General features: G+C 55.6%; 204 protein-coding genes and 2 pseudogenes (2 of these 206 cut by a window edge). 91 read left to right on the plus strand and 115 right to left on the minus strand.

Annotated elements, in window-relative coordinates; genetic code table 11:
- Nucleotides 1–277 carry the 5' portion of a bifunctional NADP-dependent 3-hydroxy acid dehydrogenase/3-hydroxypropionate dehydrogenase YdfG gene (gene ydfG / locus O3S68_RS04910; protein ID WP_016496184.1) on the minus strand. Its footprint begins 473 nt before the window's first position, so 277 of the gene's 750 nt are visible here — the first part of the coding sequence; it begins with the start codon at nt 275–277; the stop codon falls past the left edge of the window.
- A 186-nt stretch (nt 278–463) separates the two neighbouring features.
- Between ydfG and dcp the strand changes: the two genes are divergently transcribed.
- The 3 genes from dcp to O3S68_RS04925 all read left to right on the plus strand — a co-directional run bounded on the left by dcp (nt 464) and on the right by O3S68_RS04925 (nt 3,649).
- Complete coding sequence (dcp, locus tag O3S68_RS04915) at nt 464–2,509, plus strand: peptidyl-dipeptidase Dcp (protein WP_269230919.1); 2,046 nt, start codon at nt 464–466, stop codon at nt 2,507–2,509.
- Nucleotides 2,510–2,952: 443 nt separating this feature from the next.
- Nucleotides 2,953–3,171 (plus strand): hypothetical protein, encoded by a 219-nt coding sequence (locus tag O3S68_RS04920; RefSeq protein WP_007374905.1) that lies wholly within the window; start codon nt 2,953–2,955, stop codon nt 3,169–3,171.
- Nucleotides 3,172–3,220: 49 nt separating this feature from the next.
- Nucleotides 3,221–3,649, plus strand: a complete 429-nt coding sequence (locus tag O3S68_RS04925; protein ID WP_016496182.1) for a hypothetical protein — start codon at nt 3,221–3,223, stop codon at nt 3,647–3,649.
- A gap of 597 nt (nt 3,650–4,246) precedes the next feature.
- Here O3S68_RS04925 and mgtS read toward each other — a convergent pair.
- The gene (gene mgtS / locus O3S68_RS04930; protein WP_016496180.1) at nt 4,247–4,339 is read right to left on the minus strand and encodes a protein MgtS; all 93 of its coding nucleotides are present in this window, start codon (nt 4,337–4,339) and stop codon (nt 4,247–4,249) included.
- A gap of 109 nt (nt 4,340–4,448) precedes the next feature.
- Complete coding sequence (gene ftrA, locus O3S68_RS04935) at nt 4,449–5,453, minus strand: transcriptional regulator FtrA (RefSeq protein ID WP_442913098.1); 1,005 nt, start codon at nt 5,451–5,453, stop codon at nt 4,449–4,451.
- A 67-nt stretch (nt 5,454–5,520) separates the two neighbouring features.
- Between ftrA and O3S68_RS04940 the strand changes: the two genes are divergently transcribed.
- A complete protein-coding gene (locus O3S68_RS04940) occupies nt 5,521–5,928 on the plus strand; it encodes a rhodanese-like domain-containing protein (protein WP_016496178.1) in 408 nt (135 codons plus the stop codon).
- Nucleotides 5,929–6,108: 180 nt separating this feature from the next.
- Nucleotides 6,109–7,212, plus strand: a complete 1,104-nt coding sequence (locus tag O3S68_RS04945) for a cobalamin-independent methionine synthase II family protein (RefSeq protein ID WP_269230921.1) — start codon at nt 6,109–6,111, stop codon at nt 7,210–7,212.
- Between the two features lie 31 nt (nt 7,213–7,243).
- Here the strand turns inward: O3S68_RS04945 and ydeE are convergent, their stop codons facing one another.
- Nucleotides 7,244–8,431: an efflux MFS transporter YdeE gene (ydeE, locus tag O3S68_RS04950; protein ID WP_269230922.1), complete on the minus strand. Its 1,188-nt coding sequence runs from the start codon at nt 8,429–8,431 to the stop codon at nt 7,244–7,246.
- Nucleotides 8,432–8,625: 194 nt separating this feature from the next.
- Here ydeE and eamA point away from each other — a divergent pair, with 194 nt between their 5' ends.
- Nucleotides 8,626–9,519 carry an O-acetylserine/cysteine exporter gene (gene eamA, locus O3S68_RS04955; RefSeq protein ID WP_016496175.1) on the plus strand — a complete coding sequence of 298 codons (894 nt, stop codon included), beginning with the start codon at nt 8,626–8,628 and terminating at the stop codon, nt 9,517–9,519.
- Between the two features lie 37 nt (nt 9,520–9,556).
- On the opposite strand, the gene marB is transcribed toward eamA, so the two are convergent.
- From marB to marR, 3 genes are read right to left on the minus strand one after another with little or no spacing between them, the layout of a single operon-like run.
- A complete protein-coding gene (gene marB / locus O3S68_RS04960; protein WP_016496174.1) occupies nt 9,557–9,772 on the minus strand; it encodes a multiple antibiotic resistance protein MarB in 216 nt (71 codons plus the stop codon).
- Nucleotides 9,773–9,810: 38 nt separating this feature from the next.
- Nucleotides 9,811–10,191 (minus strand): MDR efflux pump AcrAB transcriptional activator MarA, encoded by a 381-nt coding sequence (marA, locus tag O3S68_RS04965; RefSeq protein WP_016496173.1) that lies wholly within the window; start codon nt 10,189–10,191, stop codon nt 9,811–9,813.
- Nucleotides 10,192–10,211: 20 nt separating this feature from the next.
- Nucleotides 10,212–10,646: a multiple antibiotic resistance transcriptional regulator MarR gene (gene marR, locus O3S68_RS04970; RefSeq protein ID WP_269230923.1), complete on the minus strand. Its 435-nt coding sequence runs from the start codon at nt 10,644–10,646 to the stop codon at nt 10,212–10,214.
- A gap of 241 nt (nt 10,647–10,887) precedes the next feature.
- On the opposite strand from marR, the gene O3S68_RS04975 reads away from it, so the two are divergent.
- Complete coding sequence (locus O3S68_RS04975) at nt 10,888–11,562, plus strand: MarC family NAAT transporter (protein ID WP_045508578.1); 675 nt, start codon at nt 10,888–10,890, stop codon at nt 11,560–11,562.
- Entirely contained in the window at nt 11,562–12,716 is a 1,155-nt protein-coding gene (locus O3S68_RS04980; protein WP_016496170.1) for an alpha/beta hydrolase, read from the plus strand. Before O3S68_RS04975 ends, O3S68_RS04980 begins: the two co-directional genes overlap by 1 nt.
- 10 nt (nt 12,717–12,726) lie before the next feature.
- Here O3S68_RS04980 and O3S68_RS04985 read toward each other — a convergent pair whose 3' ends face one another.
- Nucleotides 12,727–13,929 (minus strand): sugar transporter, encoded by a 1,203-nt coding sequence (locus O3S68_RS04985; protein WP_269230924.1) that lies wholly within the window; start codon nt 13,927–13,929, stop codon nt 12,727–12,729.
- 173 nt (nt 13,930–14,102) lie between these two features.
- Here O3S68_RS04985 and O3S68_RS04990 point away from each other — a divergent pair, with 173 nt between their 5' ends.
- Both O3S68_RS04990 and O3S68_RS04995 read left to right on the plus strand, forming a co-directional pair.
- The gene (locus tag O3S68_RS04990; RefSeq protein WP_045508569.1) at nt 14,103–14,894 is read left to right on the plus strand and encodes a PhzF family phenazine biosynthesis protein; all 792 of its coding nucleotides are present in this window, start codon (nt 14,103–14,105) and stop codon (nt 14,892–14,894) included.
- A gap of 41 nt (nt 14,895–14,935) precedes the next feature.
- A pseudogene (locus tag O3S68_RS04995) lies at nt 14,936–15,337 on the plus strand (DeoR/GlpR transcriptional regulator); the annotation flags it as partial.
- Here the strand turns inward: O3S68_RS04995 and O3S68_RS05000 are convergent.
- Nucleotides 15,309–16,253 carry an L-lactate dehydrogenase gene (locus O3S68_RS05000; RefSeq protein WP_016496166.1) on the minus strand — a complete coding sequence of 315 codons (945 nt, stop codon included), beginning with the start codon at nt 16,251–16,253 and terminating at the stop codon, nt 15,309–15,311. The pseudogene O3S68_RS04995 and the gene O3S68_RS05000 sit on opposite strands and share 29 nt — an antisense overlap.
- A 150-nt stretch (nt 16,254–16,403) precedes the next feature.
- On the opposite strand from O3S68_RS05000, the gene O3S68_RS05005 reads away from it, so the two are divergent.
- Nucleotides 16,404–16,883, plus strand: coding sequence for a GNAT family N-acetyltransferase (locus O3S68_RS05005; protein ID WP_269230925.1), 480 nt, complete (start codon nt 16,404–16,406; stop codon nt 16,881–16,883).
- Here the strand turns inward: O3S68_RS05005 and ptrR are convergent.
- Nucleotides 16,837–17,715: a putrescine utilization regulator PtrR gene (gene ptrR, locus O3S68_RS05010; RefSeq protein WP_016496164.1), complete on the minus strand. Its 879-nt coding sequence runs from the start codon at nt 17,713–17,715 to the stop codon at nt 16,837–16,839. The two genes, O3S68_RS05005 and ptrR, sit on opposite strands and share 47 nt — an antisense overlap.
- Nucleotides 17,716–17,819: 104 nt before the next feature.
- On the opposite strand from ptrR, the gene sad reads away from it, so the two are divergent.
- From sad to O3S68_RS05060, 10 genes are all read left to right on the plus strand, one after another.
- Nucleotides 17,820–19,208 carry a succinate-semialdehyde dehydrogenase gene (gene sad, locus O3S68_RS05015; protein WP_269230926.1) on the plus strand — a complete coding sequence of 463 codons (1,389 nt, stop codon included), beginning with the start codon at nt 17,820–17,822 and terminating at the stop codon, nt 19,206–19,208.
- Nucleotides 19,209–19,308: 100 nt separating this feature from the next.
- Entirely contained in the window at nt 19,309–20,898 is a 1,590-nt protein-coding gene (locus O3S68_RS05020) for a methyl-accepting chemotaxis protein (RefSeq protein WP_269230927.1), read from the plus strand.
- Nucleotides 20,899–20,963: 65 nt separating this feature from the next.
- On the plus strand, nt 20,964–21,890 hold the full coding sequence (glsB, locus tag O3S68_RS05025) for a glutaminase B (protein ID WP_045508560.1): 927 nt from the start codon (nt 20,964–20,966) through the stop codon (nt 21,888–21,890).
- Nucleotides 21,890–22,252, plus strand: coding sequence for a DUF4186 domain-containing protein (locus O3S68_RS05030; RefSeq protein ID WP_016496160.1), 363 nt, complete (start codon nt 21,890–21,892; stop codon nt 22,250–22,252). The genes glsB and O3S68_RS05030 overlap by 1 nt, the downstream gene beginning before the upstream one ends.
- Nucleotides 22,253–22,323: 71 nt before the next feature.
- Entirely contained in the window at nt 22,324–23,766 is a 1,443-nt protein-coding gene (locus O3S68_RS05035; RefSeq protein ID WP_269230928.1) for a GGDEF domain-containing protein, read from the plus strand.
- A 190-nt stretch (nt 23,767–23,956) separates the two neighbouring features.
- Nucleotides 23,957–24,949 carry a sensor domain-containing diguanylate cyclase gene (locus O3S68_RS05040; RefSeq protein WP_016496158.1) on the plus strand — a complete coding sequence of 331 codons (993 nt, stop codon included), beginning with the start codon at nt 23,957–23,959 and terminating at the stop codon, nt 24,947–24,949.
- A 102-nt stretch (nt 24,950–25,051) separates the two neighbouring features.
- The gene (locus O3S68_RS05045) at nt 25,052–26,020 is read left to right on the plus strand and encodes a sensor domain-containing diguanylate cyclase (protein ID WP_045508548.1); all 969 of its coding nucleotides are present in this window, start codon (nt 25,052–25,054) and stop codon (nt 26,018–26,020) included.
- A gap of 79 nt (nt 26,021–26,099) precedes the next feature.
- Nucleotides 26,100–26,624, plus strand: a complete 525-nt coding sequence (locus tag O3S68_RS05050; RefSeq protein WP_097406798.1) for a GNAT family N-acetyltransferase — start codon at nt 26,100–26,102, stop codon at nt 26,622–26,624.
- A 116-nt stretch (nt 26,625–26,740) separates the two neighbouring features.
- Nucleotides 26,741–28,192: a tagaturonate reductase gene (locus tag O3S68_RS05055; protein WP_269230929.1), complete on the plus strand. Its 1,452-nt coding sequence runs from the start codon at nt 26,741–26,743 to the stop codon at nt 28,190–28,192.
- Nucleotides 28,193–28,482: 290 nt separating this feature from the next.
- Entirely contained in the window at nt 28,483–29,397 is a 915-nt protein-coding gene (locus tag O3S68_RS05060) for a bestrophin family protein (RefSeq protein WP_269230930.1), read from the plus strand.
- A gap of 165 nt (nt 29,398–29,562) precedes the next feature.
- On the opposite strand, the gene pdxR is transcribed toward O3S68_RS05060, so the two are convergent.
- A complete protein-coding gene (pdxR, locus tag O3S68_RS05065) occupies nt 29,563–30,981 on the minus strand; it encodes a MocR-like pyridoxine biosynthesis transcription factor PdxR (RefSeq protein ID WP_269230931.1) in 1,419 nt (472 codons plus the stop codon).
- A gap of 92 nt (nt 30,982–31,073) precedes the next feature.
- On the opposite strand from pdxR, the gene O3S68_RS05070 reads away from it, so the two are divergent.
- On the plus strand, nt 31,074–31,553 hold the full coding sequence (locus O3S68_RS05070; RefSeq protein ID WP_269230932.1) for a carboxymuconolactone decarboxylase family protein: 480 nt from the start codon (nt 31,074–31,076) through the stop codon (nt 31,551–31,553).
- On the opposite strand, the gene O3S68_RS05075 is transcribed toward O3S68_RS05070, so the two are convergent.
- The gene (locus O3S68_RS05075) at nt 31,554–32,444 is read right to left on the minus strand and encodes a LysR family transcriptional regulator (RefSeq protein WP_097406793.1); all 891 of its coding nucleotides are present in this window, start codon (nt 32,442–32,444) and stop codon (nt 31,554–31,556) included.
- Nucleotides 32,445–32,543: 99 nt separating this feature from the next.
- On the opposite strand from O3S68_RS05075, the gene O3S68_RS05080 reads away from it, so the two are divergent.
- Nucleotides 32,544–33,959 (plus strand): aldehyde dehydrogenase family protein, encoded by a 1,416-nt coding sequence (locus O3S68_RS05080; protein WP_269230933.1) that lies wholly within the window; start codon nt 32,544–32,546, stop codon nt 33,957–33,959.
- A gap of 44 nt (nt 33,960–34,003) precedes the next feature.
- On the opposite strand, the gene O3S68_RS05085 is transcribed toward O3S68_RS05080, so the two are convergent.
- The 6 genes from O3S68_RS05085 to nifL form a co-directional block, all read right to left on the minus strand.
- A complete protein-coding gene (locus O3S68_RS05085; RefSeq protein ID WP_016496149.1) occupies nt 34,004–35,569 on the minus strand; it encodes a methyl-accepting chemotaxis protein in 1,566 nt (521 codons plus the stop codon).
- A 257-nt stretch (nt 35,570–35,826) separates the two neighbouring features.
- Nucleotides 35,827–37,065, minus strand: a complete 1,239-nt coding sequence (locus tag O3S68_RS05090) for an EAL and HDOD domain-containing protein (RefSeq protein WP_016496148.1) — start codon at nt 37,063–37,065, stop codon at nt 35,827–35,829.
- Nucleotides 37,066–37,272: 207 nt separating this feature from the next.
- Complete coding sequence (locus tag O3S68_RS05095; protein ID WP_269230934.1) at nt 37,273–37,785, minus strand: nitrogen fixation protein NifQ; 513 nt, start codon at nt 37,783–37,785, stop codon at nt 37,273–37,275.
- On the minus strand, nt 37,782–39,176 hold the full coding sequence (gene nifB / locus O3S68_RS05100) for a nitrogenase cofactor biosynthesis protein NifB (RefSeq protein ID WP_269230935.1): 1,395 nt from the start codon (nt 39,174–39,176) through the stop codon (nt 37,782–37,784). The genes O3S68_RS05095 and nifB overlap by 4 nt, the downstream gene beginning before the upstream one ends.
- Before the next feature lie 146 nt (nt 39,177–39,322).
- Nucleotides 39,323–40,897, minus strand: coding sequence for a nif-specific transcriptional activator NifA (gene nifA, locus O3S68_RS05105; RefSeq protein WP_097406789.1), 1,575 nt, complete (start codon nt 40,895–40,897; stop codon nt 39,323–39,325).
- Nucleotides 40,894–42,381, minus strand: coding sequence for a nitrogen fixation negative regulator NifL (gene nifL, locus O3S68_RS05110; RefSeq protein WP_269230936.1), 1,488 nt, complete (start codon nt 42,379–42,381; stop codon nt 40,894–40,896). The genes nifA and nifL overlap by 4 nt, the downstream gene beginning before the upstream one ends.
- Nucleotides 42,382–42,734: 353 nt before the next feature.
- On the opposite strand from nifL, the gene O3S68_RS05115 reads away from it, so the two are divergent.
- On the plus strand, nt 42,735–43,265 hold the full coding sequence (locus O3S68_RS05115) for a flavodoxin (protein ID WP_269230937.1): 531 nt from the start codon (nt 42,735–42,737) through the stop codon (nt 43,263–43,265).
- Nucleotides 43,266–43,302: 37 nt separating this feature from the next.
- Here O3S68_RS05115 and nifM read toward each other — a convergent pair whose 3' ends face one another.
- The 14 genes from nifM to nifH form a co-directional block, all read right to left on the minus strand.
- Nucleotides 43,303–44,088 carry a nitrogen fixation protein NifM gene (nifM, locus tag O3S68_RS05120; RefSeq protein WP_269230938.1) on the minus strand — a complete coding sequence of 262 codons (786 nt, stop codon included), beginning with the start codon at nt 44,086–44,088 and terminating at the stop codon, nt 43,303–43,305.
- Complete coding sequence (locus tag O3S68_RS05125) at nt 44,085–44,528, minus strand: nitrogen fixation protein NifZ (protein ID WP_097406785.1); 444 nt, start codon at nt 44,526–44,528, stop codon at nt 44,085–44,087. The genes nifM and O3S68_RS05125 overlap by 4 nt, the downstream gene beginning before the upstream one ends.
- Entirely contained in the window at nt 44,525–44,782 is a 258-nt protein-coding gene (locus tag O3S68_RS05130; protein WP_269230939.1) for a nitrogenase-stabilizing/protective protein NifW, read from the minus strand. The genes O3S68_RS05125 and O3S68_RS05130 overlap by 4 nt, the downstream gene beginning before the upstream one ends.
- 2 nt (nt 44,783–44,784) lie before the next feature.
- Nucleotides 44,785–45,930: a homocitrate synthase gene (gene nifV, locus O3S68_RS05135; RefSeq protein ID WP_269230940.1), complete on the minus strand. Its 1,146-nt coding sequence runs from the start codon at nt 45,928–45,930 to the stop codon at nt 44,785–44,787.
- 9 nt (nt 45,931–45,939) lie between these two features.
- Nucleotides 45,940–47,133: a cysteine desulfurase NifS gene (gene nifS, locus O3S68_RS05140; protein ID WP_269230941.1), complete on the minus strand. Its 1,194-nt coding sequence runs from the start codon at nt 47,131–47,133 to the stop codon at nt 45,940–45,942.
- 32 nt (nt 47,134–47,165) lie between these two features.
- Nucleotides 47,166–47,990, minus strand: a complete 825-nt coding sequence (nifU, locus tag O3S68_RS05145) for a Fe-S cluster assembly protein NifU (RefSeq protein WP_269230942.1) — start codon at nt 47,988–47,990, stop codon at nt 47,166–47,168.
- Nucleotides 47,991–48,196: 206 nt separating this feature from the next.
- Entirely contained in the window at nt 48,197–48,655 is a 459-nt protein-coding gene (locus O3S68_RS05150) for a NifB/NifX family molybdenum-iron cluster-binding protein (protein ID WP_016496136.1), read from the minus strand.
- Nucleotides 48,642–50,027: a nitrogenase iron-molybdenum cofactor biosynthesis protein NifN gene (nifN, locus tag O3S68_RS05155; RefSeq protein WP_269230943.1), complete on the minus strand. Its 1,386-nt coding sequence runs from the start codon at nt 50,025–50,027 to the stop codon at nt 48,642–48,644. The genes O3S68_RS05150 and nifN overlap by 14 nt, the downstream gene beginning before the upstream one ends.
- A 10-nt stretch (nt 50,028–50,037) precedes the next feature.
- The gene (gene nifE, locus O3S68_RS05160; RefSeq protein ID WP_016496134.1) at nt 50,038–51,411 is read right to left on the minus strand and encodes a nitrogenase iron-molybdenum cofactor biosynthesis protein NifE; all 1,374 of its coding nucleotides are present in this window, start codon (nt 51,409–51,411) and stop codon (nt 50,038–50,040) included.
- 156 nt (nt 51,412–51,567) lie between these two features.
- Nucleotides 51,568–52,230 (minus strand): NifB/NifX family molybdenum-iron cluster-binding protein, encoded by a 663-nt coding sequence (locus O3S68_RS05165; protein ID WP_269230944.1) that lies wholly within the window; start codon nt 52,228–52,230, stop codon nt 51,568–51,570.
- Nucleotides 52,231–52,241: 11 nt separating this feature from the next.
- Entirely contained in the window at nt 52,242–52,460 is a 219-nt protein-coding gene (nifT, locus tag O3S68_RS05170) for a putative nitrogen fixation protein NifT (protein ID WP_016496132.1), read from the minus strand.
- A 40-nt stretch (nt 52,461–52,500) separates the two neighbouring features.
- Nucleotides 52,501–54,063 carry a nitrogenase molybdenum-iron protein subunit beta gene (gene nifK / locus O3S68_RS05175; RefSeq protein ID WP_045508505.1) on the minus strand — a complete coding sequence of 521 codons (1,563 nt, stop codon included), beginning with the start codon at nt 54,061–54,063 and terminating at the stop codon, nt 52,501–52,503.
- A 55-nt stretch (nt 54,064–54,118) separates the two neighbouring features.
- Entirely contained in the window at nt 54,119–55,567 is a 1,449-nt protein-coding gene (nifD, locus tag O3S68_RS05180) for a nitrogenase molybdenum-iron protein alpha chain (protein ID WP_269230945.1), read from the minus strand.
- A gap of 16 nt (nt 55,568–55,583) precedes the next feature.
- A complete protein-coding gene (gene nifH, locus O3S68_RS05185) occupies nt 55,584–56,465 on the minus strand; it encodes a nitrogenase iron protein (RefSeq protein ID WP_016496129.1) in 882 nt (293 codons plus the stop codon).
- Between the two features lie 368 nt (nt 56,466–56,833).
- On the opposite strand from nifH, the gene nifJ reads away from it, so the two are divergent.
- Nucleotides 56,834–60,346: a pyruvate:ferredoxin (flavodoxin) oxidoreductase gene (gene nifJ, locus O3S68_RS05190; RefSeq protein ID WP_269230946.1), complete on the plus strand. Its 3,513-nt coding sequence runs from the start codon at nt 56,834–56,836 to the stop codon at nt 60,344–60,346.
- 309 nt (nt 60,347–60,655) lie between these two features.
- Nucleotides 60,656–61,153, plus strand: coding sequence for a cupin domain-containing protein (locus O3S68_RS05195; RefSeq protein ID WP_269230947.1), 498 nt, complete (start codon nt 60,656–60,658; stop codon nt 61,151–61,153).
- Nucleotides 61,154–61,202: 49 nt separating this feature from the next.
- Here the strand turns inward: O3S68_RS05195 and O3S68_RS05200 are convergent, their stop codons facing one another.
- Nucleotides 61,203–61,931, minus strand: coding sequence for a metallophosphoesterase (locus tag O3S68_RS05200; protein ID WP_269230948.1), 729 nt, complete (start codon nt 61,929–61,931; stop codon nt 61,203–61,205).
- Nucleotides 61,932–62,111: 180 nt separating this feature from the next.
- Nucleotides 62,112–63,014, minus strand: a complete 903-nt coding sequence (locus O3S68_RS05205; protein ID WP_269230949.1) for a LysR family transcriptional regulator — start codon at nt 63,012–63,014, stop codon at nt 62,112–62,114.
- A gap of 101 nt (nt 63,015–63,115) precedes the next feature.
- On the opposite strand from O3S68_RS05205, the gene O3S68_RS05210 reads away from it, so the two are divergent.
- Nucleotides 63,116–63,940 (plus strand): SDR family oxidoreductase, encoded by an 825-nt coding sequence (locus O3S68_RS05210; protein ID WP_269230950.1) that lies wholly within the window; start codon nt 63,116–63,118, stop codon nt 63,938–63,940.
- Here O3S68_RS05210 and O3S68_RS05215 read toward each other — a convergent pair.
- A complete protein-coding gene (locus O3S68_RS05215) occupies nt 63,937–64,878 on the minus strand; it encodes a zinc-dependent alcohol dehydrogenase family protein (protein ID WP_269230951.1) in 942 nt (313 codons plus the stop codon). The two genes, O3S68_RS05210 and O3S68_RS05215, sit on opposite strands and share 4 nt — an antisense overlap.
- A gap of 45 nt (nt 64,879–64,923) precedes the next feature.
- Here O3S68_RS05215 and bla point away from each other — a divergent pair, with 45 nt between their 5' ends.
- The 7 genes from bla (at nt 64,924) to glgX (ending at nt 77,091) form a co-directional block, all read left to right on the plus strand.
- Nucleotides 64,924–65,793, plus strand: coding sequence for a class A beta-lactamase (gene bla / locus O3S68_RS05220; RefSeq protein ID WP_269230952.1), 870 nt, complete (start codon nt 64,924–64,926; stop codon nt 65,791–65,793).
- Between the two features lie 162 nt (nt 65,794–65,955).
- Nucleotides 65,956–69,006 carry a formate dehydrogenase-N subunit alpha gene (gene fdnG, locus O3S68_RS05225; RefSeq protein ID WP_269230953.1) on the plus strand — a complete coding sequence of 1,017 codons (3,051 nt, stop codon included), beginning with the start codon at nt 65,956–65,958 and terminating at the stop codon, nt 69,004–69,006.
- 12 nt (nt 69,007–69,018) lie between these two features.
- Entirely contained in the window at nt 69,019–69,906 is an 888-nt protein-coding gene (gene fdxH / locus O3S68_RS05230; RefSeq protein ID WP_269230954.1) for a formate dehydrogenase subunit beta, read from the plus strand.
- On the plus strand, nt 69,899–70,540 hold the full coding sequence (gene fdnI, locus O3S68_RS05235) for a formate dehydrogenase-N subunit gamma (protein ID WP_269230955.1): 642 nt from the start codon (nt 69,899–69,901) through the stop codon (nt 70,538–70,540). Before fdxH (O3S68_RS05230) ends, fdnI (O3S68_RS05235) begins: the two co-directional genes overlap by 8 nt.
- Nucleotides 70,541–70,646: 106 nt before the next feature.
- Entirely contained in the window at nt 70,647–72,434 is a 1,788-nt protein-coding gene (gene treZ / locus O3S68_RS05240; RefSeq protein ID WP_269230956.1) for a malto-oligosyltrehalose trehalohydrolase, read from the plus strand.
- Nucleotides 72,431–74,941, plus strand: coding sequence for a malto-oligosyltrehalose synthase (gene treY / locus O3S68_RS05245; RefSeq protein ID WP_269230957.1), 2,511 nt, complete (start codon nt 72,431–72,433; stop codon nt 74,939–74,941). Before treZ ends, treY begins: the two co-directional genes overlap by 4 nt.
- A 71-nt stretch (nt 74,942–75,012) precedes the next feature.
- The gene (gene glgX, locus O3S68_RS05250; RefSeq protein ID WP_016496116.1) at nt 75,013–77,091 is read left to right on the plus strand and encodes a glycogen debranching protein GlgX; all 2,079 of its coding nucleotides are present in this window, start codon (nt 75,013–75,015) and stop codon (nt 77,089–77,091) included.
- Between the two features lie 44 nt (nt 77,092–77,135).
- Here glgX and O3S68_RS05255 read toward each other — a convergent pair whose 3' ends face one another.
- From O3S68_RS05255 to O3S68_RS05285, 7 genes are read right to left on the minus strand one after another with little or no spacing between them, the layout of a single operon-like run.
- Nucleotides 77,136–79,337, minus strand: coding sequence for a glycoside hydrolase family 2 protein (locus tag O3S68_RS05255; protein ID WP_269230958.1), 2,202 nt, complete (start codon nt 79,335–79,337; stop codon nt 77,136–77,138).
- Nucleotides 79,334–82,039: a response regulator gene (locus O3S68_RS05260; RefSeq protein ID WP_269230959.1), complete on the minus strand. Its 2,706-nt coding sequence runs from the start codon at nt 82,037–82,039 to the stop codon at nt 79,334–79,336. Before O3S68_RS05260 ends, O3S68_RS05255 begins: the two co-directional genes overlap by 4 nt.
- Nucleotides 82,036–82,473: a globin gene (locus O3S68_RS05265; protein ID WP_016496113.1), complete on the minus strand. Its 438-nt coding sequence runs from the start codon at nt 82,471–82,473 to the stop codon at nt 82,036–82,038. Before O3S68_RS05265 ends, O3S68_RS05260 begins: the two co-directional genes overlap by 4 nt.
- Nucleotides 82,470–83,876, minus strand: a complete 1,407-nt coding sequence (locus O3S68_RS05270; RefSeq protein ID WP_269230960.1) for a DUF3131 domain-containing protein — start codon at nt 83,874–83,876, stop codon at nt 82,470–82,472. Before O3S68_RS05270 ends, O3S68_RS05265 begins: the two co-directional genes overlap by 4 nt.
- Nucleotides 83,861–85,408 (minus strand): DUF3131 domain-containing protein, encoded by a 1,548-nt coding sequence (locus O3S68_RS05275; protein ID WP_045508460.1) that lies wholly within the window; start codon nt 85,406–85,408, stop codon nt 83,861–83,863. The genes O3S68_RS05270 and O3S68_RS05275 overlap by 16 nt, the downstream gene beginning before the upstream one ends.
- Complete coding sequence (locus O3S68_RS05280; RefSeq protein ID WP_269230961.1) at nt 85,405–86,736, minus strand: DUF3131 domain-containing protein; 1,332 nt, start codon at nt 86,734–86,736, stop codon at nt 85,405–85,407. Before O3S68_RS05280 ends, O3S68_RS05275 begins: the two co-directional genes overlap by 4 nt.
- Entirely contained in the window at nt 86,733–88,547 is a 1,815-nt protein-coding gene (locus tag O3S68_RS05285) for a glycosyltransferase family 2 protein (protein WP_045508456.1), read from the minus strand. The genes O3S68_RS05280 and O3S68_RS05285 overlap by 4 nt, the downstream gene beginning before the upstream one ends.
- 293 nt (nt 88,548–88,840) lie before the next feature.
- Here O3S68_RS05285 and opgC point away from each other — a divergent pair, with 293 nt between their 5' ends.
- From opgC to O3S68_RS05310, 5 genes are read left to right on the plus strand one after another with little or no spacing between them, the layout of a single operon-like run.
- On the plus strand, nt 88,841–90,061 hold the full coding sequence (gene opgC, locus O3S68_RS05290) for an OpgC domain-containing protein (RefSeq protein WP_269230962.1): 1,221 nt from the start codon (nt 88,841–88,843) through the stop codon (nt 90,059–90,061).
- Between the two features lie 11 nt (nt 90,062–90,072).
- Nucleotides 90,073–90,972 carry a hypothetical protein gene (locus O3S68_RS05295; RefSeq protein ID WP_097406762.1) on the plus strand — a complete coding sequence of 300 codons (900 nt, stop codon included), beginning with the start codon at nt 90,073–90,075 and terminating at the stop codon, nt 90,970–90,972.
- A gap of 11 nt (nt 90,973–90,983) precedes the next feature.
- Nucleotides 90,984–92,198, plus strand: coding sequence for a PP2C family protein-serine/threonine phosphatase (locus O3S68_RS05300; RefSeq protein ID WP_097406761.1), 1,215 nt, complete (start codon nt 90,984–90,986; stop codon nt 92,196–92,198).
- Complete coding sequence (locus O3S68_RS05305; protein ID WP_016496105.1) at nt 92,188–92,526, plus strand: STAS domain-containing protein; 339 nt, start codon at nt 92,188–92,190, stop codon at nt 92,524–92,526. Before O3S68_RS05300 ends, O3S68_RS05305 begins: the two co-directional genes overlap by 11 nt.
- Nucleotides 92,527–92,528: 2 nt before the next feature.
- Complete coding sequence (locus O3S68_RS05310) at nt 92,529–92,945, plus strand: ATP-binding protein (RefSeq protein ID WP_269230963.1); 417 nt, start codon at nt 92,529–92,531, stop codon at nt 92,943–92,945.
- A 4-nt stretch (nt 92,946–92,949) separates the two neighbouring features.
- On the opposite strand, the gene tehA is transcribed toward O3S68_RS05310, so the two are convergent.
- Entirely contained in the window at nt 92,950–93,912 is a 963-nt protein-coding gene (tehA, locus tag O3S68_RS05315; RefSeq protein ID WP_269230964.1) for a dicarboxylate transporter/tellurite-resistance protein TehA, read from the minus strand.
- A 224-nt stretch (nt 93,913–94,136) separates the two neighbouring features.
- On the opposite strand from tehA, the gene yahO reads away from it, so the two are divergent.
- From yahO to O3S68_RS05345, 6 genes are all read left to right on the plus strand, one after another.
- The gene (gene yahO, locus O3S68_RS05320) at nt 94,137–94,412 is read left to right on the plus strand and encodes a DUF1471 family periplasmic protein YahO (RefSeq protein ID WP_017456766.1); all 276 of its coding nucleotides are present in this window, start codon (nt 94,137–94,139) and stop codon (nt 94,410–94,412) included.
- Between the two features lie 182 nt (nt 94,413–94,594).
- Nucleotides 94,595–94,981 (plus strand): hypothetical protein, encoded by a 387-nt coding sequence (locus tag O3S68_RS05325; protein ID WP_269230965.1) that lies wholly within the window; start codon nt 94,595–94,597, stop codon nt 94,979–94,981.
- A gap of 198 nt (nt 94,982–95,179) precedes the next feature.
- Nucleotides 95,180–97,444, plus strand: coding sequence for an AAA family ATPase (locus O3S68_RS05330; protein WP_269230966.1), 2,265 nt, complete (start codon nt 95,180–95,182; stop codon nt 97,442–97,444).
- Complete coding sequence (locus O3S68_RS05335; RefSeq protein ID WP_269230967.1) at nt 97,441–98,499, plus strand: hypothetical protein; 1,059 nt, start codon at nt 97,441–97,443, stop codon at nt 98,497–98,499. The genes O3S68_RS05330 and O3S68_RS05335 overlap by 4 nt, the downstream gene beginning before the upstream one ends.
- Nucleotides 98,500–98,641: 142 nt before the next feature.
- On the plus strand, nt 98,642–99,082 hold the full coding sequence (locus O3S68_RS05340) for a hypothetical protein (RefSeq protein ID WP_045508441.1): 441 nt from the start codon (nt 98,642–98,644) through the stop codon (nt 99,080–99,082).
- Nucleotides 99,083–99,096: 14 nt separating this feature from the next.
- Entirely contained in the window at nt 99,097–99,648 is a 552-nt protein-coding gene (locus O3S68_RS05345; RefSeq protein WP_269231660.1) for an RNA polymerase sigma factor, read from the plus strand.
- A gap of 101 nt (nt 99,649–99,749) precedes the next feature.
- On the opposite strand, the gene O3S68_RS05350 is transcribed toward O3S68_RS05345, so the two are convergent.
- The 4 genes from O3S68_RS05350 to lysC form a co-directional block, all read right to left on the minus strand.
- Entirely contained in the window at nt 99,750–100,334 is a 585-nt protein-coding gene (locus tag O3S68_RS05350) for a hypothetical protein (RefSeq protein WP_269230968.1), read from the minus strand.
- Between the two features lie 76 nt (nt 100,335–100,410).
- Complete coding sequence (locus O3S68_RS05355; protein ID WP_269230969.1) at nt 100,411–101,709, minus strand: glycoside hydrolase family 10 protein; 1,299 nt, start codon at nt 101,707–101,709, stop codon at nt 100,411–100,413.
- 7 nt (nt 101,710–101,716) lie between these two features.
- Entirely contained in the window at nt 101,717–102,004 is a 288-nt protein-coding gene (locus tag O3S68_RS05360) for a VF530 family protein (RefSeq protein ID WP_269230970.1), read from the minus strand.
- Nucleotides 102,005–102,269: 265 nt separating this feature from the next.
- The gene (lysC, locus tag O3S68_RS05365; RefSeq protein ID WP_269230971.1) at nt 102,270–103,631 is read right to left on the minus strand and encodes a lysine-sensitive aspartokinase 3; all 1,362 of its coding nucleotides are present in this window, start codon (nt 103,629–103,631) and stop codon (nt 102,270–102,272) included.
- A gap of 639 nt (nt 103,632–104,270) precedes the next feature.
- Between lysC and O3S68_RS05370 the strand changes: the two genes are divergently transcribed.
- Nucleotides 104,271–105,656, plus strand: a complete 1,386-nt coding sequence (locus O3S68_RS05370) for a diaminobutyrate--2-oxoglutarate transaminase (protein ID WP_016496095.1) — start codon at nt 104,271–104,273, stop codon at nt 105,654–105,656.
- Between the two features lie 17 nt (nt 105,657–105,673).
- The gene (locus O3S68_RS05375) at nt 105,674–107,137 is read left to right on the plus strand and encodes a pyridoxal phosphate-dependent decarboxylase family protein (RefSeq protein ID WP_269230972.1); all 1,464 of its coding nucleotides are present in this window, start codon (nt 105,674–105,676) and stop codon (nt 107,135–107,137) included.
- Here the strand turns inward: O3S68_RS05375 and O3S68_RS05380 are convergent.
- Complete coding sequence (locus O3S68_RS05380; protein WP_269230973.1) at nt 107,123–107,410, minus strand: hypothetical protein; 288 nt, start codon at nt 107,408–107,410, stop codon at nt 107,123–107,125. The two genes, O3S68_RS05375 and O3S68_RS05380, sit on opposite strands and share 15 nt — an antisense overlap.
- Before the next feature lie 523 nt (nt 107,411–107,933).
- Between O3S68_RS05380 and O3S68_RS05385 the strand changes: the two genes are divergently transcribed.
- On the plus strand, nt 107,934–108,356 hold the full coding sequence (locus O3S68_RS05385; protein WP_269230974.1) for a hypothetical protein: 423 nt from the start codon (nt 107,934–107,936) through the stop codon (nt 108,354–108,356).
- Between the two features lie 56 nt (nt 108,357–108,412).
- On the plus strand, nt 108,413–108,745 hold the full coding sequence (locus O3S68_RS05390; RefSeq protein ID WP_269230975.1) for a hypothetical protein: 333 nt from the start codon (nt 108,413–108,415) through the stop codon (nt 108,743–108,745).
- Between the two features lie 163 nt (nt 108,746–108,908).
- Here the strand turns inward: O3S68_RS05390 and O3S68_RS05395 are convergent, their stop codons facing one another.
- On the minus strand, nt 108,909–109,292 hold the full coding sequence (locus O3S68_RS05395; RefSeq protein ID WP_160270290.1) for a nuclear transport factor 2 family protein: 384 nt from the start codon (nt 109,290–109,292) through the stop codon (nt 108,909–108,911).
- Between the two features lie 24 nt (nt 109,293–109,316).
- The gene (locus tag O3S68_RS05400) at nt 109,317–110,246 is read right to left on the minus strand and encodes a LysR family transcriptional regulator (protein WP_269230976.1); all 930 of its coding nucleotides are present in this window, start codon (nt 110,244–110,246) and stop codon (nt 109,317–109,319) included.
- Nucleotides 110,247–110,375: 129 nt separating this feature from the next.
- On the opposite strand from O3S68_RS05400, the gene O3S68_RS05405 reads away from it, so the two are divergent.
- Complete coding sequence (locus O3S68_RS05405; protein ID WP_269230977.1) at nt 110,376–111,785, plus strand: MFS transporter; 1,410 nt, start codon at nt 110,376–110,378, stop codon at nt 111,783–111,785.
- On the opposite strand, the gene O3S68_RS05410 is transcribed toward O3S68_RS05405, so the two are convergent.
- The 4 genes from O3S68_RS05410 to O3S68_RS05425 form a co-directional block, all read right to left on the minus strand.
- Nucleotides 111,782–112,387, minus strand: coding sequence for a class I SAM-dependent DNA methyltransferase (locus tag O3S68_RS05410; protein WP_016496090.1), 606 nt, complete (start codon nt 112,385–112,387; stop codon nt 111,782–111,784). The two genes, O3S68_RS05405 and O3S68_RS05410, sit on opposite strands and share 4 nt — an antisense overlap.
- A gap of 64 nt (nt 112,388–112,451) precedes the next feature.
- Nucleotides 112,452–112,994, minus strand: coding sequence for an NUDIX domain-containing protein (locus tag O3S68_RS05415; RefSeq protein ID WP_269230978.1), 543 nt, complete (start codon nt 112,992–112,994; stop codon nt 112,452–112,454).
- A gap of 152 nt (nt 112,995–113,146) precedes the next feature.
- Nucleotides 113,147–113,320: a hypothetical protein gene (locus tag O3S68_RS05420; RefSeq protein WP_016496088.1), complete on the minus strand. Its 174-nt coding sequence runs from the start codon at nt 113,318–113,320 to the stop codon at nt 113,147–113,149.
- 153 nt (nt 113,321–113,473) lie between these two features.
- Nucleotides 113,474–113,956 (minus strand): GNAT family N-acetyltransferase, encoded by a 483-nt coding sequence (locus tag O3S68_RS05425; RefSeq protein ID WP_269230979.1) that lies wholly within the window; start codon nt 113,954–113,956, stop codon nt 113,474–113,476.
- Nucleotides 113,957–114,304: 348 nt separating this feature from the next.
- Between O3S68_RS05425 and O3S68_RS05430 the strand changes: the two genes are divergently transcribed.
- The gene (locus O3S68_RS05430; RefSeq protein WP_269230980.1) at nt 114,305–114,925 is read left to right on the plus strand and encodes a response regulator transcription factor; all 621 of its coding nucleotides are present in this window, start codon (nt 114,305–114,307) and stop codon (nt 114,923–114,925) included.
- On the opposite strand, the gene O3S68_RS05435 is transcribed toward O3S68_RS05430, so the two are convergent.
- The 5 genes from O3S68_RS05435 to O3S68_RS05455 are packed head-to-tail and all read right to left on the minus strand — an operon-like array spanning nt 114,922 to nt 122,043.
- Entirely contained in the window at nt 114,922–120,465 is a 5,544-nt protein-coding gene (locus tag O3S68_RS05435) for a trifunctional serine/threonine-protein kinase/ATP-binding protein/sensor histidine kinase (protein WP_269230981.1), read from the minus strand. The two genes, O3S68_RS05430 and O3S68_RS05435, sit on opposite strands and share 4 nt — an antisense overlap.
- Nucleotides 120,462–120,848, minus strand: coding sequence for a response regulator transcription factor (locus tag O3S68_RS05440; protein WP_045508422.1), 387 nt, complete (start codon nt 120,846–120,848; stop codon nt 120,462–120,464). The genes O3S68_RS05435 and O3S68_RS05440 overlap by 4 nt, the downstream gene beginning before the upstream one ends.
- Before the next feature lie 16 nt (nt 120,849–120,864).
- On the minus strand, nt 120,865–121,116 hold the full coding sequence (locus O3S68_RS05445; protein ID WP_269231661.1) for a DUF1427 family protein: 252 nt from the start codon (nt 121,114–121,116) through the stop codon (nt 120,865–120,867).
- A gap of 16 nt (nt 121,117–121,132) precedes the next feature.
- A complete protein-coding gene (locus O3S68_RS05450) occupies nt 121,133–121,303 on the minus strand; it encodes a DUF1427 family protein (RefSeq protein WP_072051623.1) in 171 nt (56 codons plus the stop codon).
- A gap of 53 nt (nt 121,304–121,356) precedes the next feature.
- Nucleotides 121,357–122,043, minus strand: a complete 687-nt coding sequence (locus O3S68_RS05455) for a hydrolase (protein WP_016496081.1) — start codon at nt 122,041–122,043, stop codon at nt 121,357–121,359.
- Nucleotides 122,044–122,276: 233 nt separating this feature from the next.
- Between O3S68_RS05455 and O3S68_RS05460 the strand changes: the two genes are divergently transcribed.
- The 4 genes from O3S68_RS05460 to O3S68_RS05475 are packed head-to-tail and all read left to right on the plus strand — an operon-like array spanning nt 122,277 to nt 127,069.
- On the plus strand, nt 122,277–124,151 hold the full coding sequence (locus tag O3S68_RS05460) for an amidohydrolase (protein ID WP_269230982.1): 1,875 nt from the start codon (nt 122,277–122,279) through the stop codon (nt 124,149–124,151).
- A 4-nt stretch (nt 124,152–124,155) separates the two neighbouring features.
- On the plus strand, nt 124,156–124,572 hold the full coding sequence (locus O3S68_RS05465) for a DoxX family protein (protein WP_269230983.1): 417 nt from the start codon (nt 124,156–124,158) through the stop codon (nt 124,570–124,572).
- Entirely contained in the window at nt 124,569–126,203 is a 1,635-nt protein-coding gene (locus O3S68_RS05470) for an MFS transporter (RefSeq protein ID WP_097406740.1), read from the plus strand. Before O3S68_RS05465 ends, O3S68_RS05470 begins: the two co-directional genes overlap by 4 nt.
- A 44-nt stretch (nt 126,204–126,247) precedes the next feature.
- A complete protein-coding gene (locus tag O3S68_RS05475; RefSeq protein WP_016496077.1) occupies nt 126,248–127,069 on the plus strand; it encodes an alpha/beta fold hydrolase in 822 nt (273 codons plus the stop codon).
- 52 nt (nt 127,070–127,121) lie between these two features.
- Here the strand turns inward: O3S68_RS05475 and O3S68_RS05480 are convergent, their stop codons facing one another.
- Nucleotides 127,122–128,900, minus strand: coding sequence for a thiamine pyrophosphate-requiring protein (locus O3S68_RS05480; RefSeq protein WP_269230984.1), 1,779 nt, complete (start codon nt 128,898–128,900; stop codon nt 127,122–127,124).
- A gap of 104 nt (nt 128,901–129,004) precedes the next feature.
- On the opposite strand from O3S68_RS05480, the gene O3S68_RS05485 reads away from it, so the two are divergent.
- Nucleotides 129,005–129,424, plus strand: a complete 420-nt coding sequence (locus O3S68_RS05485) for a GNAT family N-acetyltransferase (RefSeq protein WP_016496075.1) — start codon at nt 129,005–129,007, stop codon at nt 129,422–129,424.
- Between the two features lie 3 nt (nt 129,425–129,427).
- Here the strand turns inward: O3S68_RS05485 and O3S68_RS05490 are convergent, their stop codons facing one another.
- The 3 genes from O3S68_RS05490 to O3S68_RS05500 form a co-directional block, all read right to left on the minus strand.
- Complete coding sequence (locus tag O3S68_RS05490) at nt 129,428–131,002, minus strand: sensor domain-containing diguanylate cyclase (RefSeq protein ID WP_269231662.1); 1,575 nt, start codon at nt 131,000–131,002, stop codon at nt 129,428–129,430.
- Nucleotides 131,003–131,174: 172 nt separating this feature from the next.
- A complete protein-coding gene (locus O3S68_RS05495) occupies nt 131,175–132,395 on the minus strand; it encodes a diguanylate phosphodiesterase (protein WP_044489356.1) in 1,221 nt (406 codons plus the stop codon).
- A gap of 105 nt (nt 132,396–132,500) precedes the next feature.
- Nucleotides 132,501–133,148, minus strand: coding sequence for a GntR family transcriptional regulator (locus O3S68_RS05500; RefSeq protein WP_016496072.1), 648 nt, complete (start codon nt 133,146–133,148; stop codon nt 132,501–132,503).
- Nucleotides 133,149–133,419: 271 nt separating this feature from the next.
- Between O3S68_RS05500 and O3S68_RS05505 the strand changes: the two genes are divergently transcribed.
- From O3S68_RS05505 to O3S68_RS05545, 9 genes are all read left to right on the plus strand, one after another.
- A complete protein-coding gene (locus O3S68_RS05505; protein WP_269230985.1) occupies nt 133,420–134,784 on the plus strand; it encodes an MmgE/PrpD family protein in 1,365 nt (454 codons plus the stop codon).
- A gap of 27 nt (nt 134,785–134,811) precedes the next feature.
- On the plus strand, nt 134,812–136,134 hold the full coding sequence (locus O3S68_RS05510; protein WP_045508408.1) for an MmgE/PrpD family protein: 1,323 nt from the start codon (nt 134,812–134,814) through the stop codon (nt 136,132–136,134).
- A gap of 12 nt (nt 136,135–136,146) precedes the next feature.
- The gene (locus tag O3S68_RS05515; RefSeq protein WP_269230986.1) at nt 136,147–136,908 is read left to right on the plus strand and encodes a sulfite exporter TauE/SafE family protein; all 762 of its coding nucleotides are present in this window, start codon (nt 136,147–136,149) and stop codon (nt 136,906–136,908) included.
- Between the two features lie 153 nt (nt 136,909–137,061).
- A complete protein-coding gene (locus O3S68_RS05520) occupies nt 137,062–138,108 on the plus strand; it encodes an amino acid ABC transporter substrate-binding protein (RefSeq protein ID WP_017456806.1) in 1,047 nt (348 codons plus the stop codon).
- Between the two features lie 63 nt (nt 138,109–138,171).
- The gene (locus O3S68_RS05525) at nt 138,172–139,386 is read left to right on the plus strand and encodes an amino acid ABC transporter permease (RefSeq protein WP_097406736.1); all 1,215 of its coding nucleotides are present in this window, start codon (nt 138,172–138,174) and stop codon (nt 139,384–139,386) included.
- Nucleotides 139,387–139,395: 9 nt separating this feature from the next.
- A complete protein-coding gene (locus tag O3S68_RS05530; protein WP_269230987.1) occupies nt 139,396–140,463 on the plus strand; it encodes an amino acid ABC transporter permease in 1,068 nt (355 codons plus the stop codon).
- Nucleotides 140,463–141,221 (plus strand): amino acid ABC transporter ATP-binding protein, encoded by a 759-nt coding sequence (locus O3S68_RS05535; RefSeq protein ID WP_016496065.1) that lies wholly within the window; start codon nt 140,463–140,465, stop codon nt 141,219–141,221. The genes O3S68_RS05530 and O3S68_RS05535 overlap by 1 nt, the downstream gene beginning before the upstream one ends.
- A 452-nt stretch (nt 141,222–141,673) precedes the next feature.
- Nucleotides 141,674–143,212: a methyl-accepting chemotaxis protein gene (locus O3S68_RS05540; protein WP_016496064.1), complete on the plus strand. Its 1,539-nt coding sequence runs from the start codon at nt 141,674–141,676 to the stop codon at nt 143,210–143,212.
- 56 nt (nt 143,213–143,268) lie between these two features.
- Nucleotides 143,269–144,351 (plus strand): mannuronate-specific alginate lyase, encoded by a 1,083-nt coding sequence (locus O3S68_RS05545; protein ID WP_269230988.1) that lies wholly within the window; start codon nt 143,269–143,271, stop codon nt 144,349–144,351.
- Nucleotides 144,352–144,357: 6 nt separating this feature from the next.
- Here O3S68_RS05545 and O3S68_RS05550 read toward each other — a convergent pair whose 3' ends face one another.
- From O3S68_RS05550 to O3S68_RS05575, 6 genes are read right to left on the minus strand one after another with little or no spacing between them, the layout of a single operon-like run.
- Nucleotides 144,358–145,155: a hypothetical protein gene (locus O3S68_RS05550; RefSeq protein ID WP_269230989.1), complete on the minus strand. Its 798-nt coding sequence runs from the start codon at nt 145,153–145,155 to the stop codon at nt 144,358–144,360.
- 57 nt (nt 145,156–145,212) lie between these two features.
- The gene (locus O3S68_RS05555) at nt 145,213–146,364 is read right to left on the minus strand and encodes an MFS transporter (protein ID WP_269230990.1); all 1,152 of its coding nucleotides are present in this window, start codon (nt 146,362–146,364) and stop codon (nt 145,213–145,215) included.
- Nucleotides 146,365–146,367: 3 nt separating this feature from the next.
- Nucleotides 146,368–147,180 carry a hypothetical protein gene (locus tag O3S68_RS05560; RefSeq protein ID WP_269230991.1) on the minus strand — a complete coding sequence of 271 codons (813 nt, stop codon included), beginning with the start codon at nt 147,178–147,180 and terminating at the stop codon, nt 146,368–146,370.
- Nucleotides 147,167–148,618, minus strand: coding sequence for a radical SAM protein (locus O3S68_RS05565; RefSeq protein WP_269230992.1), 1,452 nt, complete (start codon nt 148,616–148,618; stop codon nt 147,167–147,169). Before O3S68_RS05565 ends, O3S68_RS05560 begins: the two co-directional genes overlap by 14 nt.
- Entirely contained in the window at nt 148,618–149,892 is a 1,275-nt protein-coding gene (locus tag O3S68_RS05570; protein WP_269230993.1) for a glycosyltransferase family 2 protein, read from the minus strand. The genes O3S68_RS05565 and O3S68_RS05570 overlap by 1 nt, the downstream gene beginning before the upstream one ends.
- 22 nt (nt 149,893–149,914) lie before the next feature.
- Nucleotides 149,915–151,273, minus strand: a complete 1,359-nt coding sequence (locus O3S68_RS05575; RefSeq protein ID WP_269230994.1) for a glycosyl transferase family 2 — start codon at nt 151,271–151,273, stop codon at nt 149,915–149,917.
- Nucleotides 151,274–151,755: 482 nt separating this feature from the next.
- Here O3S68_RS05575 and sra point away from each other — a divergent pair, with 482 nt between their 5' ends.
- From sra to O3S68_RS05590, 3 genes are all read left to right on the plus strand, one after another.
- Nucleotides 151,756–151,893: a stationary-phase-induced ribosome-associated protein gene (sra, locus tag O3S68_RS05580; protein WP_016496058.1), complete on the plus strand. Its 138-nt coding sequence runs from the start codon at nt 151,756–151,758 to the stop codon at nt 151,891–151,893.
- A gap of 189 nt (nt 151,894–152,082) precedes the next feature.
- Nucleotides 152,083–153,786 carry an NAD-dependent malic enzyme gene (locus O3S68_RS05585; RefSeq protein WP_016496057.1) on the plus strand — a complete coding sequence of 568 codons (1,704 nt, stop codon included), beginning with the start codon at nt 152,083–152,085 and terminating at the stop codon, nt 153,784–153,786.
- Between the two features lie 302 nt (nt 153,787–154,088).
- A complete protein-coding gene (locus O3S68_RS05590) occupies nt 154,089–155,795 on the plus strand; it encodes an ABC-F family ATP-binding cassette domain-containing protein (RefSeq protein WP_269230995.1) in 1,707 nt (568 codons plus the stop codon).
- A 206-nt stretch (nt 155,796–156,001) separates the two neighbouring features.
- On the opposite strand, the gene O3S68_RS05595 is transcribed toward O3S68_RS05590, so the two are convergent.
- Nucleotides 156,002–156,604 (minus strand): inorganic diphosphatase, encoded by a 603-nt coding sequence (locus O3S68_RS05595; RefSeq protein WP_269230996.1) that lies wholly within the window; start codon nt 156,602–156,604, stop codon nt 156,002–156,004.
- A gap of 275 nt (nt 156,605–156,879) precedes the next feature.
- On the opposite strand from O3S68_RS05595, the gene adhP reads away from it, so the two are divergent.
- The 8 genes from adhP to O3S68_RS05635 all read left to right on the plus strand — a co-directional run bounded on the left by adhP (nt 156,880) and on the right by O3S68_RS05635 (nt 165,642).
- Complete coding sequence (gene adhP, locus O3S68_RS05600; RefSeq protein WP_269230997.1) at nt 156,880–157,890, plus strand: alcohol dehydrogenase AdhP; 1,011 nt, start codon at nt 156,880–156,882, stop codon at nt 157,888–157,890.
- Between the two features lie 64 nt (nt 157,891–157,954).
- A complete protein-coding gene (locus tag O3S68_RS05605) occupies nt 157,955–158,389 on the plus strand; it encodes a glyoxalase (RefSeq protein ID WP_269230998.1) in 435 nt (144 codons plus the stop codon).
- Between the two features lie 135 nt (nt 158,390–158,524).
- Complete coding sequence (locus O3S68_RS05610) at nt 158,525–160,147, plus strand: TIGR04028 family ABC transporter substrate-binding protein (RefSeq protein WP_269230999.1); 1,623 nt, start codon at nt 158,525–158,527, stop codon at nt 160,145–160,147.
- A gap of 11 nt (nt 160,148–160,158) precedes the next feature.
- The gene (locus tag O3S68_RS05615; protein WP_045508373.1) at nt 160,159–161,103 is read left to right on the plus strand and encodes an ABC transporter permease; all 945 of its coding nucleotides are present in this window, start codon (nt 160,159–160,161) and stop codon (nt 161,101–161,103) included.
- The gene (locus O3S68_RS05620; RefSeq protein WP_269231000.1) at nt 161,100–161,951 is read left to right on the plus strand and encodes an ABC transporter permease; all 852 of its coding nucleotides are present in this window, start codon (nt 161,100–161,102) and stop codon (nt 161,949–161,951) included. The genes O3S68_RS05615 and O3S68_RS05620 overlap by 4 nt, the downstream gene beginning before the upstream one ends.
- Nucleotides 161,948–163,555, plus strand: a complete 1,608-nt coding sequence (locus O3S68_RS05625) for a dipeptide ABC transporter ATP-binding protein (RefSeq protein WP_269231001.1) — start codon at nt 161,948–161,950, stop codon at nt 163,553–163,555. The genes O3S68_RS05620 and O3S68_RS05625 overlap by 4 nt, the downstream gene beginning before the upstream one ends.
- Nucleotides 163,552–164,541 carry a putative FMN-dependent luciferase-like monooxygenase gene (locus O3S68_RS05630; protein WP_269231002.1) on the plus strand — a complete coding sequence of 330 codons (990 nt, stop codon included), beginning with the start codon at nt 163,552–163,554 and terminating at the stop codon, nt 164,539–164,541. The genes O3S68_RS05625 and O3S68_RS05630 overlap by 4 nt, the downstream gene beginning before the upstream one ends.
- A gap of 9 nt (nt 164,542–164,550) precedes the next feature.
- On the plus strand, nt 164,551–165,642 hold the full coding sequence (locus O3S68_RS05635) for an alkylhydroperoxidase domain protein (protein WP_269231003.1): 1,092 nt from the start codon (nt 164,551–164,553) through the stop codon (nt 165,640–165,642).
- Between the two features lie 25 nt (nt 165,643–165,667).
- Here the strand turns inward: O3S68_RS05635 and araJ are convergent, their stop codons facing one another.
- The 4 genes from araJ to fdnG (O3S68_RS05655) all read right to left on the minus strand — a co-directional run bounded on the left by araJ (nt 165,668) and on the right by fdnG (O3S68_RS05655) (nt 171,642).
- Nucleotides 165,668–166,855 carry an MFS transporter AraJ gene (gene araJ, locus O3S68_RS05640; RefSeq protein WP_097406719.1) on the minus strand — a complete coding sequence of 396 codons (1,188 nt, stop codon included), beginning with the start codon at nt 166,853–166,855 and terminating at the stop codon, nt 165,668–165,670.
- Between the two features lie 193 nt (nt 166,856–167,048).
- Complete coding sequence (gene fdnI, locus O3S68_RS05645) at nt 167,049–167,705, minus strand: formate dehydrogenase-N subunit gamma (RefSeq protein ID WP_269231004.1); 657 nt, start codon at nt 167,703–167,705, stop codon at nt 167,049–167,051.
- Nucleotides 167,698–168,582 (minus strand): formate dehydrogenase subunit beta, encoded by an 885-nt coding sequence (gene fdxH / locus O3S68_RS05650; protein WP_016496044.1) that lies wholly within the window; start codon nt 168,580–168,582, stop codon nt 167,698–167,700. The genes fdnI (O3S68_RS05645) and fdxH (O3S68_RS05650) overlap by 8 nt, the downstream gene beginning before the upstream one ends.
- A gap of 12 nt (nt 168,583–168,594) precedes the next feature.
- Nucleotides 168,595–171,642: a formate dehydrogenase-N subunit alpha gene (gene fdnG, locus O3S68_RS05655; RefSeq protein WP_269231005.1), complete on the minus strand. Its 3,048-nt coding sequence runs from the start codon at nt 171,640–171,642 to the stop codon at nt 168,595–168,597.
- Nucleotides 171,643–171,862: 220 nt separating this feature from the next.
- Here fdnG (O3S68_RS05655) and yddG point away from each other — a divergent pair, with 220 nt between their 5' ends.
- Nucleotides 171,863–172,747, plus strand: a complete 885-nt coding sequence (gene yddG, locus O3S68_RS05660; RefSeq protein WP_269231006.1) for an aromatic amino acid DMT transporter YddG — start codon at nt 171,863–171,865, stop codon at nt 172,745–172,747.
- A gap of 12 nt (nt 172,748–172,759) precedes the next feature.
- On the opposite strand, the gene O3S68_RS05665 is transcribed toward yddG, so the two are convergent.
- Complete coding sequence (locus O3S68_RS05665) at nt 172,760–174,247, minus strand: SmvA family efflux MFS transporter (protein WP_269231663.1); 1,488 nt, start codon at nt 174,245–174,247, stop codon at nt 172,760–172,762.
- A 119-nt stretch (nt 174,248–174,366) separates the two neighbouring features.
- Here O3S68_RS05665 and O3S68_RS05670 point away from each other — a divergent pair, with 119 nt between their 5' ends.
- Nucleotides 174,367–174,942 carry a TetR family transcriptional regulator gene (locus O3S68_RS05670; protein WP_045508343.1) on the plus strand — a complete coding sequence of 192 codons (576 nt, stop codon included), beginning with the start codon at nt 174,367–174,369 and terminating at the stop codon, nt 174,940–174,942.
- Here O3S68_RS05670 and nhoA read toward each other — a convergent pair.
- The 4 genes from nhoA to O3S68_RS05690 all read right to left on the minus strand — a co-directional run bounded on the left by nhoA (nt 174,939) and on the right by O3S68_RS05690 (nt 179,225).
- On the minus strand, nt 174,939–175,781 hold the full coding sequence (gene nhoA / locus O3S68_RS05675) for an N-hydroxyarylamine O-acetyltransferase (RefSeq protein ID WP_269231007.1): 843 nt from the start codon (nt 175,779–175,781) through the stop codon (nt 174,939–174,941). The genes O3S68_RS05670 and nhoA overlap by 4 nt on opposite strands.
- Before the next feature lie 75 nt (nt 175,782–175,856).
- A complete protein-coding gene (locus O3S68_RS05680) occupies nt 175,857–177,512 on the minus strand; it encodes an ABC transporter permease (RefSeq protein ID WP_269231008.1) in 1,656 nt (551 codons plus the stop codon).
- Nucleotides 177,513–177,558: 46 nt separating this feature from the next.
- Complete coding sequence (locus O3S68_RS05685; RefSeq protein ID WP_269231009.1) at nt 177,559–178,527, minus strand: ABC transporter substrate-binding protein; 969 nt, start codon at nt 178,525–178,527, stop codon at nt 177,559–177,561.
- The gene (locus O3S68_RS05690; protein WP_269231010.1) at nt 178,524–179,225 is read right to left on the minus strand and encodes an ABC transporter ATP-binding protein; all 702 of its coding nucleotides are present in this window, start codon (nt 179,223–179,225) and stop codon (nt 178,524–178,526) included. Before O3S68_RS05690 ends, O3S68_RS05685 begins: the two co-directional genes overlap by 4 nt.
- Before the next feature lie 237 nt (nt 179,226–179,462).
- On the opposite strand from O3S68_RS05690, the gene O3S68_RS05695 reads away from it, so the two are divergent.
- A complete protein-coding gene (locus O3S68_RS05695; RefSeq protein WP_016496034.1) occupies nt 179,463–181,241 on the plus strand; it encodes a sensor domain-containing diguanylate cyclase in 1,779 nt (592 codons plus the stop codon).
- A gap of 70 nt (nt 181,242–181,311) precedes the next feature.
- The gene (locus O3S68_RS05700; protein ID WP_097406711.1) at nt 181,312–181,884 is read left to right on the plus strand and encodes a flavin reductase family protein; all 573 of its coding nucleotides are present in this window, start codon (nt 181,312–181,314) and stop codon (nt 181,882–181,884) included.
- A gap of 8 nt (nt 181,885–181,892) precedes the next feature.
- Here O3S68_RS05700 and O3S68_RS05705 read toward each other — a convergent pair whose 3' ends face one another.
- The 8 genes from O3S68_RS05705 to O3S68_RS05740 form a co-directional block, all read right to left on the minus strand.
- Nucleotides 181,893–182,831 (minus strand): alpha/beta hydrolase, encoded by a 939-nt coding sequence (locus tag O3S68_RS05705; RefSeq protein ID WP_269231011.1) that lies wholly within the window; start codon nt 182,829–182,831, stop codon nt 181,893–181,895.
- A 123-nt stretch (nt 182,832–182,954) separates the two neighbouring features.
- Nucleotides 182,955–183,911, minus strand: a complete 957-nt coding sequence (locus tag O3S68_RS05710) for a cyclase family protein (RefSeq protein ID WP_269231012.1) — start codon at nt 183,909–183,911, stop codon at nt 182,955–182,957.
- A 297-nt stretch (nt 183,912–184,208) separates the two neighbouring features.
- Entirely contained in the window at nt 184,209–184,439 is a 231-nt protein-coding gene (gene pptA, locus O3S68_RS05715; protein ID WP_269231013.1) for a tautomerase PptA, read from the minus strand.
- A gap of 71 nt (nt 184,440–184,510) precedes the next feature.
- Nucleotides 184,511–185,554 (minus strand): acyltransferase, encoded by a 1,044-nt coding sequence (locus O3S68_RS05720; protein WP_269231014.1) that lies wholly within the window; start codon nt 185,552–185,554, stop codon nt 184,511–184,513.
- Nucleotides 185,555–185,565: 11 nt separating this feature from the next.
- Nucleotides 185,566–186,225: an SGNH/GDSL hydrolase family protein gene (locus tag O3S68_RS05725; RefSeq protein WP_233500374.1), complete on the minus strand. Its 660-nt coding sequence runs from the start codon at nt 186,223–186,225 to the stop codon at nt 185,566–185,568.
- Between the two features lie 189 nt (nt 186,226–186,414).
- Nucleotides 186,415–187,035: a glutathione S-transferase family protein gene (locus O3S68_RS05730; RefSeq protein ID WP_269231015.1), complete on the minus strand. Its 621-nt coding sequence runs from the start codon at nt 187,033–187,035 to the stop codon at nt 186,415–186,417.
- A gap of 33 nt (nt 187,036–187,068) precedes the next feature.
- Nucleotides 187,069–187,596, minus strand: coding sequence for an AAA family ATPase (locus tag O3S68_RS05735; protein WP_016496026.1), 528 nt, complete (start codon nt 187,594–187,596; stop codon nt 187,069–187,071).
- 4 nt (nt 187,597–187,600) lie between these two features.
- Nucleotides 187,601–188,614: a LacI family DNA-binding transcriptional regulator gene (locus O3S68_RS05740; protein ID WP_269231016.1), complete on the minus strand. Its 1,014-nt coding sequence runs from the start codon at nt 188,612–188,614 to the stop codon at nt 187,601–187,603.
- A 322-nt stretch (nt 188,615–188,936) separates the two neighbouring features.
- Here O3S68_RS05740 and O3S68_RS05745 point away from each other — a divergent pair, with 322 nt between their 5' ends.
- Nucleotides 188,937–190,133, plus strand: a complete 1,197-nt coding sequence (locus tag O3S68_RS05745; protein WP_269231017.1) for an L-talarate/galactarate dehydratase — start codon at nt 188,937–188,939, stop codon at nt 190,131–190,133.
- Between the two features lie 79 nt (nt 190,134–190,212).
- Nucleotides 190,213–191,523 (plus strand): MFS transporter, encoded by a 1,311-nt coding sequence (locus O3S68_RS05750; RefSeq protein WP_269231018.1) that lies wholly within the window; start codon nt 190,213–190,215, stop codon nt 191,521–191,523.
- A gap of 65 nt (nt 191,524–191,588) precedes the next feature.
- Here the strand turns inward: O3S68_RS05750 and O3S68_RS05755 are convergent, their stop codons facing one another.
- From O3S68_RS05755 to O3S68_RS05785, 7 genes and pseudogenes are all read right to left on the minus strand, one after another.
- Nucleotides 191,589–192,482, minus strand: coding sequence for a transporter substrate-binding domain-containing protein (locus O3S68_RS05755; RefSeq protein ID WP_269231019.1), 894 nt, complete (start codon nt 192,480–192,482; stop codon nt 191,589–191,591).
- Between the two features lie 9 nt (nt 192,483–192,491).
- Nucleotides 192,492–193,265 (minus strand): amino acid ABC transporter ATP-binding protein, encoded by a 774-nt coding sequence (locus O3S68_RS05760; RefSeq protein ID WP_016496021.1) that lies wholly within the window; start codon nt 193,263–193,265, stop codon nt 192,492–192,494.
- Nucleotides 193,249–194,172, minus strand: coding sequence for an amino acid ABC transporter permease (locus tag O3S68_RS05765; RefSeq protein ID WP_269231020.1), 924 nt, complete (start codon nt 194,170–194,172; stop codon nt 193,249–193,251). Before O3S68_RS05765 ends, O3S68_RS05760 begins: the two co-directional genes overlap by 17 nt.
- A gap of 9 nt (nt 194,173–194,181) precedes the next feature.
- Entirely contained in the window at nt 194,182–194,691 is a 510-nt protein-coding gene (locus O3S68_RS05770; RefSeq protein ID WP_269231021.1) for a GNAT family N-acetyltransferase, read from the minus strand.
- A gap of 10 nt (nt 194,692–194,701) precedes the next feature.
- Nucleotides 194,702–196,965: pseudogene (locus O3S68_RS05775) on the minus strand (NtaA/DmoA family FMN-dependent monooxygenase).
- 65 nt (nt 196,966–197,030) lie between these two features.
- On the minus strand, nt 197,031–198,152 hold the full coding sequence (locus tag O3S68_RS05780; protein ID WP_016496016.1) for an amidohydrolase: 1,122 nt from the start codon (nt 198,150–198,152) through the stop codon (nt 197,031–197,033).
- The gene (locus O3S68_RS05785; protein ID WP_269231022.1) at nt 198,149–199,165 is read right to left on the minus strand and encodes an MsnO8 family LLM class oxidoreductase; all 1,017 of its coding nucleotides are present in this window, start codon (nt 199,163–199,165) and stop codon (nt 198,149–198,151) included. The genes O3S68_RS05780 and O3S68_RS05785 overlap by 4 nt, the downstream gene beginning before the upstream one ends.
- Nucleotides 199,166–199,318: 153 nt before the next feature.
- Here O3S68_RS05785 and O3S68_RS05790 point away from each other — a divergent pair, with 153 nt between their 5' ends.
- A complete protein-coding gene (locus O3S68_RS05790) occupies nt 199,319–199,633 on the plus strand; it encodes a hypothetical protein (protein WP_045508294.1) in 315 nt (104 codons plus the stop codon).
- Nucleotides 199,630–201,102, plus strand: coding sequence for an L-asparagine permease (gene ansP, locus O3S68_RS05795; RefSeq protein ID WP_249881836.1), 1,473 nt, complete (start codon nt 199,630–199,632; stop codon nt 201,100–201,102). The genes O3S68_RS05790 and ansP overlap by 4 nt, the downstream gene beginning before the upstream one ends.
- A gap of 60 nt (nt 201,103–201,162) precedes the next feature.
- Here ansP and O3S68_RS05800 read toward each other — a convergent pair whose 3' ends face one another.
- From O3S68_RS05800 to yncE, 3 genes are read right to left on the minus strand one after another with little or no spacing between them, the layout of a single operon-like run.
- Complete coding sequence (locus O3S68_RS05800) at nt 201,163–201,591, minus strand: DUF7832 domain-containing protein (RefSeq protein WP_269231023.1); 429 nt, start codon at nt 201,589–201,591, stop codon at nt 201,163–201,165.
- Nucleotides 201,592–201,612: 21 nt separating this feature from the next.
- Nucleotides 201,613–202,626: an alpha/beta hydrolase family protein gene (locus O3S68_RS05805; protein ID WP_269231024.1), complete on the minus strand. Its 1,014-nt coding sequence runs from the start codon at nt 202,624–202,626 to the stop codon at nt 201,613–201,615.
- Nucleotides 202,627–202,684: 58 nt separating this feature from the next.
- Nucleotides 202,685–203,746, minus strand: a complete 1,062-nt coding sequence (gene yncE, locus O3S68_RS05810) for a 7-bladed beta-propeller protein YncE (RefSeq protein ID WP_269231025.1) — start codon at nt 203,744–203,746, stop codon at nt 202,685–202,687.
- Between the two features lie 265 nt (nt 203,747–204,011).
- Between yncE and pqqU the strand changes: the two genes are divergently transcribed.
- Nucleotides 204,012–206,123, plus strand: a complete 2,112-nt coding sequence (gene pqqU, locus O3S68_RS05815; protein WP_269231026.1) for a TonB-dependent receptor PqqU — start codon at nt 204,012–204,014, stop codon at nt 206,121–206,123.
- Between the two features lie 106 nt (nt 206,124–206,229).
- On the opposite strand, the gene O3S68_RS05820 is transcribed toward pqqU, so the two are convergent.
- The 5 genes from O3S68_RS05820 to O3S68_RS05840 all read right to left on the minus strand — a co-directional run bounded on the left by O3S68_RS05820 (nt 206,230) and on the right by O3S68_RS05840 (nt 211,888).
- Nucleotides 206,230–207,096: a GNAT family N-acetyltransferase gene (locus O3S68_RS05820; RefSeq protein WP_269231027.1), complete on the minus strand. Its 867-nt coding sequence runs from the start codon at nt 207,094–207,096 to the stop codon at nt 206,230–206,232.
- 70 nt (nt 207,097–207,166) lie between these two features.
- Nucleotides 207,167–209,104, minus strand: coding sequence for a methyl-accepting chemotaxis protein (locus tag O3S68_RS05825; protein ID WP_269231028.1), 1,938 nt, complete (start codon nt 209,102–209,104; stop codon nt 207,167–207,169).
- Between the two features lie 194 nt (nt 209,105–209,298).
- Nucleotides 209,299–209,955 carry a GntR family transcriptional regulator gene (locus tag O3S68_RS05830; protein WP_160270198.1) on the minus strand — a complete coding sequence of 219 codons (657 nt, stop codon included), beginning with the start codon at nt 209,953–209,955 and terminating at the stop codon, nt 209,299–209,301.
- 252 nt (nt 209,956–210,207) lie between these two features.
- Nucleotides 210,208–211,245: an NADP-dependent oxidoreductase gene (locus O3S68_RS05835; protein WP_269231029.1), complete on the minus strand. Its 1,038-nt coding sequence runs from the start codon at nt 211,243–211,245 to the stop codon at nt 210,208–210,210.
- Nucleotides 211,246–211,312: 67 nt separating this feature from the next.
- Nucleotides 211,313–211,888: a helix-turn-helix domain-containing protein gene (locus O3S68_RS05840; RefSeq protein ID WP_045508270.1), complete on the minus strand. Its 576-nt coding sequence runs from the start codon at nt 211,886–211,888 to the stop codon at nt 211,313–211,315.
- Nucleotides 211,889–211,925: 37 nt separating this feature from the next.
- On the opposite strand from O3S68_RS05840, the gene O3S68_RS05845 reads away from it, so the two are divergent.
- Both O3S68_RS05845 and O3S68_RS05850 read left to right on the plus strand, forming a co-directional pair.
- Nucleotides 211,926–212,444 carry a GNAT family N-acetyltransferase gene (locus tag O3S68_RS05845; RefSeq protein WP_045508267.1) on the plus strand — a complete coding sequence of 173 codons (519 nt, stop codon included), beginning with the start codon at nt 211,926–211,928 and terminating at the stop codon, nt 212,442–212,444.
- Nucleotides 212,441–212,890 carry a DMT family transporter gene (locus O3S68_RS05850; RefSeq protein WP_016496003.1) on the plus strand — a complete coding sequence of 150 codons (450 nt, stop codon included), beginning with the start codon at nt 212,441–212,443 and terminating at the stop codon, nt 212,888–212,890. The genes O3S68_RS05845 and O3S68_RS05850 overlap by 4 nt, the downstream gene beginning before the upstream one ends.
- On the opposite strand, the gene O3S68_RS05855 is transcribed toward O3S68_RS05850, so the two are convergent.
- Nucleotides 212,891–213,124: a DUF2526 family protein gene (locus O3S68_RS05855; RefSeq protein ID WP_016496002.1), complete on the minus strand. Its 234-nt coding sequence runs from the start codon at nt 213,122–213,124 to the stop codon at nt 212,891–212,893. It abuts the gene before it with no gap.
- A gap of 10 nt (nt 213,125–213,134) precedes the next feature.
- Nucleotides 213,135–214,733 (minus strand): ABC transporter substrate-binding protein, encoded by a 1,599-nt coding sequence (locus tag O3S68_RS05860; protein ID WP_016496001.1) that lies wholly within the window; start codon nt 214,731–214,733, stop codon nt 213,135–213,137.
- Between the two features lie 280 nt (nt 214,734–215,013).
- On the opposite strand from O3S68_RS05860, the gene O3S68_RS05865 reads away from it, so the two are divergent.
- Genes O3S68_RS05865 through O3S68_RS05875 form a run of 3 tightly spaced genes read left to right on the plus strand, consistent with a single transcriptional unit; the run spans nt 215,014 to nt 221,532 of the window.
- Nucleotides 215,014–216,375 carry an SrfA family protein gene (locus O3S68_RS05865; protein WP_269231030.1) on the plus strand — a complete coding sequence of 454 codons (1,362 nt, stop codon included), beginning with the start codon at nt 215,014–215,016 and terminating at the stop codon, nt 216,373–216,375.
- A gap of 4 nt (nt 216,376–216,379) precedes the next feature.
- Nucleotides 216,380–219,361 carry a virulence factor SrfB gene (locus tag O3S68_RS05870; RefSeq protein WP_045508256.1) on the plus strand — a complete coding sequence of 994 codons (2,982 nt, stop codon included), beginning with the start codon at nt 216,380–216,382 and terminating at the stop codon, nt 219,359–219,361.
- Nucleotides 219,358–221,532 (plus strand): virulence factor SrfC family protein, encoded by a 2,175-nt coding sequence (locus O3S68_RS05875; protein WP_269231031.1) that lies wholly within the window; start codon nt 219,358–219,360, stop codon nt 221,530–221,532. The genes O3S68_RS05870 and O3S68_RS05875 overlap by 4 nt, the downstream gene beginning before the upstream one ends.
- A 36-nt stretch (nt 221,533–221,568) precedes the next feature.
- Here the strand turns inward: O3S68_RS05875 and O3S68_RS05880 are convergent, their stop codons facing one another.
- The 5 genes from O3S68_RS05880 to O3S68_RS05900 form a co-directional block, all read right to left on the minus strand.
- The gene (locus tag O3S68_RS05880; protein WP_269231032.1) at nt 221,569–222,330 is read right to left on the minus strand and encodes an alpha/beta fold hydrolase; all 762 of its coding nucleotides are present in this window, start codon (nt 222,328–222,330) and stop codon (nt 221,569–221,571) included.
- 65 nt (nt 222,331–222,395) lie between these two features.
- Nucleotides 222,396–222,569 (minus strand): GhoT/OrtT family toxin, encoded by a 174-nt coding sequence (locus O3S68_RS05885; RefSeq protein ID WP_017456865.1) that lies wholly within the window; start codon nt 222,567–222,569, stop codon nt 222,396–222,398.
- A gap of 96 nt (nt 222,570–222,665) precedes the next feature.
- Nucleotides 222,666–222,839: a GhoT/OrtT family toxin gene (locus O3S68_RS05890; RefSeq protein ID WP_071925283.1), complete on the minus strand. Its 174-nt coding sequence runs from the start codon at nt 222,837–222,839 to the stop codon at nt 222,666–222,668.
- A gap of 525 nt (nt 222,840–223,364) precedes the next feature.
- Nucleotides 223,365–223,901, minus strand: a complete 537-nt coding sequence (cybB, locus tag O3S68_RS05895; RefSeq protein ID WP_269231033.1) for a cytochrome b561 — start codon at nt 223,899–223,901, stop codon at nt 223,365–223,367.
- 31 nt (nt 223,902–223,932) lie between these two features.
- Nucleotides 223,933–224,622, minus strand: a complete 690-nt coding sequence (locus O3S68_RS05900; protein ID WP_016495992.1) for a VIT1/CCC1 transporter family protein — start codon at nt 224,620–224,622, stop codon at nt 223,933–223,935.
- Between the two features lie 732 nt (nt 224,623–225,354).
- On the opposite strand from O3S68_RS05900, the gene O3S68_RS05905 reads away from it, so the two are divergent.
- On the plus strand, nt 225,355–225,792 hold the full coding sequence (locus O3S68_RS05905) for an ECs1072 family phage-associated protein (protein ID WP_044489647.1): 438 nt from the start codon (nt 225,355–225,357) through the stop codon (nt 225,790–225,792).
- Between the two features lie 56 nt (nt 225,793–225,848).
- Here O3S68_RS05905 and O3S68_RS05910 read toward each other — a convergent pair whose 3' ends face one another.
- The 6 genes from O3S68_RS05910 to ydcS form a co-directional block, all read right to left on the minus strand.
- Nucleotides 225,849–226,070, minus strand: a complete 222-nt coding sequence (locus O3S68_RS05910) for a hypothetical protein (RefSeq protein ID WP_016495990.1) — start codon at nt 226,068–226,070, stop codon at nt 225,849–225,851.
- A 280-nt stretch (nt 226,071–226,350) separates the two neighbouring features.
- On the minus strand, nt 226,351–227,775 hold the full coding sequence (gene patD, locus O3S68_RS05915) for an aminobutyraldehyde dehydrogenase (protein WP_269231034.1): 1,425 nt from the start codon (nt 227,773–227,775) through the stop codon (nt 226,351–226,353).
- A gap of 25 nt (nt 227,776–227,800) precedes the next feature.
- Nucleotides 227,801–228,607, minus strand: a complete 807-nt coding sequence (locus tag O3S68_RS05920) for an ABC transporter permease (protein WP_016495988.1) — start codon at nt 228,605–228,607, stop codon at nt 227,801–227,803.
- Nucleotides 228,597–229,526 (minus strand): ABC transporter permease, encoded by a 930-nt coding sequence (locus O3S68_RS05925; RefSeq protein WP_269231035.1) that lies wholly within the window; start codon nt 229,524–229,526, stop codon nt 228,597–228,599. Before O3S68_RS05925 ends, O3S68_RS05920 begins: the two co-directional genes overlap by 11 nt.
- A gap of 7 nt (nt 229,527–229,533) precedes the next feature.
- Complete coding sequence (locus O3S68_RS05930; protein WP_045508238.1) at nt 229,534–230,547, minus strand: ABC transporter ATP-binding protein; 1,014 nt, start codon at nt 230,545–230,547, stop codon at nt 229,534–229,536.
- A 17-nt stretch (nt 230,548–230,564) separates the two neighbouring features.
- Nucleotides 230,565–230,686 carry the final stretch of a putative ABC transporter substrate-binding protein YdcS gene (gene ydcS / locus O3S68_RS05935; RefSeq protein ID WP_097406684.1) on the minus strand. It continues 1,021 nt past the right edge of the window, so only the last 122 of its 1,143 coding nucleotides appear in the window; its start codon lies beyond the right edge, outside the window — the gene reads right to left on this strand; the stop codon is at nt 230,565–230,567.

Raw genomic sequence — 230,686 nt, forward strand, 5'->3', positions numbered from 1 at the left:
TATGTGCCGGTTCCAGACCCAACGCCAGGCCTGCGTTGTTAACCAGTACATCAATATCGCGCCACGCGGCAGGCAGAGCAGAAATAAACTCTTCAATCGCCGCGCGGTTACGCACGTCCAGTTGTGCGGTATAGAGGTTATCGCCCAGTTCGTCCTTCAGTTCCTGCAAACGTTCCTGACGACGACCTGTGGCAATCACTTTATGGCCGTTCTGAATAAAACGGCGTGTAATACCTTCGCCAAAACCCGCGGTTGCCCCGGTAACCAGAATAATCATCTCACTGTTCCTCAACGCATTTTGTGGTGTAGTGACATAGCATGCACCGCTTTATAGCGGTAACACAACTTATCCCGCATACAGTGTGGCAAAAAACGCCGGCTCATGTGCGAAAGCAGAGAAATGATTGCGATGCGCGCGGCGGATGCCTACTCTGAGAAGAATCACCGCATTCAGGAGCGAAATATGTCGGTCACTAATCCTTTCTTTTCTGCCAGCACACTGCCTTACCAGGCGCCGCCTTTTGACGTTATTAATCAGGAGCATTACCGCCCGGCGTTTGATGAAGGAGTACGGCAAAAACGCGCTGAAATCGTCGCTATCACGCAAAATCCTGCGCCAGCGGATTTCGACAACACCCTGCTGGCGCTGGAGCGCAGCGGTGCGCTGCTCACCTGTGTCACCAGCGTCTTTTTTGCCATGACATCGGCCCATACCAATGATTTTTTACAACAGCTCGATGAGGCGTTTTCTACCGAGCTTGCTGAACTGGCGAACGATATTTACCTCGACGACGCTCTGTTTGCCCGCGTGGAAGCGGTATGGAAGCAGCGCGACGCGCTCTCTCTGGACGCCGAATCTTTACGTCTGGTGGAAACCACCTATCAGCGCTTTATGCTGGCGGGCGCAACACTGAGTGCGCAGGACAAAGCGACGCTGAAAGCGTTGAACACCGAATCAGCCACCCTGACGAGCCAGTTTAACCAGCGGCTGCTGGCGGCGGATAAAGCCGGTGGGCTGGTGGTGGATTATGCTCATCAGCTTGATGGCCTGAGTGCAGAAGAGATTGCCATCGCTGCCGAGGCAGCAAAAGCCAAAGGGCTGGAAAATCGCTGGTTGTTGTCGTTGTTGAATACCACGCAGCAGCCGGCGCTGGCGGCGTTGCGCGATCGCCAGACGCGTGAAAATCTGTTTAACGCGAGCTGGTTGCGTACGCAAAAAGGGGATGCCAACGACACCCGCGCTATTGTGTTGCGCCTTGTGCAGTTACGTGCGCAGCAGGCGAAACTCCTCGGATTTGCCGATTTTGCCAGCTGGAAGATTGCCGATCAGATGGCGGCAACGCCGCAGGCGGCGCTGGAGTTCATGCGAAATATCGCGCCCGCCGCGCGTGCCCGTGCTGAACGTGAGCTGGCTGATATCCAGCAGGTTATCGATACGCAACAGGGCGGTTTTACCGCACAAGCCTGGGACTGGGCATTCTATGCCGAGCAGGTGCGTCTGGCGAAATATTCACTGGATGAATCACAAATCAAACCGTACTTTGCGCTCAATACCGTGCTCACCGAAGGCGTTTTTTGGGCCGCGAGCCAGCTGTTTGGTCTTCGCTTTACTGAACGTTTTGATATTCCTGTCTATCATCCGGATGTTCGCGTATGGGAAATTTTTGACGCGGATGGCGCCGGATTAGCGCTGTTCTACGGTGATTATTTCGCCCGCGACTCAAAAAGTGGTGGCGCATGGATGGGCAATTTTGTCGAGCAGTCAACGCTCAACGGCACGCGACCGGTGATTTACAACGTCTGTAATTACCAGAAACCCGCAGCCGGGCAGACGGCATTGCTTTCGTGGGATGACGTTATCACGCTGTTCCATGAATTTGGCCACACCCTGCACGGTCTGTTCGCCAGCCAGCGCTACGCCAGCCTCTCCGGCACCAATACGCCGCGTGATTTTGTCGAGTTCCCGTCGCAACTCAATGAGCACTGGGCCAGCCAGCCGCAGGTATTTACCCGCTATGCCCGCCACTACCAAAGCGGCGAGCCGATGCCGGAGCTACTTCGCGAGACGATGTTACGCGCCACGCAGTTTAATAAAGGTTACGACATGACCGAACTGTTGAGCGCAGCGCTGCTGGATATGAACTGGCATGCGCTGGCAGATGGTGAGAATGTAAGCGATGTGGAGAGTTTTGAGGCACAAGCGCTGCGCAAAGAGCATCTCGATGTGGCAGCGGTTCCGCCGCGGTATCGCAGCAGTTATTTTGCCCATATTTTCGGCGGCGGTTATGCGGCGGGTTATTACGCTTATCTGTGGACACAAATGCTGGCAGACGATGGTTACCAGTGGTTTGTGGAGCAAGGCGGGTTAACGCGTGAAAACGGGCAGAAGTTTCGTGAAGCGATTTTATCCCGTGGTAACAGCGAAGATCTTGCCGCACTTTACCGCCAGTGGCGCGGTCACGATCCTGAGATCGAACCGATGCTGAAAAACCGGGGATTGAGTGAATAGCGCGAGAAAATTGCTTTAAAAACTTACATAACCTGCCAGAGCATTGACCTGAATATGCCCGGCAAATAACGTGGACGTGGTGATGAATCCCCCTGCGCGGAGGGGCTACCAGTCATACCTTTTTGGGGTGAAAGCGAGTTCTGCGGGCTGGAGCAGACTCACCGGGAGGCACCCGGCATCACCGAAATCTGTATCGCCAGAGGCTTTTTTTCTTAAAGGCCTCTGGCGTTTTTCTTAAATCACCACGGTTCAAATCCCTGTTTTTACCCACTTCATTTATTAAATTGCGGGCTGGTTCACACTTCCTGGCATAGCGTTATCCCTCTCATTAAGCCAAATTAAAGAACCTGATTTTACGGCTTAACATTCTGTGGCATTACGCAGGCATTGAGAAAGTGGCTGTGCTAATGTCGAGTGCTATTTAAGCAACTGAGGTAACCGACATGACCAAAAATGTAGTGGTAATACGCGCCGGTGGTAAGGTTGAAAACGTGACCGTGGAAGATAATGCAAAATCGGTCACGTTTAAAAATGAGCAAAGCTCTTTTCTTGAAATCCCAATTGAACCCTGGGAGCTTGACGGAGAAACCTTCCTCGTTGCCCGATTTTCTGACCTGGTCAGCCAGCAGGAAACTGAACAAGCCATCCGGAAATTCTATTGATCAACAACCGCCCGCGGGCGGTTTTTTCATGCGGTACGCGGAGGTGTAAATGGCAAATGAACGTGAAGTTTCAGAAACTGCCGCTCCCACAGTGAGCACTCAGGATAGCGCCTTATCCCATCTGGTTTCCTGTGCCAATCTCGGCGCGGGCATGGTGGTGACGCTGGTTGTTGGCGGCCAGGTGGTGGCGGGTGAGCTCGTATCCGGCCAGGAATATGCGTTATATACCGCGAAATCGATTCGATCTATTCAGGGGGATGACGCGTCGCTGAAAAATTCCATCGCGCTTTTCTTTGATGATCTGGCTAATGATTATCGCGTTGAAGAGGGACACGATATTCCGCTTAACTATTTACATATTAAAGATCCGTCGTGGATGACGGGAAATGGCGGTTGGACGAGCGTAAAAGGAACAATATTGCGCGTACATATTGCGAAAGTGAGCGGCTTTTCTTTAGGGAAAGCGAAAAACGCCTGAATAAAGGAAATTAAAAGGGCCTCAAATGAGGCCCTTCCTATAACACTTGTTTTGGCCACCGCCTTCTTCGAAGAACAGGTATACAGGATCTGGCTGTAAGCCTTGCGCCACAAACCGAGCAAATGGCCCCATGAGGCAAACGTTGACCCGGGCAGAATGTGGTAAATAAAAACTTCTGGCTGCTGCAAACCGGGCATTTAAATTTGATATTGGGGATAACCCCTCCGGTCTGTGAAATGGTGATCCGACGTTATCACAAACTTTATACGCCGGAAGATATATCTTCTGTAATTTCAATAGCAAAAGAGCACTCCCCGCAGAAAAACGTTTCGATGAAACCCGTTTCAGCCATGACGCGAGCGCCACGCGTTCAGCACTTGTTTAGGTTTTATTGAGGAAGGCAATGCTAGATTGGTTGGCAGTCCGCTAACCCGTCGTTTAAGTTAGCGCGTAGAAAAACAGCAATCTATCCATGCAAGCATTGGCCGCCTTTTAAGGGCGGTTTTTTTTTGTCTGTTTGCGCAAAGCGTACAAAAAGAAATGGCCCCTTACGTGTTTTCGCAAGGGGCCATATCGGCGGGGGATTATCAGCGATCATCAGTCATCCCATTTGTGGCTGAAATAAGCAGCAAGGAACCCGGAAAAAACAATAATGCCCAGTACTGCGATAAAAACATGCATATTTGCCATGGTGTCAACTCTCCATTTAATTAACCAACTTGCCTCTCTTACCTTAATTGGTGGCCGCGATGGAGAAAGAATAGCCTGCTTAACCTCAATAAAAGATGAATAGCGTGAATTATTTCGCCGCGGCGCTAAATTTTTTGCGGTATGCCGCCGGGGATATTCCACGCTGCTGCTGAAAATGGTGGCGCAGTGATGCCGCAGTCGCGAATCCGCTGTGCCCGGCAATCAGCTCAATACTCATCCGTGAGTGAATGAGTAAATCTTCAGCCCGGCGTAATCGCTCCTGCAAAATCCAGCGGGCGGGGGTGGTTCCTGTTGATTCTTCGAAACGGCGCAAAAACGTACGCGGGCTCATGCCCGTTTGTTTCGCCAGTGACGCTACCGTGTGGCTGCCTGTCAGATGTTGATGAAGGAAATCGAACAGCTGTCCTAACTGGCGGCTCTCGCGCGTGCGGGCGACCGGGCGTTGAAGCTGCTGGGTTTGCGAGCCATCCCGGTGCGGCTGCACCACCAGCCGCCGGGCGACATTATTCGCGACCTCAATACCGAAATCCTCGCGCACGACGTGCAGGCATAAATCGATCCCCGCCGCGCTGCCCGCCGAGGTCATCACATTTCCTTCATCGTAATAGAGGGCGTCATCCAGCACGATAATCGCCGGGTAGGCTTTCCGCAGCATGTCGGTATAGCGCCAGTGGGTGGTGGCCTTGCGACCATTAAGCAACCCGGCCGCCGCCAGCACAAACACTCCAGAACAGATAGAGATCACCCGGCAGCCGCGCTGCCAGGCTTGATACAGCGCGCTGCATAATGCAGGCGGAACAGGCACCTGGGCACCGCGCCAGCCCGGAACCACAATGGTGTCCGCTTGCGCAAGCAGTTCCAGTCCGCCTGCCGCCATCACGCGGATACCGCCTGTGGCGCGCAGTTCGCCCTCATCCACGGCGGCAACGGTAAACGTATACCAGTTATCGCCAAGCTCCGGGCGCGGCAGACCGAAAATCTCCACTGCGACGCCAAATTCAAAGGTGCAAAGCCCATCATAGGCCAGCGCGACTACGCGGTGGCGGGCAGGGGTGTGTCGTGAAGTTGTCATTATCCTGGTGTTATCTGGCATAGAAGGGGGCAGTGAGTTAGTCCTGTGTTGGTTAAATTAGTGTTAACACAAACAAGGAGAAAAAACGATGAGCTACGTAACTGAAGTTCCCGCAGCATCACCGGAAGAAACCGCCCTCCATTTTCTACGCCGTTTGAGCGTGGAAACGGATTGCGCCGATGTCCACCATGCGATTACCCACGGCGAGCAGGATTTTGTGTTACTGCATGTAGTGGGCAACCCGCAGACTTTTGCCCGCCGTCACCTGCCGGGGGCATTGCATTTGACACATAGCGAGATGACGGCGGAGCGCATGGCGCAATGGCCCGCCGATACGCTGTTCGTGGTCTATTGCGCCGGACCGCACTGCAATGGTGCCGATCGCGCGGCGCTGAAACTGGCGCGCATGGGGCTGGCGGTGAAAATCATGATTGGTGGTATCACCGGCTGGGAAGATGAAGGCTATACCTTTGCCAGCGGTACGGGAGCGTTGTAAGCCATTTCTTCACCTTTCACGGCACTAAGTTGAAATTTTTTCATGTGCCGTGAAATTTTCTCGGTTGCTGCTTTTCCTGCGCTATGACATTTTCTTTGGACATTTAGACATCCAGAAGTCTAAAGATTCAAATAGTGAATTATCACGCCGGTCAATCATTCCGGCGCAGAGGAGAGCAATATGCAGCGACATCAGGCCCCATTCCGTGCAGACGTAGTCGGCAGTTTCTTGCGCCCGGACGAGATCAAGCAGGCACGCCAGCAGTTTGCGCAGGGTGAAATCAACGCTCAGCAGTTGCGCCGTGTTGAAGATGATGCGATTCGTCAGGTGGTTGAGCAGCAATGTGCCTGCGGTCTGCATGTCGTCACCGATGGCGAGTTTCGCCGTGCCTGGTGGCATTTTGACTTCTTCGATGGCCTCGAAGGTGTGGAACGTTACGACGCCGATAAAGGCATTCAGTTTAATGGTGTGCAAACCAAAGCCCACGGCGTGCGCGTCACCGGTAAATTAGGCTTTGGCAATCACCCAATGCTGGAAGATTTTCGCTTCCTGAAAAGCATCAGCGGCACCGCGCAACCGAAGATGACCATTCCCAGCCCAAGCGTGCTGCACTTTCGCGGCGGGCGTAAAGATATCGACGCCACGGTTTATCCGCAGCTTGACGCTTACTTTGACGATCTGGCGACCACCTGGCGCGATGCGATCCAGGCGTTCTATGCCGCAGGCTGCCGCTATCTGCAACTGGATGATACGGTTTGGGCATATCTCTGCTCTGATGACCAGCGTCGCCAGATCCGCGAACGTGGCGACGATCCCGATGAACTGGCGCGCATTTATGCCCGCGTGATTAATAAAGTGCTGGAAGGTAAACCGGACGATTTAACCATTGGTCTGCATGTGTGCCGCGGTAATTTCCGCTCCACCTGGATCTCCGAAGGCGGTTACGAGCCGGTGGCAGAAGTGCTGTTCGGCAGCGTGAATGTTGATGCGTTCTTCCTCGAATATGACAACGATCGTTCCGGCGATTTCGCACCGCTACGTTTTGTCCGTCCGGGCAAACAGCAGGTGGTGCTGGGGCTTATCACCACCAAAAATGGCGAGCTGGAAAACCCGGAAGGGGTAAAAGCGCGAATTCAGGAAGCGGCGAAGTTTGTCGATATCAACCAGATTTGCCTCAGCCCTCAGTGCGGTTTTGCCTCTACCGAAGAGGGCAACACGCTCACGCCTGCCCAGCAGTGGGACAAAGTACGGCTGGTAACGAAAATCGCCGAACAGGTATGGTAAATAAAAAACGGCGCTCCGTGCGCCGCTTTTATTATTGCGCCTGCAATCCGCCGAGCGGCCGTGCCTGCACGCCTTTGAGCATCATCAGCCAGGCCACAATGATGGTCACCATCAGAATGACAAACAGTGAGGCCGCGGGCAGCGTGGTCAGGATAACCCCGGTAAGTAATGGGTTCATTGCCGCGCCGAGCCAGCCCAGCGCCTGCGCCGAGAAGTAGGTCGCTTTCATTCCCGGCGGCGCGATGTTATCGATCAACATATATTCACCGGGGGCATAGATCACTTCTCCCAGCGTAAACACCGCGGCGGAAAGCCCCCAGAGCCACAGGTTATCGCCGGATAACATAAAACCGATAAGGCCGATAACAAAACTGAAAGTGCCAATGGCCATCGCCGGACGCAGGTTGGAGGCGCTGAGTTTACGGCCAACCGCATACTGCAAGGTGACCACAATCGCGGCGTTGACCGGCAGCACTACGGCCACCACGCGTTCGGCGAACTCGCTGCTGGCGACCGTCATCACATATTGTGACAGGCAGGAAGCAAAAGAGCCGGCGACAAACGAGGCGAGAAAGTTCGATAAGGTAAACCAGCCGAGCGCTTTATCTTTCAGCAACACGGAAGGATCCCACGCCATAGAGTTATCGGGGCTTTCGCCAACCGCGACGCGGCGTACAAACAGCTGAATAAACACCAGCGGAAAGGCCGCACAGATAGCCGCCAGCCAGAAGGGCAAATTAATGCTCTGCATGACCAGCAACGTGCCAAGCGGCGGGCCAACGGTCCAGCCGACATTCAGCACCGTGTAGTTGAGCGAGAAAATTTTCGCTTTCGCCGCAGGCGCGAGTGTGTCGGCGAAATAGGCCTTCAATACGGTGGAAAACACCGAGTAAGCGCAGTTAATCAGGGCAAAAAACAGCACCACTAACCCGGCATGGTGTGACAGCGGGATCGCCGCAAAACCGGCTATAAAGGCGATAATCGCCAGCAGCATATAGCGCTTTTTATCGAACTTGTCTGCCAGCATGCCGAAGCCAAGGCTGAACACCACGCCGATTGTCAGCGCAATAGACATCGCGTAACCGACCTGATCGACCGCCATCCCGTACTGGCGATTCAGGTAGATGGTCATAAACGGCAGCGTGGCGCCGCGTCCGATGGTTAATAAAAGTGAAGATGCCAGTAACGCGGCGGTGGAGCGTGTTTGCTTGATGGTCATGTTCCTGCCCGACATGGTGTTGTTATATTTTTTTGTGATGGGTACAGCTTTAACATGCATAAAGTGTGATGTACAACCGCAGTTTTGTCGGGAAATGCCCAAACTGCCCTACCTGAATTAATGATCTGTCGCTGTACAACTTTTTGCGTTAACGTAAATTTTTTACAAAAGTTTAAAAAACACAAGGGCGAAGAATGACGCGTAAAGATGTCCTGCTGGCGATGCTGGTAGTTGTAGCGTGGGGGCTGAATTTTGTGGTGATCAAAGTTGGCCTGCACAATATGCCGCCGTTGATGCTGGCCGGGTTACGCTTTGTGCTGGTGGCCTTTCCGGCCATTCTGTTCGTCGCGCGACCAAAGGTGCCGCTGCGGTTGTTGCTCGGCTACGGCCTGACAATCAGCTTCGGGCAGTTCGCATTTCTGTTTTGCGCCATCAAGTTTGGCATGCCCGCAGGGCTGGCGTCGCTGGTGTTACAGGCGCAGGCGTTTTTCACCATTATTCTCGGCGCCGGCGTGTTTGGCGAACGTTTACAGATAAAACAACTGGTTGGCATCACGCTTGCGGTACTGGGCGTGCTGGTGCTGATCGAGTCCAGCCTGAACGGTCAGCATGTTCCGCTGCTGGGGTTCCTGTTGACGCTGGCGGGGGCGTTTTGCTGGGCCTGCGGCAATATCTTCAACAAAAAAATCATGCAGCACAGCTCGCGCCCGGCGATCATGTCGCTGGTGGTCTGGAGCGCGCTGATCCCCATCGTACCGTTTATGGTCGCTTCGCTGATTTTCGACGGTCCGGCGCTGATGCTGCAAAGCGTGGTCAGCATTGATTTCACCACGCTGTTGTCGCTGGTCTATCTGGCGTTTGTCGCCACGATCCTCGGGTATGGCATCTGGGGTACGCTGCTGGGGCGCTACGAAACCTGGCGTGTGGCGCCGCTGTCGCTGCTGGTGCCGGTGGTCGGTATGGCGAGTGCCGCGTTATTGCTGGGTGAGACGCTATCTGCGTTACAACTGGTAGGGGCCGTGCTGGTGATGGCGGGGCTGTATATCAATGTGTTTGGTTTTCGTCTGCGCAGTCTGGTGCGGGCGTAAGCATAAAAAAAGCCCCGCGTGATGCGGGGCAAGACGTTTAGCTGCGCTGATGGTAATACGGCACACCTAATGCGTCGGATTTGTCACTACCCACGCCCATATGGTTAAAATCAAAAGGCGATGTTTGCTGGGCGGTGGGTAAAATCATCGCGTCACGGTTGTTCTGCTGTGCGGGATGATTAACTTGCTCCGCATAACTCTGGCCGGATAACAGCACCATCAGGGTGACAGCGGCACAGGCGATACGTTTCATACTTTCCTCGATACGTCTTTTTACTGCAGGCGATTAAATTAACAAGCGTGATTCAGCGGGAACAGATACCGGGACTCTGCCGGAATATCCGTCACGCGGAATTTATGCGGCGGCACGTCGAAATAGTTCTTAAACGTGCGCGTTAAGGTTTGTTGCGATTCAAACCCGTAACGCTCTGCCAGATACAGGATCGGCTCATTACTTCCCTTGAGCTTTTGCGCAATTTCCGTCAGTTTGCGGCTGCGAATGTACTGGCCCAGCGAATGACCAGTCTCTTTTTTAAACATCCGTTGCAGGTGCCACTTGGAGTAACCTGAACGCTCTGACACTTTTTCCAGCGACAGCGGCGATTCCAGGTTGTCCTCGATCCAGTCCAAAATGCTATGAATAGTGATAGCGTCAGTATTGCGTCTGGACATCGTCATACCTCTTTGTTTTTTTACGGCAAAATTTTCTTGAGCAAATACTCAAGGGTTGCCACTTCTTCTGTCGTTAAGTTTTTAGTTAATTCCTGGTGCAGGTTATGCCCTACTAATTGATGACATTGCTCACACAGCGTCGCGCCTTCGGCGGTTAACCGCACCAGCACGCCGCGCTTGTCATTCGGATTCGGGTTACGTTCGATCCAGCCTTTGCACACCAGTCTGTCCAGCATGCGGGTCAGGGCGCCGAGATCGACGGAAAGCACTTTTTTCAGTTCTACCGGGGTGATACACACTTCGCAGCGGATAGAGCAGAGCACCTTAAACTGGGTGGCGGTGATATCCAGCGGCGACAGGTAGTCGTTGAGTAAACGATCTTTTTTCTGGTTAACCATGTGGATCAAGCGGCCAAGAGGAATGATGTCGTTAAATAGATCATTCGTGCTTTTCACAATGGTTGCCCCGGCAAGTAGATTAGTCACGGCAGATATTATTGCTCAGGCAAATATAAGTCAACCGAATGAATCCACGATGCCACTATTTGCTAAAACGTTTCATGTCTGGAAAAAAATCCATTCGTAACGCACTGAAAGTAATCATTTAATCAAGACGCGAGCCGCGCGCGGGCATGCCATTGCCGCCGCGTTATGGCTATACTGGCGGGGTTTTGACCTTGCAAGGAGTGACCGTCAGATGCTGGAACTTTTTAAAGCCATTGGCCTTGGGCTGGTGGTATTGCTACCGCTGGCAAACCCGTTGACCACCGTGGCGCTGTTTTTAGGGCTGGCGGGCAATATGAACAGCGCGCAGCGCAACCACCAAGCGCGGATGGCCTCGGTTTATGTCTTCATTATTATGATGGTGGCGTACTACGCCGGTCAGGTGGTGATGAACACCTTCGGTATCTCCATTCCGGGGTTGCGCATCGCCGGGGGATTGATCGTGGCGTTTATCGGTTTTCGCATGCTGTTTCCGGCGCAAAAGCCGCATCAGGCGCCAGAAGTGAAAACCAAGTCAGAAGAGCTGGAAGAGGAGCCCGGCGCCAATATCGCCTTTGTGCCGCTGGCCATGCCGAGCACCGCCGGGCCTGGCACCATCGCTATGATCATCAGTTCCGCCTCGACCATTCGCCACGGCGCTGAGTTTCCCGAATGGGTCATCACCGTTGCGCCAACGCTGATTTTTGCCATTGTGGCGCTGATATTATGGGTAAGCCTGCGCAGCTCCGGGGCGATCATGCGGCTGGTGGGCAAGGGCGGTATAGAAGCTATCTCGCGGCTGATGGGCTTTCTGCTGGTCTGTATGGGCGTGCAATTTATCATTAATGGCGTGCTGGAAATCATCACCACTTTTCATGCCGGAGCCTGATGCGCACATTTCTCTCCTGGCTGGTTGTGGCGCTGGTTGCGCTAACCGGCTGTCAGCAGCGCCCCGGCGTGCAACCGCCGTTGGCGCAAAAAAGTTTCACTGAGTATCAACAGCAAACGCGCGATTTTGTTGCCGCGCACCGGGCGTTTCAGACGCTGGATAAAGCGAGCGAACTGCGGCTCAACACACCACAGGAGTGGCGTCCGGCGAAGCCTGCGCATAAAGGCATTTTGCTGATCCACGGCCTGGGCGACGGGCCAGGATCGTTTGTGGATATAGCCCCCGAACTGGCAAAACAGGGCTTTCTGGTGCGCACCGTGCTGTTGCCAGGCCACGGTACGCGACCTGCTGATCTGCTGGATGTCGATGTTGCTCAATGGCGGCAAGTGGTGCGCGAGCAGGCCGATATTCTGGGCAAAGAGGTCGATGCCCTCTGGCTCGGCGGTTTTTCCACTGGCGGGAATCTGGCACTGGAATATGCGATGGCGCATGACAACGTGCAGGGGCTGCTGCTGTTTTCCCCGGCGTTCAAATCCAGTACTGGTTACGATTTTCTCGCTCCGACAGTAGCGTTGTTTCGCGACTGGTTGCGTCCGCCGAGCGCTATTTTCCCGCAGCAAATCGCCACCCGCTACTTACGTGTGCCGACCAACGGTTTCGCCCAGTTCTGGCGCACCAGCGCCAGCGCGCAGCGGCTGCTTGCGCGTAAGCCGTGGACAAAACCGGCGCTGCTGGTGTTAACCGGGCATGATTCGGTGCTCAACACCCGCTGGATCCTCGATCAGTTCGATCGCCGCTTTACCCACCCGGCCAGCCGTGTGATTTGGTACGGTACACCCCCGGCGGAAGCGGCAAAAATGTCTCGCTTACGGGTAAAAACGGATTATCTGCCGCAGGATCGCATCAGCCAGTTTTCCCATATGTCGGTGCTCTTTTCGCCCCGTAATCCGCTGTACGGACGTAAAGGCAGCGTGCTGCTCTGTGCGAATGGTCAGTCAGAAGAGGCGGCAAAGCGCTGTCTGGCGGGTGAAACGGTGTGGTATTCAGACTGGGGGCTGGTCGAGGCGAACAAAATTCATGCCCGCCTGACCTGGAATCCGTGGTTTGACTGGCAAACCACGGTGATGGATGAGGTTGTCGCTGCCGCGCAGTAACCGGCGCGGTTTACACGTGGCTGGCGTGGGTTTGCTCTTCCAGCTTCACCGGCCAGCGGCGGAAAATCACCACCGCCCACACCAGCGCGGCAATCGCCGGGATCGCCCCGGCGTAACCGATCACGTTCATCGACCAGTGCAGGCTTATCTGGTTGCCGACCAGCGCACCCGCGCCGATACCAATGTTAAAAATGCCGGAAAACAGTGACATCGCCACATCGGTTGCATCCGGGGCCAGCGCCAGCACTTTGACCTGCATACCCAGGCCGATAATCATAATCGCTATGCCCCATACCACGCTCAGCACCGCCAGATGCATTTCGCTACCGGAAGCGGGCAGCATCATCACCAGCGATATTACCAGCAGACCAATCGCGCTGCACACCAGGCCAGAGGCGTGCTGATTCCCCAACTTGCCGAACAGCACGCTACCAATAATGCCGGCACCACCAAGCACTAACAGCAGCAGGGTGGCGAAATTGGCGCTGAAGCCCGCCACATTTTGTACGAACGGCTCAATGTAGCTGTAAGCCGTGTAATGCGCGGTAACCACCACGGCGGTGAGCAAATAGATGCACATCAGCGCCGGGCGACGGAACAGCACCGGCAGGCTTTTCAGCGAACCCGAATGTTCGCTCGGCAGCGCGGGCAGCAGTTTCACCAGGCACACCAGCGTGACCAGCGCGCCCATACCGATAGCAAAAAAGGTGGTACGCCAGCCGAAATACTGCCCGACGATACGGCCAATTGGCAGCCCGAGCACCATCGCCAGTGCGGTGCCGGTGGCGATCAAACTCAACGCCTGCGCACCTTTCCCGGCTGGCGCCAGGCGAATGGCCAGCGAGGCGGTAATCGACCAGAAAATGGCGTGGGCGAAAGCAATGCCGATGCGGCTGATAACCAGCACCTCAAAACTCCAGGCGAGGAACGACAACACATGGCTGGCGATAAACAGCACAAAGAGCGCAATCAACAGCTTACGGCGCTCAATCTGGCTGGTGAGCAGCATAAAGGGCAGCGACATTAACGCCACAACCCAGGCATAGATGGTTAACATGATCCCCACCTGCGCGGTTTCCATGTCGAAGCTCTGCGCGATATCCGACAGCAAACCCACAGGCACGAATTCGGTGGTGTTAAAAATAAATGCGGCGACAGCAAGCGTCACTACCCGCAGCCACGCGACTTTTCGTGAAACGGTATTCGTAGTCATAAGGGTATTGGGGGGTTGGTTGGCGAAAAGAAGAGGTCACGATCTTACTGCCTTTGCTGGCGAAAATACAAACATTTTGTGATGTGGATCTCACTTTTTATTCATGGGGAAAATACCAGTTGCAACGTTTCCGAATAGCGCTCAAAAACAGAAGACGAAAAAGAGGAAATGCTATGCAAACCATCGATTTTTATATGGTCGACGCCTTTAGCGACCGCACATTTGGCGGTAATGCCGCCGCCGTCTGTCCCCTGACCGAATGGTTAGCCGATGATGTGCTGCTGCGCATGGCGCAACAGCATAATCAGTCCGAAACCGCCTTCTTCGTGCGTAACGATAGCGGTTTTGAGCTGCGCTGGTTTACCACGCAGGATGAGATCAATCTCTGCGGCCACGCGACCCTCGCCGCCGCGCACGTGATCTTTGAATATCTCGATTACCCGGATACTGAAATCCTCTTCACCACCCGCTTTGTGGGGGAACTTAAAGTGAGCCGCAATGGCGACTGGCTGACGCTGGATTTCCCGGCCTGGTCGACAGAAACGGTAAGCCAGCCACCGGCGCTGCTGCTGAAAACGCTGGGTATTGAACGCGCGAAAGAAGTGCGCGTGGCGCGGGATTATCTGGTGGTGCTGGAAAACCAGGCGCAGGTAGAAGCCTTAACGCCGGATATCGCGGCAATGAAACCGCTTGGCAAGATGGTCTGCGTGACCGCGCCCGGTGAGAACGTCGATTTTGTCAGCCGCTTTTTCTGCCCGGGTGAATCGGTGGCAGAAGATCCGGTGACCGGTTCGGCGCACAGCATGTTGATCCCGTACTGGGGCGAAAAACTGGGTAAAAACAGCCTGCAGGCGCGGCAGGTCTCCGCGCGCGGCGGCGATTTGCGCTGTGAATGGCGCGGCGATCGCGTCCTGATTGGCGGCCAGGCAACGCTCTATCTGTTGGGCAAAGTGTTCTTACGCTAAAAACCGTCCGGCAGTAACGCCGGGCGAGTTTCTTTCGGCTCATTGCGCTGTTTCTGTCGGAATTCAAACGGACAGAAGTGACGATCATCGGCGGGCGCAGCCAGTCCTGCATTGGCGAGCACCGGCGTAAACTGCCGCAAAATATCTGGCCGGATCTGGCGCTTTTCAGCCGTAACGGCTGGGATTTGCCGCGCGGTATCTCCGCGCAGACGGAGGAGAAAGCGGCGCTGAAACACGATTTGATTGTTAACGCCAAACGCCGGGGGGCGCTGGCGGACAGCAGTAAAGATGGCGCGTGGTCGCTGTTTAACGTGGCGAATCCCGATTCGCTGACCGATATCATTACCGATACGCAGCGTAGCGCCGGGATCCGCCAGCAGCTGACAACGTTACCTGGCCGGTTAACGGCGCCAGTCAGGGCAAGCGGGCAATATTCGCTTTGATAACTTCGGCGGAGTGGTTGAATTTCGCCACTTCGTCACCTTCCAGTTGCAGTTCAATAATCTGCTGAACGCCGTTTTGCGCCAGCACGGCCGGTACGCCAATCGCCACGTCGCTGACGCCATATTCCCCGTCAAGAATGCAGGAGATTGCCAGTGCGCGGTGGCTGCCGGTGAAGATATTGCGGCAGATCTCGGCGATGGTGCCGGCGATGCCGTACTCCGTACAGCCTTTACGGGAGTAAATCTCAAAGCCGTGGCGGCGTACTTTGTCGGCCAGCGCGTCAACATCCAGCCGCTGGCCGGTTTTGCGCCGGTAAACATCGGCAATCGGCGAACCGTATACTGACGAGTGCGACCACACCGGAAACTGCGTGTCGCCATGCTCGCCAAGGATAAACGCATCGATACTTTGCGCGCCAATATCCAGCGCCTGGGCCAGCGCGCGGCGTAAGCGGGTGGTATCCAGCCAGACGCCGGTGCCAATCACCTGGTTGCGCGGAAGCCCGGAAAGTTTCCACACCTGCCAGGTAATGATGTCGCACGGGTTGGTCGCCACCAGAAAAATGCCGTTAAAACCGTTTGCCATCATGGATGGCACAATATTTTTAACGATCCGCGCGGTGTTGGCCAGCTCATCAAGGCGGGTTTGCCCTGGCTTTAACGCGCCGCCGGAAACGGTGATCACCGCAATATCCACATCCGCGCAATCTTCAACCGGGCGGGTGGAAATGGTCATCATTCCGGGCATATATGCGGCGGCATCCGCCAGATCCTGGGCGTGGCCTTCCACCCGTTGCTGGTCTAAATCTACCAGAATTAACTCTTCACAAATGTTCTGGTTTAGCAGGGCATAAGCAGCAGATGCGCCGACATTGCCTGTGCCAATAATCATCACTTTCCGGGCTTTGGTGTTCATGAGTATTCCATTTTCTGCATCGTATGTTGCGTAAGGTACAACCTATATTCTCAGGAGCGCAATCTCAGGAGGCGTAGCTATAGGTTATTCATATGACGGCGGTAGCAAATTCTTGTTTATTTTTAACAGGCTAATAACAAGGAGCCTGCTATGTACCGCATTGTTGATGCCGCGGCCACGCAACCGGATCTGATTGCGCTGATCGCTGCTCTGGACGCCTACCAGAGCGCACTTTACCCGGCAGAGAGTAACCATCTGCTTGATCTCGCGGCATTACCTGCCGGAACGCTGATTTTGCGCAAAATTATGCATCACGACGAGGCCGTCGGCTGCGGCGCAGTGGTGCTCAACCACGACGGCAGCGGCGAGATGAAACGGGTGTTTATCGATCCCCGCCATCGCGGCCAGCGGCTGGGGGAAAAATTGCTCGCGGCGCTGGAGCAGGCAGCCGCCGGGAAATCGTGTCATACCTTGCGGCTGGAAACCGGCATTGAACAGCACGCGGCAGTGAAACTGTATCAGCGCTGCGGTTACCAAATATGTGAGCCTTTCGCGCCGTACAGCGCCGATCCGCTGAGTATTTTTATGCAGAAGTCGCTGGTTGCGGAGCCGCATTCAACAGGGCAATAAACGCCTCCAGATGGCGGGTTTTCGCGCCGCGCCGCCACACCAGCCAGGTGGTGAGCCAGCGCCAGTTCTCCGCCAGCGGCCAGGCTTCCACCTGGTGATGACCGGGCATGCTTTCCAGCATACTGCGCGGGATCAGCGCCAGGCCCGCTCCGGCAATCACGCACGCCAGCATGCCGTGGTAAGACTCCATCTCGTGAATTTTACCGGGCGTGGCGCGATCGGCGTGAAACCAGCTTTCAAAATGGCGGCGGTAGGAGCAGTTGGCGCGAAACGCGTAAATGCTGGCGCCGTTTACCTGAGCCGCATGGGTAATCACCTCATGGCCGACAGGCGCGACGATCATCATCTCTTCGCGGTAAACCGGAATGCCTTCCAGGCCGGGATGCATAATCGGGCCGTCAACAAACGCCGCGCTTAGCCGCCCCTCCAGCACACCATCGATCATGGTGCCGGAAGGGCCGGTGGCGAGATCGAACTGAATGCGCGGATAGCGCTGGTTGTACTGTGCCAGCGTCGCCGGAATGCGCACCGCAGCGGTGCTTTCCAGCGCGCCGAGCGAGAACAGCCCTTGCGGTTCATCACCGGCGACCACCATCCGCGCTTCATCGACCAGCGCGAGGATCTGCTGGCTGTAGCGCAAAAAACTGTGCCCGGCGGGAGAAAGGCGCAGGCGCTGGTTTTCGCGGATAAACAGATCCACGCCGAGATCGGACTCCAGCTGGCGAATGCGCGTCGTCAGGTTCGACGGCACGCGGTGCACCTTCTGCGCCGCCTGGGTAATGCTGCCGGTCTGCGCCACGGCGTTAAACATCTCAAGCTGGGTTAAGTCCATGCCATTCTCTCTTTGTGAACAGAGTGGTTAATATTATTCAGTTTTCAGAAATAACAAATTGCGTCATCCTTGCGCAAGTCCTGAACACATTTAGCGGAGTATTTATGCCTGTTTCCTCAATCACGCACGCGCTTTCCATCAACCCGGCCACCGGTGAAACCCTGCGCGCAACCCCCTGGGCCAGCCGTGAAGAGGTCGATACGGCAATTGAACTGGCTACCAGCGGTTATCGCCAGTGGCGGCTGTTGCCGCTCAGCGAACGTGCGCAAACCTTACGTCGCCTCGGCGATGCGCTGCGCAAACGCGGGGAAGAGATGGCGCAGATGATCCGCCAGGAGATGGGCAAACCGATTTTGCAGGCGCGCGCGGAAGTGAATAAGTCTGCCGCGCTGTGTGACTGGTACGCGGATCATGGCCCTGCGATGCTTGGCAGTGAGCTGACGCAGGTCGAACAGCAGCGGGCAACCATTGAGTACCGCCCACTGGGACCGATTCTGGCGGTGATGCCGTGGAACTTCCCATTGTGGCAGGTGCTGCGCGGTGCGGTACCGATCCTGCTGGCGGGCAACAGCTACCTGCTTAAACATGCGCCAAACGTGCTGGGTTGCGCGGCGTTAATAGGTGAGATCTTCGCTGAGGCCAGCGTTCCGCAGGGCGTTTTTGGCTGGGTGAATGCCACCAATGACGGTGTGAGCCAGGCGATTAACGATCCGCGCATCGCCGCCATTACCGTGACCGGCAGCGTGCGTGCGGGAGCGGCTATTGGCGCGCAGGCGGGGGCGGCGCTGAAAAAATGCGTCCTTGAACTCGGCGGTTCTGATCCTTTTATTGTGCTCAACGATGCGGATCTTGAACTGGCGGTGAAAGCCGCGGTAGCAGGGCGCTACCAGAACACCGGACAGGTCTGCGCCGCCGCCAAACGTTTTATCGTCGAAGAGGGCATTGCGCAGGCCTTTACGGAGAAATTTGTTGCCGCTGTCGCCGCGTTAAAACAGGGCGCACCGGACGAAGAAGAGCATTATCTCGGGCCGATGGCGCGCTTTGATCTGCGTGACGAGCTGCATGCGCAGGTCGAAGCCAGTATCAACGAGGGCGCAACGTTGCTGCTGGGCGGTGAGAAACTGGCGGGTGAGGGGAATTACTACCCGGCCACCGTACTGAGCGGTGTGACACCAGAGATGACCGCGTTTCGCCAGGAGCTGTTTGGCCCGGTCGCCGCTATCTCGACCGCACGTGATGCACAGCATGCGCTGGCGTTGGCAAACAACAGTGATTTCGGCTTGTCGGCTACCGTCTTTACCGCCGATCCTGCGCAGGCGCAACGTTTTGCCGAACAGCTTGAGTGCGGCGGTGTGTTTATCAACGGCTACAGCGCCAGCGATGCCCGCGTGGCCTTTGGCGGCGTGAAAAAGAGTGGTTTTGGCCGCGAGCTTTCCCACTTCGGTCTGCATGAGTTTTGCAATATCCAGACGGTGTGGAAAGATCGTCTGTAAGCTAAACGCGCCCCGGCGGGGCGCGTCATTGCTGGCTGTCATGGACCTGTCATGATCCTTTTGTAGACTCACGGCAACTTTGTGGTTATAGAAGAATATCATGAACTTAAAGCAAATTTTCCGCCGTATTTTGCGGCGTGTTTCTCCACGACAGTTTGGTTTGCTCGCCGGGATTTTCTGCATTATTGGCTTGTTTTCGGCCCTGCAAATCGCCTCCTCGTTTGTCCTTTCCGCGTCACTCCATAACGCCCAGCATAATGAACAACTCAACCAGCAAGCGCACCTGCAACAGGTTCGGGTCGATGAAGCGCGCATTGCGCTCCTGACGGCAAGCGATCTGCTCAACCGGGCGGGCGTCTATTTTATGCAGGATAAAGAAACCGGCTCGGAAGGGAGCTGGCACAGCCTGATGGATGAAACCCATAAGGCCCTGGAGACCTCGCAAAAGGCCTGGCAAGCGTGGCTGGCGCTCAACCCGCCTAAAGATGAGGCGCTGATTAACAGCTATCAGCTTTTCTACGGCGCGTTAAAAGAGCAGGCCGACGGGCTGGTGAAAACCCAGTCGATTGACGCCTTCTTCGCCGTGCCGGCGCAGGCGTTCCAGGCTGATTTCAATGACAACTATGCCCGTTTCCAGCAGGCCAGCGAAGCGCGCGCCGAGCAGGGACGCCAGGCGCTGATGGCGAACCTTGCGCAGTTACAGCATGTGTTTGTGCTGGTGCCTGCGCTGCTGGTGGTGATTGCGGTGCTGGTCTGGTTTGCCATGTCGCGCTGGGTGATCACGCCGCTGCGCAGCCTGATAGCCCATATCAATATCCTGGCGGCAGGCGATCTGGGTACGACGCTTCCGCCGGTGAAACGCTTTAACCGTGAAGTTGACCAGCTCGGCCTCAGCATCGGCACTATGCAGCAAGGGTTGCAGCAACTGGTGATGCAAGTCAGCGACGCCACCTCGTCGATGGTCGATACCATTCGCCGCCTCGCTGAGGATAACCAGTCGCTTTATCAGCAGTCGGCGAAACAGGCGCAGGAATTGACGGATGTGACCGAGCATATCGCCACGCTGGAATCCCATGTGGAAGGTAATACCGGTTTTGCTGAGCAGGCGCGCAAACAGGCCGATGAGGCGCGGGAAGTGGCCGCCGGTGGCGATCGAATGATGGATACGGTGAATCAATCGATGCGCGAGATCGTCGAGCGTTCGGCGGAGATGCGCAATATTGTAGCGATGATTGATGGTGTCGCTTTCCAGACCAATATTCTGGCGCTGAACGCGGCGATTGAAGCGGCGCATGCCGGCAACCACGGTCGCGGCTTCGCGGTGGTGGCGAAAGAAGTGGGGCTGCTGGCGCGCAAGAGCAGCCACTCCACGCAAACCATTCAGCAATTGATCAATCACTCCTTACAGGGCATCAACGACGGCACCCAGGCGGTGAGCCGCCTTGAGGATAACCTGCAGCAGGTCACCGGGCTGGTCGGGCATTTAAGCGGCGTACTGAGCGAAATTTCTGCCGCCACCCTCAGCCAGGGCGACAGCATTCACAAAATGACGCGCCGCCTGCACTCGCTTAACAACGTTGCCCGCCGCACCGGGGAACTGGTCTCGACGGCCACCGAAGCGTCGGAAAAATTGCACAACGATTCTCATCAATTGATGCAAGCGGTTGCGCGTTTTCGACTTCCTGCCTGACGCAACGTATTCGCCTCTGTTATACTCGCAGGCCATTTTTGGCCTGTGGGTAGCAAGGAGTCAGAGTGGCAACGGTGATGGATAACGGCGTGCTGGAGGCGGTGCTCGCTGAGGTACGCCCGCTGTTGGGGCGCGGCAAGGTTGCGGATTATATTCCGGCGCTGGCGTCGGTGAGCGGCAACAAATTGGGCATTGCCATCAGCACCGTGCAGGGCGAACACTTCCAGGCGGGTGATGCCGACGAGCGTTTCTCAATACAATCAATTTCCAAAGTGCTGAGTCTGGTGGTGGCGATGAACCACTACGCGGAAGAGGAGATCTGGCAGCGGGTGGGCAAAGATCCCTCCGGTCAACCGTTTAACTCCTTGTTACAGCTTGAAATCGAGCAGGGCAAGCCGCGTAATCCCTTTATCAATGCCGGGGCGCTGGTGGTGTGCGATATGCTGCAAAGCCGCCTTAGCGCGCCGCGTCAGCGCATGCTGGAAATTGTGCGCAAACTCTGCGCCGCGCCGGATATCGCCTACGACAGCATGGTCGCGCGATCTGAATTCGAGCACTCCGCCCGCAATATGGCCATTGCCTGGCTGATGAAGTCCTTCGGTAATTTTCATAACGATGTCGCCACCGTGTTACAGAACTACTTCCACTATTGCGCGCTCAAAATGAGCTGTGCCGAATTGTCGCGCACTTTTTTATTCCTCGCCGATGGCGGACACAGCGCCCAGCAGGCGGCGCCGGTGGTGACGCCGATGCAGGCGCGGCAGATTAATGCCCTGATGGCGACCTGCGGCATGTACCAGAACGCCGGGGAGTTTGCCTGGCGCGTCGGCTTACCGGCGAAATCCGGCGTCGGCGGCGGGATCGTCGCCATTGTGCCGCATGAGATGGCAATTGCGGTCTGGAGCCCGGAGCTGGATGAAGCGGGCAATTCACTGGCTGGTGTTGCGGTGCTGGAAGCGTTAACGCGAAAACTGGGGAGATCGGTCTATTGATGAATGATTTCGCGCCGTTGTTTGCCCGGCTGGGACGGTCAACATTCCGTTCGCGTTTTCGCCTCGGGGTGAAAGAACGCCAGTACTGTCTGGATAAAGGTGCGGAAGTGATTGCTTCCCACGCGGCGGATTTCGTTGCTAAACGCCTTGCGCCAGCGTACCCACAAAATGATGGCAAACAGACGCCGATGCGCGGCCACCCGGTATTTATCGCTCAGCATGCCACGGCTACCTGCTGTCGGGGATGTCTGGAAAAGTGGCACAACATCCCGCATGGTCAGGCGCTAACTGAATCGCAACAACACTACATTGTTGCGGTGATATACCAGTGGCTGGTAATGCAGATGAATGCGCCGCGCTGATAAGCGCCGTGTAAGCCAGCGCCGCGTGTTGCGGGCCGATAGCCAACGTTAGTGATATGGATTGAGATTTGATGCGTGCACTTTTTTCATCCCCTTTCCGTCCTTTTCGGAAAGAGACGCCGTACACCAATGCGGTCATGGTGTTTATCCTGACAACGCTGTTTTATTTGCTGGGCGCGATGATGCGCCTGGTCGAAGAGCTTTCCCTCTTCTGGCCGCTTAATGCGGTGATGGCCGGTGTTTTCGCGCGTTATGCCTGGTTGCAGCGCTGGCATTACTACCTGATTAGCTACGTTGCCATGCTGGTCTATGACGCCATCACCACGTCCTGGGGTATGGCGTCGCTGATTATCAACTTCTCCAATATGGTGTTTATCATCACCATGGCGCAGCTTATCGGGCTTGAACGTAACCAGATGACCAAAGCGCCGGAGCCGGTTAACGCGCTGAAACTCTTTGGCTACTGTCTGCTTGCCGCGCTGCTGTGTGCGTTTTTTGGCGCGCTGGGCTCCGTGGGGATCAATGGTCAGGGGTTTGGCCTGCTGCTGGCCGACTGGTTTGGCGAGCAGTTCTCAACAGGCGTGCTGATCCTGCCCTGTATGCTGACCATGAGCTGGCCGCGTAAACCGCTGAACGTCGAGATGCGCAATGTAATGCCGGTGCTTGCCGTTGGCGTATCGATTGTCGCCTCGGTCGTGATTGGCGGCGCAGGCAGCCTGGCGTTTCCGCTCCCGGCGCTGATCTGGTGTGCGGTGCGTTACTCGCTGCCGCTGACATGTCTGGTGACGCTGCTGACCGGCGGGCTGGAGATAATTCTGGTCGCCAGCGGCCATATCAATATTTTCGTCAGTTCACCGCTACAGATCCCGCATATGTTCTCCGCGCGCCTGGGGATTGCCACCATGGCCATTTGCCCGGTGATTGTCTCGGTCAGCGTTGAGGCAATAAACCGCCTGATGCGCCAGGTTTCCCTGCGCGCCGATTTCGATTTCCTGACCCGCGTTTACTCGCGCTCGGGTTTGTATGAGGTGTTAAACCGCGATGCAAAACGCTTTGCTGACAAACACATCACCGTGATGTTGCTGGATATTGATTACTTCAAAAGTGTCAATGACAGCTACGGCCACGAATGTGGCGACCGGGTGCTGACCTCCTTTGCGCGAAAAGTACAGCAGGCGCTGGGCACGCGCGGTGTGCTCGCCCGCATGGGCGGGGAGGAGTTCGCTGTCGTGGCGACAACGCAGGACGCCAGTGAAGGTAAACACCTGGCGGAAACGCTGCGCGAAAAAGTGGCGCAGTATCCGTTTAACTGGCAGCAACAGACGCTGCATTTAACCGTCAGTATTGGTATCAGCCATGGTAAAGCCGATGCCGGGCAATTAACGGCAACGTTCAATGCGCTCCTGGCGGTGGCGGATGAAAATCTCTACCGCTCGAAAAAACGCGGGCGTAACTGCACGACAGATGCTCAACATAACGCGCCGGAAATGGCGGAAAGCGCCATCGGCGGATAATTCCCCGCGCGTGTCGCAGCGGGTGATGACGATAGCGGCAATTAATATCGATAACTTATTAAATTGCTTGCTACTAATTTTTATCGTCAATACTATTATTGCGTATACGTAGCGGAATCATCGCGTTATGAGCGGATCGGATAATTTGAATAAACACGAGCGGATCCCAGGCAGACGTTTTGCCAGGCGGATGTATCTGATGCGTATGCTGGGAACGCTACTCTGCTTTTTCCCCATTCTTTCCGTCCTTCTTGAACTGCAGCGCCCCTTATGGAGCGTGGCGTTACTGTGCGCCAATGCCTTTTTATGGCCTACCGTCGCGTTTTTGCGCGCACGCAACGCGCAGATGCCGCTGCGAATTGAACATCAACACCTGGTCTTTGACGCTGGCGCTGGCGGGTTCTGGATTGCGCTAATGGCGGTCAACCCGCTGCCTTCGGTGGTGATTGCCACCATTTTGCTCTCAGACCGCTTATCGGCGGGCGGGTTTGTGCTGATGCGTAAAGCAGCACTGGCCATGCTTGCGGCGTTCTTACTTACCTGGCTGGCGCTCGGTTTACCGCTGGAGTTGCAGGTGACACAGCGGACGATGTTCGCTACGTTGCCGCTCATCGGCATCTATATCCTGGCGCTTAGCGCACTTACCGACAGCATTGCCGTCAGACTGCGGATAAAAAGCCGCGAGCTTGAGCGTATTGCGATGATGGATCCTTTGCTTGATATCGCCAATCGCCGCCTGCTGGAAAAACGGATCCAGTACGAGCTGGAAAAACTGCACGTGACACCGCGCCACTCCTCGTTGATGTTTATCGATATTGATAATTTTAAAGAGGTGAATGACCGCTTTGGTCATAAAATTGGCGATGCATTACTGGTCACCGTGTCGAAAATTTTGCATATTGCCACCCGCACAACGGACACGCCCGCGCGCCTCGGTGGCGATGAATTTGTGATTTTATTGCCCGATACGCCAGCCGAAGAGGCGTATGCGGTGGCAACCCGGATCATGGATGCGGCTGCGGTAATGACAGTGATGCAGGAGCATGCGTTCAAATGTACGTTGAGCATCGGTATCGCCAGCGCGCTACCGGAAATGCACAGTGTTACCGACTGGTTAAAAGCCGCAGACGACGCGCTTTACCAGGCTAAACGGCTGGGAAAAAACCAGATCTACTCGCACTGACAAATGTAGCGAATAAGCTACGCTTTATGCTGTATGCCGTGAAATTAACGACACTTTTTATAGTGTTGCGCATTAACAGCCTGAGAATGGAAACGGCCCTTTATGAAAATACCTGCTATTCCTGCAGATGAGGAACAACGGCTGGCGTCGCTGCGCGACTCCGGGCTTCTGGAAACCGGCGTAACCGAGCGTCTTGACCGGCTTACCCGGCTGGCTAAGCGCATGTTCGATGTCCGCGCGGCGCTGATCACGCTGGTTGATGAAGAGATGCTTTTCTTCAAATCCACCTCAGGGACCGTGCGCGAACCGCTCCCGCGTAAGATCACCTTTTGTGGTCACACCATTTTGCATACCGAACCGTTGATTATTCCGGATACCCACGGCGATGATCGTTTTGCCGATAATCCGCTGGTCACCGGGGAGATGAACATCCGTTTCTATGCCGGGTATCCGTTACGTTTGCCGGACGGTGCGGTGGTTGGCGCATTCTGCCTGGTGGATAGCACCGCACGGCAGTTTACGGACGCTGAGCGGGACTACCTGAAAGATTTCGCCATGATCGTTGAAGACGAGTTTGCGGTGATGAGCGCGGCGACCACCGACGAGCTGACCGGTTTATTTAACCGCCGTGGTTTTGAAAACCTGGCGAAGTTCGCCATTGTGGGCGCGCGTCGTCGCGCGGAACCGTTAACGCTGGCGTGGATCGATCTCGACAATTTCAAAACGATTAACGACACCTGGGGTCATGCGGAGGGTGATGAAGCGCTGAAAGCGATGGCGTCGGTAATGAGCGCCAGCCTGCGCGAAGCGGATCTGCGGGTGCGCTACGGCGGCGATGAATTCGCGATCCTCTTTTCCGATACCGATGAGCAGGGCGCATGGATTGCGATGCAGCATCTGGTAGAACAGGTTGAGGCGTGGAATCAGACCTCTGGTAAACCGTGGCAACTGGCGTTTTCCTGGGGGATCAGCGAGTTTGATCACAATGGCTGCGGCGAGCTGAAGCCGTGGATGAAGGCGGCAGATCAACAGATGTATGCCATGAAAGAGCGCAACCACCGCGGCCGCTGAAGCATCACAAAAACCTATGTTTGCCGGGCTTGTGTTAATAAGTTGTAAAGCTGATAGTGGTTGTTTTTAAGGAATAAAAATGACCACTTATCATATCCATTCGCTGGCGGGCGAAGCGCTCGCATCACATCTTCCTTCCCTTTGTGACGTGCTGGAAAACTGCGTTTCCGGCGGGGCTTCCGTCAGTTTTATGCATCCGCTTTCGCGTGAGAAATCCCTGCAATTCTGGTCCGGCGTCGCCGCAAGTGCCGCGCGCGGAGAACGCATTGTGCTGGTGGCGCAAGACGATACAGGGGAAATTGTTGGCACCGTGCAGGTGGTGCTGGAACAACCTGAAAACCAGCCGCATCGCGCCGATGTGTCAAAGTTACTGGTGCATGAAAAAGCCCGCCGTCAGGGGCTGGCGCGTCGTCTGATGGATGCGCTGGAACGTGAGGCGCTGGCGCACGGCAAAACCGTGCTGGTGCTGGATACTTCCACCGGCAGCGGGGCGGAACATTTTTACCTGCAATGCGGCTGGCAGCGGGTGGGTGAAATTCCGCGCTTTGCGCTGATGCCGGACGGAAATGTGACGGCGACGACAATTTTTTACAAGTTCTTATAATCCGCGCCAATAAGACATCCCATTTTGATCAAAACAGGGTTTCATGGTCTAAAAGTCTGGTAAGTTATTACACCAATCTTCCCAGGTTGTATGACTAATCAAAAAAGGAACCCACTGTGAACACATTAAACCGTCGCAACTTTCCCGGCGCTGAATACCCTGAACGTATTATTCAGTTCGGCGAAGGGAATTTTTTGCGCGCTTTTGTCGACTGGCAAATCGATCTGCTGAATGAGCACACCGACCTGAACGCCGGTGTGGTGGTTGTTCGCCCGATCCAAAGTGATTTCCCGCCGTCCCTGAGCACTCAGGATGGCCTGTATACCACCATTATTCGCGGTCTGAACGAGCAGGGTGAAGCGGTGAGCGACGCGCGCCTGATCCGCTCTGTGAACCGTGAAATCAGCGTCTATTCCCAGTACGACGAGTTCCTGAAACTCGCCCATAACCCGGATATCCGCTTTGTTTTTTCAAACACCACGGAAGCGGGCATCAGCTACCACGCGGGCGATAAATTTGCAGATGCCCCGGCCGTTAGCTACCCGGCGAAACTGACGCGCTTGCTGTTCGAACGTTTCACCCACTTCTCTGGCGCGGCGGATAAAGGCTGGGTGATCATTCCTTGCGAATTGATTGATTACAACGGTGACGCGCTGCGCGAGCTGGTGCTGCGTTATGCACAGGAGTGGGCGCTGGGTGCGGAGTTTACCCGGTGGCTGGATAACGCCAACACCTTCTGTTCCACGCTGGTTGACCGGATCGTTACCGGTTACCCGCGTGATGAAGTGGCGAAACTGGAAGCGGAGCTGGGCTACCAGGATTCGTTCCTTGATACCGCTGAGCACTTCTATCTGTTTGTGATTCAGGGGCCGAAATCGCTGGCGTCTGAACTGCGTCTCGATAAATTCCCGCTCAACGTGCTGATTGTTGACGATATTAAACCGTATAAAGAGCGTAAAGTGGCGATCCTCAACGGTGCGCACACGGCCCTGGTGCCGGTGGCGTATCAGGCGGGGCTGGACACCGTGGGCGAGGCGATGAACGACAGCGAAATCTGTGCGTTTGTGGAAAAAGCGATTTACGAAGAGATTATTCCGGTGCTGGATCTGCCACGCGATGAGCTGGAATCTTTCGCCAGTGCGGTTACCGGGCGTTTCCGTAACCCGTACATCAAACACCAGTTGCTGTCGATTGCCCTGAACGGCATGACCAAATTCCGCACCCGTATTCTGCCGCAATTGCTGGCAGGGCAAAAAGCCCATGGCAAACTGCCAGCGCGCCTGACTTTTGCGCTGGCAGCGTTGATTGCGTTCTATCGCGGTGAGCGTAACGGGCAGGCGTATCCGGTGCAGGACGACGCGCACTGGATCGAGCGCTACCAGCAGTTGTGGAGCCAGCATGGCGATCGCCAGATCAGCACCAGCGAACTGGTAAAAGCGGTGCTGTCCGTAAGCGAACACTGGGAACAGGATCTGAGTAAAGTTACGGGGCTGGTGGAGCAGGTTTCGCTGGATCTGGATGCTATCCTGCTGCGTGGCATGCGCGATGCGGTTAAACCGCTGTGCTAATTGCATTTTATTAAATGAATGTCCAACCCGGCTCCGTCCGGGTTTTTCTTTTTTTAATAACGGCTAACGGTGCAACCGCGAGCGGCAAGAGAAGTAACGGCGTCGGAATAGTGTGCTTATCATTCATTAGTTACAACATACTATTAAATAGTTGTATAACAGGTTTCAGCAACTTCTGCGCCAGCCTTCGTCGGGAAGGGCGACTTTTCATCACAATTTATTATCAAACTTGCAACTGTGATTGCGATCACGTTTAATAGTGCCGCTCTCCCTTATGCACACAATTCAAGATGATCGTTCGACCTCAACAACACTGGCTTCCCCGTCTTTTCGTCTGGCACGGTTCCGTACTGCCAAAAATCACGTCGCGTTTGCTGATGAATTTCCTGCTCTCCATCGCGGTGATCTGGATGCTGCCGTGGTACACCTCACTGGGTATCAAGCTGACCGTCGCGCCGTTCAGCATTCTCGGTGTCGCTATCGCTATCTTTTTAGGTTTTCGTAACAACGCCTGTTTTGCCCGCTACAGCGAAGCAAGGGTGTTGTGGGGACAGTTGATGATCGCCTCGCGTTCGCTGCTGCGTGAAGTGAAAACCACACTGCCAGACGATGAGGGATTACGGCACTTTATTCAGTTGCAAATCGCCTTCGCGCACTCTCTGCGCATGACGTTGCGCCGCAAGCCACAAGGCGACGTGCTGGCGAAATACCTGTGCCCAAACGATCTGCATAACGTGCTGAACGCGCACTCACCGGCCAACCGTATTCTGCTGTTAATGGGCGAATGGTTAGGCGAACGCCGGGCGCAGGGCGCACTTTCGGATGTTTTATTCAGCAGCATCAATCAGCGACTACATGATATGTCCGCCGTGCTTTCTGGCTGCGAGCGCATTTTCACCACGCCGTTGCCGTTTGCCTATTCGTTGATCCTGCATCGCACCGTGTACCTGTTTTGCATCATGCTGCCGTTCGCACTGGTGGTGGATTTGCACTTTATGACCCCGTTTATTTCGGTGCTGATTTCCTACACCTTTATTTCGCTGGACACGCTGGCAGAAGAGCTGGAAGACCCGTTTGGCGAAGAGGATAACGACCTGCCGCTGGACGCTATCAGCAACGCCATCGAGATTGATTTACTGCAAATGGTGGATGCCGATGTACTTCCGCACAAAATGACACCAGGCAAAAATTATCAATTAACCTAAACTTTGCTGTGGAGAGTCATCGATCTTTACGATTTTTTCAGTCTGATAGCGAAACCCACAACAGAGAGGGACGTGCGATGGAAAAGTCCGACAGAACTATCTCATTAGCGTTGACCCTGCTGGTCAGCTTCTCACTTCTCGCCACGGCGTGGGATCTCTCCTTCGTCAGTAACTTGCCTTAACATCATTGGCCGCCAGCAGCGCCCGTGTCTCCTCAGCCGGGCGCTGCAATAGCGCCAGCGCTTCCTCCGCTGAACGCACATTGGTATAACCGATAATCACGCCGTAGCGTTTGGCGGAGGTGTTATACCAGCGCGAGAGCGGACTAACCTGCAACTGGTGCCGCTGCCAGATGTCCGCCAGCGCGATATCCCGCGTGCTGGTGCGTAAAAACGCGATGACATGCATCCCACCATCGCTCACTTCCACGGTAAAAAGCCCCGGATAAACCTGCTCCAGCGCGTCCAGCACATATTTTCTGCGTTGCGAATAGAGCGTGCGCATCTTTTTTAAATGCTTATAAAAGTGACCTTCGCCGAGAAACGCCGCGAGGATTTTCTGCGTCAGCACCGGCTGGCCGCTTTCGGTGAGTTCCGCCGTTTCACGAAACGCGGCAAGCGTCGCGCGTGGCATCACAATGTAGCTGATGCGCAGCGCAGGCATCACCGTCTTACTGAAAGTGCCCATATAGATCACCCGATCATCGATATCGAGACTTTTCAACGCCGGAAGCACTTTGCGGGTGTAGTGAAACTCGCCGTCGTAATCATCTTCAATAATCCAGCGATTATGCTGACTGGCCCAGGCCAGTAATTGCTGCTTGCGCGGGAGCGAAAGGGTTACCGCCAGTGGGCTATGATGTGACGGTGTCACAAAAACCAGCTGCGCATCGCGGTGGTATTGTTGCAAATAGTCGACATTCAGGCCCTGGCTGTCCACCGGGACAAAGTGCAGATTATTGGCGGCGCGTTTCAGCGCCTGGGTACCAAAATAGTAACCGGGATCTTCAAACAGCACTTTATCGCGTGTCGCGGTAAGCGCATTGAGGATCAGTCGCAGGTTGTTGCTGTACCCACTGGTGATGAAAATCTGATCGGCCGTGCAGGATAAACCGCGCGACACACTCACATAATGCGCAATCGCCTCGCGCAGCGGCGTGTAACCCAGCAGCGGCGGGTTGGTCATCTCCATTGGTGACATCGATCGCACCGCTTTGCCGCACAACAGTAGCCATTTTTTGTAGGGGAAGGCATCCAGAGACGGAATGCCGGGGCGCAAAAAACCGGGGCGATCGCGCAGTACATCCGCAATGCCCGGTGGCGCGTCTGCTGCCTGAGGCCCAATGTCCGGGGTGGGCGGTTCGCTCAGTACCAAATCCGGGTTGACCCGCGTGCCGCGCGCGCCCTGGCTTACCAGATAGCCTTCACCGATCAGAATCGCCCAGGCCGTTTCCACTGTTTTGCGCGCCACGCCTAATTCACTGGCCAGCACACGCACCGAAGGCACTTTATCACCCGGTTTCAACAACCCGCTGGCAATGCTGCGCCGATACTGCTCGTAAATGGCTTTATAACCCGGCTTCATGTCCTACCTCTATTCACGGTTTTTGCATCTTTTTACTATGGCATAAACGCGTACTATAGCGGCTGTTGAATCCATAAACGAGGCTAAAGACGATGAGCAATCGCGTAAATCTGTTCCAGACTGTTCCGGCATTAATTAAAACCCTCGGCGATGCCAGCCAGGCGTCGCACGCCAGCAGCCTGGATATTAGTATTAAAAATCTGGTCGATATCCGCGCCTCGCAGCTCAACGGCTGCGCATTCTGCCTGGATATGCATGTGAAACAGGCAAAACTGCACGGTGAGCGCGAACTGCGCATTTACCACGTGGCTATCTGGCGTGAATCGCCGCTGTTTACCGCCAAAGAGAAAGCCGCGCTGGCGCTGTGTGAAGCGTTGACCAAACTCGACGCGCATGGCGTGCCTGATGAGCTGTACCGTGAGGCGCGGGAGCATTTCAGCGAAGTGGAACTTTCCGAGCTGGCGTTTTCCATTGCCATTATTAATAGCTGGAACCGTCTGATGGTGCTGTCGCAAACCTTACCGGGCGCGCTGGATAAAGCCTACGGGCTTGATCGCGCGCACCTCGAGTAGTTAACGCTCCGCCCGGATAAAGGCAATAAACGCCTGCAACCCCACAGGGATGTGGCGGTGTCCGGGATAGTACAAACACAGCCCTTTAAAGGGCTGTGTCCACTCATCCAGCACGCTGACCAGCGTCCCGTTACGCAAATCCTCTTCAATGTAAAACCCCGGCAGAAAGCCCACGCCCAGCCCCGCGCGCACGGCGGCAATCGAGGTAAACAGATCGGTGGTCGACAGCCGTGGCGGAACGGCAACCGCTATGCGCTCGCCGTGGTGCGCCAGCTCCCAGCGGTAATTTCCGCCGCTGGACATGCGCATGCAAATCCCCTGGTGCTGGCGTAAATCATCCGGCGTCTGCGGCGTACCGTGTGCGGCAAACCACGCTGGTGTTGCCACTACGCGCATGCGGATATCCGGCGTGAGCGGCACGGCAATCATATCCTGTGGGATCGACTCCGCCAGGCGGATCCCGGCATCGTAACCGTCGGCCACAATGTCGATCATCTTCGCTTCAGTGGCGACCTCCATGCGCATCTGCGGGTAGCGCGCCAGAAAACGCACCAGCAGATCATCCAGGAACAGTTGCCCGACGGCTAGCGGGACATTCAGGCGCAACGTGCCGGAAGGCTCATCCGCCACGCTGTGGATCTCCTCGTGCGCGTGCTGGATTTCACGCAGCGCCGGGCCAATACGCGCAACAAACCGCTGCCCGGCTTCGGTCAGCGCCACGCTGCGGGTGGTGCGGTGAAACAGCCGAATCGCCAGGCGACTCTCCAGCCCGGCAATGGCGTTACTCACCGCCGTTGGTGACATTCCCAGCTCCTGCGCGGCGGCGCGAAAACTGCCCCGACGCATCACCGCCATCACCACTTCCAGCTCAACCAAACCTGAACGATGCATAGATTATCCCGAATTTCGCAACAACCTTTGCAGCATAGCGTGGATTATCAGCGCGATAAAGGCGTGTCACACTGGCTTCATTGTGAACAGGAGGTGGTTATGCATGCGATTGAACAGATCTCAATTAATGGCGAATGGGGCACGCCACAAGGTACAGAACGTTTCGACCTGTTTAACCCGGCAACCGGCGAAGTCACCGGCCAGGTGCGGCTCGGCAATGAGGCCGACGCGCTGAACGCTATTGCGGCGGCAAAAGCGGCGTTTCCCGACTGGTCGCAAACCAGCCGCGATGAGCGAATCGCCGCCCTGATGCGTATGCGCGATGCGATGGAGGCCTGCCAGCCCGCGTTGTTGCAGACAATTGTCGAGGAGTATGGCGCGCCGGCGTCGCGCGCCAATTGGATGGCGCATTATCCGGTGTCGGTTATCGAGGCGGCGATCGACGCGCTGAAAGCGTTTGAGTTTGAATCCGTAGTGGGCCAGGCGCGCGTAGTGATGACCCCGCTCGGCGTCGCCGGGTTAATTACGCCGTGGAACAGCGATGCCGGATTTATCTGCGGCAAGCTGGCGGCAGCGCTCGCCGCTGGCTGCACGGCGGTCATCAAGCCGAGTGAGATGAGCGCGCTGCAAACCCACATCGTCACCCAGGCGTTACATGAGGCGCAACTGCCACCGGGCGTGTTCAATATTGTTACCGGGCGTGGCGAGGTGGTGGGCGAGGTGTTCAGCCGTCATCCGGACGTGGCGAAAATCTCCTTTACCGGCTCGACGGCGACGGGCAAAGCCATTTTGCGTAACGCGGCAGAGACGTTTAAACGTGTCACGCTGGAACTGGGAGGCAAGTCCCCGACCATTATTCTGGAGGATGCCGATTTAGCCGACGCCGTGCCGCTGGCGATCCAGGCCGGATTTATGAATAGCGGCCAGGCGTGTGTCGCGGGAACACGCATTCTGGTGCCCGCATCGCGCAAAGCCGAGTGTGAAGCGGCGCTGGCGCAGGCGGTCGCGGCGGTTAAATCGGGCGATCCGCGCGATCCCGCCACGGAAGTTGGCCCGATGGTCAGCGAAAAACAGTGGCAACGCGTGCAGTCCTATATCCGCCTTGGCCAGCAGGAAGGCGCACGCCTGTTAGTGGGTGGAGAAGGGCGCGCAGCCGGGTGCGAGCGCGGCTGGTCGGTGCGGCCAACGCTCTTTAGCGAGGTCAAAAACAGCATGCGTATTGCGCGCGAAGAGATTTTTGGCCCGGTGTTATCGGTGATCGCCTATCGGGATGACGCCGAAGCGATCGCTATCGCCAACGACACCGATTATGGCCTGAGCGCGCTGGTGCTGGGCCGCGATCCCGAACGCGCACGCCGTGTTGCCGGGCAAATCGCCGCCGGGCGGGTGTTGGTCAATACGCTGGCGCACGAGGCTGCCGCGCCATTTGGCGGGTTTAAACATTCGGGGATCGGGCGTGAAATGGGGCGCTGGGGACTGGCGGCCTTTATGGAGCCGAAAAGTATTGTTATGTAGCAAGTAAACGCCGTGCCACCCGAAGCGAGTGGCACGGGTTGCGATTAACGCGCCAGCTGGAAGAAGCGCACGGAGTCGCGCAGCATCTCGCTCTGTTCGGTCATCGACTGGGCGGCAACCGCCGCTTGTTCCACCAGCGTGGCGTTCTGCTGGGTCACCTGGTCCATCTGGTCAATCGCCACGCTAATCTCTTTGATCCCCTGATGTTGCTCGGTAGAGGCAGCGGAGATCTCAGCAACAATATCCGTCACTTTGTTAACCGAGCTGACAATCTCTTCCATCGCGCGGCTGGCGGTATCGGCGTAGCGGGAACCGTCGGTAATTTTCTCAACGGTGCCTTCAATCAGCTGTTTGATCTCTTTCGCTGCCTCGGCACTTTTCTGCGCCAGGTTGCGCACTTCACCGGCCACCACGGCAAAACCTTTACCCTGCTCGCCAGCACGCGCGGCTTCAACGGCAGCGTTCAGCGCCAGAATATTGGTCTGGAAGGCGATGCCTTCAATCACCGAAATGATATCGACAATTTTCTGCGAGCTGTCAGAGATTTCATGCATGCGTTTCAGCATGTCATGCACCTCTTTACCGCCTTTAACTGCCGTTTGTGACGTCTGGCGCGCCAGGTCGCTCGCTTTACGGGCGTTTTCCGCGTTACTCTTCACGTTCTCGGTGATTTGCTGCATGTTCGACGAGGTTTGTACCAGCGAGGCCGCTTGTTCTTCGGTACGCTGTGACAAATCGTTGTTGCCTTCGGCAATTTCGCCTGCGGCGTGGGAAATCGATTCGCTGCCGTCGATAATACCGGTGATGATTTCCGCCAGTTTATTGTTCATTAAATGAATGGTCGCCAGCAGGCTTTCGCTGTCGCCCTCGCGCAGCGCAACCTGGGTGCCCAGTTTACCGTCAGCGACTGCCTTCATAATCGACATCGCATAGGCCGGTTCGCCGCCGAGCTGGCGGGAGAGATTACGCGAGATAAACAGCGCAATCACGCCGGTGGCAATCAGCGCCAGCAGCAGCAAGCCGCTCAGCAGATAAAGTGCCTGGCGGTAACCGGCCTGAGAATCTTCCCCGGCTTTATCACCAATCGCGACTTCCATATCCACCAGCGTCGCCAGATCTTTCATCAACTGGGTACGATATTTTGCTGATACCGCGCCGCTGATTTTGGCCGCTTCCGCCGCATCACCACGATTCATGGCGTCGATCACTTTGGCGTTTACATCAACAAAGTTTTTAAAGTTATCCACCACAGTCGCGAACAGGGCGCGCATTTCTTGCGGCTCATTGGCCGAGATTTTGGCGTACTGCTGTTGAGCATTCAGGAAGGTTGCCTGGTTTTGCAGCAATTCGCCGCGATGTTGATCCAGCGACGCTGGCGTGGTGGAAGCAATATACTGCACCTGTTGCAGGCGCATTTCAGCTAAGACGCCTCGCATTTCAAGGGTATAACGAACGCCTGGCATTCTGCTTTCGCGGAACTGGTCAATATTTTTATTGGTGCTGTTAAGTTGATAAATAGAAACAACGCCCAGCAACAACATCATCACAATCAGGATGGAGAAGCCGATGAGCAATTTGGTTAATACAGTGGCCTGCGCAATTTTTTTCATAATCCACAACTAAGTAAAGAAAGGTAATATTAATAACGGCAATATTTTAGGAAAAATTGATCTATTTATCTGATCTCTATCACACATTGCTATGATTTTTGTGCAATGGCACACATCGGATTTTTAATTTAGATTAAGGGAAGGGCGGTTGTTAAAAAGGTTGGAGAATAATACTTCATTGAAGTGAAATATTGTTTCAAATGGTATCTTTGTGCTGAAGTTTATTTTCTGCACACCGTATTCAGTGTGCAGAAAAATTAATGGGAAATAGTTATCGGCAGTTCGTCCGCCCATTTTGTGGCCTGGTTCATCAGCTCTGAAATGGCCGAATTGGGTAAGCCAATTTCATGCGCCACGTCGCTGGCCTCATCCCACATCCGCTGCTCGTACAGGCGCGCCAGCCGCACGTAGGGGTAGAGTTCGCCGCTGTTGGCCTCAAGCGCTTTAGCCACTTCCGGCGAGACGGCGATCTGTGCCATCAGCTCTTCCAGCGGTAGCCCGAGGATCACATCCAGCAGCGAGAAGAGCCCTGCCATAAAGGCATCATTAGAGATGTTATTGGACGACGTACGTGCCGCCACCAGTTCGCAGAACTTGGCGCGGATCAGGCTCAGGTAATAAATTTCAGTGTTGGTGACATCCTCGAAGGAGGTGAGACACGCCACCAGCACAAAACGGCGCATTTCACTGATGCCAAGGTAGACCACGATGTCGCGCAGCGATTGATTGCGAAAACCGCTAATACCGCGCGTGTTATATAAAATGTTTTGCGCATAACGCATAATTTTAAACGAGAGAGAAACATCGCGTTTCAGCAGATCTTCAATTTTGTTTAAATTGGGTGATTCAACGTTAACTTCCTGCATCAGCTTCAGAGCAAATGCACGATTTTGCGCCAGTTTATTTCGTTTAGTCACCACCGGTTTGCTGAAAAAATACCCCTGGAAAAGATGAAAGCCTAATTTTTTAAAAGTCTCAAACTCTTCGTAGGTTTCCACTTTTTCGGCCAGAAAAACCGCATGGCGCAATAATTCCCGATTGGCGAGAATATAGTCGCTAATTTTTTCGCGCGGGCTTCTTCTTATGTCAAATTTAATCACGTTGACATAGGGCATAAAGGCTTCCCACTGATTTCCGGGTTCGAAATCATCGAGCGCAATGCGAAAACCCAGCGCGTGCATCCGTTTGACGGTTTCCAGCAGTTTGAGATCCGGTTCGGCGTCTTCCAGAATTTCAATCACCACGCGGTTCACCGGCAGCGTTTCCGCGAGACCTTCGACCAGCAACTGGTAGGGAAAATTGACGTAAACCGTACTGTTGTCGCTCTTCCGGCCCACCGGCGCGCTGAGGAACTGCTCTTCGATTAACTGCGTGGTGGCCTGTTCCGCAGAGATATCGGGGAAGCGGTTATCCATGCTGTTCCGAAAGAGGAGTTCGTAACCGACGGTGTTCAATTGCTTATCAAAAATCGCCTGTCTGGCCACAAAAGAATACATTCGCCACCTCGCACACCGTGTACTTTTGTATAAGTTTTCCAAATATATAAGCAACATTAACACCCTGGCTACCGGAACCGTGTGACTGCGGCAAAATATTTGACTTTTATTGTGAAAGGATAGGACAGCAAAGCGGTAAGTGTACAGGCGACGCGGGTTTTAGTGCGGAGTAAAAGCCTGATTACCCGCTATATCAGGCTGGTTACGTTACGAAGGTTCAAAACAGAGCGGGCGTTCGCAGCAGGCATCACAACTCGGCGAGCGGCACACCACTTCGCCTTCGCTGTGCAGACAACGCTGGCGGTAGAAAAACTTTTTCCAGCGCATATTGTTGCTGTTCATCTCAACTAAAGGCGCGAAGCAATCGCTCATCAGCTCCCGTAGCTCCGTGCGTGAGCTGAGCCCCAAATCCTGCCACAGGTGATTAAAAGCCAGTGAGACACTGGCAATAATGTGCTGCATCGGCGCGGCATCTGCCGACATATGGCACGCCAGCCACTGTGCCAGCTCTGCGCGCTCTGCGCCGCGCGTGGCGTTGAGTTCGCTCATAAGCTTTTGCCGCAGACGGCAGTCAGCCGGCATTTCTGGCGCAGGCGGGGCGAAACGCGCCTGCAGGTTTTCCCAGTCGCTCACGCTTAAACCCATTCTTTCCGGGTAGCAACCTTCACCGTGCAGGTAAAGCCACAACAAGCGCCGTAACCAGTCATCAACGGGCATCATGCCACCCCCTTGTTTTGCCCCTTTGTCGGCACAGTCTGCCACCAGCGTAACAGCGAGGAAGCGATGGGTTGCCAGGCATCATCAACGCAGGGCTGAATGCCGCGCGATTGCAATTTTTGCCACGGTTCGTAGCCGATACGGGCGCAGAAAACGGCTTTCACATCGACCAGCAAGTCGAGCACGGTGTCCAGTATTGCGTCGCTTTCCGGCGGCTCACAATTATCCGACCCCTGGCAATATTTCGGTGTGAAACGCTCGTTGACCAGCACAGCGCCCGCGGCCGATAAACTGTAAATACGAAAGCGATCCGCATGGCCAAAATGGCAGTCGATCAGCTCGCCATGCGTTGACGCCACCGCCACCAGACAGGCCTCTGCATCATCGGATTCGCCTTTGGTGACGATACTGGCGTGAAGCTGCGCACGGCGAAACAGCGTCGGCAACCACGGCTGCGGGGCGGATTCAACGGGTAGCAGGGCAAATTGCTGGCTGCGATCTTCGCCGAGCATACCAATCGCATCCGCGCGGCACTGCTGGCAGTGGGTCATTTGCGGCATCACTTCGCCACAGCTTTCGCGCACGCGCGCGACCATCTCTGCATCGGGTTCGGCCTGGCCGTTAAGGCCAAACACCGTGCCGTGCTCCGGGCGGGCTATCAGCGGCATAATGTTATGGATAAACGCGCCAGCTTCGCGCAGTTCGCGGCTGACATCGGCCAGCGCGAAATCGTTAATACCGGGGATCAATACCGAGTTGATTTTCACCAGCACGCCTTGTGCCGTCAGGCGACGAACCCCCTCCAGTTGACGGGCTATTAATATTTCACCCGCTTCGCGTCCGCTGTACCGTTCACCCTCGAGCCACAGCCAGGCGTAGATCTGCGCGGCAATTTGCGGATCGAGCGTATTGATGGTCACCGTTACGTGATCGACGCCGAGACTGACCAGCCGATCAACGGCGTCCGGCAGCATCAAGCCGTTGGTGGAGAGGCACAATTTCATATCCGGTAGCTGTTCGCGCACCATCTCCAGCGTGGTGAAGGTGCGTACGATATTCGCCAGTGGATCGCCGGGCCCGGCAATGCCAACCACCGACAGTTGCGGGATAGCCGCCGCAACTTGCCGTACTTTCGCCACCGCCTGCTCGGGGGTTAAGAGCGAGGATGAGACGCCAGGCCGGGATTCGTTACTGCAATCAAATTTGCGATTGCAGTAGTTACATTGCAGGTTACAGGCGGGCGCTACCGGTAAGTGCATACGCGCAAAACGGTGATGACCGCTTTTCGAGTAGCACGGGTGCAGCGCCACTTTACCGGCGATGGCATCGGAAAGCGGTTCAGACGGCGTTGACTGACACCGGGAACCGCCAGCGGCGGATGAACAGGACATCATGGAAAGTACCTCCGTTTACGGAATTATTCCTGGTGGTTGCAAATCCCGTTCCTGTTTCAACCTGTTGAAAAGTAGTGATATTTATTTTGCCGGGTTGTCGGTTTTGTGGCATTTGGCTGACAATGTACCGAATGCCACAACCGCTGTTATAGCCTTGGCAGGGTGATATCCATCGTCTGAATGCGATAGGCGACCTGGCGCGGCGTCATTCCCAGTAAGCGCGCGGCTTTGGCCTGTACCCATCCCGCTTTTTCCAGCGCCGCAATCAGCCGCTGGCGCTCGTCAAGGGTGTTATCGAGCCAGTTATCGTCGTGCGTGACGCTGATAACCGGCGGTTTGGCTGGCTGGTCGCGATGATTAAACAAAATCACGTCCCGATCGATCAGACCGTTTTCCGACATCACCGCCGAGCGCTCAAGGCAGTTTTCCAGTTCACGCACATTACCGGGCCAGTTATAGCTCATCAGCAGGCGGATAGCGCCCTCGCTAATGCGCAGCGTGCGGCTCTGGTTGTGGGCGATTTTGCGCACCAGAAAGTGCGCCAGTTCGGCAATGTCCTCCTGGCGTTCGCGCAGCGGAGGTAGGGCGATGGGCATCACATTCAGGCGGTAATAGAGATCTTCGCGAAAGTGCCCCAGCCGGACTTCATCTTCCAGATTACGGTTCGTCGCGGCAATAATGCGCACATTGACTTGCAGTGTCTCGTCGCCGCCGACGCGTTCCATTTCGCCTTCCTGCAGGATGCGCAGCAGCTTAGCCTGAAACGAAGCGCTACTTTCGCCAATCTCGTCAAGAAACAGCGTACCGCCATCGGCCAGCTCAAAACGGCCTTTACGCTGGCGTACCGCACCGGTAAAGGCCCCTTTTTCATGACCGAACAATTCGCTTTCAAGCAGTGTGTCCGGCAGCGCTGCACAGTTGAATTTCACAAACGGCGCACTGGCGCGCGGTGAATTATGGTGAATGGCGTTGGCAATCAGTTCCTTACCGGTGCCGCTCTCGCCGCGTACCAGAACGGTGGTGTCCCAGCGCGAGACCTGACGGATAATCTCCATGGTCTGGCGCATCGCCGGGCTGTTACCGACCATATTCTCGAAGCCGAATGCGCGTGAGGCAGTGCAGGATTTCGGGCTGGCAGCCTGCGTTATCGCGGCGCGCGGGGAAGGGCGCGCTGCCGGTGGGGCCATCAAACGCACGGTCTGCGCCACCAGGTTGGCAACCGTTTCCAGAAAGCGAGTGCAGGCGGGTAACCGCTCTTCGTAACGCGCCATGGGTTGCGCCGTCAGCACACCAAACGTCTGCGCATCCGGCCCGATCAGCGGCACGGCGATAAACGGCAGGTTGTAATCATACAGTCCCAGCCGGTCAAGAAAACGCTGATCGTCGGCAACCCGTGCCAGCACTAATGATTGCCCTTGTGAAAGCACCGTCCCGACCAGCCCTTCGCCCGGACGGTAGCGAATTTGCGAGCTACCGGGGATTAACTGCTGATCGGCTTCCTGCAACGCTTCAATAGTCAAAATCGCCTGCTGGCTGTCGTACAGACAGATCATGCCGTGCTGCAAAAAGGCGTCATTGTGCAATACGCACAGCACTTGCTGGAGCGTCTGTTCGACTTCGGTCGCCCGGCTGAGTACCACGCTTATCCGCTGCATCGCGGTGAACTGCTGGGACAAATCGAAGCGCCAGACGGTATTACCCGACTCGGTTCGCTGGGTCATTTTGAACCTCCGGTCAGTGAATGAAATAGCGGGAATCGTAGGGTCAGGCAGCTTCCGCCTTCCGGGCGTGAAGTGAGTTCTATCGCGCCGTGGTGGTGCGCCACCAGCGTCTGGATCAGGCGCAGCTCCATGCCTTTGCCCGGCGCGTTAAGCGCATCCGGCGAGTGGGTATGGCGCACCGGGATCAGCGGCACATTGTCAGTAATATACAAAGAGAGCCAGCCCTCTTCTTCGCGGGCGAAAATCTCTGTTTCTGCGGTGAAATCACGCAGACCGGCGGCAATATCCAGCGTGCGATCGAGCCACAAACTCAGGCAGGCCAACAGTTGCGTACGCTGACCAAATCCCACCAGATGATGGGAATCCAGCGTGACCTGCAAATTTTTACCTTCTCCGAAGCGGGTGTGATAAAGCGCGTGCAAATCGTCAAAAAAGGGTTGCAGCGGCCAGACCGCCGCACTTTCCAGTTCCAGCGACGGGCGGCAACGTTTCAGCCGCGCCATCGCCTCTTCACCTTCGCGCCACGCGGCGTCCAGCGCCATGTTGTTGTTATCACTGCCGTTTAACCGCCGCGCCGCCGCCAGCATATTGATGGGGCAGTTAAGCTGGATCAGCGCGGCGTCCAGCGCTTCGCGGATCGCCGCCAGCAGTTTGCCGCTGGTTATCTGCTGTTTAAGGCGATCTAGCCGTCCCTGTTCCTGCTGCTGGCGCTGTTGGGTGTCGTCGGTGATGACCACCAGCGTGCGCGTCAGTGCGTTATCAATAAAGTAGCGACTGGCTTCTTCGCTGACGCCCGGCAGCGCCCAACAAGTGACTGATAACCAGCGCACCGCTCCGCGCAACACCACCGGTAAGACCTGGCCGTTCGCCAGCTCCGCTTTGCGGGCTGAAAAATTAAGTTCGCTCAGGAGCTCTTTTCCGCCGCAGTCGGCACAGAATGTTTTGTAGGCGAGGTTATCCATCACCACATGATCGCGTTCATCCACCACAACCACCGCCGCCGGAATGTTATTCAGCACCGCTTCGGTCAGCGTCATGTGGTTACGCAACCGCTGCTCAAGCGCGTAGCTGGCGCTGATATCACGCTGCATTGCCAGGTAGTGTTCCAGTTCGCCAAACGGGTTAATTACCGGGGTAATATCGATCTCGACCAGATACAGGCTGCCGTCGCGGTGGCGGTTGATCAGTTGCCCGCGCCACGGTCGGCGTTGTAATAAGGTGTGCCACATATCCTGGTAGATTTCCCTGGGGGTTTGGTGGCTTGCAAGCAGGCGGGGATTTTGCTGCAACAACTCTTCAAGCTCATAGCCGGTCTGGCGGCAGAATGCCGGGTTGGCATAGACAATGCGTGCGTCGGCATCGGTCAGCGAAATGGCGACGGGCGCTTCTTCAACGATGGTAAAAAACAGCCCAGGATGGTGTTGCGAAAGCGCACCGGCGATTGCCTCGGGCGCGCTGGCATCCATCATCATATTCAGGGTCATCGCACACTCCTGCGGTCAGTTAGTCGTGTCGTAGTTCTGACAATTTGTGCCACCTGGCGGCTTTCGCCCGGACAACATGTCAGGTACGTATAACCATGCAAAGAGTGCACCTTTTGGCCGCTAACCTGACAAAACCTTGATCCAGATCGGTATTAAGCGCGCTATCAGCGCCAAAGCCGCGCCAGGCGGGCGTCTGCGAGGGGAGGCCGAAGGAAAAAAAGCGCCAGACTGGTGCATTAATAACCATTCTGGTGCAGGTTTTGCCCGTTACCAAAACTGGCACACTCTTCGCAATATCAGATACGTTCACCGCAATTCCCGGCGGGATCTCTTTTTCAACAGGAGCGTGTGTTATGGCAAATATTGGTATTTTTTTCGGCACCGACACCGGCAAGACCCGCAAAATCGCCAAACAGATCCACCAGAAACTGGGCGGGCTGGCGGATGCGCCGGTCAATATCAACCGAACCGATTTAGCGACTTTTCTCTCGTATCCGGTGCTGGTATTAGGCACCCCGACGCTCGGCGACGGGCAACTACCGGGGCTGGCTGCCGGTTGCGAGGATGAGTCGTGGAGTGAATTTGTCACCCAACTGCAGGGCGATAGCCTGCGTGGTAAAACGGTGGCGTTGTTTGGGCTGGGCGATCAGGTGGGTTACCCGGATAATTTCGCCAGCGGTCTGCGCCCGTTATATGACACGCTGCAACGCTGCGGGGCGCAGATGGTCGGCCACTGGCCCAATGAGGGCTATACCTTTGGTTCATCGTCCGCGCTTGAGGCGGATAACTTTATTGGTCTGGTGCTGGATCAGGACAACCAGTACGACCTGACCGATGAACGTATCGAGGCGTGGCTGGAGACGCTCAAACCGCTGATCCTCTAATCTCTGAAGCCCGGCGGATAACCGATCACCGGGCTTTTCAGCGCGCCTGTAATAATGACGCCAGCCACTGGCGTTGCCACTGCTGTTGGGACTGACGGAACAAATACTCCCGTGCTTTCGCCAGCGCGTCTGCCTTCGCCATCAGCGCCGGTTGGCGGATCTGTTCACACCATAACAAATGCCAGCCCAGCGCCGTTTCGACCGGCTGGCTGACCTCATCTGTTTGCAGCGCAAACAGCGCGTTTTCCAGTTCCGGAAAGAGTAGGCCACGGCTTACCCAGCCCAGACGCCCCCCTTCCAGCGCGCTGGGACAGTGCGAATGGCGCTCTGCCAGCCGGGGAAAGGCGGCGCGGTGGTCACGGATTTGCTGATAAAACCGGGTGATCTGTGTTCTTATCCCGGCGTGGTTTTGCTCTGTGGTCAACAGCAGATGGGAGGTTAGGCGTTGTTCCGGGCGCATAAATTGTGTCTGATGCTGCTGATACCAGCGCAGGACGCTCGCCTCGTCCGGGAGGGGGGCTGTGCGTGCAACCTCAGCAAACTGCGTTTCCAGACGAGCATGATGCGCAATCACTGCCTGGCGCTCGGCTGAGGAAAAAGGGCACTCATCGAGCTGCGGCGCCAGCGATGCGGCCACGGCATTACGCAGCTCGTCAGTAACGCTTGCGTCGCACGCAATGGCAACTACTGCCAGTTCGAGCTGGCGCTGGCGCGCCCAGGCGCGGTCAAATGCCTGCTGGTGTGAAGCTGGGATGTTTTCCGGCTCGCAGTGCCAGCGGGTCAACGCCAGCCGTCGGCGGGCGAAACGCTCCCACGGCATCATTGTGGCGTCTCCAGCAAAATCATGGCGCGGGCGGGAACCTGAAACCAGCGCCCGGAAAAGGTGACAGTGTAACTCTCCGCGTTGTCTCCCTGGCCCGTGGCGGCGATCTGGCCTTGTTCTCCGGCGGCCACCACGATGTTATCGCCGATGGCCAGCGCGTGGCGGCAGGCGACGGTATCGCCATACTGGAACTGCCCGGCGTGCCAGGGGGCGGAAAGCGGCAGCAGTTCCTGCTCACGGCAGCCCACAATCAAACCGCAGTCGGGAAAGTGGATTTGATAAATCACTTTTTCCATCAGGAACGTGCCCCATTCACGGACAAAACCCGTGCTGCCCCGACGCACCAGCAAATCGCCGCGCCGGTAACCCGGCATGGTGCCATCGTTGCGGATCGCGCGGCTAACGCGAACTTCCTCACCGAACGCATACTTTGGTTTCATGATGTCGGCTCCGTTGTACAGTGTTCGTAGCTTTCCGCCAGCAGCCTGCGCGCCAGAAGCCAGGGCTCGCGGGGTGTAGCTTCAAGCAGATTCCGCAGCGGCACATGATCACGCAGGCGCTGGTGAAATTCGCGCAGCACCGGCAGGCAGCAACGGCGCAGCGTGAGCGGTTCATAAGGTACGGAGAAAAAGGTAAAAAAGGACTCGGCGCTGTCGAGTTCAGCCACGCCGGGGATCTGATAAAACCATTCCATCTTTAACCCCTCGCCAGGTGTGTGGCGCTAGTGCCACACAAGGTGGTGTAAAGCGCAATCAGTTCATCGTCTTGCGGCGTGCGTTTGCTGTTTTCCGCCACGCGGCGAATGGCGGGCAGCAGCAGGTCGACTTGCAGGGCATTAAGGTGATAGCCCAGGCGGGTAAACACACCTTCCACGGCCTGGCGACCGGAGTGCTTACCGAGCACCAGCCGGTATTCGCGGCCGATCAGCGCCGGATCAATGGCCTGGTAGCTTTCGCGATCGCGCAGCAGGGCGGCGACATGCACGCCGGATTCATGGGTAAATACCTGCGCGCCAACCAGCGGTTGCTGTGGGTCAATGGGACGCCGGGCGGCATCGGCGACCTGCTGGCAGAGCATCGGTAATTGCGTGAAATCCACGCCGCTATCCAGACCCAGACAGCGGCTCAGACCGAGCGCGACAGTTTCCAGCGCGGCGTTTCCGGCGCGTTCGCCAAGGCCCAGCACGGTCGTATTCACACTGGTTGCTCCGGCGCGAACCGCCGCCAGCGTATTGGCGGTCGCCATACCGAGATCGTTATGGGCGTGCATTTCGATTTCACCGGGCCAGCTTTGACGCAGCGCGCTGATACGCTGAGCGGTGGTGAAAGGGTCGAGCAGGCCAAGGGTATCGGCAAAACGCAACCGCTGTGCGCCTGCGCTGCGGGCGACGTGGGCAATCTCCGCTAATGTCCGATCGCTGGCGCGGGATGCGTCTTCGCAACCAATACAGACCTGCAATCCCTGCTGTCGCGCCTGCGCAATCAGCGTGGCCAGCTTATCCAGCACGACCGGCAGCGGTTCGCGCAATTTGTACTGGCGCAGTTTATCAGAAGCCGGTAGTGAGATATCCACCCAGTTCATGCCGAGATCGGCGCTCTGGCTGATTTCATCGGTATTCATGCGACACCAGGCCATGAGCGTGGCGTCAGGCAGTTGCTGGCGAACTTGTCGCATCCGCTGGCGTTCTTCGCGGCCCATCGCCGGGGTGCCGACTTCCAGCGCAGTCACCCCGGCGGCAAACAGCGCTTCGGCAATGGCGATTTTCTCGCTGGCGCAAAAGGCGACGCCGGGGCTCTGTTCGCCATCGCGCAGCGTAGTGTCATTGATCACAACCCTGGACATGTCGCCGCCTTAGCCGTAAACCGGCGTAAAGGTGGCGGGGGCAGAACCATCCTGCCAGTAGGGAGAAAGCGCGCGCAGACGGGTAATAATGGCTGGCAGCGTCTCGATCACATAGTCGATCTCCTTTTCCCGCGTATAGCGCGAGAGTGAAAAACGAATACTGCCATGCGCCGCCGTGTAGGGAATGTTCATCGCCCGCATCACATGCGACGGTTCCAGCGAGCCGGAGGTGCAGGCGCTGCCGCTGGAGGCGGCGATCCCCGCCTGGTTAAGGAGCAGTAAAATGGCTTCCCCTTCGATAAATTCGAACGCCAGGTTCGCCGTGCCGGGAACGCGGGGTTGATCACCGCCCATCACCATCACTGAGGGCACCTGTTTTACCAGTTCGTCTTGCAGGCGATCGCGCAGGCTGGCGATGCCCGCGCTACCGGGCAGGTGTATCTGCGCCAGTTCGCATGCCGCACCCATGCCGACAATCCCGGCGATATTCTCCGTACCGGCGCGGCGACCGCGCTCCTGATGCCCACCGCGCAGCAGTGGACGAAAGCGGGTGCCACGGCGCAAATAGAGGCAACCCACACCTTTTGGCCCGTGCAGTTTATGCGCCGAGCAGGAGAGCATATCGATCTGCGTGCGGGCGATATCCAGCGGGATTTTACCCACCACTTGTACCGCGTCGCAGTGAAACAGCGCGCCATATTCCTGCGCCATAGCGGCCATTTCGATCACCGGAAACAGCACACCGGTTTCATTATTCGCCCACATGACGCTGACCGCCGCCACACGCGTGCTCAGCGCGCGGCGATACTGTTCCATATCCACTGCGCCGCTGGCATTAACGCCAATACGATGGATAAGGTAGCCCTGGCGTTCCAGATGTTCGCACACGGCGAGAGTGGCCGGGTGTTCAACGGCGGTGGTAATAATCTCCCGGCGCTCCGGCATCAGTTCAACGCAGGCGTGCAGTGCGGTGCTGGTGGCCTCGGTCGCGCAGGAGGTGAAAATGATTTCGCTACTGTGATCGGCCCCCAGCAGCGCGGCGACTTGCTGGCGGGCGCGTTCAAGCGCGGCGCGGGTGGGGGTGCCAAAGTCGTGAATCGATGACGGGTTACCGTAATGTTCGGTTAAGAATGGCATCATCGCTTCCAGCACCATCGGGTCGATACGGGTGGTGGCGTTATTGTCCAGATAGACCTGCTTCATATTTTCTCCCCCATCGGTTGACAAGTGGTGGCTCAGGCGGCCACGACGTCCATATAGCAGCCGGTACGCTCCATCAGTTTTTGCTGAAGCCAGGCGAGCGTCATGTCGGTCATCATGCAGCCGCTGCAACTGCCGGAAAGGCTGACGGTTACGGTGTGATTGTTGACGCTAAGAAGCGACATATCGCCGCCATCGGCCTGGATATGCGGACGTAATTCGGTGATCGCATCAACGACCTCCTGCCAGTGCGGATCTTTCTCCGCTGCGACGGCAGTGGCGGCCTGCGGGTGTCGGGCGAGAATATCGGCCAGCGCCAGTTCAATTTTTTCATGGCACGCGGTGCAGCCGCCGCCCGCTTTGGTGTAGTTGATCACCTCTTCAAGGGTGGTCAGCCCGTTACTCAGCACCGCCCGGCGAATTTGCCCTTCATCGACGCCAAAGCATTTGCAAATCAGCGCGCCTTCTTCGTGCTCATCGATCAGCGTTTCGCCACGGTAGTGGGCAATCGCCGCCCGCAGCGCCTCCTGACCCATCACCGAGCAGTGCATTTTTTGCGGCGGCAGGCCATCAAGGTAATCAGCAATCTGCTGGTTGGTCACCTGCTCGGCCTGCGCCAGCGTGCGGCCGATAATCAGCTCGGTGAGCGCGGAAGAGGAGGCAATCGCGCTGCCGCAGCCAAACGTCTGAAACCCGGCTTCAAGGATGGTTTCACTTTGCGGATCCACGCGTAGCATCAGCCGCAGCGCATCGCCACAGCTTAACGAGCCCACATCGCCCACGGCGTTGGCGTTTTCCACCACCCGCGCGTTACGGGGATTAAAAAAATGATCTTTCACTTTCTCGGAGTAATTCCACATGTGCCTTGCTCCCAGGAGAGATGACGGAAAGCGCCGTGGCGCATTTCACCGCCTCAATCAACGGCGGGTGATGACAATCAAGCAAAAGCAATACCAGAAGGGAAAAGTGTTGTATTTCAATGGAGTAGGTTAATGTGCCAACATAAAACCCGGCGCTGTGTCGCGATTTTATGTTGGCTTTGTCACACAACCGACACGGCGTGTGGCTAACGCTCATCCTCTTCCTGCCAGGTTTGTTCCTGGAGCATGCGGGCGAAGCGTTGTGGATTGCGGGCGCTTTTGCGCTGCTCTTTGTCATACCAGTAGTGCTGAATTTCCTGCAACAGCCCGGCAATGGTGGTCGCGTGCGGCACGCGAACCGCGCGTACGCCGATTTGCAAAAGCTGGCGAAAAACCGCTTCACCAATCGCCACGCAGTAGAGCGTGACGCAATCTTCCAGCGCGTGAATGCGACAATCGAGTTTCTCTTGCTGGTGTCCGGCGAGCACAGAAAAATCCACCACCCGCAACAGCGTGACCTCGTGCTCTTTCACGCCATAGATCACTAATTTGGGCGTGGCGCCAAAGTGTTGATCCACGTGGTGATAATCCGAACTGGCAAAGGCGACTTTCATTGACCATTCGCCCTGGCAAATGGTGCTGAACTGACGATTAACATGCGGCATACAGATCTCCAGGCGTAACGTTGTTGTCGATGTGCTGGCGCAGCGGCGAGCGGTAGGTTGCAAGCGGGTGGTGGCGTTCGCGCATCACATTCGCCAGCTCAAACAGCGTGTCACGAATGCCGCTATACCCCTGGCGCAGGCGACGAAATTCTCCCAGCCGGTCATACACAGGGAACCCGGCGCGGATAAGCGACAGATCAAACTGCGCGGCGAGATCGGCGGCATGAGAATTAGCTACCAGTAATGCGGCGGGCGTCGCGCAAAGCTGATCCTGCATATCTTCCAGATCGCCGATGACCACGGTTTCCACCGGCAGATTTTGCAACCCCGGCTGGCTGACCGGCGCGACAATCGGGCCGGGGAGCATGCCCTGGCTGCGGGCGAAATCGCACCATGCTGCCAGGTGATCGCCTTCTGCTGCCATGGCGATAGCCGCGCCCTGCAACCACATATGGCAATCGATCATCGCATCCTGCACTTGCCCGCGCTGGCGCTCAATCCACGCGGGGACGTCGCGCCCGGAGAGGGTTTTCAGTCGATGAATAAACGTGTCGCAGGCTGCAAGCGTCATCAGATGCGGCAGGGCGATCACCTCGCCACGGCTGCGCTGCGCCAGTAACGCCGCCGCACGACCCAGCGAGTTGCCAATCACAAAGGTGGCCAGGTTTTGCCCCATCTGTTCAATCATGCGCAGCGATGTTCCCCCCTGGGTAACAGGCGAAAAATCACCGTTTGCCAGATGTCCGTCCAGCGACAGCGACAGATCCGGCACAATCACCGGTTGCAGGCCGAAGGCCTCAACGTAACTGCGCAACAGTTCGATATCGCCCGGCGTCAGTAAATGGCTGACCAGCAGGTTGACGCGGCGGTTGCGCAGGCTGGCGGCGGGCTGCACAGGCACCCACTGTTCAATCATGCTTTCCAGCACGGCGCTGTAGCCGTTTTCCAGCGAGCCGTAAAAATCCGGGGTGTTGACGGTGAGCAGCGCAACGCCTTTATGCCGGGGAAAATCATCACGAAACTGGCGTACCACCCGCGAAATATCGCTGCCCTGGGCTTCTGAAAGCCCGGTACTGAGCAGCACAATCGCTTTCGCGGCATTGCGCTGACAGAGAACATTGAGCGCGGTAAAAATGTTTTCATCGGCACCCATAATGGTGGAAGTCGGGTCCATCGCCGTCGATTGCAGCGGGATCGGGTCGTGAAAATGTTGAATAAAGAACACCTTTGCGAAGGCGCTACAGCCCTGTGCGCCGTGTACCAGCGGTATGCACTGTTCGAACCCCAGACTGGCGAGGATCGCCCCCAGCGGCTGGCCGCTTTTTATCGGGCTGACCGCCAGCGGTTTTTTACTGCGAAGAATTTCGGCCATTGAACGCTCCTTATTGCCACGGCGCGCGGGCATGCGTTTGCGGCCAGACCGGGCTTTCCAGGGTCTGACAAAGTTGTTCGGCAAGCGTAATGATGCCGCGATAACCGGCAAACGCGTGTTCACGCTCCTGGTTGATATCAAGAAAGGGCAGACGCGCTTTATAAGCGGTGTACATGTTGCGACCGCCTGCGATCATCATGTCGGCTTTGCAGCGATAAACCACATCCAGCAGGGCGCGGGCATTGCCTTCATCCAGCATGATGGCGTCATCGCCCATCAGTTCACGGATGCGCTGTTTATCCTCTTCGGTGGATTTGCGCGTTCCGGTAGCCACAACCGTCATGCCGAGATCCTGCAGTGCCGAAACTACCGACCAGGATTTAACGCCACCGGTATAGAGCAGCACTTTCCTGCCGCGTAAACGTTCGCGCAGCGGTGCCAGCGCCTGCTCTGCGGCGTGTTCTTCACGCGTAATTAGCTGTTCGGTGCGCGCCATTAAATCGCTATCGCCGGTGAGCGTTGCCAGCTGGCGCAGGGCATCAGAAGTGGCGCGAACGCCATAAAAACTGCCTTCAAACCACGGCGTGCCGTAACGTTGCTCCAGCGATCTGGCGACATTAATCAGCGCTCTGGAGCAAACCAGCATATTGACCTGCGCGCGGTGCAGCGTCTGGATCTCGGCAAAGCGCCCGTCGCCGGACAGGGAGCCCAGGACGCGAATCCCCAGCTCATCAAGCAGCGGCTGGATATGCCAGAACTCGCCGGCGATATTAAATTCGCCAATCAGGCCAATGTCATGACGGTGCGCCGGGGCAAAAGGCGTATTGTCCGGCCACGGCGCGGGTTCGCGCCCGCCAATGACTTTTTTCACCATCACCTCGCCCGCCAGGCGGTTCCCCAGGTTTTTGCTACCGTAAAAACCGGCCACATCTACGGCAATCACGGGCACACCGGTGGCGGTCGCTGCGGCCTGGCAGACGGCTTCAATATCATCGCCTTCCATTGCCGGAACGCAGGTGTTGTAAATAAATACCGCCGCCGGATGATAGCGGTCGACAATGTGGCGCACCGCGTGAAACAGCCGCCGCTCGCCACGCCCCATGATGACATCCTGCTCGTTCAAATCGGTGGTGAATCCCAGCCGGTTAATCCGTGGGCCGGAACTCAGGCTGCCGCGGTTATCCCATGAGCTACCGGCGCAGCCAATCGGGCCATGTACCAGATGCGCCACATCGGAAAGTGGCAACAGGGTGATCTGTGCGCCGTCGAAGGCGCAGCCTCCGGCAGTCGCACCGGGTTTGGGCGCGCTACAGCCGGATTTCTGTTTATGGTTATGCTCGCAGGCCGGTTCATCGAGCAGGGCCAGGATGTCGTTCCCCTTCATCATCACCTCATTTTCTGGTTGGGTTAGCGTTAATGGTGCAAATCGCAAGCCAGAAACGAGTGATTGATTTTTAAGGGAAAAGTGTTGTGCGCTTTGTGACAAAACAGACAATTGGCGCAATGCCCACGCCAAAAAACGCCCCCATCAGGGGGCGGTTTAAAACACCCGCGCTTCCAGCGGATTAGCGCGTTCCAGCCGTTTCGCCAGCCACGGCGGTAACGGCCCGGCCAGCAGGTTCTGGATGGCGGCGCACTGGGACAAAATGGTATTGCCCGGGGATACTTTCATCGGGTGAATATTATGACGAATCAGCCGTGCGGCTGCCGGGCCGCCGATCGCTTCACAAAACAGCAAATGGCAGTCGTGGAGTAACTGCGCGCGGATGTCATTCGGTTCCTGGTTTTGCGGGTGAGAAGGGTAGCGGCGCAGATCATGGAGCCAGCCGCCCTGGTCATCAAACCCGTAAATAAAGAAAAGTCGCCCCTGGCCGAAATGACCATTGATGGTGAGCCCATCCTGTGAGCAGAAGGCGACAACCAATTGCGGACGGCGGGTTTTGCCTTCCTGCACCTGTAAATGGGCAGGCAGTTCGCCGCGCAGACAGGCTTTAACCCGCGCCCAGCGGCCACTGGACATCAGGGCTTCCGCAGACGGAAACCGGGCTTCCAGTTGCGGTAATTCGAGTGCTGCCAGCCCGTCGGGTGTCAGCACGTCCTCACAACTGTGGGTGAGCCAGGCCATGATTTGCGCGGGTTGCAGCTCCGGCAGGCACTGAAACAGCGCCAGCATCCGCCAGAACAGCGTATCGTTGTCGGACATTGCTCACCTCCTTATGCCTGCGCGTCGCGGGTGGCGCGCAGGCTGAGCGGAAAAGCCGGGCGGCCGGGTTGCAGATTGACGTAATAACGGCGTCCACCTTCAAGTTCAAGCGCGCCGCCCCAGTGTTCCGGCGTGTCGTGTTCAACCTGTAACACGCGGGCTTCCAGATCCTGTTTCGCGATATAGCAATAGAGATCCGCGCCGCGCTGGCGAAGAATAATGACCGGCATAGAGCCTCCCTGGCCCCGCGTGGCGCGGGGCGTGTAATGGTTAACGGATAAGATCGAAGCTGTAGTCGGTTTTGCCGAGCTTGATGGTCTCTTTGTCCACTTTCTCCAGTACCGCATTCACAAGGGTAGTGAGAATGCTCATGGCGCCCTCATAACCCCAGGTGGTCTGGCGGTGCAGATGGTGGCGGTCGAACAGGGGAAAACCGAGGCGGATCAGCGGAACTTCAAACTGTTCGCCCTTGGCTAAGGTGTCGCGCTGAATAAACTTGCCGTACGAGTTGCCAATCATAAAGTCCGGCTGGCGGGTAAACATCAGCGAGCGGAAATGCCACAAATCGCAGTTGATAAATACTTCGCTCTCCTGGCCGTACGGTGAGGCGTCGAGCATTTTCTTCATCGCTTTCTGCCAGCGCTTGTTACCGTTATGGCAGAGGATAACGGTCGGTTCGCAGCCCAGCTCCAGCAGGAAACGGGTCAATCCCATGACAAAATCCGGGTCGCCAAACAGACCGAATTTTTTACCGTGCAGCCAGGTGTGGGAGTCGAGCATCATATCGACCAGCCGCCCGCGCTCCAGCGCCAGCGAGTCGGGAATGGCCTTGCCGGTTAACTGACTGATCGCCATTAATAGTTCATCCGTTCCTGCCAGCCCAACGGGAACAGAAACCTCGGTGGCGGGCTGATTCCACATCTCCTGTACCACTTTTTTGCTTTTCACCAGTTGCCAGGGTTGCAGCAGCAGCGTGTCGATAGCGTCCGGCGCCTCGCGCATCTCTTGCTGCGTCGTCCCGCCCGCGTACATCTGGTAATGCCCGTTAGCAGGGGTATCCAGCACTTCTGATGGATCGGAGAGCACACTCGCCTGCACCTCCATTTGCGCCATCATGCGTTTCAGCACGCGAAAATTGCCGAGATAGGTTTCAAACCCGGTCACCAGGTTGATGCGTGAAAGTTTACCGGGCTGTGCCTGATGGTCTGCCGTAAAGGTACGGGCAAAACCTTCAAACATGTTATCCCAGCCGGTGATATGGCTGCCGATAAAACTGGGGGTGTGCGCGTAAGGCACGGGGATGGCGGCATCGAGAAAACCATCTTTTTTGGCGTTGGCGATAAAAGCCTGCAAGTCATCGCCGATTACCTCCGCCATACAGGTGGTAGAGACGGCGATAATCTCCGGTTTATACAGCGCGCTGGCGTTTTGTAGCCCGGTATTGAGGTTGTTATTCCCGCCGAACACGGCCGCGTCTTCCGTCATTGAATCCGACACGCAGGCCACCGGTTCTTTGAAGTGGCGGTTAAAGTACGTACGGAAATAGGCCACGCAACCCTGTGAACCGTGCACATATGGCAGGGTGTTGGCAAACCCCAGCGAACAGAGCACCGCGCCCAGCGGCTGGCAGGCTTTTGCCGGGTCGATAGTCAGCGCTTCGCGTTTGAAGTTCAGCGCTTCGTATTCCGGGGTGGTGGTCCATTGAAAAACTTCCTGCACCCGCTCCGGCGAGTGCGCCTCTTCGAGTGCCCGTTTACCGGCAAATAACGTCTGGTAAGCATCCTGTTCAAACAGGGGATGGCAATTCTGTATTTTCTCAGCAGTCTGGCTCATGGTGTTCTCCTCCCGCGCCACAAATCGGTGAACAAACGGGATAACAGGATAAAAATCAGGCGGATTTCAGCCACGGCGCGGTCAACTGGCCCCACGCGGGGTTGTTGAGCGTCATATCCATATCGCGGGCGAAGATGGCGAAGCCGTCATAGCCGTGGTACGGGCCGGAGTAATCCCAGGAGTGCATCTGGCGAAACGGCACGCCCATTTTCTGAAAGATGTACTTCTCTTTGATGCCGGAACCGATGAGATCTGGTTTCAGCGCGTTGACGAACGCCTCCAGCTCATAGCTGCTGGCATCATCAAACAGCAGCGTGCCCTCTTTCAGATCCGGCAGGGTGCGGTCGTAATCATCGTTATGAGCGAACTCATAACCGGCTGCGATGATCTCCATTCCCAGGTCTTCATAGGCGCCAATCACATGGCGCGGACGCAGCCCGCCCATATAAAGCAGCACCTTGCGACCCTCCAGACGTGGGCGATATTTGGCGATAATGGCGTCGTTCTGCGCCTGGTATCGGGCGATCACCGCTTCGGCGTTGGCGCGAATGGTGTCGTCAAACTGGTCGGCGATTTTGCGCAGCGATTCCGCAATTTTCGTCGGGCCAAAGAAGTTGTATTCCATCCACGGAATACCGTGCTTCTCCTCCATATGGCGCGAGATGTAGTTCATTGAGCGGTAACAGTGCACCAGGTTCAGTTTGACGAACGGCGTGTTTTCCATCTCCACCAGCGTACCGTCGCCGGACCACTGCGCCACCACCCGCAAGCCCATCTCTTCGAGCAAAATGCGCGAAGCCCAGGCATCGCCGCCGATGTTGTAATCGCCGATGATCGCCACATCGTAAGGAGTGGATTCGAACGGTTTACCTTCGCGGTTTTCCAGCACCCAGTCGCGGATCACATCGTTGGCAATATGGTGACCGAGGGATTGCGACACGCCGCGAAAGCCTTCGCACCGCACCGGAATAACCGGTTTGTTGATGGCTTTACAACTGGCGTTCGCGACGGCCTCAATGTCATCGCCAATCAGGCCGACCGGGCATTCCGACTGAATCGAAATGCCTTTGGTCAGCGGGAACAGTTCTTCCAGCTCTTCAATCAGTTTGGCGAGCTTTTTGTCGCCGCCAAACACGATGTCGCGCTCCTGAAAATCGGAGGTGAAGTTGAGCGTGCCGAAGCTGTCCACGCCGCTGACGCCGGTGTAGTAGTTACGTCGCCCGGCGCGGGAGTACTGCCCGCAACCGATTGGGCCGTGGGAGATATGCGCCATATCCTTGATTGGCCCAAATACCACCCCTTTCGATCCGGCATACGAGCAGCCGCGCACGGTCATTACGCCCGGCTGCGACTTGCGGTTAGAGATGATGCACTTACCGACGCTTTCCTGCTCCGGGTCTGTCACCATCATGTGTTTTCTGCGTTCTTTGCGCGTCTTCTCCGGGAAAACCTCCAGCACCTGCTCGATTATCTCCAGGTTACGTTCGCCTGTTGCATTGCTCATGGGTGTGCTCCTGTGCTCAGACGGCGTTTTCTTCGGCGGCGGTTTTACCAATGATGCTGGTGTCTTCCACATCCATAATGCCGAACTCCATCAGCAGCGCTTCCAGCTCATCCATGGTGCAGGGGGTGGGCACCACCATTTTGGTGTTGTTGACGATTTTGCTGGCAAGGCTGCGATATTCATTCGCCTGATTGCAGGTCGGGTCATATTCGATAACCGTCATACGGCGAATTTCCGCACGCTGCACAATGTTGTCGCGGGGAACAAAGTGGATCATTTGCGTGCCGAGTTTTTCAGCCAGCGCAATGATCAGTTCATCTTCACGGTCGGTCTGGCGCGAGTTACAAATCAGCCCGCCGAGGCGCACTTTGCCGGATTTGGCATACTTCACGATGCCTTTGGAGATGTTATTGGCAGCGTACATCGCCATCATTTCGCCAGAGCAAACGATGTAGATCTCCTGCGCTTTGTTTTCACGAATCGGCATGGCGAAACCACCGCATACCACATCGCCCAGCACGTCGTAGAAAACAAAATCGAGATCCGGCACGTAAGCGCCTTCTTCTTCGAGGAAGTTAATCGCGGTGATCACCCCGCGACCGGCACAACCCACGCCTGGCTCCGGGCCGCCGGATTCTGCGCAGCGCACGCCGCCGTAACCGATTTGCAGCACATCTTCTAATTCCAGGTCTTCCACGGAGCCAACTTCAGCAGCCATCTCCATAATGGTGTTCTGCGCTTTCGCATGCAGGATCAAACGCGTGGAGTCGGCTTTCGGGTCGCAGCCGACAATCATTACTTTTTTACCCATCTCCGCCAGCGCGGCGACCAGGTTCTGTGTGGTGGTCGATTTGCCGATCCCACCTTTGCCGTAAATGGCGCATTGACGCATGGTCATGGTGTTTCTCCTGTTGGTTTTGTGTTTGCCACACTTCCTTGTGCAGGGAACATACCAGCCATGCCAGAGTGATTAATTTATTGATTTGTATTGATTTTATATTTTGACGTAGAAGAGAAAAGGGACAAAGAGTTCACAATCATCTGACCAATTGTACGAAACAGCACAATTCTGTTTGCGGTCGTGGCCGCCCGCCACGGCGTGACACTTTGTCGGCAGTTCAACAAGCTGTCGCGTCCACTGTCTTATTCCACGCAATCCATTTCCAGCCCCGGTGACTAATTGCTTGTATTCACTGAAATAACCGAGATGGCACAGGCTGTGCAATAGCCAGGGCATCACCACCTCTAAGAACCGAGGAACGAGCAATGTCCGGAAAGATGAAAACGATGGATGGCAACGCAGCGGCAGCCTGGATCTCCTATGCCTTTACTGATGTCGCAGCGATTTACCCGATTACGCCCTCCACGCCGATGGCGGAAAACGTCGATGAATGGGCTGCGGCGGGCAAAAAAAACCTGTTTGGCCAGCCGGTGCGTTTAATGGAGATGCAGTCGGAAGCAGGGGCGGCTGGCGCGGTCCACGGCGCGCTTCAGGCCGGAGCGCTCACCACCACCTACACCGCGTCGCAGGGATTGTTATTGATGATCCCTAACTTGTACAAAATCGCCGGTGAACTGCTACCCGGCGTGTTTCACGTGAGTGCGAGGGCGCTGGCGACAAATTCGCTGAACATTTTTGGCGATCATCAGGATGTGATGGCGGTGCGCCAGTGCGGCTGCGCGATGCTGGCCGAGAGCAATGTCCAGCAGGTAATGGATCTCTCGGCGGTGGCGCATCTGTCAGCAATCAAAGGCCGTGTGCCGTTTATCAACTTTTTCGACGGGTTTCGTACTTCGCACGAGATCCAGAAAATCGAGGTGCTGGAGTATGACGAACTCGCGCCGCTGCTGGATAACGATGCGCTGAACCGCTTTCGCCGCAATGCGCTGAACCCGGAACATCCGGTGATCCGCGGGACGGCGCAAAACCCGGATATCTACTTTCAGGCGCGCGAAGCGGCTAATCGCTATTACGATGCCTTGCCGGAAATTGTCGAAAACTATATGGCGGAAATCTTTGCCCTCACCGGGCGCGAATACCATTTGTTTGATTACTACGGCGCCCAGGATGCCGAACAAATCATTGTGGCGATGGGGTCGGTGTGCGACACCATTTCGGATGTCGTGGACGCCCTTTGCGATAGCGGTGAAAAAGTCGGCCTGCTGACGGTGCATCTGTTTCGCCCGTTTTCGCTGGCGCATTTCTTTGCCCGGATCCCGTCCAGCGTGAAACGCATCGCGGTGCTCGATCGCACCAAAGAGCCGGGTGCGCAGGCCGAGCCGTTATGTCTGGATGTGAAAAATGCCTTTTACCACCACGATAACGCGCCGGTAATTGTCGGCGGTCGCTACGGGCTGGGCGGTAAAGATGTGCTGCCGGGAGATATTGTCTCGGTGTTTGAAAACCTGAAAAAACCGCTGCCAAAAGATGGCTTTACGCTGGGTATTTTTGACGACATCACCCACACTTCGCTGCCGCTGCCTGCCTGGGACGTGCAGGTTTCACGCGAGGGGATCACCGCCTGCAAATTCTGGGGGCTGGGATCGGATGGCACTGTCAGCGCCAACAAGAGCGCGATTAAGATTATCGGTGACAACACGCCGATGTATGCGCAAGCCTATTTTGCCTATGACTCGAAAAAATCGGGCGGCATTACCGTGTCGCATCTGCGTTTTGGCGAACGGCCCATCACCTCACCCTATCTGATTAATAAAGCTGACTTTATTGCCTGCTCGCAGCAATCGTATGTCGATAAATATGATCTGCTGGAAGGGTTAAACCCCGGCGGGACATTTCTGCTCAACTGTACCTGGTTTGGCGAAGAGCTGGAGGCGCGACTGCCCAACGCGATGAAGCGCTACATCGCGCGCCAGGGCGTGCGCTTTTATACCCTCAACGCGGTGGACATCGCCCGCAGGCTGGGGTTGGGCGGGCGTTTTAATATGCTGATGCAGGCGGCGTTTTTTAAACTGGCGGGCATTATCGAACCCCAAACGGCGTCGCGTTATCTGAAGCAGGCCGTTGAGAAATCTTACGGGCGGAAAGGGCAGAAAGTGGTGGATATGAACAATGCCGCCATCGATCTTGGCATGGAGGCGCTGCAGGAAGTGATGGTGCCGGAGCGCTGGGCATGGCTGGAAGATAATGCCAGTGAGGATACGCGCCTGATGCCGGACTTTATTCGCGATATTCTTGAGCCAATGAATCGCCAGTGCGGCGACAAACTGCCGGTCAGCGCCTTTATGGGCCGGGAAGATGGCTCGTTCCCACCCGGCACCGCCGCCTGGGAGAAACGCGGTATCGCCCTGCAGGTGCCGGTCTGGAACCCAGAAGGCTGCACCCAGTGCAATCAATGTGCGTTTATTTGCCCGCATGCGGCGGTGCGCCCGGCGCTGCTGGATGAGGCCGAGCGGCAAGCCGCGCCGCCTGCGCTGCTGAGCAAACCGGCGCAGGGAGCGAAAGGGTATGAATACCATCTGGCGATTTCGCCGCTGGATTGTTCCGGGTGCGGTAACTGTGCGGATATCTGCCCGGCGAAAGGCAAGGCGCTGACCATGCAACCGCTGGAGAGCCAGCGGGCGATGGTTCCTGTCTGGGATCATGCGGTAGGTCTATCGCCTAAAGCCAATCCTTTCAGCAAAACGACCGTTAAAGGCAGCCAGTTTGAAACACCGCTGCTGGAGTTTTCCGGCGCGTGTGCCGGGTGCGGAGAGACACCGTATGCGCGGCTGGTCACGCAACTGTTTGGCGACCGCATGATGATCGCCAATGCCACAGGCTGCTCGTCAATCTGGGGCGCCAGCGCGCCGTCCATTCCGTGGACGACAAACCATAAAGGCCAGGGGCCGGCATGGGCGAACTCGTTGTTTGAAGATAACGCCGAGTATGGCCTTGGCATGATGCTGGGTGGTCGCGCATTACGCGAACAGATCGCCAGCGATGCGCGAAACGCGCTGGCGTTACCGCTTGGCGCAGACCTTGAGCAGGCGCTGCGCCAGTGGCTGGAGCATAAAGATCTCGGCGACGGGACGCAGGCGCGCGCCGGGCAGCTCAGCGCGTTACTTGAACAGCAGAAGGGTGATGACCCGCTGCTCAACCGGCTGTATCAAAACCGCGACTATTTCGCCAAGCGATCGCAGTGGATTTTTGGCGGCGACGGCTGGGCGTATGACATTGGCTTCGGCGGGCTGGATCATGTGCTGGCCTCCGGCGAGGACGTCAATATTCTGGTGTTTGATACCGAGGTTTACTCCAATACCGGCGGGCAGTCGTCAAAATCAACCCCTGCGGCGGCCATCGCCCGATTTGCCGCTGAAGGCAAGCGGACGCGCAAAAAAGATCTCGGCATGATGGCGGTTAACTACGGCAATGTGTATGTCGCGCAGGTGGCGATGGGGGCCGATAAAGCCCAGACATTGCGGGCGATTGCCGAGGCGGAAGCCTGGCCCGGACCGTCGCTGGTGATTGCCTATGCCGCGTGCATCAACCACGGTCTGAAAACCGGTATGGGATGCAGTATGCGCGAGGCGAAACGGGCGGTCGACGCGGGTTACTGGCATTTATGGCGCCATAATCCGCAACTGCTGGAAAAAGGGAAAAACCCGTTTATTCTCGACTCCGACGAGCCGGAAGATGATTTTCGCGAGTTTCTGCTCGGCGAAGTGCGCTATGCCTCGCTCGAGCGCATCTCGCCATCACTGTCCGAACAGCTATTTACACAAACTGAACAGGATGCGAAGCAGCGTTTTGCCCGCTATCAGCGGCTGGCGGGGGAGTAAGGTGCTGAAGCCCGGTGGCGTCGCTACCGGGCTGATAGACACCCGTAGCCGGTATGGCGAATAACACAGAGAACATTTTTACGCCCGCACGCATTATCGATGGCAAGTGGGATCTTCCACCCTAATTTTCCCCATGAATTGACAGCCAGAAGGGGTGTTTCAATCCTGTACATCAGCCCCTTACTGGAACTGTTTATGAACGCGAAAACCCACCTGAGTTAGCGATCCGCAACGTTATATTTTCAGCACGAATTGACAGGCCGGACGGGCGTTTCAATACTAAACAGGAACTCTTTACCGGAACTGTTTATGAACGACGAAACCTCGCCTGCGTTTATCATCCGCAATTTTAACCACATCGAAATGGAAAACTTCGTGCGCCCGCCGCTGTATGAATCACTCGGCGGCTCGCTGACCAAAGGCACCCTCGCCAGTAAACTCGGCGCGTCGATCGATATTTTGCCACCGGGCAAACGTGCCTGTCCGTTTCATCTGCATCACGCGCAGGAAGAGATGTTTATTGTGCTGAACGGCAACGGTACGTTGCGCATCGGCGATGAAGAACGGCCCATCCAGGAAGGGGATGTTATCTGCATTCCGCCAGGCAAAGCGTGGCCGCACCAGATTATCAATACCTCTGAACAACCGCTGCGTTATATCTCGATTAGCACTATGGAAAGCCCGGAAATCTGCGAATACCCGGACGCCGATAAATTCCTCGCGAGAGCACGTACAAACGGCCGGGATGACTTCCGGCGCGTCGAATTTCGCGGTGCAGGTGTGGATTACTGGGAAGGCGAGCCGTGAAAACCATCGCCCCGGTGCGAAGGGAAAACCGCCGCATGGGCGATACCTGCTACAGGCTGACAAAATGGCTAACGCGGGTATCACCGCGCAGTTCGTGAATGAGAAGTGCAGGTGGATCGCTTACCGCCGGGATGTGCTGAGCATTGAGCATCAGCGGGTTCGCCGGGCAGATGGAGCCGCAAAGGTACGCCGGGATACCGGCAAATGTGGCGGACATCGCGCGGTGGACGTGGCCGGCGCACAGCGCCAGCGGCGGATGCGGTAAGCGCGCCAGCAGTTGCGCCAGTGCCTCGCCGCCATCACACATGGCGTTATCCAGCGGGGCAATGCCGCTTGGGAAAAGGTGCTGGTGCAAAAAGACCATCGCCGGTTGCGGCTGCGCGCGCAGCGCCGCTTCCAGCCAGTGCAGATGTGGGCGGATATCGCCCCGGCTTTCACCGGTTACGGTCACATCCACGCCAATCACCGGCACGTTATTCATGTGCTCATGAAAATGCAGCGCGTCATGCGCAGCGCGGTGAGCAAAAGCGGCCAGATTGTCACACATCACGGTTTTATCATCGGCATTGCCGGGCAGGATCAGCGAGCGGCACGCCAGGCGCTGTAATGCGTGGTCAATGGCGCGATAGCCTGCCCCCCAGCCGTCATCGGTTAAATCACCGCTCACCACCAGCAGATCGGGGCTGAGTTCACGTAACCAGTCGATGGCGCGGTGCAGGCGCTGCAGGTTGTCATTATCCGGCGCGGCATGAATATCGCTCAGTTGGGCAATCAGCATTCTCTCTCCGGGTTATCCGTTTTCACCGTCAAAGCGTAGCCTAACCAGGCTCACTGTAAAAACGGCATAAGTGACTGCATTGATGGTGTGGTATTTGGTTCCGGCGACTGGGATCCGCCGGACGGCAGGTGCGATTTCCGCCTGGAGCTGCACACCGGACAGTTAATTAACGACTGAGCGTTACAGCACGGCTTCGTTGGCCTCACGGATGGCGGCGATAAACGCCTTCAACGTCGCCGGTATTTGCCGGTGACCGGAATAATAGAGACATAAACCAGCAATCGGCGGGCTGAACGGCGACAACACCTGTTGTGCCAGCCCGTTGTTGATCGCCTCGCGGGCATAAGGTTCGGGGACATAAGCAATGCCGAAGCCTTTTACCACCGCCTCGACCATCAGCGAGCTGTTATCAAGACATAAATTGCCGGGCACGTTGAGCGTCAGCGGCTTGCCATGTTGCACAAACTCCCAGCGATAGCGTTTGCCGCTCGGCAAACGCTGGGCGATACAGCGGTGGCGCAAAAGATCTGCCGGGCTTTGCGGTATACCTGCGCTGTGCAGATACTGCGGCGAGGCGATGGCGATAAAGCGGATCGGCCCGCCGAACGGCACCGCAATCATATCGAGCGGTACGGATTCCGCCAGCCGTACGCCCGCATCAAACCCTTCGGCGACGATATCCACCAGCCGTCCTTCGGTGACAATATCCAGCACCACCTGCGGGTGCGCCTGTAAAAAACCGTCAACCACGTGCGCCAGCAGCCAGCGCGCACCACCTTCATTGGCGTTAATGCGCAGCGTGCCGTGCAGCTCCTGCGGGCGAAAGCGGGTGGCATCCAGCGCCATATCTAACTGGTTTAGCAGGGGATCAATGCGCTGCAACAACGCCGCGCCTTCTTCCGTCAGCGAAACACTGCGGGTTGTACGATGTAACAGGCGCACGCCAAGCTGGCTTTCCAGCCCGCGCATAGCGTGGCTCAGCGAGGAGCGGGACACCCCCAGTTCATTGGCGGCTTGTTGAAAGCTGCGGTGCTGCGCGACCAGCAGGAACGCTTTTAAATCTGCGAGAGTGACATTTTTCATTGTTGAGTATTTTTCACCGCTGCATGCCGATTGGTGCGTCTTATCATAGCAGCGCCGGTTACTTACGCTATCCACTCACCGGAAAACATGTGGAGGTATTTATGACGACATGGCTGATTACCGGCGCTTCGTCCGGGCTGGGATTATTGATGACGCAAACGCTGCTGGCGCGCGGCGACCGCGTGGTGGCCTGCGTACGGCGCGCGGTCGCGCTGAATGCATTACAGGCGCAATATGCGTCGCGGCTGCACATCAGCTGTTTTGATATGACCGACAGCGCGGCGCTGCGCCGCGAGGTGGACGCCGCGTTTACCACTTTTGGTGTGATTGAACGGGTGGTAAGCAACGCCGGCTACGGCTTGTTTGGCGCGGCAGAAGAGGTCAGCGATGCGCAAATTGAGCGGCAGATCGCTACCAATCTTACCGGCTCCATTCAGTTAGTGCGTGCCGTATTACCGTGGCTGCGCGCGCAGCGCGGCGGGCGGATTGTGCAGGTCTCTTCGGAAGGCGGCCAGGTGGCGTACCCCAATTTCAGCCTTTACCACGCCAGTAAGTGGGGTATTGAAGGCTTTCTGGAATCGGTGGCGCAGGAGGTGAAACCATTTGGTGTCGATATTGTGATTGCCGAGCCCGGCCCAACGCAAACCGGCTTCGGTGCCGGGCTCGATCACGCCACGCCGCTCGCGGTCTATGACGATACGCCTGCGGGCGAGGTGCGCCGGGGGATCGCCAACGGCAGTTTTGACATAAAAGGCGATGCGCAGCGCACGGTTGATGCAATTATCGCAGCGGCAGATGCCCCCGTGCCGCCGTTCCGGGTACCACTGGGCAGCCTTGCCTGGGAGCACCTGGTGGCCTCGCTCCGCGCCCGATTAGCGGAAATTGAGCGCCAGCGCGATGTGGCGTATTCCGCCGACCGGGATTAAAACGACAACAGCGGTTTGGCTATCCGGCCTGGCGTCTGATACCGCGTGATAGCCTGCCGCCAGTGCTGAAAATCTGTCAGCGTGACCTCGCTCACGGGCGTTATGCGCAGCCGCTCCCAGAGTGTGCAAAACGCTTGCTGCCAGCTATCTGCCGTCATCGCGTCGAGATAGTTACGCACATGGAACCAGTGGACCGCGGGTAAGCGCTGGCGGATGCTGAATGGCTGCCCGGAGAGCAAACCGTAGCTGATAAATTGCCCCGTTTTCGGCATTGATTGCAGCAGCGTTTCCGCCAGTGTGCCGCCGGTGGCGTCATAAATAACGCTGGCTTTCTCCGCCGCCCGTTTGATGGCGGCGCTGTCCGTATCGGCCAGCGGTATCACGCCGCAGGCCGCCAGGCCGCTGGCATGAATGGCGGAACGATAAATACCGGTCACGCTTTTCGCCCCCTGACCCCTGGCCCACTGCGCAAGGTAACCGGCGCAGTCAGAACCCGCCGCGGTGACCAGCACATGTTGGCCGTGAGCCGGGTAACGTTCCAGCATCATCTGCGCGGCCAGCGGATTGATGTAGGCGCGGGCGGCGAGCGTATCGTCAATATCATCCGGCACCGGCACAACCAGCTCCGCCGGGCAATCAACATACTGCTGCCAGGTGCCCTGGCCGCGCAGCGGCAACACACGTTTGCCCAGCAGATGCGCGTCTGACCCGGACGTTTCTGTTACCACGCCCACGCCTTCATAACCCGCGACGGCGGGCAGGGTGATGCGGTGGCTGTAGGCGCCGGTGACCGGGATCACATCTGAGGCATTCACCGGCGCAAAGCGCATTTTGACGCGAACCTGTCCTGCCGGAAGCGGTGCCAGCTCGGTGGTTTCAGCTTGCAGAACAGTCTGCGGTTCGCCGAAACTTCTGTACACTAACGCGGTGTTATACATGATGCCCACTTGTGATGTTGCTCTGTCTGAACAAGGATTATACCTATGTTTTTCCCAGTGAAATCAATCTGTTCTTTACTGCTATTGAGCGCGTTTGCCGCCAGCGCCGCCAATATTGATAACGCCACGCTGACGGCGGTGGCCCGCCTGCAGGAAGAACGTTTAGGCGCACGCATCGGTATTGCGGTAGTGGATACCGCCAGCGGTGAGACGGTGAGCTACCGCGGCGATGAGCGTTTTCCGCTTAACAGCACCCACAAAGCGCTGCTGTGCGGCGCGTTGCTGAGCAAGGTCGACAAAGGCGAACTGGCGTTAAATGAGACCACTCAGTTTGCGCAAAGCGAGCTGGTGACCTGGTCACCAGTGACCAGCAAGTTTGTTGCGCCTGCTTCGATGAGCTGGCAGCAACTGTGCAGCGCGGCAATCACTGAAAGTGACAACACGGCGGCAAATCTGCTGGCGAAAAAACTGGGCGGACCGGCAGCGGTGACGCGCTTCTTTGCTGATTCCGGTGACAGTGTCACGCGACTCGATCGCGCCGAACCTGAACTCAACAGCGCCGTGCCGGGCGATTTGCGCGATACCACCACGCCGCTGGCTGTCAGCCACACGCTGCAAAAGCTGGCGCTCGGCGAGGTATTAACGCCGCGTTCGCGCGCGCAACTGGTGCAGTGGATGAAAGAGGATAAAGTCGCCGATGCGCTGCTGCGTTCCACGTTGCCAAAAGGCTGGGTGATTGGCGATAAAACCGGGGCGGGCGATTATGGTTCGCGTTCGATTATCAGTATTGTCTGGCCGAAAAAAGGCGCGCCTCGTATTGTATCTATTTATATAACGGATACTAAAGCGACAATGGCGCAAAGTAATGACGCCATTGCCCGCATCGGCAAAGCCATATTCAGCGCGACGAAGTAATAAAAAGGGCAGAGAGAAAAATCTCTGCCACTTATTTTAGTTAAATAACTTTCTGCCCCAAATTACCCGCAAAAATAACCATAAATGGATAATGGTTAAGTGTTGAGAATATCCTTATAATCTCCGTCCCTTTTCATGTCTTAAGTTTAAGCTGGAGGACAAATGGAGCTCAACCGGAGGCAGTTCTTTCGGATCTGCGCGGGCGGTCTGGCAGGAAGCACTGTCGCATCTCTCGGATTTTTATCTTCTTTTTCCGTTCACGCGGAAACCCGTCAATATAAACTCTTAAAAGCAAAAGAGACGCGAAATAACTGCACCTATTGTTCAGTCGGCTGCGGCATGCTGATGTACAGCCTCGGTGATAATGCGAAAAATGTCAGTGAAAGTATTTATCACATTGAAGGCGACGCCGATCATCCGGTGAGCCGGGGGTCATTGTGCCCGAAAGGCGCTGGCGTCCTGGACTATATTCACAGCGAAAATCGTTTATTACATCCGCAATATCGCGCGCCGGGTTCCGATAAATGGCAGCGAATTAGCTGGGATGAAGCAATTGATAAAATCGCGCGGTTAATGAAAAAAGATCGCGATGAAAACTTTATTGAAAAAAATGCGCAGGGCGTAACGGTCAATCGCTGGACCACCACCGGCATGCTCTGTTCTTCGGCCGCCAGTAATGAGACCGGCATTCTTGACGGCAAATTTACCCGCGCGCTGGGCATGGTGGCGATCGACTGTCAGGCGCGGTTGTGCCACGGCCCGACCGTTTCCGCGCTGGCACCGACCTTTGGCCGCGGCGCGATGACCAACAACTGGGTGGACATCAAAAACGCCAACGTGGTGCTGATCATGGGCGGTAACGCCGCCGAAGCGCACCCGGTCGGCTTTAAGTGGGTGGTGGAAGCGCAAACCAAAAACAACGCCACCGTGATGGTCGTCGATCCGCGCTTTAACCGCAGTGCGGCGGTGGCCGATTTCTATGCGCCGATCCGCGCCGGTTCCGACACCGCGTTTCTGCTTGGCGCGATCCGCTATCTGATTGAACATGACCAGATTCAGCATGAATATGTGCGCCACTACACCAATGCCAGCCTGATTATTCGCGAAGATTACGCCTTTAACGACGGCCTGTTCAGCGGCTACGACGCGCAAAAACGCCAGTACGACAAATCAAGCTGGTTCTACCAACTCGACGCCCAGGGCAATGCGTTGCGCGACGAGACGCTGAGCCATCCGCGCTGCGTGTGGAACTTGCTGAAAGCCCACGTTGCGCGTTATACGCCGGAAATGGTCAGCCGCCTGTGCGGCACCACGGTAAAAGATTTCACCCATGTCTGCTCGGTGCTCGGCAGCACCAGCGTGCCGAACCGTACCGCTACCATTCTTTATGCGCTGGGCTGGACGCACCACTCGGCCGGGGCGCAGATCATTCGCGCGGCGGGGATGCTGCAACTGCTGCTCGGTAATATCGGTATGGCGGGCGGCGGCGTGAACGCGCTGCGGGGCCACTCGAATATTCAGGGCTATACCGACTTAGGCCTGCTGTCGACCAACCTGCCGGGTTATATGCCGCTGCCGTCAGAGAAACAGCCGGATTACCAGACCTATATTTCGCAAATCACCCCGCCGTCGCTGGGGGTGAACGAAGTGAACTACTGGCAGAACACGCCGAAGTTTTTCATCAGCATGATGAAGAGTTTCTGGGGCGATCGCGCCACGGCGGAGAACAACTGGGGTTACGACTGGCTGCCGAAATGGGATCGTCTCTACGATGTGATGACCCAGGCCGAACTGATGCTCGAAGGCAAAATCAACGGTTATATCGTGCAGGGGTTCAACCCGCTGGCGGCTTTCCCGGATAAGAACAAGTCATCACGCGCACTGGCGAAACTGAAATACATGGTGGTTATCGATCCGCTGGCGACTGAATCCTCCACCTTCTGGCAGAACCACGGTGAGATGAACGACGTCAATCCGGCGGAAATTCAGACCGAGGTGTTCCGTCTGCCATCCTCCTGCTTTGCTGAAGAGGACGGTTCCATCGCCAACTCCGGGCGCTGGTTGCAATGGCACTGGGCCGCCGCCGAGCCGCCGGGAGAGGCATTGCACGACGCCAAAATCCTGGGACGCCTGTTTATGCGCCTGCGCGAGTTGTATCAGGCCGAAGGCGGAGCTAACCCGGAACCGCTGCTGAACATGTCCTGGGATTATAACGATCCGTACGATCCGCATCCGGAAGAGGTGGCCCGCGAAGCCAACGGTAAAGCGCTGCGCGATCTGTATGACGACAAAGGCACGCTGATTGCCAAAAAAGGCGAGCAGTTAAGCAGCTTTGCGCAACTGCGCGATGACGGCTCCACCAGCAGCTTCTGCTGGGTGTACTGCGGTAGCTGGACGGAGCGCGGAAACCAGATGGCGAACCGTGATAACAGCGATCCGTACGGGCTGGGCTGTACGCCGGGCTGGGCGTGGTCATGGCCGGCGAACCGCCGCATTCTTTACAACCGCGCCTCTGCCGATCCGGCGGGTAAACCGTGGGATGCGAAGCGCGCACTGCTGCACTGGGATGGTCAGCGCTGGACAGGTATGGACGTTGCCGATTACAGCCAGGCTGCGCCAGGCAGCAATGTCGGGCCGTTTATCATGAACCCGGAAGGCGTGGCGCGCCTGTTCTCCATCGACAAGATGAACGACGGCCCGTTCCCGGAACACTACGAGCCGATTGAATCGCCAATTGGCACCAACCCGCTGCACCCGGAAGTGGTTTCCAGCCCGGTAGCGCGTATTTTCGCCGCCGACAACGCCAATATGGGCAAAGCGGATGCTTTCCCGTATGTCGCCACCACCTACTCAATAACCGAGCTGTTCCGCCACTGGACGAAACATGCCCGCCTTAATGCCATCGCGCAGCCGGATCAGTTCGTTGAGATTGGCGAAGCGCTGGCAAAAGAGAAGGGCATTCTCGCCGGCGATGACGTGAAGGTGATGTCGAAACGCGGCTTTATCAAAGCCAAAGCGGTGGTCACGAAGCGTTTGCAAACCCTGACCATTGACGGTCGTCGGGTCGACACTGTAGGCATTCCGTGCCACTGGGGTTTTGAAGGGGCCACGCGTAAAGGCTTCCTTGCTAACACGCTGACACCATCGGTGGGCGACGCTAACTCGCAGACGCCGGAGTACAAGGCGTTTTTGGTCAATATTGAGAAGGCGTAAGGAAGCGAAACCATGTCCATGCAATCACAAGACATTATTAAACGTTCAGCGACCAACGGTTTTACGCCGCCGCCGCAGGCACGGGATTTCCGGGCCGAAGTGGCAAAGCTGATTGATGTGTCCACCTGTATCGGCTGTAAAGGCTGTCAGGTGGCCTGTTCCGAGTGGAACGATATCCGCGATGAGGTGGGGTATTGCGCCGGGGTGTATGACAACCCGCTCGATTTAAGCGCCAAATCCTGGACGGTGATGCGCTTTAGCGAGACCACGCAAAACGGCAAGCTGGAGTGGCTGATCCGCAAAGATGGCTGTATGCACTGCGCGGAGCCGGGCTGCCTGAAAGCCTGCCCGTCGGCGGGCGCGATCATTCAGTACGCCAACGGGATTGTCGATTTCCAGTCGGAGCACTGCATTGGCTGCGGCTACTGCATTGCCGGTTGCCCGTTCAACGTGCCGCGCCTCAACCCGGACGATAACCGGGTCTACAAATGCACGCTCTGTGTCGATCGCGTCAGCGTCGGCCAGGAGCCCGCGTGTGTGAAAACCTGCCCGACCGGGGCGATTCATTTTGGTACCAAAGCCGAAATGCTGGAGCTTGGCGAGCAGCGCGTGGCGCAGTTGCAAAAACGCGGTTACGTCAACGCGGGGGTATACAACCCGCAGGGCGTGGGCGGTACGCATGTGATGTATGTGCTGCATCATGCCGACCAGCCGGGGCTGTACCACCACCTGCCTGCGGAACCGAAAATCGATGTGCCGGTTACTCTGTGGAAAGGCATTCTCAAGCCGCTCTCCGCCGCCGGGTTTATCGCCACCTTTGCCGGTCTGCTGTTCCACTACATCGGGGTGGGGCCGAACAAAGAGACGGATGACGATGAAGAGGAGCACGACCATGAATAAAAGCAAAATGATCCTGCGCACCAAATTTATCGACCGGGCGTGCCACTGGACGGTGGTGATCTGCTTTTTCCTGGTGGCGTTATCCGGTATCGCGCTCTTTTTCCCGACGCTGCACTGGCTGACGCAAACCTTCGGCACGCCGCAGATGGGACGCATTCTGCATCCGTTCTTTGGCGTGCTGATCTTTCTGATCCTGATGTTTATGTTCGTGCGCTTTGTGCACCACAACATTCCGGACAAGAAAGATCTGCCGTGGCTGAAAAACATTGTTGAGGTGCTAAAAGGCAACGAGCACAAGGTGGCCGATGTCGGCAAATATAACGCCGGGCAAAAAATGATGTTCTGGACCATCATGAGCATGATTTCGCTGCTGCTGGCGACGGGCGTGGTGATCTGGCGACCGTACTTTGCCCACTTTTTCCCCATCTGGCTGATTCGCTGGTGTTTGCTGGCGCATGCCACCAGCGCCATTATCCTGATGCTCGCCATCCTGGTGCACATGTATATGGCGTTCTGGGTGAAAGGTTCGATCAAAGGCATGATTGAAGGCAACGTGAGCCGCCGCTGGGCGAAGAAGCACCATCCGCGCTGGTATCGCGAAGTCGAAACCGCAGAAGAAAAACAACAGCAGTAACGCAACTCACCGCCCGGTATGCGCGTGCATGACCGGGCGGCCCGCCAATGGCTTTGCAGATTATCGACTATGATTGTTCTTCGTGACATCGTGGAGAGGTAATTGCATGGCGTCGAAATCGTTTTGTAAAAGCTGGGGAGCCGAATACCTCGCGAATGGTCGCGTGCGTTTTCGGTTATGGGCCACCGGGCAGCAGCAGGTTTCACTGCGTTTACCGGCTGGCGAATTGCCAATGCAACGCCTTGATGACGGCTGGTTTGAACTGACCGTCGATAATATCGCCGCTGGTACGGCGTACCAGTTTCTTCTGAGCAACGGCATGGCGGTTCCCGATCCCGCCTCGCGCGCGCAGGCCGCCGACGTTAACGGTCCTTCACTGGTCGTCGACCCGGATCATTACGTCTGGCAACACCCGCAGTGGCAGGGCCGCCCGTGGGCAGAATCCGTAGTCTATGAGCTGCATATCGGGACATTCACCCCGCAGGGAACGTTTCGCGCGGCGATGGAAAAATTGCCGCACCTCGCGCAACTCGGCATCACCATGATAGAAGTGATGCCCGTTTCCCAGTTTGGCGGCAATCGCGGCTGGGGCTATGACGGCGTGCTGCTTTATGCGCCGCACTCGGCTTACGGCACGCCGGATGATTTTAAAGCCTTTATCGACGCGACTCATGGCTACGGCCTTTCAGTGGTGCTGGATATTGTGCTCAACCACTTTGGCCCGGAAGGCAACTATTTGCCCGCGCTGTCGCCGGATTTTTTCCACGCCGAACGCCAGACGCCGTGGGGGCCAGGCATCGCGTACGACGTTGACGCCGTGCGGCGTTATATCGTTGAAGCGCCGCTCTACTGGCTCAACGAATACAACCTGGACGGGCTGCGGTTTGATGCCATCGATCAGATTGAAGACAGCGCCGAGCCGCCGGTGCTGGTGGAGATTGCCCGCCGTATTCGCGAGGAGATCACCGACCGGCCGGTGCATCTGACCACCGAAGATTGCCGCAATATTATTGCGCTGCATCCGCGTGAGCCGGATGGGCGTTCGCCGCTTTTTACCGCCGAGTGGAATGACGATCTGCACAATGCCGCGCATGTGTTTGCCACCGGCGAAACCCATGCCTATTACCAGGATTTTGCGGATAAGCCTGAAGTGTGGCTGGCGCGCGCGTTAACTGAAGGGTTCGCGTTTCAGGGGGAAGTTGCCCCGTCAACCGGTGAACCGCGCGGAGTGGACAGCCGCAACCAGCCGCCGGTGGCGTTTGTCGATTTTATCCAGAACCACGATCAGACCGGTAACCGCGCCCAGGGCGAGCGGCTCATCTCGCTGGCGGGCGAGGAGAGAACGCGCGTGCTGCTCGGCGCGCTGCTCTTTTCCCCGCATATTCCGCTGCTGTTTATGGGCGAAGAGTATGGCGAAACCAATCCTTTCCTGTTCTTTACCGATTTTCACGGTGATCTGGCGCGCGCCGTGCGTGAAGGGCGCGCGCGCGAATTCCAGGGCCATGCGGGACATGAGGGGGAAGCGGTTCCCGATCCGAACGCGCCTGAAACCTTTACCCGTTCACAACTGGACTGGGCGAAAACGCAGCAGGAGACCGGCCAGCGCTGGCTGACGCAAACCCGCGACTGGCTGACGCTGCGCCAGAAATATGTGGTGCCGCTGCTGACAAATGCACCGCGGCAAAATGGGGAAGTGATCGCCACCGCGCCGGGGTTTATCGCGGTCCGCTGGCGCTTCCCGCAGGGGACATTATCGCTGGCGCTCAATATTGGCGAAGCCTCGCAACCGTTGCCGGAACTCCCCGGCAAAACGCTGGTGGCCTGGCCGCGCGGGCAGGATGACTTACCGCCGAACGCGTTCATTGTTCGTCTGGCTTTGGGAGAGGGAATGTGAATACGCCAACCGCCACTTACCGCTTGCAGTTTCGTAACGGAATGACGTTTGATCGCGCCGCGGCGCTGGTTCCGTATCTTAAACATCTGGGCATCAGCCACCTTTACGCCTCGCCCATTTTTACCGCCGCCAGCGGCTCCACCCACGGTTATGACGTCACTAACGCCAATGAGATCGATCCGACGCTTGGCGGGCGCGGCGGGTTTGACCGGCTGGTGAGTGCGTTAAAAAACGCCGGGCTGGGGCTGATTCTGGATATTGTGCCAAACCATATGGCCGCCTCGCTGGAAAACGCCTGGTGGCGCGATGTGATAGCCAAAGGCGAGAAAAGCCCGTATGCCCACCATTTCGACATCGACTGGTCGCGGCGGCTGACGCTGCCGTTTCTCGGCGATGATTTTGACACCGTGCTTGCAAACGGCGAGCTGGCGATCAAAGCCGATCCGCTGACCGGTGAACCGGCGCTGGCCTATTACGACAATTTTTATCCGCTGGTGGCAGAGAGCTGGCAAGGGCGGGAGCAGGCACTCATCGGCGAGACCGACCACACGCTAATCGCTGAAATTCATGCGCAGCAGCCCTGGCGGTTAATGAGCTGGCGCGATGCGGCGAATGACCTCTCGTACCGGCGCTTTTTTGAAATCACCGGCCTGGTTGGCGTGCGCGTGGAAGATGAAGCGGTATTTGATGATACGCACCGGCTGATCCTTGAGCTGGTGCACAGCGGCGCGGTGGACGGTTTGCGAATCGATCACGTTGACGGGCTGGCCGATCCGCAGGGTTACCTGACGCGCTTACGCCAGAAGGTGGGGCCTGAGTGTTACCTCACGGTGGAGAAGATCCTCGGCAAAGGCGAGCATCTTCCGGCGGACTGGCCGGTGTCCGGCACCACCGGGTATGAATTTATCGCTGCGCTGTCGGATGTGCTGGTCGATGACGCCAAGCTCGCTAACCTGCGCAAAGCCTACGACAGCGTTGCCGGGCGGCGCGTGAATATGCGCGAGGAGCTGCGCGACGCCAAGCTGCTGATGGTCGATCGTAACTTTAACGGCGAATTCAGCGTGCTGGTGTCGCTGGCACTCACTATTGGTCACGCGGAAATCCCGGTGCCGCAGGAGGACGCGGTACGCCAGGCGCTGCGTGAACTGCTGATCGCCTTCCCGGTTTATCGCACCTATGGCACGGAACAGGGGCTACCGGAGGCTGACACCGCGCTGTTAAACAAGGTGGTGGAGAGCGTTCAGCGCAGCCCGTATGCGCCGGATGCTGCCGCGCTCGATTTTGTGCGCCGCATTTTAGTCGGCGATGTCGCGAAAAGCGCGCTCGGTGCGGCGGCACGTTTTCGTACCCGCTTTCAGCAGCTTACCGGCCCGCTGATGGCGAAATCCGTCGAAGATACGCTCTTTTTCCGCCAGCATGTCGATCTGGCGCTTAATGAAGTCGGCGCGGAGCCACTACCGCGCACCTTTTCGCTCGATCGTTTCCACGCAGAGATGCAAACCCGGCTTGAGCGCCAGCCGGATGCGCTTTCCGGCACCTCAACCCATGACACCAAACGCGGGGAAGACGCCAGGGCGCGGCTCTATACCCTGACGGAAGCGCCCGAACGCTGGGCCGATTGCGTGGCGCGCTGGCGGCAGATGAACCATAGCAAAGTGCAACTGCTGGACGATGGACACGCCCCGCGACCGATGGTGGCGTGGATGATCTATCAGGCGCTGGCGGGCGTCTGGCCGGTCAACTTACAAGCCGATGACGTGGAAGGTTTGCGTGCGCTGGAAGAGCGGTTTGTGGCGTTTGTTGAAAAAGCGCTGCGCGAAGCGAAACAGCGTACCGACTGGATCGAGACTAACGACGCCTATGAACAGGCGGTGCTTGATTACGTGCGTCATTTGTTGTCGCCGGAGAATCGCGAGTTTTTGACCGATTTTACCGCCTCGCTACAGCCCTTTATTCGCGCCGGGCTGGTCAATAGCCTGACGCAAACGGTGATCAAACTGACGGCACCCGGCGTACCGGATATTTATCAGGGCAGCGAAGCGCTCAATTTCAGCCTGGTCGACCCGGATAACCGGCTGGAACCGGATTACGCCGAGCTTGAGCGCCTGCTGGTAGACGAAGAGCAGGCCGATCCGCATTCGCAGGAGAGCTGGTCGAGCGGGCAGTTAAAGCAATTTTTCATCTACCGGCTGCTGCATTTACGCCAGCAGATGCCGTCGTTGTTCCGCCGGGGCGCTTATCTGCCGTTGACCATTGCGGGTGAAGAGGCGGAGCACCTGATCGCCTTTGCGCGCGTGCAAAACGAGGATGCGTTAATTGTGCTCGCCCCGCGTCTGCTGTTCGATGCCATCGACGGCAGCCTGGCGGGCGCCAATATTGCCCTGCCGGCGGAACTGGCGAATCGGCGTTACCGGGACATACTCAGCTCAGAGGAGGTTTTTCTCACCGACAAAGTGAATCTGCGATCGATAGGCGGTTTCACCTTTGCGGTACTGGTCAGTGCATGATTGCGAAGAAAAGGGTGCGGTTCATCAATCGTTATGTCTGGTGAGACTTTACAGGCGATCAAGGGGAAGCAATGTCTGACGGAAAACAGTTTTACATTACGGCGGGGCACGGCCAGCAACTCGGTGCGAATTACGACGGTGAGGGCGTTAACTTTGCCCTTTTTTCAGCGCATGCGCATCGTGTGGAGCTCTGTTTATACGCGCCCGATGGCAAGCAGGAGATCGCCCGGTTTGATCTGCCGGAAAACACGCACGAGATCTGGCACGGTTATGTGCCAGGCCTGCAACCCGGCGCGTTATACGGCTACCGGGTGCATGGCCCGTTTGAGCCGGAAAACGGCCACCGGTTTAACCCGAATAAATTATTGATTGACCCTTATGCCCGCGAACTGGTCGGGGATATCGAGTGGAATGCGGCCCATTACGCTTATGATTTAGGCCATGAAGATAAAGATCTGACCTTTGATACCCAGGACAGCGCGCCGTTTACGCCCAAGTGCCGGGTTATCGATCCCCACGCGTTCGACTGGCAGGACGGCGCACGGCCGAATATTCCCTGGCCACGTACGGTTTTCTACGAAACCCATGTGAAAGGCTTCACCCAGCTTAATCCGGCGCTGCCGCCGGAACTGCGCGGCACGTTTGAAGGGATGGGACATAAGGCCTCGGTGGAGTACATCAAAAGCCTCGGTATTACCTCTGTCGAACTGCTGCCGGTTCACTGGTTCCCGGACGACCAGCATTTGCTCGATAAGGGGCTGCGTAACTTCTGGGGCTATAACACGCTTGGTTTCTTCGCCCCGGCGTCGCGTTATTACGGGCCGCGCGGCATTCAGGGCTTTCGCGATATGGTGCGGGCGTTTCACGATGCCGGTATCGAAGTGATCCTCGATGTGGTTTATAACCACACGGCAGAAGGCAACGAACTGGGGCCAACCCTGTCGTTTAAAGGTATCGATAACTTCTCTTATTACCGCACATTGCCGGATCAGCACCGTTACTACATTAATGATACCGGCACCGGCAACACGGTGAACACGTCGCACCCGCGCGTATTGCAGATGGTGATGGATTCGCTGCGTTACTGGGCAGAATCGATGCATATCGACGGTTTTCGCTTCGATCTGGGCACCATCCTCGGGCGCGAGCCGGAAGGGTTCGACCAGCGCGGCGGCTTTTTTGATGCCATGACGCAGGATCCGCTGTTATCCAGGCTGAAACTGGTTGGCGAACCGTGGGACATCGGCCCCGGTGGTTATCAGGTGGGCGGTTTCCCGCCGGGCTGGGCGGAGTGGAACGATAAATACCGCGACACGCTGCGTGAATACTGGAAGGGCGATAACGTCTCGACGGACTTTGCCGCCCGCCTGCTGGGCTCCGGTGATCTGTACGATCAGCGCGGGCGTCGCCCGTGGGCAAGCGTGAATTTTATTACTGCCCACGACGGTTTTACGCTGAATGACCTGGTGTCGTACAACGAAAAACATAATGAAGCCAACGGCGAAGACAATAACGACGGTCACAATGACAACCGCTCCTACAACTACGGCGCGGAAGGGGTGACCGACGACGAAGGCATCAACACCGTGCGCGAACGGCAAAAACGTAACTTCCTTGCGACGCTGTTTTTCTCCCACGGCACGCCAATGCTGCTGGCCGGGGATGAGTTTGGCCGCACCCAGCAGGGCAACAACAATGGCTACTGCCAGGACAGCGAAATCTCGTGGATCGACTGGGACGCACCGCACAGCGGCAACGGGGAAGCGCTGCGTGAATTTACCCGTCATGTTATTGCGCTGCGGGCATCACAGCCGATCCTGCGGCGTGAAAACTGGCGCGATGGCATGGAGATCCGCTGGTACAACGCCGGTGGCGGCGAGCAGTTACCGGAGCAGTGGGATGAAGGTACGACGCTCGGCGTTTATATCGGACGCCCGGATTTGCAGGAAGAAGAGGGGATCTGGCATGACGTGCTGATGCTGTTTAACCCGTTTGAAGGCACGGTGCCGTTTCGCATTCCGCAGTTCGGCGAAGGCGGTTGGGTGCTGGAGCTGACCACCGCCGATAGCGCGAAACGCGGGGTTGTTATTACCAAAGAGAAGGATTTCGAACTCGAAGGGCGCAGTATCGTGCTGTTCCGTCGTCCGTAGCAGTGATGCGCCAGGCGACATGCTTGCCTGGCGCGTTATATAGGTCAGTTTGTGGCCTCACCGACCTCCGTTTGCCAGGCGTTTTCCGCCACTTTTTTTCCTGTTGCATCGAAGATGTGATAAGTCACCGTCAGCACGCCGGTACTGTCAGGCGTCACCGTCAGATCGGCGATTTTCACGCCGCTATCCACCGCCAGCGTCTGCTGTTTTTGCCCGGTCAAAAGCGGGCGGTCGCGCTGTGTTACTTGCCATTTCAGCGTGCAATCTTCGCAGGGGGTATAGGTATCATTTACCGCCCACAGACGTAGCGTGGCGGGTTTTCCGCGCTGCCACTGCGCGCTGACCGGTTCAATGGAGGGTAACAACGGCTGATAGGCTTTTTGCAGTGCGTAATACCCGGCTTTCGGATGGCGTAAATAATCCACCACGCCCCAGTTTATCGACGGCCAGGTTTCGACAAACATGAACTGGAACAGGGCAGTCACAGGCTGATAGCGTTGACGACGATAGCTTTCCGCCGCCATCGCGACAAGCTGCGCCTGGTATTGCTGGGTATTTTCAATAAACGTTTGCAAATCCTCGCCGCGCGGGATATTGGCAAATTTAAAGGTCTGAAACGGCTGGAAGTTATGGTATTTCCACTTCACCCAGCCAGCATCGTCCGCCGCCGTGGTTGCAGGCCACAGTAGAGAAGCGGGAATAATGGTTTTCAGTGTGGCAAGGCGCGGCAGCGCCTGCGCGCCAAACTCGGTGATAATGCCGGTTTTCGCCGGGGCGAGCAGATCGCGCATCACGCCGAAATACCAGCCTTGCCAGTAGTGCTCTTCGACGGCGGAAAAACGATGTACGATCCGCGAATTATCTTTGGCCAGCGTGTCTGCCACGCGCGCGGTCAGCGTTTGGTTCAGATCTTTATGCCAGTCGGGAAAGCGTTTTTCCATCCAGGGGGAGTTCCACGGCGGTTCGTTATGCCCGCCCCAGACGATGATGGACGGCGAATTGCCAAACTGCTCGACCATCTCGCGGGTTTGTCGCGCGGCGTTATCGGCAAAGGCCGCGCTGTCGTCATATCCCCATTGCAGCGGCACATCCTGCCAGAGCATCAGCCCCAGTTCGTCGGCAACCTGGTAAAGCGGGCGGTTGGCTACATGACCATGCACGCGAATGGCGTTGGCGTTCATTGCCAGCACCATGCGCAGGTCACGCCGATATTTCTCCGCGTCCATGGTGCTCAACCACGGCGAACCGATGTAGTTGGTTCCTTTGATAAACAGCCGTTTTTCATTAATAAGCCAGCCACGGTTATCCGCTTGTTCTTCTACCTTACGCAGCCCGGTTCGGCTTTTAGCGCTATCCATTACGCCGCGATCGTCCGCGAGGGTGACACGCACCTGGTAGAGATTCGGTTTACCCAGACTGGCGGGCCACCAGAGCTTTGCGCCTGCCATGGGCAGCCTCACCGTCATCGTTGCGGTTTCCCCGCCGGTGGCATTCAGGGTCACAGCCTGTTCAAGGCGGAATGCACGACCGTTAAAATTCGCGGGTTCGGCAAGCAGCTTCAGCGTTGCGGGCCCGCGGTTGCGCGACCGGTAGCGGATCTCTGCGCGTAAGGCAGGGTTCGCCAGGCCGTTTTGCCAGTCCGGGCGCAGAATAATCTCGTCGATCACGGCGCCCCGGCTCAGGTGCAGACGCACCGGCGACCAGATGCCGCCAGAGTTGGCATCCTGACCATGCGGTGACCAGGCGCCACCGGGGCGGGTGTCGTGCTGATTTAGCACGCCTTTGATCAGCTTTTTGTGCAGCGGCCAGAGCGTTTTTGGATCTTCATATGGGCTGTCGACGCGCACCGCCAGGCGATTATGGCGACGTACTGTGTCGGTAATATCGACAGCAAAACGCTGGAAGTACCCTTCGTGGCGCGCCAGGTGCTGGCCGTTGAGCGAGACATCGGCATAGTAATCCACTCCGTCAAACACCAGCGTTGCCAGCGTATCCTGGGCAAGAGCGGGCAGGGTGAAGTCGTGTCGATACCACATTGCCCCCTGGTGATCGTACCCGGCTGAATACCAGTTGGCCGGAACCGTTAATTTTCGCCAGTCGCCGACAGGTGCGCGAATGCCGTCAAATTCAGCCTGATTGGCATCATGCACACGCCATTGCCCCGCCAGCGACCAGCTCACCGGCGTCGGATGCGCCTGGGTGAAGGCTGACAAAAACAATAAGCACGTGACGGTGTAACGTTTCATGATGAGGCCTCCCGCGTTTGTAACCAGTTGAGCGCGTGCTGGCGCTCATGTTGCAGTGGCGCAAGCAGGCGCGCCAGTTCCGCGTCGCTCAGGCTTTGCGACTGGCTTTCCAGTTGTTGGAGAACCTGGCTCAGGCTCCGGAAATCAAGCGCGATGGCTTCTCCACGCAACTTATGGGCACTGCGGCGCACGGTTTCACGATCGCCGGAGCGTACCGCCTGTTCAATGGCGTCGCTGAGCTCCATCAGGCCTTCCCTGAAAATGGTCATAAGTTCGTTCAGTAGCGCCCTGTCGCCGCCCAGTTGTTCAAGCAGGGCGCTTTCGTTGGGCATTCCCGCTGCCATTTGCGCTGCGGCGTGGGGCGAGGGGGTTCCCACTACGCGGGTCAGTTCCGCATTCAATGCTTCACGCGTGACGGGTTTGGCGATATAGCCGTCAAAACCCAGTTCGAAGCAGCGCGCTTTGTCGCCCTGCATGGCATGGGCGGTCATGGCGATCACCAACTGTGGCGGCACACCGCGCCGGGCTTCTTCTTCTCGCAGCAGACGAATAGCCGTTTCACCGTCCATGCCCGGCATTTGCAGATCCATCAGAATCACATCCCAACGGCTGGCCTGCCAGTGCTCAAGCGCGGCCTGGCCATCGGCGACGATTTCGCAGCGATGCCCAAGTTGCTCAAGCAGCCGGTAGGCCAGCTTTTGGTTGACGAGGTTATCTTCTGCCAGCAGAACATGCAGGCTCTGCTGCAGTGTTGGCGGCGCAGCGGCGGGTTCTGCAGCCGGGCTGACCGTGGGCGCGGGCGTGGGTACGCTGACCGGCAACAACAGGGAGGCGATGGCCTGTTGCAACTCGCTGTGATCGACCGGTTTATGCAGATAGTGCGCAATGCCAATGCGCTTGAGCATATTCCTGTCGAAATGACGATTCATGGAACTGAGCATAATAATGCGGCTCTGGCTGGCTTCCGGTAGCACCGAGAGTTCCAGCGCCAGTGAGATGCCGTCCATATCCGGCATTTGCGCATCCAGCAGGATCAGCGGAAACGGCGGCATTTGCGCCGCCAGCGCCAGCGCTTCCAGCGGTTTGTTGATACAGACCGGCGTCAGCCCCATGGCGATCAGTTTGGCCTCCAGCAAGCGTAAGTTGGTGGCGTTATCATCGACGACCAGCACCCGTTCACCGTGAAACTGGTGCGCTTCTGTCGTTGTCATTTCGCTCACGGGCAAGTTTGCCAGCGGCAGGGTGAAGGCGAACTCACTCCCAACGCCCGGCGTACTGGTCACCGTTAAATTTCCCCCCATCATCGCCACCAGCCGCGCGGAGATGGTCAGCCCCAGCCCGGTGCCGCCATAGCGGCGTGTGGTGGAGCTGTCCGCCTGGCTGAACGCTTCGAAAATCAGTTGCTGTTTATCCGGGGGAATACCAATGCCGCTATCGCGCACCCGAAACCGCCACTGGGAGCCGTTGCCGGCGGGTTCAATTCCGAGCAATACCTCACCGTGGTGGGTAAATTTCAGCGCGTTGCTGATGAGATTGGTCAGGATCTGGCGCAGCCGCACGCTATCGCCTCGCACCACCTCTGGCAAGCGCGGGTCAATATCGACCAGCAGTTCCACCCCTTTTTCGCTGGCGGCAGGCATATGCGGGCGGATCAGCGACTGGATAAACGGGCGTATCTCCAGCGCCTCGTCATGAATCAGGATCTTCCCGGCTTCGATTTTCGAGAAGTCGAGAATGTCATTGATAATATGCAATAAAGATTGCGCCGAGCTCATCACCAGCGTCAGGTATTCGCGCTGTTCGGCGCTCAGCGGGGTTTCAAGGCACAGTTGCGTCATGCCGAGAATACCGTTCATTGGCGTGCGGATTTCATGGCTCATATTGGCGAGAAACGCGCTTTTGGCTTCGTTCGCTTGTCTGGCGACATGGGCCGCTTCAATGGCGAGCAGCTCTGCTTCTTTGCGGCGGTTGATATCCTGCAATGTGCCAATCACGCGCTCCATTGCGCCGCTCAAATTCAGGGTGGTAACCTGGCCGGAGAGCAGCATCCAGCGCCACTGATCCTGCTTATAACGGACACGGATTTCGCATTCAAACACCGGAAAATGGTGCGCGCGGGAGCGCAGCACGGTGCGGATCAGGTGAAAGCGATCCGCCGGATGCACCAGCCCAAGCATGGCGTTGACATTATGGTGCCAACTGTCGCGCGGTTGCCCCACCAGGCTTAACAGCGTATCGCTGAGCTGGAGGATATCCGGCGAGACTTGCCAGTCCCAGATCCCGATATGAATCGACTCCGCGGCCAGCAAAAAGTCAGCGTGCAGATCCTGGCGTGCGCGCTGCGCCATATCGAGGTGTGAAATGTCCGTATGCAGGCTGATGATGCCGCCATCGGGTAAACATTGATGTTGAACAAACAGGCGTCGTTCTCCTTGATGACGTACCTCGTAGTGACTTTCCAGCCGACAGTTGCGGATTACCGACTCTTTTAGCGCCTGTCGCCGGGCAGGATCGGTATTGAAGGCGGTATCGATAAACTGGCTGGCTAACGCTTCCAGCGTGACGCCGGGTTGCAGGCGGGTGGCCAGCGACGGGTAAAACTGGCCGATTTTGTCATTCCACGCCACCAGCCGTTCTTGCGCGTCATACAACATCACCGCAATCGGTAGCGCGTTGAGGTCGAAGCGCGAGGCGGCGGTCATGATTGCGCTCCCGCCTGGTAGTGCAGCTCCGCCTGACGGCGAAGATATTCCAGTCCAGGCGCTATCGCCATAGCCCAGGCAGTGAGGATCTCTTCATCGCACAGGGGATCGCGCTGGCGCACGGTATCAAGCATGGCTTGCCGCCAGAGGGCGAAAAAGCGGGGCGGCAGGTGCAAGCCGCTGTCGCTCTGGTCGCGGGCAAGTTTTTCCAGAAAATCGGGCACGAAGAGGGAGCCATCCACCGCCAGCATGGCAAAAAAGCTCTTAAATATAAGCTGACGGCCTTGCTCGGCGTTACCGAGCAAAAAATGGCGTTCGGTTTCCGGCGACATGCGCACAAAGGCGTCATAAAAAGCATTGAAAAAGGGCTTTTTGTCATCCTGCGGGAACACGCGGCCCAGACTGGCTTCAAAAAGATCGCGGTAAAATTTCATTTTTTCACCTCCACCCGGCGCTCGCCGGGTAAGCAGAGTCCCGGCGCGCTGAAAACATCAGTCGCCTGCAGGTTGAAATAGCTGCCGTTATCGATTAATCCATTGCGGAATAGTGGGCCGCCGTGTGCCTTATAAAACAAGCTTTCCAGCACCATGGCGTTAGTCGACAGGGTGATCGTTCGGTTAAAGTCGCCGGTGGCTTCTACCCGACCTTCAAACCAGCCGCGCTGTGCATCGTTCATCCGTCGGCTGACATTCATTAGCGCATCGGTAAAGGGGGTGTCCCACAGCACCCAAAGGGCGAAAACCGCTTTGGTGGAAACCTGCGCCAGACGCGGATAGTATTTCCCGTCGGCACCCAGTGTGTTCCAGGCGTAACCATTGCCCCACACCGTGTCGTCAACATGCCACGGAGCCTGGCCAAGCGCGAAGTCGGCCCTGGCGGTAAGCACTTTCTCTTTTTCCCACCGCGTTTGTTGGGTGAGCCACACCTGTTTGGCCCGCTCACGTAACGCCTTGCGGGTGGCGCGCTCTACGCCCGGCGGTTGCCAGCCGAACTCCAGCCCTGGCAGCATGTAAGGCAGTGTGGAGATGAGCGAGGGTTGCCAGGTGGTGCGCGGGTCGCGGGCATCCACTTCCAGCGCCCGCTGGTGGATGATCACGTTGCGTGCGGGCGGCGCGAAAGCCTGGTCTGGCGCAAAACCCCATAAACGAAAGGCGGTGGCCGCGTATTCGCTTTCGCCGAGCCGCAGCTCCTCGCGGATCACCGGTTTGCCATTCTCAATGGAGGAGGACCAGAGTTCGCCGTGGGGATCGATAACCTGGCAGAAGTTCCAGCGCAGAACGATTTTATCCAGATACTCCTGGTATTGCGGCGCCCATTCGCTGACGAGGCGTAAGGCCAGCATCAGGCGCGCCATATCCCGCGCCGACCAGCCGTTTCGCTGCGTCTGACCGCTAAAATCCACCAGCGAGGCGTTTGGCGTGGCGTAGAGGCGGCCCGGTGTGCGGGTATCGGTCAGCGCGAGGCGGTTCAGCGTGCCGAGCAGTTGCGTCAGCCGATGATCGAACTCATCTTCTTTCAAAAGCCCCAGTTCTCTGGCGGCCAGCAGGGCAATTAACGTGTCGCCCATCTGCCAGAGCGTGGCGCGGGGCTGTTTATCGCTGCCGTTGACCAGCCCGGTTTGCGGCTGGGTATTGTTAACGAAGTAGCGCCACGCTGTTTGCGCCCACTGGCGCTCCTCCGGGGTCAGGGCACTGATTCGCGCGCTGGTGTTCCAGCCGCCTTTGCTCAGCCAGCGCCAGCCCGCGCCGCCATCTTTAACAAGGGCGAGCAGCGCCAGCGCAACCAGCAAGAAACCGAGCAGCGCGGCCAGGGCTTTGCGGCTTACTGTTTTAAGCATGACGCCGCCACCGGGGGTAATTTCACCGGCTCGTCCGCATTACAGGACGCGCACTGGCATGCCTGACAACTGGATTTTGTGCGCAGGGCGGTGCCGGTCCGCTCACACCAGCTTTTCACGGCGGACGTCGGGTTCAGGAACGGGCGGTTGCGCCGGGTATTGTTTTCTTCAAACAGATCGACCAGTTTTTTCTCCCACAGCGAGGGGGCGAAATTCTTGTCTTTCGGATTGTCGGTATTAAAGCGCAGCAGCTTGCCGCTCTTTTTAAACATCAGGGCTTCAAGCATGATGCCGTTGTTGTTGGCGGTGAACTCTTTAATCGGCCCGCTGCCGTTCTCATACAGCCCTTCGTAGTAGCCTTTGCCCTCTTCGTTGGCGTTTTCGATAACGCTTAATAACCGATCGGTGTAGGGCGAATTCCACAGCACCCACATGCCCAGCGCGGCTTTTAGCGATACGGCGGCGGTTTCCGGCACGTACTGGCCTTTGTCGGTAATGGTGTTCCAGTTGAAGCCGTCACTGAACACCGTGTCGTAAACAAAGTAAGGCGCTTTATCCAGTTGATGCTCGGAGCGGGCTGTCAGCATGCCGGTAATGGTGTAGCGGTTCTCCTGCGCTTGATACACGCGATCAGCGAAGTTTTTCATCCACGGATGTGAATAGTGGTTTTTGGTGTTACTGCGATCGTCGGCGGTATCAAAGCCCATCTCCAGGCCATACAGCAGATAAGATTCTGTCACCACGTAGTTATGCTGAAAGGTTCGGCGCGAGTCGCGCGAGTCATACGGCACCAGCACGCAGTAGATCTCCGCCAGATCGTACGGTTGCGGGCGGCTGGCCTGGCAGGTATTAAAACCCCAAAGCTGGTAACCCGCCGAGGCGTACTCTTCATACCCCAGGCGTCCTTCCTGAACATATTTCGGCTGGCCGTTCTCCAGATACGCGCCATACAGCGTGCCGCAACCGTCGACCACATGGCTGAAATCCCAGCGCAGAACGACGTTATCAATACTGTTGCCGTACTCCGGATAACGTTCTTTGATAATTTTCATCCACAGCAGCATGCGGCCAATATCCAGCGCGGAGAAGCCAATCTCGCCGGGTTTGTTCAGGTAGTCCACTTTCTGTGCGTTAATGGTGTTGTAGACCTTGTTGGGCAGCTCATTGCGAAACAACTGGATGGTATTGAGGGTGGCGAGGAATTTGATTAACCGCCGATCAAACTCGGCTTTATCAATAATGCCCAGTTCACGCGCCGCCGTCAGCGCGGCCAGATAGGAGGCGCTGTCCCACATGGTGGTGGAGGGGTATTTATTAACCGCGTTCACCAACCCGGTGGTGGGCTGATAGTTTGCGACAAAGTATTGCCAGGCGTTTTTCGCAATCTTCATCTCCTGTGCCGTCAACGTGCCGCTGCGCACCGGATAGTCGGACGCGGGCAACCCCGGCGCGGCCTGGGCGCTGGTCATCACCAGCCCGAGAGCCACAATGCCAGCCCACCGGCGAAAAAGCGTCAAACAAATCAACTTCATGGCGTGGCTCCTGCTGCTGGGGTTGGACGGGCGGTGGTGTTCATACAGCTCAGGCACAGCATCTGGCCGTGCGCGATAAACGAAAGGCTTTCAAGCACGATGGCGTTGGTGTCGGCGTCAATAACGTTATTCACACTGGCGTTGAGATTAAGCCCCTGCTGCCAGCCTTTACCGGGAACCTGCAACGTCAATACCTGTTCGCGCAGGGCTTCACTCCAGGTGTTACGAAACAGGGCGTACCACGCAAACGCCGAGCGGGTGGAGGTGATAGCGCGCTGCTCTGGCGGGGCGTTGCTGACGCTGCTCTGATTGTCCGGCTGGCGGTTTGGCTGCTCGGTAACATATTCGGGCGCGGGCTCGGCATAATCGGTGCTGATGGGGGGTTTACGAACCTGCAAGCTGTGGCGGCGCTGCTGAATTTGCATAATGCGCCAGGCGATCTCCGCGCTTTGCGCGTCAAAACCGGTCTCCAGTCCGGTGAGCAAATAGGGCAGGCTCACCAGCGACGGCTGGCGTCCCCACGGCGTGCGCAGCCCTTCGTCGGGCACCATAACGCCGTCGATATCAATCATCGCCTGGCCTTCCGGCGGATTGGTGACGGCTAGCCCCGCATCGTTGTCAATAAGACGCAGCGTGTGGCTGGCGTACAGGCGGTAACCAAAGCTGTTACGCGGTTCATCTGTCGCCAGTGTCCAGTGATGTACCGGCAGTGAGGCGCGGGTGATTTCGCCGCGTTCAATCAGCGCGCCGGTCTGCCACTGATTAAACAGATCGCGGATTTCCGCCGCGTGCTGCGGGTAGTGCCAAAGCAGGGTTTGCAGCGCCGTCAGCAAGCGTCCCATGCCGATGGCGGAACTCTCCGCCTTGCCGAGGATTTTCAGTGTATCGGCGTGGTAATAACTGGCGGGTATTCCCTGCGCATTAAGGGGTAACTGACCGAGGCTGAACAGCGCGGCAGTGATGCGCTCGTCAAACTCTCCGGTGGTGATAATGTCCAGACGCTGTGCGGCCATGGCAGCGAAGAGATAGCTGCCGGTGCTCCATAAGCTGAACCACGGTTCGGCGTCGCGGGCGTTTGCCAGGCCGTTTGGCTGGGTGTTATTGACATAATATTGCCAGGCGACCCGCGCCCAGATCGCTTCGTTAAAGGTTAAGTCGCGCGTGGTGGGCAACGGCGGAAACGCTTTGCTCAGCGCCAGACCGGACGTGCTCTCTACGCGGGTAGGCATCTGGCGTTCCACCCAAACGACGATGGCAAAGCCCAACAGGAAACCGAGCAGGATGGTGATATAACTGCGGGCGTTCAGCAGCGCATCGCGCATTCTCATGGCGTTGGCTCCTCATCGGGCGGCGTCCACATCGCCGCGAGGATTAGCGGCAGCATGGCGGCAATATTCACCGCACCCCAGAAAATGTTGATCACGTAACCTGAAGGGTCATCCACCTGGCCGCGTGCCACCTGAATCCCGCCCCATAGCAGGCCAAGCAGTGTCAGCACCACAATGGCGATTTGCGGCTTCACAAGGTAGAGAAACCGCCCGGCCTGGCGCTCTTTGGGCGTGACGTGGAATTTGATCTGCTCCCCACGCAGAACGGTATCGAGGGCGCGTAAATTCATCGAGAAAAAAGAGAGATAGGATGCCCGTCCATCCCAGGCGGAAATACCCCATGTCCCAAACATGAACGCCAGCTCCGAAACAATAAAAAACGGTAAGAAATGCAGATAAAACGGCGTGGACCACGCAGAGACGGGGGGGATGCCGGTAAACAGATAAATAATGGGCGAAATCAGGAATACGGTATTCCAGATACAGGCGAGATAAGACCAGAACGTGGTGGCGTACATCAGCGTCTGAGGCAGCGACAACTTGAAGCGGCGGCGGGAAAAAATGTTGTCGTGAAACAGAATATCCAGCGAACCAGCGGCATATTTAAAGCGCTGGATCATCCAGGTCAGCATATCCTGCGGTGAGAGCATTTTGGATTCGATACGCGGATGCATGACTGAACGCCAGCGATGTGCATCGTCGCCATGCAGGACAATGGAGGTATAAATATCTTCCGAGACGTGGAATTTGTACGGCGTCAGTTCGGTGTCGTAAATCACATGCGGGCGCATCGCTTCCTGAAGCGCTGCACGCATGGCCGGATCGCGAATATCACGGGTATGACGGTCGATTTCGGCATCGACGTTCCACACGTAGCTGCGCAATGCCGCCTGCATCACCGCTTCGCGGCGATGAATTGACGCTGCACCGCAGCAAAACGCGGCATTTGCCCAGTTGCGGCGGCGCAAAATGACATCATAAAACATGCGCGGATCGTTGAAAAACGGGTCGCGGCCAAGGGTGACCGGGCCACAAATTTTTTCCAGCGTCCAGCCGAGCGCATACCCGGCTTTGCCAGTCCGGCGTGCGAGCCAACGCGGCAGCCGTTCGCCTTCCGGCAGATCGTAAAACCATTGGGGGGTTTGCACCCAGGCGACATCCGGATCGCGAAAATAGCCCAGCGTATGGCTGAGCAAGGTGGGAAAGACGCGGGTATCGGCATCGCAAATCACAATAAAGTCGCCGTCGGTTTGCTCCAGTCCGTTGCGCAGATTTCCGGCTTTGTAGCCCATATTGTTCTGCCGGGTGATGTAATTGACGCCTTCTTCATCGCAGACGGCTTTCATCTCAGCGCGCCGCCCGTCATCCAGCACATGAATGCGGTAATCGAGCGGGCAAGGGTAGGTGACGTTAAGCGCGTCGCGAATCGATAAGCGCACCAGCTCGACATCTTCGGAATAGGTGGCAATAAACAGATCCACCTTGATTGGCCTGGAATCAATGGCTTCTTCTGCGCCATGACAATCGTTGATATCTGCCGGTGGATTTTGCGCCGGTACATCCTTTTCCTGCCACAGGTTAATGGTAAATAACGCGGTACCAATCCATGCCAACGTCTCTGCCAGCACAAGGGGAATGGCGTACCACAGCGCATCCATATTCAGCGATTCCATCCAGCGCCAGCGAATATAATTTGCCCCCAGAATCAGCGCCGCCACAGCCAATATTTGCCATGCCTTTTTTACCCATCCGGGAGTGCAAAGGGGTTCTGGCGGGCGACGCGCTTCAAATCTGGAAAAATAAAAACCCATAGTCGCAGATATCCTGATCTGTTAATCATTCGCAAATGAATAATATGCGTCGTGAAGATAAATCTGAGTTGCTTTTAATAGCCTGTGGGAAATGCTTTTAAAGTCATTGTAGAACCCCATCGGTAACTTTCAAGAATGACTGCAATTGCCTTTAAGTAACGCCTGATTAACTGGAGTTTCTGTTTAAGGATATATTTTATAATCTGGCGAAGCGGATTCATTTTGCCGGTCAGAGTGTACTACGCTATGTAAATATTAACTTCGCAACCTCTTTTCAGGGCAACGTTTACGAGATGGAAATAAGCCAGTCTGCGCCTGTCGCTATAGCGAAAAACCGTGAAAAAACAACGTGGCGTTATGTATTAGCCGACCGTCGCGATCTACGTATTGATATGATGCGCGGTGTGGCGCTGGTGATGATGGTGGTGGCGCATACGGAAGTGATGTCGGTTTTTAATATTTTTACGTGGGAGCGATTTGGTCTGACAACCGGCGCGGAAGGCTTTGTCATTCTTTCCGGATTTATGCTCGGTATGCTCAATCGCGTGCGTCTGCAAAAAGCGGTGTTATTAACGATTTCCTGGGGATTATGGCGACGCGCATGGAAAATATATCAGGTTAATATCATCATCATAGTTTCTATTCTATTACTCTCGCATCTGCATTTTATAAATACCTTTGAAGTTACCCATTTTACCGATCGTTACTCAGGTACGCATTGGTCATTATTTCCGACCAGCCCGCAAATTCGTGAAACCTGGTTTAATATCATCCTCTATTTGCAAATTGGTCCGCATCAAACCCAGATTCTGGGATTATATATTTTCCTGCTGTTAATAAGCCCATTATTTCTGGGACTACTGCATAACGGAAAAGTAGTCTGGCTATTGCTGCTCTCGCTGGCGGTTTATTGTTGCTGGCAAGTGTGGCCGATGCGCGTCACGGTCTCCGAGTTTGAATTCGCCTTTCCGCTGATGGCCTGGCAACTGATCTTTGTGCTCGGCATGTGTTGCGGCTGGTACAAAGAGGAACTGCTTTCGCTCGCGCAAACGCCAGCGGGAAAAGCTGTGGTCGCGGCACTGGTGGTGGTGGCGATAGTGCTGGGATTTGTGGCGCAAAACCATACCAATCCTTTTATCCCACCGGCGTTATTGTTGCAGGTGATCCCGCCCGCCGATTTTAATGTCTTTTACCACACCTGGGCGGCAAAAAACGGGCTTGGCCCGGTGCGGGTGGTCAATGACATCGCCCTGATGGTGACCGTTTATCTGGTGCTGACCCGTTGCTGGACGCCGATTTACCGTGCCACGGGCTGGTTTTTTATCCCGCTGGGGCAGCACTCGCTCTACACCTTCATTTTGCATGTGTACGTAGTGCTGGTGGTCAGCCAGTTTGTCACCTTCGATTTATGGCGCCAGGCATGGCTGACCAACACGCTGATCCATGCGCTGGCGCTGGGCGCGTTATGGCTGATGGCAAAATATAACGTCGCCGGACGCTGGATACCCAATTGAGGGAACACGATATGCGGGAAAAAATAGGGCTGGTGGTCGTCCTGTGCGGTAGTCTTGCGCCAGCGTATGCCGCCGAGCATAGCCAGGACGCGGGTCAGCAGGAGAGAGCCGCCGAGCAGATCCCGGCGGGGGGCATTAACAGCCGCTGGGGGCGTCTGTTCGCCGGGAATAAAGATAAATTTTCTGCGGCGTTGAGCTTTAACTCAGGGCTGAAACAGCAATGGGTAACGATACCGAACAATTCGGAATCGGCCTCGCAAACCAAAAAAATCAACCAGACGCTCAATCTGAGTCTGCAATATTCCCCCTACAGTTTCTGGTTCGCGAACGTCATCACCCGCATGCCGGTCAGGGATACCAGCCGCTATACCACCGATTTTCGCTACAGCTTCGGCTATGACGACTGGCACCCGAACACCGTTAGCCTGGTTTACAGTAACTACGGCGATAACCATTTCTGGACAACTGGCAGTAAACGGCACACCTATTTTGAGCAGGGGGCGTTTACGCTGGCGTATAAGTTCTCGTTGCCAAAGCCCATTGAAAATAAGCTTTTAATTAATAAAGGCGATGCGCTGACCTGCCAGCTCGGTTATAGCTGGGTGCCGCGCTACTACGACGCGCAAAGCGACAGCGTGAAAGCCAATAAAAACGTCATGCTTGGCGGCTGCGGCTACACCCTTAAACAGCACTTTTTCGTACGCGCAACTGCGTTCTGGTTCCCTGATAGCAGCCAGCAGCAGCCATGGAACGGCGATTATAGCTACAGCTTTGGCTACGCCACCTATGCGCCTGGCTCGCTCTCTATTCAGTACAGCAACTACGCCGGTACGCGCTTTCCCGGTCATAAAAATGGCAATGCACGATTCCGGGAAGGCACGGTGAGCCTTATCTGGTTGTTACCGCTTTAGGAGCCATGAGGATGGAGCAAAAAAGGGTACTGATTGTCGATGATTCGCGGGTTTATCGCCGTTTGCTGGTTAATCTGCTTTCACAGTGGGGCTACCAGGTGAGTGAAGCGGAGAACGGCGAAGAGGCGCTGGCGATGATGGCGCGAACGCCCGTCAGTATGGTGATCAGCGACTGGGAGATGCCGGTGATGGATGGCCTGGCGCTGTGCCGCGCCATTCGAAACATTGAGTATGGTCACTATGTGTATCTTATTTTGCTGACCGCGCGCGAGAGCGCGGATGACATTACCGAAGGCTTTGACGCAGGCGTGGATGATTTTCTCAGTAAGCCGGTCAACCAGAGCGAGCTTCAGGCGCGTTTACATGCCGGGGCGCGCATTCTGGCGCTGGAAGCAAGCCTTGCCGCGCACAATACACGTTTAAGCGAGGCATTAAACCAGATAGAGCAGGATTTACTGGTGGCCGCGCGGTTGCAGCGTTCGGTATTACCCGCGCATCAACTGCGCTATGAACACTATTTTGCTGACTGGCTGTTTCTGCCTTCTGCCTGGGTCTCCGGCGATATCTTTAATGTGTTCCCGCTCGATGGCCATCTTGGGTTTTATTTTGTTGATGTCGCCGGGCATGGCGTTGGCGCGGCGATGATGTCGCTGGCGGTTGCCCGGCAGTTTCTGCAGGGCCGCGTGGTGGAACGTTTTCTTTTTAATGAACATGGCGAGGTGGCGTCACCCGCGAAGGTTGTGCAGATGCTGAATGCGCGTTTTTGCAGTGAAGATACGGAGATAGTCAGCTATTTCACAATGGTTTATGGCGTTATTAACCTGCGAGATGGCAGCGGGACGTTGTGCCAGGCCGGGCATCCCACGCCGTTTATCGTCTCGCCTGACGGGCAAGTCCGCCAGACGGGTAATGGCGGGCCCCCGGTCGGGTTACTGCCGGATATGCAGTGGGAAGACACTGCATTTAGTCTGCATAACGGCGAGCGGTTGTGCCTGTTCAGCGATGGCATTACCGAGTGTGAAGGGCCAGGCGATGAGCAGTTTGGTGAATTACGCTTACAACATTGGTTACAGCAGCAGACCGGCAAGCCCATTGAGGCGCTGCTGCCGTTATTCGGCGAGCATTTGACGCGCTGGCGTAATCATGACGGCGGGAGTGAAAGAACCATGACGGATGATGTTTCGTTGTTAATTATCGAGCGCGGAGGGGATGGGCATGAATATTGAGATCGAACGGTTGCCGCAGGCCATCATTATGACGCCGGTTGTCAGACGTCTGGATGCGTCGGTGGCGGCGACATTCAGGGAGATGCTCTCACGTGAAATGGCAAATGAGCAGAAAGCGTTAATCATCGATTTTAGCCGCGTCGACTTTATCGACAGTAGCTGTCTGGGCACGCTGGTGTCGTTACTGAAAATGATGAATGGCAAAGGTGAAATGCTGGTTTGCGCCCTCAAGCCCGGTATCCGCAATATGTTCACTCTGACGCGTATGGACAGGGTGTTTCGTATCTGCGAAGACCGCGATGCCGCCTGCGCCGCGCTTGCCAGGTAAACATGATGCGTGAGGCGATTACCCTTGAGGCTACGTTGGGCGCATTAGCTCCGCTGGCGGAGTGGTTGCAGCGCAACATGGCGGCGCTGCCCGTTGATGATGCGTGGCGCTTTGCGCTCGATCTTGCCGTTTGCGAAGCGGCGACCAATGTTATTCGCCATGCGTTAAACGAAGACAGCCACCGCGAATTTTCTGTGACATTCAGTTGCCACAACGATGCTGTGCAGGTCGAGTTGACAGATGATGGTATCGCCCTTTCGCCAGACAGCCTGAACAAAGCACGGCGCAAAATTGGCAGCGACGAGGAGCAGGAGCTGGAAAGCGGCAGGGGGATAATGCTGATGTTGCTTAGCGTGGATAACGTGAGCGTTGAGCGGGAGGGTGGCTGTAACAAAACCACCCTCGTAAAGCGCCTGTGATGCGTTAGCTGTGCGCCGTGCGGATCAGTAATTTACCCTGCAGTAACAGCGCGAAGGTTTTCACCATCAACAGCGCGATCACCAGGTTAGCCGCGATAAACAGCGGGAATGACATCCAGTACAGTGCGCCACCCGGCGTGCCGTGTCCCAGACGAATCGAGGTGGTTGCCAGCGACGCCACGCCGAATGAAAAGCTCCAGAACGACGGGTTAAACGGCTGCGAACTGTACCAGGGGATCAGTCTTATCATGAACAGCATCTGTAACAGGCCATAACCGAATAACAGTTTGGCGAACACATCGGCCTGCCCGCCGTTGATGCTCAGCCAGGCGCTACAGGCCACGAATGCAGGCGCCATCTGAATGCCAAGCGATGTACGCACCGCGGGCGACATTTCATCAAGGTTGCGCATCCGGCTGAGAATAGCTGGCTCAAGACTCAGCCAGGAGAAGAGCCCGGCGCCGAGAAACAACATCCCGACATCGTTAAAACCAAACGCGCCACAGGCCATCGCGCTGATAAAATTATTGGCAACCGTAGGCAGATAAAGCCCTGGCGTCGTTGCTTCTTTCGGGTGTTGACCGCGCCATAACCCGGCGGTTTGCCAGGCGGAGTAGGTGAGCTGCGCCACAACTGCAATAAGAAACAGCCCCAGCGCCAGCGTATGCAGCCACGGCGCAAGGCCAATGGCAACCAGCATCGAGGTTGCCGGTGCCAGGCTGACAAAACTGCTTTTCAGCGGATGGGTGATCTCTTCCAGCACGCTCGCGCCGTGGCGAAACATTCGGCTAACAAATGCCAGCATCAACAGCGCCCAGATGACCATCGCCAGAATGATTAAGCCATCCGCAGGCAATAGCGTGACCGGCCAGATAGTGGCGGCGAAACGCCAGGAAAAGCCCAGCCCGATAATGCCAAGCACGATGCCAAAGTAGCCCGCCGGCAGGTTGAGGTGTGAATCTTTCATCACCAGACTCCTGAAATGTGTAAACCCTGAAGTAAGACGCGCGCCATTATATATGACATTTCATATGCACGTTTCACTTTTTATTCAGCTTAATATGTTGATTAAATAACCGATTAATTAATGACATTGAATTATTGTTGGCTTGGTCTACCGTTAAAGAGTAAATGATCGACTGTGCTTTTCTGTTATTTACAGCCATCTCAAATCAATCCGGAGAATGCCTGATGAACAAAAAAAGTTTAGTGATTATTAGCGCGTTAACATTACTGGCGAGTAATGCCTGGGCCGCCAAATTAATGGAAAAAGCAGAATTTGATAAAGTTTCTTCTCAATATGAAAAGGTTGGCGAGATTGCCACATCCGACGAGATGTCACCCATGGATGCCCGCCATGCGCTGAGCAAACTGGCGGATGAAAAGGGCGGCGATGTGTATGTCGTCACCTCCGATCAAACAAGGAAAAAAATTCACGCAACGGCTGACGTTTACAAGAAAAAATAAAATACTAAAGCCTCCCGCGCGGGAGGTTTTTATTTGCGAAATAGCCTGGTCTGAATATATCGAATATCGCGTCAGTTAGGTTTTAAATTAATTGTTCTTTTTAACGAGATATATTGGTGCGCAGGGTAAATATACCTGCGCATCTGTTTTTGTTTTTCTATCGCAGTAATAGAGGAGTGTGTATGGGCGTCATCTCACGAATGACGATGCGTGTCTTTGCCATCGTATTATTTCTCTCTGCCAGCTCTGGCGTGTTTGCAGGTCAGTTAATCCTTAAAAATACTTCATCATCACCGATAACCTGTACGGTTGACGGCTGGACCCGCGCGTCTGGCGGCAGCTTTGACTGGTTTATTAAAGTTGAACCGGGGCAGAGTTTTTATGTCGGGCAAAATACCAGCCGCCCAAATCCGCCGATCATTAACTGGGCGAACTGTAATTCTGGACGCAGGATATTATTACCCGCGGTGCGTCGGTTTTTTTCGGCAAATATATCTTCGCCAGCGAGGATTCAACCGACAAAGATTTCAATGACTCTTTTTTCCAGCTGCAATGGTTTGAAAACGTAGGCTGAGGCGTTTTCCTCTTGGCAGGAGTGCTTCGGCACTCCTGTCGCTCACCGAAACGGCCCATTTCCCTGATATGCCTTGATTTCCCTTGTTGGTTTGGCAAAATCATTTATCCATTGGGTGAATGCTTTCTCTCGCAATCTGTCTGTTTTGCGGGCGGTAGCGTGCCTGCGCAAATATATTTAAAGGGAAATAGCGATGTTATTCGTAGACAGGGGGCGTGTCGCCATTCCATCCGTGTTACTGCCTGGCGGCGCGGCAGAGGCGGAAAAAGAGAAAGCGGCTGAGTTTTATAAGCAGGCGCATCATTTGCAGAGTCGCTTTGAATTTAAGGTTTTCAGAAGCAAAGAGGTTAAAAGTGCGCTGTATGATCTCTTTCAGGGTAAGTGTGCATGGTGTGAATCACGGATAAATTCAACGGCGTCAGGAGATATTTGCCATTACAGACCTAAGGGCGGTGTCGCAGAGAGCCGTAAACACCCAGGATATTGGTGGCTGGCAAACCAGTGGGAAAATTTGTTGCTAAGTTGCCCCGCATGTAATCGGCCGCATCAATATAACGGTGTCATAGCGGGAAAATCGAGCCGCTTTCCTCTTGAAGATGAAGCACAGCGCGCCTTTGTGCCTGGATGGGAAGAACGCGAAAAGCCGTTATTGTTGGATCCGACGTTTGATGATCCTGCCCGGCATTTTGTCTATGACTGGGAAGGAAACATCCTCAGTGAGACGCCAGAGGGGCAGATGACGATCACCATTATCGGGCTTAATCGCACGGCATTGGTCGAGGCGCGAAGAAGCGCACTGGCTATGGTTCGTAGTGTCCTGAAAATGTTTGCTACTACCTCCAGCGTCGACTCAGAAGAGCAGCGGATGTTTATACTTCGTCATCTGCAAGAGTTGACCGCTGATAATGCTGAGTATGCAGCGATAAAACGCCAACTCATTTCGGCAGAGCTTAAAAAGATCGTACGCGATACCGGATACGATGCTTTCCATTGGTTGAAATCAACCCTGCCAGTTACAAAGAAAAGAGTGAGCGGTATATGGGAAAAACTCAGGGATTTTGAGTTAAAACAATCTGATTTCTCCTTACGCAACAGTCGGGGTATTGCTATTTCGCGGTCGCAAAGCCGCAAAATACAAAAAGTGACGATCGCTAATTTTAAAGGCATTGATGAGTTAACGTTTGATGTCGCCAGTAACTGGCAAATGCTTTTGGGAGAAAATGGCGCGGGTAAAAGTTCGGTTTTGCAAGCCATCGCGCTCTGTTTGAGCGGCGCGGACAACTTTGCAAAATTAGTGAACGAAAACGGTATCGATCCTAAAACCTGGATCAGGTCTAAACGGCAAAAAGCCACAATTCAAATCCAGGTGAGTGGTTTTGTTAAACCTCATTCGTTGCATATTTATCGTGACCGGGCTGTGTTTTTACGTGCTGCAAATAAATCAGCATTAGTCGACTATGCAAAAGGCAGCGCCACGGTGACAGGCGCAAGCGAGGCCAGGGATGTCCAGTTTGTTCTACTTGGGTACGGTGCGACACGGTTATTAAAACCCGCATCAAAAATGCCGCCGCAATTCCGTTGGCATGAAGAAAAAGCGATACGCTACGCACGATTCGATAATTTGTTTGATCCGCTTTCGTTACTGATTTCCGCAGAAGAGTGGCTGTTAAAGCAGAAACGAGAGATCTTTGATCTCAGCGCGCGCGCGTTAAAAGATTTGTTAGGCCTGGATAACAACGACATTTTGGTCAAGCGAAATAACACCATTATGGTTGTTATGGATGACAAAAAACCTTTACCGCTGGCCGCGCTTAGCGATGGTTACAAGACGGTGATTGCCTTGTGTGTGGATATCCTCGCGATAGCAACGGAGTTTTGGGGCGATCCTGGCAGCGCCGAAGGCATCGTGCTGGTGGATGAACTCGATTGCCACCTGCATCCAACGTGGAAAATGCGCATTGTCAGTGCGTTAAAACGGGCATTCCCGGAAATGCAATTTATTTGCACCACCCATGATCCGCTCTGTTTGCGCGGCCTGGGCGCGGGAGAGGTGTGTGTGATGCAGCGTGATGGTGAAGGTATCACCTTGCTGAGCGATTTGCCAAACCCGGCGGATTTCCGTGTGGAACAGTTATTAACCTCTGCATTTTTTGGCCTGAACAGTACGCAGGATCCGGAAAATGAGGCGATCTTCGATGAATACTATGCGCTGCTCGCTTTACCTGAAACGGATCAAGAACAATCTGAGCGGCTTAAGCAATTAAAAATTGAGTTGAAGGATCGACGCTATATTGGCGAGACGCCGCGCGAACAGCTGATGTTTGAAGCAATCGATCATATTATTGCCGACAATAAACAGAAAGGTTTTTTGCAAATCCATGACATGAAGCAGGAAACCATTAATACAGTGAGTAACCTCTGGCAAAACGCTTTAAATAAAAGGTTGCTAAAGGAATGATTAAAATTAATCGTAGCCAGGCAACGCCAAATATTCCGGTTTACGTTAGAACGATGACGCGTGGTCGAAGCGTTGGGCTTACTCAAGCTGCGCGGGAATATAATGAGTCGATCGATTTTCACACTAATGCATCTCATTACCACAATGAAGAAAAAATAACAGACAGTAAATTTAAATTTAATGTCTATAAGGACAAAGAACTTGTTTCTGAGCTCGGGAAAATATTTGGCAATAAGTGTGCCTATTGTGAAAGCTGTTTTGGTGCTGTCACACCAAAAGATATCGAACACTTCAGGCCGAAGAGTGAAATAAAAACTCGTGGCGAAGCAATACTTCGTCCGGGGTATTACTGGCTTGCGGCTGAGTGGCTCAATTTACTGGTGTCGTGCCCGGATTGTAACCGCCGACGAGAACATGAGGTTCCCGGTCAACCAGCAATGGTAAACCTTGGGAAGGATATACAATTTCCGATAGCTGATGAAAATGCGCGTTTGCGTGCCCATACTTGCAGTGCCATTCAAATTGCTAACGAAGAGGCGCAACGCCTGCTGATCAACCCATGCATCGAAGATCCGGAAGATTACTTCACTTATGATGATGAAGGGCTGATTCACCCCAGAAACGCCAGTGACGTGAAAGCAATATGTTCAATACATGTCTATGCCTTGCAGCGTAAGGCACTGGTTGAAGCGAGAAAAGCGACACTGGTGCGGTTACAGCGTCTCTTTTTTCATCTTTGCTTGCCGGTTCAGGAGTTAATGCAAATACCTGCCAGACATGTCAATAAACGGATAATCAAACAAAACCAAATTACCGAGTTAATGAACGATGTTTTGGATATGTTTGAGCCGGAAAAACCTTACCTTGGCCTGCTTCGGGATTATATTCGTCGACATGTTGCGTCAGGGACTTATCGGGAATATCGAACAGCCGGTATTCATGTTGAGGATCTTCTGAGGCTGCCTGTATCCCGCCCGCTTCCGGTGCCGCGTCTTAACCTGAGTACTTTCAGAAACATGACGTCAAGGATCCCCATCGGTTTGCGGTTGAGATAAATTAAATCATTATTTTTCAATAGGTTGTTTGCTTATTGCGCTGCGGTGGAATTTATTTGCATTTCCCTGGCAATATTTTTACCGCTCATCCGTCTACTTCATCACAAGCAATTATTCACCAACCTGATGGAGTAGAAAAAAGATGAGAGATTTTGATATGCATGAGCACAGACACGGACACCGTCACGGTTTTGGTCGGCACCGCATGATCAAACCGCTGATTATTGGCGTGGTGGTATTCATCGCGTTAGGGCTGCTGGTGATGTCGTTGTGGAACGCGCTGCTACCGGCCATTCTTGGCGTGAAAAGCATTGGTTTCTGGCAGGCGCTGGGGCTGTTAGTGCTGAGCCGCATTCTGTTTGGCGGGCTGGGATTCCACGGGGGAATGTTTGGTATGGCGCGTCGGCGTATGCACGAACGCTGGATGCAAATGACGCCGGAGCAGCGTGAAGCCTTTATCCAGCAGCGCCGCGAAGGGTTTGGTCGCCGCGATCGCTGCGGCTGGCGTGGACGCTGGGATGAAAGGGCAGATGACCGCCATCAGCCTGACGATAGCAGCGCCAAAAAACCGGACGCTGAGTGAGCACGGTGAAAACCATGGACGGCGAGTCTTTGCTGGTTAACGCGCTGAATGCCTGTCGCTCACGCCTGAAAGCGTTTATTCGTGGGCGCACGGCAGTGCGCGATGACGCCGACGACATTTTGCAGGAAGTGACTTACCAGCTGATGAATGTGGAACACCCGGTGGAAAATGTTGCCGCCTGGTTGTTTCGCGCCGCGCGTAATGAAATGACTGACAGAGCGCGTAAAAAACGTGAGCTACCATTGTCCGGTTTTTTCAACGGCGATGATGATGAGGGCGATTTTGCGGAAGATGAGCTGGCGGAAACGCTGTTTGGCGTGCCGCAAACGCCGGAAGAGGAGTATCTGCGCGAACTGTTATGGCAAGAGCTTGAAAGCGCGCTGGCAGAGCTTCCGCCCGCCCAGCGCGAGGTGTTTGAAAAGACCGAGCTTGAAGGTTTGAGTTATAAGGCGCTGGTGGAGGAGACGGGCGTCAGTATGCAGGCGCTGTTATCCCGTAAACACAAAGCGGTGCTCTATCTGCGCAGCAGGCTGCGCAGTGTTTATGATGAATTAACAGAAGAATGATTATGGCGCTACACCAGAATATATGTGTCAGTTGCTAATTTAGTGATCCACTGATAATCCCGAAGATCGCCTTAAAATTATTATCGATAGTTACTATTTTCTTATAGTAATTTACTCAGCTTATAATCATCATTATGATCGTAATGAAACATTTTTATTTTGAAATCAAATAGCTTAGACAAATCTTGTAAGCATTTTTCGATCCTTTTTGCGCTCATCTTATCATCTAGTTCGAATAAAATGTGATATAGCGAAGCCCATATTAATGCTGCTTTGCTGAACGAGATTTTTTCATCCATGCCAACAAGGGTAAATAAATGACAGCTCTGAAGTTTCTTTGCAAGATGGCTATTCACCACGAAACATGAAGAGATAAAAAGTCTCCGATGTCTAATAACGTTATGAAGCATGCCAGCCAAATCATCATGACTTATACGGTCATCGTTTGTCATATATATGGCGTCTTTACTGCCATGAGCAGAAATATGAAGGTATCGATATCGTGATTTTTTGTATTCCTGTAGCGCTTTTTCGAACTCGATTTTACTTCTTACATATTTATATATTGGTTTTTTGAGATCGAGTGTGAGTATTTTTGAAAGCATATCTCCTTCTTGTCTTTTATTTTCCTCATCAATTTCAGTTAAACTTTCAATAATAAAAACTTCAGGTACAAAACTTGCCATTGTAATCCCTCATTGGCTATTAATAGAATATCTTCTGATATCCAAAAATACGCCCCGGATATCAGAAATAAATAAACTATTCACCCCAGCGGCTCTTCAAATAATTCACTGCCTGCTGAGTTTGCGGCTGTTCCAGATAACTTTCGCGGAACAAAATCGTGCCGTTAATCTGCGGCAGCGATTCGTTTAAATCGAGCTGTTTTTTCAGCTCAGGCACGCCGCCGTTGACGGTCCAGTCGGGCTCATTCTTCGAATATTCCCCCACCTTATACAGCGCCACGCCGATGTAGAGGCGTGTTTTTGTCGGTTTCACGACATCCGCCCACCATTTTGCCAGCACATCGTAACGCGCCGCATCGCGCGCGAATGGCCAGTAGATTTGCGGGGCAATGTAATCCAGTAACCCTTGTTGCACCCAGCGGCGCGTGTCGGCGAACGATTCGTCATACGCCGCGGCACCACGCGTATCGGAACCGGCGGCGTCAAATGAGCGGTTACGCCAGACTCCCGCCGGGCTCACGCCGAATTCGACATTTGGATTGAGTTGTCGGATGGTGCGTGAAACCTGCTCAATCAACTGCTGCGTATTGTTGCGCCGCCAGTCTGCTTTTGAACTGAACGCCTGGCCATATTGCCGGTAAGTCTGGCTGTCATTCAGCGCGGAACCGGGGGTTTCAGAGTAGAAGTAGTCGTCAAACTGCACGCCATCGACCGGGTAGTGTGCCACCACTTCTGCAACGATGCTGGTTATCCAGTCGCGCACTTCCGGAATGCCTGGATCGAGCACAAAACGGTCGCCTGATGTGCGGATCCAGTCACGATGCAGCACGAAAATGCTGGCCGGATGCAGGGATAAGGTACGGTTGAGTTCCGCGGTGGTCGACGGTTTGGTATTAACCGAAACGCGGTAGGGGTTAAACCAGGCGTGCACTTTCATGCCGCGCTTGTGCGCTTCATCGAGAATAAACTGCAGCGGATCGTAACCCGGATCCTGCCCAATCGTGCCGGTCAGCATATCTGACCAGGGTAAAATCTTTGACGGCCATAGCGCGGTGCCATCGGGTTTGACCTGGAAAAAGACGGTATTGATGCCAAGGCTTTTTAGCTTATCCAGCTTGTTTCTCAGCGCCTCTTGCTGCTGGCTAACGCGCAGCGCAGCACTCATATTGACCGAATTTACCGGCGGCCAGTCGAGACGCGACACGGTCGCCAGCCAGATACCGCGTACGGGTTGTGTATTTTTTGCAGGCGTTGTTGCGAGTGGTTGTTTGGCCACCGGCGGCAACGGTGTGACGAGTGATTTCGGCGCTTTCGGGGCGCAACTGGCGAGTAAAAGCGCAGTGGCAATAAGCACGCCTGACTTTTGTAGTAACATCTGAAAATTAGCTCTTAGTCGTTCGACCGCGGGTCCACGGGTTAAACGCTGGTTCGTCTGATTTGGCCGGGGCGCGCTCTTCCAGCGATTCGAGATACAGCGCCTCAACTTCCGCGCGCGCCCAGGGCGTGCGTCGCAAAAATTTCAAACTGGATTTAACGCTTGGATCGTTTTTAAAGCAATTAATATTGATGCGTTTGCCGAGTTCGAGCCAACCGTAGCGGGCAACCAGCGCGTTAACCTGCATTTCAAGCGTCACGCCGTGCAAAGGATCTTTTGAAATATGAACGACCATGTGAAGTCCGGTTTTCGGGAAAAGTTTTGCGGAAGGTTACAAGAAAGCCCGCTAAGCGTCACGGGCTTTGCGCCGCTAAACGTTACCGCCCAGACAGGCACAGGCGACTTTCTGCGTTCCGGTCACCTTGAGTAAGGCGGACTCTCAGCGTGACGGTATCAGTGGAAAAAGGGAGAAAGTGGCGTGTGATTGCTCTTGAGGTAAGTGCTGGCAGACGCGCTGCCAGCACTGAGCGTTGCCCGCGTGCGGGGCGCGTTAACCGCCGTTATTCTAACAAGTTACGGTGTAACGTTTTCACGGCGCTGTCAGCGCATTCTGCGGGGAGCAGGAAGCAAAGATTATGGCTGGAGGCACCGTGGCAAATCATCCGCACGGAATAGTTTTCCAGTTCGGCGAACACCTCTTTGCATACCGCCGGAGCCTGCGAGAGCGTGTTACCAATAAGCGAGACTAACGCCAGACCGGTCTCGATTTCGACATGGCAGTGCGATGACAGTTCGGTAAGCAGCGCGGTAGTCAGTGTGTCCGCTTCACCGGACGTAGAGCCGGTGGAGTTGAGGATGAGCGCAATGCTGGCTTCCGAAGTTGTCACCAGATCCATCGCCACATCATGACGCGACAAAATGTTGAACATCTCGGCTAAAAAGCGGTGTGCCGGCTGCGCATCAATGCTGGATAACTTTAACAGCGTTTGCTGGCGACGAACGGCCAGCGCACGGTAACGCGGCGGTTCGGGCGTGTCACGGCAGACCAGCGTTCCGCCCGCGTGCGGCTGGGCGCTTGAACCGACAAAGACCGGAATATTTTTACGCATCGCGGGCAACAGTGTTGCCGGATGCAGCACTTTCGCGCCGAAGGTCGCCATTTCACTGGCTTCAGAGAATGAGAGCGTATCGATGCGTTTTGCCTGGGCAACGATTCTGGGATCGGTTGTATAAATCCCGGCGACATCGGTCCAGATATCCACTCGCGCTGCCTGCAACGCTTCCGCCAGCAATGAAGCAGTGTAATCACTGCCGCCACGGCCGAGCGTGGTGGTTTGCCCCGCCGCGTCGCTGCCAATAAAGCCTTGCGTGATCACCAGCGACTGCGCAATGCGCGGGCGCAAATGCTTTTCCACCCGTTCTGCAATCTCGCTTATAACGGGTACCGCGCAGCCGAACGTGTCGTTCGTGCGAATCACTTTGCGCGCGTCAAACCACTGCGTTTCCACGTCGCGTTCGCGCAGAACCTCCACAAACAGCAGGGAAGACATCAGCTCCCCGTGGCTCACCAGTTCATCGCACAGCGCGTCTGACCGGGAATCAACGGCCATGGCCGCAAGATGGCTGATATTATCGAGCAGGCGGTCGATCTCCTGGCCGATGGCTTCTGGCTGTTTCAGGCGAGAAATAATGTTGTATTGCAGGGTGCGCAGGGTGTCGATCTTATCTTGTCGAACGCTGCTTTCCAGACCGCCTGAAAGTTCAACTAACAGGTTGGTGACGCCAGCGGAGGCAGATAAAACAACCAGACGAACGTCTTTATCAGCAAGGACAATGGTGGCGCTGCGGCTCATCGCGTCAAAATCGGCGACACTGGTTCCGCCAAATTTGGCAACGATGGTGTGTGGATAAATGCGAGTCATAACAATCTCATATCAGGGCGCCATAATTTTATGGCATGAAAATTTTCATTCTCGGCATAAGGGAAGTGTGCTTCGCCTTACGAAATGTCCGCCCGCGAACATTTCTTTTTACAACCCAGGATTCTGCTCCCGTTGTCGATAACCTGTATTGCCTCTCACGAGTTACCGGGTGTGATACGCATTAATGATTAAATAGATGCTTCCTTTTTTTCGCCTCAGGGTTTTTATCGCGGGGCATAGTAAGTGATTTAACTCGCTGAATCGATATTTTCCTCAACATTTGCAATAAACCAATGGAAAATATCATGATTTATTCAGTGCTTGCTGGCGGAGTTTGGCTTAAATAACGTTCTAATAACATAAAAAGAGCACAAATATTAAAAAGCGAGGCTTATCATGGCATTGTTTCCGATGCGGCCTGGAATATTCTTGTAACAGAATTGGTTACAATTCATGCTGAACAATCCCCACGCATAAATATTTTTTGTCATTGATTTTTAAAGAAAATGACATAAATAGCCTGAGAAAATAAAAGATTGAGTCCGCTGCTGAAAACACATATATTAGCCGCGTTTTTTACAAGCCCCCTTAAACCCTTATTCAACCCGGTGTTAAATCAACCCAGGTTGTAGGAGAGATATGATGACGGATAAAGTCCGTATTGATTCTTTGAGTGCTAAATCATTCCCGCAAAGCAATGAGACCTTTTTAGCAAGACAGGCCGAATTTGAATCCAATGTCAGAAGCTATCCGCGTAAATTGCCGTTAGCGATTGCCAAAGCGCAGGGCGTCTGGATCACCGATGTTGAGAATAATCAATACCTTGACTGCCTTGCAGGCGCCGGTACTCTGGCGCTGGGCCATAATCATCCTGATGTGATTCAAAGCATCCAAAGTGTCATTACCAGTGGCTTACCGTTACATACGCTCGACCTGACCACGCCGTTAAAAGATGAGTTTTCAGAATATCTGCTCTCTTTGCTGCCGGGTCAGGGCAAAGAATATTGCCTGCAATTCACCGGGCCTTCCGGCGCGGACGCCGTGGAAGCGGCGCTGAAGCTGGCGAAAAAAGTGACCGGTCGTTCCGGGATTATCAGCTTCTCTGGCGGTTACCACGGCATGACGCACGGCGCGCTTTCCGTGACGGGCAACCTGTCGCCGAAGGAAGCGGTAAACGGCATGATGCCGGAAGTGCAGTTTATGCCTTATCCGCACCAGTATCGTTGCCCGCTGGGTATCGGTGGCGAAGCCGGTGTCAAAGCGCTGACTTACTACTTCGAAAACCTGATCAACGACGTTGAAAGCGGCGTGCGTAAACCGGCTGCTGTGATCCTGGAAGCGGTGCAGGGCGAAGGCGGCGTGAATCCGGCGCCGATCGAGTGGCTGCAGCGTATCCGTAAAGTGACCCAGGAACACGGCATTATGTTGATCCTGGACGAAGTGCAGGCTGGTTTCGCCCGTACTGGCAAACTGTTCGCCTTCGAACACGCCGGTATTGAGCCGGACATCATTGTGATGTCCAAAGCGGTTGGTGGCGGTTTGCCGCTGGCGGTACTGGGTATCAAAAAACAGTTCGACGCCTGGGCGCCGGGCCACCATACCGGTACCTTCCGTGGTAACCAGCTGGCGATGGCAACAGGCCTCACTACGCTGAAGATCCTCAAAGAAGATCGCATTGCCGATAAAGTGGCAGAGCAGGGCGAATGGCTGAAAGGCAAACTGGCTGAAATGCAAAAACGTTTCCCGGTTATCGGTCACGTTCGCGGCCTGGGCCTGATGATCGGTATTGAGATCGTTAAGCCGCACGAAGCGCAGGATCACATGGGTTGCTACCCGGCAGACGGTGAGCTTTCTGCACTGTTGCAGAAAAAATGCTTCGAATCAGGTCTGATCCTCGAGCGCGGCGGCCGTGGCGGTTGCGTACTGCGCCTGCTGCCTTCGCTGCTTATCAGCAATGCTGAGCTGGAAATTTTCCTCGATAAATTTGAAAACGCGCTGCTGAGCGCTGGCGTGAAGCCTGTTTAATCGGAGTAAGTAAGCGAATGTCTGATTTAAATCCGATTCTTTCGGGTTCCGCGCAGAGTATTGCTGCCTATCAGGAAGCGATTGAGCAGAGCACGCAAGCTGTGGTGCAGTGGCTCAAGCAACCTGAAATGTATCAGGGCAAAACTGTCGCGGAATTACGTGAGCGCATCAATTTAGAATTCACGTCTCAGGGCCTGGGCAACCAGGCCGCTATTGAGCGCGCCGTTGAGTATTTCCTTAAAGACAGCTTGTCCGTGCATCACCCGCAGTGCGTGGCGCACCTCCACTGTCCGAGCCTGGTAATTAGCCAGGCGGCGGAAGTGCTGATCAACGCCACGAACCAGAGCATGGATTCGTGGGATCAAAGCCCGTCTGCAACCATCATCGAGATGAAACTCATCGAATGGTTGCGTGCTCAGGTGGGATACCCGGCGGGTGACGCGGGCGTGTTTACCAGCGGCGGGACGCAGAGTAACCTGATGGGCTTGATGCTGGCGCGCGATGCCTTTTTTGCACGCCAGGGTCACTCCGTTCAGCAGCACGGCTTAACCGGTAATCTCAGCAAAATTAAAGTGTTATGTTCTGAAAATGCACACTTTTCAGTGCAGAAGAACATGGCGCTGATGGGGCTGGGTTACCAGTCCGTGACGCTGGTGAAAACGGATGCGTTTTCGCGCATGGATGTTAACGATCTGGCGCAGAAACTGGCCGAAGCGAAAGCCAACGGTGAGCAGGTAATGGCGATTGTTGCTACTGCCGGCACCACCGATGCGGGCGCGATTGATCCGTTAGCGGACATCGCCGCGCTGGCCGCTGAACAGCAGATTTGGGTTCACGTTGATGCGGCCTGGGGCGGCGCGTTACTGCTCTCTGAGAAGTATCGCCATTTCCTCAATGGACTTGAACTGGCGGATTCCGTGACGCTGGATTTCCATAAGCAATTCTTCCAGACCATCAGCTGTGGCGCGTTCCTGCTGAAAGATGCGCGCCATTATCAGTTAATGCGTTACCAGGCGGCCTACCTGAACTCTGACTTTGACGAAGAGCAGGGCGTACCAAACCTGGTGTCGAAATCCCTGCAGACAACGCGCCGTTTCGATGCGCTGAAGCTGTGGATGGGTCTTGAAGCGCTGGGTAAAAAGCAGTACGCCGAAATTATTGATAACGGCGTAACGCTGGCGCAGCAGGTGGCGCAGTTTGTTGCCGAACAGCCGCAGCTGGAATTGGTGATGCAGCCGCAACTGGCCAGCGTATTGTTCCGTTTCCGCCCGGAAAAGGGTGATACGGCAAGGGTTGCGTTGCTGAACCAGCGTATCGGCGATGCGCTGTTGGCCTCCGGGAGCGCCAACGTTGGTGTAACGGAAGCGGACGGGGTGACCTGCCTGAAGCTGACATTACTGAACCCGACCGTTTGTCTGGAGGACGTCAAAGTTCTGCTGGCAAGTGTGGTTGCCTGTGGTCAGCAGTTACAGAACGCCTGATTCGCCTCGTAAGTAAAAAAAGCCGACAGCAGCGATGTTGTCGGCTTTTTTATTGTCTGCAAAACGTCTCTGCGTGTCACGCTTCGTCGGGCGCAGCCGGCTCGGGTTCCCAGGAAATAATGTCACATGGCCTGCGTTGTTGGGCTTTCGATCGGCTGGCAAATTGCGCAGCACTTTTCGTTGTTCTGAAGCAGATACCAGGAGTGAATAAACAGCGCAGTAAATCCAGGGCGCAAGGAGATGCAGCGCTGCTGGCAACGGTGTCGTTTTCAAACCACAAAACTCATTACGACTAAGCGCCGGGCAAAACCAGACCTATGTAAGGTGAAGGTCGCGAATCGACAGTGCGCTGCAAAAAGAGGTGAGTGTAGTGGGACCGATAGCTCAGGCAAGACTGGCCTTGGCCGTGGGTTATCTGGTTATACTTAATTTAACATAATATACATTATGCGCACCAAGATGCGATCAGACAGAACCGGCGTTTTGTGGTCATCCTTATATATGGTCAGATCTGACCGTGAATTGGTTTGACATGTTTACATTGTCATAAATGAGCGTTAAAACGGTCTATCCAAAAACGACTGTTAGTATGGTGAGAAATCGATTAGCAACACTGATGCCACCGAAAGGAAGCTCATCACGTCAGCCGATGGCCTTACAGATAAAGGGAACAAAAGTAATAGAGTCTCAGGAATGAGACAAACGTGCAGTATTACGTGCAGTATTACGTGCAGTATTACCAACACTGCACGTTCTTTATTGTGCGAAGTTTGAACAGTGAAAAGGATCAAAAAGGATGAGTAGAGATAACGAAACAAGCATTTTTGGACTGCTTTTTACCGGCGTAATTGTTTTCTGCTTGGCTGTTATTGCCTGGCTAATGAAAACTTTTGATGTTGAATGGCAAACGGCACTGGAGACTGCGCCTGGTCTGATTATCTGGCTTCTTGTTGTTGGTGCAGGGATCTTTTTCGGGATCCAAATGGAAACAGGCCTTGTTCGCTGGGGTACTCCGCTGGCGATCGCCCTTCTGATTCCGGTGTTCAAACCAATTATTAAGGAAGCCGCCGGAGTTCGTGAAATGCGCGGACTGGTCTTCGATGATATGGTTTCGTGGTATGGAACTGGCTGGGGAATGTCTCTGATATTCTTCGGAATTCTTATCGTCGGATACGGCCTGCTTTATTGGTGGCACAGAAGAAATTCATATTATTGGTAATAATATTTTAACGAATCGAGCTGGTGGAAGATCGTTTTAAACAGGAGTAAATTTAAATGGCAAAAAAATCAAGGGTTTATGGGGTAAGGGTTAGAACGGCTCAAGATGGCGAATTTATCTATGGGAAGCCTGTTCCGGGTATGAGTAAGGCACATGTATTCAATGAGGTTAATAGCCAATTAATGGCTGTACTGGAAGTGAAATATCTTGGCTGGTATGACATTACTCTATCCGCAAATAGTTCGACAGATTATTATTTCGAACTAACTTCCAAGAAGAAAGGTAATACTTATATATTTGAGCCCGGTGATTTCGGCTGGAATCATTTAAATTATCAGTTCCAGCAAGATGTTGATGAAATGGTTGAGGTTATGGATTCGGATTATTAAAACTTAAATATTGGTTCGTGCAATGACGTTATGCTAAAGAGGCCGCTGCGGGATTCGATTTTCGCAGCGGCCTTTTCAACATAACGAGTCGTACATTATGCGCAATGCGCACTAAAGTGGTATTAGACAGAATCTAGCTGTTTGCCATCATCAGTTACAGCATTCATTCCGCCATGGGCGTCCCCTGATGAAAGCGCATCTGCCATCGACCTGGCATTGTTTTACACGCCTCCCACAACGATGTCCGCAATGTTTGCTTCGTCATCTGGCCTTGTCCGTCGAGGATAAAACTTCGATACGTCAACAATGCATAACCGTTGTTGTGCATCGACAATGTAAAATCATCTGACGCGATCGGCTTAGCGTCCTCATTTGCCAGTGCAGCAATCACTTGTTCTCTGCTGTATCGTTTACCGGATCGGCCAACCTCAAAAAAATCATGATGTAAAAGTCTCTCGACAATGTCGGGCTGGCAGCGAATGTCGGGATCATGAAGCTGCTGTTCATATTTCACCAATATCGCCAGTAACGCATCTTCTTTGTGCATCGTCTTTCTCCCGTCCTGTTTGCATCACACAATTTTGAATGCATCGCTATGCACTAATCGCCTGCACACTCCCAGCATAAACTGGCGCAGCCAGCGATGCGCGGGATCGACTTCTGAACGTGGATGCCACAGTTGAGATACGGTAATGGTGCGCGTTTTTACCGGCAGCTCAAACATTGCCACTCCCTGCCTGGACGCAGGACTGAGAAGAAAAGAGGCCGGGATAAGCGCGATAAGATCGGACGCACGCGCCACGGCTAACGCCGCAGGAAAACCCGGCACCACAGCGGCGATTTTCCTGCGCACGCCCTGCTCTGCCAGCCCTTCATCAACCGGACCGCTTGTTAACCCCCGACGCGACGCCACGACATGGCCCCAGGCGACATACTCGTTGATCGTCACCTCATTAAGTTGCGCCAGTGGATGCGTATCCCTGACGACGCCGACAAAACGGTCTCTGAACAGCGCCTGCACGCGAATTTCTGGCCCCATTTCGCTCAGCACGCCAATTTCCAGATCGACCCGTCCTTCCCGCAAGGCACTGGAGCCCTTCTCTGGCTTTGGCGTAAACCGCAGCATCACGCCTGGCGCGACAGCCGCCATTTCCGCAATCAGCGTTGGGCCAAACGCTTCAACAAAACCATCGTTGGCGCGCAGGGTAAACATCTGCTGCAGCGAGGCAATATTAAGCTCGGGTTGCGCGGGTCGCAGCAACGCCCGCGCCTCGAAAACGGCGTTCTGCGTGCGTGTCTGAAGCGTTTCTGCATACGGCGTCAGCACCATATTGCGCCCGGCGCGTACTAATAGCGGGTCGCCGGTGGTTTCGCGCAGACGGCTAAGTGTCCGGCTCATCGCCGAGGCGCTCAGACCAAGCCGCCGCGCTGCCGCCGCCACACTGCGCTCGGCGATCAGCACATCAAGGGCAAATAACAAATTCAGATCGGGTTCACTCATCGTTTTCGTCCACAACAGAAGGTTCAGATATGGCGTTTGCTGCAACGTATTAATGCAAATGCTGCGCCTTCCGCCATATATCCCGCGAAATTATAGTTACCGCAAGCACAAAATCAGCAGAGGTTGTTTATGACACTATTTTTGGATAAACCCGGTGATGAAGGATTGCCCGGACGCGAGCGGTTGATGGCCATGGTTGCGGTGATGACCAGCACCACAATGGCGGTGTTTGATGGCTCAATGGTGAATATCGCCTTGCCGCAAATTGCGCGGGCGTTAGATGTAACCGCCGCGGAAGCTGTTTGGGTAGCGAATGGCTATCTGCTCTCCGCCGCCATGACGCTGGCAATCTTTGCTGCGTTAGCGGCACATATTGGCTTTCGCCGATTATTCGCCGCCGGGCTGGGGCTCTTCACGCTGGCCTCGCTGGGCTGCGCACTGGCGCAATCGTTGGAGACGCTGGTCGCGATGCGTATCTTGCAAGGGATTGGTGGGGCGGCAACACTCAGCATTGCACCGGCGATTTTGCGCTCGGTCTTTCCTAATCGATTACTGGGGCGCATCCTCGGAATGAACGCCCTGTTGATCGCCTCCAGTACCGCTATCGCGCCGGTACTGGGCGGCACGCTGCTGGCAACGTTGAGCTGGCAATGGTTATTCGCCATTAACCTTCCGCTGGGCATCATCGCCCTGCTCTTCACATTACGGGTGATCCCGACTGCAACCACCGCGTTGCGCGGGCCCTTCGATACGCCGGGGGCGCTGCTTTCCGCTCTTATGCTGGGCGCGATGGTAATGGCATCAAGCGCCATTTCCCGTTCCGGATCAGGGCTAACCGCGTTGAGTTATGGGCTTGTTGGTCTGGCTGCCGGGGCATTGTTTGTATTGCGTCAGCGCCAGGCACTGCAGCCGCTGATGCCGCTGACGCTTTTTGCCTCGCCGCGTTTTTCGCTGGCGGCACTGACATCGCTGGCCTCTTTTATCAGCCAGGGAATGACGTTCGTCGCCCTGCCGTTTCTGTTTCAGAGCGTATTTGGTTACAGCGCGCTGACGTCGGCGTTGCTGTTTACCGCCTGGCCTGTTGGCATCATGCTGGTTGCGCCCCATGCCGGACGGCTTGCCGACCGCTACGCACCTTCGTTGATTGCCACCGTTGGTCTGTGCCTTTTCGCGGTGGGGTTAATTTTGCTGGCGCGATTACCGCATGATCCGCCGGTGTGGGATATCAGCCTGCGCAGCCTGATCTGCGGTATTGGCTTCGGTTGTTTCCAGAGCCCGAACAATAAAGAGATGATGGCGAACGCCTCAAGGGAGCACAGTGGTTACGCGTCCGGCGTGCTGGCGATTATGCGCACGTTCGGCCAGTGTCTTGGCGCGGCGCTGCTTGGCGGGATCCTTGCACTCTATGCCCCTTCCGGCAATGTGGAACAGGAGGCTTTTGCTGTCCGGCTTGGCTTAGGGCTGGCCGCTGCGGCAACACTTCTGGCGATCCTCTTTAGCCTGAGCCGCGTCCGGCAAATATCTTCACCGCCGCTTTAGCGAACGCGTTGCGCCAGCCATACGGTATGCCCGGCGCAGTGCGGATCTTCCTGAACCATCCCGATAACCTCGAAACCGTGATTTGCTAATAACGCGCGGTATTCGTCAGGTGCGAGACTGGCATGGAACAACGGTTCACCGGCAAACTGCCCCATTGCGATCCCGTGATCGGTTCCGCTGGTGAACATTAACGCGCTGCCCACATGGCTATGTTCGGCAAAACGATCGAACATGTTGCGTTGATCCTCATGCGTCAGGTGAAAAAAACTGTCCCAGGCCAGCAGCCCATCAAAGGTTTCACCGAGCGACAAATTGCGCATATCCTGCTGGATCCAGCGCTGAGCGGGAAACTGCTGGCGCGCGCGGTCCAGCATTGCGCTTGCGCCATCAACGCCGGTGAGTTGAAAACCCTGGCGGATAAACCAGCCCGCAATCGGCTGCCCGTTACCGCACCCGACATCGACAATGTTGCCTGCATCCGGCAGCAGGCTGGCGAATTTTTCCAGCCAGCCTTTTTCGAAAAGCGCCTTTGAGCGCTGCTCAGCAAATGTCCGGGCGTGACGTTGATAGATAGAAAGAATATGTTGTGCGGCGCTGTTCATGTTGATCTCGCGTTAAGCCAGGGACCCGGCGCATACGGTTGTGATGAGAAGCAAAATGCCCGCGCTATTGCAGCATGCCTTTGAGCTTTGCCAGCAAATACGCGGTGACGGACGTTGCATCGCTGATCTTTCCTTCACACATCAACGTCTCAAATTCTTTCAGAGTAATTTTGCGCGTCGTCAGACCAAACTCTTCGGGATCCAGTTCCTGCTGCTGATGCACCAACGCTTCAGCAAGGAAAATATGGTAACCCTGGCTGGAGTAGCCTTGCGCCAGCTTCTGGTACCCGACATGACGTATCTTTCCTGCCACCAGCCCGGTTTCCTCGCGCAGTTCACCGGCCGCCACATGCAGCGGATCCGCCTGCGGCGCGCATTCCCAGGCGCCTTGCGGCAGTTCAATAGTGTGCTTACCCAGCGGATAGCGGAACTGCTCAACCACATACAGGCTGTCACCTTCGCGGGCGATAATCACGACAAAATCAGCTTTCTCAACAACGGAATAAATACCTTCGTTCCCATCTGCCCGCAGGATTTTGTCTTCGCGCAGACGCATCCATTTGTTGCGGTACACTTCGGTTGTGGCAAGCGTTTTAATCGCCGACATCACGGCTCTCCCTGTTTGACCTCAGGCGTAAAGAGTAACATGTGAATAGCGTAAGCGGGGGGATCTATTTGGCGCAGGAATAGGTTTCAGAGAAATCGGCGGTGGAGAAACAGAGGGGATATTAACATTCATATCCCCTTTGCAATGTCGGCTTATGGCACGCCATCGCAATTACAGGCTGCGCCGCCCTCGCCCGCCTGGCACAAGATCTGGCACATGCAGTTCCAGTCTATTTCGCCGTTCACTTCACACTCCGTCTGGCTGGCGGCGAAGACATTCATTGATAAACCAAATAATAAAATGGAAAGTAAGGCACGTATTTTCATAAAAAGTCCCTTTCTGTGATGAATCATGAAATAAAGCCACGCGATAGCGCAGCCTTATTATTATAGGAGATGTTTTATGATGGGGTGTTAATTAAGTTATTTATTTTAATAGGAATTTTCTCCTCATCAATCCATTCTGTGAATAAATGCTCTTTATTTATTAACAGGGAAATTATATTCCATTTCAATACAGCGTAATTCCGCACGCGCCAGCGCAGAGGGATAAATACTTTCCCGCACTATGACAAACCCCTGCTTTTGATAGAAACCACAGGCGTTGGGTGTTGATGCCAGTGTGATGTGCAGCAAACCGCGCTGCATCGCTTCCTGTTTAATGGCTGCAATTATCTGCGTCGCCAGCCCCTTTCCTTCCCACTCCGGTAATGTGAAAATGGCCTCCACGCTGGCGTTGGTGAGATCGAGAAAACCCGTGGCAACCGGCTGGTCATTTGCCGTGGTTGCCACATAAAAAGGGTTATTGGCAATCATCAAACGCTGGCTTTCCGGCATTTTATCCGGGGTCCAGGCGGTGATAACCTTGTCCTCATAAACGCCTTTGCAACCGTGGCGGATAGCCTGGTTACGGATGTGCCAAATAACTTCTGCTTCTTCAGGCTGTGCCCGTCTGATCGCCATATTCCTTCCCCCTAAATGCCACCACCCATTCTAAGATTATTCTTATTTTTGCTCTTGGACATCGTCAACGAAGCGCCCTTGCGGAGGGTTAACGGTACGATATATAAATTAACAAGCGGTTAAAATACATGCAACATTCAGTGATTTATAACAAATTTCATTCGAAAGCAATGCGCTAAACGTTGCCCCTTTTACCGGGCGTATATTCTTCACGCACTGGCACAAAAAGCCTACAGCATATAAGGAAAAGATCAGTTATTTCATCCAGTTAATTTTTATGTTATCAGTATCTGCCTGCATAGCTTACGGCCTGCTTTCTGGCATGCGCCCTACCGAGGCTGATAGATAATGGAACCTCTCGTATATGTTGTCGATGATGATAATGCCGTCAGACGATCAATTGTCCGGCTACTGGCAGCAGAAGGTTACCGCGCCATTGATTTCGCCTCTGCGGAATCTTTTCTCACTCACCCGCTGGTTTCCGTACCCTCTTGTTTGATTCTGGATTTGAATATGCCGGCCGCGGACGGTTTCGATGTCGCCAGCGCGTTAAAAGATCGCGGACGCGAATTGCCGATAATCTTTCTGACCGGTTATGGCACCATTCCGTTGACCGTGCGGGCAATGAAAGCCGGGGCGCGTGAGTTCTTAACGAAGCCGGTAGAGTCCGAACGCCTGCTGTCGGCGGTCGCGGACGCGCTGACGGTGGCGGCGCAAGATTTCGAGCAACAACAGGAAAATTTTGCCCTCAAGCAGCGCCACTTATCCCTGACGCCGCGTGAGCAGGAAGTTTTTGAGCTGGCGATCAGTGGCTTGCTTAATAAGCAGATTGCGGCGGAATTGGGTGTCAGCGAAATTACCGTAAAAGTCCATCGCCGCCGGGTGATGGATAAAATGCAGGCCCGCTCGCTGGCGGATCTGGTGCATGCCGCAAGCCACCTGCATATCGCCAAATCCCGCAGCCGCTAATCCGCGGACACCGGCAAGGTAAAGGCAAACACGCTGCCGAATGGTAGCCTCGACTTCGCCGTTAGCTTGCCTTTATGCCGCTCAATAATGGCATAACTGATGGTCAATCCCATGCCCATGCCCTGCGCTTTGGTGGTATAGAACGACTCAAACAGCCGCCCCTGTACTTCTGCACTCATCCCGCTTCCGGTATCCGCAATCTGGCAAATCACCTCTTGCGGGTTCTGCGTCAGCGTTGAAAGCGTTAACACGCGCGGGCGCGAGTCGATATCCGCCATTGCTTCAACGGCATTCATCACCAGGTTAAGCAGCACCTGCTGGATCTGTACGCTATCGCCATAAATAAAGCTGTTATGTGCATCAAGGGCATACTCAACAGCGATCTGCCGCCGCGCCAGCTCGCTGCGGGAAAGCGTCATGATATGGCGCAGTAAGAAATGCAGATCGATGCGCTCAAACACCGGCTCCTGCCTGCGCGTCAGCGATTGCAGGCTACGGATCACCTCTCCGGCGCGCTGCCCTTCGCTGATAATCTCCTCCAGACCAACGCGCACATTATCGACCGGGATCGGTGAGCGATTAAGCCAGCGCAGGCTGGCACCGGCGTTAGAGACAATCGACATTAGCGGCTGGTTAATTTCATGGGCAATCGATGAGGTTAACTGCCCGACGGTGGTGGCGCGCGACACCCGCGCCAGCTCGGCCTGAGCGACGCGCGCGGCATCTTCGCTCTGCCGCTGGGCGGTAATGTCGGTAATGGTGCCAAAATATTCATGCACCTCATCACCGGAAGAGACCGGATCGCCGATGCCGAGGATATACCGGCACTCGCCATCGGTGCGGATAATGCGAAACTCCGCCTGCATGGTGAGACCCTGCGCGACACTGCGGGTGACCAGCGCGCTGATATGCGGATGATCGTCCGGGTGAACAAAGGTTAAAAACTCGGCCATGGAGATCAGTTTGCGCTTCTCGCCCAGCCCCAGGATGCGCGCATACTCATCCGACATATGCATCAAATCCTGTTCCAGCTCCCAGCGCCAGGTTCCGGTGTGGCTGATTTGTTCGCCCAGCATCAGCGAGGTCTGGCTGGCGCGCAGCTCTTTTTCTACGCGCCGACGCTGCATGTTCTCTTCCACCAGCTTGGCATACAGCCGCGCGGTCTCCAGCGACACCGCAGCATGTGCGCCAAGCAGGTTCACGACGCGAGACTGGCCTGCGGTAAACATCTCCGGCATCAGGCGGTTTTCCAGATATAACACCCCCACCAGCCGCGCCTGTTTGAACATTGGCACACACATTACCGCCGCCCCGGAAGAGACAAGATACGGATCCTGGCTAAACGGGCTGTACTCTTCCGGCCGGCCGGTGCGGATCTCTTGTCCGGTGCGGATCACGGCCGCCAGCACCGATAACGGCATATCTGTCGCCAGCGGCATCTCTTTGATCACCCGCACCAGTACGCCCTCTTTACTGGTGTGTGCGCTGGCTTCGATTTCCGGAATGTTGTCATCAAGTACGCGAATCAGTAAGCCGCGCTGCGCACCGGCACGCTCCAGCAACATGGTCATCAGGATCTGAATCAGCCGTTCGAGGTTGATCTCCTCTGATAAGGCGCGGGAGGCTTTGATGATACTTTGCAGATCGCGAATTTCATCGTTCTGCGCAAAGGAGATTGTGTCATAGGGGGTACTTTCTACAGGCGTGAAAAGATGGGGATGCTCCTGCTGCAAATGGCGGACTTTGGCCTGCGCCCCGACGCGTCCCCAGGCGGCCATCGCGCCGCGAAAATACGCGTCGGCTGCGGTCTGGTATCCACAGGAGAGCGCAAAACGCCCGGCCAGCTCATGCGCCAGCGCATTGCTGGGGTTAAAACCGGCTTCGCGGGACAGCGTAATCGCCTTCTCATACTGTTCGAGCGCGATGCTGTTCATGCCGTCAAGGCGCACGATTTCCGCGTAAACCAGCGCTTCTTTATCGCTGAAGGTTCCCGGATTGACGCGCGCCCAGCGGGCGATTTTATTGTAGTGCTGGTTCAGCCGCAGGCGGTGCTCAGCGGAAAACGTCTCTGGCGTTAACTGCATCGACAGCGCAAGCGCGCTGTAAAGGTGATAATCCAGCAGACTGATATGCCCCGGTGCGGACCAGGCATGTTTTCCCGCCTCTTTCAGACACGATTCCGCGCGGGAACAGGCTCCGGTGAAAAAGTGCGCCATCCCGCGATAGAGCCAGAACCAGAACAGCATGGTGGCAGGCGGCGTCGGGGGCAGCAGCGATCGGGGGAGGATCGCTTTGCCGCTTAACATGCTATCCGGCTGTCGCAGATACTCGACAAAGTGACGTTGTAACAGCAGCAGGTGATCCATGTCCGAATACTGGGTTTCACGAATAAAAGCCAGACCGCGATCGATATGGCCTAATACCGTGTCGAGGTGATCGCCGCGACTCATGGCGTTGATCACCTGGCGAAAAGCGGCAAAACAGGCAATGGTCAGATCGCCATGCGCAACGGCCGCGGTAAAACAGGCGTTAGCACACTCCACGCTTCGCGATAGCGGTTGTGTCCAGACACAGCTACGCCCGAGCGGCACCAGGGCTTTCGCGGCAAATTCATGTAAACCGTGGCGCGTCACCAGCTCCTGTGCCAGAACGCTGTAACGGTAGCCCAGTTCATACTCTTCATAGCGTTCACCGAGCAGTACACCAAACCAGGCCAGTGCCGAGGTGGATGCGCCGGTCAGCCCGCGTTCGAGCGTCAATTGCAGCATCTGGCACAGCAACAGGAAATGCAGGCGCGGGCAATTAAAGCTGGCATACAAACTGGCGCTCGCCAGCAGGTTCATCAGCGCGTCGGTTTCCTGATGATTCATGCGCGGCAGCGCAGTAAACAGATGCGCGGGATTATCACCAACACGCGCATGCATCTCCTGCCACGCGTGATCACAGGCTGCATCGTCAGGATAACGGCTCAGGTGAATGCCAAACACGGTCAACCAACAGAGCGTTGTTTCCAGCGCCAGCTGATAACCGGACTGGCGAATATGCACTTCTGCCAGCAATGTCGCGGCCTGCGCTTTTTCCGTGAGCCCGCCAGGCGAGGCCAGTAACCGTTCGCACAGTCCGCGCGCGGTTGACAGGTTACCGAGCAAAAACTCACAGGCGGTCTCCTCCAGCGACAGCGCAAAGTCATGCCCTGTCCCGGTGCGAAGCCGCTGCGCGAGATGTAAATAGCTCAGGGCCGACGTGTAGTCGCCAGTATGTTTTGCCCGTCTGGCGGCAAGCAGGCTAAGTTCACTGAAGTGCTGGCGTTGCGGCGGCAAAATGTCGTCGGCCGCGGCATTAATGTGGTGAATTGCGCGAAACAGCAGCTCATTGCCCGGGGCTTCGGCTGCCGTTTGCGCCAGTAATGTGGCCGTGGCCAGATGCAACTGGCGGCAATATGCAGGTTCCAGCAGCGCGCAGGCCGCTTCGTGAATGCGCTCATGGGTAAAGGTGTACGCGGCGGCGTTAAGCGTGACCAGTTGTACCGTAAGCGCAGGATGCAGACGGTAGTGCACCTCGCTGGCAGAAAGGTTCAGCACACGGCTTATTAACGTGATATCCCCCGCGCTGCCAAGACAGGCCATGCTCCCGAGCAGGATGCGCGTTTCAGGCGGCATTTGCGCCAACTGCTGGAGCAGCAGATCGGGGACATTTTCGCGGTGGTAGCGGGTGCTAATCGCCGCCAGGTCATACTGCCATTTGCCCTGGTAACTGTTATGGCTCACCAGACCGTCTTCGGTAATGCGCTTAAAGAACTCATGGACGAACAGCGGATTGCCGCCGGTTTTTTCATGGATCAGTTTTGCCAGCTCAAGGGTGGATGCCGGGCGCGTCTGAAAAACGGTCGCCAGCCAGCGCGAGATTGCTTTCGCCGAACGCGGTTGCGGCACACACTCAATTACCCGGCTGGCGGCGCTACGCAAGCGGGCCAGCGCGGTGGCAAAAGCCGGATCGTCTAACGAGGCTACGTCGCGGTGTGAAACCACCATCAGCAGCGGCAAGGCATGGCTGTGCTGTAACAGGTATTCCAGTAAATGCAGGCTGGCGTCATCGATCCAGTGCAGATTATCGATAAGGATAATCAACGGGCAACCTGGTGTGGCAAAGACATTCACCAGCCGCAGCACCATGTGGTTGAAGCGCGCGCGTGAATCGAGCGACAAGGTGTCGACAAACAGCACGGGTTTACTGTTAATCAGCAGACCCAGCTCCGGCGCGAGGCTCACCGCCAGCGCTTCATAACCGGTGAGTGCACTGCTAAGCCGCGTCTTCCAGCGCGCCACTTCCTCAGCGGGTAAACCCAGTAAATGCAGCGCCAGCGAGCGGAAAGCGGCCGTCAGCACACCCAGCGGCAGAATCGACGAGTTTTGTTCCACCTTCCCGAGCGCGATAAGCGACGGGCGGCTCTGAAAGGCCTTTAACGACGAGGCCATCAGCGACGATTTCCCCATCCCGACAGGGCCGCTGATGGTGACCAGCGTTTGCGTACCGCTTTGCACAACCGCATCCAGCGCGTCGGCCAGCGATTTGGCCTGCGGATGGGCGCGATACAACGTGTTAGCAAAATGCAGCGCCGGTGACCGATCCTGCAGACCTGGCGTAAAGGCGGCTATCTCGCCATCGGGCGTTAATGTCGCCTGGCAGCGGCGCAAATCCGCCATCAGCCCATCGACCGTCTGGTAACGTTTTTCCGGCGACTTTGCCAGCAGCTTCAGCACAATGGTGGAGAGCATCTCCGGCACCCCGTCGCGCAGGCTATGCGGCGGCGAAGGTTCAGAGGCGATGTGGTGCAACACCCATTCCGCCTGCCCGCCTTCGCTGAGATCGAACGGCAATGTGCCGGTCAACAGCTCATAAAAGACAATCCCCAGACTGTAGAGATCGCTGCGGTTGTCCACGGCGTGGTGGGTGCGCGTGGTGTGCTCCGGTGACATATAGGCCAGCGTACCGCCGGAGAGCGGCAGCCAGTTCTGCGCCGGTTCCCCGACGGTACTGGTCGTCAGTCCAAACCCGCCCAACCGGCAGCCTTCATCGGTGAGAAAAATATTGCCGGGTTTAATATCGCCATGGATCAGGTTGCTCTGGTGCATCTGGCGCAGCGGCGTGCAGATGCGCAGGGTCAGTTCAAGCCAGCTGGCGATACACGCCATCGGCTGGGTGATCATGCGGGTGAGCGGTTTAAAGGCAAATGTAGGGTAAACCAGCGCAACGCGGCCGTGATACTGCGTGCTGGCCACCGGTTTTACCGCCCAACGGCTATCTAGCTGCTGGCGCAGCGCTAATTCGTTGTTCAGCAACTGGCTGGCGCGCGGCTCGGCATCGTCGCTTACCGCCGTGGCGAGAATAAACGCATCACTCGCCCACGGGTAGTGGGCATTCATCCAGACAATGCCGCCCTCCTGCGCCAGCGGCGTGTAGATAGCATCATCCTGCAGCGTAAACGGTTGGTTTTCGGCCAGCATCGGCGGCCAGGGGGGAGATTTTGCGTTTCCGGTCATGGCGTCTCTTCACCTCCCGCCAGCGTGCGCGAAATATGATCAAGCAGCATGTCGATATCGATCGGTTTATGCAAAAAAGCAACGGCACCGGGTTGCCCCGCGAACCGTTGCCAGGTTTCATCGTCGTGACCGGAAATAAATATCAGCGGCGGCGGGCACGGGTTACATTGCAGTTTCTCGTACAGCGCCGCCCCGCTCATGCCTTTAAGTTTAATATCGGCAATCACCAGCGCGGTTTGCCGCTGCGCGCTACCATCGTTGAGGAAGGCCTCGGCGGACGCGAAGGTCAGCGTGGCATACCCCGCCGATTGCAGCAAATTGCTTAACCCGCTACGCACGGACGGTTCATCATCAACAATGGCAATACGCAGGGTGTGCGTCATGGTTATCCTCGGGGCATTAATCCCGGCGCGGCGGTGCGTCCGGCGGTTCAGGTTGCGGCGTACCGCTAATCTTTGGCACACACTCATGGCGAAACCATGCCATGGTTAACGGTTGCCGGGCAAGTAACCGACGGGTAATCGGAACCAGTTGCTCTCCCACCAGCATGCCGAATAACCCCAGTAAGGCAATCACCGGCGGTGCGGGGGAACGCGTCCCCAGTAAAGCATAAATCCCCCCAGCCAGAAGACCGACCAGGAGGGAAAGGATCTAGGATTTCATAGGCTCACCCCGCCGCAGCTTGTGTGATCAGTGCGCTGACGAGCTGTTCGCCCATCAACATGCCAAGCAACCCGACCAGCGCAATCGCCGGTGGCGCAGGCGATCGCACCTTCAGCAAGGCGTACATTACGCCAATCAGCACGCCTGCGGCGAAAGAGACAAGTCCGACACTCATGGCATTCTCCTGCCGTTTAAAGGCTGACCGGCGTACACCGGCCAGCAAGAGACTTATTTCGCCGGAACCGGTGCCAGCGTGCGATGACCCGCTTTCGCGCGAGAAGGCGCTTTGTGCACCATGGTGTAGGCATAATCGACGCCCATGCCGTATGCGCCGGAATGCTCTTTCACAATATTCATGACCGCGTCGTACGTTTCGCGGTGCGCCCAGTCACGCTGCCACTCCAGCATCACCTGCTGCCAGGTCACCGGGATCACGCCTGCCTGGATCATGCGCTGCATGGCGTAATCATGCGCCTCTTTCGAGGTGCCGCCGGAGGCATCTGCCACCATATAGATTTCGTAGTCGCCTTCCAGCATGGCGCACAGGGCGAAAGTGTTGTTGCACACTTCGGTCCACAAGCCGGACACCACCACTTTACGTTTGCCGTTGGCCGCCAGCGCATCACGCACTTTCTGGTCATCCCAGGAGTTCATTGAGGTGCGTTCCAGAATATCTTTCTCCGGGAACACATCCAGCAGTTCAGGATAGGTGTTGCCGGAGAAACTTTCGGTCTCGACGGTAGTGAAGATGGTCGGAATATTGAACACTTTGGCGGCTTTCGCCAGCGCGACGGTGTTGTTTTTCAGCACCTGGCGGTCAATAGACTGCACGCCAAACGCCATCTGCGGCTGGTGATCGATAAAGATTAACTGACAGTTTGCCGGGGTCAGAACTTCAAGTTTCGCGGTAGTCATACAAGCATCCTTAGAGGTTAAAGTGAGGAGTGTTACGTTCAGACAGCAACTCACGCGCCATCGCTATCGTTGGCTGTATGTTAGGTATCCCTCCCCGGCATAACTATTATCTGAAGGTATAACTATCCTTTCGTATACCTATACGTTCGTATAACTGTTCATTCTTTCCCAACGCTTAGCATAATCCGCCCAGACGCTTATCCGGCCCATGAGGCCGCCAGACTGGAGGAAGTATGGATTTGCTCGTACATGCAGAACTGATATTGCTTAATGGTCAGTTTCATACGGTTGATCGGGAAAACCCGCTCGCCGATGCCGTGGCTATCCGCGACGGAAAATTTGTCCAGGTGGGGACCGAAGCCGAGGTGATGGCTTACCGTGGTGAACGCACAAAAGTGGTGGATCTGAAAGGCCATACGGCGATCCCGGGGCTGAACGACTCGCACCTGCACCTGATCCGCGGCGGGCTTAATTACAACCTGGAGCTGCGCTGGGAAGGTGTGCCGTCACTGGCGGATGCCCTGCGTATGCTGAAAGAACAGGCGCTGCGCACGCCGTCTCCGCAGTGGGTACGCGTGGTGGGCGGCTGGACAGAGTTCCAGTTCGCCGAACGCCGTATGCCGACGCTGGACGAAATTAACGAGGCCGCGCCGGACACGCCGGTGTTTATCCTGCATCTGTACGATCGCGCCCTGCTCAACCGCGCGGCGCTGAACGTGGTGGGCTACACCAAAGACACGCCTAACCCGCCGGGCGGCGAAATTCAGCGCGACAGTAATGGCAATCCGACCGGGATGCTGATTGCGCGGCCAAACGCGATGATCCTCTACGCCACGCTGGCGAAAGGGCCAAAACTGCCGCTGGAGCAGCAGGTCAACTCCACGCGCCAGTTTATGCGTGAGCTGAATCGTCTGGGGCTGACCAGCGCTATTGACGCGGGCGGTGGTTTCCAGAACTACCCGGAAGATTACGAAGTGATCGCCGAACTGCACAGCAAACAGCAGATGACCATTCGCATCGCCTATAACCTGTTTACCCAGCGTCCGGGGCATGAGCTGGAAGATTTCGAAAAATGGACCGATATGTTAACGCCGGGCCAGGGCAGCGACTTTTTCCGCCACAACGGTGCGGGTGAAATGCTGGTCTTTTCCGCCGCCGATTTTGAAGATTTCCTTGAGCCGCGCCCGGATCTGGCGCCCGGTATGGAAGAGGAACTGGAGCGCGTGGTGCGCCATCTGGTTGAGCACCGCTGGCCGTTCCGCCTGCACGCCACCTATAACGAATCGATCAGCCGCATGCTGGATGTATTCGAAAAAGTGAACCGCGACATTCCGTTTAACGGTCTGCACTGGTTCTTTGACCATGCGGAAACCATCACCGAAGCCAATATTGAGCGTGTAAAAGCGCTCGGCGGCGGGATTGCGGTTCAGCATCGCATGGCCTTCCAGGGCGAATATTTCGCCGAACGCTACGGTTCGCAGGCCACTAAACAGACGCCGCCGGTGGCGAAAATGCTGGAAGCCGGGTTGCCGGTTGGTCTGGGCACCGACGCCACGCGCGTTGCCAGCTACAACCCGTGGACGGCGCTCTACTGGCTGGTTTCCGGGCGTACGGTTGGCGGCATGCAAATGTACGACCACAGCGCGCGTCTCGATCGCGATACCGCCCTGCTGCTCTGGACGCAAGGCAGCGCCTGGTTCTCCAGCGAACAGGGGAAAAAAGGCCAGATTAAAGTCGGTCAACTGGCCGATCTCGCCATCCTCAGCAAAGACTACTTCCGCGTACCTGAGGAGGAGATCAAAGGGATTGAATCGGTGCTGACGGTGGTCGGCGGTGAGATTGTTTATGCCGCTGGCGCGTTTGGTCCGCTGGCACCGCCGGCGATCCCGGTACTGCCAGACTGGTCGCCGGTGGTGAAGGTCCCTGGTCATTATCGCAGTGCGCCGCCGCAGGCCGCTCGCGTAGGTCAGGCGTCGGGCGTACACCACTGCTCTGGTCCGTGTGGCGTACATATCCATCAACACGATGTTGCACGCGGTGCCGCCATGCCGGTTTCCGATGAAAACGCCTTCTGGGGCGCGCTCGGTTGCAGCTGCTTTGCGTTCTGACATCATGAAAACATCCTCTTTCACTGCTGTTTCGCCCCGCGTTGATGCGGGGCTGTTCTTCCTGCGCCTGACCGGCAGCCTGCTGTTGCTGTATGCGCATGGCCTGCCGAAGGTGCTGCATTTCAGTAACGAACTGGCGCATATCGAAGATCCGTTTGGTCTCGGCCCGTGGATGAGTCTGCTGCCGGCGATTTTCGCCGAAGTGGTTTGCCCGCTGCTGATCATCGCCGGTGTCGCCACACGGCTGGCCTGTATCCCGATCATCGTGGTGCTGCTGGTCGCGATGCTGGTCGTGCATGCAGACTGGTCACTGGCCGAGGGGCAATTTGGCTGGTTGCTGCTGATTATCTTCACCACCTTGCTGTTAACCGGGCCGGGAAGCTGGCGGCTGCGCGTGGCGGCGAAAGGAGCACTGGCATGACGCAACAAAACGAACTGCACGCAGCGGTGACAGTGTCACCTGATATCAACGCTGCCCCAGCCGCTTCTGCCTGGCAGCCGCTGCGCCAGCGCGTTTTCCGCATGCTTTGGATAGCGACGGTGGTATCCAATGTCGGCTCATGGATGAGCGACATCGGGGTGAACTGGACAATGCTCTCGCTGAGCGCCGATCCGCTGGCGGTCGCGCTGGTGCAGGCGGCCAGCAGCCTGCCGATGTTCCTGTTTGTACTGCCTGCGGGGGTACTGGCGGATATCGTTGAACGGCGCAAAATCCTGCTCTTTTCGCAAGCCTGGACGTTCTGCGCGGCAGCCGGTCTGGCGCTGCTGTCGTTTACCGGCAATGTCACGCCGGAAGTGCTGCTGGCGGCGACGTTTTTACTCAGTACTGGCGCGGCGCTTAGCTCACCGGCTTTCCAGGCGGTGGTGCCGGATCTGGTTGAAAAACGCGAACTGAGTCCGGCGATTGCCCTTAATTCGCTGGGCATCAATATCAGCCGCGCGATTGGTCCGGCGCTGGGCGGGCTGCTGCTCTCTTTCGCCGGTCCGTGGATGGTGTTCTTCCTGAACGCCCTGTCGGTACTGGGCGTGGCGTTTGTGCTCTATCGCTGGCAGCCGCAGGTGACCATTCAGCGTCTGCCGCCGGAACACTTTTTTACCGCCATTCGTGGTGGGCTGCGCTATGTTCACGCCGCGCCGGTGCTGCGCAATGTGCTGGCACGTACGGTGGCGTTTTTCCTGTTTGGTAGCGCCGGATGGGCAATGCTGCCGCTGGTGGCGCGACGCGAGCTGGGTCTCGGCCCTGGCGGTTACGGCATCATGCTGGCCTGTATCGGGTTCGGCGCGATTTGTGGCGCGATGCTGCTGCCAAAATTGCGCAAGCGGCTGAATGCCGACCAGATGATGGTGGCCGCCAGTTTGCTGTTTGCCGTCACCATGGTAGCGCTGGCGTTTATTCGCCATGTCTGGCTGCTCAATGCCTTTGAGTTTTTTACCGGCTTCGCGTGGATAGCCGTGCTCTCGACGCTGAACGTCGGCGCACAGCGCAGCGCGGCCCGCTGGGTAAAAGCGCGCGCGCTGGCGGTCTATCTGACCGTGTTCTTCGGCTCAATGACGGTCGGCAGCGCCATCTGGGGCAAGCTGGCGTCGGAGTTCGGCGTGACGTGGGCACTTTGTGCCGCCACGCTGGGGATGGTGCTGGGAACTGCTACAGTTTTACGCTGGCGGCTGGAAAAAGACGCCGCGCTGGATCTCGACATGATTGATCCGGCGGGCTTCGCGACCGAAACCGACATTCCGCATGAACGCGGGCCGGTGATGGTCAGTTGCGAATATCGGGTCTCCCCGCAAGATGCGCATGATTTTGTCTGTGCGATGCAGGAGATGCGCCGCGTGCGCAGGCGTACAGGCGCGATGGGCTGGGCGGTGTATGAAGATGCCCACCATGCTGGCCTGTTTGTTGAAACCTGGGTGATGGGATCATGGATCGAGCATTTGCGCCAGCATGAACGTCACACGGTCAATGACAAACTGATTAGAGAGCGCGTGCTGGCCTTTCATCAGGGCGACGAGCCGCCGGTGGTCCGGCATCTGGTCGCGCCCGCGCAACGATAAGCGTTATGCAGTTAAAAACCACAACACAACAATGAGGTAAACACATGAGCACAATCAAAACGCAGGATGGTACTCAGATCTATTACAAAGACTGGGGTGCGGGTAAGCCGGTTCTCTTCAGCCATGGCTGGCCGTTAGATGGCGATATGTGGGACAGCCAGCTGAATTTTCTTGCTGAACGCGGCTACCGTGTGATTGCGTTTGACCGTCGCGGTTTTGGTCGCTCCGATCAGCCGTGGAATGGCTACAACTACGATACTTTTGCTTCCGATATTAACGATCTGATTACCGCGCTGGATCTGCACGATGTGACGCTGGTTGGCTTCTCGATGGGCGGCGGTGACGTCACCCGTTATATCGGCCGCTACGGTAGCGCGCGTGTCGCCGGTCTGGTACTGCTCGGCGCGGTGACGCCGATTTTTGGCAAAACCGACGATCACCCGCAGGGCGTTGATAAAAGCGTATTCGACGGGATTCAGGCCGGTCTGCTGAAAGATCGCGCGCAGTTTATCAGTGATTTCGCCACGCCGTTTTATGGCCTGAACGCCGGGCAGAAAGTCTCTGACGGCGTGCTGACGCAAACGCTGAATATCGCCCTGCTGGCGTCGCTGAAAGGCACGCTTGACTGCGTTACCGCGTTTGCGGAAACAGATTTCCGCCCGGATGTGGCGAAAGTGGATGTGCCGACGCTGGTTATTCACGGCAGTAACGACCAGATCGTGCCGTTTGAAGCGACCGGTAAATTATCGGCTGAACTGATTAAAGGCGCGGAACTGAAAGTCTATGAAAATGGCCCGCACGGCTTTGCGGTCACGCATCAGGATCAGTTGAACGCCGATCTGCTGGCGTTCCTCAACAAACTGTAATTACCCCTGATATTGCACTCGCCCGGTACGCCATGCGCACCGGGCTTTTTTATCACTTCTTATGGAACAACTGGCTGGCGGTATCGCTCAGCACCTGAACCGCACCGCGATCCCCTTTCACCATTGACGCCATAAACGCTTTCGCCTGTTTGAAGGTGATGTGCGGCGGTAATGGCGCAACTTCCGGATCGGTCTTCACCTCCAGCACCACCGGGCGATCTGCCTGCAACGCCTGTTGCCAGGCGGCGGATAAGGCCTCGGGCGTATCGACAAAAATGCCCTCCAGCCCCAGCGTGCGGGCAAATTCCGCATAATGCACATCCGGTAGTTGCTGCGTCGCTTCAAAGCGGGGATCGCCCTCCATTACCCGCTGCTCCCAGGTGACCTGGTTGAGATCCTGGTTATTGAATACGCAGATGATTAAGCGGGGATCCTGCCACTGTTGCCAGTATTTCTGAATGGTGATCAGTTCGGCCATATTGTTCATTTGCATGGCGCCATCGCCCACCAGCGCCACCACGGGTTTTTCCGGCGCGGCAAATTTCGCGGCAATGGCGTACGGCACCGCGGCACCCATACAGGCCAGCCCGCCGGAAAGCGAGGCGCGCTGCCCCTGCTTAACGCGGTAGTCGCGGGCGAACCAGTTCGCGCAGGAACCGGAGTCAGAGGTGACAATCGCATTCTCCGGCAGTAGCGGAGACATCTCCCAGACCACGCGTTGCGGGTTGACCGGTTTTGCCGGCGCCATGGCGCGCTGCTCCATCAGTTGCCACCAGTCGCGAACGTGACGGGCAATCTCTTCCTGCCAGCTACGGTCGTTTTTGTGCGTCAGCAACGGAAGCAATGCGCGCAGGGTTTCGGCTGCATCCCCGTGCAAATTGACTTCGCAGGGGTAGCGCAGGCCAAGCATTGCCGGGTCAATATCGATCTGTACCGCGCGCGCGTTGCCCTCCGGCGGCAGAAATTCCGTCCACGGAAAACCGCTCCCGATCATCAATAACGTGTCGCACTCCTGCATCAGTTTCCACGATGGTTCCGTGCCCAGCAGGCCAATGGAGCCTGTGACGAACGGCGCATCATCAGGCAGCACATCCTTGCCGAGCAGGGCTTTTGCCACGCCTGCGCCCAGTAAATTTGCCGCCTGCACCACTTCCACCGCCGCGTTACGCGCGCCCGCGCCAATCAGTATTGCCACCTTTTTCCCGGCGTTCAGTACCTCTGCCGCCCGTTGCAGGTCGGCATCGTGTGGGATGACGCGTGGTCGCTGGTAACCCGAACCTGAATGGGTAAATCCGTGCGCGTGCCGGGGCGGTTGCCAGGCTTCGTCCTGTATATCTTTGGGGATGATCACTACGCCAACGCCATTTTGCGCCATGGCCACACGAACGCCGCGATCGACCAGATGCCGGACTTGCGCGGGCGATGCCGCTTCCTGCACGAAGTTGGCGACATCGGCGAAAACGCGATCCAGGTTCATCTCCTGTTGGTAACTGGCACCCCGCGCGGTGGTTTCTGCCTGCCCGGTGATGGCCAGCACCGGCGCGTGATCCATTTTGGCGTCATACAAGCCGGTGAGCAGATGCGTGGCCCCCGGGCCGCCCGTCGATAAGCAGACCCCCAGTTCACCGGTAAACTTCGCGTGACCGACCGCCATAAACGCGGCCATCTCTTCATGGCGAACCTGGATAAATTCAATCCCGTCGCCCGCTTTATTAGCGCGCTGGATGGCGCCCAGCACACCGTTGATGCCATCGCCTGGATAACCGTAAATGCGAGTCACGCCCCATTCTTTCAGACGCTGAACAAAGAAATCACTGGTTTTCATGCTCACTGTACTTTCTCCTTGCGAATTGGTAACAGTCTTTAAGGGTAGACGACGCTCGCCGCTGACCAACCTGTTATCATTCTGATAAATACAAAGAGGAGAAAAGAGAAATGGCGCTGATAGTTAAACATGAAGTGACCGAGCAGGATCAGCAGGAGCTTTTTACCGGTTTGCGCCGCTACAATCAGCAGTTTGTTAATCTCAGCGAATGGGCGCATCTGGGCGTCTATTTTCGCGATGATAATGGCGTCATGCAGGGCGGTTTGATTGCCCACCAGCAAGGTGGCTGGCTGAATATCCACTATTTATGGGTGCATGAGGATCGGCGTGGCAGCGGGCTTGGCAAAGAACTGATGCAGCGCGCCGCGCAGGAAGCGGTCGCGCTGGGTTGCCACCATGCGCTGGTGGATACCTTCAGTTTCCAGGCACTGCCTTTCTATCAAAAACTCGGTTATGAATTGCAAATGTCGCTGCCGGATTATCCGCACACCGGTATGCAGCGCCACTATCTAACGAAAGCGCTGGTCTGAAATTCAATCCACTTGCCGTAACAGCGCTTCTGTTGCGGCAACCGCGCGATCGCGCCCTTCTATTTTGGCCTGGTAAAGCGCTTTATCAGCGCCCTCTTTTAGCCGGATGGCATCGTCAAAATTCGCATCGGCGATCAGGCTGTAACAGCCTGCGCTGATAGTGACCACATTTTCCTGACCGCTGGTTTTGGTGTGCGGAATTTTGGCGCTGCGCACCATTGCGACAGCCTGACGCGCGACAAACAGCGCGCCTTCCGGGCCGGTATCGGGCAGGATAATGGCAAACTCTTCGCCGCCGTAACGGGCAATCAGATCGTGACTGCGTACTTTCAGTTTGGCAATAATTTCGCCGACCATTCGCAGGCAGTTATCGCCGGCAACATGGCCGTAAAAATCGTTATAACGCTTGAAATAGTCGATATCGAGCATGATAAGCGAGACGGGTTTTTGCGTCACCGCAGAGGCTTTCAGGCTTTTTGCCAGAAACAGATCGAACTGGCGACGGTTGGCAAGCCCGGTCAACCCGTCAGCCAGCGCCATCAGTTGCAAGGTGTGGTTGATGCTGGTGAGTTCATCGCGCAGGACGGCAAGTTCCGTCTGGTTGCGCACATTAAGCCTGACCTGGCGGAAGATAATCGCCCCCATCAGCAGCGTACCCAGCAGCAGCATGGCATTAAGCACCAGATCCGGCAGGCTGTCTTTTAACCAGCTATGCCACAGCGCGGGTTTGTCATAACCCGCTGCCACCACCAGCGGATAGCGCTCCAGGCGGGCGAACCCATAAATGCGTTCAATGTGATCCAGTGCGGAAACCCAGGTGCCATTCCCCCGGTCCTTTTTCGCCAGTTCGCGGGTAAATAACGGGCTGGCAGAAAGATTGCGGTTGATGATTTCATCGCCATAGGGGCGCACATACACGGCGGTGCCGTCGGTATTTACCAGCGCCAGCATGTCGCGGCTTTGCAACTCAAAATAGCCATAGAAATGGCGGAAATAGTCGACTTTTACCGTTGCCAGCAAAACACCGGCAAAACCGCCGGAACTGTCGCTGATGCGCAGCGACACCGGGATCACCAGATCGCCGGTCGAACGACTGCGAATAACATGGCCGATGTGAATACTGCCGTGGCCGTTACGGCGGTGGTAGACAAAATATTCGCGGTCACTGTTGTTCGACATCACCGGAATTTTGCCAAACGAGGTGGCTTTCATATTGCCCTGGGTGTCGTAAACCATCAGCCCATGCAACTGCGGTAACCGCTCTGCAAGCTCTGCGAGATAAACGCCGAACTGGTTGACATCAATGCCTTCAATGCTGTCTGTTGGCAGATTGCGGCGAATGTCCCGCAGCACGAGCTCCGTTTGCAAAAAGGTATCTTCCGCCTGGCGCGCCTGTGAAACGGAAAGGTTAATCGCATCCCGTTCGCTGTCTTCGACGACACGTTCCCATGCGCGGGATAAGGTCCATGCGCTGGTCGCGCTGCCAGCCAGCAACAGACCAACCATAAAAAAAGTGATACTGCGCCCGAGGGAGGAATGGAGCGCCAGCGCCCGCGCGACACGTCTTTTGAGTTTCATCATTCCCCCGCAACCACATCCACTGTTATTCAGTTAAGCATAGAAGAACGATGATTTATAAGCCAAATAACGCAGGGGTTTGCGCTATTTCCGGCGTAATACGCACGGCGTTGGCATAAAAAAGGAGAATACCGTGAGGATCCTCCTTAGCAGTGAGGCTTGCCGGAAAAGATTAGATTTTGTGAAGGATGCGCTGGGGCCAGTTAATTGCCGAAACACCATTAAGCATCGGGCGGGCAAACAGAAACCCCTGGAAACGCTGAATGCCAACGGCTTCCAGCCAGCACCACTCTTCCACCTTCTCCACCCCTTCGGCGACGACGGTAATTTGCAGTTCGGCGCAGCAATCGATAATCGCTTTCACAATCGCCTGTTTCGGGCCATGCAGATGAATATCGGTGACGATGGTGCGGTCGATTTTTAGCTTGTCTGGCTGGAATTTCGCCAGCAATGACAACCCGGCAAAACCGGAACCAAAATCGTCAATCGCCAGACCAATACCGGCGGCGCGCAGCTGGCGGATGGCCCAGGTAAATTCTTCATAACCGGAAATCACTTCATCTTCTGTCACTTCGACGATGATCTGCCCGGGGTTAAGCTGGTTACGGGTGATGTGATTCAGCAGAATGTCCACCGCGCCGGGAATTTTGACCAGCGACATCGGCAGCAAATTGATGGCGACTTTGTGGTTACCAATGCCGAGGCGACGCGCCATTGCCAGCGCCCAGCCTTTCGATGCGAGGTCGGCTTCGTGCAGCTTGTTTGGCGCAATCGTTGAGAAATAGTCCTGCGGGCTGCCGCCGTCGGGTCCACGGATCAGGGCTTCCAGCGACGAAATATTGCCGCGCAACGGTTCGATAATGGGCTGGAAGGCAAACTGGCACGGTTGTTCGTGAAATAACGGGGTATCGCTGGCGAAAGGCGATGTTTTGATGGCGAAACGCCACTGTTCGGGCGACGTGTTACGCACCCCGCCGTTGGTGTTCGGCGAGGCGATAAACGTGCGGATAAATTTGTAGACCCGATCATTGCTGGCCAGCTTATATTTCAGCGTGCCAAAGCGGAGGATCGCGCGTAGCACGACGTGGGGTTTCATCACCCGCAAATCGAACAACACCATTCCTCTGTCAACAAAGCGACGGCGCGGCGCGAAATCGCGCAGCAGTTCAACCACATTACCGTGGCGGGGATCTTTGCCGATCCGCTCATACACCGCGTTGACCGATGCCTGCGGTCCCTCAAGGACCTGTAAAAAATGATCGCCGTCGAACAGTAAAATTCCCGTTACATGCAATTGCGCGTTGCGCAGGCTTGCTCGCTCGACAATGCCTGCCAGTTGTGAGGGATCTAATGTTCGATTCAGTCGGCTACGGTAAATCAAAGTCGCTAACACGAAATGCTACCCTCAGAATGCCCACAGAAAGCCCGATTAAAAATACGCCATTCCGGAGTCTATCAGCGGTTGAGGATTTCCGTCCGTCAAATAAGGGGCAATCTGTTAGCGTTCTCGTTGGCTTAAAATTGTCAAACGTGCGCGATAGCCGTGGCGAATATGCTCACAGGCGATTTCCTGCGCCGCGGCACTGTCACGTCGCGCCAGCGCGTCAACAATGGCCTGGTGTTCGCGTTTCGACTCTTCGGTACGCTCTTTTAGTTCGTAGGTGGTGCTGCGCAATAACGACAAATGGATGCGTAAATTGTCCAGCATTTCATTGAGATAGGGATTATGTGTTGCGCGGTAGATTTGACGGTGGAACATGCGGTTGTGATCGTGAAGGGCTTTGCTGTCGGTCAGAGAGGCTTCGGCGTGAACCATCTCCTGTAGCAAGGCTATCTCCGCGTCAGAAGCGGCATTGACTGCCAGTGCCATCGCCAGCCGCTCCAGCCCTTCGCGCACATCGAACAACTGACGCAGACGCTCGTAACTGATGTGGGCGATGATAAGACCGCGTTGCGGTCCCGGTTCGGCAAGCCCGAGCGTTTCCAGGCGGTGAAGCGCTTCACGTATCGGCGTTCGGCTCAGGCCAAACTGCTCTGCCAGCCGCGTCTCCTGTAGACGCTCTCCCGGCAGCAACTCTCCTGCTTCGATAGCGGAAATAAGAATTTCAAACGGCGTTAAGCCCGCGTCGCGACCCGTCGATTTCACGTTTTAGCTCCTTTCGTATGTACTGATGATGGCTTTGCAAAGTCTGCACCCTGCCGTCGTTCATCTTGCCACAGGAACGGGGAGGCTTTTGCATTTTTTATTCTTTGCTTATTTAAAAAACATCTTTTGACGTTTACGAAATCGCTGCTATGTTTATTTTAAATTCATTGTATACAAATGAATTCAAATATACACAAAACGAATATTTGCTTTTTATTTTGTAAGCCAACACCGTATTTGCAAGTCAACACCAGGGAAACTGTGTTTTACCATGACAACGAAAGCAGAAACTGCATTAACCCGTGGAGAACAGCTAAGCCATTTTATCAGCCATGCTAATCAACTCGTTGTGCCAGCTGCCGTTCGGCACGAAGCAAAACGCGCATTAATTGATTTTCTTGGCGTGGCGATCGGCGCCGTTAATGACGATGCCGTTAACGCTGTTCGCCAGGTGGCGAAAAAATGGAATGCCGCCGGTGATGCGCGAATTTTCCTTTCTACTACCACCACTCCGGCACTTGCCGCATTAGTTAACGCCACCATGGCGCACGCCGCTGATTACGACGATACCCACCCAGCGGGCGCAGGCCACCCCGGCGGCCCGTGCTGGTCAACGGCGCTGGCGATGGCGCAGGCGCATCCGGTTGACGAGGAGCAGATCCTGCTGGCCTTTATCACCGGTTTTGAAGTGATGGCGAAACTGGGCGGCGGCTGGGTTCCGGGCGTTGGCCGCAACCTGCAACGCCGTGGTTTTCACCCTACTTCTGTTGTCGGTCGCGCCGGCGCGGCAGCCGTTGCCGCAGCGATTTTGCAGCTTTCCGAAGAACAGGTGCGCAACGCGTTAGGCGCGGCGGCAACCATGATGGGCGGTTTGCAGAAATCTTCCGGTACCCACGGAAAACCGTTCCACGCCGGGAAAGCGGCAATGGACGGTATTCTGGCGGCTGAACTGGCAGCGGAAAATTTTGTCGGTGCCCACCATTTTTATGAAGCTGACGGCTGGGTAAAAATCTTTATCCAGGACGGCAGCGCGGAAATTCCCCCGCTTGATTTCGGCGTGAGCTGGGAACTGCTCACCAACGGCTACAAGCTGTATGCCAGCTGCCGTGGTACGCATGCGTCCATTGAGACCGCACGTAAACTTTATCCACAATTGCAGGGGCGTGCTATCACCCGAATTTCGGCAAAAGTGCACCCGATGGGCATGGTTAACGCCGGAATTATGGAGCCGCGTACGCCGCTGGAGAGTAAATTCAGCATTCCTCACTGTATCACTCTTGCATTAAGCGGCTACGCTCTGACAGATACCGATTTCACCCAGGCGACGGTTGACGATCCGCGCCCGCGTGCGCTGCTGCCGCTGCTGGAAGTGGAAGCGGTTGATGGACAGTCCGCCAGTTCCGCCTTTATTGATGTCTGGCTGGATGATGGCAGCGTGTTGCATGCGCATACGGATGTCTATCGCGGTCACGCGCAAAATCCACTGAGCGACGATGAGTTGCGCGCCAAATTTGACGCCCTCACCGTTCCTGTCCTCGGCGCGGCGCGAAGCGCACAATTATATGACGCCGCCCTGCACTTTGAGCGCCCCGGATCGCTGGCGCGCATCACCGGATTACTTGCCGGCGACCACTAATTCTTTTTTTGTACAGGAAATCTGTTCATGACTATTGCCCGACAACTTGCCGGTAATTTACTGGCGTTCTCCCGGCAGGCTTTCCCGCAGGCCGCGTACGCCCAGGCGCGTACCGCGATAATTGATACGTTAGGCGTGACGCTTGCCGGCGGTGTGCAGGATGGCTCGCGCAAATTGCGTGCAGTGATTGTCCCTTCTGCCGCGACCGGCAACAGCCGCGTATTTGGCACCGACCTGAAGCTGAACGCGCTCGATGCCGCCCTGTTAAATGGCGTCTCTTCGCACCTGCTTGATTTTGATGATTCCAACTCCTGGCTGCACGGCCATATTTCTGTCGCCGTTTTGCCCGCGCTGCTGGCGCTGGCGGATGAGCTGGATATCAATGGCGAAGCGGTGCTGCGCGCGTATATTACCGGCTATGAAACCGCGGTGCGCATGGGTAAAGCCGTGAGCCCGTTTCAGTACCGCCATGGCTGGCATCCGACTACCACGGTCGGCGTTTTCGCCGGTGTGGCGGCCTGCGCGGTAGCACTCGATCTTAATGAAGAGCAAACCGCCACGGCGCTGGCGATGACCGCTTCACTCGCCAGCGGCATTAAATCGAACTTCGGCACGGAAACCAAAGCCCTGGCGGTCGGCCAGGCGGCGCGGAGCGCGGTAATGGCCTGCAAACTGGCAAAAGAGGATTTCAGCGCAGGCGCGAATGCCTTCGAGCATCATCAGGGATATTTCCACGTCTATAACGGCCAGGCGAATGTCGACCCACTCCCGTTAACGGAAAACTGGGATGCAACGCCGTTTATTCTCGATACCGTGAAGAGTAACAATTACAAATACTTCCCATGCTGTTACGCTATTTTATCGCCGCTAGATGGCGTGCTGGCGCTGCGTGAGGAAACCGGGTTGCAGCCGCATGAGATTGAGCATATTGAGGTGAAAGTTCACCCGATCCGCTTCCCGCATATCAATATTCCGCAGCCGGAAAACCCGCTGGCGGGTAAATTCAGCCTGCATTATTGCGTGGCGCGTGCGTTTGTCACCGGCACCCTGACGCTGGATGATTTTATCGACGACGCGCGTTTTCAGGATCCGGCGACACAGACGTTAATGCAGAAAGTGACGCTGGAGCGCCATGACGAAGAGATTACACACAGCGCCTTCGTCACGCTGACCACCGTCGACGGACGGCAGTTTGCCTTGCGGGTCGCCGGGGCGCGGGGTTCCAGCCCGGCAATTCCGCTGCCGGATAACTTGATAGAACAGAAATTTCTTGATTGCGCCAGCCGAATTCTGCCAGCGGCAGAGGCTCAGGCGCTGTATCATCGCCTGCTGCAGGATGATTTTCGTTAAACGGATGTGAGTATGACACTGACGTTGATACCGCCGGAGATTTCCCCGCTATTTGCCGGGGTGATGGTGTTTTGCAGTTTCCTGACCTCGGCGCTGACGGCCGCCATGGGGCTCGGCGGCGGCACAGCATTGCTGGCGATCATGGGGCTGGGGATGCCGGTGAGCAGCCTGATGCCGGTACACGGCATGGTGCAGCTTGGCTCCAACTTTAGCCGGACGCTGATTCAGCGAGTCCATGTGGTGTGGCCGCTGGTGCTGTGGTTTTTACTGGGTAGCGCGGTCGGCATTGCCGTTGGCGCACCGGTTGCGGCGGTGATCCCGGACAGCATCGCCCGTATCGCACTGGGGTTGTTTATTCTCTGGTCGGTGCTGCGTAAACGCGGAGAACAGAAACCGCTGAGTCGGCCGTTGTTTATTATTGGCGGCGCAGTGAGTAGTCTTGGGACGATGATTGTTGGCGCAACCGGGCCGATGGTCGCCGGGCTTATCAGTTCACAAGGGCTAAAACGCCAGCCGCTGATTGCCACACATGCGACCTGTATGGTGTTGCAACACGGGTTAAAGATCCTCGCGTTCGGGCTGATGGGTTTTGCCTGGGCCAGCTGGTTACCGGTGCTGGTGGCAATGATTATCAGCGGTGCGCTGGGTACGTGGCTCGGAACGCGCGTACTGGATAACGTACCGGAGCGGCTGTTCCGCATACTGTTTCGCATTACCATGATCCTGCTCAGCGCGCAGTTGCTGTGGCAAGGTGTGCGGGGATGGCTGCAATAATTCCATCGTCGGTTTTCTGGATATGCTTTACTGAATTCGTTCTTTGCTAAGGAGGTCATGGATGAGGAACATACGTATACAAACGGAAATGTTAGTGAAATCAGTAATAAATACAGTTAATTAATCGGATAGCAACTTTAAAAAGGATCGGTCATGCTCAAAAAATCTCACCTTGCCGCCTCAGCCTTGCTGCTGGCGCTCGGCAGTTTCCTGGCGCCAGCCCAGGCGGAAAACGCGCCAGCTGTTAATGGCGATACCGTGAAAAAAATTAAAGCGCGCGGTGAACTGGTGTGCGGCGTTCACCCTGCCCGTCACGGTTTTGCCGCGATTAACAGCAAAGGCCAGTGGGAAGGTCTTGATGTTGATTTCTGCCGTGCGCTGGCAACGGCGGTGCTGGGCGACGCGTCGAAAGTGCGTTTTACCCCGCTCTCGACCGCACAACGCTTTATGGCGCTGCAGTCTGGCGAAGTGGACGTGCTGTCACGTAATACCACCGCGACGCTCACCAACGATGTGTCGCTCGGCATCAGTTTTGCGCCGCCTAACTTCTACACCGGCACCGGTTTTATGGTGCGCGCCAACAGCGGCGTGAAAAAACTGGAAGATCTCGACGGCGCAACCGTTTGTGTCACGCCAAGCAGTACCGAACGTAACGTCGCGCAGATTTTCGGCTCGCGCAACATTCACTACACGCCAGTGGTTATTGAAAACAACAAAGAGTATGTCGCCGCCTACCTCGCGGGTCGCTGTGATGTGATCGCCCGCGATAAAGTGGCGCTGCCCGGTATCCTGGCGTTTGATACCGACAAACCGCAGGATCATGTGATCCTGCCGGGGATGTACTCCAAAGAGCCACTGGCGATGGCGGTGCGCAAAGGCGATAACCAGTGGTATGACATTGTGAAATGGGTGGTTTACGCCACTTTCGATGCCGAAGAGATGGATGTTAACCAGAGCAATGTCGATGAAAAACTGAAATCCACCGATCCGGATGTTCAGGGCCTGCTTGGTGTCACCGGCGGCTTCGGTCAGAAACTGGGGCTGGATGACAAATGGGTGTACAACATCGTTAAACAGGTGGGCAACTATGGCGATATTTACAACCGCCACTTTGGCCCGAAAAGCGCTGAACCGCTGGATCGCGATTTGAATAATCAGTGGAACAAAGGTGGCCTGCTTTACGGTCTGCCGATCCGTTAATCGCCGGGCCGCCTCCGTCTTGCGGGGCGGCCCTTCTCCACTCCTGCCACAGTCGTAATTTTAATGATGAAACAGTCTGACAACTCCGGTGTTCTGGCGTCGGATGCGACGCGCGAGGCCACCGCGTTTCGCCTTTTCACCTTTTTTGGCAGTCAGTCCGTGCGCAGCGCCTGCTACCAGTTGCTGCTGGCGGCGCTGCTTGCAGGATTTAGCTACTGGCTCTACAGCAACGTGGTGGAAAACCTGCATGCGCAACGCATTTCGACCGGTTTCGGTTTTCTGCACCAGCCTGCGCACTTCGCCATCGGGGAAACGTTAATTCCCTACTCCGCGAATGACACCTACACCCGCGCGCTGGTGGTGGGGTTTCTTAATACCCTCTATGTGACGCTGTGCGGCATTGTGCTGGCGACACTGCTCGGATTTTTGGTTGGTATTGGCCGGGTTTCCAGAAACTGGCTATTGATGAAAGTATGCGTCACTTATGTGGAGCTGCTGCGTAATGTCCCGGTGATCCTGCATGTGATCTTCTGGTCGATGGTGATCCGCAACCTGCCCGCGCCGCGCCAGGCGATAGAACTGCCGGGCGGTTTTCTTACCAACCGGGGCTTAACGTTCAGCGTTCCGGCGGCGCACAGCGGCTGGCAGTGGACATTGCTGGCGCTGCTGGCTGGCTGTGTGTTAAGCCTGCTGGTTTCACTGCTTGCGCGTTACTGGCGCGAGCGGCGCAGCAAAGTGCTGCCCACTGGACGTATTCGCCTCGCGCTGATTATCGGCCTGCCGCTGCTGGTGTGGTGGTTGTCCGGCGCGCCCCATGCGCTGAATACGCCGGAGCTGCGCGGGTTTAACTTTCGCGGTGGGTTTACCATCAGCCCGGAATTTACCGCGTTGCTGCTGGGGATCTCGCTCTACTCATCTGCCTATATCGCCGAAATTGTTCGCGCGGGGATTCAGTCCGTGCCCAAGGGGCAACTGGAAGCGGCGCGCGCGCTGTCGTTTTCATCGTGGCATGTCATGCGCTATGTCGTCATTCCGCAGGCGATGCGGGTGATGGTGCCGCCGCTGGCGAGCAAATATGTGAGCCTGGCAAAAAACAGTTCGATAGCCGTGGTGATTGGCTACCCGGAACTGGCGAATATCAGCAACACCATGATGAGTCAGACCGGCCAGGCGCTGGAGGCTATAGCCATTATGATGGTGGTGTATCTGGTCATTAGCGGTACCACCTCGCTGTTGATGAACCTGTTTAACCGCTACGTCGCCATTAAAGAGCGCTAAGGAACCGTTATGCAAAATCCTGTGGTTTTCTGGCTACGACAGCATTTATTTAGCAGCGTTGCACAAAGCGTATTGACGCTGCTGTTATTAACCGTGCTGGCGCTGGTGGGGTCAACGATCCTGCGCTGGGGCGTGATAGACGCGGTCGGTTTTAACGGGACGGCCGAGCAGTGCCGGGCGGCGGCTGGTGCCTGTTGGGCGGTGATCGGCGAGAAGTATCGCCCGATCCTCTTCGGGCTCTATCCGTATGATGAGCAGTGGCGTGCCGCCCTGGCGGTGCTGGTGTGGTTTGTCACCGTCGGGCTTTCGCTGTCGCCGATGTGCTGGCACTCGCGCCTGTTGTGGCCGCTGTGGATAGTCTCGCTGGTTGTGATGTCAGTGCTGATGAGTGGCGGTCTGTTCGGGCTACCGCCGGTCTCTTCAGCGGACTGGGGCGGTCTGCCGCTGACGCTGCTGCTTTTTTCCGGGACGGTGATTATTGGCATGCCGGTGTCGGTGGCGCTGGCGCTGGGCCGCCGCTCTCCGCTATCGTTTTTGCGCGGTTTGTCGGTGGTGTTTATTGAAGGGTTACGCGGCGTACCGTTGATCACGATCTTATTTGTCGCCGTGAACGTTTTTCCGCTGTTTTTACCGGCCGGGATGGAAGTGAACAAGCTGCTGCGGGTGATTATTGGTATTGCCCTGTTCTTTGCCTGCTATCAGGCTGAAGTGATCCGTGGTGGTTTGCAGGCGGTACCGCGCGGTCAGTATGAAGCGGCCGCGGTGCTGAATCTGGGTTACTGGCACACCACCACCAAAATTGTGCTGCCGCAGGCGCTGCGCATCTGCCTGCCGGCGGTGACCAACCATATTATTGCGGCGATGAAGAACTCGTCATTCGTGATCATTATCGGCCTGTTCGATGTTCTGACCGCCACCACCGCAGTGATGCAGGACCCGGTATGGCGTCGTTATTACATTGAAACCTATGTGTTTATCGCCGGCCTGTATTTACTGTTTGGCTTTTCGCTTTCCCGTTACGCGGTGTGGATCGAAGGACGCATCGATGAACGCCGCAACCCTGAAGGAGTTTCCTGATGCAAACCACAACGCCCCCGCACGATGCGATCATTCAAATGACCTCCGTCAGCAAATGGTACGGGAAATTTCAGGTGCTGGATGATGTTTCGCTCAGCGTAAAAAAAGGCGAACGCGTGGTGATTTGCGGGCCATCCGGTTCCGGTAAATCGACGCTTATCCGCTGTATTAACCGGCTGGAAGAGCACCAGAAAGGCCAGATTCTGGTGAACGGTATCGAAATGAATGACAACGTGCGCAACATCAGCCGCATTCGTTTGAGCATCGGCATGCTGTTTCAGCAGTTTAATCTGTTTCCGCATTTAAGCGTGCTGGATAACCTGATTATCGGCCCCACGCTGGTGCGCAAGATGAGCCGCCCGCAGGCAACGGAGCTGGCGATGCACTATCTGGAAAAAGTGCAGATCGCCAACCAGGCGCATAAGTTCCCGTTGCAGCTCTCCGGCGGCCAGCAACAGCGCGTGGCGATTGCCCGCGCGCTCTGTATGCAACCGGAGATTATGCTGTTTGACGAGCCAACCTCGGCGCTGGACCCGGAAATGATCAAAGAAGTGCTGGATGTGATGCTGGATCTGGCGGACAGCGGCATGACGATGATTGTGGTCACGCATGAAATGGGCTTTGCCCGTACCGTGGCGGATAACGTGATTTTGATGGCCGACGGCCGCATTGTTGAATCCGCGCCGCCGGAAACGTTTTTCACGCAGCCTGCGCATCCGCGTACCCGTCAGTTCCTCGATCAGATCCTCAGCCATTAATTGCAGTGCGGCGGAAAACCGCCGCACTGCCGTCGCAATCAATATTCTGCTGCTGCATCGTTAATAACCATAAATAAATTACTGGTATTGTGGTTTTCTTATACCTGGGACTTTATCTAAAAGTAAAAATGTTAGCCTGCGATGTTAATGTTTCTATTTTTGATCGTCTATTTATTCGCCTTTGCTGCATCACTGGCTATTAATTTGACTTAAGAATGTACTTATGGCTGGTTTGTTTTTTTGTCGTCATTTTTCTTTCGCAAAATCATAACAATATTTATAAATTGAGTCGTAAGTATGACTAAAAAAATATTTAACGCAGCTACTTTCCGTTGCCGATAACTTTGTGGAGAATGCACTGGTAATAACAAAAACTCACTGGCCGGTAAATTATAAAAAAGCCTATTACCGCGTCAGCAATTTATTGATCGCGGTACATTACGGGGTTTTTCATGAAGCGTAACACTCCTGTTACACAGAAAGAGTATTTGCTTAACGATGGGGCGACGCTGTTGTCGACCACAAATACGCACAGCCATATTACTTATGCCAATACGGCATTTATTGACGCCAGCGGATTTACCGAAGACCAGTTGATGGGCGAAGCGCACAATATTATTCGCCACCCGGATATGCCCGCCGCCGCTTTTGGTGATATGTGGTTTACCATCCAGCAAGGTGATAGCTGGACCGGGATGGTGAAAAACCGCCGCCAGAACGGCGATCATTACTGGGTGCGCGCTAACGTGACGCCGGTTTATCAGCAAGGTGAGTTGACCGGTTATATCTCGGTGCGGAATATTCCACAACGCGATGAAATTGACGCCAGCGCCGCGCTTTATGATCAAGTGAATGAAAACAAACTTCGCGGTTTCCGTTTTTATAAAGGTTTAGTGGTTCGCCGTGGGTTATTTTCTTTCCTTTCAATTTTCCAGCGGATTAGTGTTTCAAAACGGATTAACCTGGGCGCCATTATTACCGCTGCCCTGTTAGTGGTATTGCAATTCCTGCCATTTAATGCTGCTGAAAAAGCCGGTGTAACGGTTATTGCATTGGGATTACTTTCCGCTTTTTTGCAGAGCCAAATATCACGCCCGCTTAAAATAGTTTTGTCACAAATGCAAAAAGTGGTCTCCGGGCGAAAAGCCGACTACCGCCATTTTAACCGCGTGGATGAAATCGGTTTGCTGATGCGCCTGGTAAACCAGTCCGGGTTGAACCTTAATTCGCTGGTGGGCGATGTTTCCGCGCAAATAAAAGGCATTCGCGTGATCAGCGGGCGCATCTCCAGCGAAGGCGATTCTCTGCGGCAACGTACGGAAGAGACCTCCGGCGATCTGCACCAGACTGCGGCGGCAGTTGAAGAGATCGCCAGCGCGGTAAGGCAAACGGCGGAAACCGCAACAGAAGCGATGGCGCGCGCGGATGAGACCAGCGCCAGCGCGATGGAAAGCGGCGATGTGATGAAAAAGACCATTGCCATGATGCAGTCGGTTTCCGCGGACAATAATAAAATCGTCGACATCATTGGCGTCATCGACAGTATCGCTTTCCAGACCAATATTCTGGCGCTGAATGCGGCGGTGGAAGCGGCGCGTGCCGGTGAATCCGGCCGCGGTTTTGCCGTGGTTGCAGCTGAAGTGCGTAATCTGGCGCAACACTCCGCCTCTGCCGCGCGTGAAATTCAGACGCTTATCGAACACAACGTGGCTAACGTGAAAAGCGGTGTTGAGATGGTCGAGAACACCGAAACCCACCTGACAGCGATGATCGAAAGCGTGATCAATATGTCGGCGATGATTAAAGAGATCGGCATCGCCACCCACGAACAGACCCAGGCGCTGGAGCTGATTAACCAGTCCGTTTCGCGTATTGGCGCCATGACGCACAACAACACCGGCATGGTGGAGCATGTCACCAGCGCGGCGGAAGATCTCTCTGAACGCGCCGCCCGCCTGCATCGCGCGGTGCATGTTTTCGGCGGTAGCTGATAGTCCAGGACACCATGCTATAGTGCTGCTCCCGGTCGTGGAAAACAGGACATAGCATGGTGTTTCTAAGAGCAGTGCTGATCTTCATCTTTTCGGCTGCCGCCCATGGCGCCGATCGTCTTTCTCCTCCCGCCGGGTTTATGCAACCGCCGGAACATCACCCAGCAAAAGCGGTTAACTGCCCCATAGCCCCCGCGCCTTTTACTGGCGTGCTGGATTTTCAAAGTAAATATGCAGGCTCCGACAGCGCGCGTGCCACGCTCAACCCTGAAGCCGACGCCGCTTTCCGCCAGCAAACCAGACCAATTACCGATATGGAGCGCTTTGTCAGCCGCCAGGTCACCGCCTGGGCGCAAAACGGGAACCCGTCGAATGTCGCCTGTGTGGTCAACGCCCTGGCGGAATGGGCCAGCGCGGGTGCGTTAACCGGCGATGCGAAGAACCATACCGGCAGATCAATGCGTAAATGGGCGCTGGCCACCTTCTCTTCTGCCTGGCTGCAGTTGCAATATTCGCCTCAGCATCCGCTGCGCGCTTATCCGGCTCAGCAGGCAAATATTGAGCGCTGGCTCAGCACACTTGGCGATTTAACTCTTAACGAATGGCATGATTTACCGCTGAATAAAGTCAATAACCACAGCTACTGGGCGGCCTGGGCCATTATGGCAACCGCGGTAGTCACGCAGCGGCGCGATCTCTTTACCGACGCGCTGGATATTTACCGTACGGCGATGCAGCAAATTGATCCGCAAGGTTTTTTACCCAACGAACTGCGCCGTCGTCAGCGGGCGTTCTCTTACCACAATTACGCTATCCAGCCGCTGGTGATGATTGCGCTGTTTGCCCGTGCGAACGGTGTCGATCCAGAAGCGGAAAATCACGACGCGCTGCGGCGTCTGGGGGAAGTGGTGATTGGCGGGATAACCGATGCGCAGCCGTTTGCGCAAAAGACAGGCGCGGCGCAGGATGTGTCGTTTTTACAGCACCCGACCAATCTGGCCTGGCTTGAAGGCTGGTGCCAGCTGTATAGGTGTGATAACGCGCTGCGCCAGCGTATCGCGCCCCTGCGCCCGTTGCAAAACACCCGTCTGGGCGGTGATCTCAGCCATCTGATGGCCGCCACCGCCCGACAGGAGTAAGTGAGGTTAACCGGCGTTTCCGGCTATCGCCAGATAGTCCGTATAGAGCTGTGGCGCACCGGAAAATGATGCGAGCGTGCGCCACTCGTCATACATCCGTTCCGTATCCTGATGTGCGGCGACAAAGGCCAGTGATTTTTCCGTGGAGACATCCAGCCCCGGATGAAAGGCGTTCAGCGACGCCAGACTCTCGATTTCCAGCATCACCGCGTACTGATCGAGACGATTACCGCCCTGACCTTTCAGCATGTGGAATTTCCAGCCGGGGTAATCTTCGACGCGGTGGATATTGTCAGTAATGAATTTTTCGAACGTCTGCGGCAGCACGCCCGCGCGCAGGGCGAGGTTGTGGAAACCGACGACGCGCGCCACCGTTTCTTGCCCGGCTTTGGCCTGGTAATTCGGCCCATCCGGCAACGAGCTATGCGTATTTTCCGCCACCAGGGAATAAGTGGTGAAAATGGTCGGCAGCTCGGCAAACGTCGCGAAGGTTTTCCACTCAGCAATCAGCGCCAGCGCCTGCGGGTGTTGCTGCCAGAATTGCTGCGCTTCGGCGGTCTGCTCGCCACTGGCTGTCACATAGCGGGCATACTGCTGCGCATCCGGCGCTTCGTACAGCATCAGATACTCGTTTTCTCGCTCACCGCGCAAACCTTTAAGCAACGTCCAGCGCCAGCCCGGATACGCCGGGAGCTGCACACCGCGCTCGCGGGCGAATTGCTCAAAATCGCCCGCCGTTACCCCTTTTTTCAGGTTGAGGCCAATGTAATGCACGCTAAAAACTGCATGAGATGGGTAATTCATAAAGACTCCTTTCTTTTTTTCAATTTTTCAATTTTCACAACACGGGCGTGCCCGTGGTTAATGGATAATGTTGTGCGCCAGCAGGCTAACCAGCAGCAGAAGCACAATGCCGGCGCTGAACACCGCGCTCAGGCTGAAGTGTTGAGCCATGGCGCCAATCAGCGCCGGGCCGCTCAGCAATCCCGCATAGCCGAATAACGTGACGGCGGGCAGCGCGAAGTGCGACGGCACACCGGGCTGATTCCCCGCGCCGGAGAAAAGCACCGGCACAATGTTCGCCAGCCCCGCGCCAACCAGCACGAACCCGGCAAGAGAGAGCATGGCGCTATGCAGTGAAACCATCACCAGCAACCCTGCCGCGGCACACACTCCGCCGAAGAGCAGCACGCGCACGTTGCCATACGTGTTGATTAAGCGATCGCCATATACCCGCCCCAGCGCTACGGCAATGGAGTAGAGCGTAAAGCCCAGGCCCGCCTGCCGCGCGGGCATCTGCCGTTCGCTGTGCAGGAAAACGGCGGACCAGTCCAGCATCGCGCCTTCGATCAGAAAGATAAAAAAACAGACGATGGCGATGAAAAGCACATGCGGATGCGCCAGTGTTCGCAGCAGGCTTCCTTTCGCGTCGGTTTGTTGCGGGCGTCTGGCTAATAAATGGCCGGATGAAGCCAGCGCGATCGCCAGAATCAGCAGCGCAATCAGTAAAATGGCGTGTCGCGGCGCCACACCTGCCCACAACAACAGGCTGACGCTTCCGGCACCCGCGATGCAACCCAGGCTATAAAAGCTATGGAAACCGGCCATTCTTGCCTGTCCGGATTCACGCTCAACCACCACCGCCTGGCTGTTCATCGACACATCGAGCAGGCCATTTGCCGCGCCGAAAAAGAGCAGAACCCCGCCCATCACGACGGGGGAATCGATAAACAACATTACGGGCAGATCGAGACACAACACCAGGGCGCAGCAGAGGATCACGGCCCGACAGCCAAACCGGCTGATTAAGCTACCGCTGAACGGCATTGCCAGCATCGACCCTGCGGCAATGCAAAACAGCAGCAAACCCAGCGCGCCGTCATCAACGTGCAGCGTGGCTTTCACCAGCGGGATCAGCGGTGCCCACGCGGAGACCGCCAGACCGGCGATAAAAAATATCCCCCGCGTCGCATGCTGTGCGCCGGTATTTGTGGCCGGGTGAGGCGTTGTCATTGGCTACACTCCTTGTCCCTGGCTTTCGGCCACGGCCAGATAATCGGTGTAGATTTGCGGCGATCCCGAGAAGGACGCGAGCTGTTTCCACTCCTCGTACATCTGTTTGGTGTCCCGGTGTGCGCTGGCGAAAATGGCTGCCTGATCGGTGGCAAGATCCGGTTCAGGATAGAAAACATCCAGCGCCGCAAGGCTTGCGATCTCCATCATCACCACATATTGATCCAGCCGGTTGCCGCGCTCGCCTTTCAGCAAGCGGAATTTCCAGTCCGGGTAATCTTCAATACGCTGGTAATTTTCGGCGATAAAGGTCTCGAAGGTCGCGGCTTCGACATCCGGGCGCAGCGCCAGGTTATGGATGCCAATCACCCTGGCTTCCGGTTCCTCTCCCGGCCGCTCTCGATAACGGGGGCCATCCATCACGGTGCTTTTTTTGTTTTCTGCCAGCAGCCGATAATCGGTGTAGATCGTCGGTAGCGCGCTGAATGTCCCTAGTCGTTGCCACTCCCGCAGCAATTGCTGGGCGTGCGGGCGATCGCGCCAGAACTGACGCGCCAGTTCGGTGAGATTGCCGTCCGCGCGCTGGTAACGATCGCGCAGGTCGGCGTTTTCGATTTCATACAACATCAGAAATTGCCCGGCGCGCTCTCCCCGCAGGCCGCGCAGCAACGTCCAGCGCCAGCCGGGATAACAGGGGATCTGGCACCCTTTCTCACGAACAAACTGCTCAAACTGTTCATTGGTGACCCCGGCTTCGGTGTCAATGGCGATGTAATAAAGGCTAAAAACCGGTGTTGATGCGTCAGTGTGTTTCATGCGCGACCTCCTGGCTGTCGGCGAATGTGAATTGGGTATTAATGATCGCTTCCACCAGCGTGACGCCATTTGGCGTAAGCGTGACGTTATCGCCAGTCACGGTGATGAGCGCTTTTTGCGTTAACGTTTCTAACGCACGATGAATAACCGGGTTGCTGAAAAAACTGCGACCGTCGAAGCGCTGGCGGAATTCGCTATCGTTGACCGGGCGCAGAGTGGAGAGGGCCATTTTGAAGGCATTCACTTCGCGCTGAAGCGGTGAAAAACCCTGTTGCGATTCAATGGGTAAGCGCCCTTCTTCCAGCGCCTGGGAGTAGTGTTTGTAATCCGTAATGTTGATCGCCTCCGACTGCGTGCATTTCGAACTGCCGCCAAGACCAATCGCCACTTCCGGATACTGTTTATCAAGATCAGTAATCAGCCCTTTCCACTTCTCCGCAGGCTGGGTGCGCTGATGGAAATACATGGTGGGATGCTCAGTGTACTCATCGGCGAAGTAGCGCTCGATCAGCTCACGCATCTGGTACTGCTTACCGAGCCCCGGAAAGCGGCTGGTCGTCCCTTTTTTCTGCCATAAACTCTGGCGCTGCCCCGATACCCCGGTGCGCTGCTTCATCAATTCCGCCATATGCAGCTTTGTGCAGACGACATGGGAAAGCGCCAGTTCGCGGCACTTCTCCATATCATATTTCACGTCATCGACGCTTTGCCCTGGCAGGCCGTAGATCAGATCCACACTTATCCAGTCGAAACCGACTTCGCGCGCGTTCGCAATCGTCTGTTCGCAGGTTTCCGCGCTATGTTTGCGTCCACAGGCCTCGATAAGCTGGTTATTGAATGACTGGACGCCAAAACTGATTTTGCTGAAACCCAGCGTTTTGAGCAGCTGCAGATAGGCTTTTGTCAGCGTTGCCGGTTCCCCTTCAAAGCGCAGCGTGGCGGCAGAAAAGTTAAAGTTGTTGCGGTAAAACTCAATCAGACGCCGAAGTTCCGCTTCCGGCAGCAACGACGGCGTGCCGCCGAAAACGTTAAATTCGCCCACTTCCGCATGGGCAAGCGCGGGCACGTTTTGCAGCCACAACGTTGCTTCCTGAATGTTCTGATCCACCACCCGGTGAAAAACGGCCCGCGAGGGGGCGCTCTGCGGATTAATGATAATGGTCGGGAACTGGCAGAAATGGCAGCGGTAGCGGCAGGTGGGAATCGACGCCCAGAGATGGATCTGCGCTGCCTGTTTAATGTCGTGTTCCATCTCGCGGAAAAAGGCGTCCTGCGGGTAGTCTTTGATGTCGCCCGGAAACACGTGGCAACCAAAAGGATCCCGGTAGACGTACTCCAGCAAGGTGTGATTTTCCGGCGCCGCCAGAAAGTCGTACACGCGCGGCACCGGGTAGTGCGGGTCGAGATCGTTCAATGAATCCAGAAGTGCGCTGTTCATCAGAAGACTCCCCCGTTGGCAAAGTAGTTATGCGCCATGCCGGACTCGCGATCCTCACAGAAATACCAGACGAAACGCTGGAAATCGCGCTCCTGAACCTCGTCAAAACAGGCTGGCAGCGGCGGCGGGAAACCAATGTCTTCGCCTATCGCGCGGCGCATGGCGCTGAAAATCTCGTCGCGAAATTCGAAATAGAGCCGGTAAGCGGGCGTTTTATAGGCGTGGATGGGCGTGAAATCGATAATGCGTGTTTCGTGTTTGATGGCCTCGATGCGCCGGAACAGGCGATCGGCTACCACCGGACCGAAGAAGTCACGCACGGCGTCGCTGTCTAACAGCAGGTGCGGGTTGAGAAGCACCGGCAGCACAATATTTTTCGGCACGTAATCTTTTATGGAGTAGTGCCAGGCCTGCAACGACTGCGCCGGTGTCGTGTCGCTCAGCGAGGTTTGCTGTCCCCCTTCCGGACGGACATCTTTCATGATGATGATGCCATCCTGTCCATAAGCGACACCGGTTATCACTTCCTGCAGAATGGTGTCCACGCGGCGGCTGTTGATTTCAACATGGGAATCGCGTGCGTAGACAGGTTTTCCGCCCGCGGCGATCACGCGAATACCGAAATCCCAGTCATCGGAAAGGTGCTCGACAAACCGGCCGTTATTGAGCTGGTAAAAGATCTCAATGCCGCCGACTTTGTCGTACATCGTACGTTCAACGGCAAAACCTTTGCCATCCGGGAAGCCGCCAAACAGCGAGAAGGAGACATCGCGGCAGCGCAGCGTTTTCTGGATCTCCGCAAACAGGTTCGGGCGCAGCCGGAAGTCGTTTTCGTTGTAGTAGTAATTACAGGTGCCTAAATCCCCTGCTTCCTCGACCATTTTTTCAATTAGCGTGTGCAGCCACCAGCTGTCCACGGTACAGTCCGCATCGGCCGAAACGATATAGTGCTTACGGTTTATGCCAAGGCGTTTATCACGCGCTTTTGAACGCAGCGAGGCGTAGTCCATTCCGCATTTTCGCGCGGAGGAGACACCCTGCGTGGTTTCCTTGATGATATGAATATCCATTGCCGGATTGAGCCGATGAAAATCCTCTATTTGCGCTACTGAATCGTCGGTGGAATTATTATCCACCACGATCAGCTCCCAGTTATCATGTGTCAGCATGTTATTACGCGTTCTTTGATGAAGTAACGAGACAAGCACAGAATTAATTCTGTCGCTCTCGTTATAAACGGGTAAGACAATCGAAACATAAACATTGTTACGCATATATACTCTCCCTGAGTATTAATTAAGACTCAATGCTCTTACTGTTAAGTATTTTCTTACCAATAAGAAAATTTTGATAAGCCATTTCTGACATTAACGGTTTGTTAGTGATGAGTTTATAAACATTGAGAATAAACTCATCGTCAGGTAAATCATCTTTCTCGGCAGAAATATCCATGACTGGCGCAAAGAAACCATATTGCCCATAAACTTCGTCATAATATTCGTAACGTGTCGAAATGTAACAGCACCGGTGACTAATCGCTTCACCAATCGGATTTCCATAACTGTCGTAATCCCATGACGTCAGAAAAGAGACGACATCACACGAGTAATATAAATCTTCAATGGTGTAGGTATTCATGCCCGGAGGCATGTAACCGTGCTGCAGCCAACCAATAAAGTGTATAAACGGTTCAACCTGTAATGTCCTTGCTAACTCAACCAGCGATTGATAACACTCTGGCGCCTCATGGGGATCGCCTGCGATAACAAGAAATACGTGCCCCTCGCGACCGTGTTGTTGAAATAGCTGGTTGAGTTTTGATACCAGGTAAATATCCCGGTCAAGCCGTTTTTGTGGGATGAGGCGCGTGGTTCGGGCAATCAATATATCATTACAACCTATACCAAGGCTGCGCCGCATATCACTATGACTTCGCGCCTCGCTAAAGTTGTAAGCGTTCTTTTTAACTTTAACTTCAACAGCATAGTTACACCATTCTTCAAGTTTTGCTTTCAAATCCTCATTAAGCGTAACGTAGGTGATATAGGGGGATTTTATGGGTTTGATGGCATATGGGTATGGATAAGCACCATATTTCATCACCGTTTTTTCGCTGTTCCACATTAAATCATGGTCGCGCCAGGTGACGAATTTCTCTAAATCATATCGCTTCCCATATACATCTATTGCAATATATAGGGCCTTTGTATAAATAATATTTTCCGGAAGCGTGCCGTTTTCAACATAAACCGTGCCGATATTGAGTTGCTCCCATTGCAGCACGATTTTTTTTGCCAGTTGGCATGCTGTTTTATCAATCACAGAAAGAATTCTTTCACGTTCCGCTGATGAAACGGTTATTTTCTGACTAATCAATACATTATGCGAGTACTCGATAAAACCGGGGTTGTAGTCAGGTAGGCTGGTAATGTCATTTATTCGTACAAGCGTAAATCCACCTTTATATATAGCATTCTCCCATTCATATGGTTTATTGAATTTGCCTTTATCAATCTTGATGTCGTAACCAAGATCAAGATAAGGCTTAATTCCCTTGTGCACTAACTCTTGTGCTGTTTTGAATGCTTCAACAGTAATTCCTGAAAAAGCAACAGCATCAAAAGAAATAAAAATTACTCCATTTCTAACGTCCATGGAATTACCTCTTTCTCATTGCGAAGATATTTTTTTAATTATTCCATTGATGCTAAGAAAAGCATATTACGGCCTGGGTTTAAAGTGGTTGGTATCGCAATGTTGAAGATAATGTCATTTTTTTACTTTTCGTCACATAAAAAAGCGAAATGATGTTTCATCCGTAATATATCAATTTAATTATTGTAACCATTAAGCAACTTTGTGAAGGCGTTTAAACTCAAGAATATTCTACTTTAATTGAGGCCATTCGGAATTTTTACTCGCAAACCCTATAGTGTGCAGGAATTTAATCTGTTAGAGAGGCTTTATTATTTATCGCGATAAAACCTAAAGGTAACTTTTCTTATTGCACTTTATACCGGGATGTCCGAGGATAACAGTTCGGTATGTTTTTTGTACCGCGCAATGATGAGATTGAATTTCGCCCGGTCAGTCACCGGGCTTGTCCTTGAAACATTGAACTGGATTAAGGAGTAAGCATGAAATCGAACCGTCAGGCACGTCATCTTATGGGGCTGGATTACAAAGTGTCGAACACCCGCAAAGTTGTCACGAAAGACAACCAGGAAGAGACGGTGGTCACTCACCGCTCCGGGCGTCATCGCCGCGCAGGCTGATTTGTCCACCCTCACCACCCCGTCCGGGGTGGTGTTTTATCCCCCCCTCTCCTTGTTATTGCTAAAAATTCAATCAACGAATACCGCGATCGGGAAGTATTTGCTGAAGCGATGCTTTATACTTGCGCCCGCCGCTGTACCTGCCCGTGACTCACCCCCACGGGAGAAAGTTGATCAAGGAGCTGTAAGATGAATGCAAAGCATAATAAAAACCGATCGTTATATATCCCTTACGCTGGACCCGTGTTGCTGGAGTTTCCGTTGCTGAACAAAGGCAGCGCCTTCAGCATGGAAGAGCGCAGCAACTTCAACCTGCTTGGCCTGCTGCCAGAAGTGGTTGAAACCATTGAAGAACAAGCCGAACGCGCCTGGTTGCAGTATCAGGGCTTTAAAACCGACATCGATAAGCACATCTATCTGCGCAATATTCAGGACACCAATGAAACCCTCTTCTATCGGCTGGTCGAAAATCATCTCGAAGAGATGATGCCGGTGATCTATACCCCAACCGTCGGCTGGGCGTGCGAGCGTTTCTCTGATATTTACCGCCGCGCACGCGGGGTGTTCATCTCCTGGCAGAACCGCGCCAGCATGGACGACATCCTGCAAAACGTGCCGAACCACAACATCAAAGTGATCGTGGTGACCGACGGGGAACGCATCCTCGGTCTTGGCGACCAGGGCATCGGCGGCATGGGTATTCCGATTGGTAAGCTGTCGCTTTACACCTCCTGCGGCGGTATCAGCCCGGCTTACACCCTGCCCGTCGTGCTGGATGTTGGCACCAACAACCAGCAGTTGATTAACGATCCGCTCTATATGGGTTCGCGTCATCCGCGTATCACTGGCGATGATTACTACGCTTTTGTGGATGAATTTATTCAGGCGGTGAAACAGCGCTGGCCGGACGCGCTGTTGCAATTTGAAGACTTCGCGCAGAAAAATGCCATGCCGCTGCTGAACCGTTATCGCGATGAAATCTGCTGCTTTAACGATGACATCCAGGGCACGGCGGCAGTCACTGTCGGGACGCTGATCGCCGCCAGCCGCGCGGCGGGCAGCCAGCTCAGCCAGCAGAAAATCGTTTTCCTTGGCGCGGGTTCCGCCGGTTGCGGTATTGCGGAACAAATCATTGCGCAGACTCAGCGTGAAGGGTTGAGTGAAGCGGACGCCCGTCAGAAGGTCTATATGGTTGACCGTTTCGGCCTGCTGACGGACGAAATGCCGAATTTGCTGCCGTTCCAGAGTAAGCTGGTACAAAAACGCGAAAACCTGCAAAACTGGGACACCGGCGCGCAGAATGAAGCCCTTTCCCTGCTGGATGTGGTGCGTAACGTGAAACCGGATATTCTGATCGGTGTTTCTGGACAGACCGGGTTGTTCACGGAAGAGATCATCCGTGAAATGCACAAACACTGCCCGCGCCCGATTATCATGCCGCTGTCGAACCCGACCTCGCGCGTGGAAGCAACGCCGCAGGATATCATTAGCTGGACGGATGGGATGGCGCTGGTTGCCACCGGCAGCCCGTTCTCGCCCGTGCAGTGGAAAGAGAAAACCTACCCGATTGCCCAGTGCAACAACGCCTACATCTTCCCGGGCATCGGTCTGGGGGTTATTTCCAGCGGCGCGTCACGCATTACGGATGAAATGCTGATGGCGGCAAGCGAAACGCTGGCGGAATACTCCCCACTGCTGCTCAATGGCGAAGGGTTGGTGCTGCCGGAGCTGAAAGACATTCAGCAAGTTTCGCGCGCCATAGCCTTTGCCGTTGGCAAAATGGCGCAACAACAAGGCCTGGCGGCAAAAACCTCGGCCGAAGCGCTGAAGCAATCCATTGACGAAAACTTCTGGGAGCCGAAGTACCGCAGCTACCGCCGTACTTCTATTTAATCTCCGCACCCGGCGCCGTGGTGCGCCGGGTTTTTCCCTGCTGGTAAAACATTCATTTCCCCGCTAAACTCCTTTTCACCCATTAACTTACTGAATATAAAAAAGGAGGCTACTTATGCTGTATTGTGAATTGTTTGACTATTCACATGCCTTTGGCGATCGCGCCAGCTCAAGCGTTATCGGTTTCGTGCTGCGATAACTTCGGCTTGAGCGAAGACAACAATCCCTTCCCTTGGGCTTACCAGGTTATCGTCAGCGATTTTTGACGAGGCACGCTTGTGCCTGTAACTCTTGAGTAAGCAATGAGCACATTACTATCTGCACAATCCATCCGTGTTGAAACGGCGTTTGGTCCGTTATTCTCCGATCTCTCCTTCACCCTGAAAAAAGGCGATCGCCTCGGGCTAATTGGCGACAATGGCTGCGGCAAAAGTACGCTGCTAAAAGTGCTGGACGGTTCGCTGTCGCCGCTTTCCGGCAACGTGACGGTGGCAAACCAGTGCCTGCTGGCGCGCGTTGAGCAACATCTGCCCGATGCCCTGTTATCGATGACGCTGCTTGATGCGGTACTGGCACAGCTCCCGTCGACGGAGCGCGACAGCCAGCGCTGGCGCGGCGAAGCATTACTGGCCAGCATGGGGCTGAGTCCGCAGGAAATCGCCTTAATGGCCGCCACGCTGAGCGGTGGGCAACATACCCGCTTGCTGCTGGCGCGGGCGCTTATCCGCGAACCGGATCTGCTGCTCCTGGATGAGCCGGGCAACCACCTCGATCTGCCCACATTGCTGTGGCTGGAACAGTTTCTGCAAAGCTGGTCCGGCAGTTTCGTGATGGTGTCTCACGACGCGGCGTTACTGGATGCGGTGACCAATGGCAGCTGGATCCTGCGTGACCATACGCTGCACAGCTTCGCGCTCCCCTGTAGCGCGGCGCGGCAGGCGCTGGAAGCGCGGGATGAGAGCGATGCCCTGCGTCACAAAGCGGAGCAAAAGGAGATCGACCGCGTTACCGCCAGCGCCAAACGGCTGGCCACCTGGGGGCGCGTCTATGACAACGAAGATCTGGCGCGCAAAGCGAAACAGATGGAGCGCCAGGTTGAACGCCTGAAAGAGAACCAGACCGAACTGACCGAGGGCAGCCAGTGGCGGCTGGCGCTGCATGGCGAGGAGCTCAGGGCGGACCGTCTGCTGGAGATGGAACAGCTCGCTGTTCCGCCTGCGCCCGGATTACCGGACTTGTTCCGGGTGCCGGTTGCGCGGCTGAAAAGCGGCGATCGGGTCGCCATTGTCGGGCGTAACGGCTGCGGGAAATCCTCGCTGCTGCGTCTTATCTGGCGGGCTTACCAGCAGGAAAGCGCATCCGGGTTGCGTCTGCATCCCCGGCTGAACGCCGGTTACTACGACCAGACGCTGCATCAGTTGCCGGATGACGCCACGCTGTTTGACGCGCTAGAGCCGTTTGCCCCCACGCCACAGGATCGCAAAATGGCGCTCATCAGCGCCGGTTTTGCCTGGGCGCGTCACGGGCAACGCGTGGCGACACTCAGCGGCGGTGAGCGCTCCAGGTTATTGTTTGTCGGTCTGTCGCTGGCGCGCTTTAACCTGCTGATGCTGGATGAGCCAACCAACCATCTGGATATGGCAGGCAAAGAGGCGCTGGCGCAAACGCTGCAACAGTTCAGCGGCGGTGTGTTGCTGGTCAGCCACGACAGATCGCTTATCAGCAGTAGCTGTAACCGCTTCTGGCTGGTGGAAAACGGTGAGCTGAGCGAATGGCATGATGCTGAGGCGGTGTTCGAACGCCTGCGCGAAAGTGTCCGCCACGAGCAGACAGCGCCGGAGGCGCTTAGCGTCGCCGCTGAGCCAGAGGATATTGATGCCCTTCTGGAGCGTTTAATTAAGCTTGAAACCCAACTGGCAGAAGACCTGGCGCGTAAAGCGAAGCACCAGAAACCGCAACTTCAGGCGCAGTGGCGCGAGGAGATTGCCCGCCTGCAACAACGGTTGTAGTACCACAGCAAACAGGCGCCTTACGGCGCCTGTTTTTTAACATTAGCCTGTGCTGCGGGTTAGCAACAGGTGCTGGTTTATTCTTTTCGCGCGGAGGAGACACCCTGCGTGTCCTCGGATCGACATCATGCAGAACCGGCAGAGACTTTTTAGTGAGGACGTCACTCAAAAAGCGCAACCCATGTCAGCGGTAGGCAGGCGGTTTCTTACTGCTGCGGTTTTTTCGCTTTCCAGGCCTCCCATGCCTGTTTGATTTCCTGCTTTGCGGTTGCCGCGTCGTTAAAACCGTTCAGCTCCACTTTTTTACGTCCGTCCGGCAACTGTTTGTAAACGCGGAAGAACGCTTCCAGCCGTTGCTGCTCGATTTTAGGCAAATCGGTGATGTTTTTAATGTCGTCATAGGTCTGGTCGATTTTGCTGGCCGGTACGGCAACAATTTTGTCGTCCGTTTCGCCGCCATCAATCATTTTCAGCACGCCAATCGGGCGCAGTTTAATCAGCGTTCCCGGTGCCAGCGGCGCGCGGGTATAAAAAATCACATCCAGCGGATCGCCATCCCCCGCCAGCGACTGGGTGAGCGAGCCGTAGTTCGCCGGGTAAGCCACCGGCATAGACTGGAAGCGGTCAGCCACGATAAAGCCGGTTTTGGCGTCCGTTTCATACTTAATAATGCCGCCCGCCGGGATTTCCGTTACCGCGTAGAACTCTTCCGGGTTATTTTCCGGCTGCGGAAACGCAAGAATATTGTGTGCCTGAACCGAGGCGGATAAGAGAATGCTGACGGCCAGCAGTTTTTTCACCAGATGCATTGTTAATCACTCTTTTATTATAGAAAGCAGCAATTTGGCGGCAATTGATGACAGTAGCATGACATTGATGCTGCGAAATCTATAACCTTATTAACAGCGTGGTTACTGATTATTTACCCTACCTAAACCAGGGGAAAGGCGCTGAAAGTATTACAGCATGTTGCCCTGCTCTTGAATGTCCCTCCTAAACCATTAATTCTAAAGACGTATATTACGGATGAAGCCATACGCCACACCCGGATCTCAGTTCCATGCCTCATCACAGGAGAAACACCATGAAGGCTGCTGTTGTTACAAAAGATCATCAGGTTGAAGTAACTCAAAAAACATTACGCCCGCTGAAACATGGCGAAGCGTTACTGAAAATGGAGTGCTGTGGCGTTTGCCATACGGACTTGCACGTGAAAAACGGGGATTTCGGCGACAAAACCGGTGTGATCCTCGGACACGAAGGCATTGGTATTGTCACCCAGGTGGCCGAAGGCGTGACCTCGCTGAAAGTGGGCGATCGCGCTTCTGTGGCGTGGTTTTTTCAGGGCTGCGGCCACTGCGAATATTGCAACAGCGGCAACGAAACCTTGTGCCGTGAGGTAGTAAACGCGGGTTACACGGCCGATGGCGGCATGGCGGAAGAGTGCATTGTGGTCGCGGATTATGCGGTGAAAGTGCCGGACGGTCTGGACTCCGCCGCGGCCAGCAGCATCACCTGCGCGGGCGTAACCACCTATAAAGCGGTGAAAGTTTCGCAGGTTAAACCGGGCCAGTGGATTGCTATCTACGGCCTCGGCGGGCTGGGTAACCTGGCGCTGCAATACGCCAAAAATGTGTTTAACGCCAAAGTCATCGCCATCGACGTAAATGATGAGCAGCTTAAACTCGCTGCCAGCATGGGCGCGGATCTCACCATCAACTCGCGCAGCGAAGATGCGGCAACAGTGGTGCATGAAAAAACCGGCGGTGCGCATGCCGCCGTAGTTACCGCAGTGGCAAAAGCGGCCTTTAACTCGGCTGTTGATGCCGTGCGTGCCGGTGGGCGCGTGGTGGCCGTGGGTCTGCCGCCAGAAGCAATGAGCCTCGATATTCCGCGCCTGGTGCTGGACGGCATTCAGGTCGTTGGTTCGCTGGTCGGTACGCGTCAGGATCTGCACGAAGCTTTCCAGTTCGCCGCCGAAGGCAAAGTGGTGCCGAAAGTGGCGCTGCGCCCGCTGGAAGATATCAACGCCATCTTTAAAGAGATGGAACAGGGCCAGATCCGTGGTCGTATGGTGATCGACCTCCGCCATTAATCACCGGGCATTGCCTATAATCGGGGGGCATGACTGCCCCCTTTTTTCTGACACAGAGGTGTTTATGATCCCCACTATCCCCGGGCTTGAAGTGCTGTTTATCGCCGGTTTCGGCCCCATCCCGCAAAACGTTGCCGACAGCCAGGCGTTTTACCAGCACACCCTTGGGCTGCCGTTGAAACCGATGGAGGGCGCGAGCGATTACCTCGTCGCCGATCACGATGCGCTCGACGGCGCAAAACATTTCGCCCTGTGGCCACTGCATCACGCCGCCGCGTCGTGCTTTGGCGCAGAGAAATGGCCAGATTCCCACCCCGTTCCGCAAAGCTGGGTTGAATTTGAAGTGCAGGATTTGGCTACCGCTACCGATGTGTTGGTCAACAAAGGGTATCAACTGCTGGTTGCTAACCGTCTGGAACCCTGGGGGCAGAGCGTCACGCGCCTGCTTGCGCCTGAAGGGATACTGGTCGGGCTGACCATTACGCCCTGGCTGCGTTAACGCGCTGTCTTAGCGGGGCGTGCCCCGGTTTTGCGCTTTTCTGAAATGCTTATCTCAATTCCTTTGTTCCCTTGTTATAGCGCGCACCGGATGATGAATCCGACGTTAAGACAATAGATAACAAAGGAATTCACCATGCACATCCCTTTTCGCTTGCCGCTGCTGACGGCGCTGATAACGGCCGCTTCCGTTCAGAGCTGGGCGGCACAGACGCCGGTTAAAGGTGGCACGCTAATTTATCTTGAGCAGCAGGCGCACACCAATTTATACCCTCCAGCCGGGGGTTTTTACCCCAACGGCGGCATTCTTAATCAAATCACCGACAAGCTGACCTGGCAGAACCCCAAAACATTGCAGGTGGAGCCGTGGATTGCAGAAAGCTGGAGCACCAACGCCGATAAGACCGAATACACCTTTAAAATTCGCCCGGGGGTGACCTTTTCCGACGGCACGCCGCTTGATGCCAACGCGGTAGCGAAAAACTTCGACACCTACGGCCTTGGCAACAAAGCGCAACGCCTGCCGGTATCGGAAGTGATCAATAACTACGATCACAGTGAAGTGATCGATGCGCAGACCGTTAAATTCTACTTTAAAAAACCGTCGCCGGGCTTCTTGCAAGGCACCGCTACCATTGGCTCTGGTCTGGTATCGCTCAGTACGTTACAGCGTAACTTCGAACAACTGGGCGACGCGCGGCAGATTATTGGTTCCGGGCCGTTTGTCGTCAGCGATGAAAAACTGGGGCGTGAAGTCACCCTCACCGCGCGTAAAGATTATCAGTGGGGGCCGAAAAACCTTACCCAGCAAGGCCCGGCGAATCTTGATGGCATAAAAATTATTGTCACCCCGGAAGACAGTGTGCGCATCGGCGCGTTGCTGTCGGGTCAGGCGGGCTTTATTCGCCAGGTGCAGGCATACGACGAAAAGCAGGCCACCGATCAGGGTTTCAACATTTATGCCGCGCCGACACGTGGCGTGAATGACAGCATAAGTTTCCGCCCCGATAACCCGCTGGTTGCCGATGTGCGGGTCCGCCAGGCGCTGCTGCACGCCACCAACGCTAAACAAGTTGTCGATACCCTTTTCTCGCCGAATTATCCGCAGGCAACCTCTGTGATTGCTCATTCAGCCGCCGGTTACGTCGATCTGCGCGACAAACTGACATTCGATCCGGCGAAAGCGAAGCAATTGCTGGACGACGCGGGCTGGAAAACAGGCGCGGACGGTATTCGCAGCAAAGACGGACAACGACTGGCGCTGGCAGTGTATGAATCCTTGCCGCAGCCGCAAAACAAAGAGGTGCTGCAACTGGTGGCGCAGCAGTGGCGACAGGTTGGCGTGGCGTTGAGCGTAAAAGCCGGCGATGCGGGTAGCCATACGCTGGATAACCTCGACCCGCTGAAAACACCACTCACTGTTTCCGAAGTCGGGCGTGCCGATCCGGATGTAGTGAAAAGCATGTTCTATCCGGCAAACCGCGACGCGCTGCTGCAAAAAGGTGGCTCCAGCGACAAGGTGAAAAATTTCCGCGACGACAAACTTAACGACCTGCTGGTGAGCATTTCCGCCGAAGTGGATGGGCAAAAACGTCTGCAACTCACCGGTGACGCGCAGCGTTATCTGCTGGATAACGCTTATGTGATCCCGATTTTTGAAGAGCCGCAGGTCTTTGCCGGCGCGCCATGGCTAAAAGGCGCAAGCTTTGAAGCCGTAGGTCGCCCGTCGTTCTACGGCGCGTGGATTGAAAAACACTGAGGAGGCAGGCGATGAGCCACTATCTTCTGCGGCGCGCCGGGCAAGGTCTGCTGGTGTTATGGGCCGCGTTTACTCTCTCCTTCGTGCTGCTTCAGGTGCTGCCGGGCGACGCGGTGCTGATTAAGTTTCAGAACCCGGATCTGGGCCTCAGCCCGACGCAAATCGAAGAGATGCGCGTGGCCTATGGCGCAAACAGTCCACTCTGGCAGCAATATTTTCATACGCTGCTTGCCATGGTGCGCGGAGATTTTGGCTATTCGGTGCAAGCGGGTGTGCCGGTTAGCGAGCTTATCGCCAGCAATTTGCCGGACACGCTCCAGCTGGCGCTCCCCGCCTTTGCGCTCGCGGTAGCACTGGCCTTCACGCTGGCGTTTGCCTCCCGACTTCCGGCGCTGCGCGGGCTTAGTAATGCGATTCAGTCTGTTCCGGTGCTGCTGATCTCCTTACCGACATTCTGGCTGGGGATCGCGCTGATTCAGCTGTTCTCATTTCACTGGCGGTTGATCCCGGTGATTAACCCTTCGCCACTACAGGGGCTGATCCTGCCGATTATTACCGTTGCCATTCCGATTAGTGCACCGCTGGCGCAAATTTTCATGCGCAGTATCGATCAGGTTGCCGCGCAACCCTTTGTTGCGGTAGCACGCGCGAAAGGCTTTAGCGAAACCGGCGTGCTGTGGCGGCATGTGACGGGCAACGCCCTGCTGCCGGTGCTGAACATTGCCGGGTTGCTGCTGGGTGAATTGATTGCCGGGGCGCTAATTACCGAAACCGTGTTTGGCCGTTCCGGCTTAGGCCAGCTTACTCAGCAGGCGGTAAATAATCAGGATATCGCGGTGTTGCAGGCGGTGGTGATGATCTCCGCGCTCGGCTTTGTGCTGATCAACCTGCTGGTTGATTTACTGATGCCGTGGTTTGACCCGCGGCTGCAAACCGTTAGCGGAGGGGCGTTATGAGCCTGGTTGATTACGCCATCGCCGCACGCAAGCGGGTTCCTGTCTGGTCGGGTTTGCGCTGGCAGCCAGGATTATGGCTGGCGTGGACGGTGATTATTCTGGCGGTTCTGGCCGCGTTATTCCCTGTGTTGTTTACCGCGTATAGCCCGACAGAAGGTATCGCCGGCGCGCAGCGGTTGGCGCCACAAACCGGTCACTGGCTGGGCACCGACCAGCTAGGACGCGACCTGTATGCGCGCATTGTTTATGGCGCGTCGCATTCCCTTTCGGCTGCGTTGGCGGCGGTGGCGATGGGGTTGATTGTCGGCACGCTGACCGGCGTTATCGCCGGAGCGCTTGCCGGACGCGTCGAATCGGTACTGATGCGTCTGGTGGATGTTCTGCTCTCAATTCCTTCGTTGTTGCTGTCGCTGACGGTCATTATTTTGCTTGGCTTTGGTACGGTGAACGCGGCAATTGCCGTCGGCGTGGCTTCGGTCGCCAGTTTTGCCCGCCTGTCGCGCGGCGAAGTGGTGCGCATTCGCCATACCGATTATGTCGAAGCGGCCAGAGGCAGCGGCGGCACCTTTCTGGCCGTGCTGTGGCGACACATTTTACCCAACTCGCTCACGGCGGTACTGGCGTTCGCCACACTGCAATTCGGCCAGGCGATCCTCGCCCTTTCCACCCTCAGTTTCCTCGGTTACGGCACCCCGCCGCCGGTGCCGGAATGGGGCTTACTGATTGCGGAAGGACGCAATTATTTATCCACTGCCTGGTGGCTGACGACCTTCCCGGGTGTAGTCGTGGTTGTGGTGGTGCTGGCGGTAAACCGCATCAGCCGCCAGTTTAGCGGAGGCCGCGCATGACAGTGTTATCGGTAGAAAATTTACGCGTCAGTTATCGCACCGGGCGAGAATGGCGCGAAGTGGTGCATCAGGTCAGTTTTACTCTCCAGCGTGGTGAAATGCTGGCATTTGTCGGCGAGTCGGGTTCCGGTAAAACCACCACGGCGCAGGCGATTATTGGCCTGCTCGCTGAGAATGCCCGGCGCGACAGTGGCAACATTGTGCTTAATGGCGAAGTGATAAGCCAGTGGTCGGCCAGGCGGCTGAACAGCTTGCGCGGTGCGCGCATCAGTCTGGTGCCGCAGGATCCGGGAAATTCGCTCAACCCGGTCAAAACGATCGGTGCGCAGGTGGCGGAAGTGCTCCATCTGCACAGCAAACTCACTGCCCGACAGTGCGACGCGCAGGTGCTGGCATTGTTGAGCAAAGTGGGACTTAGCCATCCAGAGCAACGCATCAAACAGTATCCGCACCAGCTTTCCGGCGGCATGAAACAGCGTGTCCTGATCGCCATGGCTATCGCTCTGCAACCGGATGTGATTATCGCCGACGAACCGACCAGTGCGCTGGATGTCACCGTGCAGAAACGCATTCTCGATCTGCTGGACGTGCTACGCCGCGAATCCGGCACGGCAGTGCTGTTTGTGACGCATGATTTGGCGCTGGCCGCCGAGCGCGCCGATCGGCTGCTGGTTTTCCGTGACGGCGACATTCAGGAACAGGGTAAGACGGCGGATATTTTGCGCGCGCCGCAGCATGCCTACACCCGCCAGTTGCTCAGCGATGTGCACGGGCAATCACTGACTATCGCGCCGGTTTCCGGCCAGCCGCACTCCTCACCGGCAATCCGTTTGCTGGATATCGATAAACGCTTTTCGCTCGGTAAAGGCCACACGTTACAGGCGCTTGACGCCGTGAGCTTTGAGGTACGCCGCGGCAGCACCCACGCACTGGTGGGCGAATCTGGTTCCGGTAAAACCACGCTGGCGCGCATTCTGCTGGGCTTTGAACAAGCGGATAGCGGCAGAGTGATCATTGATGATATCGATGCCACGCAGTTGCGCCCGGAGGCGCACCGGCAACTGCGGCGCAAAATCCAGTTCGTTTATCAGAACCCTTTCGCCTCGCTCGATCCGCGCCAGACGCTGGCGCAGATTATCGAAGAGCCGTTAAAGAACTTTGAGCGCATTGAGAAAGCGGAACGCATGGCGCGCGTGGAGGCCGTTGCCCGCCGGGTCGCGCTGCCGCTGTCGCTACTTGAACGCACGGCGCGGGAGCTTTCCGGCGGGCAACGTCAGCGCGTTGCGATTGCCCGCGCACTGATCCTTGAGCCAGCCATTCTGGTGCTGGATGAGGCCACTTCTGCGCTGGATGTCACGGTACAGGCGCAGATCCTCGCCCTGCTTCAGCAATTGCAGCAGCAACTGGGTCTGACTTATCTGTTTATCACCCACGATCTGGCGACCGTGCGCCGTATTGGTCACAGCGTCACGGTGCTGCGTAATGGTCGCGTTGTCGAACACGGTCCGGTTGAGCAACTGTTTGCCGCGCCGCAGCACGACTATACCCGCGAATTAATCAACGCCATTCCCCATTTTTCACCCGCTACGGAGGAGTTCGCATGACGCGAAAACGCCTGGGCTTTTTTACCCGTCTGCTTGATAACGCCGCGCCGAAAGAGCGCTACCGGCTGGCGACGGAACAGATCCGCCATGCCGAACGCCACGGTTTCGATACGGCGTGGATTGCGCAGCACCATTTCCATGAGCACGAAGGCGGTTTACCGTCGCCGCTGGTTTTTCTGGCGCACGTTGCCGCGCACACTGAACGCATTCGGCTCGGCACTGCCATCATCACTCTGCCGCTGGAAAACCCGCTGCGGGTGGCGGAAGACGCGGCGGTGCTGGACTTGCTCAGCGACGGACGGCTGGAAGTGGGCTTTGGCTCCGGCGGGACGCCGACATCCTTTCTGCCGTTTGGTCTGACGATTAACGAACGTGCGACAGCCTTTGCCGATGGTCTGCATCTGATCCAGAGTGCGTGGCGCGGGGATTCGCTCACTCACCCGGATAACCACCTCTACCCGCCTGCGCCGCAGCTGGCGGAGCGCGTGTGGATCGCCACCTTTTCGGTTGAAGGGGCTATCCGGGCAGCGCAAGGCGGTCACGGATTAATGCTGTCGCGCACCCAACCGCGTCCGGCCGATGAACCCTTCCTGCCGCTGGATGCTATCCAGAACCCGATGATCGATGCCTACCTTGCCGCGCTGCCATCCGGTGCAGCACCGCGAATTCTCGCGTCGCGCACCGCGTTTGTTGCCGACAGCGTTGATTACGCGCTTCACGTCGCAGCACCGGGCCTTACGAAGCAAGCGCAGCAGCACCGCGCGGCGGGCTATCGCGTAAATGGTGACAACGTCACTGATTATATTCAGCAATTTGATGCCCATATCGGTGATGCGAAAACCGTTCTGGATTCGCTCAGCAAAGACAGCGTGCTGGCGCGCGCCACCGATATCTCTTTCCAGGTGCATTCGGTCGAACCTTCGCACCAGGACACCCTGCGTTCCATCGAACTGATCGCCGGGCGGATCGCCCCGCAGATTTTATAAGGAGTGGTTATGGCGTTTACTCAGGACATTCTTGCCGAACTGGCGGAGATCGCTCCCGGCTCTCCTGTGGCTCAGGCGCGTGACACGCGTGATGCCGCAACGCAGCATGCGCAAGGCAGTTACCAGGCGCTGTTTGATATTCAGGAAGAGGCGTTCACCGCCGATGAGCGCTATAGCGTGGCGGCGAAAGTGGCGAAATGGCACAACGCCAATGAGCTGGCGGCACACTACGCCGGTTTTGGCCTCGCCGACCCGACTTCGGCACGCTTAACCCCGGCGCTGGAATTCGCCCGCTTACTGACTTTTTCGCCGGTGAAAGCGACGCCTCAGGCGCTCAACACACTGGTTGCCGCGGGCTGGAAGAAAGAGAACATTGTCACGCTGGCGCAACTGGTTGCGTTTGTCAGCTTCCAGAGCCGGTTACTGGCCGGATTGCGGCTGTTAAACGGAAAAACGGTAGCTGACAGCGATATTCCGGTGGTGGCCGGTGCCTGGCACACCAGCGCGAAAACGCAAAGCGGCAAAGCCGCGCCGGTACAATTTACGCAACAGGAATTAGGCTGGGAGCCGTGGCTGGCGGCAAAACCGCTGGCGGAATTCACGCCTGACGAACAGGCGATCCTGGCGAAGTTTGGCCATACGGATTCCGACTATTTCCGCCTGCTGGGCCGTAACCTGCCGGTGCTGGAGCAGCGCACCTTAACCGATAAAGGCATTTTCTATACGCCGGGTGGTTTACCGCGTGCGGAACGCGAGCTGGCGGCCACCGCGGCCAGTAAAATTAACGGCTGTATCTACTGCGCTTCGGTCCATGCGCGTAAAACCAGCCAGTTATCGAAGGATGATAATGCCGTGGAAACCTTGCTGGCCGTGCAGCCGGGCGGGATTTTGAGCGAGGGACAATCGACGCGCTGGCAGGCAGAAATTGATGCCGCTGCCGCGCTGTCGGTAACGCCGCCTGCGCTAACGGTGGCGCATCTGGAAAGACTCAATGCTCAGGGGCTGGATACCTTGCAGCAACTGGATCTTATCCAGTCTGCTGCGTTTTTCGCATGGGCGAACCGCTTGATGTTAACGCTTGGCGAGCCGTATTTGCCGTGAGTGATTGACCCGGTGGGCACAAGGCTCACCGGGTGGAGGATGAATGCTGAACAGCCTGTTGCGGTTGATGCTTTGTTTTTCGGTGACCATAGATCAGAAGCGAGGTCATGGCGGCAAACGTCAGCACCGCCGCCGGTAACGTCAGGTAGCTGTAAGTGAAACCAAACGCAATAATCAACCCGCCAAACCAGGCACCGACTGCGTTGCCGAGGTTAAACGCCATCTGTCCCCCCGCCGCACCGAGCATTTCACCGCCCTTCGCATTTTGCAGCAGCATGATTTGCAGCGGCGCAGAGAGCGCAAACAGCCCGGCGCAGCAGACAAAACCAAGCGACAACGCCCCCACTTTGCTTTCACCGGCGACAAACAGCGCCAGCATCGCCAGCATAATCAGTAATTCCGTTACCGCCGCGATGCGCACTGGGCTGAATTTCACCGAAAGCCTGCCGCTGAACATATTGCCCAGCACCATGCCGAGCCCCATCAGCATCATGATCAGTGTCATCGCGCTTTCGCTGAAACCGGAAACATTGACCATAAACGGCTTCACATAGCTAAACCAGGCGAATACACCCGCGTTGCCAAACATGGTGGCGGCAAAAATCAGCCACGGTTCTGGTTTTTTCAGGAAGTGAAACTGCTCGCTCAGGCGGCTTTCGCTGGTATCAAACAGCGACGGCACCCAGGCAATCACCGAGACGATCACCAGCGCGAAAAAGACGGCGATCAGCAAGAAGGTGTAGCGCCAGCTGAACGCGTGTCCGATCCACGTGCCGAGCGGAATGCCAATCAGATTGGCGACGGTCATTCCGGCGATCATCCCGGCTACCGCCATGGTCACTTTTCCCGGCGGCGCGATTTTAGAGAGGATTATCGCCCCCACGCCAAAAATCGCCCCGTGCGGGAAACCGGAAATCAGGCGCGCGATAATCAGCATGGTGTAGGAGCTGGAGAAGGTAAAAATGGCGTTACCGACGAGACACAGCGCCACCAGAAACAGCAGCGTGTTTTTCAGCGAAAAGCGGTTCGAAAAGAGCGCCATGATCGGTGCGCCAATCACCACGCCAAAGGCGTAAGCGGAGATCATGTGCCCCGCCGAAGGAATTGAAATGCCGACATTGTTCGCGAGTTCGGTCAACACGCCCATAATGCCGAACTCCGCCATGCCCAGACCAAAGGTCGCAAGTGCCAACGAAAAAACGGTTTTTTTCATACCACTAACCACTTGTTAAAAGTTTGCGACAGGCATTATTGACTATTCATGCCACAGCGACCAGTTGAAATGGCCGGGCTGACATATAAATCCATGCATTCGGGCAGATTAATGAATAAAGCGCAAAAGGGGGAAACGCAGGTGTGAGGAAAGAAAAAACCGCTCCGAACGGTTATCCGGAGCGGTTTGCAGATTATTTAATGCCTTCGGTGCTCTCTTTTTTCGCTTCCAGACGCTCCACATCGCGATACCAGCGCGGGTGGTGTTTCTGCGCCCAGCGGCGGCTCACTTTCCCTTCAATCATCCCTTTGATGGAGCCTTTCACCCAGAACGCCATATACATATGGATCAGGATAGCGTGCAGCAAAATGATCGCCGAAGTGGCGTGCAGCAGCAGGCTGTAGCGGATCACCTGAATCGGGAAGTAGTGCGCAAAGTACGGGCGCCAGATAACCACTCCGGTTACCAGCAGCACAAAAATCATGCTCATGATTGACCAGAACATCATCTTTTGCCCGGCATTGTATTTGCCGACTTTCGCCACCTTGTGCTCGTTGCCTTTCAGCACTTCGACAATGTTTTTCAGCCACGGCAGATCCTGCTTGTCCGGGATGTTGTGATGCACAAAACGCACAAACATAAACATCAGCGCGAGGAAGACAACCACGCCAAAGAACGGGTGCAAAATGCGCCCCATCTGCGGCGTGCCGAAAGTTTCCGTCAGCCATTGCAGCGTCGGGAAGAAAAACGAAATGCCGGACAGCGCAACCAGGAAAAAGCAGATCACCACCGTCCAGTGACAGGCGCGGTCGATAAACGTGGTGCGCACAATCATTTTTGACTTACTCATGGTGCTCCTCTTCATCGTCGTCCACCTCTTTGTTCGGCCCGATGCCGATGTAGTGGTAAATCAGCCCGGCGAAGGTGGCGAGGAAACCCGCCGCCGACAACGGCTTCAGTACCCCTTTCCACAGGTTGACCGAGGTATCTATCTGCGGATCTTTCGGCAGGTTGTGGTACAGGCCCGGCTGATCGGCATGATGCAGCACATACATCACATGCGTACCGCCCACGCCCTGCGGGTTGTAGATGCCCGCACTGGCGTAACCGCGCGCCTTCAGCTTTGCCACGCGCTGCTCGCCAAGCTCGAGCATTTCGGCTTTGGTGCCGAAATGGATAGCGCCGGTCGGACAGGTTTTCACACACGCGGGCTCCTGGCCGACGCTGACGCGATCGACACAGAGCGTGCATTTATAAACCCGGTTATCCTCTTTGTTGAGGCGCGGCACATTAAACGGACACCCGGCGATGCAGTACCCGCAGCCGATACAGTTCTCCTGCTGGAAATCGACAATACCGTTGGCGTACTGAATAATCGCCCCCGCCGACGGGCAGGCTTTCAGACAGCCCGGTTCCGCGCAGTGCATACAGCCATCTTTACGGATCAGCCATTCCAGTTTGCCGTTCTGTTCGGTTTCGCTAAAACGCATCACCGTCCAGGATTTAGCGCTCAAATCGGCCGGATTATCGTAAACCCCGACGCAGTGCCCCACTTCATCGCGAATATCGTTCCACTCCGAACAGGCCACCTGGCAGGCTTTGCAGCCCACACAGGTGGAAACGTCGATAAGTTTGGCGACTTCCGCTTTGTAATCACGCGCCCGCGGGGGCGGCGTGACCGGGTTGGTGGCGGAGCGTTTCAGAATGTCCTGCGTTTCCATAGCCATTATTTCGCTCCTTTACGCCTTCTCGATATTGACTAAAAACGCTTTGTACTCCGGCGTTTGCGAGTTTGCGTCGCCCACGTTCGGCGTCAGGGTATTGGCGATATAACCTTTTTGCGCCACCCCTTCAAAGCCCCAGTGCAGCGGAATACCAATGGTTTCCACCGGTTGACCATGAACCAGCAAAGTCCGCAGACGACGCGTCACCACCGCGACCGCGCGAATAAAGCCGCGCTTGCTGCTCACCGTCACGCGATCGCCGTTGGCGATGCCTTTTGCCGCTGCCAGCGTTTCGCTGATTTCGACAAACTGTTGCGGCTGGGCGATGGCGTTGAGACGCGCATGCTTGGTCCAGGTGTGGAAATGCTCCGTCAGGCGGTAGGTGGTGCCGACATACGGGAACTGATCTTTTTTCCCCATCCGTTTGGCATCGTCCTCGAACAGACGCACTACCGGGCTGGAGATCACGTTCGGGTGCAGCGGGTTGGTGCCCAGCGGTGTCTCCACCGGCTCGTAGTGTTCCGGGAATGGCCCTTCCGCCAGCTTGTCGAGGGCGAACAGCCGACCCAGCCCCTCCTGCTGCATGATGAATGGCCCGGTATTGCTGCCCGGCGGCGCGGTGTTGAAGTCCGGGATGTCGTTGCCGACCCACTTCGTCCCGTTCCACTGGATCAGCATCCGTTTCGCATCCCACGGTTTACCCTGCACATCCGCCGACGCGCGGTTGTAGAGCACGCGGCGGTTTAGCGGCCACGCCCACGCCCAACCGAGCGTATTGCCAAGCCCGGACGGATCGGCGTTATCGCGGTTCGCCATCTGGTTACCCTGCTCCGTCCAGCTCCCGCTGTAGATCCAGCACGATGAGGCGGTGGTGCCGTCATCGCGCAGCAGCGCAAAGCTATTGAGCAGTTGGCCTTTTTTCGCCAGCAGTTGCCCGTTGGCGTCATAGAGATCCGCCAGCGCGTAGCCGTTGTTCTCTTTCGCCACCTCTTCCGAGTGCGGGTTGTGCGGCTGGCGGTAGTTCCAGGACATCTTCAGCAGCGGCTCCGCGCCTTTGCCGCCTTCGGTGCGGTACATCTCGCGCAGGCGGTGGTAAATCCCGGCGAGGATTTCGCCATCGTTCAGCGCTTCGCCCGGTGCATCCTGGCCTTTCCAGTGCCACTGTAACCAGCGGCCGGAGTTGGCGATCGAGCCATCCTCTTCGGCAAAGCAGGTCGATGGCAGACGGAACACTTCGGTCTGGATATCCGCCGGGTTGACGTCGTTCATCTCACCGTGGTTCTGCCAGAAGGTGGAGGTTTCGGTCACCAGCGGATCGATAACCACCAGGTACTTCAGCTTGCTCAACGTGCTGACCACTTTGTTTTTGTCCGGGAACGACGCCACCGGGTTAAAGCCCTGGCAGATATAACCGTTGACTTCGCCTTTCGCCATCTTGTTGAAGTACTTGATCACATCCCAGGCCTGATCCCACTTCGGCAACCAGTCAAAGCCCCAGTTATTCTCTTTCTGCGCCGCGTCGCCGTAGAATGACTTCATCAGGCTGACAAAGAACTTGGGATAGTTGCTCCAGTAGTTCACCTGGTCCGGCAACAGCGCTTTTGGCGTATTCGCCGCCAGGTACTGCTGTAAATCGGTCTGTTTTTCCGACGGCAGCGTCAGGTAACCCGGCAGGCTGGTTGATAACAGCCCCAGATCCGTCAGCCCCTGAATGTTGGAGTGCCCGCGCAAGGCGTTTACCCCGCCACCGGCCATCCCCATATTGCCGAGCAGCAACTGGATCATCGCCATGGTACGGATGTTCTGCGCGCCGACGGTGTGTTGCGTCCAGCCCAGGGCGTACAGGAAGGTGGTGGTTCTGTCCGCCGCGCTGGTTGAGGCCAGCACGTCACACACTTTCAGGAAGTCCGCTTTTGGCGTACCGCAGATGTTTTCGACCGTTTCCGGCGTATAGCGGGCCACATGCTGTTTCAGCAAGTTCCATACGCAGCGCGGATCGGTCAGCGTGTCATCACGTCTGGCGTAGCCGTTTTCATCAAACTGGTAGTTCCATGAGGTTTTGTCGTACTGGCGTTTTTGCGCGTCGTAGCCGCTGAACAAGCCGTCTTCAAAGGCAAAATCGTCCCGCACCAGCAACGCGGCGTTGGTGTAGTGTTTGACGTATTCGGCGTTGATTTTGTTGTTTTCGATCAGGTAGCGCAGCACGCCGGAGAGGAAAGTGATGTCCGTCCCGGAACGTATTGGCGCATAAATATCGGCAACTGATGCCGTGCGCGTAAAGCGCGGATCGACGACGATCAACGTGGCGTCGTTATTGTTTTTGGCTTCCATCGCCCAGCGGAAACCGACCGGGTGGGCTTCAGCGGCGTTACCGCCCATCACCATCACCACGTTGGCGTTTTTGATATCAACCCAGTGGTTGGTCATCGCACCGCGACCAAATGTTGGAGCAAGACTTGCTACCGTTGGTCCGTGTCAGACGCGCGCCTGGTTATCTACCGCCAGCATGCCGAGAGAGCGCACGAATTTTTGCGTCAGCATGCCGGTTTCATTACTCGCTGCTGAGGCACACAACATGCCCGTTGACAGCCAGCGATTGACTTTTACGCCTGCGGCATTGTTTTCAACAAAGTTGGCGTCGCGGTCGTTTTTCATCAGACGGGCGATGCGGTTAAAGGCGTCATCCCAGCTAATGCGCTGCCATTTGTCAGAGCCTGGCGCGCGGTATTCCGGGTAGCGCAGGCGGTTTTCACTGTGTACGTAATCCAGCAGACCGGCCCCTTTCGGGCACAGCGCGCCGCGGCTGACCGGATGATCCGGGTCGCCTTCGATATGATAGATGGCCTCTTTCGCGTTTTTCGCACCATCGCCCAGGCTATACATTAATAACCCGCAACCCACGGAGCAGTATGTACAGGAATTTCGCGTCTCTTTGGCGCGCAGTAATTTATAATTTCGCGCCTGCGCCAGCGCCATTTCGGGAGCAAATCCCAACGCGGCCGCCGTGGTTCCTGCCATTCCGCCCGCGCAGATTTTAAAAAATTGTCTGCGGCTGACGTCCATTGTTTTCCTCAATTATTGTCTTTGACTGCGGCCGGAAAACTAAACACTCCACGCAGTGAATTAATTGCGGTAAATCAATAACGCCTGGCACTTGATACCTAATAGTCTCGAGCGTTCTCTTTTCATGACTCGAAAGGAGTAGATGCCATGCGATTCATTTCGTTTAAGCATTCACGCGTGTTATACATTGAGGCTTTGTTTCAGGCGGTTAAGTGCGGTAATGAATAAAAATAAAGCAACGCTGATTGGTTTACTGGCGGTATTACTCTGGAGCACGATGGTCGGTTTTATTCGCGCCGTCAGCGAAGGGCTTGGCCCGGTTGGCGGTGCGGCGATGATCTACACCTTAAGCGGGTTGCTGCTGGCTGTCATCGTCGGTATCCCGGATTTACGCCGTTTTTCAGCTCGTTATCTTATTGCCGGAAGCGTGCTGTTTGTCAGTTATGAACTGTGTCTGGCGCTCTCGCTGGGCTTTGCCGCGACGCGACAACAGGCGATTGAAGTGGGCATGGTCAACTATTTATGGCCGAGTCTGACGATTCTTTGCGCAATATTATTCAACGGTCAAAAAGCCAGTTTATGGGTTATTCCCGGTTTATTACTGGCGTTATTGGGCGTGAGCTGGGTGCTCGGCGGCGAAAGCGGCCTTAATATCTCTGAAATCCAGCACAATATTATCTCCAGCCCGCTGAGCTATGCGCTGGCATTTGCCGGTGCGTTTATTTGGGCGGTTTATTGCACCGTTACTACCAAATACGCCAACGGCGCGAACGGCATTACGCTGTTTGTATTGCTGACAGCCGCGACATTATGGGTGAAATTCGCGCTCACACCGCAGCCGGAAATGGTTTTTACGTTGCCGGTTGTGGTGAAATTATTGATGACCGGCATTGCGCTCGGTTGTGGTTATGCCGCGTGGAATATTGGTATTTTGCACGGCAACGTCACCGTGCTGGCAGCCGCGTCCTATTTCACGCCGGTGCTCTCTTCCGCGCTGGCGGCGGTGGTGTTAAGCGCCCCGCTCTCGTTCTCTTTCTGGCAGGGCGCGCTGATGGTGTGCGCCGGATCGCTGCTCTGCTGGTACTCAACCCGCCAGCGCGCGTGATCCGGCCAAACGCTACGCTTTTTCCACTCGCGCCAGGCTAAACCAGATCCCTACCGCCAGCAGCATTAACAGTGCGCTGGCGGTGCTCAGTGCAATGCTGTGCGAACCGGTAAACGCCGTTTTCGCCGCCGAGATGATCCCTTCAGCAAGTGCGGGTGGTGCTTCCTGCGCCAGGCGGAATGCTTCGCCAATGGAGGATGAAGCCTGCGCGGCGGTCTCGCTGCTTAACCCCTGCGGAAGCTGGATCGAGGCGGAGAAACTGCGGCTCAAAATCAGCCCAAACACGGCAATGCCCAGCCCGGCACCCAACTCGTAAGACATCGCTTCTATCGCCCCGGCGGCTGCCGCTTTCTCTTTGGGCGCTGCGGCCATAATCGCCGCCGTTGAAGCCAGTAACGCGCTCGCCGCACTGAAACCGAGCAGCGCCATCAATACTCCGGCCTGCCACGGCTGGGTGGCAAAATTGGTCGCGGAAAGACCAAGAAAACTCACCGCGCTGAGCGCCATTCCGCCTGCGGCGACGCGGCGTAAGCCCAGTTTTGACACCAGAACCCCGGCAATCGGCCCGCTAAACCCGCTCGCCAGCATCACCGGCAGCATAAACACCCCGGCGGCAAATGGCGTGAAACCGTGGACAAATTGCAGCTCCTGCGCCATCAGCAGCTCAAAACCGACCAGCGTGACCATCGCGGTGATCGCCATCAATACACCGCTCAAAATGACGCGATGCGTAAACAGACGCATATCGATCATCGGCGTGCTGGCGGCCAGCTGAATGCGGACAAACCCGGTCAGCAAGGTGGCACCAACCAGTAACGTGCTCGCTACGATCCACAGCGGAAGCGTGCCTTTCATTGCCGTTTTGGCACTCCACACCAGCAGTAAGATGGCGACAATTAAGCTCAACGCCTGGTTCAGGTGTAACGGCTGATCGGCGCGGCCCTGCTGGCGCGGTACAAAGCGTGCGGTCAGCGCCATCACGACAATGACGATCGGCACGTTAATTAAAAATACCGACCCCCAGTAGAAATGCTCCAGTAACATACCGCCAATTAATGGGCCGAACGCCGCGCCGCCGGAACCAATTGCCGCCCAGACGCCGAGCGCCGTATTGCGTTGCTGTGCCTGCGAGAAGGTATTACGGATCCCGGCAAGCGTTGCCGGCACGATCATCGCCGCGCCCACAGCTAACAGCGCGCGCGTGGCAATCAGCCAACTGGCGCTCGCGGCAAAGGCCGCCAGTAACGAGGCTGCGCCAAACAGGCCGCTGCCGACAAGCAGCAGCCGCTTAAAACCAATTCTGTCGCCCAGCGCGCCCATCGGCAGCACCATACCGGCCATCACCAGCGAGTAAATATCAATTATCCATAACAGCGCATTTCCGCTGGCATTTAACTCCACGCTCAGTGTGGGCGCGGCAACATGCAGCACCGTCGCATCAATCGCGACCGGAATATAAACCAGCACAATGATGACCAGCGTTAACCACTGACGAAACATACTTCTCTCCATCGTTTTTCATTCCTGGACAGATGTCCAGAATCGCGATCCTACGTAAAGTTGAACGCATGTCCAGCTTTTTGTTAAACTCCGTTGACGCTCTATTTAACCGAGGTTTTATGCGCTATCTGAACAAGGATGATCGCCGGGAGGTGATCCTGAAAGCCGCGATGCGCGTAGCGCTGGCGGAAGGTTTTTCCGCCATGACCGTTCGCCGCGTGGCAAGCGAAGCCGGGGTTGCCACCGGCCAGGTCCACCACCATTTCACCTCGGCGAATGCATTAAAAGCCGAGGCGTTTATCCGCCTGATTGCGGAACTGCTGGAGGTGGAAGTGGTACCCGCGACCGCGCCATGGCGCGAGCAGTTGCACGCGATGCTGGGCAGCGATGAAGGCGGTCTCGAACCTTATGTGCATTTGTGGCGTGAAGCGTTACTGCTGGCGAGTAAAGAGCCGGAATTCAAAGGCGCGTACCTGCTGACCATGGAGATGTGGCACGTCAAAGTGGTGCAACTGATTGAGCAAGGCCGTGCGGCAGGCGAATTCACGGATACCGATACGGCGGCAAACATTGCCTGGCGCCTGATGGCGCTGGTCTGCGGGCTGGACGGGATTTGCATGCTGGGCATGCCAGATGTCGATGAAGCTGCCTTCAATCGCCATCTGGCCGTCATGATTGACAACGAACTCCGTTAAACTTTTTCGCCGTGCAAATCGAAACCGGCCATCACCGTTTCCAGCTGTTGCAGGCTAAAGCCATACTGTGCATCGTTCACACCAAGCCCAAAGCGCTGTTGCAGCGCGTCATACAGCGCCGGAACATCTGCAAAGGTCACCTCTTCCAGCACCTGACCGTTTTTCCAGTGGGTAAAATGGAAGTTGGTTAACGTCAGTTTTACGCCGTCCGGCAGATGGCGGCACATCAGCAAGTGATGGCGAAAATGGGATGCCGGCCAGTGTGCGGAGTGAAAATTCCCCATTACGAAATCGGCCTGGTACTGCTGACCCATCTCAAACTGATACATCGACTGCCAGCGTTCGTGGTGACGGAACTGGAGCACCCAGTCTTCCCCCTTGCGCTGCAAGCGGTAGACGCCATGCGGCGTGGCCTGCTCAATATCCTCCTGTAAGCGGATTGGCGCGGTCAGTGTCTGCCCGCCAAATCCGACATCGGCGATCCACGGCTCGCCCGCAATCTGCACCAGCAAAATACGGTGCGTGCGCGGTGGCATCTGGTGTGGATTAGCAATCACCACCCGTCCTAACAGGCTGCGCACCGTAAAACCCACCTCTTTCAGCACGCGCTCAAATAGCCCGTTCTGCTCAAAACAGTAGCCACCGCGACGGGCAACCACCAGTTTATGAAAAATCGCCTCATCGCTGAGTTCAATCTCGCGCGGCAGTACCACATCGAGGTTTTCAAAAGGGATAGCGCCGTTGTGATGTAAATGCAGCGCCCGCAGCGTTTCCAGTGAGACATCGGGCGTTTGCTCCCAGCCAATACGGGCCAGATAAGCGGTCAAAAAAAGGGTCATACAGGCTCCTTGCGAATGGTGTCCCGTTGTTATAGCGCATTTTTTTCGCGTTACCGTCGATTTCGTGCCCTCGATTTATCCCTTTGTGCTGCGCTGCATAATGCCGAGCGCGGTGAGCATCAATACCAGCCCGGTGAGCAGCGTCAGTGTTGCCATTGCCATCCCCTGACCTACTGAGCCTTGCTCGAATTGCCGCCAGATAAATACCGCCACGGTTTGTGTGCCCGCCGGCGCCAGCAACAGCGAGGTGAGCAGCTCGCGCGAGGCAATGGCGAACACCATTAACATGGAGGCGAGCATCGCCGGGAAAACCAGCGGCAGCACAATCAGACGCAGTGCCTGGAACGCGCTGGCACCGTGAACCCGGGCGGCAGGCTCCAGGTTGCCGCCTAGCTGACGCAGGGCGCTGCCGATATAACGCACCGGCCACGGCAGCAGCAGGCAACAGTAAGAGATAAGCAAAATTGCCCAGCTGTTGTAGGGCGAAACCGGCCAGAAGCTGCGGTTCCACAGCAAAATCAACCCAACGCCAACCACCACGCCGGGCAGCGCGGCTGGCATCAGCGATAACGCATCAATTACCGAGCGCCCTTTTATCTTCTGCATCACCACCAGCCAGGCGGCGCACAAGCCCAGCGCGCCGGTAATCAGTGCCGCGCCGAATGCCAGCGACAAACTGGTGCCCAGCGCGGGTAGCGCATCACCGCGCTGTTCGAACAGCGCCGCAAAATGCTTCATGGTGAGATTATCCAGCGACACGCCGCCGGAAAGCGTAGAGCTAAAGCCGGTGAACGCCATCGATAACCCCGGTAGCACCACGGCGAGAAAACCGACCGCCGCCATCACCAGCAGCACCGGTAAAGTGGCAAAACCGAGTTTCGCCCCGACAAGCTCGGTCGGTTTCCCGGAAACACTAGTGACATCTTTATCGCCGGTCAGTTTGCGTTGCAGCCACCATCCGCACAGCGCAATGGCGATCAGCACTACCGACAGCAGCGCCGCGCCGGGCAAATCGATCGGCCAGTCGGCGAGTTTCTCTTCGATACCGACCGTCAGCATCACCACGCCGGAACGGGTACCCAGCGCGGCGGGCACGCCATACTCTTCCACCGCCAGTGTAAAGGCCAGCAACATACCTGCCGCCAGCGCCGGGGAAAGTAACGGCAAGGTGATATGGCAAAATGCGCGCCACGGTGTGGCGCCATGAACGCGGGCGACTTGTGCCAGGCGCTGCCCGCTGGCGAGCAAACTGCGCGATACGGCAAAGTACACCACCGGGAAGATATTCAGCGTCATCACCAGAATGATGCCGCTCTTGCTAAACAGCAGATTGTTGAGATCCAGCCCGGTGAGCTGCATCAGGTAGCCCTGGGTTTGCAGCACCAGCATCCACGACAGCGCGGCAATATAGGGCGGAGTTAAGAACGGGATCAAAAACAGCAGATCCCACAGTTTCGGCCACGGTAAATTAAATAACCCGCGCGCGACGCCAAGCGGCAAGCCAATCAGTGCGCTGCAAAGCGCCACACCGCAGGCTATCTGTAGTGTCCCGCCGAACATGGCCGGCAGTTGCGGCTCTGACAATAAGGCGGGCATGGCGGAAAATGCGCCGCTGAATTTTCCGGCGCTAAAGTGCGGGAATACCGCCTGCAACACAATAAACAGCAACGGCAGCGCCACCAGTATCAGCAGCAGCGCCAGCGTCGCTTGCGCAATCAATCTCTGGTTCACAACGGGTATCCTGAAAGCGGGGTTGCCCCCGCAAAGATCGAAAGGATTACTGAGCAAAGAGCGCGTTAAAGCGCTTCAGAACCTCGCCACGTTCACTGGTGCCGCTGCTCTGGGTTGGCAGCACTTTCAGTTCGGTAAACAGCGGGCGTTTCGCTTCCACGTCCGTGCGGGCAGGCATCAGCCAGGCGTCGGCGACCATTTTCTGCCCTTCCGGCGACAGCACATAATCGATAAACGCTTTAGCGTCGTCAGCGTGTTGGGTGGTTTTGAGGAGCATCATCGGGCGCGGCGCGATAACGGTGCCGCTGGCCGGGAAGATCACTTTCAGCGATTCGCCCTGCGCGATATTGCCATAGGTGACATAGTCGACCGCGCCAAACACCGCCGCTTTCGCCCCTTGCATCACCGGCGTTACCGCCTGGGCGTTCGGGCCGCTCACCACCATGCCGTTCTTTTTCAGCGCCCCGAACAACTGCCATGCGCGGTCGCCCATGCCATTTTGCAGACCGATCAGCAGATCAAGTGAGGCGCCGGAAAGTGACGGATCCGGCGTAGTCACTTTGTCTTTAAAGTCAGGAGATGTCAGATCGTTCCACTCTTTCGGCTCCGGGGTGCCGCTCTTGGTGTTCCAGACAATCCCCAGCGCGGAGATGCCCTGCGCCACATAGTCAGCGCTTTTCAGTGTCTGCGGGACATTTTGGGCATTGGCACTGGTAAACGGCAGCAACCAGCCGCGATGATGCAGATCTTCGGCGGTATCCCACGAGGCAGAAATCAGAATGTCGGCCTGCGGATTGGCCTGCTCGGCTTCCAGCCGCGCCATCACTTTGCCGGTGGTGGCCTGGAAAATATTAACTTTAACGCCGGTTTTTTGCTCAAATCCGCTGGCCAGGCTTTTTGCCAGCGAGCCAGGACCTGCGGTGTAAACAGTCAGCGCGTGCGCGCTGGAGATCATCATCGACGACAGCACCATGGCTAAAGCGACTCCTTTTTTCACGGACAGTAAGGCTTTCATGCAATTTCCCCTGAGGTTGAAGTAACGGTTCGTACAGATTCAACGGTCCCGGACGCTAAATGCACAATGCGATCGGCAAGAAGCTGTGCTTCGCGGTGGTCATGAGTGACATACACGGCGGTGGTGCCGAGCTGGCGCAGCAGTCGTGCCATCTCAAGGCATAAGGATTCGCGCAGCGCGGTGTCGAGATTGGAGAGCGGCTCGTCAAACAGCAGGACGCCGGGTTCGGCGACAATGGCGCGTGCCAGCGCGACGCGCTGCTGCTGCCCGCCGGAAAGGCCTGCCGGTTTGCGCCCGGCAAATTCCGCCAGCCCAACCCTTTCCAGCGCCTGCGACACGCGCTGTTCACGCTCTGCGCGCGGCACGTTGCGCATTTTCAGCGGGAAAGCGACGTTTTGCGCCACGCTCATATGCGGCCACAGCGCGTAATCCTGAAATACCATGCCGATATCGCGTGCTTCCGGCGGTAGCGTCCAGCCCGCTTTCGCCACCAGGCGATCGCCAAACCAGATCTCACCTTCCGCCGGTTCACTCAGCCCTGCCAGCAAGCGCAGCAACGTGCTTTTGCCGCAGCCAGACGGGCCGAGCAGCGCGACAATGCTGCCAGGTTGAATATGTAAATCGATGTGATTAAGAACGGTATATGCGCCAAAGGCGTAGGAAACGCCTTGTAAGCGGATGTCTGTGAATGCGCTCATTCACGCCCTCCCGTAACAGAAAGTCGTGACGTACCCGCGGTCTTCATCCGACGGGGCGCATCCACCTGCACAAAAGTCAGGGGAGCAAACATATTGTTATCCTCTTTGGGATTTGATTGCGGCTGACTATAGGCAGCGAATATGACGAAGAAATGACGTCAATATTGCGCATTGATTTTTAACTGAATGTCTAAACTGATAGGCATATTCCCGCACTCACGTCGAAAAGGATCCCCCGTGCGCATCGCTACGATCACCAATTTTGCTTATACCGCGACCGTGGTATTAACGCTGACCTCCGGCGTGGCGCTGTTTATGGCGTCGAATGCGGAACGCGCCGAGCGTGACGCCGTGGCGCAAAATCGCGTTTTCGATACGTTGACGGACGATCTGGAAAAAGAGGCTTATGCGTTAACTGAGCTGGCGCGTGAAGCGGTGATCAAGAAGCAGCCGGAAGTGATTCAAAGCTGGAAAACCCGCCAGCAGCAGGATATCGCTCTGGAAAATCATCTGGTCGCCCTGCGTGACCGTGGCGCTTCCGATGAAGAGTTACTGATCCTGCGCGATGGGCTGTCGACGCTGGACCAACTCGAAGATGAGCAGCGCATCGCCATCGCCGATATCGAAGCCGGGAAAACGGACGAGGCGATGAATCTGTTGTATAGCGCCAGCTATGAAGAGCGACTTTCCGAAGCGGAGTACCGTTTCGCCCACTTCCGCAGCTTGTCGGATCAGCGTGTCCAGAGCGCGATAAGCGAAGCAACCGATCGCTCTTTACGCTTGCGCACGTTATCAGAAATTATGGTCGGGCTGACAGCGCTGCTGTTCCTGTTTGTGCTTGGTTTTATTATCAAACACCGCATTTTGCGCCCGGTGGTGACGTTGAGCGATGTGGTTAACCGCCTCGCGACCCAGGATTACAATGTGGAAGCGCCGGTCCTGGCGCAGGTGGATGAAATTGGCGATATGGCGCAGGCCATTCGCATATTTCGCGAAAACGGCCTGACCCGGCAGCGGCTGGAACAGGAGCGCGACGCGGAGTGGGCCACGCGCACGTTGCTGGCGCGAATGACGCAACGACTTCAGGGGTGTGATTCCCATAGCGCGATTTTTCGCGTGGTCAGCCGCTTTGCGCCACAAATTATCCCGGATATGGGCGGACGGTTGTTTGTACTTAATCCCCGCACTAAGCGCATGAAGTGCGTGGCGCGCTGGGGTTTGCCGCCGGGCGAAGACGCACCCTTCCCGGCTGAACATTGCTGGGCACTGAAACGCGGGCAGTTGCATAGTCCCGCCAAAGGTGGCGTTGATATGCCCTGTGAACATATCAAGCCAGAGCTCGCGTCACGCGCGATTTGTGTGCCGCTTAATGCGCAGAATAAAAGCATTGGTTTGCTCACTTTCGATAATTACACGACGGGCAAAGAGCCGCCCTATATCTACCTTGAGCTGCTGGCAGAAACGCTGGCCCTGGCGCTGGCCAATCAGATCCTGCGCGATACGCTGACGGAACGCGCCATGCACGACTCGTTGACCGGCCTGCTCAACCGCCACAGCCTGGATGAGACGCTGCGCAATATGCTCGATCAGGCGATGGTGGAAGGCACGACGCTGAGCTGTCTGATGGTCGACGTGGATTATTTCAAGAAACTCAACGACCAGTACGGCCACGACGCGGGTGACAAAGTGCTGCGTGAGCTGTCACGGTTGATCACCGAAACGCTGGATGACAACAGTGTTGCGTTCCGTTATGGCGGCGAAGAGTTCCTGCTTGTGCTGCCCGGTGCGGATGAAGTGCAGGCGAAAAAAGTGGCTGAGACGCTGCTGCATAATGTCCTTAATCATCACATGCTGTATGAATCACAGGATATTGGCCCGGTATCGGTTTCCATTGGGCTGGCGACCTGGCCGCGCCACGCGCGCGCGGATAATCTGGTCCGGGCAGCCGACCTGGCGCTCTACCTGGCGAAAGAGCAAGGCCGCGGCCAGATTGTGGTGGCCAGGAGCACCGGATAATGCGCCACGTCTTGATTTTGCCGCCTGTTCGGCCATTTAATGGCAGAAACGTTTGCACAGAGGAACCGCTATGAGCTATTTCCGTCCGGTGGCGTTAGAACATGCCAGCCGCCTGCTAAACCACGGTCCGACCATTCTGATTACCAGCCGCGATGAGCGGATCGACCGGCGCAATATCATGGCGGCGGCGTGGTCAATGCCGGTGGAATTTTCCCCGCCGCGAATTGCGATAGTGGTGGATAAAAGTGCCTGGTCGCGCGAGTTGATTGAACACAGCGGCATGTTTGGCATTGTGGTGCCAGGTGTTGCGGCAACGAACTGGAGTTACGCAGTTGGCAGCGTCACCGGTCGCGATGAAGATAAGTTTAATTGCTATGGCATTCCCGCTTTTGCCGGGCCGGTGCTCGGCCTGCCGGTGATCGAAGAGAAATGCCTGGCGTGGATGGAGTGTCGTTTGCTCCCGCCGACCGCCGCGCAGGAAAAATATGACACGCTGTTTGGCGAAGTGGTTTCCGCCGCCGCCGATGAACGTGCGTTTATCAACGGGCGCTGGCACTTTGATGACGATAAGCTGAACACCATTCATCATCTTGGCGGCGGCACGTTCGTCACCAGCGGCAAGCGCATTACCGCTGGCGAATAACGAAGCATTTACTCAGGCAGCGCCTCGATCCAGTTCATCGCCAGTTCTGGCCAGACCGCTGCCGGCAGGTGTTTTACACCGCGTACGCCAAACCCATGTTGCCCCTTGCTGAACAGATGTAATTCAGTGAGCACATGATGCGCGTGCAGCGCGTTGAACATCATCAGCGAGTTGGCCACCGGCACCGAAGGATCGTCCACGGCATGCAGCAAAAAGGTTGGTGGTGTTTGTGCGGTGACATTCTGTTCCGGCGAGTAGTGTTTAATCTGCTCCGCCGTTGGCGTTTCACCAATCAGCGCTTTTCGCGAGCCGGGATGGGCAATCGACTGATCCATTGAAATCACCGGGTAACCCAGCACTACAAAATCTGGCCGTGCGTGCTGGTTATCAATGTCGTCCACCGGTGTGTACACCTTCTCGTCATAGCGCGTTTCCAGACTTGCCGCCACGTGCCCGCCTGCGGAGAAACCCATCACACCGATTTTTTTCGCATTGAGATGGCGTGATCCTGCCTGCGCGCGCAAGGTGCGCACAGCACGTTGTGCATCCGCCAGCGGTGCGTTTGAACCTTCGGCGTGACCATCTTCCGGCATGCGGTAGGTCATTACAAACAAGGTGTAACCGCGCGCATTGAATGGCGCGGCTAAATCACTGCCCTCTTTATCCAGCACCACGCGTTTATAGGAACCACCCGGGATCACGAGGATGGCGATACCGTTGGGTTTTTGCGGTTTGTAAACGGTGATTTGCGGCGCTCGAATGCCGGTTGCGGCGCGGTCGGGAAGCGCAGGATCTGTACTGCGCTCGGTTAATACCAAACTGACCGGGCTACTTTTGGCGCCTGGTGCATCGCCTTGCGGCCAGACGGGAAAATGCTCTGGTGCGGCAACGGAAGGGTGCGAAAAAAGGAGCAGCGCGAATGTCAGTGAACTGAGTTTCCGGAACATAATCATCTCCATGTCAAAGATGCTTATGTAACATTAACCCGGCAAATGAAATTCGAGCCGCTCCACAGAACAATGTTTTACTAAAAATGAAAACCACTTCAGGGTAGCGCTAACAACAAACCACTAATAAATCGCCACAGGGTTGATGTTGACCTGTGTTGAACCGGTGTACAGCGGTTGGCCAAGGACGAACAAGAATTCCCAAACTTGCTTGCTGACCAGTGGACGTGTATCGATCAACTCCAGGTTGTAGATACCCCGCTTCGCTAACAGATAGTGATTGATTGCGAATTCCTCCTTAGTTGCCGGGTTTGGATACACTTCAGACGCCCAGGTATCACCGCCAAACGCGACGATCTGCTGGTCCGCCAGCCATTTTGCTGCTTCCATGCCAATGCCAGGCTCCTTTTCCAGAAACTGTTTATTGTCTTTACCAACAAGTTCCAGCCATCCGGTATTGAATAACACGATATCGCCCTTCTTGAGGATTAATCCCTGGTTTTTTAATACCGACTGAATATCCGCGACGCTAAACTCTGTACCGCCGGGAACAATCTTTTGTTGATAAAAAGCGGTCATATCTAATACCACACCTCGCGTTACCATCGGCGGGACTTTTTCAATACCTAATTTTTTAACCCTATCGATAGTGACAAAATCTGCCGCTTTATTACCGTTGTAATAGATATTATTAATGTCGATATGGCCAATATCATTTAACAGCATGCCCACGCCTGTCCGTGTATTAACCTGTTCGTTACGAAAGGTTGATGTATTCGGGCCATGTGTATTCCCATCCTGCTGGCCGGATTGAATATTGTAGAGATGAAAACAACAGTGTTGAAACGCCGGGAAATTCTTATCAACCGCTACCGACAGCGGCACCACAACGCCCTGTTTTACAAGGCGAATAGCTTGTAAAACACCCTCAGGCGTGAGCAAGTTGGCGGCACCTGTTTCGTCATTTTCACCATAAACAGAGGGATACCAGTTTTGTGATTCCGCAGCGGGTTCTGTGGCCTGTAACGGCAGTGCTGCAAACAAGGGCAATAATAATATGAAAGAACGAGATGGCTTCATGAATGACGTTCCTTGTTTAGTGCGTTGCTGCCGCAATTAATCCAACAAGCGCTTTCCGTGAAAATTATATTGCTCTGTTCTTTAATCCGAGCCAGATAATAAAAACTCTAGAGTTGTATTTAAGAACGCGCAAATATGAATTTTCTGAAAGCGAAAATAATGAAAAAAGTGATGTGCTTACAATCATAATGAGAATGCCGCGTATTATATATTTCGGGCGGTTGTTCAAAAAAAAAGGATCTTTTTTTACTTATTGGTAAAAAAAAGCCTGCGCAACAGGCGCAGGCGACAGGAAATTTACAGTGAATAGCCAGGCTTCTTGATAAGCGTGTCGATATGCGGCGCAATGTCGGTGTCCCACACCTGCGCTTTCCAGTCGTCCGGCGTGACTTCGTTAAGGACGACGCTGACAGCGCTATCTTTGCTGTTCAAATGGCGAATAATTACCTCAGCGATATCGCTCGCCAGTGCGTTTTTTTGCTCCTCAGTCAGATCGCGGGGAAAACATTTGATATCAACGTGCGGCATAGCAAACTCCTTGTTTTATAAAGAGAGTGACAGTAGCACAAGTTACTGCTCATTGCGCCGCATTCAGGTTATCAAAGTGTGACAATTCTGGCAGTTATCTTTGATCTTTTCAGCAGCGCACAGAGGCCATATGCAAGGATAAAAGCCAGCAAAGAGTAAGCAATGATATAAAGATAACTCTTCGCCCCCGGGATGCTTCCTAACAGCTTTTCATGAATAAACACGCTATGTACTTCCACCACAAAAATGTTATGTACAAGGTAGATCCCTAACACACTGTCACTCACATTACTCACCCAGCGCGGCAAGGCGTTAATATTCAGGTTAACCACAAATAAAAACAAACCGACCGATGTGATAAGTAATAATAAGTTATAAAACTTGCCATAAAAAATGGCGATCCCCGCGCCGGACGAAATGAAGGCCAATATTAACAATGCGGCAATTGCCATTATTAACGTCATAATATGCGCCACGGAGAATGGCCTGAGCGTTGGTTTAACCAGTCCGAGATAACCGCCAATTAAAAAACAGATCAGCCCTTCCGGTTGAAAGGGAATAAGCAAGTTAAATGCAAATAGCGAGAAATGGAAACTGACTTCCGTCCATGCATTGATTAATGTCAGATTGGCGATAATTACCATTAACACAACTACTTTCAGAATTTCACCCGCGCGCTCTTTCTTAAACGCATGGCGCATTAAAGGCGTGAAAATGTACAGCGGAATAATGGCAAATATAAACCAGAGTGGCGTTGCTTCTGTAGTGGCTTTGCTGACATTCAGGTAATTAAGAAGATTTATTTCCGGCACGTCGGTAAATCGGCTTATCCACCAGGTGTCATAGGCGTAATAAAAGAGTAACCAGAAAATCAATACGCCAACGATGCTTTTAATCTTAGCAATAACATAGTTCGCTTGATTTTCGTGTTTGTTATTTAATAAAAAATAGCCGCTACAGATAAAAAAAAGGGCGACACCAGATAGCCCAGCCTGTCTGAAAAAGCACAACACGACATCGCTTTCGTCTCGATTCAGAAAAAACAACGTCACGTGCGCCAGGATGACAAGAAAGATCGCGAGTATCTTGAGAAGGTCGATGGTTGCAATTCTCATAGCCACCTCTCCTACAGCGATAAGATAAAGTGCGTAATCTTAGTCGCCAGCCTTTCCATGCCTAATTTTGAAGGGTGCAAACCATCGGGAATCACGCCAGCTGTATTACTGGTCATAATATCCATATTGAGTTCGTTGAAGCCGGAGTTCTTTTGCAGGTCGAGATAAGGTATGGAATATTCCTCACACTTTTCTCTGCTCACGTTGCAATAATCGGCCAGATAATATCCTTTGGCATTTTTTTGTCCATGACCACGCGCAATTGAAACAGGTGTCGTAACAACAAACCCTACTCTGGCCAACGGATATTTTTTTATGACGCCAGTAAGCAGCAGATCCATTGCGCCATAAAAAGTCAGTGACGTTTTATCGTGTTTATCGCCTATTTCAGTGCCGCCTTCCGAGCCGAAGTTAAAACCGAAATCGTTGCCACCGCCCCAGATAGTAATAAGATCAGGATTTTCCCCCATGGTTTTATAACGTAAACAGATGGCTGAATTATCTTGCTCATTTTTTTGTGCGATACAGGTTCCACCAATTCCGTAGTTTGTCCATTGCGCCAGCCCTAAATTCTCTGCGACGATAGGTTGATACCATCCCCGTTCTGTTATGCTGTCGCCAAGCGTAAACCATGAACCACCTTTCAAATACGAATGAATATACTCCATCATTTTCACCCTGTTAAATTACTATTCCGATTTTGCTATAGAGATCCAATATTGCGTCAACGACGAAAATTCGCCAAATGTTGTCTCATATAAACGGGGCGATTTCAAATTATTTTTTCCTCGCCCCACTTTTATATACCGCTTCAACTTATGCGAGATACTAAGAATATTAAAATAATCCGAAATAAGCGGTTAACGGATAATTTCATTATTTCGCAGCACAGTCTGTAATTGCGGTAACTGACATACCGCATCCGCGATGGCGGTAATATTTGGCGTGTGCCCGGCGAACCACGCATGACGCGGCCCCCATGTGCGCATGACGCAAAGATAAATATCCAGCAGCGTCAGTTGTTGGCCAAAAGCGTACGGTGCCGCCTGCAATTGCGTGTCGAGCCACAGATAGAGCGATTTACGGTACTTCTGGCAATTTTCTACTAATTGCTCCGGCGCATCCGCTGCCCAGTGTTCCGGGTAATCGGCGTAGGTAAAAGTGGGATAGACATTCGCGACGAGCCATACCAGCAGCCGCCAGAACTGCTGCCGTTGCGCGGTGCCTTCGGCGGGCGCGAAATCCGGACGCTGGTCGAGGATCATCAGCGCCACGGCGGCGGATTCCGTCATCACGCTGCCATCGTCCAGTTGCAGCGTTGGTACCTGGCACAACGGGTTTAATTTGCGCAGGGTATCTTGCTGTGGGCCAGGTTTGTCAAAGCCATCAACATTGACGAAGCGATAAGGGATCTCGGCCAGCGTCAGCATCACTTCGCTGATGGCCGATCCCCAGCCGGGAACACCATAAACCGTAATCATAAGGGCTCCTTATGTTCAGGATGAGCCTTAAGCTTAGGTCAGACTGGCGAGAAATTCGTCAACTTGTTGCGGCGTGGTAAGGCGGACAAAGCGCAGATGCTGATAGCGCGGATCGGCCATATCCTGCGCATAACGTTCGCGGTTTTTGCGCCAGGTCTTTAGCGACCAGAGGATGATCGACTCGCGGCTCAAAAAAACACGACGCAGGCTTTCGCGATTACCGGTTCCCGGCCATAACTCCTGTTGGCTTCTGGCGCGCGCAATAGCGCGCAGCGTCACCTGGCGCAACGTGCGCCAGAATCCGTAATCGACCCATACCACCAGATCAACGTGCCGCCATTTAATATCGCGGCTGCGGTTATAGTTGCCATCAAGCACCCAGCCGGGTTGTTCAAGCAATTTTTCCAGGCGCGCATACAACTCTTCATCCGGCGTCCCCTGCCAGTTGGGGCGCCAGTAAAGCAGATCCATTTCGATATAAGGCACATTGAGCTGGCTGGCCAGACGTTTTGCCAGCGTCGATTTTCCGCTGCCGCTGGTGCCAATAACGTTAATTCTCATGAGATCACGCTGATTCCCGTTCAATAAAGTGAAAACCGATATCCACAATCTCCTCCCCGGAACGTGCTCCTTCGATGCGTTCCATCAGCAGGGTTGCCGCGCGCTGGCCGATGATTTTCCTGTCGACGCTCACCGTGGTGATGGCTGGGTTATTCCCGGCGGCGAAATCGAGATCGCCAAAACCAATGACCGCCAGATCCTGCGGTACGCGCATGCCACGCGCCTGCGCCTCGACAATAGCCCCCTGCGCCAGCGTGTCGGAGCTGCAAACAATGACATCGGACTCACCCAGCGCCAGCAACTGCGATAACCCTTCGCGCCCTGAGGTAAATCGTGCCGGCAGCGCCACATCCACACTGAGCGGATCGGTAATGCCATGCCGCGCCAGCGCTTCACACAGCCCGGCTTTACGCTGCGAGGCGCGTTTATCCACCGTCCACAGCAACCCCGGACGGCGATACCCTTTGCGCAACAGGTACTCTGCGGTAGCCTGCCCCACTTTTTCATGCGAAAAACCGACCAGCATATCGAGCGGTGTGGGCGTTAGATCCCAGATTTCCACTACCGGCACACTGGCGTTGAGGATCACCTTTTTCAAATCGGTTGAGTGGTGAATACCGGTCAGCACAATGCCATCCGGGCGGCGCGACAACAGCGCAGCGACCAGATCCGCTTCGGTTTGCTGGGTATAACCGGCGACACACAGCAGCATATGGTAGCCGCGCATCGCCAGTTCATCGCTGATGGCCTGAATCGTATCGACAAACATATTGTTGTTGATCTGCGGGACGACCACGGCAATCAATTTACTGCGCCGCGATGCCAGGCCACCGGCCAGCGCGTTCGGGATATAACCCGTTGCTTTAACGGCGGCGAGCACTTTTTCCACCGTTTTCGGGCGTACCAGTTGCGGCGTGTTAAGCGCCCGACTTACGGTCATTGAGGAAAGCCCCGCAGCACGGGCAACATCTTCCAGCGTGGGCGCGCGCGGGAGTACAGGACGGGCGGTTTTCGACATGTTCACTCACAGAGAACCAGACGGTTATTGGCGATGAATAGTTTCAGTGTTTGTATTATACCCCTTTCTTCTTTCATTGCCTGTCTGCCCTCATAAATCAGTGAGTTAACTCGCATATCACCCTGCAAATGTTATCGCTATCATTTTGTTGCGTGAGGCGATCTCACCAACGGGGAAATGTGATTAAGGTAGCAATAACACCCCTTTTTAGCGCCGGGTTTGTGATCGGTTGTACAAAATCCCCTCCTTTTTCTGGTGAATGTTTTTCTGTCGATCTACAAATGTTAGCGCAAACATCATTGTTATTCACAGGAGCAAAACCATGACCGTAAGTGCTAATTCCGATGCCGTAACCTACGCCCGCGCGTCCAGTGTCAAAACCGCTGCTGAAACCGGCGACCGCATCGAGTGGGTAAAACTCTCCCTCGCCTTTTTACCGCTGGCGACACCGGTCAGTGATGCGAAGGTGCTGACCGGGCGGCAAAAACCGCTGACAGAAGTGGCGATTATTATTGCCGAAATCCGCAGCCGCGACGGTTTCGAAGGCGTCGGTTTTAGTTACTCCAAACGCGCCGGCGGCCAGGGGATTTACGCCCATGCCAGAGAGATTGCCGATAACCTGCTCGGTGAAGATCCCAACGATATCGACAAGATTTACACCAGGCTGCTGTGGGCGGGTGCCTCCGTGGGGCGCAGCGGCATGGCGGTGCAGGCCATCTCCCCTATCGATATTGCGCTGTGGGATATGAAAGCCAAACGCGCCGGTTTGCCGCTGGCGAAGCTGCTCGGCGCGCAACGCGATTCCGTGCAGTGCTACAACACCTCGGGCGGTTTTCTGCATACCCCGCTGGAGCAGGTGCTGAAAAATGTCATTATTTCGCGTGAAAATGGCATCGGCGGTATCAAAATTAAAGTCGGCCAGCCGGATACCAAAGAGGACATTCGCCGTCTCACCGCCGTGCGCGAAGCGCTGGGCGATGACTTCCCGCTGATGGTGGATGCCAACCAGCAATGGGATCGCGAAACGGCGATTCGTATGGGACGCCAGATGGAAAAATTTAACCTTATCTGGATTGAAGAGCCGCTCGATGCCTATGACGTTGAAGGCCATGCCCAGCTTGCGGCTGCGCTGGATACGCCGATCGCCACCGGCGAGATGCTCACCAGTTTCCGTGAACATGAACAACTGATCCTCGGCAACGCCAGCGATTTTGTGCAGCCGGACGCACCGCGCGTTGGCGGGATCTCGCCGTTCCTGAAAATCATGGATCTGGCGGCCAGACACAACCGCAAGCTGGCACCGCATTTTGCCATGGAAGTGCATTTGCACCTGTCTGCCGCCTACCCGCTGGAGCCGTGGCTGGAGCACTTCGAATGGCTCAATCCGCTATTTAACGAACAGCTTGAACTGCGCGATGGCCGGATGTATGTCTCCGACCGCCACGGTCTGGGCTTCACGCTGAGCGAACAGGCACGCGCCTGGACTCAGCAAAGCTGCGAATTCGGCAAACGCCCATAATCATCGATTCCGGACGGGAGGCCCCTTCCGTCTTTTTTGTACCCTACACCCGACATTCAACCCTGTTAAAGGAGTTGTGATGAATACAATAATTAAACGCACCAATGTGCGTTACGGCATTCTGTTATTTTTATTTCTTGCTACGGTATTTAATTATGCCGACCGCGCGACGCTTTCGGTTGTCGCGCCAATAATGAGTAAAGAGTTAGGTTTTGATCCCGAAGCGTTAGGTCTCGCATTTTCCGTATTTGGTATCTCCTATGTGGTAATGCAAATTCCCGGCGGCTGGCTGCTGGACAAATATGGTTCACGGTTAGTTTATGGTGCGGCGTTGATTGGCTGGTCAATCGTCACGATGTTTCAGGGTACGATTTATCTCTATGCCAGCCCGCTTATTGTGCTGGTTGTGCTGCGCCTGATGATGGGGGCCATTGAAGCGCCCGCCTTCCCGGCCAACAGCCGTCTTAGCGTGCAGTGGTTTCCTGATAAAGAGCGTGGTTTCGTCACGGCGGTTTACCAGGCTGCGCAATATATTTCGTTAGGTATTATCACTCCGCTGATGACGATTATTTTGCACACCCTGAGTTGGCATTATGTTTTCTATTATATTGGCGCGACTGGCGTAGTGCTGGGGATATTCTGGTTAATTAAAGTGCGTGACCCGTTATCCCATAAGGAGATTAACCAGCAGGAGATTGATTATATTCGTGATGGCGGCGGCGAGCCGGAATTAGGCAGTAAAAAAGGACCGGCGAAAATCAGTTTCGCGCACCTAAAAAGTGTCTGCGTGAATCGCATGATGATCGGCGTTTATATTGGTCAGTTCTGCGTGACGTCAATTACCTGGTTTTTTCTCACCTGGTTTCCCACCTACCTTTATCAGGCCAAAGGGATGTCGATTTTAAAAGTGGGCTTTGTCGCCAGCATTCCGGCTATTGCCGGGTTTATCGGCGGCCTGCTGGGCGGCGTGGTATCCGACTGGCTGCTGACGCGCGGTTACAGCCTGACTACTGCGCGTAAATTCCCCGTTATCTGCGGCATGCTGCTCTCCTGCGTGATTGTGCTCGCCAATTACACCGATTCAGAAGTGGTGGTGATTGCCGCCATGAGCGTTGCGTTCTTCGCCAAAGGGTTTGGCAACCTTGGCTGGTGCGTGCTCAGCGATACGTCGCCAAAAGAGGTGCTGGGAATAGCCGGTGGCGTGTTCAATATGTGCGGCAATCTGGCGAGCATTGTTACACCTCTGGTGATTGGTGTGATCCTCACCAATACCCATTCCTTTGATTACGCGATCCTCTATGTCGGCTCAATGGGGCTGATTGGTCTCTTCTCGTACCTGTTTATTGTTGGTTCGCTGGCGCGAATTACGCTTACGCCGACCACAGCCTGAAACTGGCGACCCGATGCGCCACGCTGTTCCGCAAGTTGTACTCCCGGCGGAACAGCGTTTTTTGTTTAATCGTAGGTGATCCCCGGCGGGTTGACCTGCGAATGTTCAACCGCTTCCCCCTGCTCTCCCCAGCGCGCCAGCACCTGTTGATATTCACCGCGCGCGATTGCGCCATCCAGCGCCGCCTGCAAGGCATACACCAGGCCGTTCCCTTTTTTCGTGGTGGTTGCGACCCACGCTTTTTTCGGCCCCAGGCCGACAACTTTCGTGTTGCCGTTAAGCGCCGCTTTGTAGGCTGCGACGGACTGCGGGCCAAACACCACATCCGCGCGACCGGACTGAATATACAAATTCCCCGAGGCGTCATCAGTCAGATAAATCGGCTGCGCTAACGGGCGACCGGCGGCCTGGTTCTCTTCATTCCAGCGCAGCAAAATACGCTCCTGATTGGTGCCGGAACCGACAATCACTTTACGCCCGGCGAGATCGCCTGCGGAGCGGATGGCCTGAATTGCGCTGGAGGATTTCACCGAAAACGCCAGTGAATCGGCGCGGTAGGTGGCGAAGTCAAACTTCTGTTTGCGCGCTTCGGTAACCGCGATATTCACCAGCGCGACATCATAACGCCCGGAAGTAATGCCCAGCGGCCAGTCTTCCCATGCGGTTGGCACCAGCCTGAGCTTTAAACCGAGGCTTTGCGCCAGTAAACGGGCGATATCCGGATCGCTGCCGATGCGTGTGCGATTATCGCTGGCGACCAGCGCCAGTGGCGGTGAGTTAAGCGCCGAGATCGCCACGGTTAACGTTCCCGGTTCGACAAAGCGATAATCCGCCGGGATTTTCGCAATCGCCGCGACGTTGCGCTGCACGGTAACCGGCTGTTCATTAGCCTTTAAATCCAGTTGTCCGGCGGCGAAACTGCCCGTGCTGACCAGCAGCAGCGCCAGTAATCGTTTCATGGTGGCTCCTTATAAGACCTTCGATAAAAACTGGCGTGTACGCGGATGCTGCGGGTGATTCAGCACCTCGTCGCTGCTTCCCTGTTCAACAATTTTGCCCTCGACCATAAACACCACCTGATCGGCGACTTCGCGGGCAAAGCCAATTTCATGCGTCACCACCACCAGCGTGGACCCGGCGCGCGCCAGCTTTTTGATCACATCCAGCACCTCACCCACCAGTTCCGGATCCAGCGCCGATGTCGGCTCATCGAATAACATCACCCGCGGGCGCAGCGAAAGCGCGCGGGCAATGGCGATGCGCTGCTGCTGTCCGCCGGAAAGATGGCGTGACCAGGCATCGGCTTTATTACGCAATCCCACCACATCCAACAGATCGTATGCCTGTTCGATGGCCTCTTTACGGCTCAGCTTTTTGTGGGCAATCGGCGCTTCAATCAGGTTTTCCAGCACCGTCAGGTGCGGGAACAAATTGAAATTCTGAAACACATACCCGACGTTAACGCGCTGGCGCAAAATCTCCTTCTCTTTCAACTCATACAGTTTGTCGCCGTGCAGGCGATAACCGATGTATTCGCCATCAATGCGTATAAACCCTTCATCCACGCGCTCAAGGTGATTAATGGTGCGCAGCAGCGTCGATTTCCCGGAGCCGGATGGCCCCAGGATCACCGTGACCGAACCGGGCGGGATCTCCAGCGACACCTCATCCAGCGCTTTATGGCGACCAAAATATTTGCTGACGCCGGTAATCGAAATATGACCATTAAGAGAGGTTGGCATGAACAGCCTCCTGCGGTTGCGCCACGCGGGCAGTGGAATATGAACGAATCCGCGAGGGTGAAATGGCTGAACGCCGTTCGCTGCGCGCCAGCCAGCGTTCAACCAGATACTGAATGGCCGACAGCACGCTGGTGATCACCAGATACCACACTGCGCCAACCATCAGCAGCGGGATAACCTCCTGCGTGCGGTTGTAAATCATCTGAATGGTGTAAAACAGCTCCGGCATCGCCAGCACATAAACCATCGCAGTGCCTTTGGCGAGGCTGATTATCTCGTTAAAACCGGAGGGTAAAATCGTGCGCAGCGCCTGCGGCAGAATAATGCGCAGCGTGCGCCGCCAGGCGGGTAACCCCAGCGCGGCCGCCGCTTCGTACTGCCCGTGATCAACCCCAAGAAAGCCGCCGCGAATAATCTCGGCGGTATAGGCACTTTGCACCAGCGTCAACCCGACAACCGCCGTGGAAAACTGCCCCAGTACATTGATGGTTTGATAGCTCGCCCACTCAATGCCGGTAAACGGAATGCCGAGCGATAGGGTGTCGTACAGATAGGAGAAGTTATAAAGAATGATCAGCACCACAATCAGCGGCAGCGAGCGAAACAGCCAGATATAACTCCACGCAAGGCTACTCAGCAGCCACGATGACGAAAGCCTGGCTAGCGCCAGTAAACCGCCGAAAATCACGCTCAGCGCCGTGCCGAGCAAGGTCAGCAACAGCGTCTGCCCTAACCCTTCGAGGATCACCGGGTCGAAAAACCAATGGGCAAACACTTTCCATTCCCAGCGCGGGTTAAAAGCCACGGACTGAACAATCGCCGCCAGCACAAACAGGGCGACAAGTGCGCCGACCGTGCGCAGTGGGTAGCGCGCGGGCACCACCTTGATGGTTTCTGTATTCTTCATGGTCGCTCCTCAGGCGGTTTTGCTTAAACGCTCAACCGACAACGCTTTGCTAAAGCGCAGCCGACCGTCGAACGGCGGCTGGCTGTACTCTTCCGGATCGCGATGGATATCAAACTGCGGCTGATAGCCCTGGCTCAGATACAGCCGCACCGCTTCCGGCTGGCGAAAACCGGTGGTCAGGTAGATGTGGCTGTAACCGGCCAGTACCGCGCGCCGCTCCAGCTCCTGCACGATTCTGGCCGCCAGCCCTTGCTTACGCAGTTCATGCTTCGTCCAGATGCGTTTGATCTCCGCCGTATGGGCATCAAACGGTTTGTAGGCACCGGTCGCGATAATTTCTCCCTCACGCTCCAGCACAATAAACAGCCCCTGCGGCGCCAAATACCACTCGGTGAGTTCCACTTCGGCGCTGCGGGAAAAATAGTCGCCATAGCGGGCAGCGTATTCGCCAAACAGCCCGTCTAAAACCGGCTGCAATTCCGGTGCGTCTGGCGAGACATCGCGGAAACGTTCACTCATGACTGCCTCCTTAATCGCCAAGCCCCGCCGGATTCACCTCCGACGCCGGAATACGCTCGACGCCCTCGCCCCAGCGATTGAGCACCTTGTCGTAGTCGCCGGTTTTGATCGCGCCATTGAGCGCCGTTTGCACCGGTTCAACCAGCCCGCTGCCTTTACGCAGGGTGACCGCGATATGCGCCGCTTTCGGCCAGCCGCCGTCCACGCTGCCAACCAGTTTGGTTTTGCCGGTCAGCGCCGCTTTCCATGCGCCGATGACGTTCGGGCCAAAATAAGCGTCGGCGCGACCAGATTGCAGCGCCAGCGTCTGGGCAGCATCATCTTTGGTGTAGACCGGCGTAAAGGGTTTCAGCCCCTTTTTCACGTTTTCCGCGTTCCACGCCAGCAGGATCGCCTCTTGGTTCGTGCCGGAGCCGACAATAATGCGCAGCCCGGCAATGTCTTCCGCTTTCTCAATCGATGTCAGAGGACTGGTGGATTTGACGTAAAAACCGAGGGAATCCTTGCGGTAAGTGGCGAAGTCGAACTTCGCTTTGCGCTCTTTGGTGACGGTAATATTGCTGATCGCCGCATCATATTTGCCGGAGGTGACGCCGAGCGGCCAGTCCTCCCACGATGTCGGCAACACGTTCAGCTCCAGACCTAAGCTGCTGGCCACCAGGCGGGCAATGTCCACTTCGCTGCCGAGCAGGGTTTTATTGTCATCCGCAAAGACCGTCAGCGGCGGCGAGTTGAGCGCTGCCACGGCGACGGTCAGTTTCCCCGGTACGACAAAGTGGTAATCCTTCGGCAACTGCGCAATGGCTTGCGCGTTTTTCGCGGTGGTGATCGGCGTTTTGTTGGCTTCCAGGCTCACGCCCGTCCCATTGATATTGACATCTTCGGCCCAGGCCAGTGGTGTCAGGGCCAGCGTTGCCGCCAGCAATAGTGATGTTTTCTGCATAGCGTTTTCTTCTTTTATTGTTGTGAGGACGGATGAACAGGCAGCGGTAAACCTAAACTCTCGCGCAGCGTCGTGCCGGGGTATTCCGTGCGGAACAGGCCGCGGGCCTGCAGCAATGGCACCACTTTTTCGACAAAGCGCGGGAACGTATCCGGCGTACCGCCCTGGATGATAAAGCCGTCGGCGGCGTAGCTTTCGAACCACTGTTGCAGGCCATCGGCCACTTGCTGCGCCGTGCCGGAAAAGCGTGGGCGCGGCGAGGCGCTCTCCAGCGCCACCTGGCGCAGCGTTAACTGACGCTCGCGCGCATTACGCTTGATCTCATCGGTGGTGCTGCGAAAACTGTTTTGCCCCAAATCGCCGATATCCGGGAACGGCTCGTCGAGCGGGTACTGGCTGAAGTCATGGTGTTCGAAATAGCGCCCGAGGTAGTTCAGCGCATCCGTAATGGAGACCAGCGCGGCGGTGGTCTGGTACTGCTGTTCAGCATCTTCTTCGCTGTCGCCGACAATCACGCTGACGCCCTGGAAAATATGCAGGTCATCATGGCGGCGGCCATATTTTTCCAGCTGATTTTTCACATCGCGATAAAACGTTTTAGCTTCATCAAGCGTCTCCTGATGCGTAAAAATGGCGTCGGCGTGACGGGCGGCCAGTTGTTTTCCATCGTCTGAAGCACCGGCCTGGAAAATAATCGGTCGCCCCTGCGGTGTGCGGCCAATATTAAGCGGCCCGGCAACCTGGAAAAAATCACCGTGGTGATTCAGCGGGTGTAATTTAGTGGCGTCAAAGAATTGTCCGGTGGCTTTATTGCGCACAAACGCGTCCTCTTCCCAGGAGTTCCATAACCCTTTCACCACATCGAGATATTCATCGGCAATGCGGTAACGTAAGGCGTGATCCGGGTGCTGCGCGCGGGAGAAGTTTTTCGCCGAACCCTCCAGCGGCGAGGTCACCACGTTCCAGCCCGCACGGCCATTGCTCAGATGATCAAGGCTTGCGAACTGGCGCGCGACGGTAAATGGCTCGCTGTAGGAGGTGGAAAGTGTGCCTACCAGACCGAGGTGCGAGGTCACGCTGGCGAGCGCGGATAAAACTGTAATGGGTTCAAAACGGTTTAAAAAATGCGGGATCGATTTTTCGTTGATATATAAGCCGTCGGCGACAAAGAGAAAGTCCAGTTTCCCCTGTTCGGCGATACGCGCGGTTTCCTGCACGAAGCCAAAATTAATGCTGGCATCGGCGAGCGCCGCCGGATGTCGCCACGCGGACATATTTCCCGACGCGCCATGTAATATGGTGCCAAGCCGCAGTTGTCGTGCTGTAGACATAATCGATCCTCATATTCAGGCAACAGGTGGCCCGGAGCGTGCGCCCCAGGCAGACAAATTTCACATCAGGATTGCAGCAGTGCTTTTTCTGCCAGCAGCGCGAAATAACGCGCCGCCTCTTCGATTAACGCTTCATCGGGGTTAAACGCCGGGTGGTGCAGGCCGTAATCGCTGTCGCTACCGATGCTGACAAACGCGCCGGGAATATGCTGCAAATAGACGGCGAAATCCTCGCCCCCCATGTGCAGATCCGCCTCCTGTGTCTGGTAACCGTGCCAGTCGGCGACATCGCGGGCGAACGTGGCCCAGCGATCGTGATTGACCAGCGCGGCAGGTCCTGCAAACCAGCGCACCGTGATATTGGCGTCAAACGCCTGCGCCAGACCGGCGGCAATATCGTCGACGCGGCGTTTCACCGTGTCGCGCACCGCCGCCTGGTGAGTACGCAGTGTGCCTTCCAGCTCGACATGTTCCGGCAGCACATTCCACGTATTGCCCCCCTGAATGCGGGTGACGCTCAGCACCACCGACTCCAGCGTATTGACGTTACGGCTGGCAATGCTTTGCAGCGCGACCACCAGCTGGCTGGCGAGCAAAATGGCGTCGTTACCTTCGTGCGGGCGTGCGGCGTGCGCGCCTTTGCCGGTGACGGTCAGCGAAAAGCGATCCACATTGGCGTAAAACGCGCCGCCGCGCGTGGCAAACGATCCGACCGGTAAGCCAGGTTCGTTATGCATGCCAAAGATGGCGCTAACGTTGTCCAGTGCGCCGGCGTCGATCAGCCGTTTCGCGCCGCCAAAATTCTCTTCTGCAGGCTGGAACAGAATGCGTACTCTGCCCGGCAGTTGCGGCTCTTTCTGTTTCAGCAGCAGCGCCGCGCCGAGCATGACGCTGGAGTGAATATCATGCCCGCAGGCGTGCATCACGCCAGGGTTGCGCGAGGCAAACGGCACGTCGACCGCTTCTTCTATCGGTAAGGCATCGATATCGGCGCGCAGGGCGATCACTTTTTCGCCGCTGCCCACTTCCGCAACCACGCCTGTCGGCAGGCTTAACGGCAGCAATCTCAGCCCGGCGCTCTCCAGCCAGTGGCGAATGCGCCGGGTGGTTTCAAACTCCTGCAACGACAACTCCGGGTGCTGGTGTAACTCGCGTCGCCAGTCGATCAGTTGTTCCGCAAAGCTCATCCCGCCACCTCCTGCGTTGCTTTGGTGTTGGCGTGGGCTTGCGCCAGCCGTAATACAGAGGTCAGCCGCGCGCTGCCTTCGCTGATCGGCGTATCGATAATAAATTCATCAATGGCGAACTGCTGGTGCAGATGATCCAGCCCCGCCAGAACCTGCTGTGGCGTGCCGGCGATCAGTGACGGTTCGCGTTTTGCGATGCGCACTGCCGGGCTGCCTGCCTGGCGGGCAAACGCCTGACCTTGCGCCTCGCTGGCGACGCTCACCCGCTGGCCGTTTGCCAGCTCAACGCCCCAGATTTCAACCTGTTGCGCCAGCACATTCGCCTGGGCTTCGGTTTCCGCGACGATCACCTGCACGGCAACCAGCGTGTCGCGCTGGCTCTGCTGCTGCCACTGCGTGACAACGTCACGCAAAAGGGCTTTGTCCCCGTTGAGATGGGCGGCAAAAACGAAATTCCAGTCCAGCTTTGCCGCAAGCGCCGCGCTTTCGAGGCTTGCGCCGAGCAGAAAACTGTCTGCACGCTGCGGGGGTAACGGCGTTGCCAGCACGGTTTCTTCGGCGTGGTCATTTTTTGCCAGGGATAACCAGTTATCCAGCTGCGCCAGTTGATCGGCAAAACTGCCCTTTTCGGCGCTGTTTATTCCTTGCTGCAGTGCGCGGGTGGAGAGCGGCAAGCCGCCGGGAGCTTTGCCAACGCCAAGATCAACGCGGCCCGGCGCAAGGGTTGCCAGCAGGTTGAAGTTTTCTGCGACTTTGAACGGGCTGTAATGTTGCAGCATCACCCCGCCGGAACCGACGCGAATTCGCCGCGTTTGACCCAGTATCCAGGCGATAACCAGCTCCGGCGACGGGCTGGCCAGCTGGGTGGTGTTGTGATGTTCGGCAATCCAGAAGCGGTGATAGCCCCAGTTTTCCGCCTGCTGCGCCAGTTGCAGCGTGCGGGCCAGGGCGTCCTGTGCGGTTTCGTGCTCCGCGATGGGGCTTTTATCCAGCAAACTCAGGCGATAAGACATGCAATAGACTCGCGTTAGAGAAGATAACCCCATTAATAGGGCGACGCGCGCATGCTGTGAAACAATTAATTTACATTAAATAAGCAAAAAATTTGCAAAGACGTTGTTCCCCGGCGCTGCACTTACTTTCTGTGCGAAAGACAATCCGGCAATATGTTTGCAAATTTGTTACATATTCGTATTACTGATGGTGGTTTTTTCTGTTGCATTTTTCAGCAAGTTGAATCATTTGCACTGCTTGTCCCTGCCAACCTCACAATTTCCGCTAATAGTCGGCTGCGATGGCACTGGTATGTTTTGCGTCGTATATCGATTGCGGTTACGATGCTGCGCCATGTTTGGTCTTATCCATACGAAGAAACACTGGAAAGACAGAACATTTTCCCGCGCCAGGCAATCGATTGGTTTTCTGCCTGCCGGGTAGAGGAATTCCGCAAGGTTCAGACAGGTAAACAGGTAACGCAATGAAAACAGACAACAACGTCACGGATCATCACGCCGCGAAACGACGCTGGCTCAATTCTCACGAAGAGGGCTACAACCGCGCGATGGGTAACCGCCAGGTGCAAATGATTGCTATCGGCGGCGCAATCGGTACGGGTTTATTTCTGGGCGCAGGTGCCCGACTGCAGATGGCGGGGCCGTCGCTGGCTATCGTTTATCTGGTGTGTGGTATTTTCTCCTTCTTCATTCTGCGCGCGCTGGGCGAACTGGTATTACACCGCCCTTCCAGCGGCAGCTTCGTCTCTTATGCGCGTGAGTTCCTTGGCGAAAAAGCCGCGTATGTCGCCGGCTGGATGTATTTCATCAACTGGGCGATGACCGGCATCGTGGATATCACCGCCGTTGCGCTTTATATGCATTACTGGGGTGCGTTTGGCGATGTGCCGCAATGGGTGTTCGCCCTTGGCGCGCTGGCGATTGTCGGCACCATGAACATGATCGGCGTGAAGTGGTTCGCAGAGATGGAGTTCTGGTTTGCGCTGGTCAAAGTGCTGGCGATTGTGGTGTTCCTGGTCGTCGGGACGATTTTCCTCGGCAGTGGTAAACCGCTCGATGGCGGCGCGACCGGCTTCCATTTGATCACCGATAACGGCGGTTTCTTCCCGCACGGCCTGTTACCGGCACTGGTGCTGGTGCAGGGCGTGGTGTTCGCATTCGCCTCTATTGAACTGGTTGGTACGGCGGCGGGCGAATGTAAAGATCCGCAGACCATGGTGCCGAAAGCTATTAACAGCGTTATCTGGCGTATCGGTCTGTTCTATGTCGGCTCCGTGGTGCTGCTGGTTCTGTTGCTGCCGTGGAATGCTTATCAGGCGGGGCAAAGCCCGTTTGTCACCTTCTTCTCCAAACTGGGCGTGCCGTATATCGGCGACATTATGAATATGGTGGTGCTGACTGCCGCGCTCTCCAGCCTCAACTCCGGGCTTTACAGCACGGGGCGTATTCTGCGCTCGATGTCGATGGGCGGTTCCGCACCGAAATTTATGTCGAAAATGAGCCGCCACCACGTACCTTACGCGGGCATTCTGGCGACCATTTGCGTCTATATTGTTGGCGTGTTCCTGAACTACCTGGTGCCATCGCAGGTGTTTGAAATCGTGCTTAACGTTGCCTCGCTGGGGATTATTGCTTCCTGGGGCTTTATCGTGGTGTGCCAGATGCGTCTGCGCAAAGCTATCCACGAAGGCAAAGCGGCGGATGTCAGCTTTAAAATGCCTGGCGCTCCGGTGACCTCTTGGCTGACGCTGCTGTTCCTGCTTAGCGTGCTGGTGCTGATGGCGTTCGATTATCCGAACGGCACGTACACCATCGGTTCTATTCCGCTGATCGCGGTGTTGTTGGTTGCGGGCTGGTTTGGCGTGCGTAAGCGCGTTAATGAGATCCATAGCACCGCGCCGGTTCATCCGGATGCCGCACAGAAGACACGTTCGTAACACGTCATAAAAGCAAAAAGCCGCAGCGGAAACGTTGCGGCTTTTTTGTTGGCGCGAAAGTTACGCCTGCGCTTGTTTAAAACGTTGCCAGGCGGCAGTAATCTGCGGCGCAATCAACGCATAGTTTTCCTGGGTATTATCCACGTGGTAGATCGTTGGCAGCCCTGTCGCCAGCACGCGCTCGTAATCGTCAAAATACCCTGCCGTCTCAGTGGTGTAGTAATAGTCAGTGAAAGCCTGACCCTCTGCGTTTAAATCCTCTTTCCAGAATTTTTCATCACACATATTGATGAGAAAATCGCGACCCGTGATCGCGCGGTTGCGCACCGCGGCCAGCTCATCAGCAGACTCTTCCCGGTGAAACTCCCCTTCGAGCTGGTTGTCGATAATCCACGTCAGGTAAAAGCCGATATGGGTACCGGCGTTCTCCATCGGCAGCTCGTCCGGATATTGCCCGCCGTAGTGCCAGTCCATTCTATCGATAGCCATCTTATCCCCTTGGGAATGTTGTTAATCGGGACACGCGCCATTGCGTATCCAGCCTGAAATCATGTCCAGCGCGCCGGCTGCATACGCCTTGCGCCCTGATAACAGAAATAACCCTTGTTTCCACGCTGGCCACTGGGACGCTAATTGATAATCGTACCAGCGGCTGTTGAGCAGCCCGTGCGTGGCCGCCGGGATCAGCCGAAGGCATTGTGGCGTTTCCAGCGATAATTGCGCCCGCCAGACACCCATCGTTTCCTTTGAATCAACATTGCGATCGTCTTGCCCCATTAACACCATGACCGGCGTTTGCATGCTGCCGATGGCAACACGCGCATCAGCAAGCGCGTTACGGCGTTCAAAATCGTTGCGCGTGCAAACTGCGGCGCACGGACGGGACGTGGTTTCTTGCGTATAGTGCGCATCAAACGCGGCGGTATCGTTCGCCACCGCCCGGGTAATTTCATTCGCAGGTTGACCGGCAAGCTGCATACGCTGGCGCAAATAATATGCCCCCTGGTTACGCCAGTTTATTGCCGGGCCCACCAGAACGGCAAAATCGGCCTGCGCCAACTGACTGGCCTGCGGCACCACCCAGCCCGCCTGAGAAAAGCCAACAAAACCTAACCGGCTGTGCGCCAGCGCCGGTTGCTGTCGCAACTGTTGCAGTACAAAAGCGGCTTCCTGCGCGCGATCGTCCATGGTTTGCGCCAGCCAGTTTCCTGTGCTCTCACCAACACCGGGTTTATCCCACGAAAAGACCGCGATCCCCTGAGAGACAAGATGGTTCACCAGCGGCAGATAGCCACCATCAGACCAGCGATCCTGCGCGCCATCGCCGTGAACGAGCACCGCCACTGGCGGCGACGAGACATCTGCGGGAAGGATCAATGTTCCAGCCAGTGAATCGCTACCGTGGGTGATGCGCAGGGTTTGTTGCCCGCCCGCATCGGGAACGTCAAATTCGCTCAGGCGGAAAAAGAGAAAAAGCGCCAGCAAAAGAGCGGTCACGATCGTGGCAAGCAATGTACTGCGCATGGTATTTCCTTGCTGTATAAGAAAAAGCTCCCCGCAGGGAGCTTAAGGTATCAAACGATTACAGCGCAATACGTATCACATCATCTGGCTGCGTGGCCTCTTTCTCGCGCGTTGAAGCCTGTTTCACACTGACGTACAGCGTGTTGCCGTCCGCTGAAAGCGCCAGGCTGTTCGGATGGGTTGGCGTGGCGAAGGTTTTCACTACGCTATAGGTTTTGGCGTCGATAACGCTTACCTTCCCCGCCTCGCGGTGCGTCACGTAGACTTCATTGCGCGCCGGATTAAACAGCACCGCCAGTGATTCCGGCGCGGCGATTTTCTCCATTACCTTGCCGTTACGGGTATCGACAACCAGCACTTCCGGCGCTTTTGAGTCGGTGATAAACGCGCGATGACCGGCGGTATCGAGGCTCAGGTTGAGATAGAAGTGCTCTTTGCCGTCATCCTGCAATTTTTTGCGTTCAAGGATGCGGTTATTGCGGGTATCAATGGTAATTAGCTCGCCGTCAGCATTGGTGGTGTAGAGACGTTTTGCCGCAGTATCGATGGCAAGGCCGGTGCTGTATGTCCCCGTACTGGTAATGGTCGTTTTCAGCTTCAGCGCAGCACCATCCACCACCCATATCGCACTCTCTTTCCCGACGCCGGTGATGTAAACGGTATTGGTCTCTTCATCCACCGCCAGCTCGCGCGGGCTGAGCGGGCGCACCGTTTCCGAACGTTTACGCGCCTCCAGCACCACGCGGCCTTTGATGACGCCGGTTTTAGCGTCTACCGCCGTTACGCAACCGTCTGTGGTGTTGCCGAACCACAGCGTCTGCGTGCGGTGATTAAGCGTTGCGCCGAAGGGTTTTACATCGCTGTGAATAGCTTGCGTAATGGCAAGCGTGGCCGGATCAAGACGGTAAATCACCCCGCCTTTATCCGTTTTGCGGCTTTGCGCAGTGGCCAGCCACAGCGCGTTTTCCTGCTGGCTGATGGCCATTTCATAGGCACCTTTGCCGACGGCTTTGCGCAGCATCTCCTCTGCGGCGTGGGTGTTAAATGAACCCGCCAGCAGTAACGATCCCAGAAGCAACGTACGGCGCAAGCGCGGTGAGCATAATTGGCGTAAAGACATGACGACTCCCTTTGTTCAACTTAATGGTTACGTTTTCACATGCGTCCAGTGCACGAAACGGCGGTTTCGCTTATTGTTGTAGTTGAGAATAGTAATCATTAATGACAAGAAAGTGGAGTGTTAATCGTCGCGACGCAGGATCCCGTTTCCTCCGTTACACTAATCATTAACGTAATGTGCGTTTAAAGTTTTCAAATAATTTACATACGCTTTAACATATTGGCGTATTTCCTTTTTTTGGTTCGTCTTTTAACTTGGTTCCGTCATGAATATCATTTCCGCCACAAAGGCCACCTTGCCGGTGTTATTGCTACCGGCTGCGCTCTCCACGCCCGCTTATGCGGCCGACAACGAACAAACCATGATTGTCAGCGCCACACCGCAGACCGTTTCCGAACTGGACAGCCCCGCCGCCGTGAGCGTCGTGCAAGGCGACGACATCCGCCAGGCTGCACCGCGCGTCAATCTTTCGGAATCGCTGAACAGCGTTCCCGGTTTACAAGTGCAAAACCGGCAAAATTACGCCCAGGATCTGCAACTGTCGATTCGCGGCTTTGGTTCGCGTTCTACTTACGGGGTACGCGGCATTCGCCTGTATGTGGATGGCATTCCCGCGACCATGCCGGATGGCCAGGGGCAAACTTCGAATATCGATTTAAACAGTGTGGAGAGCATTGATGTGCTGCGCGGCCCGTTCTCGGCGCTGTATGGCAACGCATCTGGCGGGGTAATGAATATCACCACGCAGACCGGGCGTGAACCGGCAACCATTGAAGCCAGCAGCTATTACGGTAGCTTTGGTAGCTGGCGCTACGGGTTGAAAGCCACCGGCGCAATGGGTGACGGAACGCACGCGGGCGATGTTGATTACACCGTGTCCAGCACCCGTTTTGTCACCCAGGGTTATCGCGATCGCAGCGGCGCGCGGAAAAATCTCGCCAACGCGAAACTCGGCGTGCGCATTGATGACGTCAGTAAACTGAGCCTGATTTTTAACAGCGTTGACATTAAAGCCAACGATGCAGGCGGGTTAACCGAGTCCGAGTGGAAAGATAACCCGCGCCAGTCACCGCGGGCGCAGCAATACGATACGCGCAAAACCATTAAGCAAACCCAGGCGGGCCTGCGCTATGAGCGCCAGATGAGCAGCCAGGATGATTTAAGCGTGATGATGTACGCCGGTGAGCGTGAAACCACGCAATATCAATCGATTCCGCGCGGCCCGCAGCTCAACCCCACCCACGCGGGCGGCGTGATTGATTTAACGCGCCACTATCAGGGTATTGATACCCGCTGGACGCACCGTGGTGAGCTGGGTGTACCGGTGACCTTTACCGGTGGTCTGAACTACGAAAACATGAGCGAGGAGCGCAAAGGTTACGAAAACTTTGTGATGAATGGCACCACGCCGGTGTATGGCGAAAAAGGCAGTCTGCGCCGTAACGAACGCAATCTGATGTGGAACGTCGATCCGTATCTGCAAACCGCCTGGCAACTCACCGATAAGCTGTCGCTGGATGCGGGCGTGCGTTACAGCTCCGTCTGGTTTGATTCCAACGATCATTACATTACAGCGCGAAATGGTGATGACAGCGGCGAAGCCAGTTATCACAAATGGCTGCCTGCTGCGTCGCTGAAATATGCCATGACCGAGGGCTGGAATGTGTATGCCGCCGCCGGTCGCGGTTTTGAAACGCCCACGATTAATGAACTCTCCTACCGCGCGGATGGCAAAACTGGTCTCAACTTCGCGCTGAAGCCGTCAACTAACGACACCGTGGAGATCGGCAGCAAAACACGTATCGGCAATGGCCTGCTGACCGCCGCGCTGTTCCGTACGGATACGGATAATGAGATCGTGACCGATACCAGCACTGGTGGGCGCACCACCTATAAAAACGCCGGGAAAACCCGTCGTCAGGGCGCGGAATTATCCCTCGATCAGCAATTCGCCGGGAACTGGCGGGCAAAACTGGCGTGGACCTATCTTGATGCAACATATCGCAGTGACGTATGCGATGGTGCATGTAATGGCAACCGTATTCCGGGTATCGCGCGCAATATGGGCTTTGCCTCGCTGGGCTGGATCCCGGATCAGGGCTGGTACGCGGGCGCAGATGTGCGCTATATGAGCGATCTGATGGCCAATGACGAAAACAGCGCCAAAGCGCCTTCTTATACCGTCACCGGGCTGAATACCGGCTATAAATTCAGCTATGGCAACTGGATGATGGACGTGTTTGGCCGGGTCGATAACCTGTTTGATCGCAAATACGTCGGTTCCGTTATCGTTAACGAAGGCAATGACCGTTATTACGAACCGGCCCCGGGGCGTAATTACGGCGTCGGCTTATCGGTCGCGTATCAGTTTGAATAATAAAAAAGCCCCTGTTAGCAGGGGCTTTTTTTTATAGCGATAACGCTCAGGCGTGTGACAACCAGGCGTGGGACAACCAGGCGTGGGACAACCAGGCGTGGGACAACTAGGCATGTGACAACAGTGGGAACATCACCTGATGGTCGCGAAACACATTCTCTTTGCCGCTGAACAGAAACAGCGTGTCCTCATCGTCGATTAACGTGCATTCGCATTCGCGGGATTCGTTGGGCGTAAAACCTAACACCACACGCTGGGTTTGTTGATTGGCTAATGCATTAACGATTTGCGTTAATGTCGTGCCCGGTTCGGCAAAAATATCGAAGCACAGCAGCGTGCCTCTGTTTTGCGTGGCAATGGCGATAGCCTGATATTTTTCTGAAAAGTAGACGCACGCTTTTAAATACGACGCACAGTAAAACATCAACAACCCTACGTTGTTATTCATCGGCAGCGCCGAAAAGGGGTTAGATTTCGCGTAATAGCGCAGCAACTGCTGCCTGTCGGCGTCGTCGTCCATATCCAGCCGGCGAAAGTCACTCGCCACCGGCGTGGCGCGCAGGGTGTATTGATATTCCCGCGCTTTCTCAAAGCCAAACTTCGGATAAAAATCCCGCACGGTGGCGTTTGCGTACAAATAGATTGCATCGGCCCGGTGTTGCCAGTCCCGGATGATTTCCGTCAGCAGGTAACGGGCGAGTCCGTTATTGCGATAGCGCTTATCGGTCATTACCGTGCCTATCTGGATATAGCGTTTTTCGGCGCCCAACCAGCGTGTATCGATAACGTTAACCGAGGCATTGGCGATAACCTGGTTGTCATCAACCAGCGCGTAGGGAATGTAGTTTTCCGTCCAGAATCCCGCCTGATACCATGCCTCGAAGGATAAATCGAAGGTATCTACGGCTAAATCAATAAAGCTTTGGCGCAACGTATCGTGCTGTTTTAGTTGTTTTACCAGAGGGTATTTCATACCGCCGTTTCCCATAAAAAAGCCCGGTTGCATCGCGCTTCCGGGCTGCTACTGATGCGCGTATCAAAAGTTAAAACGTAGTCCAGCCCTCATCGCTCGTGGCGGTTTCACGCGGTTCGACGTTCTGCTTCACAGCGGGCCTGGCGGTCGGTTTACCTGTTTTGGCGACCGGTTTTGCGCCATTCTGATCGAGACGGAACGTAGCGACCAGTTCTTCCAGCAAACGTGCCTGCTCTTCCAGCGAACCCGCCGCCGATGAGGATTCGCTCACCAGCGAGGCGTTCTGCTGCGTGGTGCTATCCAGCTCACCCACCGCGCGCGCGATTTGTTCAATACCGCGGCTCTGCTCTTCGGAAGCGGAAGAGATTTCGCCCATGATATCGTTAACACGAGTGACAGACTGCACCACCTGATCCATGGTTTCACCGGCTTTCGCCACCAGTTCGCTACCGACATTAATGCGTGATACAGATTCGCTAATCAGCTGTTCAATATCTTTTGCCGCCTGCGAGCTGCGTTGCGACAGGCTGCGCACTTCGCTGGCGACTACCGCAAAGCCACGGCCCTGTTCACCGGCGCGTGCCGCTTCTACCGCGGCGTTCAGTGCCAGAATGTTAGTCTGGAAGGCGATGCTGTTAATCACAGCAGTAATATCGGCAATTTTGTTCGAACTGTTATGAATATCGCCCATGGTGTTCACCACTTCGCGCATCACCGTGCCGCCTTCGCTGGCGGTTTTCGACGCCTGAGCGGCCAGGCTGCTGGCATTGCGCGCGTTATCGGCGTTGTTTTTCACCGTGGCGGTCAACTCTTCCATACTGGCCGCGGTTTCAACCACCGCCGCTGCCTGCTGCTCGGTGCGGGAAGAGAGATCGGTATTGCCTTCGGCAATCTCCGTCGCTGCACGCGAAACCTGGCTCACGCTGTTGCGCACTTCAAAAATCATATCGCGCAGCGTGTCGTTCATCCGGCCCATCGCACCGGTTAATTGCCCCAGCTCATCGGTGCTCTGCGCACGAATTTGTGAGCTGAGATCGCCACTGGCGATACGTTCTGCCAGCGCCAGGTTGCGATCGATAGGACGCGTAATCTGGCGGATAACCCACCAGGAGACAATTACACCGAGCAGGATAGCGATCACACCGATAATCGACGCAATGGTGCTCGAGGTGTACGCCAGTTCATCGTTGTGCGCTTTCACCAGCGTAATGATCTGTTTGAGCGAGGCGCTGCTCTCGTCCCCACCCACTTTTACTTTATCTTCCGCGGCTTTTAATGCCTGGAAAGCGCTGAGATAGTTGAGACTTAAATCGCGGTATTTCACCGTGTCATCCCACAGGGATTGCAACGGTGATTGCAGCTCACCCGGTAACTGGCTTGCCAGTGCCTGAACGCTCTTTTGCGTTGCGCCAAAACGGGCATCCAGCGCTTCTTTCGACTCTTTACCCGGGCTGTAACGCACCACCAGTGCGGCGTCGCGCACCGTGCTGATCGCAAATAACTGTTCGTAAATTTGCGCCATCAGCGCCGGGTCGGCCACCGGTGTGCGCACCAGCGTGGTATAGCGCGCCGAGAGATCTTGTGCGGCCAGTTTATCGAGCGAATCGCGCACGGTTTTGATGTCACCGGTGGCTTTTTGCATCTCGCCAATCGCGCTCTGGAACTGTTCCAGGTGGCGGGCGACATCGTTAATAATTTGTTTTTCGTTTGCAGACCAGGACATATCGTCGGCGCTGGCAGTCAGCTCGGAAGCGTGACGCACATAGTTGGCCATCACCTGCCCTGATTTATCATCGCCATAGAAGTATTTCAGACGGTTAATTTTGGCCTGAAATACTTCAATGTTGATGTTGTACATAAGATTGGTTTTTTCGTAGACGTCGCGTATTTCTTTGAAGCGCAATACGCTCAGGACGGTGGCAATAGCAACCAGAAAGAGAACTAATCCAAAACCGACTGACAGCTTCCTACTAATTTTTATGTTGCTTAACCGCTGGCTAAATGACATTCCGGACTCCTTGCTAAACCCCAATGTTAGCGCCCAACAACTGCACGCACACATTGTTATCGGCAATGAAACCAGGGAGTTCAGGTATGAGCTGGTCTTATCAGTGAAAAACGTGATATTGATGCGCCCCATTCGCAAATTTTTGCCGGGGAGCATCAATATAGAGAGAAAGGATTATGTTGTTGAATTATAACTTATCGATAGAATTGTTTGTGAACGATGTTTGCGCCCTCATCAATCGCACGCCATAACGCGCGTTCGCTAGCGAAAGCGTCTCCCTCTTCTAACGCGGCCAACAAATCGCTGTAATTTTCGACGCGCGTTAAATCCTCAGAATTTGGATAAAGATAATTGTAACAAGGCCCAATACGAACCCATAACTGCTCAATCAATGCGGTTAGCGTCGGCATCCCGGCGTGGTTGTAAACACTAAAGCGAAACACGCGGTTAGCCTGCAGTCCCTGCTCCGTGTTACCGCTTTTCATTGCTTCATGAAAATTCGCCGCCAGGATACGCAACTCACGAATTTTCTCCTTCGTCATATGCTGGCTGGCAGCGCGTGCGGCCATGCCCTCAAGATTTTTACGAATCTGGTTAATTTCGTTATAGCGATCAAGGCTGACTTCCGGAACCAGAAAAGCCTGCGCCGGCGTGGCATGCAGCGCACCTGCGGAGACCAACCGCAGTAACGCTTCCCGCACCGGTGTAATACTGGTGCCTAATTGATCTGCTATTTCCTTTGTGATGAGCCGCGCGCCCGGTTTAAGCGCACCAATAATAAGCGCACTTTTAAGACTCGCCTCAACTTGCATGGTGAGACTGGTCCGCTGCGCTTTTTCCAAATCAAGCATGTTTGTATCCCGTATAATTTCTTATTTATTCTCAGCCTGGTAGCGTGTCCGTAATTTGTGTCAATGAATATATTATATACACATGCCTGGTCTTGGATGGTCGCGTAAAAGTTAAAGCAATTTGTATTTATTATGCACAACTACCAGGAACCGCCTTCACAAGGTCATCAGTTCCTTATGCTTATCTAATTAAAGACGTTTCTCAAAAATTTGCACGATTTCTGATGGCGGTTTTTCACCGCCATCATTCTTTTAGCTGAGAGGCCCGATTTGCATTACGACTTTACCGAAATTTTTCCCTTCCAGCAGGCCGATAAAAGCGTCTGGCGCATTTTCCAGCCCTTCGATCAATTGCTCACGGTACTGAATTATTTCCTGTCGTATCCATTGTTCCATTTCTTGCTGAAATTCATGAATACGGTGCCCGTAATCCTGGCCAATAATAAAGCCCTGCAAACGGATTCGTTTTTTCAGCAAGATTGCCATTAATAACGGAATACGATCCGGACCGGCAGGAAGATCGGTGGCGTTATAGCCGCTGACTAACCCACAAAGCGGAATTCGCGCGGAGGTATTTAATAACGGCAGCACCGCATCAAATACTTTTCCGCCAACATTTTCGAAATAGATATCGATCCCCTGCGGACAGGCCGCAGCCAGTTGTTCGGCAAAATCCTCTGCGTGATGATCAATGCAGTGATCGAACCCCAGCACGTCAACCGCATGCCGGCATTTCTCGCTGCCACCGGCCACGCCGACCACGCGGCACCCCTTAATTTTACCGATTTGCCCCACCGTGGCGCCTACCGGACCGGTTGCGGCGGCAACAACTAACGTTTCACCGGATTTCGGCTGGCCGATATCCAGCAATCCCATATAGGCGGTAAACCCCGGCATACCAAGAATGCCGAGCGGCCACGACGGGTGCGGCGGGTTGTCTCCCAGTTTGACCAGGCCTTCGCCGCCCGAGATGTCGTAATCCTGCCAGCCGCTGTAGCCCAGCACCCAGTCACCTTCTGCGAAATCCGGGTGTTGCGATTTCACCACGCGGCTAACGGTGCCGCCGCACATCACTTCACCAATTTTCACCGGCGGCGAATACGACGGCGCATCGCTCATCCGCCCGCGCATATAGGGGTCTAACGAGAGGAAAACCGTGCGCAGCAACACCTGCCCTTCGCCTGGCGTGGCGATAGCGTCTTCTTCAAGGCGGAAATTCTCTGCGACGGGCGCACCGTGCGGGCGGGAAGCCAGTACCCAGCGGCGGTTGCGGTGAGGATCTTGTTTCATTGTTCGCTCCTGTACGTGTCAGACTAACTATTGATACTAGTCCCTGACGGCCAGGAGCGCGTTTACATTACGAGCTGGAAGGATTTAGCCGTACCACCAGATAACGGCAAGGCGCGTGGCTTTCATTGATAAAGCGGCAATCATTTGGCGGGCCGAGCTCCAGACAATCTCCGGCGTGCATCTCATGTCGCGTGTCGCCTTCAACGAACACCAGTTCCCCCTCCTGTAACCAGATAAGCTGGCGCGCCAGCGCATAGGCGGACGCAGGCATCGGAATATCGCTCCCGGCGGGCAGCTCGATTTGCACCAGGTCGATAGGTAAATCACTGCGCGGTGAAACATGACGGCGCAGATAGTGGCTCTGCGGATCGCGCCAGACGGGCTGATCGGCGTGGCGCAGCAGTTTACCTTCCTGCATTTCCGCGCGTGCAATCAGCGTTGACATACTGATGCCAAACGCGCCGGAAAGCCGCGCCAGCAACGCCGCCGTTGGGCTACTTTCGCCGCGTTCAATTTTGTGGATCATCGCCCGCGACACGCCGGCGCGCTCCGCCAGTTCGCTCAGTGACCAGCTACGTGATTCACGTTCAACACGAATTCGCGCACTGATCCGTTGATTTATATTGTCTGAGATAGTATTCATAACGTAATACTATAGTGTACAAATTTGAGGTTCAACCATGAATATTCGTTACGCCGGGAAAGAAGATTGCGCGGCCATCGCCGTCATTTACAACCATGCAGTGGTTAATACCGCAGCCATCTGGAATGACCAGACGGTCGATGTCGACAATCGTATCGCCTGGTTTGAAGCACGCGCCGCGCTCGGCTATCCGGTGCTGGTCAGCGAAGAAAACGGCGCAATCACCGGCTATGCCTCATTTGGCGACTGGCGCGCTTTTGACGGTTTTCGCCACACGGTTGAGCACTCGGTTTATGTCCACCCGGAACATCAGGGCAAAGGCATCGGCCTGGCGCTGATGGAGCGCTTAATTGAGGAAGCCAAACGCATCGGTAAACATGTGATGGTCGCGGGTATCGAAGCGCAGAATCACGGCTCAATTCATTTGCACAGCAAACTTGGGTTTGTGATTACCGGGCAAATGCCGCAGGTCGGCACTAAATTTGGCCGCTGGCTGGATTTGACGTTTATGCAGCTGCAACTCGATGACCGCACCGAACCGGACGCCATTGCATGAATCAGTCGCTCACCCTCACCTTTTTGATTGCTGCCGGTATTGGCCTGGTGGTGCAAAACACCTTAATGGTGCGCATTACCCAGTCGGCCTCGACGATCCTTATCGCCATGCTGCTGAATTCGCTGGTCGGCATTGTGCTGTTTGTCTCTATTTTGCTGATCAAACACGGTGTGGCCGGGTTTCAGGAGTTGTACGCCAGTGTCAAATGGTGGACGCTCATTCCCGGTCTGTTGGGGTCGTTTTTTGTCTTTGCCAGTATCAGTGGTTATCAATATGTCGGTGCGGCAACCACCATTGCGGTACTGGTGGCAAGCCAGCTTATCGGTGGTCTGGTAATGGATGTGGTGAGAAGCCAGGGCGTGGCGCTGAAAGCGCTGATTGGCCCGGTATGCGGCGCAGTGCTGCTGGTGATTGGCGCCTGGCTGGTAGCCAGACGCCAGTTTTAATTACAGGATCTCGCCACCTTTGGTGAGCTGTTCGCGTCGCGCTTCCATATCTTCTTTGTGCTGCCGACCATGGTGCGCAATTGCCTGACGCAGGCGCTGTTGCTGGGTGTAGCGTTCATCCCGGCTCAGTGCCGCATCATCGCTGAGTTCAACCAGTAACGCATTCATCCCGATAATAACGCCTTGTTCGATAGCCGCGTCGACACGTGCGATAACCTCATCCAGATGTGACATAGCCTCTCCTTTAATTCAGCTTCGCTTTAGAAAAATCGCTGCCCATCAGGCTGACGGTATAACCGCTGACATTACTGCGGGTAGCGTAAAACGTTTTGCCGTTAGCCAGCGCGATCCACGGTGCCTGCTGGTAGAAAATCTCCTGCGCCTGGCTGTAAAGTTTGGCGCGCTCGGCAGGAGCGGCAGTGACTTTGGCTTTCTGCACCAGGGCATCATACCCCTTATCGCACCAGCGGGCGGCGTTGGAGCCGGTTTTGATGCTGTTGCAACCGAGCAGCACATCAGCAAAGTTGTCCGGGTCGCCGTTATCCGACATCCAGCCGAACAGCGCGGTATCGTGTTCCCCTTTGCGCATCCCGGCCAGATATTCACCCCACTCGTACGAGACGATCTTCGCCTTCACGCCAACTTTCGCCCAGTCCGCCTGAATCATCTCGGCGATGCGCCGCGAATTCGGGTTATACGGACGCTGCACCGGCATCGACCACAGCGTGGCTTCAAAGCCCTTTTCCAGCCCGGCCTGCTTGAGCAGTGCTTTGGCTTTTTCAGGATCGTAGCTGTAATCCTTCAGATCTTTATTAAACCCGAGCATGTTCGGCGGTAGCGGTGATTTTGCCACCGTACCGGAGCCGAGGAACACCGCATTGACGATAGCTTGTTTGTCGGTCGCATAGTTCAGCGCCTGGCGCACCAGCACATTATCAAACGGCTTTTTCTCGGTGTTAAACGCGAGGTAGCCCACATTCAGCGCATCAATGGTATGCAGCGTTAAGTCTTTGTTGTTTTTGATCTGATCAAACTGCACCGGTGCCGGGGCGGGAATAATCTGGCATTCATTGGTTTGCAGCTTCGCCAGACGGGTTTGCACATCCGGCGTAATAGAGAAGATCAGATGTTTGGTAGGCACTTCACCTTCCCAGTAATTTGGATTGGCGATATAACGGATTTGCGCATCGGTTTTGTACTGCTGTAAAGCGTACGGGCCAGTGCCGATTGGCCAGTTATCGACGTTTTCCGGCGTGCCTTTTTTCAGCATCGCATCCGCGTATTCCGCAGAGAGAATCGAGGCGAAATCCATGCCCCAGTCGGCAAGAAACGCGGCATTCGGCTCATTCAGTACAAACTGAACATGGTTATCATCGATTTTTTTCACTTCTTTGATCAGCTTATCAAGGCCGACATCGGTGAAGTATTCGTAATTACCTTGCGAAACATTATGATAAGGATGTTTCGGATCCATCTGGCGCATCACAGAGAAGACGACGTCATCGGCGTTAAAGTCGCGCGTCGGTTTGAAATATTTATTGCTGTTAAATTTAACGCCCTGGCGCAGCGTAAAGGTCCAGGTTTTACCGTCTTCAGAGACTTTCCAGTCGGTCGCCAGCGACGGCACCGGTGTGTTTTTCACCGGATCAAAGGTGACCAGGCGGTTATAAAGCACCTGCGAGCTGGCAACAAATGTCGGCCCGGAACTGGCAATTTGCGGGTTGAAGGATTCCGGTGACGCTTCGGAGCAGTAAATGATTGTATCGTTGGACGCCGCCCATGCGGCACTTGCCGGTAACAGTGTGCTCAGCGCAAGGGCGAGCAGCGTTTTTCCCGTGGACATTATCAGGAGCCTTCTTTTTTTATATGGAGCATTAATCTCAGCACAGCAGATGAGAACTGGCAAATAATGATTCCGCATCAGGTTATTCTAAAGCATTTGTTTTTGCTGAAATATCCACCATTATTAATGAATAAATTTGCGTTAAATAAATTTCGTGCCGTCAAGCGGGTTCGACGCGCTCAATGCGTCGAGAATTCAATGGTTTTGCGCTTTCTTCTGCCTTTTACTGGTAAGAAGTTTGCGTATAGTAGACGCGTGAAGAAGTCTATGGGATGAAAACGTGGCAAAAACTCTCTTGCGTAGCGGCGATTTGGATGATTTCCAGGCCGTTGGCGGCGGCGGTCAGGCCGTATTCGATTCGGCATTGCAAATTCGTGAAGCACTGCGTCTGCGTAAGCAGCAGGCGCTGGTAGATTGCCTGGCAATACCCCAGGTCAATGATGAAGGGGATCGTGTCGACTGGTATTCGCCCATTGATGGCCGCGCCCAGTCATGGAAAGCGGCGGAACCCGAGGCGCGCGCCCGTGCGCTGCGTTACCTTGAGAGCACGCTGGACAGCGCCGCCGCGCTGAGCCGCAAATGCCTGCAATCACCGAAAACCGCGCAGCAACTGTTTGGCTCGCTGCTGGAAAAAGCGCTGCAATTCCCCGGCGAAAACCATGTTTTCCTCGTTGATGGCAAACCGGTCATCACCTTCTGGGGCTTTGTGAATCTCAATGAAAGCGCCCGCGAAAATGTGCTCGAGTGCCTGCAAGAGCCGGAGCCAGAAATCCCTGAAATTATTATCGAACCGGAGCCAGAGCCGAAAGAAGAGCCCGCTGTCGAGGTGACATTCAGCCAGGCAGATGCGCCGCTACTCACGCCGCAAGCGGAAATCAAACCGCAGCCCGTAGCCGCACCGCCCGTGCAGGAAGCAGCACCGGTGGTTGCCCCTGAACCCGCTCCTCAGCCTGAACCTGCACCGGTGGTGAAAAAACGCCGCCGCTACGGTCTGTGGGCGTTGCCCGTTGCTGCGGCAGTCGCGGCGGCAATTGCCGTGCCGCTGGTGCTTAATCAGCAACAACAAGCGCCTGCCCCTGCCCCCGCCGAACCAAAAGCGGAGCCGGTCGCTATTGCGCCGCCGCCGATACAAGCCGAGCCGCTGCCTGAACTGGCGGGGAAATTGCCGCTGCATCAGGCTGAAATTGTTGCGCCTGCGGTCAAAACACCGGAAGTCAAACCGGTTGACAAAGGGCCGGTGGTTATCGCCTCTATCCCGAAAGATGTACTGGTGATGGATGCGCTAGAAGTGAAAATTGGCTCCACTAAATTCCTTAACGGTAACTGGCGTGTGGCGATGGATGTGAAAGATCCGGTCACTGGCAAAGCCCCTGCCGTGCGTTACCAGATCCAGAACAATAAAGGGACGGCGCGTATTGTGATGGGTAAAAATGTGACCTGTCGCGCCGATCTGTTCTCCGGCCTGCATGAAACCGGCGAACTGCTGATTAAGAGCCGCAGCAACGCACGTTGCAGCGACGGGACGCGTTACCCGATGCCGGAAATTTCCTGTAAAGCAAGCAGCAATGACGTCGCGGAATGCAGCGCGCGTTTTGACGCCAACACCACCGTTCCGGTGACGTTCAGAAAAACAGGTGACTGAGTTTATGCTGGTTAATCTTTGCGACTACAAACAGAGCGTGACGCTGATTGCCAATAGCGGCGTGCAGTTTCTTGATTTTGGCCTGACACCGCAGGATTCCGCCAACAGCGGTCGATTTGTGCGTAAAACCGCCAATGGCCCGCTGCTGCGTCTGGATTTCGATCTGGTCAACGAGCGTTATACGCTGCCGAACCGCGACGGCGGTCAGCCGGAAGTGGTAAAACCCGAAAGCACACATTCGCTGCAATATTCGTTGTCGATCCTTGATGGTATCTGGCTGCCGATCCCGTTCCTGCGCTTCAACCCGCCCCGTACTTTCGTTGAAGGCCCGGATAACTGGGCGCGCGTGCAGATCCGCAAGCTCAGCGAACCGGACAGCGCCGGAAATACCCACCGCGTGGCGCTGGCGCTCGACAGCCAGATTAACGGTAACTCGCCTGCCGCACTGGCGCCGCAGGAAAACGATATTCTCAATGGTACGCGGTTCTCACTGGCCTGGCGTGATGACGAAGTGGCGGATTTCCTCGATCAAACCTGGGTTGATGGCTGGCTGCGCGAAGCGTTTTTGCAATTCATTACGCAACACGAAACCCGCAGTGAGCGCGAAATTAACCAGGCATTGCGCGGTTTTGAATACCAGGCGCACTGGCTGAATCTGATGAGCCTGCTCGGCATGCAATTGCAGGTGCCGGAAGTCAAAATCGTCACGCACACGCTGAGCACCCCGGCGATCCCGGTCGATCTGATTCTGGATGTTGGCAACACCCACACCTGCGGCGTGATCATTGAAGATCACGGCGATGCCAACGATGGGTTGCGCCAGACGGCGGAATTGCAGGTGCGTTCGCTCAGTGAGCCTCAGTTCCTCAATGAGCCGCTGTTTACCAGCCGTCTTGAGTTTTCTGAAGCGCGCTTCGGCAAACAGCACTTCTCGGTCGAGAGCGGTCGCGAAGACGCCTTTATTTGGCCTTCGATTGTCCGCGTGGGCGATGAAGCCCGCAAACTGGCAACGCAGCGCCTCGGTACTGAAGGCAATAGCGGTATCTCCAGCCCGCGCCGCTATCTTTGGGACGAAACACCGGTATTGCAGGACTGGCGCTTTAGCCAGATGAACAGCAAAACCCAGCGCGAACCGCTGGCGACCGCCTTCCCGTTAATGAACCTGATGAACGACGAAGGCCAGCCGCTGTATAGCCTGCCGCTGGATGAGCGTTTACCGGTCTTCTCCCCCCAGTACAGCCGCAGCACGCTGATGACTCACATGCTGTGTGAATTGCTGTCGCAGGCGCTCGGGCAGATCAACAGTGTCGCCACGCGTCTGCGTTTGGGTTTTCCTGCGTCACCGCGCCAGTTGCGCACCATTATTCTTACCCTGCCCTCGGCGATGCCGAAGCAGGAGCGTGAAATTTTCCGTCGCCGCATGTTTGAGGCCATCGCGCTGGTATGGAAAGCCATGGGCTGGCATCCGCAGGATGAAGACTTTGCTAACCGCAAACAGCAGGAAAAAAGCGTGGTGCCCGTGCCGCACATTCAGATGGAGTGGGACGAAGCCAGCTGTGGCCAACTGGTATGGCTGTATAACGAAGCGATTTCCCGTTTTGCCGGGCAAACTGAAACGTTTTTCGCCTCGCTTGCCCGTCCGGATCGCGAAGAAGCTCCTGGCGCGGTAAAAGGCCGTTCGCTGCGCGTGGCCTCCGTCGATATCGGCGGCGGCACGACAGATATGGCGATCACCCATTATCAACTGGATGATGGCACCGGCAGTAACGTCAAAATCACCCCGCAACTGCTGTTCCGCGAAGGGTTTAAAGTCGCCGGGGATGACATTCTGCTGGATATCATTCAGCGCTGTGTACTGCCGGCACTGCAAACGCAGATGCAGAAAGCGGGCATTACCGATGCCGCGGCGATCATGGCGACGCTGTTTGGCGATTCCGGGCGTATTGATACTCAGGCCGTACTGCGCCAGCAGACGACGCTGCAACTGTTTATGCCGATTGGTCATGCCATTCTTGCCGCGTGGGAAGAGAGCGACATTAACGATCCGCTCGCCGGATTGCATGCAACCTTCGGCGAACTGCTCACGCAATTGCCGACGCGCAATGTCATGAACTACCTGAAGCAGGCGATCGATCATGCGCTGCCGTCCGGTTCAGCGGAATTCGATGTGCTGGCTGTCCCGCTGCAGGTCAATTTCCGCGAGTTGCAGGATGCGATGCTGGCCGGACAATTTACCCTGACCGCCCCGCTGCATGCGGTTTGCGAAGCCATCAGCCACTACTGCTGCGATGTGCTGCTGATCACCGGCCGTCCTGGCTGCTTACCCGGCGTGCAGGCGCTGATTCGCCACCTGCAACCCGTGCCGGTTAACCGCATGATCTGGCTTGATAAATACCGCGTACATGAGTGGTATCCGTTCAGCCAGCAGGGTAAGATCGGCAACCCGAAATCAACCGCCGCCGTTGGCGCGATGCTGTGCAGCCTGGCGCTCGATTTGCGTCTGCCGCGTTTTAACTTTAAAGCGGCGGACATCGGTGCCTATTCCACCGTGCGCTATCTCGGTGTGCTGGATAACGTCGTCAATACGTTGCGCGATGAGAATATCTGGTATCACGATATCGACCTTGATAAACCCGGCGCAAAACTGGACGCGCGTTTACACTTCCCGCTGCGCGGCAATGTTACGCTCGGTTTCCGCCAGCTCGCGAACGCCCGCTGGCCGGCTACGCCGCTCTACACGTTGAGTATCAACTCGCAGGAACTGGCGAAAACCATCGCGGGCGACGGCGTGCTGAATGTCCGTTTGCAGTTCAGCGGCGGCAATAAACAGCACGGGCCCGAATCGTTCACCTTGAGTGAGGCCTGGCTCCAGGACGGTACGCCGGTCGCCGCAGACGCGTTAACTTTTAAACTGAATACGCTGGCCGATCGCCGCCATAGCGGCAGCCATTACTGGATCGACAGCGGGAGTGTGTATCTGAAATGAGTGCGAGCGTAAAAACCACCCAGGCACTGGCGACATGGATCAACGAAAACCGCCAGCACGCACCTTTACTGGATGATGATGCCGACGCGCTGCTGTCGCGTCTGACGACTGCCGCCGCCGAGGAAAGCGCGCTGCGTGAAGCGGTCGACGCGCCCTGCACCGTTGGGTTGTATGGTCATTCACAAGCGGCCAAAGCGCATCTGCTGACAGCCCTGTGCGGCAGCGGTAACGGGCGGCTTAATGTGCGTCCCGGCGAAAAAACACTGGATTACTTCACCCATATCAATCCCGGCCATGCCCTGACCAGCATGGCGCTGCGCTTTAGCCAGCATCTCGCGCCGATGGATGAGGGTTTCCCGCTGTGCCTGCGCATTATCAGCGAAGCCGAGCTGGTGCAGATCTTTATTGCTCATGCCGTTCAGCAGCCGGAATTGCGCGCCGTTGATAAATCGGTGATCGAAGACCGCGTCGCGAAATGGCGCTCACTGCGCCAGCCGAATGCAGTGCCGGGGATCACGGCGGAAGATATCGGCGCGATTGCCCGCTTCTGGCGCGCGGCAGTGCCTTCGTCGCAGCAACAGATGGACGATGCGCTGTGGTATCAGTTTGCCTGCCTGTTGCCATCCCTCGATCTCAGCGCCCGCGCCAGCGCCTGGTCGCTGTTATGGGGCGAGCAGCAGGAACTCACGCAGCAGTGGTTGTCGCTGGCGCATACCCTTCACCAGACCGGTAACGCGCAGGAACTGGCGGCGCCGCTCAGTATTCTGGTGGATACCTTTGCCCTGCCAACCGACGGTTTCTTAACGCCATCGGAACCCGGTAGCGATGAGATCCATGACGAAGTGGTGGTTCACCCGTGGTCAAACGAGCAGTTGCACAATGCGGTCAGTATTCCGCTGGCCACCCTTGCGCTGATTACGCGCGAACTGGTGTTGCCGGTGGAAAACGCGGTGTTAACGGCCGTGGATATTCTCGATATTCCGACACCTGGCCCACAGGATGGCCAGCCGTTGTGGCGTAGCAAATGCCGCTGGTTGCTGGAAAGTTACCGCCAGCGCCTGCAACCGGATGTATTGATGATTTGCAATGCGACGCTGGAGCGCTCAGCAACCGCAGCCACTGCGCGCGCATTATTAAACTGGGTCAAAGAGACACAATCCGGTCAGGAAACGGCGCTGCCGGGGCTGGTCTGGGCGATTACGCCGCAGGATGCGCGCTTTACGCTGGCACAGAATCTGGACGAAGCCGTACAACAGCTCATCGGTAAACCGGGTCAGCACTGGGGAACGTTACAGGCGCTGGATGCCAGCAGTCTGCAGCGTCTGCTGGAGTGGCTGGTGCAGGCGACAGCGCCTGGCCTGCGTCAGCAGCGTCTGAAAGCGCTGACTGAGCGCCATCAGCGCGCCCTTCGCGATCTGCTGCAACCCTGGCTTGCCACCGCCGCGAAAGACGCGGCGGCGCAACGCGCGAGCGCGGAGTCCGTGGTGCGTGAACTGCAAGGCCAGGCTTCACGCCACGGTGAATTACTGGAAGGTTTACAGCCGGATATGCAGCAGTTCGATACGCTGTGGAAAGTTCAGCAGCCGCGCGAAGAGAAAGTCAGCGGCTTGTTTAATGAATCTATCGATCTGTTTGCTGAATCCACAGAAAGCAGCGAACCGCAGGCGGTGTCGAAAGATATCGGTCAGCAGGCGCATGCCTTGTGGGTCAACCATGTGCGCCAGTGGAGCCGCAACGATGATAACGCCGCGCGTCTGGGGCTCAGCCCTGCCACGCTGCGCCAGATGGCGGAGATTGTTATCGTCAGCAGCTACCGGCTAAATTTACCCGATCAGTTGCAAAAAATTATGCAGCGCGATACCGCCTGCGCCGCGCAACTGTACGCCGCGATTGGTAACTTTGTCGCCTGGCTGGGTTACGCGGAGATCGCGCAAGCGGATCGCCCGGAAAGCCGTGTCAACAAAGGCAGCACCATTTTTTCCAGCGGTACGGATGGTGCCACTCAGGCGCGGTTAACCCGTCTGAGCGAACAGCCGGTACACGCCGCCACCCGCTATGTTTATGACTGGCTGGTGGCGTTGTACCACCGGGCTATCGAAAACATTGGTTACAGCCATCCGCTGGATATCAGCCCGGCGGCGCGCAAAAAACTCAAATCCCTGCTTCCCTGAAAATCACCCGGCCATGCAAATGTGCCGGGTTTCTTTTTACTCATGTTCCGCAATAAATGCCGCTAATGACTGTGCCAGTAAGGCTGGCTGTTCGTCAGACATTGAATGACCGGCTCGCGGAATAATGCGCAGCTCAATCCCTTGTTGCAGCACACTGTCGGCATCGTTATCCGGTAGTGACAGCTCGCCAAAAATCAGCGTTTTAGGGCGCGGAAACCGGGCAAATAACGACATCCACGACGGCTCAATACCATCAACCAGGCTTTTCGCGCCGCGCCATACTGCCCAGGGCGCGCTGCTTTGCAGGCTTCCGGCCCAGGCGGTTTTTTCCTGCGCCAGCATCGCCGCGTAGCCGCAGGTGACAAAATCGGCCTCATCCTGGGCCGCGATAATGCGGCTAAACGCCCCGCCACCGGCGTGAAAATTAGGTTCAGATACCGCCAGCGCGTTGACACGCTGCGGGATACGCGAAGCGACTTCAATGGCGATACTGCCGCCCATGCTGTGGCCGTATAACCAGAATGCATCGAGCCCAAGATGATCCAGCAGTTCAATCACCACTTGCGCCTGATCGCTGGTGCGATAAGAGAAGCTCGCCGGACGTTCACTGTAACCGTAGCCCGGCAAATCGATAAGAATGGCGCACCTGCCAGCAAACGCCGGATCGGCGACGATGCGCGGGTATTCGTACGAAGACGCGCAACCCAGACCATGAATAAAAACCACCGGATCGCCTTTGCCCGGTAACGCGTGCCAGCGCACCTGCGCCTGCGCGTGGAGTGAATAGAGACTGTTCATACCTGCCCTCTCTGCTGCAATACTGTTTTTATATACAGTATCACAGCATTATGGCAAGGACACGATTAAAAGAGAGAAAAAAGTAACGCGACGGGAAAACTGATGGGCCAGGTCGCACCGACTAACAAAGCGCTAAGCAGGCGGATTTTGCGGCTATCTTTGGCGAGAAACCAGGTTGCCACGGCGCATAACACCGCCATGACAACGTAGAAAATAAGCAGTTTGGTGTAGAGTTCCAACGTCTGTCTCCTGTCCTTAGGTAAAACATCCGCCTAACATGTTGCACTAATTTTCAAGGCGTTATCGCCTTCGCCGTCACGCTTTGCTGGCAAAATTTAGAATATGGAAAATAACAGCGCAACCGGGAAGCTCATGGGCCATGTCGACCCCACTAAAAACGCGCTCAGCAGGCGAATACGTTTACGATCGTGAGAAAGAAACCAGGTAATCAGCGCGCAAATCAGCGCCATGACAAAGTAGAAAACCAACATTTTTTGGTATAACGACATAACAAACATTAACCCAGAAATAACAAAACGAACGCAATATGCTCTTTTTATTGATATATATCAAGTCGAATAAGGATTACCACGAAAGGTGTAGCGGCGAGCTTTGATTTAACAGGCTGATAGTTCGAAAGAAGCAGTAAGCACTGTCTCGGCCTTCGACCTGCCAATACGCTTCACGCCGCTGTGCCACAACCGTGTAATTTGCTGAACAGAATGCTGATTTTGTCAGTGACAAAACGTTTCGGGACAAAGCGGGCTGGCAATCGCTTGCGACATGCCGGTATGAAGAAAAAGGGAAGCATGGTAAATCTTGCCTGTATTAAGGCGGTAGGCACTGCCGGGTTGTCCCGGACGAAACAACACAGCGCTCATTACAAGTTTCTGCAAAGCTGCCGAGCCAGCGATCTGGCGACGCCAATGAAGGATATTGCAGACCCTGCTCTGCCGCGGATAAGCGCTGAAAGCAACAAACTGCAGGCTGATAGCGTTCGGGTCTGCTTAAATAATAGGTTTCGTGACGCCTGCTTAATCCCTGAATTTCCCCGGCATCATTCTTTTTAACGTGTTATCCCGCCAGATATAGTGATGCATCAGGGCTGCCGCGGCATGTATACCAATGATGAAATAACCGGTGTTAGCCAGTAGTTCGTGAATTTCCTTCAGGCTGTGTTGTAAAAAGGTATTTTTAACGGCCGCTACGGGCATAGTAATAAACAGGAAAACCCACTCTTTCTGCCCAAAATAGAGCGAAACTACACCAAGAAGAGGAAGTACGATAAAAAGCGCATATAAAATAAAATGAACAACAGTGGCGCTGAGTTTCTGCCATTGCGGTAAAGGTGGGACAACCGGTGGCTCCGGCGTAACAAACCGGAATATCATTCTGACCAGCATCAGAATAAATACAGAAACGCCACACGTGTAATGAGTAATCGCCATCCAGTAACGTCCTGCAGACTCTTTAGGGAAAATACCCTTAAATTCCATCGCTGCGTACGTTATCGCAATCAGCAATAAAACCAGCCAGTGTAACGCTATCTGACTACCCGAATATTTTTTCATTTCTTATCTTTCCTGAGAATTAAACGATCTTCTAAGCCAGTACATGGCCGGCAAGTGTGCCTGCGCCCATTGATACAGCCATTGCCATGGCACTCCAGAAAGTGATTCTGAGTATCGCTTTCAGTGGTGATGCTTTGCCCACAATCGATGAGATATAGCCAAGGAGAGTGAGTGAAAAGAGTGTGGAAAGGATGACGAAGGGAAAAACCAGTGTTGCGGGCGCCAGCCATGCAACAATCAACGGCAACACCGCGCCCGCAGAAAAACTCAGCGCCGAGAAAATGGCCGCTTGCAGAGGTTGTGCCGAATTGGTTTCCGTCAGTCCCAGCTCCTCACGGGCATGTGCGTCCAGCGCATCCTTTGCCATAAGCTGCTGTGCAACCTGATGAGCAAGAAGAGGCTCCAGACCCCGCTGAATGTACAACGAAGTAAGCTCCAGCACTTCGCCCTCATAATCGTCAACCAGCTCCCTTTTCTCCTGAGCGAGAGCTGCGTTTTCTGTATCCGTCTGGGAGGAAACGGAGACATATTCTCCGGTTGCCATCGACATTGCGCCCGCGACAAGCCCGGCAATCCCTGCCAACAAAATACCTGATGATGGAGTGCCCGCCGAGGCAATACCGAGCACGAGACTCGCTGTAGACACGATACCGTCATTTGCCCCCAGCACTGCCGCCCTTAACCATCCCACTGTTCCGATACTGTGTCGTTCCAGATGCATTGTGCGGTTTTCCTGTTAATCAATAATTAATAATTCATACATTACTGATATTAAAAAGCTGCGTTAGCCGATAATTTATTCTCTCAGCCTTAACACCACATTAAGATCACCTGAGTATAATCCCAAATCTTTTTTTATTTCGCGTGGCAGCCATATGCGTAATGATAATGGATGTCAGTAACGTTCAGTCCGTACACAAAAACATCTGCCAGCGCTGGCATTAATTTTATTTCACCGCTTATGCGGATGCTTAGTGGCATATTATCAGTAACGCAGGGGTTGATTGCTGATGGTATTCATTCTCTTTCTGTTTTAGCCGCTGATTTTTTTCGTGTTACCCGACAATAAAAAAATCTGACCGCTTTCACCATTATGGGCAAAGCAGTATTTAAAAGATGCTTCAATGCTTTTGGGAACTATGTTAATGCAAATAAATTGCGGTATCTGGCAACGCTTGCTGAGTTACACATTGCCACTTTATGGCTGACGATGAGGGCAGTAATAATAAAACAAGGTTAATCCGCGTTGCCCTGTGTCTCCTGTTTGCAAACGCATGGCATCGCATCAGCGAGGTAGACGAAGGGCAATGAAACGATATATCCAGTAATTTAACTTAAGGATTAACTGATGTGTTATTGCGGCCGCTAATAATGTCGGGAAGTTTGGCGAGCCGGGATCATCTCTGATATTGTCTACCGGCAAGGCAGACATCAGATGAAACAAGGTAAGGTTATGCAGAAATATGACGACCTGTGGCAAGCCATAGAAGTTCGGGTGCGTGAAAACAATGACATAACGCACGTCGATATGACCACTGATACCGCCCGGGGCAATGCGGCCCGGCAGCGCATCGCGCAGATATTCGTCCTTGAAGTGTTGCTCTCTCGCCACCGGGAAAAGTACGCCAGCAGCTTCGTTCCGCTTGCCGGTGAAGAGGCGCTTTATCATTTAATATTTAAACGCACCGGCTGGAAACCCTTTGAAGTAAAACAACTCTCGTTTATTGATGCCATGTTCGTGCTGGCAGAATTATTCCGCGATGAAACGCTGCCGGCGGAAGTGCGCGCCGTTCTGCGTTCGCAGGGTGTAAAAGATGAGCCCTTCTCGACCTATGATTTTTCAGAGAAAGATTGGGCACCGCGTGAAAATGAGGTATTCCTGAAAAGGTAAGCCTGCAAATTAATTGCATTGTTAAATAAATAAGGGCTCTGATGAGCCCTTATTTTTTAATTCAGCATGGAGGGTGCTGTTTCATTACCTGCGAGACTTTCAACGCGGGCAAAATAAAACTCTTCACCTTCGCAATAGTAGGTTTCGATAGGCATGCTGGCACTTGCCGCCCCGCCATCAAGCCCCGCTATCGCCCATTGTACCGAGGTTTCGCCATCTTCAACGGTCAAAAATTCAGACGCGCCCCCTGGTACGAGCACGACTACGATTTTACTCATTACTCTTTTTTCCTTGCCTGATTTTTTTAAAAGCCAGACATTCTTGCCCACGGTAATGACTGCCATTTTTCGCGCTGATGACATTCATGTGACAACCAATCTGGGCAATGTCTGTGTGCGGTTTTATTTAAATGTTTTTATTTCGCCACTCCGCTGATGGCTGGCTATTATTAAACCAGTTTTTCATTAATAACAACACACTTAATTTACTATGCGATTTACCTCATGTTTCCTAAGGAAATAAACGCGATAAACGCCGTCCATGGCGTTTATTTGTGGATTAATGTTTGATCATCACATGGCGAACTACGGTGTAATCTTCCAGGCCGTAGAGCGACATATCTTTGCCATAACCTGAGAGTTTCTGCCCGCCGTGCGGCATTTCGCTCACCAGCATAAAATGCGTATTTACCCAGGTGCAGCCATATTGCAGACGCGCACCCAGGCGATGCGCGCGCCCCACATCCCTGGTCCACACCGATGACGCCAGGCCATATTGCGAATCGTTGGCCCAGCTCAGCACCTGCTCCTCATCATCAAACACCGTGACGCTCACCACCGGGCCAAACACTTCCCGCTGTACAATCGCGTCCTCCTGTTTTGCGCCTGCCAGCAGCGTTGGCGGGTAATAATAGCCTGCGCCTTCATGCCTTTCACCACCGGTCACCACACGAATATGGCTGAGCGCTTTGGCTTCATCGACTGCCTTGCTAACTCGCGCCAGATGCGCTGCGGAACTGAGCGGCCCAAGCTCTGTCGATTCATCGTCCGGCGCGCCCATTTTCAGGCTGGCGACCGCCGCGCCCAGTTTTTCTACCAGTGCGTCGTAAATACCTTTTTGCGCGTAGATACGGCATGCAGCAGTACAATCCTGCCCGGCATTGTAAAAACCGAAGGTACGCACACCTTCCACCACCGCATCGAGATCCGCATCGTCAAAGACGATCACCGGCGCTTTGCCGCCGAGTTCCATATGGGTGCGCTTAATCGACGAGGCAGTATGACCAATAATGTGTTCACCCGTGGCAATCGAGCCTGTCAGGGAAACCATGCGCACTTTTTCATGGCCGGTCAGCGGATCGCCCACGGTGCTGCCGCGCCCGAACAACACATTCAGTACACCCGCCGGGAAGATATCTTTCGCCAGTTCCGCCAGTTTTAACGCGGTGAGAGGCGTAATTTCCGACGGTTTGATCACCACGCAGTTACCCGCCGCCAGCGCCGGGCCAAGCTTCCAGGCCGCCATCATCAGCGGGTAGTTCCACGGCGCAATCGAGGCGACTACGCCCAGAGGATCGCGGCGGATCATCGACGTGTGCCCTTCCAGGTATTCACCTGCCGCCAGCCCATTCAGGCAACGCGCTGCGCCAGCGAAGAAGCGGAACACATCCACTACCGCCGGAATTTCGTCATTCAGGACGCAGTGCAGAGGCTTACCGCAATTGAGGGATTCCAGCCGGGCGAAAGTTTCCGCATTATCCTCAATCACCTGCGCCAGTTGCAGCAGGCATTCGGCGCGCGCCTTAGGCGTCGTTTGTCCCCAGCTGGCAAACGCGCGATCGGCAGCCTGCACGGCGGCGTCGACTTGCGCGGCAGACGCTTCGGCGATCTCCAGCAACACGTCACCGGTAGCCGGGTTATAAACGGGCTGCTTCTCACCTTCGCCGTTAACCAGTACTCCATTGATAAACAGTTGATGTTGCATAGTTCAGTCCTTTTAGCATGGTCAGTTATTTGCCGGTTCCGGCAATCGTGTCGGTATCACGGGTCAGCCACCAGGCCCCCAGAATCGGAATCATCGTCACCAGCATTACCAGCAACGCCACAACGTTAGTGACGGGCACATCGCGCGGACGCCCCAACTGGTTGAGCAACCACAGCGGCAGCGTACGCTCGTGACCTGCGGTAAACGTGGTGACAATGATTTCGTCAAATGACAACGCAAACGCCAGCATGCCACCCGCCAGGAGCGCCGAACCCAGATTGGGTAACACCACATAACGGAAGGTTTGCCAGCCGTTCGCGCCCAAATCCATTGATGCTTCGACCAGGCTCCAGGAGGTTCGCCGAAACCTGGCTATCACGTTGTTAAACACCACCACGACGCAGAACGTGGCATGCCCCACGACGATGGTAAAAAAGCCCGGCTCCAGATTGACCGTTTTAAACGCGGTCAACAGCGCAAGCCCGGTGATAATTCCCGGTAAAGCAATCGGTAACAGCAGCAGCAAGGAAATGGCGTTTTTACCGAAAAATTCGCTGCGCCATAAGGCCATTGCAGCAAGTGTGCCAAGAACCAAGGCAATTGCCGTCGCCAGCGCCGCGATTTGCAGTGACAGTGTCACCGCATCGAGAATATCTCCCCTCGCCGCCGCCACGCTAAACCAGCGCAGCGTAAAGCCCTGCGGCGGAAAGCTGAACGCGGCATCCTCGGTATTGAAAGCATAGATGGCGATGATCAAAAGCGGAAAGTGCAGAAAGATGACGCCGCCCCAGGTGGCGACTTTGAGCAAAAACGGTGCGCGTTCAGAGTGCATCAAACGCTCCCAGGCGTTTCACAAACGCCAGATAAAGGGCGATCAACACCATCGGGACAAGGGTAAACGCGGCGGCCATCGGCATATTACCAATCGCCCCTTGCTGCGAATAAACCATATTGCCGATGAAATAGCCCGGCGGGCCAACTAACTGCGGCACGATAAAATCTCCCAGCGTCAGCGAAAAGGTAAATATCGAACCGGCCGCCACGCCCGGTACCGCCAGCGGTAACACCACATAACGGAAGGTCTGACGCGGATGGGCGCCTAAATCGGCTGAAGCTTGCAGCAGCGACGGGGGTAAGCGTTCGAGCGCCGCCTGAACCGGCAAAATCATAAACGGCAGCCAGATATAGACGAACACCAGAAAACGGCCCAATCCTGAAGTGGAGAGCGTATTGCCGCCCACGGCGGGTAGTGTCAAAAACGCAGCAAGTAGCGGCTCCAGCCCAAGATGGCTTAAAAACCACTGCGCCACGCCATCTTTCGCCAGCAGCAACGTCCAGGCGTAGGCTTTAACGATGTAGCTCGCCCACATCGGCAACATCACTGCGATATAAAAGAAGGCTTTCCATTTGCCCTGCGCATAACGCGCCATATACCACGCCATCGGAAAGGCGAGAATGGCGCTCGCTACCGTCACACATAGCGCCATCAGCAGGGTACGAAGAATGATGTCGTAATTGGCCGGATTAAACAGCGCCAGCAGATTGGCGAACGTTAAATCCGGCGTGACCGACATGGTGAAATCATCGAAGGTGTAAAACCCCTGCCATAACAACGTGAGCAGTGAACCTAAATAGACAATGCCAAACCACATCAGCGGGCCGAGCAGCAGCAAAAGCAGCCCGTACACCGGTTTGCGCCAGAAGATGGCGCTAAGATTGACGCGGCGCGGCGAGCGTTGCGCAATACTCATCACCCTTTCACCCCGCTCCCTGTAACGGCACCATCGCCTCGCGCGACCAGGAAACCCGCACCGATTGGCCCGGTGCCAGCGTTTCCGGCAGTAACGCATCGGAGAGGTTCGCCTGGCTGACTAACAGTTTTTCTCCGTGCGGCAGCGCCAGTTCAAAGCGGGTAGCTGCGCCCTGATATTGCACTGCCTGTACCACCGCGCTGGCTTCGATCTCCCCTGGCGTATTCAGGCGAATATGTTCCGGTCGCAGCGAGTAAACCCCGTTCATGCCGCAGAGTTTTTCCGAAAGCGCCGCATCAAACACATTCGAGGTACCGACAAACCCGGCGACAAACGGCGTGCGCGGGCGCAGGTAAAGCTCGCGTGGTGTATCGATTTGCTCGATACGACCATTATTGAACACCGCCACGCGGTCGGACATCGACAAGGCTTCGCCCTGATCGTGGGTAACAAAAATAAAGGTGATGCCGAGATCCTGTTGCAGCTTTTTCAGCTCCAGTTGCATCTGTTCACGCAGCTTCAGATCCAGCGCGCCCAGGGGTTCATCGAGCAATAACACTCTGGGTTCATTTACCAGCGCGCGGGCGATGGCGACGCGTTGCCGCTGGCCGCCGGAAAGCTGCGAGGGTTTACGCGCATGCACAAAACCGAGCGCCACTTTTTCCAGCGCGTCACGGGCGCGGGCATGGCGCTGTTTTTTGTCCATGCCTTTCACCATCAGCCCGTAGGCGACGTTATCGAGAACAGACATGTGCGGAAACAGCGCGTAATCCTGAAAGACGGTATTCACGTCCCGCTCCCAGGGCGGCAGCTCGCTGGCTTCGCGACCAAAAATACGAATGGCACCGCCGCTAAGCTGTTCAAACCCGGCAATCAGCCGCAGGCAGGTGGTTTTGCCGGAGCCGGATGGCCCCAGCATGGAGAAAAACTCCCCGTCGTTGACGGCGAACGTTACGCCGTCAACCGCCCGGACATCACCATAGACTCTGGCGACATCCAGGAATTCTACCGCATAGGTCATAGCGCGCTCCTGGCAGGTTAACGGCCGCCCATTATGGCGATGTAATCCTGCGTCCAGCGGCTGTAAGGCACATATTTGCCGCCTTGCGCTACCGGCGTTTTCCAGAAGGCGATTTTGTCAAAGAAGCTGTAACCGTTGG

It is taken from the genome of Kosakonia sp. SOY2, from assembly GCF_027109175.1.
Classification (GTDB): domain Bacteria; phylum Pseudomonadota; class Gammaproteobacteria; order Enterobacterales; family Enterobacteriaceae; genus Kosakonia.

Coding starts and splice junctions, on each gene's coding strand:
- dcp (WP_269230919.1), top strand. CDS start 464: ATGTCGGTCACTAATCCTTTCTTTTCTGCCAGCACACTGCCTTACCAG.
- O3S68_RS04920 (WP_007374905.1), top strand. CDS start 2,953: ATGACCAAAAATGTAGTGGTAATACGCGCCGGTGGTAAGGTTGAAAAC.
- O3S68_RS04925 (WP_016496182.1), top strand. CDS start 3,221: ATGGCAAATGAACGTGAAGTTTCAGAAACTGCCGCTCCCACAGTGAGC.
- mgtS (WP_016496180.1), bottom strand. CDS start 4,339: ATGGCAAATATGCATGTTTTTATCGCAGTACTGGGCATTATTGTTTTT.
- ftrA (WP_442913098.1), bottom strand. CDS start 5,453: ATGCCAGATAACACCAGGATAATGACAACTTCACGACACACCCCTGCC.
- O3S68_RS04940 (WP_016496178.1), top strand. CDS start 5,521: ATGAGCTACGTAACTGAAGTTCCCGCAGCATCACCGGAAGAAACCGCC.
- O3S68_RS04945 (WP_269230921.1), top strand. CDS start 6,109: ATGCAGCGACATCAGGCCCCATTCCGTGCAGACGTAGTCGGCAGTTTC.
- ydeE (WP_269230922.1), bottom strand. CDS start 8,431: ATGACCATCAAGCAAACACGCTCCACCGCCGCGTTACTGGCATCTTCA.
- eamA (WP_016496175.1), top strand. CDS start 8,626: ATGACGCGTAAAGATGTCCTGCTGGCGATGCTGGTAGTTGTAGCGTGG.
- marB (WP_016496174.1), bottom strand. CDS start 9,772: ATGAAACGTATCGCCTGTGCCGCTGTCACCCTGATGGTGCTGTTATCC.
- marA (WP_016496173.1), bottom strand. CDS start 10,191: ATGTCCAGACGCAATACTGACGCTATCACTATTCATAGCATTTTGGAC.
- O3S68_RS04975 (WP_045508578.1), top strand. CDS start 10,888: ATGCTGGAACTTTTTAAAGCCATTGGCCTTGGGCTGGTGGTATTGCTA.
- O3S68_RS04980 (WP_016496170.1), top strand. CDS start 11,562: ATGCGCACATTTCTCTCCTGGCTGGTTGTGGCGCTGGTTGCGCTAACC.
- O3S68_RS04985 (WP_269230924.1), bottom strand. CDS start 13,929: ATGACTACGAATACCGTTTCACGAAAAGTCGCGTGGCTGCGGGTAGTG.
- O3S68_RS04990 (WP_045508569.1), top strand. CDS start 14,103: ATGCAAACCATCGATTTTTATATGGTCGACGCCTTTAGCGACCGCACA.
- O3S68_RS05000 (WP_016496166.1), bottom strand. CDS start 16,253: ATGAACACCAAAGCCCGGAAAGTGATGATTATTGGCACAGGCAATGTC.
- O3S68_RS05005 (WP_269230925.1), top strand. CDS start 16,404: ATGTACCGCATTGTTGATGCCGCGGCCACGCAACCGGATCTGATTGCG.
- ptrR (WP_016496164.1), bottom strand. CDS start 17,715: ATGGACTTAACCCAGCTTGAGATGTTTAACGCCGTGGCGCAGACCGGC.
- sad (WP_269230926.1), top strand. CDS start 17,820: ATGCCTGTTTCCTCAATCACGCACGCGCTTTCCATCAACCCGGCCACC.
- O3S68_RS05020 (WP_269230927.1), top strand. CDS start 19,309: ATGAACTTAAAGCAAATTTTCCGCCGTATTTTGCGGCGTGTTTCTCCA.
- O3S68_RS05030 (WP_016496160.1), top strand. CDS start 21,890: ATGAATGATTTCGCGCCGTTGTTTGCCCGGCTGGGACGGTCAACATTC.
- O3S68_RS05035 (WP_269230928.1), top strand. CDS start 22,324: ATGCGTGCACTTTTTTCATCCCCTTTCCGTCCTTTTCGGAAAGAGACG.
- O3S68_RS05040 (WP_016496158.1), top strand. CDS start 23,957: ATGTATCTGATGCGTATGCTGGGAACGCTACTCTGCTTTTTCCCCATT.
- O3S68_RS05045 (WP_045508548.1), top strand. CDS start 25,052: ATGAAAATACCTGCTATTCCTGCAGATGAGGAACAACGGCTGGCGTCG.
- O3S68_RS05050 (WP_097406798.1), top strand. CDS start 26,100: ATGACCACTTATCATATCCATTCGCTGGCGGGCGAAGCGCTCGCATCA.
- O3S68_RS05060 (WP_269230930.1), top strand. CDS start 28,483: ATGATCGTTCGACCTCAACAACACTGGCTTCCCCGTCTTTTCGTCTGG.
- pdxR (WP_269230931.1), bottom strand. CDS start 30,981: ATGAAGCCGGGTTATAAAGCCATTTACGAGCAGTATCGGCGCAGCATT.
- O3S68_RS05070 (WP_269230932.1), top strand. CDS start 31,074: ATGAGCAATCGCGTAAATCTGTTCCAGACTGTTCCGGCATTAATTAAA.
- O3S68_RS05075 (WP_097406793.1), bottom strand. CDS start 32,444: ATGCATCGTTCAGGTTTGGTTGAGCTGGAAGTGGTGATGGCGGTGATG.
- O3S68_RS05080 (WP_269230933.1), top strand. CDS start 32,544: ATGCATGCGATTGAACAGATCTCAATTAATGGCGAATGGGGCACGCCA.
- O3S68_RS05085 (WP_016496149.1), bottom strand. CDS start 35,569: ATGAAAAAAATTGCGCAGGCCACTGTATTAACCAAATTGCTCATCGGC.
- O3S68_RS05090 (WP_016496148.1), bottom strand. CDS start 37,065: ATGTATTCTTTTGTGGCCAGACAGGCGATTTTTGATAAGCAATTGAAC.
- O3S68_RS05095 (WP_269230934.1), bottom strand. CDS start 37,785: ATGATGCCCGTTGATGACTGGTTACGGCGCTTGTTGTGGCTTTACCTG.
- nifB (WP_269230935.1), bottom strand. CDS start 39,176: ATGATGTCCTGTTCATCCGCCGCTGGCGGTTCCCGGTGTCAGTCAACG.
- nifA (WP_097406789.1), bottom strand. CDS start 40,897: ATGACCCAGCGAACCGAGTCGGGTAATACCGTCTGGCGCTTCGATTTG.
- nifL (WP_269230936.1), bottom strand. CDS start 42,381: ATGACCCTGAATATGATGATGGATGCCAGCGCGCCCGAGGCAATCGCC.
- O3S68_RS05115 (WP_269230937.1), top strand. CDS start 42,735: ATGGCAAATATTGGTATTTTTTTCGGCACCGACACCGGCAAGACCCGC.
- nifM (WP_269230938.1), bottom strand. CDS start 44,088: ATGATGCCGTGGGAGCGTTTCGCCCGCCGACGGCTGGCGTTGACCCGC.
- O3S68_RS05125 (WP_097406785.1), bottom strand. CDS start 44,528: ATGAAACCAAAGTATGCGTTCGGTGAGGAAGTTCGCGTTAGCCGCGCG.
- O3S68_RS05130 (WP_269230939.1), bottom strand. CDS start 44,782: ATGGAATGGTTTTATCAGATCCCCGGCGTGGCTGAACTCGACAGCGCC.
- nifV (WP_269230940.1), bottom strand. CDS start 45,930: ATGTCCAGGGTTGTGATCAATGACACTACGCTGCGCGATGGCGAACAG.
- nifS (WP_269230941.1), bottom strand. CDS start 47,133: ATGAAGCAGGTCTATCTGGACAATAACGCCACCACCCGTATCGACCCG.
- nifU (WP_269230942.1), bottom strand. CDS start 47,990: ATGTGGAATTACTCCGAGAAAGTGAAAGATCATTTTTTTAATCCCCGT.
- O3S68_RS05150 (WP_016496136.1), bottom strand. CDS start 48,655: ATGCCGCATGTTAATCGTCAGTTCAGCACCATTTGCCAGGGCGAATGG.
- nifN (WP_269230943.1), bottom strand. CDS start 50,027: ATGGCCGAAATTCTTCGCAGTAAAAAACCGCTGGCGGTCAGCCCGATA.
- nifE (WP_016496134.1), bottom strand. CDS start 51,411: ATGAAGGGGAACGACATCCTGGCCCTGCTCGATGAACCGGCCTGCGAG.
- O3S68_RS05165 (WP_269230944.1), bottom strand. CDS start 52,230: ATGTCCGACAACGATACGCTGTTCTGGCGGATGCTGGCGCTGTTTCAG.
- nifT (WP_016496132.1), bottom strand. CDS start 52,460: ATGCCGGTCATTATTCTTCGCCAGCGCGGCGCGGATCTCTATTGCTAT.
- nifK (WP_045508505.1), bottom strand. CDS start 54,063: ATGAGCCAGACTGCTGAGAAAATACAGAATTGCCATCCCCTGTTTGAA.
- nifD (WP_269230945.1), bottom strand. CDS start 55,567: ATGAGCAATGCAACAGGCGAACGTAACCTGGAGATAATCGAGCAGGTG.
- nifH (WP_016496129.1), bottom strand. CDS start 56,465: ATGACCATGCGTCAATGCGCCATTTACGGCAAAGGTGGGATCGGCAAA.
- nifJ (WP_269230946.1), top strand. CDS start 56,834: ATGTCCGGAAAGATGAAAACGATGGATGGCAACGCAGCGGCAGCCTGG.
- O3S68_RS05195 (WP_269230947.1), top strand. CDS start 60,656: ATGAACGACGAAACCTCGCCTGCGTTTATCATCCGCAATTTTAACCAC.
- O3S68_RS05200 (WP_269230948.1), bottom strand. CDS start 61,931: ATGCTGATTGCCCAACTGAGCGATATTCATGCCGCGCCGGATAATGAC.
- O3S68_RS05205 (WP_269230949.1), bottom strand. CDS start 63,014: ATGAAAAATGTCACTCTCGCAGATTTAAAAGCGTTCCTGCTGGTCGCG.
- O3S68_RS05210 (WP_269230950.1), top strand. CDS start 63,116: ATGACGACATGGCTGATTACCGGCGCTTCGTCCGGGCTGGGATTATTG.
- O3S68_RS05215 (WP_269230951.1), bottom strand. CDS start 64,878: ATGTATAACACCGCGTTAGTGTACAGAAGTTTCGGCGAACCGCAGACT.
- bla (WP_269230952.1), top strand. CDS start 64,924: ATGTTTTTCCCAGTGAAATCAATCTGTTCTTTACTGCTATTGAGCGCG.
- fdnG (WP_269230953.1), top strand. CDS start 65,956: ATGGAGCTCAACCGGAGGCAGTTCTTTCGGATCTGCGCGGGCGGTCTG.
- fdxH (WP_269230954.1), top strand. CDS start 69,019: ATGTCCATGCAATCACAAGACATTATTAAACGTTCAGCGACCAACGGT.
- fdnI (WP_269230955.1), top strand. CDS start 69,899: ATGAATAAAAGCAAAATGATCCTGCGCACCAAATTTATCGACCGGGCG.
- treZ (WP_269230956.1), top strand. CDS start 70,647: ATGGCGTCGAAATCGTTTTGTAAAAGCTGGGGAGCCGAATACCTCGCG.
- glgX (WP_016496116.1), top strand. CDS start 75,013: ATGTCTGACGGAAAACAGTTTTACATTACGGCGGGGCACGGCCAGCAA.
- O3S68_RS05255 (WP_269230958.1), bottom strand. CDS start 79,337: ATGAAACGTTACACCGTCACGTGCTTATTGTTTTTGTCAGCCTTCACC.
- O3S68_RS05260 (WP_269230959.1), bottom strand. CDS start 82,039: ATGACCGCCGCCTCGCGCTTCGACCTCAACGCGCTACCGATTGCGGTG.
- O3S68_RS05265 (WP_016496113.1), bottom strand. CDS start 82,473: ATGAAATTTTACCGCGATCTTTTTGAAGCCAGTCTGGGCCGCGTGTTC.
- O3S68_RS05270 (WP_269230960.1), bottom strand. CDS start 83,876: ATGCTTAAAACAGTAAGCCGCAAAGCCCTGGCCGCGCTGCTCGGTTTC.
- O3S68_RS05275 (WP_045508460.1), bottom strand. CDS start 85,408: ATGAAGTTGATTTGTTTGACGCTTTTTCGCCGGTGGGCTGGCATTGTG.
- O3S68_RS05280 (WP_269230961.1), bottom strand. CDS start 86,736: ATGAGAATGCGCGATGCGCTGCTGAACGCCCGCAGTTATATCACCATC.
- O3S68_RS05285 (WP_045508456.1), bottom strand. CDS start 88,547: ATGGGTTTTTATTTTTCCAGATTTGAAGCGCGTCGCCCGCCAGAACCC.
- opgC (WP_269230962.1), top strand. CDS start 88,841: ATGGAAATAAGCCAGTCTGCGCCTGTCGCTATAGCGAAAAACCGTGAA.
- O3S68_RS05295 (WP_097406762.1), top strand. CDS start 90,073: ATGCGGGAAAAAATAGGGCTGGTGGTCGTCCTGTGCGGTAGTCTTGCG.
- O3S68_RS05300 (WP_097406761.1), top strand. CDS start 90,984: ATGGAGCAAAAAAGGGTACTGATTGTCGATGATTCGCGGGTTTATCGC.
- O3S68_RS05305 (WP_016496105.1), top strand. CDS start 92,188: ATGAATATTGAGATCGAACGGTTGCCGCAGGCCATCATTATGACGCCG.
- O3S68_RS05310 (WP_269230963.1), top strand. CDS start 92,529: ATGATGCGTGAGGCGATTACCCTTGAGGCTACGTTGGGCGCATTAGCT.
- tehA (WP_269230964.1), bottom strand. CDS start 93,912: ATGAAAGATTCACACCTCAACCTGCCGGCGGGCTACTTTGGCATCGTG.
- yahO (WP_017456766.1), top strand. CDS start 94,137: ATGAACAAAAAAAGTTTAGTGATTATTAGCGCGTTAACATTACTGGCG.
- O3S68_RS05325 (WP_269230965.1), top strand. CDS start 94,595: ATGGGCGTCATCTCACGAATGACGATGCGTGTCTTTGCCATCGTATTA.
- O3S68_RS05330 (WP_269230966.1), top strand. CDS start 95,180: ATGTTATTCGTAGACAGGGGGCGTGTCGCCATTCCATCCGTGTTACTG.
- O3S68_RS05335 (WP_269230967.1), top strand. CDS start 97,441: ATGATTAAAATTAATCGTAGCCAGGCAACGCCAAATATTCCGGTTTAC.
- O3S68_RS05340 (WP_045508441.1), top strand. CDS start 98,642: ATGAGAGATTTTGATATGCATGAGCACAGACACGGACACCGTCACGGT.
- O3S68_RS05345 (WP_269231660.1), top strand. CDS start 99,097: ATGGACGGCGAGTCTTTGCTGGTTAACGCGCTGAATGCCTGTCGCTCA.
- O3S68_RS05350 (WP_269230968.1), bottom strand. CDS start 100,334: ATGGCAAGTTTTGTACCTGAAGTTTTTATTATTGAAAGTTTAACTGAA.
- O3S68_RS05355 (WP_269230969.1), bottom strand. CDS start 101,709: ATGTTACTACAAAAGTCAGGCGTGCTTATTGCCACTGCGCTTTTACTC.
- O3S68_RS05360 (WP_269230970.1), bottom strand. CDS start 102,004: ATGGTCGTTCATATTTCAAAAGATCCTTTGCACGGCGTGACGCTTGAA.
- lysC (WP_269230971.1), bottom strand. CDS start 103,631: ATGACTCGCATTTATCCACACACCATCGTTGCCAAATTTGGCGGAACC.
- O3S68_RS05370 (WP_016496095.1), top strand. CDS start 104,271: ATGATGACGGATAAAGTCCGTATTGATTCTTTGAGTGCTAAATCATTC.
- O3S68_RS05375 (WP_269230972.1), top strand. CDS start 105,674: ATGTCTGATTTAAATCCGATTCTTTCGGGTTCCGCGCAGAGTATTGCT.
- O3S68_RS05385 (WP_269230974.1), top strand. CDS start 107,934: ATGAGTAGAGATAACGAAACAAGCATTTTTGGACTGCTTTTTACCGGC.
- O3S68_RS05390 (WP_269230975.1), top strand. CDS start 108,413: ATGGCAAAAAAATCAAGGGTTTATGGGGTAAGGGTTAGAACGGCTCAA.
- O3S68_RS05395 (WP_160270290.1), bottom strand. CDS start 109,292: ATGCACAAAGAAGATGCGTTACTGGCGATATTGGTGAAATATGAACAG.
- O3S68_RS05400 (WP_269230976.1), bottom strand. CDS start 110,246: ATGAGTGAACCCGATCTGAATTTGTTATTTGCCCTTGATGTGCTGATC.
- O3S68_RS05405 (WP_269230977.1), top strand. CDS start 110,376: ATGACACTATTTTTGGATAAACCCGGTGATGAAGGATTGCCCGGACGC.
- O3S68_RS05410 (WP_016496090.1), bottom strand. CDS start 112,387: ATGAACAGCGCCGCACAACATATTCTTTCTATCTATCAACGTCACGCC.
- O3S68_RS05415 (WP_269230978.1), bottom strand. CDS start 112,994: ATGTCGGCGATTAAAACGCTTGCCACAACCGAAGTGTACCGCAACAAA.
- O3S68_RS05420 (WP_016496088.1), bottom strand. CDS start 113,320: ATGAAAATACGTGCCTTACTTTCCATTTTATTATTTGGTTTATCAATG.
- O3S68_RS05425 (WP_269230979.1), bottom strand. CDS start 113,956: ATGGCGATCAGACGGGCACAGCCTGAAGAAGCAGAAGTTATTTGGCAC.
- O3S68_RS05430 (WP_269230980.1), top strand. CDS start 114,305: ATGGAACCTCTCGTATATGTTGTCGATGATGATAATGCCGTCAGACGA.
- O3S68_RS05435 (WP_269230981.1), bottom strand. CDS start 120,465: ATGACCGGAAACGCAAAATCTCCCCCCTGGCCGCCGATGCTGGCCGAA.
- O3S68_RS05440 (WP_045508422.1), bottom strand. CDS start 120,848: ATGACGCACACCCTGCGTATTGCCATTGTTGATGATGAACCGTCCGTG.
- O3S68_RS05450 (WP_072051623.1), bottom strand. CDS start 121,303: ATGAGTGTCGGACTTGTCTCTTTCGCCGCAGGCGTGCTGATTGGCGTA.
- O3S68_RS05455 (WP_016496081.1), bottom strand. CDS start 122,043: ATGACTACCGCGAAACTTGAAGTTCTGACCCCGGCAAACTGTCAGTTA.
- O3S68_RS05460 (WP_269230982.1), top strand. CDS start 122,277: ATGGATTTGCTCGTACATGCAGAACTGATATTGCTTAATGGTCAGTTT.
- O3S68_RS05465 (WP_269230983.1), top strand. CDS start 124,156: ATGAAAACATCCTCTTTCACTGCTGTTTCGCCCCGCGTTGATGCGGGG.
- O3S68_RS05470 (WP_097406740.1), top strand. CDS start 124,569: ATGACGCAACAAAACGAACTGCACGCAGCGGTGACAGTGTCACCTGAT.
- O3S68_RS05475 (WP_016496077.1), top strand. CDS start 126,248: ATGAGCACAATCAAAACGCAGGATGGTACTCAGATCTATTACAAAGAC.
- O3S68_RS05485 (WP_016496075.1), top strand. CDS start 129,005: ATGGCGCTGATAGTTAAACATGAAGTGACCGAGCAGGATCAGCAGGAG.
- O3S68_RS05490 (WP_269231662.1), bottom strand. CDS start 131,002: ATGAAACTCAAAAGACGTGTCGCGCGGGCGCTGGCGCTCCATTCCTCC.
- O3S68_RS05505 (WP_269230985.1), top strand. CDS start 133,420: ATGACAACGAAAGCAGAAACTGCATTAACCCGTGGAGAACAGCTAAGC.
- O3S68_RS05510 (WP_045508408.1), top strand. CDS start 134,812: ATGACTATTGCCCGACAACTTGCCGGTAATTTACTGGCGTTCTCCCGG.
- O3S68_RS05515 (WP_269230986.1), top strand. CDS start 136,147: ATGACACTGACGTTGATACCGCCGGAGATTTCCCCGCTATTTGCCGGG.
- O3S68_RS05520 (WP_017456806.1), top strand. CDS start 137,062: ATGCTCAAAAAATCTCACCTTGCCGCCTCAGCCTTGCTGCTGGCGCTC.
- O3S68_RS05525 (WP_097406736.1), top strand. CDS start 138,172: ATGATGAAACAGTCTGACAACTCCGGTGTTCTGGCGTCGGATGCGACG.
- O3S68_RS05530 (WP_269230987.1), top strand. CDS start 139,396: ATGCAAAATCCTGTGGTTTTCTGGCTACGACAGCATTTATTTAGCAGC.
- O3S68_RS05535 (WP_016496065.1), top strand. CDS start 140,463: ATGCAAACCACAACGCCCCCGCACGATGCGATCATTCAAATGACCTCC.
- O3S68_RS05540 (WP_016496064.1), top strand. CDS start 141,674: ATGAAGCGTAACACTCCTGTTACACAGAAAGAGTATTTGCTTAACGAT.
- O3S68_RS05545 (WP_269230988.1), top strand. CDS start 143,269: ATGGTGTTTCTAAGAGCAGTGCTGATCTTCATCTTTTCGGCTGCCGCC.
- O3S68_RS05550 (WP_269230989.1), bottom strand. CDS start 145,155: ATGAATTACCCATCTCATGCAGTTTTTAGCGTGCATTACATTGGCCTC.
- O3S68_RS05555 (WP_269230990.1), bottom strand. CDS start 146,364: ATGACAACGCCTCACCCGGCCACAAATACCGGCGCACAGCATGCGACG.
- O3S68_RS05560 (WP_269230991.1), bottom strand. CDS start 147,180: ATGAAACACACTGACGCATCAACACCGGTTTTTAGCCTTTATTACATC.
- O3S68_RS05565 (WP_269230992.1), bottom strand. CDS start 148,618: ATGAACAGCGCACTTCTGGATTCATTGAACGATCTCGACCCGCACTAC.
- O3S68_RS05570 (WP_269230993.1), bottom strand. CDS start 149,892: ATGCGTAACAATGTTTATGTTTCGATTGTCTTACCCGTTTATAACGAG.
- O3S68_RS05575 (WP_269230994.1), bottom strand. CDS start 151,273: ATGGACGTTAGAAATGGAGTAATTTTTATTTCTTTTGATGCTGTTGCT.
- sra (WP_016496058.1), top strand. CDS start 151,756: ATGAAATCGAACCGTCAGGCACGTCATCTTATGGGGCTGGATTACAAA.
- O3S68_RS05585 (WP_016496057.1), top strand. CDS start 152,083: ATGAATGCAAAGCATAATAAAAACCGATCGTTATATATCCCTTACGCT.
- O3S68_RS05590 (WP_269230995.1), top strand. CDS start 154,089: ATGAGCACATTACTATCTGCACAATCCATCCGTGTTGAAACGGCGTTT.
- O3S68_RS05595 (WP_269230996.1), bottom strand. CDS start 156,604: ATGCATCTGGTGAAAAAACTGCTGGCCGTCAGCATTCTCTTATCCGCC.
- adhP (WP_269230997.1), top strand. CDS start 156,880: ATGAAGGCTGCTGTTGTTACAAAAGATCATCAGGTTGAAGTAACTCAA.
- O3S68_RS05605 (WP_269230998.1), top strand. CDS start 157,955: ATGATCCCCACTATCCCCGGGCTTGAAGTGCTGTTTATCGCCGGTTTC.
- O3S68_RS05610 (WP_269230999.1), top strand. CDS start 158,525: ATGCACATCCCTTTTCGCTTGCCGCTGCTGACGGCGCTGATAACGGCC.
- O3S68_RS05615 (WP_045508373.1), top strand. CDS start 160,159: ATGAGCCACTATCTTCTGCGGCGCGCCGGGCAAGGTCTGCTGGTGTTA.
- O3S68_RS05620 (WP_269231000.1), top strand. CDS start 161,100: ATGAGCCTGGTTGATTACGCCATCGCCGCACGCAAGCGGGTTCCTGTC.
- O3S68_RS05625 (WP_269231001.1), top strand. CDS start 161,948: ATGACAGTGTTATCGGTAGAAAATTTACGCGTCAGTTATCGCACCGGG.
- O3S68_RS05630 (WP_269231002.1), top strand. CDS start 163,552: ATGACGCGAAAACGCCTGGGCTTTTTTACCCGTCTGCTTGATAACGCC.
- O3S68_RS05635 (WP_269231003.1), top strand. CDS start 164,551: ATGGCGTTTACTCAGGACATTCTTGCCGAACTGGCGGAGATCGCTCCC.
- araJ (WP_097406719.1), bottom strand. CDS start 166,855: ATGAAAAAAACCGTTTTTTCGTTGGCACTTGCGACCTTTGGTCTGGGC.
- fdnI (WP_269231004.1), bottom strand. CDS start 167,705: ATGAGTAAGTCAAAAATGATTGTGCGCACCACGTTTATCGACCGCGCC.
- fdxH (WP_016496044.1), bottom strand. CDS start 168,582: ATGGCTATGGAAACGCAGGACATTCTGAAACGCTCCGCCACCAACCCG.
- yddG (WP_269231006.1), top strand. CDS start 171,863: ATGAATAAAAATAAAGCAACGCTGATTGGTTTACTGGCGGTATTACTC.
- O3S68_RS05665 (WP_269231663.1), bottom strand. CDS start 174,247: ATGTTTCGTCAGTGGTTAACGCTGGTCATCATTGTGCTGGTTTATATT.
- O3S68_RS05670 (WP_045508343.1), top strand. CDS start 174,367: ATGCGCTATCTGAACAAGGATGATCGCCGGGAGGTGATCCTGAAAGCC.
- nhoA (WP_269231007.1), bottom strand. CDS start 175,781: ATGACCCTTTTTTTGACCGCTTATCTGGCCCGTATTGGCTGGGAGCAA.
- O3S68_RS05685 (WP_269231009.1), bottom strand. CDS start 178,527: ATGAAAGCCTTACTGTCCGTGAAAAAAGGAGTCGCTTTAGCCATGGTG.
- O3S68_RS05690 (WP_269231010.1), bottom strand. CDS start 179,225: ATGAGCGCATTCACAGACATCCGCTTACAAGGCGTTTCCTACGCCTTT.
- O3S68_RS05700 (WP_097406711.1), top strand. CDS start 181,312: ATGAGCTATTTCCGTCCGGTGGCGTTAGAACATGCCAGCCGCCTGCTA.
- O3S68_RS05705 (WP_269231011.1), bottom strand. CDS start 182,831: ATGTTCCGGAAACTCAGTTCACTGACATTCGCGCTGCTCCTTTTTTCG.
- O3S68_RS05710 (WP_269231012.1), bottom strand. CDS start 183,911: ATGAAGCCATCTCGTTCTTTCATATTATTATTGCCCTTGTTTGCAGCA.
- pptA (WP_269231013.1), bottom strand. CDS start 184,439: ATGCCGCACGTTGATATCAAATGTTTTCCCCGCGATCTGACTGAGGAG.
- O3S68_RS05720 (WP_269231014.1), bottom strand. CDS start 185,554: ATGAGAATTGCAACCATCGACCTTCTCAAGATACTCGCGATCTTTCTT.
- O3S68_RS05725 (WP_233500374.1), bottom strand. CDS start 186,225: ATGATGGAGTATATTCATTCGTATTTGAAAGGTGGTTCATGGTTTACG.
- O3S68_RS05730 (WP_269231015.1), bottom strand. CDS start 187,035: ATGATTACGGTTTATGGTGTTCCCGGCTGGGGATCGGCCATCAGCGAA.
- O3S68_RS05735 (WP_016496026.1), bottom strand. CDS start 187,596: ATGAGAATTAACGTTATTGGCACCAGCGGCAGCGGAAAATCGACGCTG.
- O3S68_RS05740 (WP_269231016.1), bottom strand. CDS start 188,614: ATGTCGAAAACCGCCCGTCCTGTACTCCCGCGCGCGCCCACGCTGGAA.
- O3S68_RS05745 (WP_269231017.1), top strand. CDS start 188,937: ATGACCGTAAGTGCTAATTCCGATGCCGTAACCTACGCCCGCGCGTCC.
- O3S68_RS05750 (WP_269231018.1), top strand. CDS start 190,213: ATGAATACAATAATTAAACGCACCAATGTGCGTTACGGCATTCTGTTA.
- O3S68_RS05755 (WP_269231019.1), bottom strand. CDS start 192,482: ATGAAACGATTACTGGCGCTGCTGCTGGTCAGCACGGGCAGTTTCGCC.
- O3S68_RS05760 (WP_016496021.1), bottom strand. CDS start 193,265: ATGCCAACCTCTCTTAATGGTCATATTTCGATTACCGGCGTCAGCAAA.
- O3S68_RS05765 (WP_269231020.1), bottom strand. CDS start 194,172: ATGAAGAATACAGAAACCATCAAGGTGGTGCCCGCGCGCTACCCACTG.
- O3S68_RS05770 (WP_269231021.1), bottom strand. CDS start 194,691: ATGAGTGAACGTTTCCGCGATGTCTCGCCAGACGCACCGGAATTGCAG.
- O3S68_RS05780 (WP_016496016.1), bottom strand. CDS start 198,152: ATGAGCTTTGCGGAACAACTGATCGACTGGCGACGCGAGTTACACCAG.
- O3S68_RS05785 (WP_269231022.1), bottom strand. CDS start 199,165: ATGTCTTATCGCCTGAGTTTGCTGGATAAAAGCCCCATCGCGGAGCAC.
- O3S68_RS05790 (WP_045508294.1), top strand. CDS start 199,319: ATGTTTGCAAATTTGTTACATATTCGTATTACTGATGGTGGTTTTTTC.
- ansP (WP_249881836.1), top strand. CDS start 199,630: ATGAAAACAGACAACAACGTCACGGATCATCACGCCGCGAAACGACGC.
- O3S68_RS05800 (WP_269231023.1), bottom strand. CDS start 201,591: ATGGCTATCGATAGAATGGACTGGCACTACGGCGGGCAATATCCGGAC.
- O3S68_RS05805 (WP_269231024.1), bottom strand. CDS start 202,626: ATGCGCAGTACATTGCTTGCCACGATCGTGACCGCTCTTTTGCTGGCG.
- yncE (WP_269231025.1), bottom strand. CDS start 203,746: ATGTCTTTACGCCAATTATGCTCACCGCGCTTGCGCCGTACGTTGCTT.
- pqqU (WP_269231026.1), top strand. CDS start 204,012: ATGAATATCATTTCCGCCACAAAGGCCACCTTGCCGGTGTTATTGCTA.
- O3S68_RS05820 (WP_269231027.1), bottom strand. CDS start 207,096: ATGAAATACCCTCTGGTAAAACAACTAAAACAGCACGATACGTTGCGC.
- O3S68_RS05825 (WP_269231028.1), bottom strand. CDS start 209,104: ATGTCATTTAGCCAGCGGTTAAGCAACATAAAAATTAGTAGGAAGCTG.
- O3S68_RS05830 (WP_160270198.1), bottom strand. CDS start 209,955: ATGCTTGATTTGGAAAAAGCGCAGCGGACCAGTCTCACCATGCAAGTT.
- O3S68_RS05835 (WP_269231029.1), bottom strand. CDS start 211,245: ATGAAACAAGATCCTCACCGCAACCGCCGCTGGGTACTGGCTTCCCGC.
- O3S68_RS05840 (WP_045508270.1), bottom strand. CDS start 211,888: ATGAATACTATCTCAGACAATATAAATCAACGGATCAGTGCGCGAATT.
- O3S68_RS05845 (WP_045508267.1), top strand. CDS start 211,926: ATGAATATTCGTTACGCCGGGAAAGAAGATTGCGCGGCCATCGCCGTC.
- O3S68_RS05850 (WP_016496003.1), top strand. CDS start 212,441: ATGAATCAGTCGCTCACCCTCACCTTTTTGATTGCTGCCGGTATTGGC.
- O3S68_RS05855 (WP_016496002.1), bottom strand. CDS start 213,124: ATGTCACATCTGGATGAGGTTATCGCACGTGTCGACGCGGCTATCGAA.
- O3S68_RS05860 (WP_016496001.1), bottom strand. CDS start 214,733: ATGTCCACGGGAAAAACGCTGCTCGCCCTTGCGCTGAGCACACTGTTA.
- O3S68_RS05870 (WP_045508256.1), top strand. CDS start 216,380: ATGCTGGTTAATCTTTGCGACTACAAACAGAGCGTGACGCTGATTGCC.
- O3S68_RS05875 (WP_269231031.1), top strand. CDS start 219,358: ATGAGTGCGAGCGTAAAAACCACCCAGGCACTGGCGACATGGATCAAC.
- O3S68_RS05880 (WP_269231032.1), bottom strand. CDS start 222,330: ATGAACAGTCTCTATTCACTCCACGCGCAGGCGCAGGTGCGCTGGCAC.
- O3S68_RS05890 (WP_071925283.1), bottom strand. CDS start 222,839: ATGTCGTTATACCAAAAAATGTTGGTTTTCTACTTTGTCATGGCGCTG.
- cybB (WP_269231033.1), bottom strand. CDS start 223,901: ATGAAAAAATATTCGGGTAGTCAGATAGCGTTACACTGGCTGGTTTTA.
- O3S68_RS05900 (WP_016495992.1), bottom strand. CDS start 224,622: ATGCATCTGGAACGACACAGTATCGGAACAGTGGGATGGTTAAGGGCG.
- O3S68_RS05905 (WP_044489647.1), top strand. CDS start 225,355: ATGCAGAAATATGACGACCTGTGGCAAGCCATAGAAGTTCGGGTGCGT.
- O3S68_RS05910 (WP_016495990.1), bottom strand. CDS start 226,070: ATGAGTAAAATCGTAGTCGTGCTCGTACCAGGGGGCGCGTCTGAATTT.
- patD (WP_269231034.1), bottom strand. CDS start 227,775: ATGCAACATCAACTGTTTATCAATGGAGTACTGGTTAACGGCGAAGGT.
- O3S68_RS05920 (WP_016495988.1), bottom strand. CDS start 228,607: ATGCACTCTGAACGCGCACCGTTTTTGCTCAAAGTCGCCACCTGGGGC.
- O3S68_RS05925 (WP_269231035.1), bottom strand. CDS start 229,526: ATGAGTATTGCGCAACGCTCGCCGCGCCGCGTCAATCTTAGCGCCATC.
- O3S68_RS05930 (WP_045508238.1), bottom strand. CDS start 230,547: ATGACCTATGCGGTAGAATTCCTGGATGTCGCCAGAGTCTATGGTGAT.